At 51.9% G+C, this 230,686-nt stretch carries 223 protein-coding genes, 3 riboswitches and 1 other annotated feature (2 of these 227 cut by a window edge); of the genes, 33 read left to right on the plus strand and 190 right to left on the minus strand.

Annotation, left to right across the window (positions count from 1 at the left end):
* The 5 genes from R50912_RS20735 to R50912_RS20755 all read right to left on the minus strand — a co-directional run.
* Nucleotides 1–725 carry the start of a sensor histidine kinase gene (locus R50912_RS20735; RefSeq protein WP_081956590.1) on the minus strand. Its footprint begins 1,102 nt before the window's first position, so 725 of the gene's 1,827 nt are visible here — the first part of the coding sequence; its start codon is at nt 723–725; the stop codon falls past the left edge of the window.
* A gap of 3 nt (nt 726–728) precedes the next feature.
* On the minus strand, nt 729–2,378 hold the full coding sequence (locus R50912_RS20740) for a response regulator transcription factor (protein ID WP_042237546.1): 1,650 nt from the start codon (nt 2,376–2,378) through the stop codon (nt 729–731).
* A gap of 632 nt (nt 2,379–3,010) precedes the next feature.
* Complete coding sequence (locus tag R50912_RS20745; protein ID WP_039307750.1) at nt 3,011–3,475, minus strand: GNAT family N-acetyltransferase; 465 nt, start codon at nt 3,473–3,475, stop codon at nt 3,011–3,013.
* Nucleotides 3,465–4,655 carry a formate-dependent phosphoribosylglycinamide formyltransferase gene (gene purT / locus R50912_RS20750; protein WP_042237549.1) on the minus strand — a complete coding sequence of 397 codons (1,191 nt, stop codon included), beginning with the start codon at nt 4,653–4,655 and terminating at the stop codon, nt 3,465–3,467. The genes R50912_RS20745 and purT overlap by 11 nt, the downstream gene beginning before the upstream one ends.
* Before the next feature lie 148 nt (nt 4,656–4,803).
* The gene (locus R50912_RS20755; protein WP_042242887.1) at nt 4,804–8,457 is read right to left on the minus strand and encodes a dynamin family protein; all 3,654 of its coding nucleotides are present in this window, start codon (nt 8,455–8,457) and stop codon (nt 4,804–4,806) included.
* Between the two features lie 367 nt (nt 8,458–8,824).
* Between R50912_RS20755 and R50912_RS20760 the strand changes: the two genes are divergently transcribed.
* Together R50912_RS20760 and R50912_RS33445 are read left to right on the plus strand one after the other, a co-directional pair.
* Nucleotides 8,825–9,175, plus strand: a complete 351-nt coding sequence (locus tag R50912_RS20760; protein ID WP_042237550.1) for a PadR family transcriptional regulator — start codon at nt 8,825–8,827, stop codon at nt 9,173–9,175.
* Nucleotides 9,165–9,722: a DUF2812 domain-containing protein gene (locus R50912_RS33445; RefSeq protein ID WP_052416580.1), complete on the plus strand. Its 558-nt coding sequence runs from the start codon at nt 9,165–9,167 to the stop codon at nt 9,720–9,722. The genes R50912_RS20760 and R50912_RS33445 overlap by 11 nt, the downstream gene beginning before the upstream one ends.
* A gap of 145 nt (nt 9,723–9,867) precedes the next feature.
* Here R50912_RS33445 and R50912_RS20770 read toward each other — a convergent pair whose 3' ends face one another.
* From R50912_RS20770 to R50912_RS20810, 9 genes are all read right to left on the minus strand, one after another.
* Entirely contained in the window at nt 9,868–10,134 is a 267-nt protein-coding gene (locus R50912_RS20770) for a hypothetical protein (RefSeq protein WP_039308864.1), read from the minus strand.
* Between the two features lie 2 nt (nt 10,135–10,136).
* Nucleotides 10,137–10,847: an endonuclease III gene (gene nth / locus R50912_RS20775; RefSeq protein ID WP_042138565.1), complete on the minus strand. Its 711-nt coding sequence runs from the start codon at nt 10,845–10,847 to the stop codon at nt 10,137–10,139.
* Between the two features lie 212 nt (nt 10,848–11,059).
* Nucleotides 11,060–13,810, minus strand: coding sequence for an S-layer homology domain-containing protein (locus tag R50912_RS20780; RefSeq protein WP_042242892.1), 2,751 nt, complete (start codon nt 13,808–13,810; stop codon nt 11,060–11,062).
* An 82-nt stretch (nt 13,811–13,892) separates the two neighbouring features.
* Entirely contained in the window at nt 13,893–14,549 is a 657-nt protein-coding gene (locus tag R50912_RS20785; RefSeq protein WP_042237552.1) for a GerMN domain-containing protein, read from the minus strand.
* A 109-nt stretch (nt 14,550–14,658) separates the two neighbouring features.
* Nucleotides 14,659–16,101, minus strand: coding sequence for an N-acetylmuramoyl-L-alanine amidase family protein (locus R50912_RS20790; protein ID WP_042237553.1), 1,443 nt, complete (start codon nt 16,099–16,101; stop codon nt 14,659–14,661).
* Between the two features lie 163 nt (nt 16,102–16,264).
* Nucleotides 16,265–17,839 carry an N-acetylmuramoyl-L-alanine amidase family protein gene (locus R50912_RS20795; protein ID WP_042237555.1) on the minus strand — a complete coding sequence of 525 codons (1,575 nt, stop codon included), beginning with the start codon at nt 17,837–17,839 and terminating at the stop codon, nt 16,265–16,267.
* Between the two features lie 214 nt (nt 17,840–18,053).
* Nucleotides 18,054–18,656: a 3-isopropylmalate dehydratase small subunit gene (leuD, locus tag R50912_RS20800; RefSeq protein WP_042237556.1), complete on the minus strand. Its 603-nt coding sequence runs from the start codon at nt 18,654–18,656 to the stop codon at nt 18,054–18,056.
* 30 nt (nt 18,657–18,686) lie between these two features.
* Nucleotides 18,687–20,111: a 3-isopropylmalate dehydratase large subunit gene (gene leuC, locus R50912_RS20805; RefSeq protein ID WP_042237558.1), complete on the minus strand. Its 1,425-nt coding sequence runs from the start codon at nt 20,109–20,111 to the stop codon at nt 18,687–18,689.
* 197 nt (nt 20,112–20,308) lie between these two features.
* Entirely contained in the window at nt 20,309–20,701 is a 393-nt protein-coding gene (locus R50912_RS20810; protein ID WP_042237560.1) for a hypothetical protein, read from the minus strand.
* 245 nt (nt 20,702–20,946) lie between these two features.
* Here R50912_RS20810 and R50912_RS20815 point away from each other — a divergent pair, with 245 nt between their 5' ends.
* Nucleotides 20,947–21,858, plus strand: coding sequence for a LysR family transcriptional regulator (locus R50912_RS20815; protein ID WP_042237562.1), 912 nt, complete (start codon nt 20,947–20,949; stop codon nt 21,856–21,858).
* Nucleotides 21,859–21,942: 84 nt separating this feature from the next.
* Here R50912_RS20815 and R50912_RS20820 read toward each other — a convergent pair whose 3' ends face one another.
* Nucleotides 21,943–22,140, minus strand: coding sequence for a hypothetical protein (locus R50912_RS20820; protein WP_042237564.1), 198 nt, complete (start codon nt 22,138–22,140; stop codon nt 21,943–21,945).
* 441 nt (nt 22,141–22,581) lie between these two features.
* Here R50912_RS20820 and proB point away from each other — a divergent pair, with 441 nt between their 5' ends.
* From proB to proC, 3 genes are all read left to right on the plus strand, one after another.
* A complete protein-coding gene (gene proB, locus R50912_RS20825) occupies nt 22,582–23,685 on the plus strand; it encodes a glutamate 5-kinase (RefSeq protein WP_042237565.1) in 1,104 nt (367 codons plus the stop codon).
* Between the two features lie 94 nt (nt 23,686–23,779).
* Complete coding sequence (locus R50912_RS20830; protein WP_042237566.1) at nt 23,780–25,027, plus strand: glutamate-5-semialdehyde dehydrogenase; 1,248 nt, start codon at nt 23,780–23,782, stop codon at nt 25,025–25,027.
* 92 nt (nt 25,028–25,119) lie between these two features.
* Nucleotides 25,120–25,986 (plus strand): pyrroline-5-carboxylate reductase, encoded by an 867-nt coding sequence (gene proC, locus R50912_RS20835; RefSeq protein ID WP_042237567.1) that lies wholly within the window; start codon nt 25,120–25,122, stop codon nt 25,984–25,986.
* Between the two features lie 102 nt (nt 25,987–26,088).
* On the opposite strand, the gene R50912_RS20840 is transcribed toward proC, so the two are convergent.
* From R50912_RS20840 to R50912_RS20955, 24 genes are all read right to left on the minus strand, one after another.
* Nucleotides 26,089–26,889, minus strand: coding sequence for an AAC(3) family N-acetyltransferase (locus tag R50912_RS20840; RefSeq protein WP_042237568.1), 801 nt, complete (start codon nt 26,887–26,889; stop codon nt 26,089–26,091).
* Nucleotides 26,890–27,032: 143 nt separating this feature from the next.
* Nucleotides 27,033–27,800 (minus strand): DnaD domain-containing protein, encoded by a 768-nt coding sequence (locus tag R50912_RS20845; protein ID WP_042237569.1) that lies wholly within the window; start codon nt 27,798–27,800, stop codon nt 27,033–27,035.
* Between the two features lie 23 nt (nt 27,801–27,823).
* On the minus strand, nt 27,824–29,119 hold the full coding sequence (asnS, locus tag R50912_RS20850; RefSeq protein ID WP_042237570.1) for an asparagine--tRNA ligase: 1,296 nt from the start codon (nt 29,117–29,119) through the stop codon (nt 27,824–27,826).
* Nucleotides 29,120–29,140: 21 nt separating this feature from the next.
* Nucleotides 29,141–30,349, minus strand: a complete 1,209-nt coding sequence (locus R50912_RS20855) for an acetate/propionate family kinase (protein WP_042237571.1) — start codon at nt 30,347–30,349, stop codon at nt 29,141–29,143.
* On the minus strand, nt 30,346–31,218 hold the full coding sequence (locus R50912_RS20860; protein WP_042237572.1) for a 3-hydroxyacyl-CoA dehydrogenase family protein: 873 nt from the start codon (nt 31,216–31,218) through the stop codon (nt 30,346–30,348). The genes R50912_RS20855 and R50912_RS20860 overlap by 4 nt, the downstream gene beginning before the upstream one ends.
* A 132-nt stretch (nt 31,219–31,350) precedes the next feature.
* Complete coding sequence (locus R50912_RS20865; RefSeq protein WP_042237574.1) at nt 31,351–32,853, minus strand: AAA family ATPase; 1,503 nt, start codon at nt 32,851–32,853, stop codon at nt 31,351–31,353.
* Nucleotides 32,846–33,388, minus strand: a complete 543-nt coding sequence (locus R50912_RS20870) for a hypothetical protein (RefSeq protein WP_042237575.1) — start codon at nt 33,386–33,388, stop codon at nt 32,846–32,848. The genes R50912_RS20865 and R50912_RS20870 overlap by 8 nt, the downstream gene beginning before the upstream one ends.
* Nucleotides 33,389–34,005: 617 nt before the next feature.
* Entirely contained in the window at nt 34,006–34,773 is a 768-nt protein-coding gene (locus R50912_RS20875; protein ID WP_042237578.1) for an aminoglycoside adenylyltransferase domain-containing protein, read from the minus strand.
* A gap of 288 nt (nt 34,774–35,061) precedes the next feature.
* On the minus strand, nt 35,062–35,580 hold the full coding sequence (locus tag R50912_RS20880; protein WP_042237580.1) for a cell wall elongation regulator TseB-like domain-containing protein: 519 nt from the start codon (nt 35,578–35,580) through the stop codon (nt 35,062–35,064).
* Between the two features lie 29 nt (nt 35,581–35,609).
* A complete protein-coding gene (locus tag R50912_RS20885) occupies nt 35,610–36,911 on the minus strand; it encodes an amidohydrolase (protein WP_042237582.1) in 1,302 nt (433 codons plus the stop codon).
* Entirely contained in the window at nt 36,898–37,551 is a 654-nt protein-coding gene (locus tag R50912_RS20890; RefSeq protein WP_042237585.1) for a redox-sensing transcriptional repressor Rex, read from the minus strand. The genes R50912_RS20885 and R50912_RS20890 overlap by 14 nt, the downstream gene beginning before the upstream one ends.
* Before the next feature lie 230 nt (nt 37,552–37,781).
* A complete protein-coding gene (gene dinG, locus R50912_RS20895) occupies nt 37,782–40,640 on the minus strand; it encodes an ATP-dependent DNA helicase DinG (RefSeq protein WP_042237586.1) in 2,859 nt (952 codons plus the stop codon).
* A 116-nt stretch (nt 40,641–40,756) separates the two neighbouring features.
* Nucleotides 40,757–41,398 carry a tetratricopeptide repeat protein gene (locus R50912_RS20900; protein ID WP_042237587.1) on the minus strand — a complete coding sequence of 214 codons (642 nt, stop codon included), beginning with the start codon at nt 41,396–41,398 and terminating at the stop codon, nt 40,757–40,759.
* A 114-nt stretch (nt 41,399–41,512) separates the two neighbouring features.
* Nucleotides 41,513–41,896, minus strand: coding sequence for an aspartate 1-decarboxylase (panD, locus tag R50912_RS20905; protein WP_039308797.1), 384 nt, complete (start codon nt 41,894–41,896; stop codon nt 41,513–41,515).
* On the minus strand, nt 41,889–42,779 hold the full coding sequence (gene panC / locus R50912_RS20910; RefSeq protein ID WP_042237589.1) for a pantoate--beta-alanine ligase: 891 nt from the start codon (nt 42,777–42,779) through the stop codon (nt 41,889–41,891). The genes panD and panC overlap by 8 nt, the downstream gene beginning before the upstream one ends.
* Before the next feature lies 1 nt (nt 42,780).
* Nucleotides 42,781–43,647, minus strand: a complete 867-nt coding sequence (gene panB / locus R50912_RS20915) for a 3-methyl-2-oxobutanoate hydroxymethyltransferase (RefSeq protein ID WP_042237591.1) — start codon at nt 43,645–43,647, stop codon at nt 42,781–42,783.
* Nucleotides 43,648–43,966: 319 nt separating this feature from the next.
* A complete protein-coding gene (locus tag R50912_RS20920; RefSeq protein WP_052416582.1) occupies nt 43,967–44,767 on the minus strand; it encodes a biotin--[acetyl-CoA-carboxylase] ligase in 801 nt (266 codons plus the stop codon).
* Entirely contained in the window at nt 44,757–46,205 is a 1,449-nt protein-coding gene (locus R50912_RS36240) for a CCA tRNA nucleotidyltransferase (RefSeq protein WP_052416583.1), read from the minus strand. Before R50912_RS36240 ends, R50912_RS20920 begins: the two co-directional genes overlap by 11 nt.
* A 10-nt stretch (nt 46,206–46,215) precedes the next feature.
* Nucleotides 46,216–47,373 carry an N-acetyl-alpha-D-glucosaminyl L-malate synthase BshA gene (gene bshA, locus R50912_RS20930; RefSeq protein WP_042237593.1) on the minus strand — a complete coding sequence of 386 codons (1,158 nt, stop codon included), beginning with the start codon at nt 47,371–47,373 and terminating at the stop codon, nt 46,216–46,218.
* A gap of 92 nt (nt 47,374–47,465) precedes the next feature.
* On the minus strand, nt 47,466–48,170 hold the full coding sequence (gene bshB1, locus R50912_RS20935) for a bacillithiol biosynthesis deacetylase BshB1 (RefSeq protein WP_042237595.1): 705 nt from the start codon (nt 48,168–48,170) through the stop codon (nt 47,466–47,468).
* The gene (gene mgsA, locus R50912_RS20940) at nt 48,170–48,592 is read right to left on the minus strand and encodes a methylglyoxal synthase (protein WP_039309895.1); all 423 of its coding nucleotides are present in this window, start codon (nt 48,590–48,592) and stop codon (nt 48,170–48,172) included. Before mgsA ends, bshB1 begins: the two co-directional genes overlap by 1 nt.
* Nucleotides 48,593–48,607: 15 nt before the next feature.
* Nucleotides 48,608–49,411: a 4-hydroxy-tetrahydrodipicolinate reductase gene (gene dapB, locus R50912_RS20945; protein ID WP_042237598.1), complete on the minus strand. Its 804-nt coding sequence runs from the start codon at nt 49,409–49,411 to the stop codon at nt 48,608–48,610.
* A gap of 33 nt (nt 49,412–49,444) precedes the next feature.
* Nucleotides 49,445–49,966 (minus strand): tetratricopeptide repeat protein, encoded by a 522-nt coding sequence (locus R50912_RS20950; RefSeq protein ID WP_042237599.1) that lies wholly within the window; start codon nt 49,964–49,966, stop codon nt 49,445–49,447.
* 59 nt (nt 49,967–50,025) lie between these two features.
* Entirely contained in the window at nt 50,026–50,355 is a 330-nt protein-coding gene (locus R50912_RS20955) for a nucleotide pyrophosphohydrolase (protein ID WP_042237600.1), read from the minus strand.
* A 167-nt stretch (nt 50,356–50,522) separates the two neighbouring features.
* On the opposite strand from R50912_RS20955, the gene R50912_RS20960 reads away from it, so the two are divergent.
* Complete coding sequence (locus R50912_RS20960; protein WP_042138607.1) at nt 50,523–51,395, plus strand: YitT family protein; 873 nt, start codon at nt 50,523–50,525, stop codon at nt 51,393–51,395.
* A 367-nt stretch (nt 51,396–51,762) separates the two neighbouring features.
* Here R50912_RS20960 and R50912_RS20965 read toward each other — a convergent pair whose 3' ends face one another.
* The 52 genes from R50912_RS20965 to R50912_RS21215 form a co-directional block, all read right to left on the minus strand.
* Nucleotides 51,763–52,668, minus strand: a complete 906-nt coding sequence (locus R50912_RS20965) for a sporulation protein YpjB (RefSeq protein WP_052416584.1) — start codon at nt 52,666–52,668, stop codon at nt 51,763–51,765.
* A 55-nt stretch (nt 52,669–52,723) separates the two neighbouring features.
* Nucleotides 52,724–53,371: a DUF1405 domain-containing protein gene (locus R50912_RS20970; protein ID WP_042237602.1), complete on the minus strand. Its 648-nt coding sequence runs from the start codon at nt 53,369–53,371 to the stop codon at nt 52,724–52,726.
* A 91-nt stretch (nt 53,372–53,462) separates the two neighbouring features.
* Nucleotides 53,463–54,338, minus strand: a complete 876-nt coding sequence (locus R50912_RS20975) for a menaquinol-cytochrome c reductase cytochrome b/c subunit (protein WP_042138609.1) — start codon at nt 54,336–54,338, stop codon at nt 53,463–53,465.
* Nucleotides 54,339–54,436: 98 nt separating this feature from the next.
* Nucleotides 54,437–55,108 carry a menaquinol-cytochrome c reductase cytochrome b subunit gene (gene qcrB, locus R50912_RS20980; protein ID WP_020427667.1) on the minus strand — a complete coding sequence of 224 codons (672 nt, stop codon included), beginning with the start codon at nt 55,106–55,108 and terminating at the stop codon, nt 54,437–54,439.
* A 5-nt stretch (nt 55,109–55,113) separates the two neighbouring features.
* Nucleotides 55,114–55,668: a Rieske (2Fe-2S) protein gene (locus tag R50912_RS20985; RefSeq protein WP_039309880.1), complete on the minus strand. Its 555-nt coding sequence runs from the start codon at nt 55,666–55,668 to the stop codon at nt 55,114–55,116.
* A 224-nt stretch (nt 55,669–55,892) separates the two neighbouring features.
* A complete protein-coding gene (locus R50912_RS20990; protein ID WP_042237604.1) occupies nt 55,893–56,315 on the minus strand; it encodes a DUF2487 family protein in 423 nt (140 codons plus the stop codon).
* Between the two features lie 80 nt (nt 56,316–56,395).
* Nucleotides 56,396–56,575 carry an IDEAL domain-containing protein gene (locus R50912_RS20995; protein ID WP_039309877.1) on the minus strand — a complete coding sequence of 60 codons (180 nt, stop codon included), beginning with the start codon at nt 56,573–56,575 and terminating at the stop codon, nt 56,396–56,398.
* A gap of 18 nt (nt 56,576–56,593) precedes the next feature.
* Nucleotides 56,594–57,100 carry a gamma carbonic anhydrase family protein gene (locus R50912_RS21000; RefSeq protein WP_042237606.1) on the minus strand — a complete coding sequence of 169 codons (507 nt, stop codon included), beginning with the start codon at nt 57,098–57,100 and terminating at the stop codon, nt 56,594–56,596.
* Nucleotides 57,101–57,111: 11 nt separating this feature from the next.
* The gene (locus tag R50912_RS21005; RefSeq protein WP_042237608.1) at nt 57,112–58,200 is read right to left on the minus strand and encodes a hypothetical protein; all 1,089 of its coding nucleotides are present in this window, start codon (nt 58,198–58,200) and stop codon (nt 57,112–57,114) included.
* Between the two features lie 89 nt (nt 58,201–58,289).
* Nucleotides 58,290–58,877 (minus strand): histidine phosphatase family protein, encoded by a 588-nt coding sequence (locus R50912_RS21010; protein ID WP_042237611.1) that lies wholly within the window; start codon nt 58,875–58,877, stop codon nt 58,290–58,292.
* A gap of 157 nt (nt 58,878–59,034) precedes the next feature.
* Complete coding sequence (locus R50912_RS21015; protein ID WP_042237613.1) at nt 59,035–59,625, minus strand: anti-sigma factor family protein; 591 nt, start codon at nt 59,623–59,625, stop codon at nt 59,035–59,037.
* A gap of 5 nt (nt 59,626–59,630) precedes the next feature.
* Nucleotides 59,631–60,218 (minus strand): RNA polymerase sigma factor, encoded by a 588-nt coding sequence (locus tag R50912_RS21020; RefSeq protein ID WP_042237617.1) that lies wholly within the window; start codon nt 60,216–60,218, stop codon nt 59,631–59,633.
* Between the two features lie 963 nt (nt 60,219–61,181).
* A complete protein-coding gene (locus tag R50912_RS21025; RefSeq protein WP_042237619.1) occupies nt 61,182–62,276 on the minus strand; it encodes a prephenate dehydrogenase in 1,095 nt (364 codons plus the stop codon).
* A 54-nt stretch (nt 62,277–62,330) separates the two neighbouring features.
* The gene (hisC, locus tag R50912_RS21030; protein ID WP_042237620.1) at nt 62,331–63,428 is read right to left on the minus strand and encodes a histidinol-phosphate transaminase; all 1,098 of its coding nucleotides are present in this window, start codon (nt 63,426–63,428) and stop codon (nt 62,331–62,333) included.
* A gap of 56 nt (nt 63,429–63,484) precedes the next feature.
* The gene (trpA, locus tag R50912_RS21035; protein ID WP_042237622.1) at nt 63,485–64,306 is read right to left on the minus strand and encodes a tryptophan synthase subunit alpha; all 822 of its coding nucleotides are present in this window, start codon (nt 64,304–64,306) and stop codon (nt 63,485–63,487) included.
* Nucleotides 64,306–65,502 carry a tryptophan synthase subunit beta gene (gene trpB, locus R50912_RS21040; RefSeq protein WP_042237623.1) on the minus strand — a complete coding sequence of 399 codons (1,197 nt, stop codon included), beginning with the start codon at nt 65,500–65,502 and terminating at the stop codon, nt 64,306–64,308. The genes trpA and trpB overlap by 1 nt, the downstream gene beginning before the upstream one ends.
* Nucleotides 65,499–66,179: a phosphoribosylanthranilate isomerase gene (locus tag R50912_RS21045; RefSeq protein WP_042237625.1), complete on the minus strand. Its 681-nt coding sequence runs from the start codon at nt 66,177–66,179 to the stop codon at nt 65,499–65,501. Before R50912_RS21045 ends, trpB begins: the two co-directional genes overlap by 4 nt.
* Nucleotides 66,172–67,002: an indole-3-glycerol phosphate synthase TrpC gene (gene trpC / locus R50912_RS21050; protein ID WP_042237627.1), complete on the minus strand. Its 831-nt coding sequence runs from the start codon at nt 67,000–67,002 to the stop codon at nt 66,172–66,174. Before trpC ends, R50912_RS21045 begins: the two co-directional genes overlap by 8 nt.
* Nucleotides 66,992–68,032 (minus strand): anthranilate phosphoribosyltransferase, encoded by a 1,041-nt coding sequence (gene trpD / locus R50912_RS21055; protein WP_039301835.1) that lies wholly within the window; start codon nt 68,030–68,032, stop codon nt 66,992–66,994. Before trpD ends, trpC begins: the two co-directional genes overlap by 11 nt.
* A gap of 133 nt (nt 68,033–68,165) precedes the next feature.
* Complete coding sequence (trpE, locus tag R50912_RS21060; RefSeq protein WP_042237630.1) at nt 68,166–69,722, minus strand: anthranilate synthase component I; 1,557 nt, start codon at nt 69,720–69,722, stop codon at nt 68,166–68,168.
* Nucleotides 69,723–70,074: 352 nt separating this feature from the next.
* Entirely contained in the window at nt 70,075–70,446 is a 372-nt protein-coding gene (aroH, locus tag R50912_RS21065; RefSeq protein WP_042138621.1) for a chorismate mutase, read from the minus strand.
* Nucleotides 70,440–71,543, minus strand: coding sequence for a 3-dehydroquinate synthase (gene aroB / locus R50912_RS21070; RefSeq protein WP_042237632.1), 1,104 nt, complete (start codon nt 71,541–71,543; stop codon nt 70,440–70,442). Before aroB ends, aroH begins: the two co-directional genes overlap by 7 nt.
* Before the next feature lies 1 nt (nt 71,544).
* Complete coding sequence (gene aroC, locus R50912_RS21075; protein ID WP_042237634.1) at nt 71,545–72,714, minus strand: chorismate synthase; 1,170 nt, start codon at nt 72,712–72,714, stop codon at nt 71,545–71,547.
* A gap of 186 nt (nt 72,715–72,900) precedes the next feature.
* Nucleotides 72,901–73,077 carry a hypothetical protein gene (locus R50912_RS35715; RefSeq protein WP_167549564.1) on the minus strand — a complete coding sequence of 59 codons (177 nt, stop codon included), beginning with the start codon at nt 73,075–73,077 and terminating at the stop codon, nt 72,901–72,903.
* 108 nt (nt 73,078–73,185) lie between these two features.
* Nucleotides 73,186–73,989 (minus strand): CheR family methyltransferase, encoded by an 804-nt coding sequence (locus R50912_RS21080; RefSeq protein WP_042237635.1) that lies wholly within the window; start codon nt 73,987–73,989, stop codon nt 73,186–73,188.
* 27 nt (nt 73,990–74,016) lie between these two features.
* A complete protein-coding gene (gene ndk, locus R50912_RS21085) occupies nt 74,017–74,460 on the minus strand; it encodes a nucleoside-diphosphate kinase (protein ID WP_042237637.1) in 444 nt (147 codons plus the stop codon).
* Between the two features lie 137 nt (nt 74,461–74,597).
* Nucleotides 74,598–75,566 (minus strand): polyprenyl synthetase family protein, encoded by a 969-nt coding sequence (locus R50912_RS21090; protein ID WP_042237639.1) that lies wholly within the window; start codon nt 75,564–75,566, stop codon nt 74,598–74,600.
* Entirely contained in the window at nt 75,563–76,423 is an 861-nt protein-coding gene (locus R50912_RS21095; protein WP_042237640.1) for a menaquinone biosynthetic enzyme MqnA/MqnD family protein, read from the minus strand. The genes R50912_RS21090 and R50912_RS21095 overlap by 4 nt, the downstream gene beginning before the upstream one ends.
* A gap of 3 nt (nt 76,424–76,426) precedes the next feature.
* Nucleotides 76,427–77,029: a UbiX family flavin prenyltransferase gene (locus tag R50912_RS21100; protein WP_042237641.1), complete on the minus strand. Its 603-nt coding sequence runs from the start codon at nt 77,027–77,029 to the stop codon at nt 76,427–76,429.
* Entirely contained in the window at nt 77,026–77,901 is an 876-nt protein-coding gene (locus R50912_RS21105; protein ID WP_039301813.1) for a UbiA-like polyprenyltransferase, read from the minus strand. Before R50912_RS21105 ends, R50912_RS21100 begins: the two co-directional genes overlap by 4 nt.
* On the minus strand, nt 77,894–78,622 hold the full coding sequence (locus R50912_RS21110) for a demethylmenaquinone methyltransferase (RefSeq protein ID WP_042242904.1): 729 nt from the start codon (nt 78,620–78,622) through the stop codon (nt 77,894–77,896). The genes R50912_RS21105 and R50912_RS21110 overlap by 8 nt, the downstream gene beginning before the upstream one ends.
* Nucleotides 78,623–78,649: 27 nt before the next feature.
* Complete coding sequence (locus R50912_RS21115) at nt 78,650–79,519, minus strand: heptaprenyl diphosphate synthase component 1 (RefSeq protein ID WP_042237643.1); 870 nt, start codon at nt 79,517–79,519, stop codon at nt 78,650–78,652.
* Between the two features lie 113 nt (nt 79,520–79,632).
* The gene (locus R50912_RS21120) at nt 79,633–80,172 is read right to left on the minus strand and encodes a hypothetical protein (protein WP_042237645.1); all 540 of its coding nucleotides are present in this window, start codon (nt 80,170–80,172) and stop codon (nt 79,633–79,635) included.
* A gap of 107 nt (nt 80,173–80,279) precedes the next feature.
* The gene (mtrB, locus tag R50912_RS21125) at nt 80,280–80,528 is read right to left on the minus strand and encodes a trp RNA-binding attenuation protein MtrB (protein ID WP_042138627.1); all 249 of its coding nucleotides are present in this window, start codon (nt 80,526–80,528) and stop codon (nt 80,280–80,282) included.
* A 110-nt stretch (nt 80,529–80,638) separates the two neighbouring features.
* Complete coding sequence (locus R50912_RS21130; protein ID WP_019909963.1) at nt 80,639–80,911, minus strand: HU family DNA-binding protein; 273 nt, start codon at nt 80,909–80,911, stop codon at nt 80,639–80,641.
* Between the two features lie 364 nt (nt 80,912–81,275).
* On the minus strand, nt 81,276–82,754 hold the full coding sequence (gene spoIVA, locus R50912_RS21135) for a stage IV sporulation protein A (protein WP_039301803.1): 1,479 nt from the start codon (nt 82,752–82,754) through the stop codon (nt 81,276–81,278).
* Nucleotides 82,755–83,315: 561 nt separating this feature from the next.
* Entirely contained in the window at nt 83,316–84,068 is a 753-nt protein-coding gene (locus R50912_RS21140) for a YphF family lipoprotein (protein ID WP_042237646.1), read from the minus strand.
* A gap of 50 nt (nt 84,069–84,118) precedes the next feature.
* Nucleotides 84,119–84,487, minus strand: coding sequence for a 2Fe-2S iron-sulfur cluster-binding protein (locus R50912_RS21145; RefSeq protein ID WP_042237647.1), 369 nt, complete (start codon nt 84,485–84,487; stop codon nt 84,119–84,121).
* Between the two features lie 26 nt (nt 84,488–84,513).
* The gene (locus R50912_RS21150; RefSeq protein ID WP_042237649.1) at nt 84,514–85,131 is read right to left on the minus strand and encodes a hypothetical protein; all 618 of its coding nucleotides are present in this window, start codon (nt 85,129–85,131) and stop codon (nt 84,514–84,516) included.
* Nucleotides 85,132–85,211: 80 nt separating this feature from the next.
* Complete coding sequence (locus tag R50912_RS21155) at nt 85,212–85,391, minus strand: DUF2768 family protein (RefSeq protein WP_042237651.1); 180 nt, start codon at nt 85,389–85,391, stop codon at nt 85,212–85,214.
* 190 nt (nt 85,392–85,581) lie between these two features.
* The gene (locus R50912_RS21160) at nt 85,582–85,857 is read right to left on the minus strand and encodes a stage VI sporulation protein F (RefSeq protein WP_039301788.1); all 276 of its coding nucleotides are present in this window, start codon (nt 85,855–85,857) and stop codon (nt 85,582–85,584) included.
* Between the two features lie 66 nt (nt 85,858–85,923).
* Nucleotides 85,924–86,964: an NAD(P)H-dependent glycerol-3-phosphate dehydrogenase gene (locus tag R50912_RS21165; RefSeq protein WP_042237652.1), complete on the minus strand. Its 1,041-nt coding sequence runs from the start codon at nt 86,962–86,964 to the stop codon at nt 85,924–85,926.
* The gene (gene plsY / locus R50912_RS21170; RefSeq protein WP_039301782.1) at nt 86,957–87,574 is read right to left on the minus strand and encodes a glycerol-3-phosphate 1-O-acyltransferase PlsY; all 618 of its coding nucleotides are present in this window, start codon (nt 87,572–87,574) and stop codon (nt 86,957–86,959) included. Before plsY ends, R50912_RS21165 begins: the two co-directional genes overlap by 8 nt.
* Nucleotides 87,575–87,586: 12 nt before the next feature.
* Nucleotides 87,587–88,912, minus strand: coding sequence for a ribosome biogenesis GTPase Der (der, locus tag R50912_RS21175; protein WP_042237654.1), 1,326 nt, complete (start codon nt 88,910–88,912; stop codon nt 87,587–87,589).
* A 173-nt stretch (nt 88,913–89,085) separates the two neighbouring features.
* Nucleotides 89,086–90,399, minus strand: coding sequence for a 30S ribosomal protein S1 (gene rpsA, locus R50912_RS21180; protein WP_081956592.1), 1,314 nt, complete (start codon nt 90,397–90,399; stop codon nt 89,086–89,088).
* A gap of 156 nt (nt 90,400–90,555) precedes the next feature.
* Nucleotides 90,556–91,143: a lysophospholipid acyltransferase family protein gene (locus tag R50912_RS21185; RefSeq protein WP_042237655.1), complete on the minus strand. Its 588-nt coding sequence runs from the start codon at nt 91,141–91,143 to the stop codon at nt 90,556–90,558.
* On the minus strand, nt 91,140–91,850 hold the full coding sequence (cmk, locus tag R50912_RS21190; RefSeq protein ID WP_039301774.1) for a (d)CMP kinase: 711 nt from the start codon (nt 91,848–91,850) through the stop codon (nt 91,140–91,142). The genes R50912_RS21185 and cmk overlap by 4 nt, the downstream gene beginning before the upstream one ends.
* Nucleotides 91,851–92,064: 214 nt before the next feature.
* On the minus strand, nt 92,065–92,718 hold the full coding sequence (locus R50912_RS21195; protein ID WP_197072949.1) for a flagellar brake protein: 654 nt from the start codon (nt 92,716–92,718) through the stop codon (nt 92,065–92,067).
* 184 nt (nt 92,719–92,902) lie between these two features.
* Nucleotides 92,903–94,261, minus strand: a complete 1,359-nt coding sequence (ypeB, locus tag R50912_RS21200; protein WP_042237658.1) for a germination protein YpeB — start codon at nt 94,259–94,261, stop codon at nt 92,903–92,905.
* Between the two features lie 399 nt (nt 94,262–94,660).
* Entirely contained in the window at nt 94,661–95,356 is a 696-nt protein-coding gene (prsW, locus tag R50912_RS21205; RefSeq protein WP_042237660.1) for a glutamic-type intramembrane protease PrsW, read from the minus strand.
* A gap of 150 nt (nt 95,357–95,506) precedes the next feature.
* On the minus strand, nt 95,507–96,121 hold the full coding sequence (locus R50912_RS21210) for a genetic competence negative regulator (protein ID WP_039301763.1): 615 nt from the start codon (nt 96,119–96,121) through the stop codon (nt 95,507–95,509).
* 285 nt (nt 96,122–96,406) lie between these two features.
* Entirely contained in the window at nt 96,407–96,778 is a 372-nt protein-coding gene (locus R50912_RS21215; protein ID WP_039301760.1) for a hypothetical protein, read from the minus strand.
* An 85-nt stretch (nt 96,779–96,863) separates the two neighbouring features.
* On the opposite strand from R50912_RS21215, the gene R50912_RS21220 reads away from it, so the two are divergent.
* Nucleotides 96,864–97,775, plus strand: coding sequence for a polysaccharide deacetylase family protein (locus R50912_RS21220; protein ID WP_231637686.1), 912 nt, complete (start codon nt 96,864–96,866; stop codon nt 97,773–97,775).
* A gap of 147 nt (nt 97,776–97,922) precedes the next feature.
* Here R50912_RS21220 and R50912_RS21225 read toward each other — a convergent pair whose 3' ends face one another.
* From R50912_RS21225 to R50912_RS21235, 3 genes are read right to left on the minus strand one after another with little or no spacing between them, the layout of a single operon-like run.
* Complete coding sequence (locus R50912_RS21225; RefSeq protein ID WP_197072950.1) at nt 97,923–98,753, minus strand: metallophosphoesterase; 831 nt, start codon at nt 98,751–98,753, stop codon at nt 97,923–97,925.
* On the minus strand, nt 98,750–99,127 hold the full coding sequence (locus R50912_RS21230) for a hypothetical protein (RefSeq protein WP_042237664.1): 378 nt from the start codon (nt 99,125–99,127) through the stop codon (nt 98,750–98,752). Before R50912_RS21230 ends, R50912_RS21225 begins: the two co-directional genes overlap by 4 nt.
* The gene (locus R50912_RS21235) at nt 99,124–99,717 is read right to left on the minus strand and encodes a CPBP family intramembrane glutamic endopeptidase (protein ID WP_042237666.1); all 594 of its coding nucleotides are present in this window, start codon (nt 99,715–99,717) and stop codon (nt 99,124–99,126) included. Before R50912_RS21235 ends, R50912_RS21230 begins: the two co-directional genes overlap by 4 nt.
* Nucleotides 99,718–99,782: 65 nt before the next feature.
* Between R50912_RS21235 and R50912_RS21240 the strand changes: the two genes are divergently transcribed.
* The gene (locus R50912_RS21240; RefSeq protein ID WP_042237668.1) at nt 99,783–100,688 is read left to right on the plus strand and encodes a hypothetical protein; all 906 of its coding nucleotides are present in this window, start codon (nt 99,783–99,785) and stop codon (nt 100,686–100,688) included.
* Between the two features lie 113 nt (nt 100,689–100,801).
* Nucleotides 100,802–101,028: a binding site (T-box leader), on the plus strand.
* A 241-nt stretch (nt 101,029–101,269) separates the two neighbouring features.
* Complete coding sequence (serA, locus tag R50912_RS21245; protein WP_039301745.1) at nt 101,270–102,862, plus strand: phosphoglycerate dehydrogenase; 1,593 nt, start codon at nt 101,270–101,272, stop codon at nt 102,860–102,862.
* A 38-nt stretch (nt 102,863–102,900) separates the two neighbouring features.
* Here the strand turns inward: serA and R50912_RS21250 are convergent, their stop codons facing one another.
* Nucleotides 102,901–103,257, minus strand: coding sequence for a Rossmann-fold NAD(P)-binding domain-containing protein (locus R50912_RS21250; RefSeq protein ID WP_197072951.1), 357 nt, complete (start codon nt 103,255–103,257; stop codon nt 102,901–102,903).
* Between the two features lie 181 nt (nt 103,258–103,438).
* Between R50912_RS21250 and R50912_RS21255 the strand changes: the two genes are divergently transcribed.
* The 6 genes from R50912_RS21255 (at nt 103,439) to R50912_RS21280 (ending at nt 110,189) form a co-directional block, all read left to right on the plus strand.
* Nucleotides 103,439–104,398, plus strand: coding sequence for a helix-turn-helix transcriptional regulator (locus R50912_RS21255; protein WP_042237671.1), 960 nt, complete (start codon nt 103,439–103,441; stop codon nt 104,396–104,398).
* Between the two features lie 119 nt (nt 104,399–104,517).
* Nucleotides 104,518–105,768, plus strand: a complete 1,251-nt coding sequence (locus R50912_RS21260) for a methyl-accepting chemotaxis protein (RefSeq protein ID WP_042237673.1) — start codon at nt 104,518–104,520, stop codon at nt 105,766–105,768.
* 503 nt (nt 105,769–106,271) lie between these two features.
* Nucleotides 106,272–106,368, plus strand: a riboswitch (cyclic di-GMP riboswitch).
* A 118-nt stretch (nt 106,369–106,486) separates the two neighbouring features.
* Nucleotides 106,487–108,130: a thiamine pyrophosphate-binding protein gene (locus tag R50912_RS21265; protein WP_052416588.1), complete on the plus strand. Its 1,644-nt coding sequence runs from the start codon at nt 106,487–106,489 to the stop codon at nt 108,128–108,130.
* A 51-nt stretch (nt 108,131–108,181) separates the two neighbouring features.
* Complete coding sequence (locus R50912_RS21270) at nt 108,182–108,544, plus strand: carboxymuconolactone decarboxylase family protein (RefSeq protein WP_042242919.1); 363 nt, start codon at nt 108,182–108,184, stop codon at nt 108,542–108,544.
* A gap of 200 nt (nt 108,545–108,744) precedes the next feature.
* Entirely contained in the window at nt 108,745–109,095 is a 351-nt protein-coding gene (locus tag R50912_RS21275; protein WP_042215586.1) for a hypothetical protein, read from the plus strand.
* 101 nt (nt 109,096–109,196) lie between these two features.
* Nucleotides 109,197–110,189: a 3-oxoacyl-[acyl-carrier-protein] synthase III C-terminal domain-containing protein gene (locus R50912_RS21280; protein ID WP_042237675.1), complete on the plus strand. Its 993-nt coding sequence runs from the start codon at nt 109,197–109,199 to the stop codon at nt 110,187–110,189.
* A gap of 196 nt (nt 110,190–110,385) precedes the next feature.
* Here the strand turns inward: R50912_RS21280 and glpK are convergent, their stop codons facing one another.
* The 23 genes from glpK to R50912_RS21395 all read right to left on the minus strand — a co-directional run bounded on the left by glpK (nt 110,386) and on the right by R50912_RS21395 (nt 135,235).
* Entirely contained in the window at nt 110,386–111,879 is a 1,494-nt protein-coding gene (gene glpK / locus R50912_RS21285; protein WP_042237677.1) for a glycerol kinase GlpK, read from the minus strand.
* 121 nt (nt 111,880–112,000) lie between these two features.
* Nucleotides 112,001–113,440, minus strand: coding sequence for a HAMP domain-containing sensor histidine kinase (locus R50912_RS21290; protein WP_042237678.1), 1,440 nt, complete (start codon nt 113,438–113,440; stop codon nt 112,001–112,003).
* Nucleotides 113,441–114,157, minus strand: coding sequence for a response regulator transcription factor (locus tag R50912_RS21295; protein ID WP_039301726.1), 717 nt, complete (start codon nt 114,155–114,157; stop codon nt 113,441–113,443). It abuts the gene before it with no gap.
* 75 nt (nt 114,158–114,232) lie between these two features.
* Nucleotides 114,233–115,495, minus strand: coding sequence for a cytochrome c biogenesis protein CcsA (gene ccsA, locus R50912_RS21300; protein WP_042237681.1), 1,263 nt, complete (start codon nt 115,493–115,495; stop codon nt 114,233–114,235).
* Nucleotides 115,492–117,180 (minus strand): cytochrome c biogenesis protein ResB, encoded by a 1,689-nt coding sequence (gene resB, locus R50912_RS21305; RefSeq protein ID WP_042237683.1) that lies wholly within the window; start codon nt 117,178–117,180, stop codon nt 115,492–115,494. The genes ccsA and resB overlap by 4 nt, the downstream gene beginning before the upstream one ends.
* Nucleotides 117,177–117,701 carry a thiol-disulfide oxidoreductase ResA gene (gene resA, locus R50912_RS21310; RefSeq protein WP_042138648.1) on the minus strand — a complete coding sequence of 175 codons (525 nt, stop codon included), beginning with the start codon at nt 117,699–117,701 and terminating at the stop codon, nt 117,177–117,179. Before resA ends, resB begins: the two co-directional genes overlap by 4 nt.
* A gap of 112 nt (nt 117,702–117,813) precedes the next feature.
* The gene (locus R50912_RS21315; protein WP_039301714.1) at nt 117,814–118,572 is read right to left on the minus strand and encodes a pseudouridine synthase; all 759 of its coding nucleotides are present in this window, start codon (nt 118,570–118,572) and stop codon (nt 117,814–117,816) included.
* A 20-nt stretch (nt 118,573–118,592) separates the two neighbouring features.
* Nucleotides 118,593–118,937, minus strand: a complete 345-nt coding sequence (locus R50912_RS21320) for a peptidoglycan recognition protein family protein (RefSeq protein WP_042237685.1) — start codon at nt 118,935–118,937, stop codon at nt 118,593–118,595.
* An 812-nt stretch (nt 118,938–119,749) separates the two neighbouring features.
* Entirely contained in the window at nt 119,750–120,238 is a 489-nt protein-coding gene (locus tag R50912_RS35720) for a hypothetical protein (RefSeq protein WP_042237687.1), read from the minus strand.
* A gap of 49 nt (nt 120,239–120,287) precedes the next feature.
* Nucleotides 120,288–120,923, minus strand: a complete 636-nt coding sequence (locus R50912_RS21330) for a hypothetical protein (protein WP_156123241.1) — start codon at nt 120,921–120,923, stop codon at nt 120,288–120,290.
* Nucleotides 120,902–121,435: a spore maturation protein gene (locus R50912_RS21335; protein ID WP_156123243.1), complete on the minus strand. Its 534-nt coding sequence runs from the start codon at nt 121,433–121,435 to the stop codon at nt 120,902–120,904. Before R50912_RS21335 ends, R50912_RS21330 begins: the two co-directional genes overlap by 22 nt.
* A gap of 7 nt (nt 121,436–121,442) precedes the next feature.
* Nucleotides 121,443–122,114, minus strand: a complete 672-nt coding sequence (locus tag R50912_RS21340) for a nucleoside recognition domain-containing protein (protein WP_042237690.1) — start codon at nt 122,112–122,114, stop codon at nt 121,443–121,445.
* A 294-nt stretch (nt 122,115–122,408) separates the two neighbouring features.
* Complete coding sequence (locus R50912_RS21345; protein WP_042237692.1) at nt 122,409–123,647, minus strand: D-alanyl-D-alanine carboxypeptidase family protein; 1,239 nt, start codon at nt 123,645–123,647, stop codon at nt 122,409–122,411.
* A 173-nt stretch (nt 123,648–123,820) separates the two neighbouring features.
* Nucleotides 123,821–124,309: a GerW family sporulation protein gene (gene ytfJ / locus R50912_RS21350; RefSeq protein WP_042237694.1), complete on the minus strand. Its 489-nt coding sequence runs from the start codon at nt 124,307–124,309 to the stop codon at nt 123,821–123,823.
* 82 nt (nt 124,310–124,391) lie between these two features.
* Nucleotides 124,392–125,087, minus strand: coding sequence for a DUF2953 domain-containing protein (locus R50912_RS21355; protein WP_042237695.1), 696 nt, complete (start codon nt 125,085–125,087; stop codon nt 124,392–124,394).
* 183 nt (nt 125,088–125,270) lie between these two features.
* Entirely contained in the window at nt 125,271–125,873 is a 603-nt protein-coding gene (gene scpB / locus R50912_RS21360; protein ID WP_039301691.1) for an SMC-Scp complex subunit ScpB, read from the minus strand.
* Nucleotides 125,842–126,633: a segregation and condensation protein A gene (locus tag R50912_RS21365; RefSeq protein WP_042138653.1), complete on the minus strand. Its 792-nt coding sequence runs from the start codon at nt 126,631–126,633 to the stop codon at nt 125,842–125,844. The genes scpB and R50912_RS21365 overlap by 32 nt, the downstream gene beginning before the upstream one ends.
* Before the next feature lie 236 nt (nt 126,634–126,869).
* Entirely contained in the window at nt 126,870–127,337 is a 468-nt protein-coding gene (gene ribH, locus R50912_RS21370) for a 6,7-dimethyl-8-ribityllumazine synthase (protein ID WP_042237697.1), read from the minus strand.
* 42 nt (nt 127,338–127,379) lie between these two features.
* The gene (locus R50912_RS21375) at nt 127,380–128,633 is read right to left on the minus strand and encodes a bifunctional 3,4-dihydroxy-2-butanone-4-phosphate synthase/GTP cyclohydrolase II (RefSeq protein ID WP_042237698.1); all 1,254 of its coding nucleotides are present in this window, start codon (nt 128,631–128,633) and stop codon (nt 127,380–127,382) included.
* A gap of 60 nt (nt 128,634–128,693) precedes the next feature.
* On the minus strand, nt 128,694–129,362 hold the full coding sequence (gene ribE, locus R50912_RS21380; protein ID WP_042237700.1) for a riboflavin synthase: 669 nt from the start codon (nt 129,360–129,362) through the stop codon (nt 128,694–128,696).
* A gap of 189 nt (nt 129,363–129,551) precedes the next feature.
* Nucleotides 129,552–130,652, minus strand: a complete 1,101-nt coding sequence (ribD, locus tag R50912_RS21385) for a bifunctional diaminohydroxyphosphoribosylaminopyrimidine deaminase/5-amino-6-(5-phosphoribosylamino)uracil reductase RibD (RefSeq protein WP_042237702.1) — start codon at nt 130,650–130,652, stop codon at nt 129,552–129,554.
* A gap of 223 nt (nt 130,653–130,875) precedes the next feature.
* Nucleotides 130,876–131,048, minus strand: a riboswitch (FMN riboswitch).
* A gap of 106 nt (nt 131,049–131,154) precedes the next feature.
* Nucleotides 131,155–131,556, minus strand: coding sequence for a large-conductance mechanosensitive channel protein MscL (gene mscL, locus R50912_RS21390; protein ID WP_197073126.1), 402 nt, complete (start codon nt 131,554–131,556; stop codon nt 131,155–131,157).
* A gap of 178 nt (nt 131,557–131,734) precedes the next feature.
* Complete coding sequence (locus R50912_RS21395) at nt 131,735–135,235, minus strand: LPXTG cell wall anchor domain-containing protein (protein ID WP_042242922.1); 3,501 nt, start codon at nt 135,233–135,235, stop codon at nt 131,735–131,737.
* 275 nt (nt 135,236–135,510) lie between these two features.
* Here R50912_RS21395 and R50912_RS21400 point away from each other — a divergent pair, with 275 nt between their 5' ends.
* Nucleotides 135,511–136,272, plus strand: a complete 762-nt coding sequence (locus tag R50912_RS21400; protein WP_156123245.1) for a YwaF family protein — start codon at nt 135,511–135,513, stop codon at nt 136,270–136,272.
* Between the two features lie 68 nt (nt 136,273–136,340).
* Here R50912_RS21400 and R50912_RS21405 read toward each other — a convergent pair whose 3' ends face one another.
* The 6 genes from R50912_RS21405 to R50912_RS21430 form a co-directional block, all read right to left on the minus strand.
* Nucleotides 136,341–136,772 carry a peptidylprolyl isomerase gene (locus tag R50912_RS21405; protein ID WP_039301672.1) on the minus strand — a complete coding sequence of 144 codons (432 nt, stop codon included), beginning with the start codon at nt 136,770–136,772 and terminating at the stop codon, nt 136,341–136,343.
* 140 nt (nt 136,773–136,912) lie between these two features.
* Nucleotides 136,913–138,247 carry a diaminopimelate decarboxylase gene (lysA, locus tag R50912_RS21410; RefSeq protein WP_042237706.1) on the minus strand — a complete coding sequence of 445 codons (1,335 nt, stop codon included), beginning with the start codon at nt 138,245–138,247 and terminating at the stop codon, nt 136,913–136,915.
* Between the two features lie 193 nt (nt 138,248–138,440).
* The gene (locus R50912_RS35975; RefSeq protein ID WP_442950526.1) at nt 138,441–140,207 is read right to left on the minus strand and encodes a spore germination protein; all 1,767 of its coding nucleotides are present in this window, start codon (nt 140,205–140,207) and stop codon (nt 138,441–138,443) included.
* A 1,151-nt stretch (nt 140,208–141,358) separates the two neighbouring features.
* Nucleotides 141,359–141,784, minus strand: a complete 426-nt coding sequence (locus R50912_RS21420) for a stage V sporulation protein AB (protein ID WP_042237707.1) — start codon at nt 141,782–141,784, stop codon at nt 141,359–141,361.
* A gap of 2 nt (nt 141,785–141,786) precedes the next feature.
* On the minus strand, nt 141,787–142,446 hold the full coding sequence (locus tag R50912_RS21425) for a stage V sporulation protein AA (protein WP_042237709.1): 660 nt from the start codon (nt 142,444–142,446) through the stop codon (nt 141,787–141,789).
* Nucleotides 142,447–142,976: 530 nt separating this feature from the next.
* A complete protein-coding gene (locus R50912_RS21430; protein ID WP_042237712.1) occupies nt 142,977–143,948 on the minus strand; it encodes a DMT family transporter in 972 nt (323 codons plus the stop codon).
* 129 nt (nt 143,949–144,077) lie between these two features.
* A riboswitch (FMN riboswitch) is annotated at nt 144,078–144,226 on the minus strand.
* A gap of 227 nt (nt 144,227–144,453) precedes the next feature.
* Between R50912_RS21430 and R50912_RS21435 the strand changes: the two genes are divergently transcribed.
* Nucleotides 144,454–145,632, plus strand: coding sequence for a PstS family phosphate ABC transporter substrate-binding protein (locus tag R50912_RS21435; RefSeq protein WP_042237714.1), 1,179 nt, complete (start codon nt 144,454–144,456; stop codon nt 145,630–145,632).
* A gap of 139 nt (nt 145,633–145,771) precedes the next feature.
* On the opposite strand, the gene R50912_RS21440 is transcribed toward R50912_RS21435, so the two are convergent.
* The 4 genes from R50912_RS21440 to R50912_RS21455 all read right to left on the minus strand — a co-directional run bounded on the left by R50912_RS21440 (nt 145,772) and on the right by R50912_RS21455 (nt 149,403).
* On the minus strand, nt 145,772–147,250 hold the full coding sequence (locus tag R50912_RS21440) for a carboxylesterase/lipase family protein (protein ID WP_042237716.1): 1,479 nt from the start codon (nt 147,248–147,250) through the stop codon (nt 145,772–145,774).
* A 19-nt stretch (nt 147,251–147,269) separates the two neighbouring features.
* Nucleotides 147,270–148,427: an AI-2E family transporter gene (locus R50912_RS21445; RefSeq protein ID WP_042237718.1), complete on the minus strand. Its 1,158-nt coding sequence runs from the start codon at nt 148,425–148,427 to the stop codon at nt 147,270–147,272.
* A 278-nt stretch (nt 148,428–148,705) separates the two neighbouring features.
* Complete coding sequence (locus R50912_RS21450) at nt 148,706–148,930, minus strand: hypothetical protein (RefSeq protein ID WP_052416591.1); 225 nt, start codon at nt 148,928–148,930, stop codon at nt 148,706–148,708.
* A gap of 113 nt (nt 148,931–149,043) precedes the next feature.
* Complete coding sequence (locus R50912_RS21455; protein ID WP_039301636.1) at nt 149,044–149,403, minus strand: (2Fe-2S) ferredoxin domain-containing protein; 360 nt, start codon at nt 149,401–149,403, stop codon at nt 149,044–149,046.
* 250 nt (nt 149,404–149,653) lie between these two features.
* Here R50912_RS21455 and R50912_RS21460 point away from each other — a divergent pair, with 250 nt between their 5' ends.
* Entirely contained in the window at nt 149,654–149,875 is a 222-nt protein-coding gene (locus R50912_RS21460; RefSeq protein ID WP_042237720.1) for a YczF family membrane protein, read from the plus strand.
* 11 nt (nt 149,876–149,886) lie between these two features.
* Here the strand turns inward: R50912_RS21460 and R50912_RS21465 are convergent, their stop codons facing one another.
* The 10 genes from R50912_RS21465 to R50912_RS21510 all read right to left on the minus strand — a co-directional run bounded on the left by R50912_RS21465 (nt 149,887) and on the right by R50912_RS21510 (nt 160,640).
* Nucleotides 149,887–150,984 (minus strand): GerAB/ArcD/ProY family transporter, encoded by a 1,098-nt coding sequence (locus tag R50912_RS21465; RefSeq protein ID WP_042237722.1) that lies wholly within the window; start codon nt 150,982–150,984, stop codon nt 149,887–149,889.
* Nucleotides 150,985–151,019: 35 nt separating this feature from the next.
* Nucleotides 151,020–152,225, minus strand: a complete 1,206-nt coding sequence (locus R50912_RS21470) for a Ger(x)C family spore germination protein (protein WP_042237724.1) — start codon at nt 152,223–152,225, stop codon at nt 151,020–151,022.
* Nucleotides 152,215–153,798: a spore germination protein gene (locus R50912_RS21475; RefSeq protein WP_081956593.1), complete on the minus strand. Its 1,584-nt coding sequence runs from the start codon at nt 153,796–153,798 to the stop codon at nt 152,215–152,217. The genes R50912_RS21470 and R50912_RS21475 overlap by 11 nt, the downstream gene beginning before the upstream one ends.
* A 157-nt stretch (nt 153,799–153,955) precedes the next feature.
* Nucleotides 153,956–154,996: an NAD(P)/FAD-dependent oxidoreductase gene (locus tag R50912_RS21480; RefSeq protein ID WP_042237725.1), complete on the minus strand. Its 1,041-nt coding sequence runs from the start codon at nt 154,994–154,996 to the stop codon at nt 153,956–153,958.
* Between the two features lie 27 nt (nt 154,997–155,023).
* Nucleotides 155,024–156,058, minus strand: a complete 1,035-nt coding sequence (locus tag R50912_RS21485; RefSeq protein WP_042237727.1) for a FecCD family ABC transporter permease — start codon at nt 156,056–156,058, stop codon at nt 155,024–155,026.
* A gap of 2 nt (nt 156,059–156,060) precedes the next feature.
* On the minus strand, nt 156,061–157,119 hold the full coding sequence (locus R50912_RS21490) for a FecCD family ABC transporter permease (protein WP_042237729.1): 1,059 nt from the start codon (nt 157,117–157,119) through the stop codon (nt 156,061–156,063).
* A 250-nt stretch (nt 157,120–157,369) separates the two neighbouring features.
* Nucleotides 157,370–157,681, minus strand: coding sequence for a hypothetical protein (locus tag R50912_RS21495; RefSeq protein WP_042237731.1), 312 nt, complete (start codon nt 157,679–157,681; stop codon nt 157,370–157,372).
* 140 nt (nt 157,682–157,821) lie between these two features.
* Nucleotides 157,822–158,043, minus strand: coding sequence for a hypothetical protein (locus R50912_RS21500; RefSeq protein ID WP_042237732.1), 222 nt, complete (start codon nt 158,041–158,043; stop codon nt 157,822–157,824).
* A gap of 152 nt (nt 158,044–158,195) precedes the next feature.
* Nucleotides 158,196–159,890, minus strand: coding sequence for an oleate hydratase (locus R50912_RS21505; protein ID WP_042237735.1), 1,695 nt, complete (start codon nt 159,888–159,890; stop codon nt 158,196–158,198).
* A gap of 135 nt (nt 159,891–160,025) precedes the next feature.
* Nucleotides 160,026–160,640: a TetR/AcrR family transcriptional regulator gene (locus tag R50912_RS21510; RefSeq protein WP_042237736.1), complete on the minus strand. Its 615-nt coding sequence runs from the start codon at nt 160,638–160,640 to the stop codon at nt 160,026–160,028.
* 151 nt (nt 160,641–160,791) lie between these two features.
* Here R50912_RS21510 and R50912_RS21515 point away from each other — a divergent pair, with 151 nt between their 5' ends.
* Nucleotides 160,792–161,727 (plus strand): aldo/keto reductase, encoded by a 936-nt coding sequence (locus tag R50912_RS21515; protein ID WP_042237738.1) that lies wholly within the window; start codon nt 160,792–160,794, stop codon nt 161,725–161,727.
* Nucleotides 161,728–161,739: 12 nt separating this feature from the next.
* On the opposite strand, the gene R50912_RS21520 is transcribed toward R50912_RS21515, so the two are convergent.
* The 3 genes from R50912_RS21520 to R50912_RS21530 form a co-directional block, all read right to left on the minus strand.
* Nucleotides 161,740–162,468 (minus strand): metallophosphoesterase family protein, encoded by a 729-nt coding sequence (locus tag R50912_RS21520; protein ID WP_231637688.1) that lies wholly within the window; start codon nt 162,466–162,468, stop codon nt 161,740–161,742.
* A gap of 226 nt (nt 162,469–162,694) precedes the next feature.
* A complete protein-coding gene (gene tnpB / locus R50912_RS21525; RefSeq protein WP_042237740.1) occupies nt 162,695–163,816 on the minus strand; it encodes an IS200/IS605 family element RNA-guided endonuclease TnpB in 1,122 nt (373 codons plus the stop codon).
* Between the two features lie 254 nt (nt 163,817–164,070).
* A complete protein-coding gene (locus tag R50912_RS21530) occupies nt 164,071–165,651 on the minus strand; it encodes a sigma-70 family RNA polymerase sigma factor (RefSeq protein ID WP_042237742.1) in 1,581 nt (526 codons plus the stop codon).
* Nucleotides 165,652–165,963: 312 nt separating this feature from the next.
* Here R50912_RS21530 and R50912_RS36245 point away from each other — a divergent pair, with 312 nt between their 5' ends.
* Complete coding sequence (locus tag R50912_RS36245; RefSeq protein WP_052416592.1) at nt 165,964–168,135, plus strand: YDG domain-containing protein; 2,172 nt, start codon at nt 165,964–165,966, stop codon at nt 168,133–168,135.
* A 153-nt stretch (nt 168,136–168,288) separates the two neighbouring features.
* A protein-coding gene (locus R50912_RS34410) for an IS3 family transposase (protein ID WP_156123488.1) occupies nt 168,289–169,622 on the plus strand; the annotation gives its coding sequence in 2 pieces (ribosomal slippage) (nt 168,289–168,670 and nt 168,670–169,622; 1,335 coding nt in all).
* Between the two features lie 87 nt (nt 169,623–169,709).
* Here R50912_RS34410 and R50912_RS21550 read toward each other — a convergent pair.
* The 28 genes from R50912_RS21550 to R50912_RS21685 all read right to left on the minus strand — a co-directional run bounded on the left by R50912_RS21550 (nt 169,710) and on the right by R50912_RS21685 (nt 201,397).
* Nucleotides 169,710–170,246, minus strand: a complete 537-nt coding sequence (locus R50912_RS21550; RefSeq protein WP_042237745.1) for an RNA 2'-phosphotransferase — start codon at nt 170,244–170,246, stop codon at nt 169,710–169,712.
* A 603-nt stretch (nt 170,247–170,849) separates the two neighbouring features.
* Complete coding sequence (gene sigF, locus R50912_RS21555; protein WP_036727459.1) at nt 170,850–171,605, minus strand: RNA polymerase sporulation sigma factor SigF; 756 nt, start codon at nt 171,603–171,605, stop codon at nt 170,850–170,852.
* 11 nt (nt 171,606–171,616) lie between these two features.
* The gene (spoIIAB, locus tag R50912_RS21560; RefSeq protein WP_042237747.1) at nt 171,617–172,072 is read right to left on the minus strand and encodes an anti-sigma F factor; all 456 of its coding nucleotides are present in this window, start codon (nt 172,070–172,072) and stop codon (nt 171,617–171,619) included.
* Nucleotides 172,069–172,422 carry an anti-sigma F factor antagonist gene (spoIIAA, locus tag R50912_RS21565; protein WP_036727462.1) on the minus strand — a complete coding sequence of 118 codons (354 nt, stop codon included), beginning with the start codon at nt 172,420–172,422 and terminating at the stop codon, nt 172,069–172,071. Before spoIIAA ends, spoIIAB begins: the two co-directional genes overlap by 4 nt.
* A gap of 186 nt (nt 172,423–172,608) precedes the next feature.
* Nucleotides 172,609–173,820, minus strand: coding sequence for a D-alanyl-D-alanine carboxypeptidase family protein (locus R50912_RS21570; protein ID WP_442950527.1), 1,212 nt, complete (start codon nt 173,818–173,820; stop codon nt 172,609–172,611).
* Nucleotides 173,821–174,074: 254 nt separating this feature from the next.
* A complete protein-coding gene (locus R50912_RS21575) occupies nt 174,075–176,540 on the minus strand; it encodes a S9 family peptidase (RefSeq protein ID WP_063840077.1) in 2,466 nt (821 codons plus the stop codon).
* A 30-nt stretch (nt 176,541–176,570) separates the two neighbouring features.
* A complete protein-coding gene (locus R50912_RS21580) occupies nt 176,571–177,797 on the minus strand; it encodes a trans-sulfuration enzyme family protein (protein ID WP_042237748.1) in 1,227 nt (408 codons plus the stop codon).
* Between the two features lie 15 nt (nt 177,798–177,812).
* Nucleotides 177,813–178,595 carry a creatininase family protein gene (locus tag R50912_RS21585; RefSeq protein WP_052416593.1) on the minus strand — a complete coding sequence of 261 codons (783 nt, stop codon included), beginning with the start codon at nt 178,593–178,595 and terminating at the stop codon, nt 177,813–177,815.
* Nucleotides 178,576–179,595, minus strand: a complete 1,020-nt coding sequence (locus tag R50912_RS21590; RefSeq protein WP_042237750.1) for an ABC transporter ATP-binding protein — start codon at nt 179,593–179,595, stop codon at nt 178,576–178,578. Before R50912_RS21590 ends, R50912_RS21585 begins: the two co-directional genes overlap by 20 nt.
* On the minus strand, nt 179,595–180,566 hold the full coding sequence (locus R50912_RS21595; protein ID WP_042237752.1) for an ABC transporter ATP-binding protein: 972 nt from the start codon (nt 180,564–180,566) through the stop codon (nt 179,595–179,597). The genes R50912_RS21590 and R50912_RS21595 overlap by 1 nt, the downstream gene beginning before the upstream one ends.
* A gap of 13 nt (nt 180,567–180,579) precedes the next feature.
* A complete protein-coding gene (locus R50912_RS21600) occupies nt 180,580–181,509 on the minus strand; it encodes an ABC transporter permease (RefSeq protein WP_081956595.1) in 930 nt (309 codons plus the stop codon).
* A 16-nt stretch (nt 181,510–181,525) separates the two neighbouring features.
* The gene (locus R50912_RS21605) at nt 181,526–182,443 is read right to left on the minus strand and encodes an ABC transporter permease (RefSeq protein ID WP_042237754.1); all 918 of its coding nucleotides are present in this window, start codon (nt 182,441–182,443) and stop codon (nt 181,526–181,528) included.
* Between the two features lie 91 nt (nt 182,444–182,534).
* Entirely contained in the window at nt 182,535–184,115 is a 1,581-nt protein-coding gene (locus R50912_RS21610; RefSeq protein WP_042237755.1) for an ABC transporter substrate-binding protein, read from the minus strand.
* Nucleotides 184,116–184,138: 23 nt separating this feature from the next.
* The gene (locus R50912_RS21615) at nt 184,139–185,323 is read right to left on the minus strand and encodes a M20 metallopeptidase family protein (protein WP_042237757.1); all 1,185 of its coding nucleotides are present in this window, start codon (nt 185,321–185,323) and stop codon (nt 184,139–184,141) included.
* 8 nt (nt 185,324–185,331) lie between these two features.
* Entirely contained in the window at nt 185,332–186,066 is a 735-nt protein-coding gene (locus R50912_RS21620) for a FadR/GntR family transcriptional regulator (RefSeq protein WP_042237759.1), read from the minus strand.
* A gap of 298 nt (nt 186,067–186,364) precedes the next feature.
* Entirely contained in the window at nt 186,365–186,790 is a 426-nt protein-coding gene (locus R50912_RS21625; protein ID WP_052416594.1) for a hypothetical protein, read from the minus strand.
* 99 nt (nt 186,791–186,889) lie between these two features.
* Nucleotides 186,890–187,918, minus strand: coding sequence for an acyltransferase family protein (locus R50912_RS21630; RefSeq protein ID WP_042237761.1), 1,029 nt, complete (start codon nt 187,916–187,918; stop codon nt 186,890–186,892).
* A 273-nt stretch (nt 187,919–188,191) separates the two neighbouring features.
* On the minus strand, nt 188,192–189,154 hold the full coding sequence (locus R50912_RS21635) for an ABC transporter ATP-binding protein (RefSeq protein ID WP_042237763.1): 963 nt from the start codon (nt 189,152–189,154) through the stop codon (nt 188,192–188,194).
* Nucleotides 189,151–190,128 carry an ABC transporter ATP-binding protein gene (locus R50912_RS21640; RefSeq protein WP_042237765.1) on the minus strand — a complete coding sequence of 326 codons (978 nt, stop codon included), beginning with the start codon at nt 190,126–190,128 and terminating at the stop codon, nt 189,151–189,153. The genes R50912_RS21635 and R50912_RS21640 overlap by 4 nt, the downstream gene beginning before the upstream one ends.
* A 26-nt stretch (nt 190,129–190,154) precedes the next feature.
* A complete protein-coding gene (locus tag R50912_RS21645) occupies nt 190,155–191,438 on the minus strand; it encodes a M20 family metallopeptidase (protein WP_042237766.1) in 1,284 nt (427 codons plus the stop codon).
* A gap of 221 nt (nt 191,439–191,659) precedes the next feature.
* Nucleotides 191,660–193,264 carry an ABC transporter substrate-binding protein gene (locus R50912_RS21650; RefSeq protein WP_197072952.1) on the minus strand — a complete coding sequence of 535 codons (1,605 nt, stop codon included), beginning with the start codon at nt 193,262–193,264 and terminating at the stop codon, nt 191,660–191,662.
* A gap of 146 nt (nt 193,265–193,410) precedes the next feature.
* On the minus strand, nt 193,411–194,310 hold the full coding sequence (locus R50912_RS21655) for an ABC transporter permease (RefSeq protein WP_042237769.1): 900 nt from the start codon (nt 194,308–194,310) through the stop codon (nt 193,411–193,413).
* Nucleotides 194,311–194,340: 30 nt separating this feature from the next.
* On the minus strand, nt 194,341–195,351 hold the full coding sequence (locus R50912_RS21660; RefSeq protein WP_197072953.1) for an ABC transporter permease: 1,011 nt from the start codon (nt 195,349–195,351) through the stop codon (nt 194,341–194,343).
* A 254-nt stretch (nt 195,352–195,605) separates the two neighbouring features.
* The gene (locus tag R50912_RS21665; RefSeq protein WP_042237770.1) at nt 195,606–197,132 is read right to left on the minus strand and encodes a PucR family transcriptional regulator; all 1,527 of its coding nucleotides are present in this window, start codon (nt 197,130–197,132) and stop codon (nt 195,606–195,608) included.
* Nucleotides 197,133–197,936: 804 nt separating this feature from the next.
* Nucleotides 197,937–198,590, minus strand: coding sequence for an aspartate/glutamate racemase family protein (locus R50912_RS21670; RefSeq protein WP_042237771.1), 654 nt, complete (start codon nt 198,588–198,590; stop codon nt 197,937–197,939).
* 111 nt (nt 198,591–198,701) lie between these two features.
* Entirely contained in the window at nt 198,702–199,646 is a 945-nt protein-coding gene (locus R50912_RS21675; RefSeq protein ID WP_042237772.1) for an aminopeptidase, read from the minus strand.
* Between the two features lie 16 nt (nt 199,647–199,662).
* Nucleotides 199,663–200,334, minus strand: a complete 672-nt coding sequence (locus R50912_RS21680) for an AroM family protein (RefSeq protein WP_042237773.1) — start codon at nt 200,332–200,334, stop codon at nt 199,663–199,665.
* A 112-nt stretch (nt 200,335–200,446) separates the two neighbouring features.
* On the minus strand, nt 200,447–201,397 hold the full coding sequence (locus R50912_RS21685) for a DUF1177 domain-containing protein (RefSeq protein ID WP_042237774.1): 951 nt from the start codon (nt 201,395–201,397) through the stop codon (nt 200,447–200,449).
* Nucleotides 201,398–201,691: 294 nt separating this feature from the next.
* On the opposite strand from R50912_RS21685, the gene R50912_RS21690 reads away from it, so the two are divergent.
* Nucleotides 201,692–202,735 carry a serine hydrolase domain-containing protein gene (locus R50912_RS21690; protein WP_042237776.1) on the plus strand — a complete coding sequence of 348 codons (1,044 nt, stop codon included), beginning with the start codon at nt 201,692–201,694 and terminating at the stop codon, nt 202,733–202,735.
* A 140-nt stretch (nt 202,736–202,875) separates the two neighbouring features.
* Here R50912_RS21690 and R50912_RS21695 read toward each other — a convergent pair whose 3' ends face one another.
* From R50912_RS21695 to fur, 7 genes are all read right to left on the minus strand, one after another.
* The gene (locus R50912_RS21695; RefSeq protein ID WP_042237777.1) at nt 202,876–204,207 is read right to left on the minus strand and encodes a pyrimidine-nucleoside phosphorylase; all 1,332 of its coding nucleotides are present in this window, start codon (nt 204,205–204,207) and stop codon (nt 202,876–202,878) included.
* Nucleotides 204,207–205,070: a purine-nucleoside phosphorylase gene (locus tag R50912_RS21700; protein ID WP_042237778.1), complete on the minus strand. Its 864-nt coding sequence runs from the start codon at nt 205,068–205,070 to the stop codon at nt 204,207–204,209. The genes R50912_RS21695 and R50912_RS21700 overlap by 1 nt, the downstream gene beginning before the upstream one ends.
* A 51-nt stretch (nt 205,071–205,121) precedes the next feature.
* Nucleotides 205,122–205,946 carry a purine-nucleoside phosphorylase gene (locus tag R50912_RS21705; RefSeq protein WP_042237780.1) on the minus strand — a complete coding sequence of 275 codons (825 nt, stop codon included), beginning with the start codon at nt 205,944–205,946 and terminating at the stop codon, nt 205,122–205,124.
* Nucleotides 205,947–206,189: 243 nt separating this feature from the next.
* On the minus strand, nt 206,190–207,368 hold the full coding sequence (deoB, locus tag R50912_RS21710) for a phosphopentomutase (protein ID WP_042237783.1): 1,179 nt from the start codon (nt 207,366–207,368) through the stop codon (nt 206,190–206,192).
* Nucleotides 207,369–207,567: 199 nt separating this feature from the next.
* Nucleotides 207,568–208,461: a site-specific tyrosine recombinase XerD gene (gene xerD, locus R50912_RS21715; RefSeq protein ID WP_042237785.1), complete on the minus strand. Its 894-nt coding sequence runs from the start codon at nt 208,459–208,461 to the stop codon at nt 207,568–207,570.
* 145 nt (nt 208,462–208,606) lie between these two features.
* Nucleotides 208,607–208,840, minus strand: coding sequence for a DUF4227 family protein (locus tag R50912_RS21720; protein WP_042237787.1), 234 nt, complete (start codon nt 208,838–208,840; stop codon nt 208,607–208,609).
* 201 nt (nt 208,841–209,041) lie between these two features.
* Nucleotides 209,042–209,509 carry a ferric iron uptake transcriptional regulator gene (fur, locus tag R50912_RS21725; RefSeq protein WP_042237788.1) on the minus strand — a complete coding sequence of 156 codons (468 nt, stop codon included), beginning with the start codon at nt 209,507–209,509 and terminating at the stop codon, nt 209,042–209,044.
* 612 nt (nt 209,510–210,121) lie between these two features.
* Here fur and R50912_RS35205 point away from each other — a divergent pair.
* Nucleotides 210,122–210,358 (plus strand): hypothetical protein, encoded by a 237-nt coding sequence (locus R50912_RS35205; protein ID WP_156123251.1) that lies wholly within the window; start codon nt 210,122–210,124, stop codon nt 210,356–210,358.
* A gap of 138 nt (nt 210,359–210,496) precedes the next feature.
* Here the strand turns inward: R50912_RS35205 and spoIIM are convergent, their stop codons facing one another.
* The 3 genes from spoIIM to R50912_RS21745 all read right to left on the minus strand — a co-directional run bounded on the left by spoIIM (nt 210,497) and on the right by R50912_RS21745 (nt 212,963).
* Complete coding sequence (gene spoIIM / locus R50912_RS21735; protein WP_042237792.1) at nt 210,497–211,132, minus strand: stage II sporulation protein M; 636 nt, start codon at nt 211,130–211,132, stop codon at nt 210,497–210,499.
* A 71-nt stretch (nt 211,133–211,203) separates the two neighbouring features.
* A complete protein-coding gene (locus R50912_RS21740; RefSeq protein WP_042237794.1) occupies nt 211,204–212,400 on the minus strand; it encodes an endonuclease Q family protein in 1,197 nt (398 codons plus the stop codon).
* Nucleotides 212,391–212,963: an NUDIX hydrolase gene (locus R50912_RS21745; protein WP_042138703.1), complete on the minus strand. Its 573-nt coding sequence runs from the start codon at nt 212,961–212,963 to the stop codon at nt 212,391–212,393. The genes R50912_RS21740 and R50912_RS21745 overlap by 10 nt, the downstream gene beginning before the upstream one ends.
* Nucleotides 212,964–213,040: 77 nt before the next feature.
* Between R50912_RS21745 and R50912_RS35725 the strand changes: the two genes are divergently transcribed.
* On the plus strand, nt 213,041–213,214 hold the full coding sequence (locus R50912_RS35725; RefSeq protein WP_160311813.1) for a hypothetical protein: 174 nt from the start codon (nt 213,041–213,043) through the stop codon (nt 213,212–213,214).
* 154 nt (nt 213,215–213,368) lie between these two features.
* Here R50912_RS35725 and R50912_RS21750 read toward each other — a convergent pair whose 3' ends face one another.
* Nucleotides 213,369–214,496 (minus strand): M20/M25/M40 family metallo-hydrolase, encoded by a 1,128-nt coding sequence (locus R50912_RS21750; RefSeq protein ID WP_042237795.1) that lies wholly within the window; start codon nt 214,494–214,496, stop codon nt 213,369–213,371.
* Nucleotides 214,497–214,593: 97 nt separating this feature from the next.
* Here R50912_RS21750 and prli42 point away from each other — a divergent pair, with 97 nt between their 5' ends.
* Nucleotides 214,594–214,695 carry a stressosome-associated protein Prli42 gene (gene prli42, locus R50912_RS35210; RefSeq protein WP_099052488.1) on the plus strand — a complete coding sequence of 34 codons (102 nt, stop codon included), beginning with the start codon at nt 214,594–214,596 and terminating at the stop codon, nt 214,693–214,695.
* Nucleotides 214,696–214,768: 73 nt separating this feature from the next.
* On the opposite strand, the gene lipB is transcribed toward prli42, so the two are convergent.
* From lipB to lpdA, 5 genes are all read right to left on the minus strand, one after another.
* Complete coding sequence (gene lipB, locus R50912_RS21755) at nt 214,769–215,470, minus strand: lipoyl(octanoyl) transferase LipB (protein ID WP_197073128.1); 702 nt, start codon at nt 215,468–215,470, stop codon at nt 214,769–214,771.
* A gap of 73 nt (nt 215,471–215,543) precedes the next feature.
* Nucleotides 215,544–216,974, minus strand: coding sequence for a dihydrolipoamide acetyltransferase family protein (locus R50912_RS21760; protein WP_042237801.1), 1,431 nt, complete (start codon nt 216,972–216,974; stop codon nt 215,544–215,546).
* 270 nt (nt 216,975–217,244) lie between these two features.
* Entirely contained in the window at nt 217,245–218,231 is a 987-nt protein-coding gene (locus tag R50912_RS21765; protein WP_042237803.1) for an alpha-ketoacid dehydrogenase subunit beta, read from the minus strand.
* A 3-nt stretch (nt 218,232–218,234) separates the two neighbouring features.
* Complete coding sequence (locus R50912_RS21770; RefSeq protein ID WP_042237805.1) at nt 218,235–219,266, minus strand: thiamine pyrophosphate-dependent dehydrogenase E1 component subunit alpha; 1,032 nt, start codon at nt 219,264–219,266, stop codon at nt 218,235–218,237.
* Nucleotides 219,267–219,535: 269 nt separating this feature from the next.
* Complete coding sequence (gene lpdA, locus R50912_RS21775; RefSeq protein ID WP_042237806.1) at nt 219,536–220,957, minus strand: dihydrolipoyl dehydrogenase; 1,422 nt, start codon at nt 220,955–220,957, stop codon at nt 219,536–219,538.
* A gap of 167 nt (nt 220,958–221,124) precedes the next feature.
* Here lpdA and R50912_RS21780 point away from each other — a divergent pair, with 167 nt between their 5' ends.
* Nucleotides 221,125–221,430 carry a DUF2627 domain-containing protein gene (locus tag R50912_RS21780; protein ID WP_042237807.1) on the plus strand — a complete coding sequence of 102 codons (306 nt, stop codon included), beginning with the start codon at nt 221,125–221,127 and terminating at the stop codon, nt 221,428–221,430.
* 466 nt (nt 221,431–221,896) lie between these two features.
* On the opposite strand, the gene R50912_RS21785 is transcribed toward R50912_RS21780, so the two are convergent.
* From R50912_RS21785 to R50912_RS21795, 3 genes are read right to left on the minus strand one after another with little or no spacing between them, the layout of a single operon-like run.
* Nucleotides 221,897–223,744 carry an ABC transporter ATP-binding protein gene (locus R50912_RS21785; RefSeq protein ID WP_042237810.1) on the minus strand — a complete coding sequence of 616 codons (1,848 nt, stop codon included), beginning with the start codon at nt 223,742–223,744 and terminating at the stop codon, nt 221,897–221,899.
* Nucleotides 223,725–225,503 (minus strand): ABC transporter ATP-binding protein, encoded by a 1,779-nt coding sequence (locus tag R50912_RS21790; protein ID WP_042237812.1) that lies wholly within the window; start codon nt 225,501–225,503, stop codon nt 223,725–223,727. Before R50912_RS21790 ends, R50912_RS21785 begins: the two co-directional genes overlap by 20 nt.
* An 18-nt stretch (nt 225,504–225,521) precedes the next feature.
* On the minus strand, nt 225,522–225,755 hold the full coding sequence (locus R50912_RS21795) for a hypothetical protein (RefSeq protein WP_156123253.1): 234 nt from the start codon (nt 225,753–225,755) through the stop codon (nt 225,522–225,524).
* 156 nt (nt 225,756–225,911) lie between these two features.
* Here R50912_RS21795 and R50912_RS21800 point away from each other — a divergent pair, with 156 nt between their 5' ends.
* Complete coding sequence (locus R50912_RS21800) at nt 225,912–226,481, plus strand: thymidine kinase (RefSeq protein ID WP_039300387.1); 570 nt, start codon at nt 225,912–225,914, stop codon at nt 226,479–226,481.
* A gap of 119 nt (nt 226,482–226,600) precedes the next feature.
* Here the strand turns inward: R50912_RS21800 and R50912_RS21805 are convergent, their stop codons facing one another.
* Together R50912_RS21805 and R50912_RS21810 are read right to left on the minus strand one after the other, a co-directional pair.
* Nucleotides 226,601–226,855, minus strand: coding sequence for a hypothetical protein (locus R50912_RS21805; RefSeq protein ID WP_042237815.1), 255 nt, complete (start codon nt 226,853–226,855; stop codon nt 226,601–226,603).
* 15 nt (nt 226,856–226,870) lie between these two features.
* Nucleotides 226,871–227,389 carry a DinB family protein gene (locus R50912_RS21810; RefSeq protein ID WP_042237817.1) on the minus strand — a complete coding sequence of 173 codons (519 nt, stop codon included), beginning with the start codon at nt 227,387–227,389 and terminating at the stop codon, nt 226,871–226,873.
* Between the two features lie 130 nt (nt 227,390–227,519).
* Here R50912_RS21810 and R50912_RS35730 point away from each other — a divergent pair, with 130 nt between their 5' ends.
* The 5 genes from R50912_RS35730 to R50912_RS21830 all read left to right on the plus strand — a co-directional run.
* Complete coding sequence (locus R50912_RS35730; protein WP_042237819.1) at nt 227,520–228,191, plus strand: hypothetical protein; 672 nt, start codon at nt 227,520–227,522, stop codon at nt 228,189–228,191.
* Nucleotides 228,172–228,690 carry an accessory gene regulator ArgB-like protein gene (locus R50912_RS34415; protein ID WP_197072954.1) on the plus strand — a complete coding sequence of 173 codons (519 nt, stop codon included), beginning with the start codon at nt 228,172–228,174 and terminating at the stop codon, nt 228,688–228,690. The genes R50912_RS35730 and R50912_RS34415 overlap by 20 nt, the downstream gene beginning before the upstream one ends.
* A gap of 143 nt (nt 228,691–228,833) precedes the next feature.
* A complete protein-coding gene (locus tag R50912_RS21820; RefSeq protein ID WP_042237821.1) occupies nt 228,834–229,172 on the plus strand; it encodes a LytTR family DNA-binding domain-containing protein in 339 nt (112 codons plus the stop codon).
* A gap of 265 nt (nt 229,173–229,437) precedes the next feature.
* Nucleotides 229,438–229,617, plus strand: a complete 180-nt coding sequence (gene sda / locus R50912_RS21825; RefSeq protein WP_042237823.1) for a sporulation histidine kinase inhibitor Sda — start codon at nt 229,438–229,440, stop codon at nt 229,615–229,617.
* A gap of 191 nt (nt 229,618–229,808) precedes the next feature.
* Nucleotides 229,809–230,686: the beginning of a bifunctional 2',3'-cyclic-nucleotide 2'-phosphodiesterase/3'-nucleotidase gene (locus R50912_RS21830; protein ID WP_042237826.1), read on the plus strand. The gene runs 1,750 nt beyond the window's last position; 878 of the gene's 2,628 nt are visible here — the first part of the coding sequence; it begins with the start codon at nt 229,809–229,811; its stop codon lies off the right edge, out of view.

Raw genomic sequence — 230,686 nt, forward strand, 5'->3', positions numbered from 1 at the left:
TGCTGCGGATGGTAGACGATATTCCCGAGCGGATCGAGAATGTAAGCGTATCCTCTTTTACCGAGCTTCACTTGCCGGCTTAGCTCATCAATCGTCCTGAAATTGAAATCCAGCAGCAGGACACCGGTTTTCAGCTCACCCTTCTCCCTGTACTGAATCATTTTGCTGATCGATACGACCCAGGTATACCGTCCCTTGAACAAATTCTGAATATGCGGGGCTGAGTAGGATATCTCCGAGGTCCGCTTGGCCGTAGTGAACCAGCTCTGGCTCTCCAGCTGAGTGTTCAGGCGCATGCTTTGACCAGGCGTACCTACTACATATTTGCCCTGTGGTGTAAAAACAGCCATGGATACCAGGTCCTCGCGGCTGCTCATTAGTGTGTACATCCGTTCATAGAGCAACGGAGAGTCAATGGATTGACTCGTGGTGATCTGCTTCTCCGCCGTCTCAAAAATACTGCCCATCCCTTTAACATACAGCTCCAGATTATAATTCACCTGCTCGATAATCTGCTGCATATTGAGATTGGCATTCTCCTCCGCCGTGTTGGCAAACTTCCCGTACAGCATAATGCTGACGATCACCGCTACTGCCACAGTGACCGCCGTAAAAGTCAGGGTAATAATTAGCTGAATGCTGCGCAGCTTGGACGACAGGCGGATTTTGCCTCTCTTGCGGGGCTGCGGGCGAAGCGGAAAGAAAGTACCCTTCGGCTTATTCATGGGTTATCCTCCCCGCGAGCTGTTCTTATACTCTTTGGGTGACTGTCCGTATTTCTTGCGGAAGCAGAAGCTGAAATAGTTCGGATCGGCAAAACCGATCCGCTCGGCGATTTCAAAGGCCTTCAGCTCGGTCGAGCGCAGCATTTCCTTCGCCGCCTCCAGCCGGATCTGCAGCAGATAGCTGACAAAGGTCATCTTCATTTCTTTCTTGAAAATACTGCTGAAATAACCTGTGCTGATATGCAGATGCTGGCATACCTTGCCGATGGAAATGTCGGACTCCTCATAATGGGCACGGATATAATCCTTGGCCTGGTCAATCAGCTGCTTATAGCTCGACTGCCGCTCGGATGCAATGGTATCCATCAGCCGGCTGCACACCGTGATAATCCACTGCTTGGCTTCCCCCATATTGTTGAACTTATTAAGCTCGGTCAGCGATGAAATGCCTGAGCCGATAAAGTCATTCGTTTCACTTCCGGATTCCTTGGCCACCCGCAGAATCGATGTAATGATCTCCAGCAGGAAAATCTGATAATCCTGTGTCGAGACCTGCGCCGTATCCAGTCCCCCGAACAGCTCGTCCACTACTTCCCGCAGCTCCTGGACTGTACCCAGCTTGATCGTGCGGATCAGCGACTGCTGGGTCAGCTCATCATAGGCCAGCATCTGGCTGGATCTCGACTCCACATCCTCAATCCAGATCACACGGTTGTTGCCGAGAATCAGCCGGTAATCCAGTGCCTGCAGTGCATCCCCGAAGGAATTGAACAGCATGGACGGCATCCGGCATACCGTTCCTGCACCTGCAGTCACTGTGAGTTTCAGGAAACGTTGTACATTCTGGCGGATTTCTTCAAGAATGGTGAAGGTTCTGGCTGTCATTTCGCTCTCATCGGTTCCCTGGCTCACGGAGAGCAGCACCACATCATCGCGGTGGATGAACACCTTGCCGAAGCTGTGCTTCTGGCAGATTTCCTCGGCAATATTCAGGACGGCAAAGAGCTGCAGATTACGGTCCCCGGTGTCACGCAGGGATACCGGCCTGGCCTCAGGAACGCCGGAGCTTCTGTCCGGACGGATATAATCAATGCTGATAACAGAGGATTGAAATAGCTCCCCGCTCAGATTGATGCCATATTCTGCGCTTTTCTCGGTAATTTCTACGGAGCGCAGACGGCGTGACACAAGAGAGGACAGGAACTGCTCACGCAGCACCGGCAGGCTCTTGCGGTAATGCTCGCTGAGCACGAATACATTCTCCTTCTCGGCAATCTCGGTCTCAATAGCAGCTCTAACCTTCAGCAGGACATCAATCAGCTCCTGAGAAGAGAAGGGCTTAAGAATATATTCATCAATCTGCAGCTTAATCGCCTTCTGGGCATATTCGAATTCATCATAGCCGGTCAGAATGATTATCTTCGTGTTAGGGTGACGGCTACGGATCCATTCCGCCAGCTGCAGTCCATTCATGAACGGCATTTGGATATCGGTAACCACCACATCCGGCAGCAACCGGTCTATCGCATCTGCGGCTTCACGGCCATTCTCCGCCTGTTCCACCACTTCAAATCCGTATTTCTCCCAGTCGATCTGGGCGATAATGCCTTCTCTTACATCTTCCTCGTCTTCGGCGAGAATTAATTTATACATGCTTCATCCCTCTTCGGATATCGTTTGGAGTTTTACAGCATTATAATAGCTGATTCAGTAAGCTCAATCTATGTTTAAATAATGAAAGCTGCAGTAGCGGATCAAGTCAAATATGGGGAGCAATTCACTATATAGGCTGAGTGCATTTATTGCAAGTAAATATTATGTACATACATAGTGCGAATCCATTACAGAATGAAATTCCCCGGACCGCCTGACGCCGCTACATTCCTGAATCACACTCCTATAGGTGAGGTGCGGTCCATCCCGCTTCATGAACAATAAGTGGAATTTGGACACTTAATTTCATCATATAATTGGGCACCACCATTGTAAGTGGAATAACAACACTTACTCCCTTGATTCGAGCGCCAGGTGACGAATGGTGGATAAATAAATGTATTTTTTCCAACTACTGTTCAAGAAACGTCTGTTCCGGCAAAATTAGATGCTCTTTTTCCACTAATTACTTGAGGAAACGTCTTCGTCGCTGTCAATCATGAATAAGGACTACCGTTTCAGAAGAAAATAGATGGGTATGTTATCGTGTGAGACTTATAAATTCTGTGAATCGGCATAAAAAAAACCATCCCGCTTATGCCGGGATGGGGATGTTCGGTCACGTATAGGAATTATAGCAATGCTTTGTTGAAGCGGTAGCCTGTTGTCTTTTCGAACCCGATATGGCGGTAAAAGGCATGTGCCGGTGCACGCTCCACGCGGTTGCCGCTTCGCAGGAACAGCTGGCAGCAGCCTTGATGGCGTGCCCATTCTTCCGCTGCGGATACGAGTCTTTTGCCAAGGCCTTGTCCTCTAAGTTCCTCTGATACGATCAGCGCGGTAATTTCCGTAATACAATCTGCATGTTTGTAATAGGACTTCACCTGCCGGAGTCCGATCATTCCCACAACTTCGTTATTGAGTTCTGCGACCATTGTGCAGTGGAGCGGATCATGCTCCATGCCTTCCATTCTCTCTTTCATCACGCTAAGCGTCGTCGGATAGCCGAATTCCCGCAGAAGGGCTGTAACTCTCTCCAGATCATTCATGCCACATTTGCGAATTTGCAGTACCTGCTCCTGAGTACTACTGTTCATCCTCGTATACCTCCACTTTTAGCATAGACGCCGCCTGCTTGGCCGTCGTCCGCGCGATTTCCACATCTTCCGCTGAACTGAGTGTTACTGCCATCCGCCGTCCAGGGCGGATCTCCGGTTTGCCGAATACACGGACTTGCGTTCGGGGAAAGGTTAGCGCCTTATCTATCCCGGTTACTGCAAAAGCTTGTCCAGTTCCTTCGGCCTTCAGGGTAGCTGAAGCACCCGGTGTTAACAAACGTACCGATTCCAGCGGAAATCCAAGAATGGCTCTGACATGCAGAGCAAATTCCGACAAATCCTGCGTAATCATTGTAACCATACCTGTGTCATGCGGTCTGGGTGATACTTCGCTGAACAGTACCCCGTCCGGGGTCAGAAACAGCTCCACTCCAAAAATCCCATATCCGCCAAGCTCATCCGTAACGGCCCGGGCCATCGACTGTGCTTCGGCAAGCAGCGCTTCACTCATCTGATGTGGCTGCCAGGACTCCACATAATCGCCATCCTTCTGGATGTGGCCGATCGGCGGACAAAATACGGTTCCGCTAACCGAGCGGACGGTAAGTAGTGTAATTTCACTCTCAAAAGTGACAAAAGCTTCTACAATGACGCGTGTACCTTTGGCACGTGCTCCTTCCAGAGCCGTATTCCAGCATTCTGCGGCATCCTCAGGTGTCCTGCAAATACTCTGTCCCTTGCCGGAAGAGCTCATGATCGGCTTGATCACACACGGTGTTCCAAGCTCACTTACGGCCTGGTGAAGTTCGTCCAGACTGTCAGCGAACCGGTATCCGGCGGTCGGCAGACCCAACTCTTCAGCCGCAAGGCGGCGGATGCCTTCCCGGTCCATCGTCAGTCTAGCGCTACGTGCGGTCGGTACCACGAGGAAACCTTCTTCCTCCAGTTCCACCAGCGCTCCGGTAGCAATGGCTTCGATCTCGGGGACAATCAAATCCGGTTTCTCTGAACGGATTAATTGCTTCAGTGCCTCTGCATCCAGCATATCCAGTACATAAGAGCGGTGGGCTACACCCATCGCCGGTGCAGCTTCATAACGATCCACAGCTACGGTCTCTACGCCAAGGCGCTGAGCTTCGATAATGACTTCCTTACCCAGTTCACCGCTGCCGAGCAGCAGCAGCTTCTTACTCCGGGCTGAAAAAGGAGCTCCCCACATTGTCGACTCCAACCTCTTTTCGCAAATTTGACTGCCGACTTCTCTATTTCTGTAAATTGTCGCAGTTTCATTGTAAATTTTCAGGCTTCTTTATTTTCATCCATCAACCAGCAGATTGCAAGCATTCTTCGACATTTTCCTACAAACTTCACAGATGACTGTCCACCATATTGACGAAAGATTGCTCCATGAGCGATAATTCGCGGGCAATTTGGCCCCAGTGCTGCGCTGAATCACCCCCTTTCAGGAGTTCCGACATGGCCGCTTCCTGCTCGGCCAGACCTTCACGCAGCTGCTCTGCGGCAAGGGAAAGTGCCGCCGCTGCCGCACCGGTATAGAAAGACAGCAGCCGTTCTTCCTGGCTTACAGCCGCAGCAGCAATAGCCTCCTTGAACCAGTGCTCGGCAGCTGTGCGGATGTCTGCCCGTCCAGGGCCTTCAAAGAAATAACGCGGTGATCTGAAGCGGCTCCACAGTGCTGCCCAATCCAGAGGGGCTAGGGAGCAATCGAGCTTTGCCGGGACGGGCCAGCGCTCGTCTGAATTCTCCAGAAGCTGAAGCTCCTGACCCGGGATGGAAAGTTCTGCGGCTGCGGCTGCAGCCGCCTGAGTTACCAGCCTGCGCCCTGCCGCCTCCAGCCGCAGGGTGGTCGCCCACAGCTCCTGCTCCAGTTCACGCAGGATACTGCGCTCCAGCTCCCGGCCGCAGGCAATGAAGATGTCTTTCAGATGACCGCCCTCTTCCCGGAGGATAGAGGGATGGAACGATTCCTGAAAGGAACGGCCGAAGGAGAAGGACAGGCGCTGCCGGACATGATAGAGAAGCTCCTCACCCTCCCGGCGCAGATCCCGGATGGGCCGCTCTTCCCGCTCAAGCTGTGCCAGCCGGAGGCCTGCGTCATCCCGGCGCTGCCGGAACCGCCGCAGCCCTTCTTCCCGCTGGTCCGCTGCCATAAGCGCCATATGCTGCCATTCCTCCGCGCGGAGCCGGACCGAGCTTAGGCTATCCCTCGCCGCCGCCAGTGACAGGCGTGGCAGCTCCTCACCCGCAAATTCAGACAGCGCTTCTTCGAAGCTGCTGAATCCGGAAGCCTCGTAGGACTCCCGTACCCCGCGCGACTTGCCCTCCAGGGCAAGCAGACTAGACAAGGCATAGATCCGCGGGGAGGTCAGGCCGCCGGCACGCAGATTCTGCGTCACATGCTGCTTCACTTCTTCCAGCTCTGCCTCGTCTGAAGCGAGGTCGGACGCATTGATGATGAAGAACATTTTATCTAGGGCAAAGCTGTCCTTGATTCTTCCCAGCTGGGCCAGGAGACTGCGGTCGGCTTTGGAGAAGGCATGATTATAGTAGGTCACGAAGCAGATCGCATCCGCATTCTTCATGTAGCCAAAGGTTACACCGGTATGCCGGGCATGTAAGGAATCCGCTCCGGGGGTGTCAACCAATACGATGCCGCTCCGTGTCAGAGGGCTGTCATAATATAGGTCAGTACTCTGCACGAAGCAGGCCCGTTTCTCATCGGCTACCAGGCTGCGGTATTCCTGAAGGCTGACTGTACGCTCTGTTCCGAGCAGCGGGCCGGATTCCTCCCAGCCCGCTGCCGCTGCGCGCAAGAATCCGGCATGCGGCAGCGAGGACGGATGAAGCCCGCTGGTCTGCAGGCGGGCCACCGCTGCAGTCCAGGTGGTGTGCTGCGGCGGTGCCAGCTGCAGCACACTGAAGGAATGGAGGATATCGTCCCAGAAATCCTCCGCTGACTTCATGGTCACGGCCGCAGTCGCGTGGGCGAATCCGCCCTCGGGGGCCAGTATGCGGCCGACGGCAGCCGTGGCGGGATGCGGAGACACAGGCAGCACCTCTTCGCCCAGCAGGGCGTTGGCGAAGGAGGACTTGCCGGCGCTGAACGCTCCGAACAGCGCCATCGTAAAGCGGCCGCCGGCGAGGTCCTCCGCCCGCGCCGCCAGGCTGCGCGCAGCCGAGGCCATGGCCGGCTCCTCGCGCAGCAGCCCGGCCGCAGCGTGCAGCGCCGCTGCGGCCTGCGTCAGCCGGCGGCGCCCGCCCGCCGGCGAAGCCGTACCCGCCGCCCACGGTGCGGCGGCGGGGTGAGCAGCCGCTGCGCTGCGCGGCGGCTGCTCAGGGCTGGCGGCGCAAGGCGCGCCAGCCGTAAGGGCCCTCACCTCCGGCAGGACGCCGGGGGTGAGGGTACGGCGCGGCGGCAGCAGCGCCGCGAGTTCGCCCGCGCGCGCGGCAGCCGCGCGGTCCAGAGCGGCCAGCGCGGCGTGCGCGTGCGCCTGCCGCTGCAGGGCCGCTTCGCGGCGCGAGAGCTCCGCGCGCCGCTCGTCCAGCAGCGGCGGCAGCTGGGCCAGCAGCTGCTCGCCGAAGGCCAGAGCCGCGCGGCGGAACTGTGCCTTAATTTCTGCCGCAAGCGTGCGGCAGAAATTAAGCAGCGCCTCGCCCGACGACCCGGTCCCCGGCTTCACCTGATCCGCCAGCCACTGCTGGCTCACCGCCGGGAACGCCTGCTTCAGCAGCGGCTCTGCCCCTTCCTGCCACAGCCCTGCGCCTTCAGCCCAGTCACGCACGAGCTGGAGTATATGCCACTCCAGCTGGGCAGTGATCTCTCTCTGCTGAAGCCCGTGCCAGTGGAGAAGCCGCGTTGCCTGCTCCTTCTCCCGCTTCGCCGCGGTGAACAATAGCCCGCGCCGGAAACCCGGGCTGCTGCTCTCGATATAAGCTCCAGCAGCATCCCTTACATCGGCTGGCATCAGATTGCTGTTGCCAAGCAGGGCATCCAGCTTACTGCGCAGCTCCAGCCGCATCCGCTCCGGCAGCTGCACGAGCAGCTCCTCAGCCTGCGAAATTTCCCGGATTTCTGCCTCCACCGCTTCCTTACCGGCATCCCCGGCCGCTTCCAGTAACTGAGAGCGCTCCTCCTGCTGCTCCTCGCGGTAAGCTGCAAGCACCGCAGCCGCCGTATGGTGGATGGAACGGGACAGACTGTAGCCGAGCAGTTCTTTTCGCTGCTCCAGCAGAGCTGCAATTACCGCGAGCAGATCATCCCATTGGTTCAGAGGGTGATCCTTCACTTTGAGTGAAGTGAACAACAGACCAGCGGAATGAATCCCCCATTCCCGGAAAGCGCTTTCCACTTGCTGCCGGTATTCCACTATGGAGATTTCCAGTTCTCTGTGCTTGTCGATCTGATTGATGATAAGGTACAGCGGCTTGCCCCAGTCGCTGAGACTTTTGGCAAACGCCAGATTATTCTCCGATTGCACATGGTTGTAATCCATAACGTAGAACACGGCATCAGCCAAATGCAGCGCCGAGTGAGTCGCCGCCTGATGCCCCTCATCGGTGGAATCCACCCCCGGAGTATCCATTAGAACGCCGTGCTTCCCCAGCAGCGGGACTTCCTCCCAGACCTCAATCGCTAAATATTCAGCACCCTGGCGGCAGTACTCCTGCAGCCGGTCTGGTGTAGTTTCTATTGCCGGTGCATGACTCCCAGGTGCCTCCGGATCTGCATGAAGCACTACCCGCGGAGCCCCGCTGCGGATCGATACAATATTGGCGCTGGTTGGAACCGGACCTGATGGCAGCACAGCTTTTCCGCATAGGCCATTAATCATACTGGATTTACCCGCAGAGAAATGTCCGCAGAAGGCAAGGGTCAATTCTCCCGCTTGCTCTTTAAGTATCAAATCTGCTGCTATCTGCGCACTATTCTGTTCGCCCCAGCTCTCCAGCTTCTGCTTCAGCAGCATAAGCGTTGACGTACTGGATATTACTTCCCTCATCCTGCTCCGTTCTGCTCCCACACCAACCCCACCTTCTGCAATCTACAACATGTGCATCCATTTATTTATAGATAAGAATAGATAAGCTTCGGGCTTCCACTTATGTGAAGCTATAACATTAGTATGTTTATCTGATCAGCAAGAATAGAATAATTACATTTTATCATCAGATTGTCACAAATCAACTAGCCACTTTTACAAAATCAGCTATAATCCTTCACGAAAAACAAGACTTCGCTGGACTAATCGACCCCTTGACAGATGATTCCAGATTTATTACTATATCCATAATGGATATATCATAGTTGGATATAACCAATTACGATATATATCTTAGGTTCTTCTATTATCGGACAGGAGGTGTGTAATGACCAAGAATAACCCATTGCAAACGGAGCAATTATCCGACTCAGCTTATTATATTCTGCTCGCGTTGCTCACTCCGAAGCACGGCTATGCAATCATGAAGTACATCGAAGAGCTAACCGAAGGCGAAGTCAGGATGGGACCCGCTACACTCTATACACTAATCAAGAAACTGCAGAAATCCGGCTACATTCTATTGAACGAGGATGAGGATGAACGGCGCAAGACCTATCAGATTACTTCAAGCGGAACGGGTCTGGTGGAGGCTGAGATTGAACGGAGACTGCGCATGTCGAGGCACGGGAATATAGCACAGCTAAATGCTAAGGAGGCGTTGACTCATGAAAACTAATAAGCAGACACGGTACATTCCGTCTAAAGGACTGGCTTTTGCCGAGCAGAATGAAATGACTAAACTAAGCAGGTTGTCGGAGAAAGGCTGGCTGCTGGAGCGGTTCTCCCTGTTTGGTTCTGGCTTCATTGTCCGCAGAGGTCCAGCGCATAAGCAAATTTATTGTCTGGACATCCAGCATGTGCCGCAGAAGGACCAGAATGAGTACCGTGAAATGTTCGCTGACAGCGGCTGGGGTTATGTGTGTTCCGCCGGGGATATGCATATCTTCGTTGCTGAACCGGGAACCGTTCCCATTCATACAGACCGCTCAACACTCTATGAGAAATACCGCAAAATCACCCGTGCCAGCAAAGTTTTCGCTATTGTAGTCATGCTGCTGACGCTCATCACTTGTGTGCTGCTATATCTTTCCCGGCAGGTGTGGGACCATCAGCTGCTTCAAAACATCTCGCATGTTTCCCTGCTGCTGTGTGCCGTGTTCTTCCTGCCTTCTCTTATGGTTTACATTGCCTATTCTCTAAGGCTTAGAGCGTTCTCAGATTAGCCAACCACGCATATAACACCACACTCACTAAGGCCTTATCTTCGATGATTACTCAGGAATTTGCCGGGTCCCAGACATATATATTCTTATCGTTTGACGCAAAAAGCCGGCCCTCGGGCCGGCTCTTTGTACATATGAATTGCTATTAAGCTGTTTCCAGGACTGGAAGCAGGATTTCGAACACTTTACCGTGCTGCAGAATGGTAAGGCCGCGGGCTTTGTCCTTCATAACAACCACTTCAGGCTTCACGGACATACGTTCCAGGTAGAACTCAGGCACATCGCCGGAATGGCTGATTGTGATGCCCTCTACTTCCTGCTCTTCATTTTCTTCCATAGGGCTGTCCACCACACGGTCAAAAATATCGGAGAACGCTTCAAAATTATCGGTGTATACAGAAATGCACTTCATCTCTATCCCATCCTCTTCTTCATCTCTAAATCTTTGTTTGATTTCGTATGAACCTTATCTTTCCTGATTACAGCGGTTTTCATACGTTTTTTGCCTTCCCGGCATACATCCAGCAGCGGGCAGACCTGACATTGCGGATTCTGCGACTTACAGTGATAACGCCCGAAAAAGATCAGCCGGTGGTGCGTTAACGTCCATTCGTCACGCGGCACCGCCTTCATCAGCTTCTTCTCCACTTCCAGCACCGAATCTTTCCAGCCCGCAAGCGCGAGCCGTTTGGCTACCCGTTCCACATGAGTATCCACGGCAATGGCCGGTACGCCGAAAGCGTTGGATATGACCACATTCGCAGTCTTGCGGCCGACACCCGGTAAGGTTACCAGCAAATCATGGGCCTGAGGCACTTCTCCGCCATACTGCTCAATCAGAATGGAGCAGAGGTTCTGAATATGCTTGGCCTTGTTGCGAAATAAGCCAATCCGCCGGATATCCCGCTCGAGCTCTTCAAGCGGCACTGAAATGTAGTCGATTGGAGCCTTATACTTCTGAAACAGGTCCTCGGTCACCTTGTTCACTGTTGCGTCCGTACATTGGGCCGAGAGCAGCACCGCTATAGTTAGCTCAAAAGCGTTACTATGGTTCAGCTCGCAATGCGCATCAGGGAACATGCCTCCGATGGTATCCAGGATGTGGCGGACTTCTGCAACTTTCATAGCGTCCCCTCCACGGAGTACTTACACCCGCAGTTTCATACGGGCATAACTTCTCTAAATAAAAGAAATATAAGCAAAGAATACATTATATCGTATACTTCCATAGCGTTCAAGTGAACACAGCGCTGTCCTTATATTTCAAAAAAAACGTCTTGATTCAGGACAAAATCCTGAATCAAGACGGTGTTTCACACGGAAAATCACCAAAACGATTATTGTTTCACTATTTCCACGATCTTGTCGTTGTTGAAATACATTATAATATTATCATTTTCTTTGAGAGATTGCACGGGTAAAGTCGTGTCACCTTGATGAATATATGCATTTGCCGCAAGTACAAACTTATAATTTTCATTCAGAGTGGCGCGTTTGGTCATGACTTCACTCGTTGCACTCTCATAGCGTGCGAAGGTGCGGCTAAGCTGACTGAATACTGAAATAATAATTACTCCACTGGCATCCTTACGCGCTATCACACGGTCCGCTGTAGTAAGGCCACTCAGATCAGTAGTGGTTACACCGTCACGGGTAATTCTCACCCCAGCACTGGCGGCGAAATTCTGGGACACACCGGAATAATCCTTTACAGTGAAAGTTCTGGCTGCAGCGTCAACCGCAGAGACTTGACCGGAATACTGCTTAACCGATTGCATCGACAATGCTGTGGCTCCGTCAAAGTTAATATTCACATAATCGCCTGTCTTTATTTCACTAAGTGTGATTGTCTGGCCCGCCTCATTACTAAGAGGAACGGCCGCTACATAAATATCGCTGGTTCCGCTGCCTGACTTGACAGTGACTTTGTTAGTATTGGCATTCACTCCTGCAACCTCAAGCTGTACCGATGAGGCTACCCGCAGGACCGAAATTATCTCTTGATTGCCGGTGAGCACTGCAGTTACTGGTACATTCACCGAAACATCTGCCATAGTCGCACTGGTTTTGCCAAATATATCTACGTTAAGCGGATATCCCATGGTCATCAGCTGGCCATTGCTCATTTTGAAAACAATGGTCCTAGTCGAGGCATTAATGGCAGTCAGTATACCGGAATATTTGGTAGATAGCTCAACTGACAATGCCCGCTCATTAATCGAAGTCACATCTACTTTCCGGTTTTCGGCAAGCCTTGCACCCATACTGGTAATTGATGTTGTCGGGGTACCATCATAAGACATCTTAGTATTTGTATCGAGCTTGATTACATGTGCTTTGCCAAGATTATCAGTGAAGGTAAGGAATTGGGTCTTCGCGTTAAAATCAACCACTGTTGCTCCGGTAAACTGATTGATTTGCCGGCTGACCACCTCAATATGGGTCACCTGATCACTGCTGTTCAGCGTAAGCTGAACATTGTCTCCGCCTGTTTTATCAGAGATTAGATCACCTATCACAGGATTAGCCACATTTGGAATTACAATTACCGGTTTACTGGCCAGAAGTTTAACTTCACGGCTGCCATCTGTCTTTTGATAGACAATGGTAGAATCCGTCAACTCATATATAAAGCCCTTAACAGTACGCTCTATACCAGAAGTAACCTCTACAGAACGGATCAGGTTATCCTTGATCGTGTAGGAGACGGCAGCACCTGCCTTCAAATCAGCCGGCAGAAGAATGGAATTCTGGGAACTGAATAATGAAATCCCATCCTCCCACTTAAAGCTTTCCGTTGTTCCGTCTGTATTCTTGAACGTTATGCTCTTGGAAGCCGCATCTACATTCTGAATCGTGCCGGTTGCAGTCTTATTAACTACGCCAGAGGTCACTTGGACCTTCACCACTTTATGAGAACCGCTGAACGTTTCACGGGTCAATCTTATCTTGCTGCCTGCAGTAATCGATGACGGCTGGATCACTGTACCATTCACATCGGTGAATACAGTACCGGCATCATAGTCATACTGATCATAACCCAATGCTGAATCCACCCAGACAATACCTGAAGAGACCTTGGTAAAAGTACCCTCAGCCTGATCGAGTTGTTGTGTCGGATCAGTCAGCTCTACATAAGCTGCGCTATACGTTGCACCGATAACGGTCACTTTGGTGTAGGGCTGTATCTCGTTCAGAGAGATGCGGGTCTCTGAAGTACTTGTGAAATAAGCAGTGTTCGCATTCAAAGTGAAGTCCGTAGTGCTGCCGTTACTAAATAGTGTCAGCTTGCCGTCTTTCAGTGAACTTACCGTTCCTTTGAATGTATTATCGTAGTCAAGCGTGTTGTGCGCCTCAGCACGGCTGAAGAAGGTGGCAAGCTGGGCACGGGTTACTGCGCCCTGCGGGTCGAAGCGGTTGCCGTCCAGTCCGTTGGCCAGGCCTAGATCAACTGCGGTGTTAATATAGCCGCGCTTATTCGCAGATACCTTGGAATCATCGGCAAAACCGGTCGGTTCACCCGCTGCCGCTGCTGCAGATGCACTCTTACCCAGTGCCCGGACCAGTAATTCTGCAACCCACTCTCGGCTGGCCTTGCGTTCTCCCCAAGAGATCTTCAGGTTATCTACAGCCATTTCTACCGTCTTATCCAGCAGTCCCTGCTGAAATGCTAGCACAACATAAGGCTTGTAATAGTTAGTTACCATGAAATCAGCAGGAAGAACCACATCTGTGCTTGTGTTTACGTTGCCCTGCAGTTTCATAAAGCGCAGCGCCATCAGAACAGCCTCTTGCTGGGTAACGGAGTCACCCGGACGGAATAAGCCGTTATTACCGACAACAATACCTTGGGAAGCCAGCTTGTAAATATGCTTTTCGGCCCAGAAGCCCGTTTTAACATCACTAAATATCCCTGCAGCTGTTGCTGCACTCTGGGTAGTTACCGCTGCAATTGGTGTTCCGGTTGAGGTACTGTCGGCAAACACCGCTCCTGTACCGCCAAGCACCATAGTGCCGGCCAGAACAGCGGACACCGCTTTAGCAGAATAAGACTGAACCTTACGCTTTAATTTTTTGTGACCGGACAATTCGATATTCCCCTCTCCATGGCTTATCTGAATTTCTATGTTGGCTATTTCGTCAGCCATTAGCCTAATTCCTGCGTAATGCTTACAATCCGTTATTCTCTCGGGTCATTGGATGCACGAGGTCCACATGTCCCATCAGGCTCTCGACTTGTTCTCCGTCTACCAGAACATCGATATTCTTCACTTCTTCAAACTGGAAGAAGGTCTTGGATAACGCGCTGATTGCCAGGGCTTCACCGCCTGCACCAAGCTGTGCTTCATCCGGCTTATGAATATCCAGAACAATCTGTCCATTCGTGAATTCCAGAGATTTCAGCTCAATTTTGCTCCAAAGCGGAATCTGGTCGGCATTCTTGCTGCTCTGGAGAGACTTAAAGGCCTCTGAGTATTTTTCTTTGGCATCTGTGAAGCTGACAGAGACTTCGGCCGCCACCAGATCAGTCTGCTGAGGATCTGTATAATAGACCTGGATATTCTGGCTTTGCTTCTCTGGCGCTGCCGGCTGCTCAGTAGCTACAGGAGCTTCCGTAGCTGCAGGCTCCGGCGTACTTGTAGCCTGAGGTGCATTAGTGCTATTAGCACTGCTGGCGTTCCCTGCGTCCCCTTCCGCTCCGCTCGATACGGCGGATGAATCCTGTCCGGCTGCATCGGCCGGTGAGGCGGTTGGTTTGTCACCGCATCCCGAAATTACTGCGAGCAGTAATACTGCTATACCTGCATATGTCAATTTCTTGTTCATCACTAAATAACCCCCTCCATATGAATACGGGCGGGACAGGGCCGCAAAGTCTCTTTGACCCCAATCCATGGCCGAAATCCGACTTTGCGGCCCTGGCTACCGCCCGTTGTTATTGAACCCCGAGATATTCCTTAATCCCGCTTACCATTGATGCAGCAACTTTGTTCTGAAGTGATTCCGTGAACAGAAGTGCCTCATCATTCTTGTTGCTGAGGTAGCCAACTTCAAGCAGTACCGCAGGCATCGTTGTCTCGCGTATAACGTGGAAGTTGCCGTAACGTACGCCCCGGTTACTAAGTCCGGTAGCCTGTACAAGATACTTGTGCATCACATTCGCCAGAGCCTTGCTGGCTTCGCGCTGATAGTAGGTCTCCGTTCCGCTTGCTGCGGAAGAGCCGCTGCTGTTGGCATGGACAGAGATGAATAAATCAGCCTTGAGGTTGTTAGCAATTGCCGCCCTGTCCTTCAGTTCAAGGAAGGTGTCATCACTGCGGGTCAGAACCACGTCAATTTTGTTCTCCTGCTTCAGCAGCTCCGCCGCCTTCAGAATAACAGCCAGATTGAAATTCTTCTCGTATTTACCGGTAACACCAACGGCCCCGGAATCCTTGGCGCCATGCCCGGCATCGAGCACCACCAGTTTACGCCCGCTGTTGCCGGGCTGTGTAGAAGTATCTCCAGTGCTCTGCGCATTCAAATCAATGACAATCAGCTTGGAGACATCGCCCGAAACTTCAACGCTATAATTTCTCGAAGTAGTAAGGTCAATTACAAAACGTACAGTGTACGGGGCGGTACTATAGAGCGAGTAACGCACACCGGATACATCCGGATAATCAGTAACCGTAAGCATACCGTTCAGGTTGGGATCCAGCTGTTGTCCTGTACCGAATACATCCGAGAAAGTGGCATTCGGCAAGTCAATTACAATCCGGTCCGGTCCGCTCACTTTGGAAACCATCGGCTGGGTGTTGCCCTCAAGTGCAATGGTTAGCCTGTTCTCATTGAAGCTGATTCCGTTAATCATGCTCAGGCCGCTTGCCGCATCATCCGGCGGGACTACAACAGTTCCCCCGTCTCCGTTACTTCCACCTGTTTCTGTGTTAGTATCCGGGATTTCCGGGGTAATAAGATCTACAATCTTATTCGTATTGTCCCATTTGACTGTAAGGCCAAACTGCTCTCCGATGAATCTGATCGGCACGAGAGTTGTACCGTTCCGCAGAAGCGGTGACGTCGTCAAGATCACGGTCTTACCGTCTACGGAGGCTGCAGTCTGATTAACGATCAGCTGCATAGTCTTACCTTGCTGTTCAATCGTAACGGTCTTGCTTGTCTGATTCCAGTTCACCTTGTATCCAAGGTTCTCAGCGATCATTCTTAGCGGTACCATAATGGAGTTGTTTACATTTTCCACCGGAACATCCTGCCCTGCGGTCAGTTCCTGTCCATCCAGGAAAATCTTGTTGGTAGCCGCAGCAGCTTGTCCTTGCCCCGGCAGAATCACAACAAAGAACAACAGCAGCAACAGCATACAAGCAAATTTCTTCATTCTTCACCTCTAAGACTCTAGTATTCCGCCCCCAAACGAGCGTTCTTGGTGCAATCCTACTGACAATCTTCGACATAGTTTAGACGCCCGATGAACCTAAAAGTTGCGAATAAATACCATTAAAAATCAGGACTCTTCACACGCAGCTCCCTTGCCACGTTATTTAAAGCCCAAGATATTCTTTAATTCCCGCCACAATTTCCCGTGCCAGATTATTTTGCATCTGCTCGCTGTACATAGCCGCTTCATTTCCCGGATTCGTCAGATAACCTGCCTCCAGCAGTACGGCTGGCATGCTTGTCTCTCTGGTGACATGCAGACTCTTCGATCTGACGCCGTTATCTTTGAATCCTGTACCGGCAACCAGATGCTTTTGCATGATTTGGGCAAGCGGAAGACTTTCGCTGCGGCTGTAATAGGTTTCACTGCCATTGACTTTGTCACGGTTCGGATACCCTACATCCAACGAATTCCCATGCAGCGAAACAAACAGCGTAGCCTTTGCGGCTTCAGCAGTTTTCACTCGGTCCTGCAGACCGAGAGTAACATCAGATGTTCGTGTGTATACAACATTCGCCCAACCCTCTTGTGTCAGAATCGCTCCAACTTTAAGGATAACCGCAAGATTGAAGTCTTTTTCCGCTTTGCCTGTGAGACTGATTGCTCCCGGCTGTGTGCCTCCATGACCTGCATCAAGCGCTACAATTGGCTTGCCGGTAAGTCCTGTATTCACCGGTGTACCAGCTCCGCTATTCTCCGTATTGAGATCTACTGTCACCAGCCCTGTACTGTCATCCGTACTCAGCTGGTAATTCTGGCTGCCTGCGGTTTGGATTACGAACCGGACCGTAGAAGGACTGGTGCTAAATAGCGCATAGCGTATTTCAGATACCAGCGGGTAACCGCTTACGTCCAGCCTTCCCTGCGGACTGCCGCTGGCAGATACCCCCGGAAAGCTACCGCTGAAATCAGAGGCAAACGCAGCTCCCTGAAAATCAACTACAATCCGGTCAGGTCCGGTAATCTTGGTTACCGTAGGCTTGGCACCTCCGGCAACCGCAACAATAAGACGGTTCTCACTGAATACAGCCCCCTTAACAGTCGGGGACGTAACTGCTGGAGTCGGAGAGGCCGTAATGCTGCCCTCGACCTCTTCAGGAATCTCTGTATTGGTCTGAGGCTGCGGTGTCGGAGCAGGGGATTGCACTGCCACCACAGGGCCTGGAGAGGTTGCAGGCGCCACGGTAGCTGAAGGCAGAGGATCTGCAGATACAGGTGTATCCAGAGTTATTCCGCCGCTTAAGTAAACTGTTTTGTCGGAATTATCCCAGCCGACACTGAGTCCGAACTGTTCACTCACGAAACGGATAGGAACCAGTACCGTACCGCCATTCTGCTTGGGAGCGGCATTCAGCAGCAGACTTACGCCATCGGCTTCAGCCGTCTTGCTACCTACTGCAAGCTGTACCGTCTTGCCGTCCTGCTGGACGGTTACTTTGCGGGTGGTCTGCTCCCAGAGCACTTCAAAACCAAGATTCTCCACCACCACCCGGATTGGAATCATAACGCTTCCATTCACGTTTTCAAGGATGACCCCTTTGGGCAGCGCAAGCTCCTTACTGTCCATTACAATCCTTCCCTGGCTGCTTGCGGCAGCGGCAGTATCATGAACGGGGAATGACAGTAACAAGAGCGGCAGCAGCAGTAGGAATAACATCCGTTGTCCGGCTTTCTTCATCCTTTCCTCTCCTTTTGTCAATTGATAGAACCATAGATAAGATTAAGACGACAGAAATCTCCAAAAGTTGCCTTCACAGGCAATGAATATATCGATTATAGCAAAAAAACTTCTATTTCCGACACCGGAAATAGAAGTTTTGTGTAAAAATTGTAAAGTTTACGAATTCTTCGCCAGATGTTCACTCTCTTCCCTGCAAGCATCCCGACATTGCTTAGCCGAAAAGCTTGGCAGCATGACGTTCTTCGTACGCTGCAATCTCATCTGCATGCTGAAGCGTCAGACCGATATCATCCAATCCCTGCAGGAGAAACTGGCGGCGGTGCTCATCCAGTTCAAACGTAATGGCAAGGCCGTATTCATCGCTCAATCTGTTGTTCTCCAAATCTACGGTCAGTGTATAGCCTTCATGCTCTGCGGTACGGCTGAACAGGTCATCCACCTGTGTTTCCGACAGCTTAATCGGCAGAATGCCGTTCTTGAAGCAGTTGTTATAGAAGATGTCGGCATAGGACGGGGCGATTACCACTCTGAACCCGTAATCCAGGATAGCCCAAGGCGCATGCTCCCGGGAGGAGCCGCAGCCGAAGTTCGCACGCGAGATCAGCACGGATGCTCCCTGATAGCGCGGCTTGTTCATCTCAAACGCTGCATTATCATTTCCTGCTTCATCAAAACGCCATTCGTAAAAAAGAAATTGTCCAAACCCGGTACGCTCGATCCGTTTCAGGAATTGCTTCGGAATGATTGCATCCGTATCTACATTAACCCGGTCTACCGGGGCTACGACACCTGTTAATTTTTTAAATTCTTCCATTTTCTGTGTCCTCCTGCTCTCTCAATTATTCTATGAGTTGACGGCTTCCGTCTTGTAATTCCAGTCGCGGACATCGGTGAACCGTCCTTTAATTGCAGCCGCAGCCGCCATGGCAGGAGAGACCAGATGCGTGCGTCCGCCGCGTCCCTGGCGTCCTTCAAAGTTACGGTTGGAGGTCGATGCGCAGCGTTGTCCAGGCTGCAGAACATCCGGATTCATGGCCAGGCACATACTGCAGCCTGCTTCACGCCATTCAAAACCGGCTTCTGTGAAGACCTTGTCCAGACCTTCCTTCTCAGCCTGCAGCTTAACGCGTCCGGAGCCCGGTACAACAATTGCCGTCACCTTATCGGATACCTTATGGCCTTTGGCTACTTGAGCCGCAGCCCGCAAATCCTCAATCCGGCCATTGGTGCAGGAGCCAATGAAGACATAGTCAATACCGATTTCAGAGATAGGCGTACCTGGAGCCAAATCCATATATTCAAGCGCTTTTTCAGCGGCTTTACGTTCGTTCTCAGTGGTGAAGTCTGCAGGATTCGGCACACTGGAGTTAATGTCCGTACCCATTCCCGGGCTGGTGCCCCAGGTAACCTGCGGAATCAGCGTTTCTACATCGAATTCCACTATGGTGTCATATTGTGCGCCTTCATCGCTTACGAGACCTTTCCAGATCTCCACAGCAGCATCATACGCTTCGCCTTGCGGCACATATTGACGTCCGCGCAGATAGTCGAATGTAGTCTCGTCAGGTGCGATCAGGCCGGCTCTCGCTCCGCCTTCGATCGACATATTACAGACTGTCATGCGTTCTTCCATCGACAGTTCACGGATTGCTTCGCCTGTATATTCGATAACATAACCAGTGGCAAAATCCGTACCGTATTTGGCGATGACGCCGAGAATCATATCCTTGGCGGTCACTCCCGGATTACGGTTACCCGTAAAGCGTACTTCCATTGTCTTCGCCTTGGACTGCTGCAGACACTGGGTCGCAAGCACATGTTCAACTTCGCTGGTGCCGATCCCGAAGGCTAGCGCACCAAACGCTCCGTGTGTGGAGGTGTGACTGTCCCCGCAGACAATGGTCTTGCCGGGATGTGTCAGGCCAATTTCCGGCCCCATAACGTGTACAACACCCTGATCAATATCATTCAGATCGAACAGTCTGACACCGAAATCACGGCAGTTCTGTGAAAGGGTATCTATCTGCTGCTTGGAGATCGGATCTGTAATATTGTAGCGGTCCTTGGTAGGCACGTTATGATCCATAGTCGCGAAAGTAAGCCCCGGACGGCGGACCGGACGGCCGCTCAAGCGCAATCCTTCAAAGGCCTGTGGAGAAGTAACCTCATGAACCAGATGCAGATCGATATAGATGATACTTGGCTTGCCTTCCTCTTGATGAATAACGTGATTTTCCCAAATCTTTTCAAACATTGTCTTGTTGCCCATGAATTTCACCTCATATAGTAGAATCGTTCCATTTGGATGAGAGCGTGGAGTCTCTCTTGAATGTTCTAAATATAACATCAGTACGTTTATAATTCCAAGATATGATTTCTATAGCACTTATAGGTTCATCCTATAGCGCGCGCCTGCAGTACAACCGCCGAAAGTAGTTCCTTACTCTTTTAGCTTCTGCTGTTTCCTTATTGATACGTACCCGCAATGATTCCACGCTGAATGTCCATTTCCAGCTTAATCTCATTAAAAACATCTTCCAGTGTCCTGCTCGGAAGCAGTGTGTTCTGCCTGATATGACTGAGTACGACAGCCGTGCTCCGCTCGAATTTGTGATAATGTTCGCTTTTGACATTGACGAGAACTTGGCTGCAGAGAGCGGTTAATTGCAGGTAATCCGCCAGCACATGCTTCTGCATATAGGCCTGATGAGGCTGTGGCTTAGACCAGAAGCCGGTCTCCCCGTATAGATAGTTATGATTCTCATCCAATGGCTCGATGGCCGAATTATTATGAATAAAATACCCCAGCTGTTCTTCGAGCTCGTCAAATGATTGTATTAATCTTGCCAGAACGCCCATAATACCCCCCCCCGTTTATTTCGAAGAACGTATGCCTAGAGCATGCATAAGGGCTCCTGAAGAATAATTTAAGTATATCCTTATGTTCAAAATAAAGATATTTAATATGCAGATTATGTAAGATTATCAACCTGCTGAAGCACACCACTCTCTTCGCTGCCAAACATCCACCTATACTAAATCGGATATCTATAGGTTATACTTATAGACAGATTATCCATTCTTTTTAATAAAGGAGCCTATCCGTGGAACTCAGACAATTGCAGTACACACTTCAGATCGCTGCAGAAAGAAACTTCTCACGAGCAGCAGACAAGCTGCATATTGCCCAGCCCTCCTTAAGCCAGCAGCTCTCCAAACTGGAAAAAGAGCTGGGTGTTCTTCTCTTCCAGCGTAATACCAGCTCCGTTGAGCTGACCTATGCCGGGGAGAAATTCGTTGAGCAGGCCCAGGCGATCATTGATGCCGTGGAGCTGCTGCGCCAGGAAATGTCCGATATCTCCCAGCTGCGGACCGGACGGGTCGTGGTAGGCAGCATGCCGATCACTGGTGCGCACCTGCTCCCGCATGTACTGCCGGTATTCAAAAGTACATATGCCGAGGTTGAAATCACCCTGCTGGAGGACTCCTCTATGAATCTGGAGAAGCTGACCGCCAGCGGCCAGACGGATCTAAGCCTGCTCTCCCTGCCGCTGGAGATTCCGACTCTGGCTTATGAGGTCCTTGGCGAGGAACGGATCGATCTGGCGGTCCCGCCTGAGCATCCGTTGGCAGCGCGGAGTGCTCTGGGTATCCGCACCTCACTGCATGAGCTTAAGAATGAACCGTTCATCGTGCTCAAAGAAGGTCAGGGCTTCCGTAAAATGACCGTTGAACTCTGCCGTGAAGCCGGTTTTGAGCCGCAGATTGTATTTGAAAGCAATAATATGGAGACCGTTCAGTCGCTTGTAGCCACCGGGATGGGTGTAACGCTGGTGCCCCATTTCATCGCACGTGCTCCGAGGAGTGAATTTGTACCTGTCTACCTGCCTTTGGCCGATCCGGTACCCAGCCGTACCCTGGTGGTCGCTTACCGGCGCGGACGCTACTTATCCCGGGCCGCTGAAGCTTTCATTGAAACCTTCAAAGCAACGGTTGCCGGACTGGCGGACGAATAAACAGCAGAACAATGCAAATACCCATCCGGCACCTGTCTGGAAGCCGGATGGGCATTTGCTGTATTTTTCGCGGGAAGTAATTATTTATTTGCGCAAATTATGCTGCGTGATCAGGCGGTTCTGATCATCCGGCAGACGGCCTGTACTCTCATCAACCGGTCCCCTAGTGCGGGTATCCCCGGCCTTATCCTCGACAAACTCTCTGATCGCCTTATTTTGAACTTCAGCGGCTTCTTTGGCATTTTGCTTCTGTTCCTGCTGGATATTAGTGCTCTTACTCAATTCAATCCACCTCCTGGTAACAGATTATAAATACTTTACCCGCCCCCCTGAAGATCAAACATTAATTTTGCTCCCCTCCATCCCAAAAAAATTCGCAGGACGGCTCTTTGCAAACCCTGCTTGGCCATGGTATCCTAAATGACAAATAGTGAAACGTGCAGACGGGACCAGTAAGAATTGACAATGATTCGCGCGCAGAGAGTAAATTCCGGAAGGCTGGGAGAATTTACCGCGGATGTCCATTCCGAATCCTACCCCCGAGCGGCCTGCCCAGCAGGACGGATACTCCCGTTACGAGAATGAAGTCGGATGAACCCTCATCAATGAAGGTGGTACCGCGGAAGTTAACCAAGCTTTCGTCCTTTGCTAAGTCTAAGGATGGGGGCTTTTTGTCATTTTCGGGCTTACAGCGATTGAAATTTGAGAGGAAAGTGAAAGACAATGACGACAAGAATCGTGGTCAAAATCGGCAGCAGCTCACTGAGCGGCCCTGAGGGCGGATTGAACCGGTCTGCGGTCGCCTTCTTCGCCGCCGAGATTGCCGCACTCCGTAAGCAAGGCTGTGAAGTTCTTCTGGTTACCTCAGGAGCGGTGGCGGCCGGATTCCGTGCTATCGGCTATCCGTCCCGCCCCAAGCTGCTGCACGAGAAGCAGGCCGCAGCAGCGGTAGGACAGGTTATGCTCATGCAGGCTTATCAAGAAGCCTTTGCCGGGCACAGTATTCCTACAGCACAGATTCTTCTGACACGCACGGACTTCTGCAGCCGCCGCGCCATGAACAACGCCATGATGACTGTGGAGGAACTGCTTCGGCAGGGCGCAGTACCCGTGTTCAACGAGAATGACACTGTATCGGTAGACGAATTGAAATTCGGTGATAATGATACCCTGTCGGCGCTCGTCGCCAATCTCCTGAAGGCCTCACGGCTGTTGGTCCTGACGGATATGGACGGCGTATACAGCGGGGACCCTCGCAAGCATCCGGATGCAGTCCGGTATCAGCATATAGAAGAGATTACACCGGAGATCTATGCTATTGCAGGCGGCGCTGGCTCAAGCGTAGGCACTGGCGGCATGCGTTCGAAGATCGATGCTGCCAAGATTGCCACTCGGGGAGGCGTTCCTGTCTTTGTAGGCAGAGTTACGGAGCCTGGTGATCTTTCACTGGCAGCTGAAGGCACAGGCAAAGGCACATATTTTGCCACAACCCTCTCCTCCCTGCCTGTCAAGAAACAATGGCTTGGATTCATGTCCACCCCGCTGGGCTCCCTGTATGTTGACGACGGCGCGGTAGAAGCTCTGCTCCATGGAGGCCATAGCCTGCTGCCGGTCGGGGTCAGACGAATCGAGGGCAGCTTCCATTCCGGAGATGTTGTAGAAGTACTCGGCCCGGATGCCAAACTGCTAGGACGGGGCATCGTCAATTATGATGATACCCAGCTCCGCAGCATCCAGGGGCTTCCCAGCCGCGAGGTTGTCCCAAGACTCGGCGAAGTGCACCGGCTCGAGGTTATCCACCGCGACGAATGGATCACACTTCGGTAAGCTCACCATACTTAGCGTATGCTTTCAAAATGAGTTTTGTACGAATCAGTTTCATAGATGCATAATGCCAACATAACTTTTAGGGGGAATCGTCATGAGTGAAGTGGTAAACAAAACGACGCTGGCCAAAGCGACCACAGGGGTACTCGCAAGCTTGACTACCGGTCAGAAGAATGAAGCGCTGCTTGTCATGGCCGCAGCCCTGCGCGCTGAAGCGGATTATCTTATTGCCGCCAACGCCGAGGACTTGAATCGCGGGCGGCTAAACGGCACACCGGAGTCGATGCTCGACCGGCTGGCACTGGATGCAGGCCGGATTGATAGCATAGCCGAAGGCTTGCGGCAGATCGCCGTACTGCCGGATCCGATTGGTGACAATCTGGAAACCATCGAACGCCCGAACGGCCTTTTCATCGAGAAGGTCCGCGTTCCGCTTGGCGTTATCGGCATCATCTATGAGGCCCGTCCGAACGTAACCGTTGACGCTGCGGGCCTGTGCCTCAAAACTGGCAATGCCGTGGTCCTGCGCGGCGGCTCGTCCGCTCTTTCCTCTAACCGTGCGATCGCAGAGGTACTGCACCGAGCTTTGGCGGGAACTGCAGTGCCGCCTGATGCCCTTCAGCTGATCGAAGATCCGGACCGTTCCTCTGTGGATGAAATGCTGAAGCTGAATGGTCTGCTGGATGTCATCATTCCGCGCGGCGGAAGTTCACTCATTCAGAATGTCGTGCTTAACGCCACGGTACCGGTAATTGAAACAGGTGCAGGCATATGCCATACTTATCTGGATGCCACTGCCGAACCCGGGATGGCGCAGCGGATCAGCCTGAATGCGAAGGCGCAGCGTCCTTCTGTCTGCAACTCTATGGAGACCTTGCTCGTTCACCGTGATTTTGCCGCCAATCACCTGCCGGCTTTGGCGGAGGCCTTCCGCGGTGTCCATGTGGAGTTACGCGGCTGTCCGGCTACAATCGCTCTTGTCCCTTGGGCTCTGCCGGTTACACCGCAGGATTTCGCCACGGAATACAATGACTATATTCTCAATGTCAAAATCGTGGACACTCTTGAAACGGCTCTCGGGCATATCGCTGAGTACAGTACCAAACATTCCGAGTGCATTGTGACCGAGGATGCCGCGAATGCCGCCCATTTCCTGCAGGAAGTGGATGCTGCCGCTGTATATCATAACGCGTCCACCCGATTCACTGACGGCTTTGAATTCGGCTTTGGTGCCGAAATCGGGATCAGCACCCAGAAGCTGCACGCCCGCGGCCCGATGGGGCTGCCTGCGCTGACTTCATGCAAGTACATTATCCATGGCTCCGGCCAAATAAGGGGATAAGCAAGTGGCTTCGGATACAAGTTTTAGGGGAAGCAGAAGCGGGAAACTGCAGAGATCCTAAGCTAACATAACTTTTAGGGGGACTACCAGCCATGTGTCAGCAACCATCCATTCCACTTCTCAATATTAATATCGTTTTTTATGGCGCAGGCTCGATGGCTGAGGCAATTGTGCGCGGAATGATCACCCGGAACGTAGTGGAATCCGGCAAAATCATCATGCTAAACCGCAGCAGCAGCGAACGTCTGGCTGAACTACGCAGCCGTTATGGTGTTCTGGGTTACAATGCTCCTGAGCAAAAAACAGAAGCTCTGCGTACAGCTCCTGTAATTGTGCTTGCGATGAAACCTAAGGATGCTGCAGAAGCCTTGCGTAATCTGGGCCCGCTGCTGTCACCGGATCAGCTCGTGATCTCCGTGATTGCCGGACTTACGATCCGCACCATACAGGGTCTGCTGGGTACACAGCAGCCTGTAGTCCGCTCGATGCCCAACACCTCCAGCTCCATCGGACTGGGTGCAACCGGCATAGCCTTCTCCAGGGAGGTTGACGAGCAGAGCCGCCGCACAGCCCTTAATATCTTCGAAGCTGTCGGGTTAACAGCCGTAATTGATGAGGAGCGGATGGAAACCTTAACAGGAATTTCCGGCAGCGGACCGGCCTATATCTACTACATGATGGAGGCCATGATTGCCGCCGGCATCCGCGGCGGACTGCCGGTTGAGCAGAGCCGCGAGCTTACGGTTCAGACCGTGCTGGGAGCTGCCCGGATGGTGCAGCAGACGGGTGAAGAACCTGCCGCGCTCCGCAAGAAGGTCACCTCGCCGAACGGCTCTACCCAAGCCGCGATTGAAGTGCTGGAACGCGGAGATTTTTTCGAAACGGTCATCGCTGCAGTTAACCGCTGTGCCGAGCGTTCCCGTGAAATGGGATCGGCTTTGGAGAAAGAGCTGCAATAATTCTTTAGCATTTGTTCATGTTACATTAACCCTATCTCCACAAAACAGCCCGCAGACCGCTTCCCTGAAGCATCTGCGGGCTATTTGTTGTCTGCCTTCCCCCTACCTGTGCTGCTCCATCCAAACCGTTGCCCAATCTACCAATGACCTGAGTTCCATTAATCTTACCTCTGCATTCCCGGCCCGGTGAATCTGCAGATTCACCGCCTGCTCATACTCCTGCCCCAATGGGACAAAATCACTGTCATCCACTGCCTGTGTCGGGTAAGTTAACCACTCGCGGACACCATTCACCAAAACAGCACTGCTCTCATTAACCATCTGCTTCCCCGGATAGTCAGCTCGGGTCTCGGCCAGATGCAGCGATGTATTCTTGTCATAGCCTACGCCCATCAGAAGAATATGCCCGTTCAGCTGATACAATTTGTCCAGGGGTGAACCGGCGCCAAAGATATTGCTCAGATCATGGTCTTTTACCAGATACTCCGCATGTTTGCCGAGCGCGGCAAAAGAACGGGCCGGATGATCCGATCTGGTGGCTCCCGGCCATTTCCGGAACATTTCTGCCACTACTCCCATCCCGATCGCCGGAGTAACTTCCTTGTCGTACGCAGGCCAGTGCTTACGAATGAGCGGCCACCACTCCGCAGGCTCTTCCCAGTGCACCCCGGTCTCAGGATCGAGATTCTTCCAGGTCTGCGAAGGCATCATCAGGGTGCCGTTCACACCGACAAGCTCCAGCAGCGCACGAATTAACGTCTCCGCCCCGCCAATCACGAAACCCAGTCGGCTGAGGGATACATGTACTATCAAGCTCTGTCCTTCCTTGATCCCGCAAGCCCTTAATTGTTCCACCAGCTCTTCCTTTGTAAGAATCTGCCTGGGTTCTTTACGTTCGGTCATACGCTCCACTCCCTTTTCTGAACTCAATATATATACCAAAAAGACAACCCCGCAGTAAGCTGCGGGGTTGTCTCCGGTGTACCCTGGAAAGCAGTGCCCTTGAATTCACTTCATTCTATGACAGGCATGGTAACGTTATAATTTCATCTTCCGCCGCTGCGGAATTTCTGGGAATAGGCTTTGACATCCTGGGCATTCTTCACCCGGTTGCGGGCCCATTCCAGCAGAATGCGGTCAATATAGCGGAAATGGACTTTCCCGGCGAAGACAGATTCCTTCAGTGCAAGCAGAATCAGCTCTTCTGGATACCTGTCCTCATCGACCCAGCCGGAAATCGACTCACATTCCATCGGAGACAGCGGACGGCCGAATTCCTTCTCGAAAATACTGAACAGACTGCGGCTCTCCTCGGTTTCCGTGCCCCCCGGCGCGGCCGGCCGGCCATAACCGCCCTCCGGAGCAGGTGACCCGGAATAATGGGCAGCAGCTCTGGAACCAGGCTCACTCTCAGCTCGGCTTCGCTTCTCCTCCGAATACTCTTGCGAGACTTCGGCCAGATAAGCACCGAGCTTACCATACAGTCCGGAGAAGTTGTAGCGTTCATAATGGATATCGCGAAGCTCGTCGTTATCTCCGTCGATGCTGATGAATCCTTCCTTCATGAGCTTCTGCAGCTCACCGGCAATCACTGAGATACTGCGTCCAGTTACGGCCTGCAGCTCCTCGAGCGATGGGAAATCAATTCCCTCCACTTGCCGGAACGAGAGCAGATGAATCAGCAGCATTGCTTCACTGCCGGTCAGATTCAACTTCCGGTAATATTTCAAGAGTGCATAAGGAATGACGGCCATTCCGTTCTCCAGGCCGAAGGCTACGCCTTCGCCCCAGGTATTCCATCCTTTTCCGTCCATACTTAAGCCCCCTTTGCCCATCCTTACGGGTAAAGACGGTACAGTGTACGAGGGAAGGCAATCGTTTCACGCACATGGTCCAGACCGCAAATCCAGGCCACGGTACGCTCCAGCCCCAGACCGAAGCCGGAGTGAGGAACGGAACCGTAAGTGCGGAGATCCATGTACCATTTGTAGGTATCCATCGAAAGATTATGTTCCTTGAAACGGGCTTCCAGGAGCGCTGGATCGTCGATACGCTGTGATCCGCCGATAATCTCACCGTAGCCTTCAGGAGCGATCATATCCGCGCACAGCACCACTTCTGGACGCTCAGGATGCGGCTTCATGTAGAAGGCTTTGAACGAAGCCGGATAGTGGGTAATGAAGACCGGCTTGTCGCTCATTTCGGCAATAGCCGTTTCATGAGGTGCACCGAAATCATCGCCCCAGGCGATTTCATAGCCTTTTTCATTCAGGAACTTGATCGCATCATCGTAAGAAATACGCGGGAACGGCGCTTTGATGTTCTCAAGCTTCGAGACATCGCGGCCAACCGCTTCCAGCTCAGCACGACAGTTCGTAAGTACAGACTGTACCACAAAGCTGATGAAATCTTCCTGCACGCGCAGGCTTTCTTCATGATCCGTGAACGCCATCTCCGGTTCAATCATCCAGAACTCGATTAAGTGGCGGCGGGTTTTGGATTTCTCCGCACGGAAGGTAGGTCCGAAGGAATATACGCGTCCAAGTGCCATAGCTGCGGCTTCCATGTACAGCTGTCCGCTTTGGGTCAGGTACGCATCCTCTTCGAAGTACTTCGTATGGAACAGGTTGGTCGTCCCTTCAGCTGACGTTGGTGTCAGAATCGGCGGGTCAACCTTCGTGAATCCACTCTCATTGAAGAACTGCTGAACCGCACGGATAATCTCTGCACGAATCACCATTACTGCCCGCTGCTTGGAAGAACGCAGCCAGAGATGACGATGATCCATTAGGAAGTCGACACCATGCTCCTTGGGCGTAATCGGATAATTCTCAGTAAGATGCAATACCTCTATGCCTGTAACCGTCATTTCATAACCTGACTGGCTGCGGGGCTCTTCACGGATAATTCCGGTAACATACAGCGAGCTTTCCTGAGTTAGGCTCTTGGCATCATCCCAGACCTGCTCAGGTACTTCCGATTTGACCACAACGCCCTGGATATAGCCTGTACCATCCCGAAGCTGCAGGAACTGAATTTTACCGCTGGAGCGCTTGTTGTTAACCCAACAGCCGATAACAACGCTCTCTCCGACATGCTCATTCACGCTCTTGATTACACTCTTGTTAGCCATGCCTAAGATCTCTCCTCTAATTTAGCCGTTAATTCCTTGCACAATACTGTAAGTATCGCGTGCAATGACAAGCTCTTCGTTTGTCGGAACCACAAGCACCTGAACCTTGGAACCAGCCGTAGAAATGCGGCGCGGATCGCCGGAGCGAACCTTGTTCGCTTCTGCATCCAGTTCGATTCCGAGGAACGTAAGATTGTTCAGTACTTTTTCACGCAGCAGGGAAGCATTCTCGCCCACACCGGCAGTAAACACGATCACATCTACGCCGTTCATAGCAGCTGCATAAGAGCCGATGTATTTACGCAAACGGTACTCATACATTTCAAAAGCAAGCGTAGAATTAGGCTCGCCTTTCTCCGCACCGTCAATAATATCACGCATGTCACTGCTAACGCCAGAAATAGCCAGCAGTCCGCTGTGCTTATTCAGCATGGAATTCACTTCACCGACAGACAGCTCTTCCTTGTTCATCACATAAGGAACGATTGCCGGGTCAAGGTCACCGCTGCGTGTACCCATCATCAGGCCTTCAAGCGGAGTCATACCCATGGAAGTATCTACCGACACTCCGCCAGCAACTGCAGTTACGCTGGCACCGTTACCGATGTGGCAAGTGATAATCTTAAGTTCGCCCAGAGGACGGTCCAGATAATCTGCAGCAGCTTTGCTGACGAAATCGTGGGAAGTTCCGTGTGCGCCGTAGCGGCGGACTTTGTATTTGTTGTACAGCACTCTTGGAATAGCATACATATAAGCCTTCTCTGGCATCGTCTGGTGGAAGGCAGTGTCAAATACAACAACCTGCGGTACTCCAGGCATATTCACTTCAGTTGCCGTAATCCCCATCATCGCAGCCGGGTTATGCAGCGGCGCAAGGTCAAACAGCTGGCGGATCTTTGTCTTCGCATCTGCATCCACAAGTGCGGAAGCTTTGAAGAATTCCCCCCCGTGTACTACACGGTGGCCGACAGCATTGATTTCGTTAATGGAAGCAATCACGCCATGCTCTTTGTCAGTCAGACAAGCAAGCACTTTGCGGATTGCCGTGTTGTGTTCAAGAATTTCACTTACTTCTGTTACTTCCTGTTTGCCGGTTGGCTTATGGTTCAGAATGGAGGAATCCATTCCGATCCGTTCTACCAGACCTTTGGCAAGTACAGATTCATCAGTCATATTGTACAGCTGGTATTTCAATGAAGAGCTGCCGGAGTTAATTACTAAAATATTCATATACGGTCACCATCCTTGTCATACTTGAAGAAGCCTTCGCCCGATTTCGCACCCAGTTGTCCTGCACGTACCATCTTCTTAAGAATCGTTGAAGGACGATACTTCAGCTCGCCGTATTCGCGGAACATGTTCTCAAGTGCGGCAAGGACGGAGTCCAGACCAAAGCGGTCTGCCATTTCAAGCGGCCCGTTCTGGAACTGATAACCGATACGCATAGCATCGTCAATATCTTCAGGGGAAGCAACACCTTCCTGCAGAACGTGCATAGCCTCGTTGATGAACAGGCAAATGAGGCGTGAGCTTACAAATCCGGGGGATTCATAAATCATAACGCCTTTTTTCTCAACGATCTCATCAACAAAAGTTTTGGTATCTTCAAAAGTGCTGTCGGAAGTTTTCAGTCCGCGCACAATTTCAACCAGATCAACCTTCGCTACAGGATGTATGAAGTGCATGCCGATTACGCGTTCCGGATACATTGTCGAGCTTGCAAGCTCAGTCAAACTTAAAGTTGACGTGTTGCTGGCAAGGATAATGTGGCTCGGACACACCTGATCGAGCTGATTGAATACCTTTTGCTTCGCTTCCAGATCTTCAACGATGGTCTCAATGACCATATCGCACGAGCTCAGTTCAGCGAAATGTGTTACTTTCTGGATACGGCTAAGAATAAGCTTCTTCTCCGCTTGGGTAATAGCCCATTTCTCCAGCTGCTTGTCGAGACTGGTCTCGATCATTTCGTAGGAGTAGTTCAGTCTGTCTGCAGTTTTCTCCACCAGCATTACATCCAGGCCCTTGGCTGCCAGCATTTCAGCAATCCCTTGACCCATTGTGCCACCGCCGATGACACCAATTTTTTTAAAGTTCATTTAAAAGTCTCCATCCTTTCAGGTATCTATACTTTTGTATTGTACCTTGTCTGTCGTAAAAAATATGTAGCCCGACATATAATGATATCTTAGCATGTCTGAAAAGTAAAAAAAAATAACCGGCATAAAGAATTATGCCGGTAAAAGGACACTGTCACGAAATTGACAACGAAATTGCTCTCCGGAGAGAACTTCTTCCTTCATTAAAATGTCAAGAGAGTAATCAAATACATTTCTTTGCTTATTGAGCAGGTCATTCGTGCGGACCATCAGTTCATCCAGAATTTTACTATTCTCTTTCATCAGCTCTTCAGTGGTTACCATTTGCAGATTCGCTATTCCGAGAGAGGTGAGTCCTGACTTCATCATCGTCTCTACAATATTCAGCGCCTGGTCAAAGTCTCCGCGTGAACCGGTACTGCGTCCGCCGTAATACATCTCTTCGGCAGCTGCTCCGCCCAGGGCAATCATGATCTGATTCTCCAGATAATCCTTCGTGTACAAATACTGCTCGGTCTGCGGATTATGTCTTACATATCCGAGAGCCTGTCCACGCGGAGTCAGAGTAACCTGGCTAACGCTTCCCGGACGCAGCAGTTCAGCCATAATAGCATGTCCCAGCTCATGAATCGCTACCCGCTGTTTCTCTTCATGATTCGTTTCCCGGTCGGTCTTCTCACCCATCATCACTTTGTCAATGGCCATCGAGAGATGACGCTGCTCTACCTGGGTCAGATTCTCACGCATCATGTAAATCGCCGCTTCGTTCATCACGCTTTCCAGCTGCGCACCTGAGAAGCCATAAGCTTCCTCGGCGATTTTATCCAGACTTACCGTTTCATGCAGCGGTTTGTTCTTGGCATGCAGATCGAGAATCGACTTGCGGCCTTTCTTGTCCGGCATGTCCACATGGATGTGACGGTCGAACCGGCCCGGACGAAGCAGTGCGGAGTCCAGCATTTCCTTGCGGTTCGTTGCTGCTACCAGCAGAATGCGCGGGGTTTCATTGTTATAGATCCCGTCCATCTCGGTCAACAGCTGATTAAGCGTCTGATCGTATTCACGCTGCTGTCCGCCTTCACGCTTGCCGCCGATGACATCAATCTCATCGATAAAAATAATGGCACTTTGCTTATTTTCCTTAAGCGCACGGGTACGGGCATCCTTGAACAAATCACGGACACGTCCGGCGCCGACACCGACATACATTTCCACGAACTCACTGCCTGATGCAGCCACAAAAACTGAGTTGGTATAATGTGCCGCAGCCTTGGCCATCAGCGTCTTGCCGGTTCCCGGAGGGCCGGTCAGCAGAATCCCCTTCAGCGGGCGAATCCCGAATTTGCTGATTTCTTCATGCCGGATCAGAAAGTCCAGTGCTTCCCGCAATTCCTGCTTAGCGTTGTCCTGGCCGCCGATTTCTTCAAAAGTCAGCTTGGAGGGCCCATTCTTCTTACGTTTCTTATCTGCGCCTGCATTTACCGTCAGACCGCCGCGAGCGTGGGCAATAAACAGGAGGGCAGCGACCATGCCGAATGCAATAATCACAGGGAAAATGTTAATCCCGACAAAAACCATAAAAATCAGCATGACCGGAACAAATCCGGCCAGCACCTCTTTCCAATACTTAGGCATTGTTCCACACTCCCATCGTAGCCGCCGCACGCGGCAGAATGATGAACTTACTCTCTGTACCGTTGCTTAGACTCACATACACGTTGTTGTCATCAATTTCCGTTGTTGCTGTAACCCCGCTGTACTTGCTGTCTTGCGTCTTCAGACCATCCAGCTTAGCAGGTATTAATGTATACTTCCGGCTCTCCATCGCCTCTGCAACAGAGAACATGGCTTTATCCCAATACTCATCCAGCAAAGCGCTGGAGTTCTGCTGCACATCCAATTTGAGCGTCCGGCCGTTGATAGCTGAGCTGCCCTCTTTGGATACATACTGCACGAGCTCACGTAATTTCGTGCCTGGCTGCAAATCAAGTTTCAAAGTAACCTCATTGCGTTTAATACTAATATGGGAATCCTTCACTCCCTCATAGGATGACACAAGCTTTTGCAGCGGCTCCTGCACAGCGAACTGGCGGTACGAATACCAGCCACCGAATAACAATGCAGCGGACAGCAGAGACGTTAGCAGTACAGGCATAAGACGCAGTTTCAAGAAACGTCCTCCTCTCAAAAATGACCGAGCATAAATCTATAATAATGACCAAACTAGCGTGTCTAGCGCCCTTCCGAGACTGACATGCTCTTAAGCATGTCTTGATACAAGTAGTAGTATATCATAAGTGTATATACCATTTTACATAAAAGTGTGAATATATTTAAAATTTTTGATTCTAATTTCTGGATGATCCAGTAGATTATCTTTCTTATCGGCAATACATGTGGACAGATTTAGCTTTGCTGGTAAGGGTAACAGAAAAAGAGCGCCCTCTAGGCAATATATATGCCTGTGGCGCTCTCTTTTTGTATGACATGGACTTAGGAGTCGCATTAATTCCTCCAGGACCAAAGCTGAAGCGGCTTTACCCTCTTTGTGAGGGTCGTCGCTTCCATTATCCGTCTGCCGCTGGTGCGGACTCAGGTTCCGTTAATTGTGCAGATTAGGCGGATTTGCGGGCCCAGCGGACTCAGGTTCCGTTAATTGACCGATTACAACCCATTTCAGGCTCAAATGAACAAGATAACAGAATCTCAGTCCGCTTTGATGCCAAAATAAGCTTTTTAGAAGAAATAGGGGCTTCTCAGTCCGCTTCACTCAGCGATAGTTTGAATTTACACTTTAGCTTGATGCTGTCTGATTTCGCCGGCCATGTATTCTGCATAATCAATTAATAACGCATGATCATATCCGCCGCCGCTTATCCCTCCGCTATATTCATCCAGGCATTGCTTAAGCAATCCGTGATATTTAGCCGGCAAATGCTGCAGGCCCCACTCCCCGCCTTCCTTTTTGGAAGACACAGCTTCTTCCCGCACAAAATACAGCACCCGGCACAAATTCAGTGTGTAGTACACTGGAGAATCTATGATTTGCTGAGCTGCATCCCCAATATCACCAAGGATAGAATCCAGGTAATATTGCCGGTCCACCGGCAGAAACGCATCGCGGATAGGTTCGCCGTACAAAATAAATCCCCGCTGATAGACTACGGCAAATTGAGCCGCAAGATCTCTATCCTCATAACCGCCGCACAGATAATGCTCATCCTTTCTGTACCGGTCCAGATGAAAGTCCGAGAAATGAAACTCAAAAGGAGTAGGATGTACAAAGTTCTTCAGGTATTGCTTCAGTACAACAGTTAGCTCAATCCCGCGCTGGTTAGGCAGACTGTCGTGATAAGCTATCACTTTCTTGGCCAGTTTCCGGCTGACCTCTACAGGCAGCTTGTCGTGTATGACAATCAGCAGATCAATATCACTTTTATCCGGATGAAAGCAGCCCATCGCCAGCGAACCGTGCAGATAAATCCCGGACAAATTTGTCCCCAGCTCCTCTTTGAACAACGTTACCGCCTGATCTAAATAGGCTAGAATTTCCAACTTCGTGATCCTCCTGAATGTCAGTTATGGTTGAAGCAGATGCCGGGAATGAATACTTCCGATATGACAATCCGGTATGTATCATCGCATATACTGAGATGCTATCCAGCTGTCAAGCCATCGAAATGGATTCATCTATTCCTCCCCTATTATTAAGCCATAGCTCCAAGTAGGCTACAAGTCCAAGAATGGTTATAGATTGTTCTCTCCCTTGAAGAACCATTTAAAAAAGCGGGAGAACAGTTCAACTGTCCCCCCGCTCCTGCTGTAGTCCATTCTTGCTGCCGCTTACCGGTTGGGCAGGCTATACCCTTCACCGATGGCACTGCCGTCTGTGAAGCGATAGAAGCTGTAATAGAACCTGCCGTCCTTTTTGTAGAACAGCTGCCAGGCATATTCTCCGTTATACACTCCCGGCAGCAGCCGTTTAATCGTAATACCCGGAAGCTGGGCAGCTATACTATCACGGATCTGCGCCTCCGAAGTCCCTTTGCTGAGCTCCTCCGCATATAAATCATTTTCGCCTCCGGCTGGCTGGCCTTCCTTGGTAAAGCGGACCCAAACCATCAGCTCGGTTCCAGCATCATTTTTTCCGGTAAGCACCCAGTAAATCGCATTTTCATCCCAGACGGATTTCTGTGCTTTGGATACCTCAGTTAAGCCAGCCCGTGCTCTGGCAATCTCTTTGGCTTCACTCCGCTCGTTCCACTGATCCTTCATAATGTAGGCATAAAACTGGCTTAGTCCGAACAGAAGGAGCAGAACCAGGGAAATCCCCAGCGGAAGCCATTTTCTCCTCTTCTTCAACATGCAGCTTCCTTTCCAAATAACCTAAATTACCGTTTCAGCAGTCCTTCGAACGTTTCCTGCGCTTTGCGGCGGATAGCCTCTTCATCTAGTGTCAGACATTGTCCGTGCTTCACAATCTGTTTACCGTTGACCCAGACATGTTCCACATCCTTGGCACTAGCCGAATACACGGCATGGGACAAGAGGTCGGTATGCGGCAGCAAATGCGGCTGATCAATATCAATCGCAATGAAGTCAGCCTTCATCCCTGCTGCAAGCCGGCCTACCTGGTTCAGGAAAATCGAATGTGCACCATATTCTGTCGCCATGAGCAGCGCCTCAGGAGCAGGTACTGCCGTTGGATCACCGCTTACGCCTTTATGAATCAGCGCGGCCAGCCGCATTTCCTCAAACATATCCAGATTGTTGTTGCTTGCCGCGCCGTCCGTACCCAGGGAGACCTTAACTCCTGCTCTAAGCAGCTCAGGAACACGGGCTACTCCGCTGGCCAGCTTAAGGTTGCTGCCGGGATTATGAGATACGCCAACATTATGGCGGGCCAGAATCTCAATCTCTTCATCGTTCAGATGAACACCGTGGGCGATCAGGGACGGCCGGGTGAACATTCCCAGCTTCTCCAGATGCGCGACCGGTCGCAGGCCGTAATCGGCCACATTCTGCTCCACTTCATGGCGCGTTTCGGACATATGCGTGTGCATCGGCAGATCAAGATCATGTGCCGCCTGAACAAACTTCATGAAAAACTGCGGAGGACAGGTGTAAGGCGCATGGGGCGAGAGCATTGCAGTAATTCTGCCGTCAGCCTTGCCATGCCAGTTCCGGGCAAAAGCAATCGCCTCCGCCAGCTTGTGGTTCTGCACCTCTTCCGGACACAGGCCAATAACACCGCGCATAAGTACTGCACGGATGCCTGACTGCTCCGTAACCTCAGCAACCCGGTCCATATGATCATACATATCGAGGAAGGTCGTAGTGCCGCCCTTCAGCATCTCAAGAACGGATAGTGAGGTGCCCCAGTATACATCTTCACCGGTGAATTTCTCTTCCATCGGCCACATTTTTTCCTGCAGCCAAGCCTGCAGCACCATATCATCGCCGTAGCCGCGCAGCAGCGACATCGCCGCATGGCCGTGGGTGTTGACGAGACCCGGCATGAACAGCAGCCGGCTACCGTCAATAACCTCGGCATCCTCTTCAATTACAGGCTTCGCTTCACCTATGTAAGTAATCAGATCATTTTCGATGGTCATATAACCGCTCAGCACCGGCTTATCGCTGCCAGGAACCAGAAAACGGCCGTCTTTAATAATGGTTTTATTGCTGCTCATCTTCAGCTTCGTCCTTTCCGTCATGCAAATAATAAGCCAGACTCTGCAAATCCGTAGTGAAATCGGCGGCATGAATCCGGATATTGGATGGAGTCTTAAGAATTACAGGAGCAAAATTCAGGATCGCCTCAATACCCGAATCCACCAGAATGTCAGCAACGTTCTGTGCTTCACTGTCCGGAACGGTAATAATCCCAATGCGGATGCCCTGTGCACGGATGGTATCCCCCAGCTCACTCATCGGCTGGACAGTCAACGAGTTGATCTGCTGGCCTACCTTAGGCTCATAAGCATCAAATACAGCTGTAATCTTCATCGTATCCTTCAAGTAGGCATTGTAATTCGACAAGGCGTGGCCGAGATTACCTGCACCTACAAGAGCTACATTAATCTGCTGGTCCAGCTTCAGAATATGCCGGATCTTCTCAATCAGATAAGAGACATCATAACCAATGCCCTTTCTGCCAAAATCACCAAAATAAGCCAGGTCCTTGCGGATCTGGGCGGGGTTGAGATCAAGCTTCTGTCCCAGCTCCTGAGAAGAAACTGTTGAGATTTCACGTTTTTGGAGATCGTTCAGGAAACGCAGGTACACTGGGAGTCTGCGAACGACGGCCTCCGATATTTTATCCGATTTCATGTTTTCTCCTCCTAAAAGTTTTGATAGCATATACTTCTTGAATGACTTCGCAAAACTTGCTTCGTAAGCATACGCTTGTTTTGAAAGCATATGCTGCTTGATCAAGCTTCACTGCTGTTAAGCCGATTATAGGAACCGTGCTCCAGGCCTGCCCGTTTAGGCAGGAGCCGTGGAGCGCGGGACTTCAGAACAATAATTACTTATACATAATATCAGCCGCCGACGGATTATTAAACCCCGCCATCTTCAAGCCATTCTGCAATCCGCGGAACGATCTGATCCGTCAGCATATGCTCCATCTTGGGTCCGGGCAGCGAATACAGGAAATACTTCCCATAATAAGATTCGATTACCCTGGTATCATATACAATAACGATTCCGCGGTCCTGCGCGGTGCGTACCAACCGCCCGAAGCCTTGCTTGAAGCGGATTACGGCCTGCGGGACGGACAGCTTCATGAACGGATTCTTCTTCTGTGCCTGAAGCAGCTCAGACTTCGCTTCAGCCAGCGGATGATTGGGCGGCTGGAACGGCAGTCTGACAATAGCCAGACAGGTCAAAGCATCCCCGGGAATGTCTACACCTTCCCAGAAGCTGCTCGTCCCCAGTAAGACTGACGCCGAGCTGTCCTGGAACCGACGGATCAGCTTGCTCCGGCTACCGCCTTCTACGCCTTGTCCAAGCACAGCGATATCCTGCGAAGTCAGGGCTTCTTTGAGCGGATCATAGACCTGGCGCAGCATCTTGTAGGAGGTGAACAGCACCAGCATCCGCCCGCGGGTAGCCACAGCAGTTTCTGCCAGAGAATGAACCAGTGTGTCCACAAAGCGGGCATCCCCAATGCTTCCCTTGACACTAGGGAAGTCACGTGGAATGACAAGCAGTGCCTGCTCACGGTATTTGAACGGTGACGGAAGCAGAGCTGTCTGTAGACGTCCCTGCTCTGCAGCCTCACCAAGACCGAGATTATCGATCATGAACTGGAATGACTTATCCACAGACAAGGTAGCCGATGTCAGGATGATACTCTTCTTCTTATCGAAGAACAGTTCCCTGAGCTGAGTGCTCACATCCACCGGAACGGCATACATCTGCAGCGACTTGCCGCGGTAATTGCCGCTCCCCTCCAGCCAGTACACGATATTCTCGTCATTCAGTCCCATAAAGAAACGGATCTGCTCCCGGATGGAGGCCAGGTCCTTGAACAACCCGCCGATATCCGTCACAAGACTGTCCGAAGAGGACTGACTGTCCGTATCACGCATCTCACTGAGCATTTTATCACCCTTGCGGATGATATCGCTCAAGCTGAGATGGAGTGTATTCTCCAGAGCGGCCAGCTCCTCCCACTCTTTGGGCTTCTTGCCCGGCTGCAGGCGTACGACCAGTTGGCCGGCTTCACCGGCTCCGGCATCGCTGCGTTCAGGCAGCAAGCCGAAGAGCTTGTCGCTGAGCGTATCCCAGGACTCCTTGACAGTAAGCAGATCCGGATAGATCCGGTCGATAACGCCGCTCCATTCCGAAGCCTGCTCACTGCCGGACGATTGCAGGGTCTGGCGCAAGGCCGGCAGCTGTCCGCTCCGGCTGTCCTTGTACAGACGGGTGAGCGTATGCGCCACGGTAAAATATTTCATCTGCATTCCGAGATGTTTGCCGGCAATGTCCTCCAGATGATGAGCCTCATCAATTACGAGATGCTCGTAAGCCGGAAGCAGCTGATGCCCGGCCTTAACATCTGCGAATAACTTGGAGTGGTTGGTCACCACCACATCGGAAATACCGGCTTCATGCTTGGCCCGGTGATAATAACATTTCCGGAACCATGGGCATGAGCGTCCCAGACAAGAGTCGGTATCACTGGCTACGGTCTCCCAGAAATCACCGCCGCGTCCGCTTAAGTTCAGCTCTTCATCATCGCCAGTCTCCGTCTGGGTCAGCCAGACCATCATCTGGGCGGCCGTAAGCGCTTCTTCCCTGGGACTTGTGAAGTCCCTTTTATTCATTCTATGTTCAAACTTGCGGAGACACAGATAGTGACCTCTCCCCTTAAAGATCGCTGCCTTGAACGGGAAGGGCACAACACTCGTCAAAAGAGGGATGTCGCGCTCACGCAGCTGATCCTGAAGATTGATCGTATGCGTGCTGACCATGACCTTCTGATTACTGCGCACACTGTGATATATGGCTGGAAGGAGATAGCCCAGCGATTTGCCGGTGCCGGTTCCTGCTTCAATCAGCAGATGCTTATCCTGATCAAGCGCCGTCATGACCTCCTGGATCATCAGTTCCTGGGCTTCACGGCTCTCATACTGCGGCAAGGTATCCTTCAGGCGCTTGGTTACCTCTTCCATATACTCCCTGAAGGTAATATTCTGCAGAGGGTTGTCAGATCCTTCCTCCCGGGGAGGAGCCAGCTCTGCCCAGTCGCCTACAGCAAGGGCCAGCTGGCGGTAGAAGGTCAGCTCCCCTTCCGGCTGGAAGGTCTCCATTTCGCGCTCACGCAGCAGACCGTCGAAATACCAGGCCAGGTCACTATCTTCATCGGCGAATAGCTCATTAAGCCGCTGGATGGTCAGGAGAGGCAGGCTGTCCAGCTCCTCCAGACATTTCAGCAGCACAAGCGCAGTCGCGAGGGCATCACTGTCCGCCTGATGGGGACGCTCATGCGTAAGGCCGAAATGGCTGCTCACGGACCCAAGCTGATAGGTAGTCAGCGAGGGAAAGCATATTTTGAGAAAATCGATCGTATCCAGAATCCGGCCCTGAAACGGCAAATAACCACAGCGGTCCAGCGCATTCTGCAAGAAATGAAAATCAAACGCCACATTATGTCCAACCAGCACAACATCATCGAGCAGCGGCACCAGTTCCATCATCATCTCATCAAGTTCCGGCGCATCCTGCACATCACTGTCTGTAATTCCGGTCAAGCCCGTAATAAAAGGAGGAATGGGTGCTCCGGGCTTGACATAGGAACCATACACCCGGGAGATGGACCTGTCTTCCTCTATAATGGCAAGGCCAACCTGGATGATCTCTCCCACAGATTGGGTTCCCGTAGTTTCAAAATCAAGCACGGCAAATTTCATTATAAGTTCTATTCCCTTTCACTTGAGACTCTTTATCAGCATAACAGAAGTTACGAAAAAAGGCGATGCACACCCTGGTGAAGCAGGGCCACATCGCTTGAATGGATGAATATTAATTATAAAAGCGAGACCAGCTGTTGTCCGAACTGAAGCTTCCCGCCCCGCTTGCGGCAAACCTCCAGGTTAACGTTCGGCTCAGGAAGAGCGGGATCATGCAGCAGAGAAAGACTGAACAGCTCACTAGCTTCATTAAAACGTTCCTGAGAAGCTCTGATGCAGCCAAGCGCATTATAAATCATCGCCTTCAGCTTCGCTTCACGGATGAGGCCGAGCATATGATTCAGATGCCCCCATGCCGTCTCCCCTTCACCCTCCTGCAGATTAGCCATGGCCAGATACAGCCGGGCAGCCAGACTGTCCGGATGCCGTGCAGTGACTTCCTTGAACTGCTCAATACATTTGCGGTACATAAGCAGCTTATAATACCCCTGACCCCTGACAAAAGCATCCATAGCAAGCTCTGGCGCTTCCTCCTCAGGGATTTCCTGCTCCGGCTGTGGCTGAAAATCTGCCTGATCGCGGAACTGGCTAAGCTTCTCAGCAAAGGCCAGCCATTCATCCATTACATCATCGCTGATCCTGTGGAGCATATTATATTTGGATAAAAGGTCGTTGCGGCGGGCACCCTCCGCAGTAGGATAGTCAGCACTGATCTCCTGCAGCATCTTGTTCATCTCAGCAAATAAATGTTGAAACACCGGACATCCCACCCTTACTGATAATGAAGTCAGCTTAAGCTTGCCTGACTTCATTTTTCACAAGTCGGGGTGTCTTCATCCCTGCCATTGATTACATGGCTCAAACAGCGGGATTTAGGCAATCGTCGCGTGAATCTCATGATCCGCCAGCTTCACCGGCTGATTGTCGGCATCTACAAATACAACAGTCGGCTTATGGTCCGCCAATTCTTCGGATGACAGCATCGCGTAGGAAATGATGATAACGGTATCCCCCGGCTGCACGAGGCGAGCGGCTGCACCGTTCAGACAAATAACGCCGCTGCCGCGCGGGCCCGGGATTACATAGGTTTCCAGCCGGGAACCATTGTTGTTATCCACGATTTGCACTTTCTCGTTCTCCAGCAAATCCGCGGCTTCCATCAGATTCTCATCTATGGTAATGCTGCCGACATAATTCAAATTGGCTTCGGTGACGGTAGCACGGTGAATTTTGGATTTCATCATATGTCTAAACAAGAGCGTGAGCCTCCTTGGGAATAAATACATTATTGTCGATCAGGCGGGTTCTGCCAAATTTCACAGCAAGTGCCATAATCACCTCTCCGCCGGCAGCACTCAGCTTACTGCCGCCTTCCAGGCTCTCCAGATCCGGGAAAGTCAGGATTTCCGCGTAATCGATGACCGCAAGCGGGGATTCAGCAATAACCGAAACCAGCATCTCCCGCGCCTCATTCACTGTTCTCACCTTGCCGTCTTCCAATGCCTGGCGGACTTCGCGCAGGGAACGGGACAACACCAGTGCCTGTCTGCGTTCTTCAGCGCTCAGATATACATTGCGTGAACTGAGAGCCAGTCCGTCTTCTTCCCGCACGATCGGGCAGGCGATAATTTCAACATTCATATTCAGGTCCGCTACCATCCGGCGGAGAACAGCTACCTGCTGGGCATCCTTCAACCCGAAGAAGGCATAATCCGGCTGTACAATATTGAACAGCTTGCTGACCACCGTAGTCACTCCGTCAAAATGTCCCGGACGCGAAGCTCCGCAGAGCTGTGTAGTAAGTGAAGATACCGATACTCCCGTGCGGATCGGCTGGGGATACATTTCCTCGACACTAGGTATAAATACAATATCCGCACCCTCGCGTTCAGCAAGCGCCAGATCACGCTGCTCATCGCGGGGATAGGAAGCGAAATCCTCATTAGGGCCAAACTGCAGCGGATTGACAAATATACTCATCACCACTGTGCCGCTCTTCTCACCTGCTGCGCGCAGCAGGCTGGCATGGCCTTCATGCAGATAACCCATGGTAGGTACAAAACCGACCGGCCCATGGCCGCCTTGACGCATATATTCCAGCGCTTCACGCATCTGTGCAATCGTTCTGACTACTCTCATCTTATTTCGCTCCTTTGCCGGTACCGCCGTATAGGGATTCCAGTACCGTTTCATCCGCATTAAACACATGTTCCTCTGCCGGGAAGGAGCGGTCTTTCACTTCCCGTACATAGCTGCTGATGCCTTCACGGATCAGACTGCCGACATCGGCATAGGTTTTGACAAACCGTTTCTCCCGGTAAGGGGAGGCATAGCGCAGCACATCATGGAAGACCAGGACCTGACCGTCACAATAGCGGCCAGCGCCAATACCGATGGTCGGAATACTGATTGCTTTGGAGATGGCTGCGGCCACTTCTTCCGTCACCAGTTCAAGCACGATACCGAAGGCTCCGGCAGCTTCAAGCGCCTTCGCTTCATCGATCAGCCGCTGTGCATCCTTGGCATCCTTGCCCTGGATCCGGTAGCCGCCGATCATATTCACCGATTGCGGAGTCAAGCCGATATGTCCGAGAACAGGCACGCCGGCGGCAACTACAGCGGAGACCGCATTGCAGATTTCAAGGCCGCCTTCCATTTTGACGGCATGGGCCTGGCCTTCCTGCATCAGCCTGCGCACCCCGCGCAAGGTCTCATCCACACTTCCGTGATAGGTCATAAAAGGCATATCCGCGATGATAAATGTGTTCTGCGCCCCGCGCTTCACCGAACGGGTATGGTAGACCATATCGTCTATGGTAACCGGCAGGGTGGTATCGTAACCAAGCACGACATTCCCGAGCGAGTCGCCTACCAGAATCAGGTCGACACCTGCCTCCTCGGCGAGCAGGGCTGATGGATAGTCATAAGCGGTCAGCATGCTCAGCGGCACACCTTCCGTTTTCATTTTTTTCATTTTGATAATATTCAGCGGATGTTTCTCAGCCATTAGCTCTCATTCCCCTTTTCCATAAAATACGCGTTACCGCGCAAACAAAAAAACCTTTTAGCATGGTCCGCTAAAAAGGTCCGAAGGGCAAAAAAGAGTCACTCGCGATCGTCCCTTCTGTCTCGGTCCTTACGGCTCAGAGCAGAATCCAACGTAACCGTTACATACAGTTATGAAGGTAAATCCGGTAAAACAATTCTATAAAAATTCAGTTGCTTAAGTACAGCTCGCCATAGCGATGCCGCCTCTGAGGCTATTATAACAAAATCTGCAGACAATTACACCTAAAAATATGACATAAGGCGGCATGTCTTGACGCTCAGATCATTTCGATTTCCCCTGACAGCACGCTGGTAATCTCACCTGCGCTATTGCGCAGCCGCAGTCCTCCGTTGTCATCCAGACCAACGGCCGTGGCTTCGGTGCGGCCTTGCGGCGTATTCACACACACCTTGCGGCCCAGCGTAACCGACATCGACTCCCAGAGCTCCCGAATAGGCCGGAAGCCCTGCTCTATGTATTGAATGTACAGAAATTCGAGCTCAGCCAGCACCGCTTCCGCAAGCCTAGTACGGTCAACGGGAATGCCGCCCCCTTCAATCAGCAGGGAGGTTCCCACCTCCTGCAGTTCAGAAGGGTAATCTTCACGGGTCAAATTAACGGCAATGCCGATTCCGGCGATACAGTAATGAAGGCCGCCTTCCCTAAGTGAGGATTCAAGCAGAATGCCGCAAATTTTGCGTCCGCCGGCCAGCAGATCATTAGGCCACTTGATGCCGGCAGGAACCCCGGTAACCTCACGGATCGCCGTGCAGACAGCTACACCTGCCAGCAGAGTCAGCTGCGGGGTCAGGGACAGCGGGAGATTCGGACGCAGCACCAGGCTCATCCAGATTCCCTTGCCGCGCGGGGAATGCCACTTGCGGCCCATTCTGCCCCGGCCGCCGGTCTGCTCCTCGGCCATAATCGCGGTGCCCTCAGGGGCACCGTTCTCGGCCAGCTTCTTGGCCTCCTCTTGTGTAGACGCCACCGAATCCATCCGTACGATTTCGCCAGGCCAGCTTGAAACAAAGGTCTCCCGCTTCATATGGCCGGACGGCAGCGTATCATCACTCTTCATCTCTATCCATCCTTTGTGCTTCCTGCAGCAATAATTGTTTGTCATTCGCAGTGTCGCCGGCAGCTGCTGCCAGCAGCAGCTTGTTCAGCAGCACGCCAAGCCATGGCCCGGGCTGCTTCTGCAGCAATTCTGCCAGCTCGTGGCCCGTCACCGCCAGCTCCGCAAGACTGCGGAGCGGCATAGCTGCGGTCCAGGAGCGCAGAAGCCGGGCTTGTGTGCTGGCTGTGCCGGGGGCTGGCCGGGCAGGCGCATCGGCGGAGGGGCTGGCTTCGCCGGGGGCTGGCCGGGCAGGCGCATCGGCGGAGGGGCTGGCTTGGCCGGGGGCACGACTGGCTAGCGCCGCGCCCGCTAAGCCCTGCGCCAGATCCGGCGCAGGGACAGGCCCCGCGGCGGCATCCTCAGCCGCCGCAAGCAGTGTCAGCCACCCTTCGGCGGCTGACTGGCCATGGGCCAGCACGGCGGCGATCCACCGCCGCCGCAGGCCTTCGGTGGCACCCGGAGCCTCCGGTGCCACCGAAGACAGCGCCGCGTCCCAGGCTTCGCGGACGCGCAGCACGGCGACGACGCTTACCCGCGTCGTCCCCGGGAACGTCCATGCCCGCAGGAGCTCATCCGCCGCAGCGGCGGACGAGCCCAGGGCATGCAGCAGGAGCGCCCACCGCAGGCGGGCGTCCTGCAGGTTCTCCAGACCGGCTGTACGGGCGGCGGCTGCCGCCAGGTCATTGCCGGTCCACGGGAACGGCGCTTTGCCGCGCGGCAGCAGACCGCTGCGCAGCAGGAGGGCCAGCCCGCGCTGCGGATGCGGGCCCTCTACGATGCGCTCGACCTCCGCGCGCACCCGCTCCACAGCAATATGCGCCAGCTTATCCCGCTGGCGCATCAGGCCGCGCCACGTATTCTTGGCGATAGCGAAATCAAGAACGGAGGCGAAGCGCACACAGCGCAGCATCCGCAGCGCATCCTCGCCGAAGCGTTCCTCCGCCTGGCCCACACAGCGGATACGGCGGAGCTGCAGATCCCGCTCCCCGCCAAAGGGATCAATCAGCACACCATTAAGCCCGGTGCACATGGCGTTGATCGTGAAATCGCGGCGGCGGAGGTCCTCCTTCACATCACTCACAAAAAAGACGTGCTCCGGACGGCGGTGATCGGCATAGCCGCTCTCCGTCCGGTACGTCGTAACTTCAAAGCTATAACCATTCTGCAGCACAGTTACCGTGCCATGAGCCAGCCCGGTAGGAACACAGCGCGGAAACAGGGCCATAACCGCCTCCGGCAGAGCAGAGGTGGTCAGATCCATGTCATGCACCGGTCTGCCCAGCAGTTCATCGCGCAGGCAGCCGCCCACGAAATAAGCTTCATGCCCGCCCGCCAGCAGACCGGTGATGACGGTGCCGGCGGCTTCCGCCATGCCGGATGATGCCATTGTCCATTCCATGCCCTGCTCCTTACCCCCGGATATGATCCAATCCGAGTACCTTGCGTCCAAGCACGCGGTAATATATATCTTCATATTGATTCGTAATCATATCTCTGCTGAAATCATGACAGGCCCGTTGCAGACAGGCGCATCTGAAGCTTTCTGCCATCGCATCGTCCGAGAGCAGTTGAACCGCATAGTCAGCCATCGCCTGAGTATCTCCGACCGGCGCGAGGAATCCGGTTTTGCCATGCTGAATCAGCTCTGGAATCCCGCCGGTCTGGGACCCGATGGTCGGAACGCCGCAAGCCATCGCCTCCAGGGCAACGAGCCCGAAGCTCTCCTTCTCTGAAGGGAGCAGCAGCAGATCAGCCAGTGAAATCACCTGGGCAATTTCATCCTGCTTACCCAGAAACCGCACTTTGTCATCCAGGCCCATCTCGCTGATTTTGGCCTGGATCTTCGGCAGATCAGGCCCTTCCCCCACCAGAAGAAGACGTGAAGGCAGATGTTTATTCACCTTCGCGAATACATCCACCACATCACTTACCCTTTTAACCGGACGGAAGTTGCTGATATGCATCAGGATTTTTTCATCCGGAGCAGCGAAGTCGCCGCGCAGGTCCGTTACATCACGGGGATAATACACCCGTTTGTCCACGAAATTATAGGTCAGATCAATCTCCCGTGTAATATCAAGCGCCTTACGAGTCTCCTTGATGAGATCCTGGGAGACGGCAGTCACCGCGTCACTCTCGTTAATGCCCAGGCGGATCAGATCCTTCAGGGATTCATCCTGGCCCAGTACCGTAATATCCGTGCCGTGCAGGGTCGTAACCACTTTTATGTCGTTGCCCAGGATCTGCTTGGCCAGAAAAGCACAGACGGCATGCGGCACCGCATAATGCACATGGAACAGATCCAGCTTCTGCATCTTGGCTACCTGAGCCATCTTGGTCGCCAGCGCCAGATCATAAGGCGGGTAACGGAACACATAATAATCGTTAACCTCTACCTCATGATAAAATATATTTTTTTGAAACGTTCCCAGCCGGAACGGGATGCTGTGTGTAATAAAGTGGACCTCGTGGCCCTTCTCGGCCAAAAGCTTGCCCAGTTCAGTTGCCACTACGCCCGAGCCGCCAAGAGACGGATAACAAGTGATGCCTATTTTAAGCCGGTCCATAGCTCCGCCCCTTCATTTTACATCAATCTATTACTTCAAGTAATGACATGGATTTATTATAGTTGTTTTTCGGTCTTTTTCAAATCTGCGCCTTATTTACCGGCAACACGGAAGTAATCCACCGTATGCGGCACCTTGCTGGCGAACCCTTCTGCATAAGGAATGAGCCTCCGCTGTCCGAGCAGCATATCTCTCGAACGGACGCGCTCGATATACCCTTCTGTCAAAGGGGTCTTCACAGCATCCTCACCAGGGAGTATGCCAAATTGCGACCGGTAGCAGGACAACGCCTGCTCTTTGAGCGGATATTGTTCCGATACATCGATAATCAGATCGGTACGGCCCAGATCGTTAATGAAGTAGAAATATAATTGCGGTTCAGGGATAGAAGGCATGTCCGGCATATACTTACGCAGCTTGGCGTTAAATACGGCTTCTTCCACCAGCTTGCTGCAGGCGATATGATCCGGGTGCCTGTCCTCCCAGTAAGGGGCGAACACTATGGAAGGGGCATAGCGGCGGATTTCCGCAGTCACTGCCGCCAGATAGTGCTCTGTCATATAGAGCCCCCTGTCAGGAAGTCCCAGGTTCGTACGCACCGCAGCCCCCAACACGTCTGCAGCCTGCTGAGCCTCAAGTTTACGGAGCTCCACCGTACCGTTCGAAGACATTTCCGCCTGTGTCAGATCACACATCCCCACTTTGAAGCCGGCAGCCGTATGTTTGGCGATGGTTCCCGCCATGCCGATCTCCGCATCATCGGCATGAGCACCGAATACCAGAATGTCGAGTTTCATTATTCATCCACACCCGGTTTGTATTTATGTACCAGCTCGCGCCAGCCGAAATCTCCGCGGTCGATTGCCTTTACCAGAATTTCCGCTGTGGCAATATTGGTAGCCACCGGGATTCCATATACATCACACAGGCGGAGCAGCGCCGTGATATCCGGTTCATGCGGCTGTGCCATCAGCGGATCACGCAGGAAAATAATTAAATCAAGCTCATCCGTCGCCACCATGGAGCCAATCTGCTGATCTCCGCCCAGCGGGCCGGACATATAGCGGTGAATGACAAGTTTGGTTGCTTCCATAATCCGTTGTCCGGTCGTTCCGGTGGAATATAACTGATGCCCTTCAAATACATGCTCATAGGCGGTTACGAAATTCACCATCTCATCTTTTTTGCGGTCATGTGCGATAAATGCGATTTTTAACATGTTGCTCTCCCCCGTCTATTCTATAAAATGCTCAAATCCGTAAATCAAACCGGTATATCCCATCACCTTCTGGATTCCCATCTTGACTCCAGGCATATACCCGGCACGCTCGTATGAATCATGGCGGATCTTAAGCGACTGTCCAAACCCGCCGAACACCACTTCCTCCTGGGCAAAAACACCGGGAAGACGTACGCTATGAATCCGGAACCCGTTATAGTAACCGCCGCGCGCCCCCTCAATAATCTCTTCTTCCCCAGGGTGCCCCTGGCGAAGCTCCTGCCGTGCCTCAGAGATCATCTCAGCCGTCTTAATGGCTGTTCCTGACGGCGCATCCAGCTTCTGGTCTCCATGATACTCGATTATTTCCAGGTGCGGGAAATATTTGGCAGCCTGAGCCGCAAATTTCATTAGAAGAATGGCTCCGATGGAGAAGTTCGGTGCAATGAGTCCACCGATTTCCTGATCCTGGCATTGCTTGTCCAGCTCGGCGATCTGTTCAGGCGTAAATCCTGTAGTCCCGATCACCGGACGAACGCCATATTTAATAGCCAGGGCAGTATTGCTGTAGGCAGATTGCGGAATGGTAAAGTCCACCAGCACATCTGCAGCAGCTCCTGCAAGAGCTGCCTCCAGGTCCGAAGTAACCCGAACACCACTATCCTCAAGGCCAACCATCCGGCCGGCATCGCTGTCGCCCGCAGAGCGGTCGACAGCTGCAGCCAGCTCCAGTTCATCATCCTGCAGCACCAGCTTCACAACTTCTTTGCCCATTCTCCCTCCGGCTCCGGAGACAATAACCCTGATCTTGTCGCTCAAATGAATTCCTCCTCGCTTTCCCTGGCTCTGATATTATTGTATATATTTTTGCAGTGATTTCTGCAGATCCTTCATCAGTTGACGCAGACCGGTATCATCCGGATGCAGCGACATCACTTCTTTCAGTACAGCTATGGCCTGCAGATGCTCGTTCATCCGGCTGTGTGCAATAGCCAGCCATACATAAGCATCCCCATATAAGGGGTCAAGCGATACCGCTTCTTTGAGCAAGGTAACCGGACGGTATGGATTCACCGGTACCGCCGCCTCATCCTCCAGCAGCCGTTTCGCTTCCTGCACCAGCTGCAGCGCCTGCAAATGCTGGAGGTGCAGCTCATACTCCGGTTTGGAATCATCCAGTTTGCGCGCTGCTATAGCGTGTTCAAGAGCCTTCTCCAGCATTCCGCTGCGGGCATAGGTGATAGAGCAGCGGTACCTTACCTCAGCATCATCCGGACTGGCCGCAATGGCCGCTTCGAACAAAGTGATGGCCTCAGCGAAGTCACTGCGCAGAATAGAGCGGTATGCCGCTTTTACATAGTCGTTATGATTCATATCCTCACCATCCTCACGGCTAATTCCCGTTCGTTTGGTACAGCATATGTAGTGAAGGCCTAATCGGTGTTTTTGAGCGTCCAGCGCCCGGCATCGCGTGTATTGAACTTATGCATAACCTTGTTATGGGCTTCAGTGAGGTCTATGCCCAGTGAATTGGCGAAACAAACGGTAATGAAGAGAATGTCGCCCAGCTCCAGCTCGATCGAATTATCGGCTTCATTCGCTTTTTTCGGTTTCTCGCCAAACTGATGGTTTACCTCCCGGGCCAGCTCTCCAACTTCCTCGGACATCCGGGCCAGCATGGACAGCGGGCTGAAATAGCCTTCTTTAAATTGTGAGATATACTGATCAACCTCACGCTGTATATCACTAAGACTTTTTTCCATAAATTGTTGTTTCACCCCCCGTATGTTCTTGCCATCTGTTTGCCCCTATGTTATCGTAAAGACGTTTTGAAGACAAATCTTTTTTGAAAGTCTTCGTGAATTTGCAGCTGTATCCGTGAGAGTAAATACCTATAAACTGCCCATTAGAGGCATAGGCGAGGGATTATATGAAATCATCAATTAAATTCAGCACCATCAGCAAAACCATTGCCCCAATCATGCTGGGAGCTGCAATCTACGCCTTTGGACTTCTGTACTTCATTGTACCCAATCAGCTGATGGAAGGCGGCGTTACAGGGATTACCATCCTGCTCAACTATGCTTTTAGCATACCGATCTTTTTGACCACACTGCTGCTGAATCTCCCGCTCTTCCTGCTTGGCTGGAAGGTGCTGGGGGCGAATCAGATCGTCTACACAGGCGTGGGTATCGGCGCCCTGTCCTTTTTCCTCTGGCTGTTCGAACGAATGATTAATGCAGGCTGGATTGTAACGTTCAGTACGGAGCATGATTTTATTCTTGCTTCATTATATGCCGGGGTAACACTGGGGTTGGGACTGGGGATTGTCTTCCGTTTCGGCGGCACCACCGGCGGGGTAGATATTGTAGCGCGGATCCTCGGACGCAAGTTCGGCTGGAGTATGGGACAGATTATCCTGGCAGTCGATGTGATCATTATTGGCGCATCCCTGCTCTATATCCCCCGCGAAAAAATATTGTACACCCTAGTCGCCGTCTTTATTGCTTCACGTGTCATTGATTTCATTCAAGAGGGCGCTTATGCCGCCAAAGCGTTCACCATCATCAGTGATGATGCTCCGCAGATAGCCGAGCTGATTACCGCAGAGATGGAACGCGGCGTCACATTAATCCCGGCGATTGGAGCCTATTCCAAACAGGCCAAACACATGGTGTACTGCGTTGTTTCCAGACAGGAAATCCGCCGGCTCAGCCTGCTGGTTAAGTCTGTTGACCCTAAGGCCTTCGTCATTATCAGCGATGTCCATGATGTACATGGCGAGGGCTTCCGGGAGACCTGACAGGCTGAGGGGAAGCTTATAACATGAAATACTGCCCACAGTACCACATTTGCCTCATGATCTTGGTTAATACCCAGAATTGTTGAATAAAAGATAGCAATCCGCTTCCTTCAAGCAGCTTAGCAGTGGAATTGTTGTATTCCATACAATAATCCTCCTGAATACTCCTGTATTTACATATCCAAGTTGTAATACTTACAACAATTGGTTTGTACCGTGCAAACTTAAGATACTTAGGTTCAGTCAGCAGCATTGTACTCAAAAAGCTCCCTTCATCCGCCTAAGCGGGAAGGGAGCTTTTGTGAGTATTGAGGATTCATATGCCTGAGGGGAAGTACTCCAGCTTCAGCGGATAGTTCCCTCCCAGCTACACAGCCTTCCAATCCCCGTTCTGGCCCCGGTACTTGCGGTAAGCGGCATAGGCCAGCACGGTAAGGATGAACGCACCTGCCAGCAGTCCCCAAGCCCCGTACGGCTGCGGGGCGAGCGGTAGCGACAAGGCCGGCTCATCGCGCTCTTTGCCAAACATGACCCGGGCTGCATCCTGCCCGTAAGACACAATCTCCAGCAGCCGGGCCCGTTCCACCGGCTGCGCGGAGGTGGCGATTCCCTGGGCATACGAGATCCAGGAATCAAACGCATTGACGGCCTCCGGCGGCCGGGAGATGATCACCGCAGGCCGGATATTATCGTACCGGCTCTGCAGTCTGGCCAGAGCGTCCTTCCAGCTCTTCAGATCGTTAGCGGCAGCGCCTTGCTCCATATTATTCAGATCCTCGCGGACCAGCTTGTAATACTGCAGCCACATGGGCTGCCGGGGGTGATTCAGACTGTTCGCGGCGAGCCGGAGCCTAGCTGCGGCAGCTTCCCACCGCTGGGGAGAAGTCTCTACAGCAGCCACTGCAGACTTCATGTCCATAATTACTGTAGAGAGCGCATGGATTCCCTCTACCGATGTCAACCCTTCGAAGGAAGAAGAGATAAAAATCTGCGAGATCTCCTCACTCTCCTGCCTTGCCTTGACCACATCGCCTTCAAGCACATAAGCATATAAGGCATCCGCTGCCTGCTCCAGCCGCTGTGCCCCGCTTCTGCCGGTGAGGGCAGCGGGATCACTGACGGTGACTCCTGTTGCCTCTATGTATGCTTCAGTTCCTGAATTCGCACCGGCAGCCGCTGCTTCTGCTTCGGCCAGAACTCTTCCTCCATTCACTCCGGCCAGCAGCCAGCACAGCACAATCCCTGACAGTATGAACCTTCTCCTGCGCGGCATGTGACATCCCTCCCACCTTAATGTATGGCGGAGGGACAAGAGTTAGAACAGCCTGTCAATGCCTGTCAGCAGATTTGGCGGGAAGAGCCGGACGCCTTGTTCTGCCGCCGGATAACCACGCCGCAGCTGTGCTGAACAAGGTAAGACCCATAGTGAAATACTGAACGGCGCTGATATCATCATCAAGCACTGAAGGCAGCCACGGAAATACGCCCTCTGAATAATCGATCATATCATTCGCGAAAGTCCATAACAGCGCAATGGGCAGCATTCTGCGGAACGAGAAGAAACGGGCATAGATTAACGCTTCAACTGCCATCCCGGTATGGGATATCATCAGCATCCAGTCTTTCCAGGTGACCGTATCCCCTTGATAACCGCCGGCAACAATCATACTGACCGCCCAGATGCCATATTTCACCGATGTGACTACAGCCAGCGCCTCGATCAGCTGGCGTACCAAAGTTCCGGTAAGCCCCTTAGGCGGATACAGCAGCAGCAGTAATGCAGCGGTAAAGAACAGGCTGGCTGTAGGACTGTCCGGAACAAAAGGAAGCAGCCAGTGCGGATAATTATCAGCGGTAAACGCCAGCTGATTGCCATACCACATGTATCCGTAAACCGTACCCAGAAGATTCACGATGAACAGTAGCCAAATGATCCTTCTGTCCCTGAATAATCTGTCAAACCAATGAACCGGCATATAGACAACTTCCTCCCGACTGTAAGCAGCCTCAATCTAAAAAAAGCAAAAACCTGACCGCATGCACGATCAGGTTTGCGTTAATTTTATTTTACTGTTCGCTTTTTTGTTTGGCAAGCCAGCCGGCCAGATCATCAATATCCTGCTCGGACAGCCCCGCTCCCATCGCGGTCTCGTACATCGGAGGCATTTGTCCTTTGCCTTCTTTAATAATAGTAAGAATCGCTGCCTTATCATGCTTATCCCCGACCCCGCGCAGTGAAGGCGGCCCTCCGGTACCCTTCATATCTACCGCGTGGCAGGATACACAGCTGGCTTGCTTATAGAGTGCCATCGCCGGATCATCCTTGTCCACAATGGCAATGTCCTTTGTCTGGACGACAGTTGTGGTAGGCAAGCCAGCCGCCCTGTTTTCGGCCGCTTTCTCCTCACGCTGCACATCCTCCGGAATCTGTCCTGTCTCCGCCATTTCGTGCTTGTATTCCGTCCAGGCGGTATTGGTGAGGTACACAATGGCCGCCAGGGACAGGAACATAAGGGAGGAAGCAATCGGTCTGCGGTAGAACCGGCGCTCACGGCCCGTATCCAGAAAAGGGGCCAGGAGCAGTGATCCAAACGCCACACCGGTCACGCCAAGCGTTCCCAGCACGATATAATCTCCCGATGCATAGGGCAGCTTGAGATACTGATAGAGAAACAGAAAGTACCAGTCCGGGATAGGAATTACTGTTGCTGTGGCATTTGCGGGAAATCCAAGCGGAGCCGGCTCCGATATCGTCAGAACCAGAATACCCACCAGCACTACTACGCCAACCATCCATTCCTTAAGCAGAAAGTTAGGTATAAAAGCCTCAGACTTGCCCGGATAGGCCGAATAGTCAGGCGGAGTAATGAACCCGTTGCCCCTGCGGACCCGGGAATCCCCTACGAATACCACCTTCTCTTTGGAGTCGTCTTTATGCGCCATGACCGTTCCTCCTAAAAGTTTTGTGAGCCTCTGCTTCTCGAACCGCTTCGTACAAAACCCGCTTCGGAAGCATACTCTTAAGTTTTGGTGAGCCTAAGTTACAATGGGCCGGAAATTCCTTGTCTGCGGATCATAATGAAGTGTCCCACAAGCAGTATAAGCAGGACCGCCGGGAGGAAGAATACATGGAGGGCGAAGAAGCGGGTCAGCGTCTCGGCGCCTACAATCGTCCCCCCTTGCATCAGTTCCTTCAGCACCGGCCCCATAACCGGAACAGAGTTCGCGATCTCCAGGGTAACCTTGGTTGCAAAGTACGCCTTGTTATCCCAAGGCAGCAGGTAGCCGGTTAATCCCAGCCCAAGCATAACGAAGAAGATCAGCATCCCGACCACCCAGTTCATCTCGCGCGGAGCCTTATAGGAGCCGGTGAAGAACACACGCATCGTATGAAGAAACATCATGACAATGACCAGACTCGCTCCCCAGTGATGCATCCCCCGGACAATCTGGCCGAAGGCGACTTTGGTCTGAAGATACTCCACACTAGCATAGGCATTTATGATATCGGGTACATAATACATTGTCAGAAACATGCCTGACAGAATCTGAATGACGGTTATGAAAAAAGTAAGTCCACCGAAGCAATAGACAAAGGCTGAGAAGTGATGGGCAGGATTGACATGCTCGGGAACCTCGTGGTCGGCAACATCTCTCCAGATCGGCGTAATATCCAGACGTTCGTCAATCCAGTTATAGACATTTTTAAACATTGGATTCACGCCTCCTTCTTAGCTTCAGTATTTGGAACGATGTCGCCCAGATACACCCAGCCGCCGTCAATCTTGGTGGTGTACTGGTCAAGCGGCTTCGGGGCTACTGCCAGATTCTTGCCCAGTTTCGTATAACGCGCTCCGTGGCAAGGACAGTGATATTCATCCGGAAAAGCCTTATCATTGTTCCAGCCTACCGTACAGCCAAGGTGCTTGCATACCGGTGAAAGCGCATAAATTTGTCCGCTCTCATCTTTACGGATCCACGCCGTCAGCATTGCTGTACTGGCATACCATCCGTCCTGCTGCGGCAGTTCAAAGGTGAACTCCTGTGGCACATCGGTAATCTTGGACGTTTCCGCTACCTTGATAAAGTCTCCTTCGCCTTTTTTATGTAATATCGGGTCTACAGCAAAACGAATCATCGGCAGAATGGCCCCGGCTCCCATAAAAGCGGTGGCACCGCCTAGGGTATAGGCCAAAAACTGTCTACGCGATATATCCTTCCGTTGGGGCTGTTCTTGCGGAAGCGGTTCCTGTTCTTCATTAAGGCTGCTCATACTGTGTGTAACCCCCTTTTCAAAATTTGAGAAGGCACCTGCAGAGTCCGTTGAAAGACAATTATGGTAATTAATTCGTTTTCAATGAAAAAAATCACATGACATATAAGTTCAACCTAATCATAGCTTAGGCTCCAAAACCCGTCAAGAATATTGTCTAAATTGTGACAGGCATTTGTGGCTGATTTCATAATAATTGTTGATTTTTCGTCACATTTAACTCATTATCTATTTAACCATAATCTCTGGATTTCATCCCGTATACGGGAGCTCACAGGAGTATCCGAATTCCTCTTCAATTCAGGCAGGCAAAGGAGTAAATCGCTTTCATAAACCTCTTGTGTTAAAAGCACTTCATTCGCAGAAGACACAATAACATATTGGAAACCAATGGATTTGACTTTTTGGCAAAGATCGTTAAGTAAAGCTATACTTTCTGCTCCTGCATACTGTACCGCCGGATACGTTACCACACGCCCTTGAAAAGGCTTCTCGACTAAATCGAGGAAATCACGCTGACGCTCCAGCGCTGCAACGGTCTCGGGAGGTGTCTCTGTCCCTTGAAGTCCTGTATACGGGATTACACAGGTATCGTAGAAATGTCCACCCGCTTCCCAAGTCTCACGGTCAAAATCACTGAATTTCATCGGCTCGCCCCCTTCTTGCCGCTTATGCAGCATTTAGAACATCATAAATGTAAAAAAAGAAATGCGCCAGGCGCATTTCCTTATGCCAAACTTTTCAGTTCTTCAGTCAGATTCCGGAAAGCTGCCTCATCTCCGGCAGCCAGCGCCGTGTCAATCTTCCGGTACAAGATGTCGGTACGACGCTTTCTTAACGCTTCATCCCAAACCATTTCTGCAGCAAGCCCCAGCATCACTTCATAAGTAGCCTTCATTTTGTCCATTCGATACACCTCCGCTGTTTAAGAGTTTCCGTATTCCAATGCCTTCTTCACATAGCTTTCACTAGTAAGTGCCATCCTCAGCAGATCCTGCTGCGTCAACTCACGGATCACTTTGGCTGGGGTGCCTAAGGAGAGCGTGTACGGCGGAATGATTTTGTTTTCGGTTACAATGGAGCCGGCTCCTATTAAAGCATATTCACCAATCTCTGCTCCGTTCAATACAATTGCTCCCATTCCGATTAATGTGCCTTTGCCTATCCGGCAGCCGTGGATAATCGCGGAATGGCCGACCGATATATCATCACCCAGAATCAGCGGTAAACCCTCAGCCACATGACCCACCGTACCATCTTGAATATTGCAGCGCTCTCCGATTAGTACCGGAGCCAAATCTCCTCTAAGCACAGCATTGAACCAGATACTGGATTGTTTCCCCATTCTTACATCGCCAACGAGCTTAGCGCCTTCCGCCACATAGACTGATTCATCAAGCTGCGGTATGTAATTCCCATAAGCTATCCGCATCTCTCTCCCCCTTACTTAAGCAGCAGCTTCGGTACGGCCGCTTCACTTCCCCAGGGCGTCATCATAACCACCGGCCCTTCGGCACCTTCACCGAGTCTGATCATACCCAGATGCAGCATCATCCGCAGAATACGTTGTTCGAGTATGGCGCCGGCATCATCATAATAGAACGGCTTAATCAGCCAGCCCAACCCTTCGGATAGCGAAGCCACGGTAACCCATCTGCTTGCACTAAGACTGATCCAATAGACTAGCGATGGCAGGTTAGGAATTGCGCCTTTATACAGTCTTAACCAAAAGGAGAATAACTGCATCAGCTTTTCCGATTTCCCTTCCTCCAGGAATTGCTCCCCTGACGTTGTGAGCTTCAGACGGTAGCCCTCTTCCGAGATCCAGCGGCGGTGGCGGGCATAATCATACAGCAGGGCAAATCTCGGCGGATAGTGCTCACAGGCCCTTCCGTAGCCGAATCTCCACCCGCCTTTGCCCAGCAGGGGCTCAGCAATTTGTAAGGCATTCATCACTCCCTGCTGATTGCGTTTATACAGCGCCCCCTCCTGCCCAAGTTCAGGCTCGTTATCCTTAACATAGCGCAGGAAGAGCAGCAGATCGCCCGCCAGCAGATCGCCCTCGCCCCGGTACATTGCCGGTTCAGGACTTGGAGTAATCCCTTCCTTCAGGTGCTCCCCCATCCTGTCGCGGAAGCGGATCTTCAGATCCAGCGGGACCTGAAACAGATACCTGCTCTGCTGCGATGCACCGGTAAAGAGCCAGCCGCCATTTTTGAACCTGCTGACCATATCGCGATAGCTGCCGCCTTTACCGGAGGGTGTGTCAAAACATGCCTGCCTTGCGGCGGCAAGAAGATCTTCCAGACTGAAGTGGCTGCGCTCATCAAATAGCAAAGTGTTCAGGAACCGCAGTTCCTCCGGAGTACAGCCCCGGATATGAGACTCCATAAACTCACGGCTGCCCAAGGTAATGAGAATACTCTGAATCAAATCATGTTTGGAATTCCGTTTGCACTCACATTCATAGCGTCCCGCAATGGCGGTAAGCTGACCAATGTCTGCGTAAGTGAGCATATCCGCCAGATTCATCTTTTATCGCCTCACCGTTTTACTACCATTATGGGAAATATAGCCCTTTTTATTCCTTATTACTCAAAAAAAATAACCCGAGGGCCGGGTTAACGCTGATTCTGCAAGATATGACGGGTACAGTTGTACAATACCGGATTCCATTCCTGCTCGATTTTCTCCAAAATCGTCAGGGAGAGGTTACCGAGACGTTCAGAATACTTGTCTTTATATAATGCGGTGTACAGTTGTGCAAGAAACCCTCCATGAGAGATGACCAGTACATTCTGATCCGGATAACGGGCCGAGAGATCCTCAAGAAAAGCAAGCCCGCGTACCTGAAGCGCCGCATCGCTCTCCTGCCCCAATGTTAACTGATTCCAATCCTTACCCCATTTAGCTTCACGGGCTGCAGCCGTCATTCCTTCTACCTGGCCATAAGCGCGCTCGCGGATCCGATGATCAGGTTCCAGCAAAGGAATTCCCAGCTTAGCGGCAACGATCTTTCCTGTCTCAGCTGCGCGGGAAAGACTGCTCGTAATGCAATAGTCCCAGTGGTAGGGCTCCTGCAGAAGCCGGTCACCCAGCATCTCAGCCTGCCTGCGGCCTTCGTCGTTAAGCGGAATGTCACTTTGTCCCTGAATCTTACCTTCCGCGTTCCAATCCGTCAGCCCGTGGCGTATTAAGCCGATCAGCATTGCCTATCACCTTTCCCTTCCATTTATGTTTGCTTAATAATGTAACACGAATGAAAACAAATGTCTTCTTTTTTAACAAAATTACAGGTCTATTCCTCACTTGAAGCTCATATCCGGATACGAAAAAGCCCTCTTCACTATTTAAGTAAAGGGGCTTTCATTGTCTGCGGTAACGGTTCAGGCGCACCAGCAGGAATATAGACAACCCGACACCCAGCGTCGATAACACCATCCAGTATTGCGGGTGGGAGGGGCCCATATTGGCAACAAGCGGTTCAATAATACCGCCTTCTGACTCGACCGGATAAGAAGATGACCAATCCAATGTCAGTCCTGCCACACCTGTTTCTACAATTCCGCTCTGGGCTGCAGTAGTATTCGAGGGTGTTTTGAACATGGTGAAATATAAAAAGCTGGAGATAAACACTGCCAGAAAACAGGCAATCCACAGGCTCAGCCTACGGCGGAAAACAGCGGAGCTGCCCGCAGACTTACCGTCCCCAGGCATAAGCCAGGGACTTTCCAGATAGATCCGCTCCATAACCTTAAGGTTAATCGCTTCTGCACGTTCATCACTGACTTCAAACCTTGAGTCCTGCATAAGCTCACTTGTCTCCTGCCACAACGCCCATTCGGCACTGCAATAGGAACAAGCCGCGATATGTTTCTCAAGTCTAATCCGTCTGGGATCTGTGGGGGGAGCGTCCCACAAGAGCGGAATGGAATCCTGCGCTTCCCTGCAATTCATTGGCCTTACACCCTCTCAGCCTGCTCTTCAAATTCAGGCTCATAGAAATAGGATTCGAGCTGGAGCTTCACACTGCTCCTGGCGCGGAACAATAGTGATTTCACGGAGCTGACACTCTGATCCAGAATCACTGCAATTTCCTGATAATCCATCTGATCATATTCACGCAGAATGAGCGCAGAACGCTGCTTCTCCGGGAGATTGTTAATGGCTTCACGGACCAGATTCATCCGTTCTTTACGTAATGCCGCCTGTTCCGGGGCAACGTCAAGCGGTGCCACAGGAGTATAACCGCTCTCTTCAAGCGATACATTTCCGGCACGGTTCTTGCGCAGCTCACTCAGCACCGTATTACGGGCAATAGTGTACAGCCAAGTAGAGAAAGAAGCATCCACTTCACGGAACGAATGAAGACTCCGGAAAGCCTTGTAGAAGGTCTCAGAACAAAGGTCTTCGGCAATCAGCTCCATATGGGAGTTCTTAAGCATATGATACACAAACGCCAATATTTTGCGTTGATAACGTCGCATCAATTCCGAGTATAATTCTGTATCTCCTTGCTTGATAAGCTGGATCAACTGGGAATCCGTCATGGTGAGTTCGGCCCTCCTCGCCCTTGCACGATTAATCCCGTCCGGTCCGTACCTACTTATACCGGTCAGGTAAGAAAAAGTTGCGGCATTGCTACAAATTCGTACAAATAAATGAAATACTTCCTATGTATATTCAACCAGCCGTTAATTAAGGCATACTGTATGTAAATACAGAAAGAAATTCGCATCTTTACAAATTTCTAATACTGTTCAGATAGGCATATGGCTCCCTATACTTGGAAGAAATCTATAAACATACTTAACCCAGTATAGCATACATTCTAACAGGATGACATTAATAGACTTTTAGATTCAGCGGGAAGTCGAATATTGAAAGCGGTATTATTAATGTTTGAGAAAGGGGTTGACAGAATGTAACCGTATACATATAATAAAAGTACAGTATGGTTTCTCTCCACTCCTATCCAAACACTGCACGGTTCCAATACATTGTGAACTGTAACCGCTTATTATGTAAGCGGTCTTTTTTTGTCCATTTTTACGAACAATTGGATAATTTATAGGCGCATTATACTCCCCTAACCTAATCATCCGAAACGCAGTCCGTAACGACACAGATACGCTCCGCGAAATCTTCCGCTCTGCGTCATTGACCGTTGAGAGTGACCGCAACCTTTCATAACCTGCCCGTCAGTGAGGCGACTGAGAATCCGTTATTTGAGTAAAATCAGCGAATTTGCCGGTTAATCGGACTCAGAATCGCTTAATTGACCTGAAAAGTGTATTACAGTATATTTTAGGAATATAGGAATCTCAGTCCGTTTCAGGATATATGGATCTGGGGAGGGGTGGCTGGCCTGACAGTTTGCTATCAAGTGGAAACGGCTATGCCGTCCTTTAAAGGACGGTGCTTTTCAGCGAGAAATAGAAGGACAAGTAATCATGCGCAGCAAATAAATTCTTACATTAAAAAAAGCCGGGGAACCACTCCCCGGCTCTTCGCTACACATATACCGTATAATCATTCTGCTGCAATACAACCTTGGCCCGCTCCATATCATGCTCCTGGCGGAACGACAGGCGCATGATCCCGGGAACATCCTCCCGGCTCTCAATAATCTGCACGTTGCTAAGGTTGATGCCCTGGTCGCCAAGCTCTGTGGTGATGCGTCCGATAATCCCGGGATGATCGGGGACATCAATATGAAGGTCGAACAACGGGACAATCATTCCTTTGCGGCGCTCAGGCAACTGGCTGCGGAACTCATTCGCCTCATGGAAGGCCGACTCGATTCCCGCACCATCCCCCTGCTCCAGCAGATGAATGAATGAAGAAACCTCGTCATTCCAGTCCTTGAGCAGACGCAGCATAACCGAGCGGTTATTGAGCAGGATATCACGCCAGATAATCGGATCGCTCGAGGCAATCCGCGTAATATCCCGGAAGCCGCCGGCCGCAAGTGTGCTGTATAAAGAATCTGAATCATGGTAGGCATGAATCTGATTAACCAGGGCTACCGCGATAATATGCGGCAGGTGGCTGATCGCTCCGACAATCTCATCATGGCGCTCCGGGTCAAGCCGGACAATATGCGCTCTGGTATGTAGAAGCAAGGATTCCAGTGCATAATAAGCTTCCTCCGGAACACCGGGCGGAGGCGTCAGTACGTAATAGGCATTCTCGAACAGCAATGAGGAGGCTGCCTCTACACCCGAGCGTTCCGAGCCAGCCATGGGATGGCCGCCGATGAAATGCACACCGGGAAGGTCAAGGGAGACTGCGCAGGCTGCAATGCTGGCCTTGGTGCTGCCGACGTCGGTGATAATACAGCCCGGCTTCAGCGGCAGGCGGCTCAGCTGCTGAAGATAATCCTCTATCATGCCAACAGGCACACACAGAAAAATATAATCGGCGCCCAGCGCCGCTTCCTCAAGCGATAGGGTAGCCTCATCGACCACACCTCTGCTGACATATTTGATTGCTGATTCAGGACGGTGGGCATGCCCTACTACGGTCAGGCCCTCCTTGCCTTTGAAGCAAAGGGCCAGTGAGCCGCCGATCAGACCGACACCGAAAATTGCTATTTTTGTCGTCATGTTCTTAGAACTACCTGCCTTCTGTGATATCGTCAATCCTGCTTCTGATACAGGTTATGCGCGTACTCCCTGTTCTTCAAGCGCCTTCTCTAAGGCAGCGATGAAGGCTGTATTCTGCTCGGCAGAGCCGACAGTAACCCGGATGTAAGTCGGGTAGCGGTGGTGGCCTGCTCTCACGATAATACCTTGCCGCAGCAGGGCATCGAAGACCTCAAAGGCCGGCTTGCGTACATCCACCATGATGAAATTGCCGTGAGCCGGGAAGGACTCAAGGCCTAGACGCTGGAATTCAGCCTGCAGCTGCACAATTCCGGTACTGTTAAGCGTACGGCACTGCTGGACATATTCCTGATCAGCCAGTGCAGCCAGAGCCCCTACCTGGGCTAAGCGTGTGGTATTGAAAGGTTCCCGCACTTTATTGATTAAGGAGATAATCTGCGGGCTGGCCACGCCGTAACCGATGCGGAGTGCAGCAAGACCGTAGATCTTGGAGAACGTACGGAGTACAACGAGATTCGGATAGGTGTCCAGCAGCTTAATGCCGTTAGAGTAACTCAGATCGGTCACGTATTCGTAATATGCCTCATCCAGTATTACCATAACTCCGGCCGGTACTGCATCCAGGAAAGTAATCAGGGCATCCTCCGGCACAATGGTACCGGTCGGATTGTTGGGGTTGCAGATCCAGATTGCCTTGGTCCGGTCCGTAATCTTCGCCAGCATTGCATCCAGATCATGGGTCCCATTCTTCAAAGGTACTTCAATGGATACAGCACCCTCTATATCAGCGTTGCTCTTATAGACGGAGAAGGTCTGATCCGCCATAATGGTCTCGTCACCGGGCAGGAAAAATGCACGTGCGATCAGAGCAATAATCTCGTCAGAACCGCATCCGAAAATAATGTTATCACTTGCTACTCCCAGATGCTCGGCCAATGCTGCAGTCAGCTCGGCAGCGGAACCGTCCGGGTATAAATACAGATTATCCAGTTCCGCTACAATAGCGGCTTTTGCGCTTGGTGCTGCCCCGTAAGGGTTCTCGTTGGATGCCAGTTTAATAACATCGCTTAAGCCCAGCTCCTTCTTGACTTCTTCGATCGGTTTCCCCGGCTTGTAGACAGGGAGGTCGACGATATTAGGTTTCGGGTTCATGGCCCATCCTCGCTCTCTAGAAGTAATAGACTAGTATCAGGTCAGTATGCAGACCGTTATGGTCTTAATTGTGCCACAAATTCACGAATTTGCAACAGCCCTGCACTTCTTGTCTCCGGCTGGGCCAGCAGAGGAATAACATCCTCCACCTTGCGGACAATCGCACTGCCGACTACTACACCATCGCAAATTTTGGCAAACCTGGACACTTGTTCTCCAGTCGATATCCCGAATCCTACAGCGATCGGGAGGTCTGTAGAGCGGCGGACGGATTGAATGAAGTCATCCACCCCGGTATGAAAAGTAGACCGTTCGCCGGTTACACCAAGCGAAGATACGCAGTAGACGAACCCGCTGGCGCCGGAAACAATCCGCGCGATCCGTTCACTGGAAGTCGGGGCTACCAGCGGAATCAGATTCACTCCGGCTGCATGGCTGCGCTCACGCATGTCCTCCGACTCTTCAACAGGCAGATCGGGAATGATCAGTCCACTGATCTCATGGGCGTCCAGCTCTGCGAAGAAAGTATCCAGCCCCATCTGCATCACCGGATTATAGTAGGTGAACAGGATGAACGGCAGCTGGCTGCCGGCCTGACGTGCCTTAAGGGCTGTCTCCATGCAGGTGCGGAGATGAATATTGCTGCGCAGGGCTCTGGAGGAAGCCCGCTGAATGACCGGACCGTCGGCAAGCGGGTCAGAGTAGGGAACGCCAAGCTCCAGAATATCTGCACCGGCCGCCTCCAGCTCAGCGATAATATCCAGCGTAGTCTCAAGATCGGGATCGCCTACGGTAAGAAAAGGAATCAGGGCTGCCCGGCCCTCTGCCCGCAGCTTTTTGAAGGTCAGATCCATCCGGTTTGTAGTTTCGGTAGTCATTATTTCCCCGCCCCTTCCGTATAGGCCATGATCGATTCCACGTCTTTGTCGCCGCGTCCGGACAGGCAGATGACTACAATATCATCCTTGGTCAGTGTCTTGCCGAGCTTCACCACGTGGGCAATCGCATGGGCAGATTCGAGGGCAGGAATGATGCCTTCCGTCTGACAGAGCAGCTTCAGTGCATCCAGCGCCTCGTCATCCGTAACCGGCACATACTGTGCGCGGTGAATATCCTTCAGATAGGAGTGTTCGGGTCCGACACCGGGATAATCCAGTCCGGCCGAAATGGAATGGGCTTCGGTCACCTGTCCGTGCTCATCCTGCAGCAGGTAGCTGAGCGAGCCCTGGAAGACGCCGTGGCTTCCCTTACTCATAGTTGCTGCATGGAACGGAGTATCAATTCCCTTGCCGGCAGCTTCAACACCAATCATACCAACCTGCTCATCCTCCATAAAAGGATAGAACATGCCGATGGCATTACTGCCTCCGCCTACCGCGGCAACCAGCAGATCCGGCAAGCGTCCTTCTGCCTCCAGAATCTGGCGGCGGGTCTCATCCCCGATAATCCGCTGGAAATTACGGACCATCATCGGATAGGGATGCGGGCCTACGGCAGAGCCAAGGATATAGAAGGTATCCTCAACGTTGCTCACCCAGTAGCGCAGTGCCTCATTACCGGCGTCCTTCAGGGTTCTTGACCCGGAGGTTACAGGAATTACCTCTGCACCAAGCAGCTTCATACGGAAGACGTTCAGTGCCTGGCGGCGGGTATCCTCTTCGCCCATGAATACCTTACATTCCATACCAAGCAAGGCTGCAACTGTAGCGGTAGCCACGCCGTGCTGGCCGGCTCCTGTTTCGGCAATCACCTTGGTTTTACCCATCATTTTGGCCAGAATGCCTTGTCCGATAGCGTTGTTGATCTTGTGCGCACCTGTATGATTCAGGTCCTCACGCTTCAGATAGATCTTCGCCTCACCCAGATGTCTGCTAAGCCGCTCTGCATAATACAGCGGGGTCTCACGTCCGGAATACTGCTTAAGCAGGTAATCTATTTCCTCCTGAAATGCCGGGTCTGCCGAGAATTTACGGTAGGCCTCCTCCAGCTCAATCAGTGCATTCATCAAGGTTTCAGGAACGAAGCGGCCTCCAAAAGAACCAAAACGTCCGTTCTTGTCCGGTACTTGTATCATGATTGCTTCACCCTTTCCACGAAAGCTGTCATTTTTGCGATATCCTTAAGGCCGTTACTCTCCACTCCGCTGGATACATCCACGCCATATGGCGCGTAGCCGTCCAGCAGCTCGTTCACATTGTCCGGGTGCAGTCCTCCGGCTATAAATAAAGGCAGTGCGACCTCCTCCGCCGCCTGTTGATATAGCGGAATCTGTTTCCAGTCAAACGTACGTCCGGAGCCTCCGCTGCCCTGCGGGTCATAGGTATCCAGGAGCAGCGCATCGATTGTGCCGCTGTAGCTCTCCAGGAGAGCATGAATGCCGGTTCCGGCATCAGGGGCATGGCCCGCCACAGAAAGTGCTTTCCATACTTGAATCTGCGGAAAAGCCTGCTTGACCTCACTGCAGAACAGCGGACTCTCTTGCCCATGCAGCTGCACGACATCCAGCGGTACTGTTCTGAGCAGCTCAGTCAGCTCAGTAAGCTGCGGATTGACGAAGACTCCCGCAGCGCGGGGTGCTGTCCCAGTATTCCACTCCTTCAGCTCTGCAACAAGCTCGGCAGCAGCTCCAGCAGTCACTCTGCGGCGGCTCGGGGCAAATACCAATCCGATATAATCCAGAGGCAAACTCTTCATAGATTTTAGCACTTCAACGTCCTGAAGTCCACAGATTTTTACGATTGTGTCAGCCATGCAGCGCACGGTCCTTCCCTGCAGGAAGCGGTCCGAGCAGCTGATTTACTGCCTGCTCTACATCCGGCTGGCGCATCAGATATTCTCCTACCAGCACGCCGGTAGCCCGGGTCTTGCTTAAGAATGCGATGTCCTCCGGACCGGTAATCCCGCTCTCACTGATGACCGGCAGTCCCTCCGGAAGCAGTGCCGCAAGCTCGGCTGTGGCAGAAAGCGCGGTCTCAAAGGTCTTCAGATTCCGGTTGTTGATGCCAAGCAACACGCCGGGATGAACAGCCTTGCCGGTGGCCAGCACCATTTCCAGTTCGGTGCGGTCATGTACTTCAATCAGAATATCGAGGCCAAGCGCTGCAGCGGTATCGGTGAATGCGCTCAGCTGTTCAGATGTCAGAATAGCGGCAATGAGCAGAATAGCATCTGCTCCCAGCAGGCGCGCTTCGTAGATCTGCTTCTCATCAATGATGAAATCTTTGCGCAGCAGAGGAAGCTCCACCGCTGCCCTTACCTGCTGCAGATACGATCCGCTGCCCTGAAAATATTCCCGGTCCGTAAGCACCGACAGGCAGTCCGCGCCTCCTGCCGCATAGCCTTTAGCAATCTCAACCGGATCAAAATCGGCACGGATCAGGCCTTTGGAAGGCGAAGCCTTCTTCACCTCGGCGATCAGCCCCATGTCCCGGTTCCGCCGCCCGGTCAGCGCAGCGCGGAAGCCTCTCGTTGCAGGCAGAGCAGCGATAGCCCGTTCAGCCTCTTCCAATGAAAATGTCTTATTTAACGCCTCCACCTCTTTCACTTTGGTGGCAACAATCCGGTCAAGATACATAATCAAGCTCCTTCGTCATGGCTTTTAACTGTTCCAGCTTGCGCAGTGCTGCTCCTGAATCCACTACCTCTCTTGCCCGGTCTACGCCTTCCCGCAGTGTATCTGCAAGACCGGCAACATAGATGCATGCCCCGGCATTCGCTAATACGATATCACGGTATGGATTGATTTGACCTTCCAGTACTGTAGTGATAATTGCCGCGTTCTCGGCCGCATCACCTCCGAGCACATCCTCCAGCGGATGCTGGCTCAGCCCGAGCTCCTGTGGTGTAACCTCGTAGGTTGTGACCACACCATTTCTCAGCTCGGAGACCTGGGTCGGCGCCGAGATGCTGATTTCATCCAGACCGTCCAGACTGCTGACAATCATTGCCCGCTTGGAGCCCAGCTCGCCCAGCACTTTGGCCACAGTCTCCGTTTTGTTGCGGTCATAGATGCCCATGAGCTGCCGGTCAGCTCCTGCCGGATTCGTCAGCGGGCCAAGCATATTGAATACAGTACGCACACCCAGCTCACGGCGGGGAGCAGCAGCATGCTTCATTGACGGATGGTAGATTTGTGCGAACAGGAAGCAGATTCCGATGCTGTCCAGACATTGCCGGGCCTGCTCCGCATTCAGATGAATATTGACGCCGAGAGCCTCGAGTACGTCGGCGCTGCCTGCTCTGCCGGAAGCCGAACGGTTGCCGTGCTTCGCAACTCTTACAGAAGCGGCAGACGAGATGATTGCCGAGGCGGTGGAGATATTAAACTTATGAATACCGGAGCCTCCGGTGCCGCAGGTATCGAGCAGCTGGCTACGTTCCGTAAGTACCGGTGTCCCGAAACCGCGCATCGCTTCCGCGAACCCGGTGATTTCCTCTACCGTTTCACCCTTAATACGCAGCGCTGTGAGCAGTGCACCGATCTGCGCGTGTGTTGCCGCCCCCTCCATAATGGTCCCCATTACCTCCCGTGCCTGCGTGCGGGTAAGATCCTTTCCTTCAATTAATCCGGCAATTCCTGATTGTATTAACTGGCTTGCTTCCATATTGATTCCCTCCTAAGAGTTTTGTAGGCGGACTTCCTGAATCAGCTTCTTACAAAACCGGATCCGGAGCATACGCCAAAAATAGTATGGAGCATTCTCTGCTCGTCTTAGCTCATCTCTGCTTATCCCCGGCTCACGGGGTATACTCGTACATATAGTCCTGGTTGATAACCTGTTTCTCCTTCACCTCAGCGGGGAACATGGCTTCGGCCATCCGGATCGCCTTCAGCATGCCCTTGGCCTTATTCAGGGTCTCTTCATATTCCTTCTCCGGAACCGAGTCCCAGACAATTCCGGCTCCAGCCTGTACATAAGCCCGGCCTTTGCGGAAAATAATTGTGCGAATGGTTATGCAGGAATCCATATTCCCGGAGAAGCCGAGATAACCGATGGCGCCGGCATAAGCGCCGCGTGCTTCCTTTTCCAGTTCGGCAATGATCTCCATCGCCCGCAGCTTCGGTGCCCCCGATACAGTCCCTGCCGGGAGGCAGGAGAGGAAGGCATCGAAGAAATCTTTATCGTCTGCCAGCGTCCCGGACACGTTCGAGACGATATGCATCACATGCGAGTATTTCTCGATCTCCATGAACGAGTCGCATTTCACCGTGCCGAACTTCGACACACGGCCCAGGTCATTACGGCCCAGATCAACGAGCATCAGATGCTCCGCGCGTTCCTTCTCATCCTCCAGCAGTTCAGCGGCGAGCTGGCGGTCCTGCGCCTCTGTCTCTCCGCGCGGCCGGGTTCCGGCAATCGGGCGGGTCTCGACCCGTCCGCTACTATCCACCTTAACCAGCGCTTCCGGTGAAGTGCCTACGATGATCTCTTCGTCCATTTTCAGATAATACATATAAGGTGAAGGATTCAGCGTCCGCAGCATGCGGTACACATGCAGCGGAGATACTTCGGTTTCTATATGCAGCCGCTGGGACAGCACCACTTGGAAGATATCACCGGCGCGAATGTACTCTTTGGCCTGCTCCACATTGCTGATGTATTGTTCCTTGGTCAGATTGGAGTGAATCTCACCCAGCTCAATGTCCTGCGGGATGCTGCGGCGGTTGACGTTCTCCTTCGGTCCTTCCTTTTGCAGCTCTTCAGCCATGTTCTCCAGGCGGCGGCTTAGTTCCTCGTAACCTGCGCGAATCTCGGAATCGGTATCGCCATCCTTGATATGCAGATTGCCTACCAGCAGAATCTGCTGCTTCACATGATCGAAGACGATGATGCGGTCACAGAACATGAAGCGGATATCGTCCATATTCAGGTCATCTACGGCATGCGCTGACAGCTTCTCGTAATACTGCAACAGATCGTAGCCGAAGAATCCGATAGCACCGCCCGTAAACGGCGGCATCCCATCCAGCTTGGGACTGCGGTAAGAGCGGAGCAGCGCCTTAAGCTCCTCGACAGGTTTGCCAAACAGCTGTTTTTTTTCACCGCCGACTTCAACGTGGATTAGGCCTTTTTTGCCTGAAATCATCAGGAACGGATCACTGCCGATAAAGGAATAACGCGCCCATTGGCTGCCGCCTTCTACACTCTCCAGCAGGAATGCACGATCCTGCTCCGCAAAACGCTGGAACAAGCGGATGGGTGTTTCCATATCTGCCAGCAGCCTCTTCACTACCGGGATCAGATTATACTTCCGCGACAGCGACACTACTTCTTCAATGCTCGGATTCGTCACTTGGCTAACCTCCTGGGATTCTATAGGTAATGTCCGAAATACAGAAAAACCTCTACCGGAGTAGAGGTTTGTGTTAGCAAGTATGTGAATAAGCGCCTAGGACCGGCAAAAACCAAATCGAGTACAGATCATCCCCTCAAAGGATACACTTATAGCGTATGGGCAGCTGCTGCACAAACTCTATACGGGTATGCCAAAAAAAGAACGCTGATAATCAATGGTCTGCTCTTCAAAAAAAGTCCTGCACTCTGCTCAACTATACTCATCTTAACTAAACTATACTCTGCTTCACTCGGCTAACTACACTATACATGATGACGGCGGTTAATGACAACCCCGCATATGTAATTTATTACTTGCCCTGTGAGAGATCCGGACGAAGCCGCTGGGCTTCATTCAGATACACATGGCGGATGTCCCGCTGTGATTTATCCGTATTAACCTGAACCATCAGGCGGATGCATTGTGGCAGGCTGCCTTTGACCGGAATCTCCACCGAACACATCAGCGGTACCATTTCCCAGCCTTCAATCTCACGGATGGCACGCGCCGGAAAGGTGGCGTCCAGATCTGCGGTCATCGTGATCCACACACTGCAGATATCCTCGGCGATAACATCGTTGCGCTCAACAATTTCCCTCAGCAGCACAACAGTCTCGCGCAAAATTTCGGTTTCCTCATTCTTCGTTACGGTTGTTGCACCGCGTATCCCCCGGTTCACCATGGGCTTTCCTCCTTCTTGAGCTGGGCGATAACCCGGCGTACATCACTTGCCTGCACATCGCCCACAATACTGACAGCGCCGATGTCGTCCGGTACGATAAAGGTCATTCTGCCTTCCTTGAACTTCTTGTCATGCATCATGGCTTCCATCAGCTCATCCTCGCCGTATTCCGCCGGCAGTCTGACCGGCAGAGACAATGCGGTGAGCATAGATACCGTATCTTCATAGATCGCTCTGTCCCGGCCCAGCTTCGCGGCCAGCAGGGCTGATCCGGCCATTCCAATGGCAATAGCCTCACCATGAAGAAATACGCCGTAGCCGCCTACTGCTTCAATAGCATGTCCAATGGTATGCCCCAGGTTCAGAATCGCACGCTGCCCCTGCTCCGTCTCATCATTGCAAACAACGTCAGCCTTGATCGCACAGCCGCGTTCCAGTGCGTACCCCAGAGCCTCCGGTTCCAGGGCAAGCAGCTCTCCGGCATGTTCACGGCACCAGTACGCGAACTCTTTGTCAAAGATCAGACCATGTTTCACAACCTCAGCCAGTCCCGAAGCAACTTGGCGTGGAGGAAGTGTAGCAAGGGTGTCCAGATCGTACAGCACCATGGACGGCTGGTAGAAGGCGCCAAGCATATTCTTGGCCAGCGGATGGTTGACTCCAACCTTGCCGCCTACACTGCTGTCGTGGGCGAGGATCGTGGTAGGAATCTGCATGAATCCGATTCCCCGCATATAAGAGGCGGCGACGAATCCGGCCAGATCCCCTACAACCCCCCCGCCAAGCGCCAGCACTGCAGAGCTGCGGTCCAGCCCGCCCTGAATGGCTGTCGTAATGACCTCTTCATAGACGGCCAGAGATTTGGAAGCTTCACCTGCCTGAATTACATGGCTGACTACCGTATATCCGCTGCCGCGCAGGGATGCCTCCACCTGATCCAGATACCGCGGAGCCACTTCACTGTCCGTGACAACCAGCAGCGGACTGCGCTGCGGGAAACCGGCTTCTATGCAGCGTTCACCAATATTCTGCAGCAGTCCGCTGCCGATATAAATAGGATAAGACCGTTCACCCAGAGCTACCGTAATACTGCGCATCTTAATAGCTCTCCAGCTGCGCCAGGTAATTATTATAGTTGGCTTTGATCTCTTCCATGGAGTCGCCGCCGAATTTATCCAGGAAAGCCTTGGCAATCTCCCAGGCCACCACATTCTCCAGTACAACACAGGCTGCCGGAACTGCGCAGGCATCCGAACGTTCAACCTGGGCAGTGAACGGTTCCTTCGTATCAATATCTACGCTTTGCAGAGGCTTATACAACGTCGGAATCGGCTTCATTACTCCGCGGACCACCACCGGCATCCCATTGGTCATTCCGCCTTCGAAACCGCCCAGCCGGTTGCTTGCCCGGTAGTATCCTTGTGAGGCTTCATACATTATCTCGTCATGAACCTGTGAGCCGCGCAGCTTACCGGCCTCGAAGCCGATGCCGATCTCCACACCTTTGAAGGCATTAATCGACATAACGGCTCCGGCGATGGCTCCATCGAGCTTGCGGTCAGACTGCACATGACTGCCAAGGCCGACCGGCAGACCCTCGACAATACATTCCACAATCCCGCCGATAGAGTCGCCTTCCTCCTTGATCTTGTCTATGTAAGCCTCCATCTTCTGTTCCGTCTCTTTGTCCACGACTCTCACAGAGGACTCTTCTGTCTGCGCAATCAGTTCATCTACCGTAAGCTGATTGGCTGGTGCTTCGATTTCACCGATGCGGATCACTTGTCCGGCAATCTTCACCCCGAATGCTGCCAGCAATTGGCGGGCTACTGCGCCTACCGCGACCCGGGCAGCCGTCTCACGGGCGCTGGAGCGCTCCAGTACATTGCGCAGATCCGTAAGGTTATACTTCAAGCCGCCGTTCAGGTCGGCATGTCCGGGACGCGGACGGTTGACCCGGCGCTTCTCCTCATCACTGCCTGGAATCGGCTCGATATTCATAATGTTCTTCCAGTGCGTCCAGTCCTTGTTCTCCACCACCAGGGCAACAGGAGCACCCGTTGTGGAACCGTGGCGTACGCCGCCTACAATCTCGGCGGTATCCTTCTCAATCTGCATCCGGCGTCCGCGGCCGTAGCCCTTCTGTCTCCGGTGCAGCTGGAAATTAAGCTCTTCGAAATCAAGTGTCAAATTGCTGGGCAATCCCTCAATAATGGCTGTAAGCTGGGGGCCGTGCGTTTCCCCCGCTGTTAAATAGCGTAAATTCATGCTGCGTTCCCCCTTCACACTTTTAGACTGTAAACCACTAAATTGTTAAATGTCTTTGCTTATTATAGTATAGGCCATCGGCTTTGACAAGAAAGCGGTCACCTTCAAGTGCCACTCTATTCCTCAACAAGAACAGCGCCGCTCCTGCTCTTTCGAGCAGAAACGGCGCTGCTGTGCATCCCCGCCCTAAGAACCTGTCTCCAGCTGCCGGTTACCCGGTGCGGGAGGCAGGCTGCCGGTTCTGCCCTCCTCCGCTGCAAGCAGGCTCTGCAGCTGCAGCTCCTCAATCCCGAGAACCTGTCCGCATTCGCGGACTGTGAGGAAGCCGCGTCGATACGCGGCTATAACCTTGCTTTTGTCCATCTACTATAACGACCTTTCACTTGGCATACGGTTTCTACTCTTCAGTATCACTGAAAAGAAGTTAAAGTATACCTGTGGCGACAGGCCCTGCGGATAAGCAACCGTTCCCTATTTCTTGCGGTAGAAGAAGGTTTCTGTAGATTCGAATCCATACTGCGCGGGCGTGAAAATCTGTTCCGTGCTGCCCACGAACAGATAGCCGCCGGGACGCAGGCTGGCCGAGAATTTGTGATACAGCTTATTCTTGGCTTCTTCAGTGAAATAGATCATTACATTCCGGCAGATGATCAGGTCGAAGCCTTCATCAAACTTATCGAGCAGCAGATTCTGCTTACGGAAATCGATACTCTTCTTCAGCCCATCACTGACCTTGAACACGGGTCCCTCCGGAGTGAAATACCGGTCAGCCACATCTTTAGGGACATCTTTTAAGGAACGCTCCAGATATAACCCCTGCTTCGCTTTGGCCAATGCCCCGTCATCAATATCTGTTGCCAGAATACCGGTCTGGGCCAGAATATTCTTGTCTGACAGGATCATCGCCAGTGTATAAGGTTCTTCTCCGGTAGAACAGGCGGCACTCCACAGCTTCAGTCTGCGGCCGGAACGCTGAAGATCAGGCAGAATAACATCCCTTAATACTTCCCAGCGGTTCGGATTACGCCAGAATTCGGAGACATTAATGGTCATCCGGTCGAGAAATTCATAGAATAAAGCCTTGTCCTTCATCATTGCGGCATAAAAATCACTAAAAGAATTGTAACCGTTCTTCATGCGGAGCGTCGTAAGACGCCGCTTCATCTGCGCTTCCTTATACTGGGCGAGATCAATTCCGGTGCTCTGTTTGACATTATGAATAAATCCGGTGTAATCCGGGTCTGGGGTTAATGCGGGTTCTTCACGTTCTGCCATAAATATTCTCCTGTCTCCCGCCGGACCTTACATCCAGACTGAGATGTCTTTGTTATACTGGGCCAGTTCAGACGGAGCAAAGAAATTGGCAATTTCACGTGCTGCGCTTTCCGGCGAGTCTGATCCGTGGATCAAATTAAGCGGGGTGTGGCTGGCATAGTCACCGCGGATCGTTCCCGGCAATGCCTCGCCCACTTTGGTTTTGCCGATCAGCAGACGCGACAGTGCTACAACATCATCGCCTTCCCATACCATGGCAAACACAGGACCGGAGGTGATAAAGCCTACCAGTTCCGGGAAGAAATCTTTACCTTCATGCTCTGCGTAGTGCTTCTTGGCTTGTGCTTCCGTAATGGTAATCAGCTTCGCAGCAACCAGCTTGAATCCCTTATCCTCCAGGCGGGCGACAATACGCCCGATCAATCCGCGTTGTACACCGTCTGGTTTGATCATCAGATACGTTTGTTCCATAGAGTCACTCTCCATTTCCCCAATTCTTAATGAATGCTAGGTTTGTCTATACGGGATTGCATAATCAGGTTGTTCATTGTCTGATATTATCAGAAACCTCGGCATCTGTGAACGCTTAATCTACGGAAGCTGCCAGATTAATAAGCGCGTCCTGTGACAAAAAAGGCGATGTCGCGCAGATTACGTTTGGTCCTGTTGCCCGGGAGCTGCTCCAGCGCCTCCAGCGCCTTAGAGATGTAACGGGAAGCCAGCTCCTCCGCACGGGCAATTCCGTCCCCGGAAAGGATCAGGTCGATTGCACGGCCAACCCCGCCATTCCCCGCGCGGATCCGTTCCAGCTCTTCCATCAGTCCTTCGCGCAGCCTTGAGTCCTGCAGGCTGTAAATCACCGGCAATGTAATGTTGCCCTGGCGCATATCACTGCCAGGCGGTTTGCCGATTTGCTTCTCCGTTCCGGAAAGATCGAGCAGATCATCACGGATCTGAAACGCCATCCCCACGTTATATCCGTAATTATAGAGCAGCCTTGCTGTCTCCGGCTCTGCTTCTGCAGCCAGGGCGCCGAGCTGACAGCTGACGGCTATTAGCAGTGCTGTCTTGCGGCGGATTCTCCGCAGGTAATGACGTACGCTCTGCCCGCTGTTGAAGAAATCACGAATCTGCTCCATCTCTCCGATTGACATCTCCACCATAGCTTTGGAGAGGAGCTGATGAATCCGGGGATTCTTCAGCTCCGAAGTCATGACCAGTGCCTTGGCATAGATATAGTCGCCGGTATACATGGCGATCTTGTCGCCCCATTTCGCCTTGACGGTGGGCTCCCCCCGCCGCAGTTCAGCATTATCGATGACATCATCGTGGACAAGCGAGGCGCTATGTATCAGCTCCAGCGGAATTGCAACACGCTTCAGCTTGTCGAGGTCATATTGTCCGAATTTGCCGCCCATGAGGACAAATACCGGACGAAGGCGCTTGCCTCCCGCCTTGAGCAGGTGCAGCGAGGTTTCTGTCAGCAGGTCATCATCACCCTGGACACTGCGGTACAGTTCCTTTTCAATCTGATCCATATCTTTGTTCAGCAAGCCGAATATTTGCATTCGCTTCATTCTTTCACCCGTGTCAGCAGATTGTGGCTCCAAAGCTCCATCTTCACTTCCTGCGGCAGCAGGCCCATTTCATAGGCATAGCGGAAATAGAGGTTGAGACCTTCCTGCTGCCTTTCCCCAAAGTCGTAACATAAATTACGGAAATAATCGTTCCAATAGGATGCCGTACCTCCGATAGTGCAGCAAGCTTCATGTGTAATTGGCCCCAGATCGCGCAGGCCCCGTCTTTTACTGACGGCAAAGGCTTCCGCAATCTCGGCAATCGCTTCCGGATTACGCAAAGCAGCCCCGCGGTTAACGGCCCAGACGGCAAAAGTCATGCTGAGTCCGGTCCATTCCTTCCATAGCTCGCCCAGATCCGTTACGTAATATCCCTGATCCTGCCAGGATGCACGGATGGCATGATCCCCGATCAGCAGGCAGGCATCTGCCTGCTCCATCATTTCGTTCAGATCAGGAGGGACACTGATGTACTCAGGGGTGGCAACTATAGCTTTGTCCATCAGAATTTTCAGCAGATTGACAGAAGTGGCCGATGTATTCGTTACGGCGATCCTGCCGCTGCCGATAGACTGCACCGGCATTCTTGAGAAGAGCAGGATCGATTTGACCGGCCCGTCAGCACTGACAGACAGATCCGGAAGCAGCAGAAGCCGGTCGCTGGCCGCTGCGTACGCGAAGGAGGATAATGCGCCTACATGAATGCTCCCGGCAGCCATGCCTTGATTGAGAATGGCGGGTACTTCACTCACCATCTCTGCCGGGAAGCTTAGAGAAGAAGGATGGAAATTATGAAATACCGGCCATGAGTTGGTGTAACTGATTTTACCGATAACGGTGTGCTCTGGATGTGTCATCCTTCATTCCCCCCATCTGCGAAATAAAGTATGTTCAATATTAAAGCTGTCCAGCACTTTGCCTACCATGAAATTAATCAGATCATCGATTGTTACAGGTCCAAAATAAAACGCTGGCATCGCCGGGATAAGCTTGACTCCCATCCGGGACAGCTTCAGCATATTCTCCAGGTGAATCGCGTGCAGCGGTGTCTCCCGGGGAACAAGCACCAAAGGGCGCCCTTCCTTCAGCATGACATCCGCAGCCCGCGTCATCAGATTGTCGGAACTGCCCTGCGCTACAGCAGACAGTGTTCCCATCGAGCAAGGCATAATGATCATCCCTTCCGTCCGGAAGGAACCGCTGGCAATTGAAGCACCAATATCTGCGATAGGGTGATACAGAAGAGAACCGGGATAGCTGCTGAACCGCCCGTCCAGAAACCCTTCCCGGTCTGAGGCCGTGAAGCCTAATTCTTCTTTGAAGACGCGCCAGCCTGCATTGCTAACCACCAGATGCACCGTGTAACCGAGCGAGAGCAGGGTTTCTGTCAGCCGGATGCCGTAGATCCCGCCGCTCGCGCCGGTAATGCCAACCACGAAATTTTTAGGCTTACGCTCGTTCATTTGTAGAACTGCACCACCAGGTCAATCAGAGTAAAGGAAAAGACTACAATACTAAGCACCCCGTTCATTGTGAAAAACGCCGTCTGCAGTTTACTGAGGTCGCTTGGGGATACGATATAATGCTCATAGAATAAAATAATGTAGGCAATCAGCATACCTGCCACATACCACCAGCTCAATTCAGTAATAAAGAGCAGCGATACAAATCCGATTCCCGTAAGCAGATGAAACACCTTGGCAATAAGGAGCGCACGGGCAACTCCGAAGCGGACAGGAATAGAGTACAGCCCTTCCTTAAGATCAAATTCCACATCCTGGCAGGAATAAATAATATCAAAACCCGCTGTCCAAAAAACGATAGTGAAATAGAATACCATGGAGGTCCAATCTACAGTGCCCGTAACCGCAACCCAGCCCCCCAGCGGCGCAAGTGCGATGGTAAGACCGAGAATCAGGTGGCAAGCCCAGGTAAAGCGTTTCGTGAACGAATAGAACACCAGCAGGAAAACAGCAATCGGCAGCAGCTTCGCTGACAGCGGATTCAGCTTAAACGCAGCCCAGAACAGCAAAAAGAACGAGAAGGCGATAAATAGCGATACTTCTCCAACCTTCAGCAGTCCTGCAGGAATCGCTCTCCCGGCTGTCCGGGGATTCTTCGCATCACTGATCCGGTCGATCAGCCGGTTAAGTCCCATAGCCGCGCTGCGTGCACCGAACATGGCAATCACAACCCAGCCGATCTGGCTCCAGGAAGGCAGTTCACCAAACATTACAACCGATCCGAGCAAAGCGCCCATAAAAGCAAAGGGTAGTGCAAAAACCGTATGTTCAAATTTAATCATTTGTAGAAAAATGCCGATTTTCTTAAACATTGCTGTTCTCCTTGACCCCAATATGTAATGCCGCGATGCCGCCGGTCAAGGGGAAGGATTCCACTTTTTGCAAGCCGGTTTCACGGAAGATCACTGCCAGCTGTTCTCTGTCCGGGAACAGGGCGAGTGACTCGGGAAGCCACTTATATTGCTCATACCGCTTGGCAAAAAGCTTGCCGAGCAACGGAAGCACACGCTGGAAATAGAAATAATAAATCCCTTTGAACGGCTGCTTCATCGGCTTCGAAAGCTCCAGGCATACCACCATACCGCCCGGCTTCACCACACGCTTCATTTCGTTCAGCACTTGAACGGGATCAGGCACATTGCGGAGTCCAAAGCCAATCGTCGCATAATCGAACGAATTATCGCCGAAGGGCAGATCCATTGCATTGCCCTGAATCAGGGATATCCGGTCCTGGAGTCCGCGCCCCTCTACCTTACGCTTGCCGACCTCCAGCATGCCTGCACTGAAATCCAGTCCCATGACACAGCCGGTCTCGCTGGCCTCAGCCAGGGCGATGCTCCAGTCGCAGGTCCCGCAGCACAGATCCACTGCCGAATCCCCGCGCTTCATGTTCATCTTACGCATTGTAAACTTGCGCCACGCTTTATGGCGGCGGAAGCTAAGGATATCGTTCATTAGGTCGTATTTGCCGGCAATGCTCTCAAATACAGAATGTACGAATTGTTCTTTCGGCTTGATGCCTTGGTCACCCATAACGGAAGTTTTATCTACGGTCATTCTCTAACCCTCCACGGCAGCTTGTCCGGAAATTTTCATTTGCAGAAGAAGGCGGTTCAGCGCAGCACTAAGCTCACTGATCAGTTCCTCGTCCTTGATACCCTGCAGCAATCCCTGAATGGACTCAAGTGATGCATGCAGCTTGTCTGTCAGCAGGGCATCACATTTGCTTCTTAGCTTAAGCTTCTTCCAATCCCTGATGTCCAGTTCCTGCTCACCCAGCAGCTGGCGCTCCTCTTCCGTCGCTGACTCCAGCACCTTCCAGTAGCAGTAGCCTTCCAGAGCACTTACTGGGTCTGTGCCGCGGCGCAGCTCCTGCGTTACGGTTTCACACTGGCTGAACTCCACCAGCAGCTTCTCCCAGCTATCCCGGAGCGGCTCCTCAATCATCGGTGTAAAAGAAAGAAACAGCCTCATATTGAGCTGTACCGTGTGCTTTAAATATTGTTCGGCTGTGAAAAGCATTCCTTTCATCTTGCCGTAAAGATTAGCTTTCATCACATTAAAATCAGCGATAGCCGTGCTTAGAATGCCCACCATCTCAATTTGTTCATGTTTGGCGAGCAGATGGTAGAACCAGCTGCTGAAGTAATCGCCGGCCAGCACCTTAAGCTGGCGGGAACGCATCATATCACCGCCGGGCTCATCCTGATAACGGTCGATGCTCTCATGTGTATCCAGCCCGAGCTGCACAAGCCCGGTCACCAGAGTGAACAGCTCTTCACTCTGGAATCCGGCACTCCTGCCGTGACCCAGAAAAATATATAACAAATGACCCCGCCCGTCTGAGAACGGCGGCAATTCCGTATGCCGCTGAATCATGTCGTAGTCGGTGTAGGGTTTAGCCAGTTGCGGTATGCGGTACGGTTTCATTTCAGCCTCCGAAGCCATTGACGTTTGACTATATCTTTGTTCACAATCTTGTCTATTATATCACATGTTTTTTGGTCACGCACGGTCGTGCATTCTAGTTTCTTTTACCCACTTCAGGGATAAATGAACTGTTTTTTCCACAGCTCGCTTTCACTAATGCGGAAGCCGTTCTTCAGAGAACCGGGCAGCGGGGAATTGCCGGCATTCTGCAGCTCATCCTGCAGCCGGGGAGACCATTCCTTCCGGCGGATGTCACCAGCCAGCAGCAGGCGGCGGGTATCCAGCCATTTATCCTCAGCCACCACACGGAGCAGCAGCTGATCAACATTGCCGGTCTCCTGAAAGGCAAAAGCAATCGCCAGCGCCATGTTCTGATACAGCTCCTGCGGTTCATGGTCATTGCCGGTCACCTTAAGATCCAGAGTTAACACCTGGTCCTTCCAGCCCGCCTTGTCTATAACCAGGCTAAAGGGAATCTCCCCGAGCATATCTACCAGATTGTCATCGCCCAGAACGGTGCTGTCCCGGCTTATAGTCTCCACTGTACCATAGGCGCCCTGGGGGACTGTCCCGAGACTGGCCAGCTGAGGCAGCAGCATGGTAGACGCCGCGGTCAGCAGCAAAACAGTTCCAATCAGCCAGCTCCGGTTCATGACAAGCCCCCTTACTCAGAATTTCCGCTGCGCAGCAGGATTATACCGTACCGCTGACAGCCCTATATCTAGTTATATTTTTAAAAAAAGCAGGCTATGCCTGCTTCTCAGCTTTCACTCTCTAATTGTCCGTGTTTGCTCCAGATTTCAGCTTTGCCGCGGATTTTCATTGCTGAGGTATGATCTGTGAATTGGGCAATGAGGACTTCGCCTTTATCGAGCTTCTCCGTATGGTGAAAGCGGGTATCCAAGCCCCTTGTCAGTCCGATGACCTGAACTCCGTTCTCTTTGGCTTTGATTACGATATAATCGCTGCCTGATGGTGCAGGATTCACTTCATTGTGCTTCTCAGTCATTTATGATCCTCCTTAAAGTTTGGTTAGCCTATGCTTCTAAAAAACAAATGCCGCCTTGGAGGGCGGCATAGTTGTTATTCAAGGACTATGGGATAGATATGTAGAAATCTCTATTTGATTCCGTCTTTCAGCGCTTTACCGGGTTTGAATGCCGGTACCTTGCTCGAAGGAATTTCGATTTCTTCACCAGTCTGCGGGTTGCGGCCTTTGCGTGCGGAACGTTCGCGCACTTCAAAGTTTCCGAATCCAACCAGCTGTACTTTATCTCCGCTTTGCAGCGCACCTGTGATAGCTTCGAAAACGGCATCTACCGCTTTAGTAGCATCTTTCTTGGGAAGTTCAGTTGCTTCTGTAACTACGTTGATCAAATCTGATTTGTTCATGTTTTCTCACCTCCCTGGGCAAATTTCCGGTATCATACACTGTTTCCGTTTCAACGCAAAATATACGTGATAATCCCGTTTATTACTGGATACTGGCGCCTCTCTTCTAGAAGCGCAACAAACTTATAGTAATACAGCCCACCCATAATTTCAAGGCGTTACTCAAAAAAGGAGCAGAAAGTAGCATGTTTCCACCTGTTTTCGGGGTATCGTGCAGTCTATTACTACCAATTATACCGTAAAAACGGAGTCTTCCCTGGGAGAATCCCCCTTTTCTCCGCTGGTAAGCTATCCTCGAAATCTTAAAAATCAGCAGCAAAAAAGAGCGGAAATTCTTCCGCTCTTCTCGCAAGCCTGCTTACATTTAGAGAATGATGGCAATCAGTCCGCCTGAACCTTCGTTAATAATTCGGCCCAGCGTTTCCTGCAGCTTATAGCGGGCATTATCCGGCATCATGGCAATCTTGCCCTGGATGCCCTCACGGACGATGGAATGCAGGGAACGGCCAAAGATATCCGACTCCCAGATCTTGATCGGGTCATTCTCAAAGTCCTGCATCAGGTAACGCACCAGCTCTTCACTCTGCTTCTCTGTGCCGATAATCGGCGAGAATTCAGATTCGACATCGACCCGGATCATATGGATCGAAGGTGCTGTAGCCTTCAGCCGGACTCCGAAGCGGGAGCCCTGACGGATCAACTCAGGCTCATCCAGAGCCATCTCGGCCAAGGATGGGGCTGCGATACCATAACCTGTAGTTTTGACCATCTCCAGTGCTTCCGAGAAGCGGTCATACTCACGTTTGGCATGGGAGAAGTCCTGCATCAGCTGGAGCAGATGGTCTTTGCCGCGGATCTCCACGCCGACCACCTCCATGAGAACCTGATCATACAGCTCTTCAGGAGCGTATAGATCGATCTCCGCTACCCCCTGGCCCATGTTCATGCCGCTGAGGCCAGCCCTGTCGATGAAATCATATTCTGTAAACTGGGAGACGAGCCGGTCCACATCCCGCAGGCGGCGGATATCCTTCACCGTATCGCGGACAGAATTCTCGTAGCTGCTGCGCAGCCAGTGATTCTCGCCCAGCACCATAACCCAGCTTGGCAGATTGACATTAACTTCATGTACTGGGAATTCATACAGCACTTCACGGAGTACCCCGGTCACATCATCTTCCGTCATATTGGCGGCACTGAGTGTCATTACCGGAATATCATATTTGAGCGCGAGCTCGTTGCGCAGCTGCTGTGCTTCCTCACTGCGCGGCCGGGTGGAGTTGATTACAAGCACAAACGGCTTGCCAACCTCCTTCAGCTCAGCGATGACGCGCTCTTCGGAATCCACATACGAGTTCCGGGGAATTTCAGCAATCGTACCGTCGGTTGTCACTACCACACCGAGTGTGGAATGCTCCTGAATCACTTTGCGTGTGCCGATCTCAGCCGCTTCCTGGAACGGAATCGGTTCCTCAAACCACGGTGTTGAGATCATACGCGGACCATTCTCATCCTCGTAACCTTTGGCACCTTCTACTGCATAACCCACACAATCGACCAGCCGGACATTGACTTCCAGACCCTCCGCCACCTTGATCTGCACCGCGTTATTCGGTACAAATTTGGGCTCAGTGGTCATAATTGTTTTGCCCGCCGCACTTTGCGGCAGTTCATCCACCGCTCTTACCCGGTCCGCTTCACTTGTGATGTTCGGAAGAACAATCGTTTCCATGAACCGTTTGATGAATGTCGATTTCCCCGTGCGAACCGCGCCGACGACGCCGAGATAAATGTCTCCGCCGGTACGCTCGGCAATGTCCTTGAAAATATCCACTTTTTCCAAAAGAGATCCCCTCCTCATATTACTCCGAAGAAAAAATGCCTGAAGAGCATCGACTTCGCGTTCCGCCGGCAAACTGACCCTTGCAGGACAACCACCGGACTAAGCTTTGTCCGCCCGAAGCCTAGCTACTGCCTGAGGCGGAACATGTTGCCCCGCGCTAAACTCCGAATGCTCGGACATGCATTTGGACTAGTATCATCATATGTATCCAGAACGGATTTATGACCCTCGTCCGTGCATTTTGCAGCTGAAATTTTGTATGCCCGCTCTAGAACGCCAATGCGTCACGACGCCCGGAAGTCTTCTCATCAATCCTATGAAGCCGGGTTTTCGCCTAGAACCACTATATGGATTGAACTCAGGAATTTCAGTCCACTTCAGCAAAAAAAGCCCGTTTGAGCATCCAGCATTCTCCTCCAGATTGCCGGCAGACAGCCAAAATAACCCGGAAACCCCGGGCAGCTGCCAGTGGAGCAATCGAACTGCGGATTATACCGGATGAACAAGAGAAGGCTGTCCCAGGCAGCCAATTCGCTGCTTTGGGACAGCCTTCTCAAGCTTCTATTCCAGCGGAGCCTGCGGAACCGGCCGGCCGTCAACCCACAAATAAGGCAATGACTTAACGGGTACGTAATACGACGCCTGCTCCAGCTCCAGACGCAAGTCTCTGTCCGCCTCAGGCGCCCCGCCATTCTTATCTATAGCTGAGCTGATATCCGCACCGTAATCAGCGTATACCGTTCCGTCCTTGTCCATAAGGAGCTGCAGGGGCAGGCCGGAATATACACTGATCAGCTTAATAGACGCTGTTCCTGCCTTCTTGGCATCAATCGCAGTGAGGTCCGGATACACTTCTTCTTCCGCCGGTAGTTCTCCACCATGTGCGGACTTATAGAGGTTAACCTTGCGCTGGACATCATTAACCTTCTGCACGGTCACCAGGTCCATCAGCTTCACCTGAGGATCACTTTCTTCGTCCAGAATCAGAAAATACGCGCTGCCGCCCTTCTCAAAAGCCGCTGCCGGTATTTCATCCAGGTACCCAGCTTGCTGCAGCTTATTAAGATCGACCACGAATTTCTCATATCTTGGCGTTGCTTCATCGCTGGTCTTAATCGGAAGCAGGCCCTCCTGCTCCTGATAGTCATCTACCGCTGCCTGCACCCGCTTCACACTCTCGCGGTACACGCTGCCTGGCTGCCGCTGCTCAGAATCACCGGGATACATGCAGCCCCCAAGTGACCATAGCAGTAGGCCAACCCAAGGCAGCAGGGCTGCTCTTCTCAGCGATTGCCGGCGTTTCACCTGATACATGGAGTTGATAAATACGCCCCCTTTTCTGGTTATCTGCTAAGCCTTCCCAGTCACCATAAGTCCTCTGCTTCTCCACGCCGCGCAGCTTCCAGTCTGCGGCGTACGGCCGCCTTAAGCGGGTCCTCGGGAATGTGCACGCTCACATCATCCCAGACAGCGGCCTGACAGGCCAGACGGACGCCTTGATCCAGCAGGCTGCCCAGCTTGCGGCGCTCCGCCTCTGAAGGAGGTCTCAGCGCTGCTGACTCCCCGGGATCTACTGACACTTTGCACATCAGGCATCCGGCTTTACCGCCGCAGCGGGTGGGCAGAACGATTCCGGCTCTGTGTACAGCCTCAAGCAGCGATACTCCATGTGTTACGGAGACACGCCGGGTGTCGGGCAGGAAAGTGACATTTATTTTTTTATGAGGTGCCATGTTGTTATTTCCTTCCTTGGTTCATCTTAAATCTGTATGGATGTGGATATCTCCAGCAATTCCTCCAGCTTCGTCTGCAGGTGATCTTCCAAATGGTTCTCTTGAATAAGCTGATACAGCAGCGGCAGATGGGTGGCCAAATCCTGTATGATCAGCCTTGCGATTGCCTGGCAGCGCCCGTCCCTGCCCCGCAGCAGATTAAATATCAGCTCATGAGCAACCGGCATCAGTCGCACAAGGCCAACCCCTTCGTAATTGCGTACCGGGGCATACTGCTGCATCATGCCGACATCCACTGAATATTGCCATTCGCCGCTGCCCATTCTGAACCCGCCCACCAGTTCAACCTTGGCCTCTCCCATGAAATAGAGAGCACGCAGTGAATAACAGCTTCCGCTGAAATCCTCTTCCGGCGGACTGACTGCATACCGGAGCAGTAATTGATGAAGCTGCCAGGTATCCTTCAGGTCGCAATAGATATCAATATCATGCGGCGGGGCAGCCAGTTGGGCCCCGTGCAGCAGCAGCCCGCAGCTCCCTCCCAGAAGCCATTCAGGGGGCTTGCCCAGCCCGTAGAATTCTAATTCTTCTACTATGCTGCCCAGTGCTGTCTCAAGTGCATAGGGGATTCCTGAACCGGTCATAGATCAACACACGCTCCATTCCTGTAAAATCATCAATCGATTCTGTCAGAAATACGTCTGCCTGAGTGAATTGTAAATGCTTACATAATTGAAGCGGCTCCGCCTAATATCCCAATCAGCATAATCACAAATGCAAGTACGGATAGTAAGCCTCTAAGCCAGCCTTTGGTCCTGCTGCGTGCAAATGTAATCAAAAAAACGGATAAACCCATAATCAGTACCGCAATCAGAGACAGCCACATTTTCGTCATCGGATCCATGGTCCATGCCCCTCCATTTCACTATACCCGGATTGCGACTATTATAGCGTGAAACCTTAGATTTTATAAGTCTTTATACTAAAAAAAGAGCAAAAACCTCAGAATCTGGCTAGATTCCCGGGTTTTTGCCCAACACAAGCAGACAAGCAATTTACCAGCCCTGAGGGTTGGCTCCTTTATGCATGATATGCTATTTTTTCAGCAGCATTTTCATTAAAGACTCCATCGAACCGGAACCCGCGCCGCCTTTTTTAACGGCATTGATGATTTCCTGCACGGTAGCTTCACTGACTGGCACTTTGGCCATTGCTGACACCTGCTTAATTAACTGGCGGAGCTGGGCTTCATTCTGCGTGGTGCCCGGCTTGACCGTTCCGGCCAGCTTCTTGATGGCACCTTCCGTAATGTTCTTGCCCGCCTTCTTGTTAATGGCGTTCAAAGCATCCTTGGAAAAATCTCTGCTCACTATTCATCCCTCCTCCGTCAATCCCCAATACAACATATGAGGCTCTCCGGCAAAAGGTGAACGCGATCAGGAATGCCATTGCTCCCAGGTTTCCTGTGAAATGGCTTCCATCTCTGTCTTGCGGTCACGGCCCATCAAGGCTTCCACCGCATTACGCGGTGTTCTTCCCTTAAACAGCACATGATAAATCTGGTCCGTAATCGGCATCTGCACACCTAATTTAAGCGAGATCGCATAAGCAGCTTCCGTTGTCCGGATACCTTCCACTACCATCCCCATGGAGTCCAGCACCTCTGCCAGCGGCTTGCCCTGGCCCAGCATGGAACCGGCACGCCAGTTGCGGCTGTGCTTGCTGGTCGCCGTCACGACAAGGTCCCCGAGTCCGGCAAGGCCGGAGAAGGTCAGCGGATTCGCCCCAAGCTCTACACCGACGCGGGAAATCTCGGCCAAGCCGCGGGTAAGAAGCGCTGCTTTGGCATTGTCCCCGAAGCCCAGCCCGTCGGATAGCCCTGCACCCAGCGCGATAATATTCTTAAGTGCGCCAGCCAGCTCTACGCCGACCTGATCGCGGTTGGTATATACCCGGAAGTCATTGTTAATGAACAGCCCTTGCGCTGCAGCGGCACGGCTGTCGTCAGGTGAAGCCACCACAACAGTAGTCGGACAGAGCCGTACTACTTCCTCCGCGTGACTCGGGCCGGATAGGACAACGACCTGACTTTCATTGCAGCCGAGCTCTTCTGAAATTACTGTCGACATACGCTTCATGCTCTCCGTCTCAAAGCCCTTCGTAGCATGAATACAGAGCATATCTTCCTCCCAGAAGGGCTTCAGGCTGTGCGCAACCTGACGCATTCCGGAAGAAGGCGCAACAATAACGACTGCCTTCGAACCGGAAACAGCCGTCTCCATGTCCGTAGTGGCAATAATGTTCGCAGGAAGAGTGATTCCCGGCAGAAAATGATGATTCGTATGGGCTTCATTAATCTCGGCAGCTTGTTCCGGCTTTCGCGTCCACAGATAAACCTCCGAGTGGTTAGCCGCCAGCACAGAGGCCAGCGCAGTTCCCCAACTGCCCGCGACCAGCACGGTTACTTTATCAGACAACGCGATTCGCCTCCTTAACTTTGGAGCCGATTTTGTTCTCCCGGCCCTGTGAAATCTTGAGTATATTGCTGCGGTGACGCCAGAACGCAAACAGTGCGATAATCAGGCTGCCCCACAGCTCAGGCGTTGTGAACCCGGTAAACAACAGGAATACCGGTGTCAATGCCACGAAGATTAGAGAACCCAGCGACACATACCGGGTCAGAACGATTGCCAGAATAGCAATCAAGCCCGCAATCAGTGCAGGCCAAAATACAAGCGTAGCCATTACGCCAATTGTCGTTGCAATGCCTTTCCCTCCGCGAAAGTGAAAATAGAGCGGCCAATTATGCCCGATGATAGCAGCGATCCCACAGCCCACTGCAATCCAGGTTCCCCAGCCGCCGGCCCATGTTCCAAGCCAGACTGCGGCAATTCCCTTCAGTACGTCCAGAAACAGCACCAGTATGGCCGGTCCCTTCCCCATCACACGCAGTGTATTGGTTGCTCCCGCATTGCCGCTTCCATATTGGCGGATATCAATGCCTTTAAGCAGCCGGGCGAGCAATACACTGAAGCTGATAGAGCCAAGCAAATAGCTTACAACGATAACCAGAAGTTCAAACGCCACTACTCTTCTCCCCTAACCTTCGTTTTCGGATTTGCGCCGTGTAAATAGACGGATCGGTGTGCCTTCGAAATTGAATGCCGCGCGCAGCTTGTTCTCCAGATAACGCTCATAGGAGAAGTGCATCAGCGAAGGATCATTCACGAATACCACGATTGTCGGCGGCTTCGTAGCAACCTGGGTTACATAGTTGATGCGCAGACGGCGTCCTTTGTCTGTCGGCGGAGGATTGATCGCGACTGCATCGGATACCACATCGTTCACCAGATGCGTGGTAATCCGGAGTGCATGCTGCTGTGCGACATGCTGAACGACTGGCAGCAGCTTCTGCAGGCGCTGTTTGGTAAGCGCAGACAGGAACACCACTGGCGCATAGCTCATGAACAGGAAGTGATCACGGATATTGCGTTCGAAATTCTGCATCGTCTTATCGTCTTTCTCGATGGCATCCCATTTGTTGACGACAAAAATAGAGGCTTTGCCCGCATCATGGGCGTAACCGGCAATATGCTTGTCCTGATCGATAATGCCTTCTTCACCGTTGATTACGACCAGTACAACATCAGCACGCTCAATAGCCTTCATAGCTCTCATAACGCTGTATTTTTCCGTGTTTTCATAGACCTTGCCGCGTTTACGCATACCCGCAGTATCAATGAGCACATAACGTTGGCCATCCCGTTCAAACGGTGTATCGATCGCATCGCGTGTAGTACCCGCAACATCGCTGACAATTACGCGTTCTTCGCCCAGAATAGCATTCACCAGCGAGGATTTACCTACATTCGGACGGCCGATCAGCGCTACACGAATGACATCATCCTCATATTCCTCATCGGTTTTATCTGGCAGACGTTCAACAACCGCATCCAGTAAATCTCCGATTCCGGTTCCGTGGCTTCCTGAAATTCCAATCGGGTCGCCAATTCCAAGGCTGTAAAATTCATAAATATCTTCGGTACGCTTCATGTTATCCACTTTATTAATAGCCAGAACGATCGGCTTGCCGGAACGGAAAAGAATCTGTGCAACTTCTTCATCCGAACTCGTAAGTCCGCTCTTCGCCTCGCACATAAAGACGATGACATCCGCTTCTTCAATTGCCAGCTCCGCCTGAACGCGGATCGACTTCAGAATGGCGTCTTCACCGTCAATTTCAATCCCCCCGGTATCAATCACACTGAAGGATTTGCCGTTCCAATCTGAAACTCCGTATATCCGGTCACGTGTAATCCCCGGTTTATCTTCTACAATGGCCAGTCTATCGCCAATAAGCCTGTTAAAAATCGTCGATTTACCGACGTTAGGCCTGCCAACGATGGCCACAACGGGTCTTGCCATATTCATTCCTCCTGTCTTCCTTACGTTACTCATCATAGCAAAAAACAATGCAATTGGCTAACAGTCTTACAACTGTTCTGCCGCTCCGCATTCACCTGTAAAACACAATCGGCGAACCCTCTTATCGAGGGCTCGCCGATTACTTTACCCGTTATGATGAAATAACAAAGGGATTAGTTGTTACCCTTGAATTTGTCCAGCTTGTCGCCGAAACGTTCAGCCAGTGTGAAGCTGAGGCCTTCATTGCTAAGCGATACGTTAGGATTGTTCAGCACTTCTTTAGGCGCTCTGTCTCTGCTGTTGCTGCGTTCAGGTCTAGCCGTAGGAGCCGGAGCTTCTTCGGTTTCCTTGATGCTGAGGCTTACGCGCTTCTCCGATGGATTGAAGTCAAGCACTTTCACTTGTACTTCCTGTCCTTCTTTGAGCACTTCATGCGGTGTGCCAATGTGCTTGTGGGAGATCTGGGAAATGTGCACAAGGCCTTCAACGCCTGGAAGCAGTTCAACGAATGCTCCGAAGTTCACAAGGCGTTTAACTTCGCCTGTAACTACATCGCCAATGTTGATCTGGCCGGCTGCGGAATCCCAAGGACCTGGAGCAGCGGCTTTGATGCTGAGGCTGATTTTGCCTTTTTCAGGATCAACCTTAAGTACTTTTACGCGAACCTTATCACCTTCGGATACTACATCGGACGGCTTCTCCACGTGGTTCCAGGCGATCTCGGATACGTGAACCAGGCCGTCAACGCCGCCAACATCCACAAATGCGCCGAATTGGGTCAGACGTTGTACAGTACCTTCGATGATTTGTCCTTCAGACAGCTCGGACATGATCTTCTGCTTGTTAGCTTCGAATTCTTCTTCCAGAACTTCTTTGGCGGAAAGAATAACCTTGCTGTTCTCACGGTCTAGTTCTTTCACTTTCACACGCAATGTGCGGCCTTTGTAGTCGCTGAAATCTTCAACGAAGTGACGCTCAACCATGGAAGCCGGAATGAATCCACGCGCGCCAACATCAGCCACGAGGCCGCCTTTGACAACGTCAGCCACAGTAACTTCGAACGATTCCTGGGAAGCGAAGTATTTCTCAAGATCTTCCCATGATTTTTCGCTGTCAATTGCACGTTTGGAAAGAACCAGGCTTTCCTTGTTGTCGTTGATGCTGACAACCTTGCATTCCACTTCTTGTCCTACTTCTACCGCTGCTGCGGCATTGTCCAGTTGTACGGAAGACAATTCGCGAATAGGAATGACGCCGTCGTATTTATATCCAATGCTTACATAAGCTTGGTTATCTTCGATTTTGACGATCGTTCCTTTCACGGTATCGCCTTTTTTCAAAGAAATGATTTCCAGGCCTTCTTGGCTTGTCACTTCTTCTTCAGTACCAGTAACAGCTTCTGCGGATTCCACAGCTTCTGCCCCTTCCACGGTTTCGTTGTTCTCAACGTTATCCGCAGCTTCTTGATTTTTGATTTCTTCAGACATGTGATTACCCTCCTCGATTCAAAACCCCATTTATTTAAACCCGCGTATAGCAGAGTTCAAAACAATCATCAATTGCACTTTGTACGTTAGTATGTTCCAAAAAATAGCGGTTATGCTATTAATCATCTGCGTTTCGCAGATGCAGGGAGCCCGGGCTTAATGCGTACTGGGCTTGCCTGTTTGGATCATCTCGTGGATACGCCCCATAATAACATCGGTTACCGCTTCCAGAGATTCACTTCCTGCTCCTTCAAACGAACTGAGATCTATGGGAGCCCCGTAAACAACAGTCATCCGGCGAAAGGGCTTGTAAGATCCGATAATAGCTGCAGGTACAACGGCTGCGCCGCTGCGAAGGGCAAAACTTGCCGCGCCTTTCTTAGCTACACCGGAGTCAGAGTTGCGCGTGCCTTCCGGAAAGATGCCCATAACATTTCCGCTGCGAAGCGTATTAAGGGCCGTTTTTATGGATTCTTTGCTTACGCCGCCACGTTTGACAGGAAAAGCGCCCAGTTGCTTAATGAGCCAGCCTAATACAGGAACATTAAAGAGCTCCGCCTTGGCCATGTATTTCACCTGTCGTTTCAGCTTGATCCCAATCGTCATCGGATCGAGCAGGCTGATGTGATTTGCGCAGAGCAGTACTCCGCCCTCCTTTGGCACATTTTCCCTTCCCACAATCTTAAGCGGGAACAGTATGGCATAAATAAAGCGAAGCAATCCACAGCAAATTGCATAAATCATAGATGATTTCTCTCCCCGTCAACATAAGTTCTGCAGTGGGAGACGATGGCTTCCACGGCCTGACTGATATCCATATGGGTCGTATCCAGAAGAACAGCGTCTTCGGCACGGCGCAGCGGTGAAATCTCACGACCCTCGTCAAGACGGTCCCGTGCTGCAATATCATGTTCAAGCTGTTGGAGAGTCACTGTTTCCGTATCCTTCAGTTCCTTGTAACGACGGAGAGCACGCTCCTCCACACTTGCCGTCATGAAAATCTTCACTTCGGCATCCGGCAGTACGGTTGTCCCGATATCCCTGCCATCCATTACGACTCCCTTGCGGAGTGCCATCTGGCGCTGCAGCTGGCTGAGTCTGGATCTTACACCCTCGATCTTCGAATACTGCGACACTTGGCCGCTGACCTGAAGACTCCGGATATGCGGGGTCATGTCTTCCCCATTAATCAACACTTTCTGCACGTCTTTCTCCGGAAGAAGGTCAATATTCATGTCCTGGACCCTCTGATCCACCAGTTCATGCTCCTCCGCAGATATGCCTTCACGAATCATATACCAGGTGATTGCCCGGTACATTGCACCCGTGTCTACATAAATGTAAGACAGCTCCCGTGCTACCAATCGGGCTACAGTACTCTTGCCTGCCCCGGCAGGTCCGTCGATGGCGACGTTAATTCTGTCGTAAGTATGTGTCCCCTGCCTGTCCAACGGGGCATTCCTCCTCAAACACTCTTCCGCAGGAAATATGCCTATCGACATATCTCTCTAGGGACTTGCTCATATTATCAAGAAAAAAGCAGGCATTGCCTGCGACTTATAAAATTATACCACAGTTTAACCCTCAGTGCAAAATGACTCGGAGGTTTTTGAGGAGAAAAAAGCTTATATTGATGCCTTTTGGGGAATCTCCCGCACTGCACCGTCACCGGTTACGGAAATCAAATTGGCGTTCAAAACAGTAACGGATTATTTTTTGGCGTTCCGAATCAGAAATGGACGAAAATTTCAGCATGACCAGATTGCGTCCGGTTTCGAGCTTTTTGATCCGTACAATTTCACCTTCGAAATTAACATGCTCCGTGCTGCCGTTACGGTATGCTACCAGCAGCCAGCAGGCCAGCTTATCTCCAACTTTCAAAGTAATTTTGGCATCGCTTAAGAATGAGGTCCCTCCACCGCCGATATCCTCAGTCCGCACCAGAAAGCGGCTGCCCAAAGAATCTTTAACGGCGAGCTCCAGCTCGGCATTCACGCGGAAAAAGCTGCGGCGCTGGATCTTGAAGATGGATTCCACTGCCGGCTTGCGCAGCCGCACCATCCGGATGACCTCTTCCTTGAAGCCAATTACATGGGTGTTGAAATAATTTTTAATTCCGCCTTCTGTAAGAAAATAAACAGACAGCTCATCTCCGACAAACAATTTTTTCAGCCGCCCGTTACTCTCCTGCATGGGAATTTCTATCAGAAAAGTATCTTCCTCCATGTCAGCAATTCTTGCCCGGTATTCGACCTCTGACTCCGCTGCATCGCTGGAAGCAACCTGCAGGTATAAATATTCGTTGATTTTGGGATACAAACCTGTCACCGCCGCTTGAGTTAGTAATTAATGCTAACCCGATTATAGCATGGCCTTTCATACCCGGTCAGAATTATTATTGGGCTAAGAGGTTAAATCCCGCTATACATCCAGCAAAAAAGGCGCTTTCCGGTTTTGGAAATGCGCCTTTCTTAAGATTAAGCTTACACTGCGGAATGTCCGGTTATTTGTCCTGTGCTCCGGAAGACGTACGGATCTGCTCTACCGCTTCCTCATTACCGTCAGCAGCATTGAGATAGATCCGGAACTGAGATCCGTTGATTTTGCCTCCGAATTCATAGGTCAGCAGTTCTTCAGCATCTTCATTCTCAATCCAGGCAAGCCTGTTATACAGCTCCTCGAACTCCGGGTTCAGCATCGCTCTGACTTCGGCCAGTGACAGCTTCGGCTTAGGAATTACGCGCTTCTCCTTATGCTCTTGCACATAATCGCTGGCCTGGAAACCGGTGGCTTCTCCCGTGTCCAGTCCGACCCGTACCGTCATCTTCTCTGGATAGATCAGGACACCATCCTGGCTGGTAACAAAGGTTAAATTGCCCAGATTATCATATCTGTCTGCACTGACTGCGGTCATGCCGGGATAACCCTTCTTCTCCAGAAACCTGCCTGCCTTCTCCACGGCCTGCTTCATGGACACCTTGGCCGGCCCTACCTCACGGTTGTCGTTGTAGGAGATCAACAGCCCGCCTTCTGCGGTGAAATCCATCGTGACCGGCTCTTTGTGTTCCTTAGATGTGATTGTAGCCGTATAGGATGCCCATTCGGTTCCTTTACCATTCTCCTGCATCTTCACATTGGCATTCCCGCCCAAATCGGCGAATTTCAAAGCCTTGGCTTTGATCTGCTCTGCTGTGACGGGCTTACCGCCCAGCTTCTTGACTGAACGCTTATCATAGATGCTTGCTACCGATGGCCCATAGTCCAGCTCAGGATAGGCAGCAACCCGCTTATCAACAGTTTTGAACCCGTCGATGATCGTGTTGTCTTCCGCTTTCTCCTCTGTAGCAAGTGCCGTTTCGACGTCCATCCAGCGCAGCCTGTTGCTGATGACTTTGTTCTGGACATCCTGCAGATCCTTGGAGATCTCCGCCGAGTTCGCATAAAGTGTCTTCAAGTTAGCCATTTCACCTTCGGTCAGCGGCTTCTTGGTGAAATCACGTACCGCTGCCTTGTAAGAGAAATTAGAGATTTTCGAGAGGAACTCCTCCGTCTCACTGAACGGCAGCAGCGTAAGTGGCAGCTGATTGATCTCGTTCTGCGCCTCGCTCGTAATGCGCCATACATTCACAAGGCCCTTGCGGTGCATTCCGTTGGAGGTTGTGTTGACTGCCAGCGTGTTACCCAGCTCTCCATGAAGCTGCTCCACATGATAGGACAGATCATGGAACGCACGCTGATATTGGTTCTCCGCTTTGATCAGAATCGAATTCTTTTCCTGGTTCTCCTGATACCCCCAGACCAGTGCTCCAAGCAGCAAGAGTGCGGTCAGCGGGAACATTATAGCGCTTAATCTTTTGTACATAGGTCCGCCAAACTCCTTTCAGTAGCTTATTGCCGTTAGTTTGACAATAACTGAGAAGTCTTATGCACCCATGCGGAAACAGCAGCGCCTTCCTTTAAAGGAGGGGCGTTCTGGCGAGAAATAGAAGGATAAGTATCATGCGAAGCATATAAATTCTTCTATTCTATTAACAGTTGTCAGGCGCGCTCTTCAATATCGAAACCGCTGACACTGCTGCATAAGCATTGCTTGAAGCCAGTTTGAATGACTCCTTGCTCCTTGTTACCTCTTAATATGTAGGTTTCGCCGCACTGTTTGCAGATAATCCGAACTTTTACACGCAAAAAAAGACACCCCTCTCCTCTCTGGAATTCCTAGCCTTACGGAACTGCCCTATAGGATTAAGTGTGTCCATCTCTATTATAGGTTAACCTCTTCCTCCCGCTTCAAAAAACGAAACGGGGAGCGGCTGTTGGCCCGCGCCACCTTGCCCATGCCTCCGTACCATAAAACAGCCATCAGGGGCACGATGAACCAGATCCAATAGTTAGCCGTAGTCGTCAGTATAAAATCATAAATCCCGTGCCAGAGCCATGGCAGCAGCAGGGAAATAAGCAGAATTCCTCTGGTCTTGACTCCGTTTGAAAACTTGGCCCTCCCCATATGGTATCCCATAATGACACCAAACATGGCATGGCCGGATACCGGGAGCAGCGCCCTCATGATCATTGAACCGATTGAAGCATGGCTGTACCAGGCATACATTACGTTCTCTATCGTTGCGAAGCCGAGCGAAATCGCTACGGCGTATAGTATTCCATCATAGGGCTCGTCAAATTCGGTATGATTGTAAATCATATGGTACAGCACAAACCACTTCAGACCTTCCTCCACGCCGGAGGAGATCAGAAACGAATCCACATAAGGGCCGCCGTCCAGACCGAGCACAAGACCCCTCTGGATGATCATAACCGGGAAAACAATAAGTAGGCCGAGCAGGAACACCTTCAGCACCATGTGGAGCGGCTCCTGATCATACTTATCTTTCAGATAGAAAAAAGTCAGCAGCGCAAGACCCGGTGCCACTGCTGACGAAATAACCGATAACAAAAGCACCGAATAGCCTCCCCCGCGCCTAAAAACTAGTATCCTTCTAAATTTCAATCCTGGGCTGAACTACTGCCCGTCCTTAAATACGATCGTCTTCCGTCAGCAAAACCTCAGGGAAGGGCAGTTAAGCCGATGCTTCCTTGCCCTTCTCCGTCTTTATTCCTGGCGTTTAAAATGAGTGCACAAGGTCTCGATTGCATTCTCCGCCATCACTGTCTTGCCGTATTCAGCCAGAACAGCCTGAGTAACCGGAGATGAATCTCCAAACTCCGCAAGCACGCCTACAAGACCCGATAATGCCGCTTCTTCAAATTCCTTCGGATCAAAGTAGAGATACCATTTATCATTATAAGAATACAGCTGTCCTTGAGAAGTAATATTGCCGATGAGCACATGGGCCGCTTCAACCAGAACCTCAAAATCGCGGAATGCATACACAATGGAGTCGCTTTGTTCAAGAGTAACTTCCATCTCGTAAATCTCTTCAGGCAATTCATCTTCCCCGGGACCACCGTACGAATGGTGATCATATTTCCCCCGGGTCACAATAACGACCATGCCTTGCGCGGGCAATGCGAACACTTCCACGGCAAGCGGACCGGTAGCGTCAAAACCAAGTTCACTATACGCCTGATCCATCATTTCCGTAAAGAGGTCGTGCACCTTGGGAACTTCCTGCCACATGTCTTCCTTCTGGATGCCCCGCTCGCTCAGGTCGTCAAAAGTGAGGAAAATCCGTATCTTATCTTGACTTAATCGCTCTATTCTCATGACAGGATCCTCCTTTTGCAAGCTCATTTAGTATTAATGTATGATGAGTCCCGAGTAATGAGCCAAAAATGGTTACTATGTATGTATGTTATCATTTTGACGCTACAAATGCACGTAAATAAATATAGAAAAGGCCCAATTTACTGCCCAATATCTGCAAAGACCGGCTTCACCGCCTTTTCATTGTATGCACATGCATGTATTCAAAACCTCTTCGCGGACAAAAAAAGAATCATTCTGGCGACTTTGATGTCTCCAAAATGATTCTGCAGCGGCCAAATCCGGTTACAATCCCGGTATGGCTGTATGTGTATCCTTGAGAATCTGTTCTACTTCATGCTTCACGTCGGGATTGCTGCGGATGAAGTCTTTGAGCATATTCAAGTTGGATTCTTTGGACTTCACCGGTGAATCCTCCTTCTTGTGTTCACTGCTGCCGGATGCATGAGAGCCGTTATCATGACTGCTGCCCTCAGCGGTACTTCCAAAGCCGGTCATGGCCATTCCCATAATTTTGTCCTTGGCCTTCTCACCGGCACTTTCTGAAGAACCGCCCGTGTGAAGCAGTGAAGACATCATGGCGCTGCGTTTTTTGGACATAATCATACTAGCGGCCGCACCCATCAGCACTCCGCACAGAAATGACGAAGTATTCATATCTCTAACCTCCTTGTATGGTAAAATCATGCTTAGTGTTCGCGGAAAGATTCCGGCTCATACAGCCAAACAACAAGAAAGCGAGATGAAAAAAGTGGGTAAAGCAACAACACTGCTGCTCCTGGCTGCTTTTCTGCTGTCAGCTTGCAGCAACAACGTCGGGAATTCAGGCAACACCGCTGCGGGGAATGCGTCCCAGACTCCGGCATCAGCTCAGCCTGCCTCTGCTCCGGCTCAGGCGGACCCTCCTGCCGGGGAATCCCCCGCTGCGCAGCCAACGCCTGCCACAACAGCGGAAGCGGCAGTTACGCCAACCGATCAGCCAACCGGGGCAGCAGCTTCAGAGGAAGTACCGCTGCTGTACCATATGAACAAAAACTACGACATCATCCCGAACGATGCCGCAACCAACAAAAAAATCGTCCTGCTGACCTTCGATGACGGGCCCAAGGATGCGGAATTAATCAATCCGCTGATGGATACACTGGACAAGCACAAGGCCAAAGCTATTTTCTTCGTCAACGGGTACCGGGTGAAGGAGCATCCTGAGCTGCTTGAGCTGATTCATAACCGCGGCGGCATTATCGGGAATCACAGCTGGGATCATATTGTGCTGAAGGATAAATCCGAGGCGGAAGTAAAGAAACAGATTGAAGATGTGCAGAATATTGTCAAAGAGGTCACTGGTGAGATCCCCGTGTTCTTCCGCCCGCCGCACGGTGCAGGCGGGGACGTCGGCAAAAAAATCGCCGCTGACAACGGGCTGCTCTATATGACCTGGTCTGTCGGCTCGCTGGACTGGGAGATGAAGGAAAAGGACACGGATAAAACGGAAAAGCTGATTACGAATGTTACCAGCCAGCTGCATTCCGGCAGCAATATTCTGATGCACGAGCTTCCGTGGACTGTGGAAGCGCTGGATACACTGCTGACTACGCTTGAAGGCAAAGGCTACAGCTTTGTCGATCCGCGCAGCATTGAACTGAAAATGCGTTAGAATCCATACTGCTTTACAACAAAAATAATCGCTCAAGCCGAATGAAGGTATCCGCCATCCTTCCGGCTTGAGCGATTTTTTGTTTATAACTATAGATAGAGGACCGGTTCTAAAATCACAGGAATAAGCAAAACGGCTCCAGGCAAGTTAATCCGGCCGGCAGCGGAGTGTAAGTACATGCATCTCGGCCGGGCTGCCCCAGCGCAGCGGCAAGTGCGCAGTCCCGAAACCCCGGCTGATCAGCAGCTTCAGCGGGTGATCTACATTCCCGTACCCGGGAATTTCGTACATGCCGGCATTATAGTGACGGTAGAATTCATCACCATGCCTGCTTCCGATAAAGGGAAGCACGACTTGTCCGCCATGTGTGTGTCCAGCCAATATTAGATCAGCGGGCACTTCCTGCTGCTGGGACAGCCACAGCGGATCATGCACCAGGATGATCCGCAGGAGCTCTGTATCTGCGGCAGCCACGGGCGGCAGTGCTGAATATGCCTTCTTACCGCCTTTTCTCGGGAAATCCATGCCGGTGAGTATAACTCTTGAACCGGACCGTTCTATAGTCACATTCTCATCCAGCAGCAGTCTGACTCCGCTGCCGCGGATGATATTATCGACAAGCGAGGTATTCGCCCGGTAATCATGATTGCCATGAACTGCGTAGACAGGCGCCAGAGATGCTATAAATGTCATATTATCCAGCAGGCGGTCTGCCGGACTGCCCTTCTCCGTCAGATCGCCGCCCAGGAAGACCGCATCTACCTTCCCGCGGAGCGGTGCCAGCATCACAGCTGGAAGACGCCGGCGGTGAATATCCGTAATGAACAGAATACGGAAGCCGTCAAAAGCAGCCGGCAGTCTGTCCAGCACTATTTCCTCGGCAATAATGCGTTTTTTGAAGGCTGCGGCAACCATGACTATACCCGCAGTCCCCGCCGTTCCAGCACATACGCTCAAGAGAATCAGCAGCCACATCATTGCCATAGCTCATGCAGCGGAGGTGCTCCTTTTATTCCCCAGAACAAAAGAAAGGCGAGCAGCATTAAAAATATGACGATTAGCGAGTTAATAAACATTTTGCTGAAACGGATTCGTTCTGACGGATAACTCTGCGTCCGGGAGGGGGTTGCCTCTCCTTCCTGCTGCTCCACTTCACGCTTCGGTTTCCTAGAGGTCTGCTTCTCAGCATGTCGGACCTTTCTCGATAAAGTTCCTGGAGCAAGGACTGGAGTATCCAGCTGTCTGGCAGCTGATTCGGAAGAACCATTTCCATTATTTTCTTTGACAGGAGACTGTCCTGCGCCCTTATACTGTTTCTGGCGGGACCTTACCCGGCTTAGTTCTTCGCTCATGATGCCCTCCTGTATCGAATCACCATTCCTGAGAACAAATCTATGAGGAAGTGGCACAGGATCGGTGCCCATAGACTGCCGGAATGAATATAGATGTAGCCGAGGCCGTAGCTGCTGAGAAATACCCAGCCTGTTGGAATCCAGTGGCGCAGATAACGCACATGAATAACAGCGAAGAGAATGCTCGTCCAGTACGGCCCCAGTGAATGCTGTATGGCGCCACGGAACAATAGCTCTTCGCATACTGCGACAATCGCTGCAATGACAATAATATGCCACAAAGGACGGTTACCGAACAGCAGCTCATTAATTCCCCCGTCATCCATGCTGTCCTCAGGCACAATATGGGTCAGCAGGAAATCAACAACCAGCATAACAGCAGCAAGTCCAAGGCCCCAATACACAAAATGTGCATTCTCCGGAAAATTTAATATGTGAATAGGATTTCTTTTCTGTAATAATATCCATATCAAACCGATAAATAGAGTAAGGCCCTGAGTTATATACAGATTAATTAACAGCAGCTTGTCTGTTAACTGCTGAGGATCGGCTTTCTTAATTTTGATTTCACCCAATTTGAATTTTTTCATTGTAACCTGCCTGTTCTTTAATATTTTTACATAAGATAATTTCCCTATAAGAAGGAGCACTAATTATGAACAGCCGTACCTCCCGCACTCAAATGTTGTACACACTAGGTTTTATATTGTTTCTAATATCCGCATTCGCCTCATTTTTTACGGGAGTAAAGGTTGGAGCAGACAAAACGGAGGCCAAATATGCACAGCTGGCCGGACATGAAGTTACGGAGGAATTCTCCGGTTCCTACCAGCAGCAGGATCTTGTTACGTTCTATCATAACGTATTTTTGCCCTATCGGGAATTCAAGCGCAACTGGAACGATCAGGTGGACAGCCTTGCACGGAGCACAGATGCACGGCAGAACGCGGCAACGTTGAAGAACCTTAGCATTCTGGCGGACAAGCAGTATGATAAGGTCACGCAGGATTCCATCTTCACCAATTCGCCGCTGCTGTATGAGTCACAGCTTAACGTCCTTAAGAGCCTGACTCTATTCTCACAGGCTTCAGGGAAGGTCTCTGCTGGATCTTCAGGAGCAGAAGCCGCCAAGCTGCTGAGAAGTGATAATTTTACCGCCAGCGCTGTGAAATTCGGACTGATGGCCCAGAAGAATTTCTATGATTCTATGCTGAAGTGGGGAGCCAAGGCCAACTCTGCTATACCCGATGTATCCGGGGAGCTGAAGACACTGACTTTCATTCAGTGGAAAAAGATGCCTTTGCTCCTCAAGAATGCTTCTATCGCAAACATAATGCTGAACCGCGGAATTTATGCCGGTTATGACCCGCAGGATATTACAGCCAAGATCGACGATATGATCTATTCCGGAACCGCCAATTCCCTGAAGCTTGGGGATATCCAGTCGTCAGTCACCCTGCTCATTTCTACCGGTGCTGTGCAGGAGCAGGACTTCATTAAATGGCGGGAGCAATATTACGGCAAGGAAACGATGCCGCAGCTCCCTTTCTTCTATGAGTAGAACCAGTTATTGCATCATAACGAAAAACAGGGCTCACTTCAAGGCGGCACACTGTAGAAGAAGACTATTGACACACTTGGCATCACCATGTTACATTATGAAAAATTAATCAAGCAAAAGCGATGATGGAACAAAGATTACTGATGTCTTCAGAGAGCCGGTGGGTGGTGCAAACCGGTGGCAGACGGAAATCTTTAGCGCTCCTGAGATATTGTATTGAACCTTGAGTAGATACAATCGGATCACCTCCGTTACCAGTGTGGCCTATTCAGGCCAATGAGGCTGCTTCTTGACCGTTGCAGTGAATTAGGGTGGTACCACGAGAACTCTCGTCCCTTACTACGGCAGTAGTATGGGGTAGGGAGTTTTTTTTGTACCCGGATTCTCTAAATCCGCCCACCCTGCCCATACGCTGCCTGAATCAGTACTTCTGCACGCCTTTTCTTTTATGCGACAACGCGTTGCCCCGTTGTTCCGACAAATTTCATTCCTTTTTTATGAATCTGGTACTGCGGATTACCCCACCAGGGAATCCTTGGCATATATAATAGGCTTTCCAATTTGAAGGAGGACAAGAGACCATGTTTAAAGTATTAGTATCGGATCCGATCAGTGATTTGGGCATTCAGCAATTGATGGACGCAAGCGATGTGACTGTGGACAAAAAAACAGGACTTAGTGAAGACGAGCTTATTGCAATCATCGGCGAATACGACGGCTTACTCGTTCGCAGCCAGACAACCGTGACTGAGAAAATTATCGCAGCCGGTACTAATCTTAAAGTGATTGGCCGTGCCGGGGTCGGTGTGGACAATATTAAGCTGGAGGCAGCCACACAACGCGGTGTGGTGGTCATTAATGCTCCGGACGGAAATACGATCACCACCTGTGAGCATGCCTTTGCCATGATGATGGCTCTGGCCCGTCACATTCCTCAAGCCTATGCCAAGACCATTTCCGGCGTATGGGACAAAAAGACTTTCCTCGGCGTAGAGCTGCGCGGCAAAACCCTGGGTGTGCTCGGCATGGGACGGATCGGCAGCGAAGTAGCCAAACGGGCCAAGGCTTTTGGAATGGATATTCTGGCCTACGACCCCTTCCTGACTGCAGACCGTGCAGAGAAACTGGAAGTAAAGCTTGCTTCGGTAGATGACATCGTCCGGGGAGCAGACTTCATTACTGTTCACACACCGTTGACACCGGAAACCCGCCACATGATCTCCCGTCCGCAATTTGAAGTCATGAAAAAAGGAATGCGCATCATCAACTGTGCCCGAGGCGGTGTAATTGATGAAATGGCACTGGTTGAAGCTATCGACAGCGGTATTGTTGCCGGTGCTGCGTTTGACGTCTTTGAGAAAGAGCCGCCGGAAGCGGATCACCCGTTCCTCTCGCATCCAAAGATTATCGTGACCCCGCATCTGGGCGCTTCGACCGTTGAAGCCCAGGAGAATGTTGCGATCGATGTATCGGAGCAAGTGCTGCATATTCTGCGTAACGAGCCGTTCATTAACGCCGTGAACATCCCTCCGGTTGCTCCTAGTGTAATGAACAAGCTGCAGCCTTACTTCACCCTCGGCGAGAAGCTCGGCAGTTTCGTGACTCAGATTACGGATGGAGCGATCCGTGAGATTCATGTGGAATATGCCGGTGACCTCTCCGACGTCGATACACAGCCGCTGACCCGCTATATTGTCAAAGGCGTGCTCTCCCGCCATTTTGCCGGGGATGTTAATATTGTCAACTCCATGCACCTGGCAAAGACGCGTGATGTTAACGTAGTAGTAACCAAAGCTTCCAAAACCAAAGGCTTCACTAACCTCATTACCGTTACACTCAAGGCTGAGCATGACGAAGAACGCCTGGTTGCCGGAACCCTGCTGCAAGGCTATGGCGAACGGATTGTGCAGGTTAACAAATTCCCGGTAGATATCGCTCCGGAAGGTCATCAGATCGTCATTTCCCACAACGATAAGCCGGGTATCATCGGACTCGTCGGTACACTGCTCGGTCAGAACGACGTCAACATCGCCTCCATGCAGGTTGGCCGTAAAATTGTCGGCGGAGCTGCAATTATGCTGCTGACCGCTGACAAGGCTGTTCCGCAGGATGTACTAGTCAAGCTCGCCGGATTGCCGGAGATCAATACTGCGGAAGAAATCACTCTGCTGTAGCTGAAGAACGCAGGCTTATGTTCTTGGAATACCTGAGTTCAATATAAGCGCACCAAAAAACACTCTTGAGGAATGCCGGCACGTGCCGGCATTTCAAAAGAGTGTTTTTTACATCTTGCGGCTTCGGGGTTATTCCGGAATATTAAATATGGGGCCCCCCCGCCCCTCTGTGTCTGTATACACATATTTCTCAACCCAGACATCCCCACCTGCTGAGGTCTGCCTGTCAGCTGCATCACCTCAGGATCAGCAGCGAGCGCTGCGGCAGCCCGGCCGGTGTACGCCGTAGTCTCACTGGCCTGCAGCTCCTCTACCTCCTGCCAGTGCTCTTCATGCGTCTTCATGCTCTCCAGCACCAGTTCTGTACGCATCCAGCCAGGCGATAAGGGAATCACAGCGATCCCAGCCGCAGCTCCCCTTGCACCAACGGCTCACTTTATTAATATCAACTCTTATATATGACATCAACTGACATATATATATGATAAACTTAAAATATGTTCTGCTTAAGTGGAAACGGCTTTGCCGTTCCTGAATAATCAGAAAAATCTCTTTATAACCAGGAGGTCTTCATCCATGAGAGCAGACCGTTTATTATCCATTCTGCTGCTGCTGCAAAGCCGCGGTAAAATAAGCTCCCGCGAGCTGGCACAAACGCTGGAGGTTTCCGAACGTACCATCTTCCGGGATATGGAGTCACTGAGCATCTCCGGCATTCCCGTGCTGGCAGAACGCGGCCGGGAGGGAGGCTGGAGGCTGGCTGAGGGCTACCGGACCTCCCTGACAGGTATGAACCCTAAAGAGATTGGTGCGCTGCTGCTGCCGGCAGACCCGGCCATTCTGCAGGCGCTGGGAATTCAGGCGGAGTTCTCTTCCGCTGTCCGTAAGCTGCAGGCCGCTGGTGCAAGACAACCCGCTGCAGCTTTCAGCCTTCTTAATGAGCGTATTCATATTGATGGTGCGGGCTGGCATCCGTCGGGCGAAACCTATCCCAGTCTCACTGCATTGCAGGAGGCTATATGGGAGGACCGAAAAGTGATAATCAGTTACATGCGCGGGGAGGAGAGATCAGAGCGGCTGATTTCACCCTTTGGACTCGTAGCCAAACGTGGTGTCTGGTATACCGTGGCCGAAACAGGCGGTGAAATGCGGACCTACCGGGTATCCAGAATAAGTAGTGCTGAAGTCACGGATGAATATTTTAGCAGACCCCATGATTTCAATCTGGCTCATTTCTGGGAAGCTTCTACTATGGCATTCAAATCTGCATTGCCCCGCTATCCTGCCAAGCTGCTCGTGAAGGACAATATAATGAAGGATCTCAAACAAGAACGTTATGTTTCCGTACTACTCAAGGAGCATTCACCCTTACCCGGCTGGTACACAGTCGAAGCCGAATTCAATACGCTGGAGTCTGCCTGCAGGATCATCTTATCCCTAAGCCCGGGCATTAGAGTTACCGCTCCGGCAGAGCTTGCTGACAATGTTGCGACCACTCTGCGCGAAGCGGCTGCATTATATGCAGACAATGTGTAAACATACTCTTTTTGAACAGCCGGAAAGAATTATGTCAGTTCTTACAATAGACCGATTACGCTTTAATCCCCTATAATATTACAATACACAATATTTATTTCTAGGGGGAACTATAGTCTATGGACTGGATGAACAAGCTGCCGTTAAAACAAAGAATCGTTGCCGGATGTTACCTGGTCGCCGCTTTATTCGCTGTCCCTGTATTAATTACGCTCATCGCAATGGGCAAGGTAATTATCGGTATTATTCTGATTGCGGTATTGGCTGCACTGACCTACCCGCTTGCGCGCTTCATTGAGAGAACGCTTACATCTTCATTTGAGGATATCTCCAATGTGACGCATACGATCGCCAAAGGCGACTTCACCAGCCGTGCAGACGAGAACGGATCAATGGGCGACATCAGCCGCTCCTTCAACACTATGATCGATAAATTGAAGAAGATCCTAACCGATGTTTCACAGCTTACCCGCCAGGTTATGGATGCCAGCCGGGGTATTGAGGACAAGAACCAGAACCTTAAGATCGTAATGACACAGGTAGCCTCCTCCTCCAACGAACTTGCCCTGGGTGCGAATGAAATCTCGGTAGATATTGCCGACATGACGGAATCGATCAAAGATATCGAAACTAAAGTCTCCAATTATACGAACTCCACCAAAGAAATGAATAAACGCTCCACCCATACGCTGGAGCTGGTTGAAAAGGGACGCCAGTCCGTGGACACTCAAGCCGAAGGCATGCGGAAGAATATCCAGGCTACGCAAAAAGTAGCAGATACGATCGAAGCACTCTCACAGAATGCCCGCGGGATTACCATGATCACCAAGACCATCACGGAAATTGCCGAACAAACCAATCTTTTGTCACTTAACGCCTCTATTGAGGCTGCACGCGCAGGTGAACACGGACGTGGTTTCGCAGTAGTAGCCCAGGAGGTCCGCAAGCTTGCCGAAGAATCAACCGCCTCCACCAAGGAAGTATTCGGGCTGGTCCGTAGCATCGAGGCCGATATCAAGCAGGCTATCGATAATATCGCTATTAATGAAGAGGTTGTTCAGGTGCAGAACGAGATGATTACGGAGACCGCACATATTTTCGCGCAAATCGTACATAGTGTGCAATACATAACCGAGCAGATCTCCTCCTTCTCCGCAGAGAGTGATCTGATGCTGGAGAGCGCGCTCAAGATCTCTGGAGCGATAGAGAATATCTCAGCCATTACCCAGGAGACAGCAGCAGGTACCCAGGAGGTATCCGCAGCGATGAACGAACAAATTCATGCCCTGCAGTCCGTAGCGGAAGAGACCGATAAAATGACACAATCTGTCTTCCAGCTGCAAAAAACAATCCATATTTTCAAATTCTAGCAGCAGCCCAAAGAGACCTTTTCCACAGAGCAGTCTGAGGGAAAGGTCTCTTTTTGGCATGAAAAAAAAGATTGTGATGTAATATTCACAAAGTGTTAAAATAGTGCATAACGCAAAAAAACCGCCTTTGCACTTCTTTACTGCTAATTCTTTATTACTAATAAACTAACATAATTTCAAATTTTAATTACCCATTTCTTAAGACCTATTCCGGGGTTCTACCAGCCTATAATTTTAATACATCCGCATGGTTTCATGAGGTTCCTATAATGTTATGAGGCTTATGGCTTATGCAGATTAACCCCTGCTCTTTTTCTGCATTTGCATTATAAGACTTTGGCCTTCCAGACGCATCCATTTTCAAAAGTTTGAATATCTATTATTTCATCTCCTATTACTTCTGAATATTCGCCAAATTTCGCGTTTTGTTGCACAAGGCTTATTGACAAAAGGCGAGCGAGGAATATATTGTAAAGGAAAATTATCCTTCGCTGTATTGATAACAACATAAGAGGCAAAATTCACCGAAAGGGAATGACGCAAAGCCATGGATCTACAGTCTCACTTTTCCGGTGAGATCATGACAGCCAGGTTGCTGAAAAACTATGAACCCCCCGGGAATCCGGTTCAGTAATGGTGATTCGTGCAACAGGCCTGTGCTCCTATTTCGAGTACAGGTTTTCTATTGCTAGCATACAATCAAAAAACAACTTGTGGGGTGGATGTTCTGAAGACAGTTGCAGATTATATGGCGGAAGCATTACGCGATCTTGGGGTAACACATTCTTTTGGTATTATTGGCAAGTCCATTTGTCCTATAGCCCTCAAGCTTGTTGACTATGGCATTGAGTTTATTCCCGGCCGACATGAGTCCAGCTCCGGCTTTGCAGCAGGCGGCTATGCACTGAAAACAGGCAGTCTCGGGGTAGCCTTCGGCACCTCCGGTCCAGGCGGAACGAACCTGCTAACCGCAGCAGCACACGCCAAAGCCAACAATCTCCCGGTACTATTCATTACAGGCCATCAGTCCATTAAAGAGCTGGGTATTCCCCAGTGTCAGGATTCTACATCCTATCTCGCTGATTTGGCGGACATGTTCAGACCAGCCACTCTTTTCAGCAAGCTGGTTGAACGCGGCGACCATTTCAGTACAATTTTCAATCATGCCCTGTCTATCGCCCTTGGTGACAAGAAAGGACCTGTTCATTTATGTATTCCGTTTGATGTTCAGACCGAGCGCCTTGAAGAATGCCGGATTGTCCTGCCGCAGCGGGAAAAGCTCGTCAGCTACGCCAACTACGAACGGTTCATTTCAGCGATCAATGCTTCCAGCAGACCTCTGATCATTGCGGGTAAAGGGGTTAACCGCTCCGGTGCGCACAAGGAACTGGTTCAATTGGCCGAGACGTTCAACATACCTGTAGTAACCTCTCCCGGCGGTAAAGGAGCCATTGCTGCGGATCATCCGCTCTATCACGGTCCTGTGGGCGTTGGGGGATGTACGCACGGGGATGAGATGTTGAACAACAGTGATCTGTTTATCGTGCTTGGTTCGCGTCTGAGTGATATGACCATATGCAATCTGAAGAGGGAGAATCATCCGGATCAGCTGATCCAGTTCGATGTTGATCCTACTTTTGTTGGTAAAATACTGACTTCCCGCACTCTTTCCGTCGGCGGCGATTTGCGTGACAACCTGGAGCTGTATCTCAGCAAGGTTGATCCGTCCACCATAACCAGACGTGAAACAGAGATCTCCAATCATTATACTGAAGAGCTGCCAGTGCTGCCCAAGCTCTCGCTGGCTTCGGTAATGAGCACGATGAGCGATTTGATTCCATACAACAGCAGTGTGTTTGTTGATGACGGCAGCCACGGCTTCAATGCGGTCAAATGGTTCAACGTGAAGAAACCGGGGAGCTTTGTATTTGATGCCTACTTTGCCTGCATGGGGAATTCAATCGGCATGGCCATCGGTGCCAAAACTGCTTCGCCGGAAGAGACGGTCTTCTGCATTACCGGTGACGGCTGTTTCATGATGCTCGGAACTGAAATTAACACAGCGGTTTGCAAGAATATCCCGGTTATTTTCATCGTTGTGAACAATATGCAGCTGGATATGGCACTTAAGGGTATGGAAAAAACAACAGGACGTATCGATGGAACCATTTTCGAAGTCCCTATGGATGCAGTGAAATTTGCTGAGTCCCTGGGAGCCGCCGGCTTCCGCGCAGAGACGCAAGAGGAGTTTGCCTCTGCAATCAGCCAAGCAGTTGAACTTAACCGCGTAGCCGTTATTGAGCTGTTGACCGACCGTGACGAAATGCCTCCTACGGCCCACCGTACACTGGATCTCAACTAGGCTGTAATTTACTGATTCTCTAACTTACTATCAGGAGGCAAACAAGTGAATATGAACGTAGACAGTGGACTGGATCATTTCACCAATCTTTCCGGGGACTATGGGGCCAAAGCCCTAGCTCCTATTAAAGAGCATTTTCCCGAATTAGCCGAGTATATCATGGGCAATGCATACGGTGATATTTTTCAGCGGACCACCATCGGCTCTGACTGGAAAGAAATTGCTGTCATCTCTTCTTTGATCACCATGGGACAATTTGAGCAGTTGGGTGTTCACTATGTAATGGCGCTTCGCGTGGGGATGACCGTAGATCAAATCAAAGGTATCCTGCTTCATCTGACACCTTGTATCGGCGCACCCAGAGTGATCTCGGCGTTCAATGTTCTGCTGCAGACGCTGGAAGATATTCGTTAATTAATAGCATAATATTACATCATTCGACTTATGTATTGCGTAATCAAGAAAGTTCTGGTTATAATGAAGGCAAAATATCCCAAAACCAAGTTCACTTTGTCGAATATCGTCGCAGGAACGTAGTTTTTCGGGATATCAACATGATGAATCATCAGGTCACTCTGAATAGTCATGCAATTTAAATTACGGGAGAGATGAACATGGGACAATTTATTTTGAAAACGGACACTGCGAAGAAAGTAATTAACATCGAGCTGGAAGGAACCTTCTCGAACGAGGACGGTCTTAAATCGATACAAGCCTATCAGCAGACCATCAATCCGATCAACCCATCCGAATATGCACTGGATATCGATTGCCGCAAGCTTAATGTAACCGCTCCAGATGTGGTGCCGTTGCTCGAAGGCTGCTTCATCATGTTCAAGGCAGACGGCTTCCAAAAAGTGAGCCTTACCCTTGAGAATAACCCTATTCTCAAAATGCAGCTGGCGCGTCTGGGCCGCAAAGCAGGACTCGAAAACCTGGAAATTACGTCTACCGTACAAGCTTAAGTTAACTTATTGTTAAACCATTATTAGCGGTTTGAAACGCAAGATTCGCTCACGAAACGAAGTGTATGCTTACGGGCTACAAAACTTTTAGGAGGTTTACTATGGCAGGGATTCGCATTAAGGACATTGATATCTATCATCCAAGCAAAAGAATCGGCAATGACTTCTTCATTCAGCACTTCGATGAGAAGGGAATTGATATCCGTGGCCTGCTGGCTGCTCTTGGCCGTGAAAACCGCTACAGTATCGACAGCAAGGATGAGAACTCCCTGACAATGGCTTTTGAAGCCGCAAGCAATGTACTGGACAAGACCGGCCTGACCGGTGCAGACATTGACCTGATCGCTTATGCAAGCCAGACTCCTGAATATATTTTCCCAACGAACTCATTGATGATTCACCGCCTGATTAATGGTGCATCGCACACGATCTGTATCGACAGTAATGCCAACTGTGCAGGAATGACTGCCTCGGTTGAACAGGTCAGCCGTCAAATGATGGCGAACCCGAGAATCCGCCGTGCACTTGTCATCGGTTCTGACTACGTTGCCCCGCATGCGGACAAGAATGACCCGGTATATTACGCCAACTTCGGCGATGCAGCTGCTGCGCTCATTCTGGAGCGTGACGAGAATTCGGTAGGCTTCATCGATTCGATCTATCAGACCGACACCTGCGTCTACGGTAACTCGCTGTTCCCGGCGGAAGGTTTAGCTAATCTCGGACGTACAGGTGTGGCTGCAGGAGAATTCAATGTGAAGTTCATCCCGTTCGATGATTCCATCTGTGTGGATGCTGCTTCAGAATCAATCAACACTCTGCTCAGCAATAACGGAATCGCACCTGAATCCATCAAGGCCGCCTGCTTCTCCCAGTTGTCACTTCCGAACATCAAGGCCGTTTCCGGCAAAACCGGAATTGACGCTGATGCAGCCGTCTACATCGGGGATGAATTCGGCTATACCTCCACCAGCAGTCCGTTTATCGCCCTGCACAAAGCAGTGACTACCGGACAGCTTGAACGCGGAGACAAGGTCCTGTTCTGGACAGTAGGCGCCGGATGGCAGAACGTCGCTCTTGTAATGGAGTATTAATCTTAGCTGTTGAACTTATAGTTTCTCGTTGATATCCAAACAGCCCGCAGCAGAACTTCTGCCAGCGGGCTGTTTCTTTATGTATACTTCAGGTTTCGACTCACCTCAGACAGAACCTGCAGCGTTCATCCTGCCTAAGGTGAATCTATCCGGTTCATTCGGTAAGCGCAGGCTGCCATATCAGCAGCTGTTCTCGTTACCTCTGTCCTTCATGCTTCTCCCAGCCCATTGTCCGGGACACCGCGTCCTGCCAGGCGTTGTAACGGCGCTCACGCTCTTCCGTCCCCATCTGCGGCGAGAATACCTTCTCGGCCTTATTGAAGCTCTCCAGCTGCTCCCGGGTCCATATGCCGGAGGTAAGGCCTGCCAGCAGCGCAGCACCGAGCGCTGTGGTCTCCGCATACGTTGTACGGGTTACGTCGCTCCCAAGAATGTCCGCCTGGAACTGCATCAGCAGATTATTACGCACGGCGCCTCCATCCACTCTCAAGCCGCTGAGCGGCATGCCAGCGTCTTTTTCCATCGCCCCGATGACATCGCGGGACTGAAAGGCCAGCGACTCCAGTGTTGCGCGGACCAGATGTCCGGCAGTCGTTCCCCGGGTCAGTCCGAACACGGCACCCCTGGCATACATATCCCAGTAGGGTGCACCAAGGCCGGTAAAGGCCGGTACGACCACAACCCCCTCACTGTCCTCCACCTCACTCGCCTTCTCTTCCGAGTCGGCTGGGGCTACGATCAGCCCCAGGCCCTCCTGCAACCATTGTACCGCTGCTCCAGCCACGAACACACTACCCTCAAGGGCATAATAGAGTTCGTCTCCCATGCCCCAGGCTACCGTGGTCAACAGGCCATGACTCGAAGTCACTGCCTCAGTCCCTGTGTTCATCAGAATGAAACAGCCTGTGCCGTAGGTGTTCTTGGCGCTGCCTGCCTCCAAGCAGGTATGACCGAACAATGCCGCCTGCTGGTCCCCAAGCACAGAACGGATGGGGATGTCTACACCGAACCACTGCTTGTCTGCAGCCCCGAAGTCCCCGCCGGACATCCTCACTTCAGGCAGAATCGAAGACGGAATACGCAGCGCTTCGATCAGGCCGTCATCCCATTTGCGCTCATGCAGGTTGTAGAGCATGGTACGTGAAGCATTGGTAACATCCGTAGCGTGCACAGCGCCTCCTGTAAGCTTCCAGATCAGCCAGGTGTCTACGGTTCCGGCCAGCAGTTCCCCCCGGTCCGCCCGCTCTCTCGCCCCCGGCACATGGTCCAGAATCCAGGCCAACTTCGTTGCCGAGAAATAAGCATCGATGACAAGACCCGTCTTCTCAGCGATCTCTCCGGCCATTCCCTGCGCCTTAAGCGCCTCACACTGCTCCGCAGTCCGGCGGTCCTGCCAGACGATCGCCGGATAGACCGGCGTTCCGGTAGTCTTGTCCCAGATCAGTGCAGTCTCGCGCTGGTTGGTAATGCCGATGGCCGTAATACTATCAGCAGGGGCGGAGCTTGCCGCAATAGCGTCTCTGGCCGCAGCAAGCTGACTCTCCCAGATTTGCTCCGGATCATGCTCTACCCAACCCGGCCGGGGAAAGGATTGTCTAATCTCATATTGCCCTTGCGCGATCATTCCCGCCTCCTCATCAAAGAGAATCGCGCGTGAACTGGTGGTACCTTGGTCCAAGGATAAGATCATTATGCACAGCCTCCTGCAAGCCTCAGCTTCTATGATATGTTCCACGTTGAACAAGATTAATGTGGTGGTTTCAACAAAAAGCACCTCTGCTGTCAGAGGCGCTGTCATGCATTGTCCGGATTTACTGTTTTTCGACAGGAAGCCGCAGGGTAAAAGCGGTGCCTTCTCCAAGCTTGCTCGAGGCATGGATACTCCCATGATGCGACTCGACGATGTTCTTCACAATCGCTAGTCCCAGACCGGTCCCTCCCGATTCTCCCCTTACACGTGCTTTGTCGGCTTTGTAAAAGCGCTCAAAGATATACGGCAGATCCTCAGGCGTTATGCCCACCCCTTGGTCCCGTATCTCAATCTCCAGAACCCTCCGGCCTTCCAGCACGGTGGAATCCGCCCGAATGCATATCCGTTTATCGGCCGGCGTGTGGCGGAACGCATTATCAAGCAGATTGGTGAGCACCTGCTCCAGCTTGTCTTCATCGGCAGCCTTAAGGAGCAATTCGGTATCCGGTCTCTTCAGCTCAAGAATAATATCCCGCTCCTTGGCTCTAACCGAAAACTTGCGGTACACCCGTTCCAGCAGTTCCCCTGCATCCACTTGCACTTTCAGCATATCTGTATGCCCCGCTTCCATGCGGGCCAGATCGAGCAGATCCTTCACCAGCCGGCCCATACGGAGCGACTCATCGTGGATCACCTGGACCAGCTCACTGCTCTCCTCCGGGGAGGAGGCCATTCCATCCAGCAGCGCCTCGCTGTAGCCTTGCATCATCGAGAGTGGTGTGCGGATCTCATGCGAGACATTGGCGACGAAATCGCGGCGCATCTTCTCCAGCCGCACTTCCTCCGTCACATCGCGCAGCACCGCCACCGCCCCGCGGAGATTATCCTCGGAATATAAGGGTGCCATATGCACAGACCATACACCCTGCCGGACATGGATATTGGAGCGTTTATCGCCTCCTACGCTGAGGGTACTGAAGAACAACGGCCGCAGCGGCGGAGGCACATCACGGGCAGGTCCAGCCTGTGGATACAGCCCGCTATCCTCTTCCTGCTCCCAGGTAAGATCACTCCAGGTTTCCAGCAGCGCCTGGCCATGCGGATTGGTGAGGATAATCTGCCCCTCAATATCGAAGGTGATCACCGCATCACTCATACTGCGCAGGACGCTGGACAAATGCCCTTTTTCATTATTCAGACTGCGTATATTCTCTTCCAGCTCTTCTGCCATGTGATTGAAGGATGTCGCCAATTGGCCGATCTCATCGCTGGTGACCAGCGTCAGTCTCGTCCCGTATTCGCCGCGGCGGATATCATTGGCCGCCTCAATCACCTGCTGCATCGGCTGGGTAATCTTCGTAAACAGGAATAAGGCAAAGAATGTCGTTAAGGAAAACCCGATCATACAGGTATACATAAATAAACGCTTGATCGCCCCGGAATTGGCGAAATTACTGTCGATGTAGGGTAACAGAAACAGCCCTAGCGTAATGAGCACGACAGCAACCAGACAGATGATCGTGATCCACAGCTTACCGACAAGACTTCTCCAGAAATTCACTTATTTAGGCACCTCAAGCTTATAGCCGACTCCCCATACGGTAGTGATCATAGCCGCCGATTCCGGGGACACCTTATTCAATTTCTCGCGAAGACGCTTGACATGGGTATCCACGGTACGCAGATCTCCAAAGAACTCGTAATTCCACACATCCTTGAGCAGTTCCTCACGCGAGAACACCTTATCCGGGGAGATCGCCAAATAATGCAGCAGCTCATATTCCTTAGGGGTCAGACTTACCTCCTGGCCGCCGGCGGTTACGCGGTGTGCATCATGCTCAATAATAAGAAAAGGAAACACGATATTGTTGCTTGAATTGCTCTCTTTGGACAAAAAAGCAGTTGCGGAAGAACGGCGCATTATCGCCTTCACCCGGTAAATCACTTCACGCGGGCTAAACGGCTTAACGACATAGTCATCTGCGCCCATTTCAAACCCTTGAACCCGGTTAATCTCTTCACCCTTGGCAGTAAGCATCAGGACCGGCGTAGACTTGACTCCTCTGAGTCTGGTCAGCACTTCAATCCCGTCGATGCCCGGCAGCATGACATCCAGCAATATCAGACCGTAGTCATTGGCTGTTGCTTTGCGCAGAGCAATTTCTCCATCTTCTGCCTCGTCAATTTCATAACCTTCTTTTTCAAGATACATTTTGAGCAGGCGGCGGATGCGTTCTTCGTCATCCACCACCAGAATTCTATTCAAGTGCTCTGCCATTTACACAACAACCCCTTCATCAAATACAGTAGAACGTTACCCTAAATCTTGTGCGTGCCAGAGAATATAGTCTACTCAGTCTGTCCCCGCATAAGAGTGAAGTCCGGCGATCACAAGATTAACGCCAACCAGGGTAAACATTACGATCAGAAAGCCGAGTACAGCGAGCCAAGCGGACTTGCGTCCCTGCCATCCGCGGGCCAGCCGCAAATGGAGATAAGCACTGTAGAACAACCAGGTGACGAGTGCCCACACTTCCTTAGGGTCCCATCCCCAGAACCTGCCCCAGGCCACTTGAGCCCATATCATCGCAAAAATCAAAGCCCCCAGTGTAAAGATCGGGAAACCGATGGCGATTGCCCTGTACGTTATTTCATCAAGATCATTCTCATCAATTCCGTCGAGAACCGGATGTATCGCCTTACCCAGCGGTTTGCGGACAGCCAGGCGGAGAATTCCATATAGAATCAGCCCGGACAGCAGTGACCAGATAACGGTATTGAACTTGCGCCCGGCATTGACACCATTCATCCAGGATGGAGCTTCGAAGAGCGGTTCTTTTATGCCAAGAAACGACTGGAAGCTCTCAATTTCGCTATGGTAAGGTGCCACAATCGGCGGCATTTTATAACTCACTTTCTCTATTGTACTATCTCCCTGCCCCGGGCTGTCAATCGTAACGTTCGAACGGACAAAAACAGATTCATAGCCGGCACCGCGGAATGCAAATACAGATCCAAGAAAACCAATTATAACAATGATTGAGAAGAGAGTAAATTCGACAAGTCTCTGCTGCTTGCGGTCACCGCGTTCCCTGCTGTTAAAATTCACCGTACGCAGGAGATACATCAGTCCGGCCGCGAAGCCTACGGCAAAAAATGATTCCCCGAGTGCCGCCAGTGTGACATGAATATTCAGGTAGATGGATTTCAGCGAGGGGATCAGCGGCTGTACTTCCTGCGGAAATACCGCTGCATACGCCATCACAATAATCGAGATCGGAACTGCGAAGACACCGAGAATAATTTTGCGGTAAATCGCGAAGATCACAGTAAACGCAACCATTACCATCATCGATAAAAAAGTCATGAACTCGTACATATTACTTACCGGAATATGACCCGATCCCATCCAGCGTGTAATGAAGTATGCCAGATGGCACAGCAGCCCGAGCGAGGAGGCGATAAAAGCGATTCTCCCCCAGCGTGCGGTATGCTCCTCCGGCTTCCTGCCGGACCATCTGCGCCCCATAATGGCGATGGTGAACAACATGAATGCTCCGCTGTATAAAAAGAATGCGGCAATAAAGACGTCACTGCTGAAATCGAGCAAGCTCATGCCAGGCCTCCTCCGTTGTCCAATGATTTTTCATCGACTGTCATGTCTATCTTCTGGAGAATAGAAACGATCTCACGGCGGAAGCCGAACCAGTTCTTGTTCGTATGGCCTCCTAGCACCAGTTCCCCGCCGTCGACAGTCAACCAGATGCGTCTATGCTGCCAGTAGAAGCCGAGTATCAGCCCCAGCATGATAATGCCCGCACCAACCCAGACAAATGGCATTGCCCGGTCGACCCGTACATTGAGATAGGTGGTGGATTCCGAGAAGTCAACATCACTCATACTGCCGACCTCAAGCTCCAAGAACCGCCCGCTGCCGCCAAGCTTGTCGTTGATGGCTGACTGCTGGAATTGCTCCTTGTCAATCTGTTTCGGAAAATAGAAATACTGCTGCCCCCCGGCCGGAAGCTCCGGCCCTTTAATAAGGAAGAGGAATGCAGGGGCATTCGGATACGGCGACTTGGACACTGGCTGGCCTTGATCGCTCAGTCCGAAATCCATATATTTCTCTTTGAGCTCCAGCGTATATGGACCTGCCTGGAAGCTGCGCTGCGGATTCTTCATATCCAGTTCAAGCTTGCCGTAAATCTCGCCAGTGGAGGAATTCGTCAGACCGGGCTGCACAGAACGCAGCACAGGAGTCAGGTCATAATCAAACTGATACGCTTTCAATCCTTGGTAGCTGAGCGGTGAATTCACCTGAATGTCATGCCGGGCCACTTCCGTAAGCTCCGGCTCCTTAGACGGGTCCGTGCAACCGGCAGTACATTCATAGAGAACCGCCCGGGTCTCGTAGAGCTTGGGAAGCACCTTGATTCCGCGGAACTCCTCAGGCATCTCTTCTTCCGTGTAGAATTCTACGGTGAACTTCTCATTCTTAAGATAGAGGCTGGTGTCCGGTATTTTGACGGTCTCCCCTTGCGGAAAAGCAAGATGCTGGTCCATATTCAGCCCCGGAAGTCCTCTCGCCAGCACGGCGAGCAAAAAAATAATCAGGCCGATATGTATTACATAAGGTCCCCAGCGGCTGAAACGGTGTTTCTCGGCCAATAAAGCGCCGCCCTCCGTCCGGACGCGGTAACCTTTCTTCCTGAGCGGCTGGACGATGCGCGCCACCCACACCTCCGGTTCCTCTTCCACTTGCGTTACGAGCGTCAGCTTCTGACGGGTCAGAAACTGGCGATGCTTGCGGATCTTTTGCCGGGTTAATGCCTTGTACAGCGGAAGCACACGGTCCAGGCTGCAAATGACCAGAGAAGCTCCGATCATTACGAGCAGCGTCACAAACCACCAGGATTCATAGGTATGCGAAAGGCCGAGTCTATAATATATATTCCCGGCTGTTCCGTACGTTTCTTGATAATATGTTGAAGCGTCAATATTCAGAAAAGTGCTCTCTTGCGGAAAAATGGTACCCAGCATAGCGCCTAGCAGTGTCAGCACAATCAGATAGATGGCGATTTTGACTGAGGAAAAAAAGTTCCAGACCCTGTCGATCACTCCGGGACCTACACGCTGTGAACGGCGGGCTACCCCATCGTAACGCATCTCCAGATTCTCGGAAGAGTTCCATTCCTTCTCATCCAGCGGCTTGCCGCAGGCTTCGCAGAGAACAGTGCCCACAGGATTCTGGTGACCGCATTCACATTTGGTATTGCTGATTAGCGGCATGTGCTCCTTCATTCTCCCACCAGCTTCCCGATTTGCTCGTCAAGCGAGCTCAAATCCAGCTGGCCGATATGAATGCTGTCTACCTTGCCCTTCGTATTAATGAAGAAGGTGGTAGGCAGCGGGGAAACCCCGTAACTGCGGACGGCATCACGCCCCGTATCCATCACAACCGGGAAATCGATATCCACGAGCTTCACGAAATTGTCCACTGTCATCTGATCCTCGCCTACATTAACGCCTACGACCACAACGCCCTGGTCTTTCCACTTCTCCCACTGTGCCTGCAGGGCAGGCATCTCCTTGACACAAGGGGCGCACCAGGAGCCCCAGAAGTTAAGCACAACCGACTTTCCTTTGTACTCCTCCAGCGTATGGGTCACGCCGTCCAGCCCAAGCAGTTCAAAGTCCGGCGCTCTCCCGCCTTCCGTGGGTTTGCCGTCCCCTCCGAACACGGAGGAACCGATTGCATAACCCCCGAGCAGAAGGATTAGAAATAGTATCACGATTTGTATTGGCTTTCTGGCCTTGCCCATACGAGGGTGCCCCCTTCTGTGACGCAACTCATTACTTTAGTTGTTAGGTGTGAACATCCTATGAACATTATAACGAATATTGTCACAGTTTTAGGAGGGGGAATTGTGAACTTTATGTGTCTTTGCGTGTCGTATTCTCTCTTAGCGCACCGGCCTTGGCTATTTGCTGCAGATGATTGATTTCATCCTTGGTCAAATGACGGTAAGAACCGCGTTTGAGATTCTGGAGCAGGATATCTCCGAACGAAATCCGTTTCAGTCGGATCACCGGGTGGGCAATTGCCTCAAACATCCGCCGTACCTGACGGTTGCGGCCTTCATGGATGGTAATGCTGATGACCGTTTCTTTATTGGCTTCATCGACGTCTTTGTATTCAACTTCTGCCGGAGCCGTCATGCCGTCTTCCAGCTTAATTCCGGCCTTCAGCTTGTCCAGCGCCGTGCCGTGCGGCACACCCTTGACCGTCGCCAGATACGTCTTCGGCACGTGATGCTTCGGATGCGTGAGCAGGTTCGCAAACTCACCATCATTCGTCAGCAGCAGCAGCCCCTCCGTATCATAATCCAGACGGCCTACAGGGTATACGCGCTCTGTAATGCCTTTCAGGTAATCGGTTACCACCTTGCGGCCCTTGTCATCGGATGCGCTTGTAATTACACCCTTGGGCTTATTGAACATGATGTAGATTTTGTTCTCGCCCCGGATCAGTCTACCGGAGACCTTAATAATATCTGTTGCGGGGTCCACCTTCGTGCCAAGCGTAGTTACGAGTTCCCCGTTGACTTCCACTTTACCGGCCAAAATCATTTCTTCACATTTGCGTCTGGACGCAACACCTGCTTGCGCCAAAATTTTCTGTAATCTTTCCATTTTCGACTACTCACCTCAGGTTAATGATAACCATCGGAGGGATAAATCACAAGATCATTCCATGGAAAAAATGCTCCCGGACAAGTTTGGCTATGCGGTTCAACGAGTAATGGCGCAATTTGATAGCGCCCTGCCAGCTCCAAAATGAGTTTGCCTGCCGCAAATAGCTGCTGCTGGCGTTCCGGTAAGCCGGGAAGCTCATCCTCTTCACCGTAGTTCCCTTCCAGGCAGATATGAATATGTTCGGGATCTGTCAGCAGCGGCGCAGCGTAGATCCCCCCTTCCAGCCCGACCCAGAAGTCAAAGCCCTTGCCGTTAATGGACGGACAGCGGGAATGATGAAGAATAAAGCCTTTGTATTCCATCCCTTGCCCTCCTTCCTCCGTATTGCTGAAATAGCATATGAAGTGAAAAGGTGCGAGGTGATGGCCGATTGTTAAAATCTTTGGGGTTAGGCGTGGCCTGAGGTTGCGGGGAACGTGAGGGCAAAAGCGGGCGGGAGCGCGGGGGCAAAAGCGGGGCGCGGGGGCAAAGCCGGCGCGGACTACTCGTAACTCCGGGGAATGTTTGGACTTCCGGCCGCTGTTAAAGTAGGATTCCCTTGATCCAACTGCCATGCGGCAGTTGAAATCCAATTTTAAAGGTGGCCGCTAACGCTCCTCCAGTTCCAAACTCCCTCTCCGTTACACCGCCAGCCCAGTACGCCAACTATTTCAAAGAATGAAACAAACAGTCCTCACCCTGGGGTAGTGGGTGAAGACTGCAGGGGCAAGCTGCTGCTGCGCATTGCTTGGAACATGCGCTAAGAAAGCAGAGAAGCAGAGAAGCAGAGATAAGCTGAACTTAAAGTATCAGCTTAGAGCCAGCCTTCGATGATTATTTGAGCTTCCGGGTGGCCGCGGTGCCCGTACCATTATCTCGCAGTCTAAATCCTGCACGAAATACAACATTTCCTTCGAGATATAGGCCTTAATCGAAGATTGTTGTATAAAAGGCATCATTTCCCCTCCTTTTTGGAGAAAAAACGGAAAAATTCTTCTACTACATACAACAATCCTCCCGCAAACCGGTTTATCGCTGTATGTGAGTTGTATTCCTTACAACATTCTGCATGTACCCGGTTGCTCAGCGGTGTACAACCCCATATAAACATACAGCTTCAAATCCTTATGTAACCTTAAGCCTTGGTTCTCCGCTGGACTAGCTGGACTATATGATCTATAAAAACAGCTGCGGCAAAACCAGCCAGATTTATGAACAAAGTAAAGAGATATCCGTAACCGATACCGCTGTCCTTTGAAGAGTCTCCGGTAACGGCGGCAAGGAATTGATGAAACTGAACGAGATCAAACACATACAAAATAGATATAATTCCTGCGAAAACATACCGGCCGGCAAAGATGCCCAGCAGGATGGCAAGTACAATAGCTCCGCAAAAAATATTCAAAAATAAAATCGAGTCCCCTCCCGCAAGCTTCCGGTTCACATTCAAAACGAGAAAGCCAATAACGAGAAGCAGGCAAAACACTCCAAAGAACAGCAGTAAATTGCGGATCAGAACGCGGTGGTTCAAATTCCACGCTGTCTCAAAAACATCTGTCCCGAAATGGAGCAGATACAGTAAAACGGGTATGTAACAGGCCAACAAAAAAACAATAGGTTCCACTTTGCTCCATGCTCCCTTTAACTTATCGATGTGCAGCAGTGCCCATTCACTATACTATCGTATCGTCCGGCTCTTCCAGCGGAACAGCTCGGTCTAATAAAAGTGCCGCTACAGCAACAATCAGATTCATGAATGAACTGAACATGCTGTTTAAGCCAAGTCCGAAATCATCCAGACCATTACCTGTAATGTTGGCTCCGTAATAATGGAACATAATCAGATCATATATGTACAAGCATCCCATGAAGGCAGCTAGAATCTTCCTTCGGGCAAAAAGCGCTAAGAGTCCTGAGAACACGATGACCCCAAGCACTGCGTTGTATTGCAGGACGCCACTTCCTGCGTGTTCCCGGCCTACATTCAGGACCAAAAAATCAATCAGGAGAAGCAGGATAAACCCTCCACATAAAATCAGCAGTTTGCGGGCCAGATCTTTCCGGTCCTGCTCCTGCTTCCACTCTTCCCGTAAAACATCAGCCGCATGCCGGATCAAATGAATGAAAACAAATGCATAAAGAAACAGTAAAATAACAATCATTTCTCCCACTGGCGTTACTCCTTCTGGAAGTTCAATGCTACGGCAGAAACTATCCATTGAAATCCTTGCCAGTGAACAATTCTTTCCAGAGCTGCAATACTCCTTCTTGCTCCAAAAAAATTCTCTTACCCGAATACCAGCAGACAAACTGCAATAGCTGCGATAAAGCCGACGACATCCGAGAACAGACCCACCTTAAGGGCATAACGGCCGTTGCGGATCCCCACAGCGCCGAAATAAACAGTCAACACATATAAGGTTGTATCCGTGCTGCCCTGTATAGTAGAAGCAATCATGCCTATCAATGAGTCCGGGCCGTGGACCCGGATCAGATCTGTCGTATAGGCAAGCGATCCAGTGCCCGTCAGAGGGCGCAGGAGACCGAGCGGGAGGACTTCAGCAGGAATCCCAAGACTTTGTACAAGAGGGCTTACAAAGCCCATCAGGAAGTCCAGCGCACCCGAAGCGCGGAAGACACTGATCGCCACCAGCATGCCGACAAGATGGGGGATGATCGCAATGGCTGTGCCGAAGCCGTCTTTCGCACCTTCCACAAAAGATTCGTAGACCGGAACCTTGCGGGAGAACGCATATAGCGGAATAAAGGTGACCATTACCGGAATCGCCCAGGCGGATATTAGACTGATGAACTGGAACAAGACAGGCTCACCCTTTCACTGAAGAATGTGGGAGCGCCGCGCTCCCTTTCGCTGCAGCGGTGCCGGATCTTATCGCAGGCGGCGGTCCGGGCGGCCTGCGCAGCAGTGTTAGGCGCCGGCACAGCCTGTCCGCAGCAATGGCGGCAAGAGTAGCCACGGCCGTTGCCGCCAGCGTGGTACCGACGATTGCCGCCGGGTCAGCCGATCCGTAATTCAGCCGGATCGCAATTAGAGTTGCCGGAATCAGCGTGATACTGGCAGTGTTCAGTGCTAGCAGGGTACACATGGCAGGCGTTGCGGTTTCCTTATCCGGGTTGAGTGTCTGCAGCTCCTGCATTGCCTTAATGCCCATGGGTGTAGCGGCATTTCCGAGTCCCAGCAGGTTGGCGCTCATATTGGAGAGAATATAACCAATCGCAGGATGGCCTTTGGGCACATCCGGAAACAGAAAAGATACTACCGGTCCCAATACTCTGGAGATCTTCTTCAGCAGGTCTGCATCCTCCGCAATCCGCATAATCCCCAGCCAGAACACCAGCACACTGATCAGCCCGAAGCTTACGGTGACCCCGCTTTTGGCTCCGTCAAACACGGCAGCTGTGAATTCGTTCATCCGTCCGGTTACCGCCGCAAATACAAACCCGATCAGGATCATCCCCAGCCAGATACCATTTAACATGCTTATCCCCTCCTCCAGCGCTATTCTTCTTATCTGCTGCCCTAGCCCTCTGCATAACTACACTTTGAAAAGCTGCTTTGCAATGACAATATTACGGTATATGCTTTTGGCTTAATTGCACTTTGTACAACTAAAACGTCTGATTCTCAACCTATTATCCGTTTAGTTGTATTTCGTACAATTAAACTGCCAGGTGTAGATGATTTCCAGCGATTCGGGCAGATTTAGTTGTACAGACTACACTTATAAGTTGCAAGCAACCCTTTTCGCTGTTTTTAATTGCACATTATGCAACTATCTCTGATCTTCGCCGCTCTGGAACATGGCACGCAGCGCGCTGCCGAATGCCTGCAGCCAGTTGTCCGCCGGATAAGCAGTACCTCCCGCAGGACTGTATTTTTTCTCATAGGGTGATGTTTCCGGCGGCAGCTGGCTTGGCGTATACACCGGAACCCGGCCGATTTCCTTGCCGCCCAGCTGCATTATAATCACACCCTTCAGCCCGAAGCTGCTGGTGTTTTTGCTTGTCTTAGTGCCGTCACTGGCACGCGCCTCTGTCCCTGCGGTACTCTTCTCTTCGCTTAATACCAGCTTGCTAATAAGCCTTGCCTCTTCCCCTTGTCCGAGCGGATAGGCGAAATCCTTGCCGGTAACCAGCGTGTAGCCGCTGACGGTTTCTCCGCGTTCCACTAATGTCTTGAGCGGATAGTGGTTGAAGCCGAAATCCAGCAGCGCCGAATGGTCATTCCAGTCATTGCCGTCATTCAGCGTAACAGCGACAAGCTGCTGGCCGTTTCGGGTAGCGGAGCTGACCAGGCAGCGGAGTGCTTTTTTGGTATAACCCGTCTTCACACCGTCCGCCCCTTCGTAGAGGCGCAGCATTTTATTTTTATTGCTCCACTTGTAATCCCATTTCTCATACGGATTGTCCGCCGTCTTCTCTTTGGTAGCCACAATCTCCTTGAACACAGGATTATGCATCGCGTAAGCAGTCAATACAGCCAGATCATTTGCGCTGGAGTAGTGCCCTTCGGCATCGAGCCCGTGCGGATTGGCAAAATGCGTATGGGTTAAGTTAAGCGCCTCCGCCTTGGCATTCATCAGGTAGACGAAGCCCTGCTCGGAGCCTCCGACATGCTCGGCAATTGCGGTTGCCGCATCATTTCCTGAACGCAGCATTAATCCGTACAGCATATCCTCCAGCGTCATTTCTTCGCCCTGCTTCAGATACAGCGAAGAACCTTCCTTGGCAAAAGCATTTTTGCCGACCTTGACCTTTGAGGTCAAATCACCGTGCTCTATCGCTACAAGTGCTGTCATTATTTTGGTCAAACTGGCAATCAGCATCGGCTCATCCCCGCGGCTGCTGTATAGAAGTCTTCCCGACTCCACATCGATCAGCGCCGCCGCTCTGGCATGAGTAGATATAGAACTATTCTCAGCCCGGATAGAAGACAACGGAACCAGTGCAAGCAGCAGTAAACACAATATTAAGGAAATCAACGATTTTCGGGTTAATGTCTTCATGTTCATCCTCCGGCTTCTCAGGTCTAGGGCAGCGGTTCTTCCGTCTTGCCTGGTTGTACAAGTGTATGCGGTTCGGGGGACTGGTATGTCCCATCCGCTGCTGTCCGTCAAAAAAGGGATATCACCATTGAAAGGTGATACCCCCGATTATTCTTATCCCGCCGCGTTCAACAGATGTGTTAGTGTGCTGCTGAATGCGTATCCGGCTCAGTCTTCACTACGGTTTTGGTCACCGTGGTACCTGGTGCGTCTGCCCCCAACGGCATGCCGTTCGGCTGGAACATATTCTGGATTTTATCAATCAGGTTAGGTGTGGCATCAATAATTTTCTCGAACAGATGGGTTTGATTGTCAAGCGGCACAATATGTACCCCATCCCTGCCCACTACCAGAAAAGCGATTGGCCGTATAGATACACCGCCCCCGCTACCGCCCCCGAAGGGAAGCATTTTGACTCCGGTTCCGCTGCCGTTCACGCCCGGAGCATCGTCTTCTACCCGGAAGTCACTGCCGCCTGCGGCAAAACCGAACGCGACCTTACTGATCGGCAGAATGATACTGCCATCTGGTGTTTCTACTGGATCTCCGACAATGGTATTTACATCCACCATGCCTTTGATATTTTCCATAGCCGTCTGCATGAGACCTTGAATAGGATGATCTGACATTGTTTTTCTCCTCCTCGTGTGTATATAAGTGTACCTGCAGTCTTATCTTGCCCACTATGGAAGGGAGTATGTAGTCTTTTTATCACTGGCCCCGGCTAAGCAGTTTCTTCCATCTCCCGAGGCCGCCTTCCACCTTCGATACACGCCGCAATAATAACAGTGCCGCATAAAAAGCATAGCCCACAGAAAGCTTGCCAGTGCAGACCGCTTCCGTTGAGAAACAAGGCTCGTCCCGGAACACCGGGGCTACGAACATCCGCGGATTCCGCTGCAATCTGACGAAACGCGATACCCAGCCGACCATGGTCCACTTCATGCCCCATAAAGCGCCAGCCGCGGTTGCCGTATCTGCCGCATCGCCCAGCGAGAAATCCGTGGACCAGTCCAGCTTGGTAATCCGGACATGCGATAACGTGCCAACCAGCCATTTTTTGAGACCGCGGGTTGACTTGATCGCTGTACGGATGTTCTTTAACCATTCCGCCACGGACTCCCGGTCGATTTTTTCTTCTTTGTCGCTGTCCATTTTCACAGGGGCGATTCCGCTTTTTTCGAGCTTAACCTTAATGCCTTGTTCTAGGCTGTCAAAGACCAGCGCAGGGAGCTCATAATGGAATTTGACCAGCCCGTATACAGCTTTAATATCAAATTCAATACGGTCATCCGTTCCCAGCCTGCATAGACGGAAATGAAAATGAATCGATGAAGCCAGAACCAGCAGGCACAGCAGAATAACCAGCAGCAGCAGGGATAAGGGTATCACAAGCCATAACGTCACAATCGTAACCTCCAAGCAGCCTCAGGTAATGTGAATAGTGGAGCCTCTGGTTTAGTATGGCAAATCCTGCTGGATAAAATTCGGCATTTCAGCAAACATCTCCAAAAGATTCTGCCGCCAAAAAAAATGCCGCTGTCCCGGCGGGGACAACGGCATTGCTGGAACAGCGTATATCCGCTGCGTTTATTCTGTCTCTACCTCTTCAAAGGTCATCTGGCTGTCCAGCTTGCTGAACAGCAGCTGCGTCTCTTCTTCCAGGCCCTCTGAAGTATCGAAGCTCGACGGCTCCGGAAGCTCCTTCAGGCTGGCCAGGCCAAAGCTGTCCAGGAAGGACTTGGTCGTTCCGTACAGGATCGGACGGCCGACAGCCTCTGCCCGGCCTACCTCATGAATCAGATCCTTATTTCCCAGCGTATGAATAGCCCGTTCTGACTTCACCCCGCGGATTTCTTCGATCTCCACTCTGGTAATAGGCTGGCGGTACGCCACAATCGCAAGTGTCTCCAGCGCTGCCTGGGACAGGGATGATCTGGAAGGGGAATACGCCAGACGCTCGAAATATTGCGCATGCTCCGGCAGTGTCGCCAGACGGTAATTCCCGGCGATCTGCACTACCTGCAGGCCCCGGCCCTGCGAGCTGTAATCGTCTTTCAAATCCTCCAGCGCCCGTGTAGCCAGATCGGGCCGCTGCTCGGTAATCTCGGCAATCTGGCGCACGGATAAACCTTCATCCCCTGAGAGAAACAGCAGGCCTTCAATAATTGATTTCAGCGTGTTGTAGTCCACTGACTTCCTCTCCTCCTCTCCACTCCATCACAATATCGTCAAATAATTTCTCCTGGTAGCAGAAAATCGCCTTCATCTTCATCAGCTCCAGAATGGCCAGGAAGGTCACTACAATCTCATGCCGGGCCATCTCATCATGCAAAAGCGACGAAAAGCGCAGTCTGCCGCCCATTCCCTTACGCTGGAGTGCTTCCGACACATCTCGAATCCGGTCCTTCACCGAAATCTCATCACGGGTAATCCGTTGATAAGAGGATCTCCGGGCCGCCTTGCTCAGCGCCTTACGGAACGCCGCAATCAAATCAGCGGTGTGCAGTCCCTTCAGCGTATTATCGGTCTGCGTAGGAACAAAGGGGCCCAGATCCTCAGGTTCCTTCGTGAAAATCAGGCTGCGCTCGCTCTCCATATCCAGCAGTTGCACAGCAATGCTCTTGAATTTGCGGTATTCAATCAGCCGCTGAACCAGCTCTGCCCGCGGATCATATCCGTCGTCCTCGTAATAATCGAAATCCTCAATTTCGATCACCGGCGGCTTCGGCAGCAGCAGCTTGCTCTTGATCGACAAGAGGGTAGCAGCCATAACCAGAAATTCGCTGGTGATATCCAGCTCAAGCTCCTGCATCCCCTGCAGGTATTCCATGTACTGCTCGGTGATCTCGCTGACCGGAATGTCCTGGATGTCGATTTCCGCTTTGTCAATCAAATGCAAGAGCAGATCGAGCGGACCTTCGAACGTCTCCAGCTTGTACAATACAGTCACGCGGTTTCCTCCAGCCCAAAAAAAGTAAAGTGCAGCGCCGCACGGACGCTACACAAGTAGAAAGATCCTTGAGACTGCGACGAAATAAAGTACCGCTAATTTGTTGACATAACTCCCAAACCCATGGAGATTTGTCAACAAAAGCGGATACTAATTTCCTCGCAGCTCCTTATGTTCATGCTTTCTTCTCATACATATAAATAAGCACGACTTACGCTGATTCGTCAAGAGGGGCGTTATTTAAACAGCTTGTTCAGGTTCGCCATTTCGATGGCAGCAGTCGCCGCATCCCAGCCTTTATTGCCCGCTTTGGTTCCGGAACGCTCAATGGCCTGTTCGATATTCTCAGTCGTTACCACGCCGAAAATCGTCGGAATGCCTGTCTTGAGATTAATGGCCGCTACGCCCTTGGCTACTTCATTGCACACATAATCATAGTGTGTTGTAGATCCGCGAATAACTGTACCCAGTGTGATTACTGCATCGTACTTGCCGCTTTCGGCCATTTTTTGCGCGATCAGAGGAATTTCGAATACTCCCGGTACCCAGGCAACATCCACTTCATCGTCAGCTACGCCATGGCGTTTGAAGGCATCGAGCGCTCCGGAGAGCAGCTTGCTTGTAATAAATTCGTTGAAACGTCCTACGACAACCCCGTATTTCAATCCTTCAGATACTAAATGTCCTTCAAAATAATTTGGCATTATACTCATCAACCCTTCATGTATAAGTTAGTGATTCTATAATTAAATTTTGGAATCCTCGTTTTGTTCTATCTTGTCAAAAGTCAGCAGATGGCCAAGCTTGGCCTGCTTTGTATGAAGATATTTAGTGTTGTCCTTGTTCTCCGGCATCTGGATGGCTACACGCTCCACAACTTCAAGGCCGTAGCCTTCCAGCCCTTTGATCTTGCGCGGATTGTTGGTCAGCAGTCTGATCTGGCGGACGCCCAGGTCCTTGAGAATCTGTGCACCGATGCCGTAATCACGCAGATCTGCGGCGAAGCCCAGCTTCAGGTTGGCATCTACCGTATCCAGTCCTTCCTCCTGCAGCTTGTAGGCACGCAGCTTGTTGATCAGGCCAATCCCCCGGCCTTCCTGGCGCATATAGAGCAGCACCCCTCGGCCTGCTTCTTCAATCTGGCGCAGCGCCGCTTCAAATTGCGGGCCGCAGTCGCAGCGGTGGGAATGGAATACATCGCCGGTCAGGCACTCGGAATGCACACGCACCAGCACAGGCTCGTCACCGGAGATATCACCTTTTACCAGGGCCACATGCTCTTTGTCATCCACTTCATTCGTGTAGGCAATCGTCTGGAAATCACCGAAGTCGGTCGGCAGATTCACGGCTACCTCGCGGGTAACCAGATGTTCTTTCTCATTACGGTAGTGAATGAGGTCCTTGATGCTGATCAGCTTGAGATCATGTTTCTTGGCAATCTCAATCAGGTCAGGCAGGCGGGCCATGGTACCGTCCACCTTCACCACTTCACAAATGACGCTAGCCGGATAAGCGCCGCACATGCGGGCCAGATCAACAGCGGCTTCCGTGTGCCCTGAACGCCGTAATACCCCGCCCTTCTTCGCGATCAGCGGGAACATGTGGCCCGGTCTGCGGAAGTCGGAAGGCTTCGCATTCGGGTCCAGCATTGCCTTGATAGTCATGGATCTTTCCCCGGCGGAAATACCGGTGGTCGTATCCTTGTGGTCAATCGATACGGTAAAAGCGGTACCGTGATTGTCGGTATTCTGGGCCACCATTGGCTGCAGATCCAGTTCCTCTGCGCGTTCCGCGGTAATCGGCACGCAGACCAGGCCGCGTCCCTCGGTAATCATGAAGTTGATAACTTCAGGGGTTGCCCGTTCGGCAAGGGCGATGAAGTCTCCTTCATTCTCGCGGTCCTCATCATCAACAACGATGATCACCTTCCCGCGCATCAAATCATATATGGCATCCTCAATCGGGTCCAGGACGCTGTCCTTCTTGTCTTGCTCGCTCATGTTACTGTCCTCCTGATGGCTGTACGCTGCCTTACCGGCCGCCGTATGCCTAATCTTTAATTATACAAACCCGTTGGCCGCCAGAAAATCGTGGCTGATCTTCGAGCTCTTCTCATCTTCTTCATTGCCGGAACGCGAACCATAATGCAGCAGATGATCCACATACTTGCCCAGCACATCACATTCGATATTGATACTGTCACCCGGCCGTTTATGGGCCAGCACCGTTTCTCCAAGGGTGTGGGGAATGATAGAGACAGTAAACGTGGACGACTCTGTATCCACTACGGTGAGGCTGATGCCGTCAATCGTAATGGAGCCTTTGGGAATGATGTACTTAAACAGCGATTTGCGGTCCGGTGCAATTTCGAATACCACCGCATTCTGATCGCGCTTCACGCTGCGGATCTCACCGGTTCCATCCACATGCCCCTGGACAATATGCCCGCCGAAACGTCCGCCTGCTGCCATCGCGCGCTCCAGGTTCATTTTGCCCCCGGTCCGTAAGTTTTTGAGATTGCTGTTGCGGTAGGTCTGAGGCATCACATCAACCGTGAAATAATGGTCACCTATGGATGTGGCTGTAAGACAGACCCCATTGACGGAGACGCTGTCGCCAATCTTCAGATCTCCCATAATGAGGGAGGCGCCGATATTCAGCACCATCATCTCCCCTCCGCTGGTGACGCTGCGGAGGATACCCACCTCTTCAATCAGGCCGGTGAACATACTATCCCTCCTTCAAAATTACAACTTAAAGCTCATGTGTTACTACAGTGGATATTTGGACTTCCGGCCGCTGTTGTCCCCAGAGTTCTTGATTCAAACCGCTCTTAGCGGTAGAAATCCGGTGACAAGGCGGTCGCTACCGCTCCTACAGTTCCAAAATCCCTTTGTCCAAAACTCACTACGCTTCTATTAGCGTGCCGGGGTGCCGCTGATACAGACATTATCCCCGAGCACTTCCACTTCCAATCCTTCGAGTGTAATGGCATCCCGCATCAGTTCCACACCCGGGAAGTCAAAGGCACCTGCCGCAGCAGCCCCGCCTCCGACAATCTTAGGAGCGAAGAAGAGAACTACGCGGTCAACCAGTCCCTGCTCCAGCATCGCTCCGTTCAGCGTGCCGCCGCCTTCGAGCAGGATGGAGCCGATCTCCATTCCGCCCAATGCTATCATTGCGGCCTGCAGATCGACACGCGGTCCGCTGCCAGCGGCAACAACCTGAACACCCGCAGCGAGCAGTGCTGCCTTCCGGGCCGGATCACCCGCTTCAGTGGTAACGACCACCGTAGGTGCCAGTCCGTCAGTGACAACGGCGCTCTCCAGAGGCAGCCTCAGTGTAGAGTCGATGATAATCCTGATTGGATTGAGCCCGGGCACATTCAGCCTGGTCGTCAGCGAAGGATTATCGGCAATCACCGTATTCACCCCGACCATGATTCCCTGATGGCGATGGCGCAGCGTATGTACTAGCTCCCGGGATTCAGCATTGGATATCCATTTGCTGTCCCCTGTACGGGTGGCAATTTTGCCGTCCAAGGTGCTGGCGCTCTTCAGTGTAATGAAAGGCTGCTTTGTCAGAATGTATTTGATAAACTTCTCATTCAGCCGGATAGCGCGGCTCCGGAGCAGACCTACCTCAACCTCTATGCCCTGCTCACGCAGCATTTCAATTCCGCGGCCTGCAACCTGCGGATTAGGATCTTCACAGGCAACGACAACCCTTGCGACCCCTTCATCGATTAGGCGCTGGCTGCAGGGAGGCGTGATGCCATAATGGCTGCAGGGCTCGAGCGTAACATACGCTGTGCTTCCCTGAGCCTTACCAGCAGCCATGTTGAGCGCATGGACCTCGGCATGCCCGGTACCGCGCTGCAGATGCGTGCCGATCCCGATCATGGCACCATCCTTCACAACTACACATCCGACCACGGGATTGATTCCGGTCTGTCCTTGAGCCCTTTCCGCCATATCCAGCGCAAGAGACATATAAAACTCATCATTCATCTTATCCATGTGACTTCCCTCCAATCAGCCGGCTATATTCATAATGTGCACAGTTTAAACAGAAAAACCCGTCTCAATCTCCAGGAGGAGTTCAAGACGGGATATACGAGAGGTATCAGCAGCTCAAAAAATAGGTGCGTAAATAAACGCCGGACTTATGGCATTGTGAAAATTCGCACGTAATGTTCGAAAATACTGCAGCACGGCCGCCTATATAAGCACAGCACGTCAATCTCTCCTTCTTCCATCCAGACTATACTGTCGGTCCCGGAATTGCACCAGGTCCACCGTCCGTACCACCAGCATACGGATCGGGTAGCGGACTGAGCAGCAGAACTGGCCAGAAACAGCCAATCTAACAGCATCACCGCCGGTAGGGAATTACACCCTGCCCTGAAGGATTGATATATTCAGTTGAATAATAAGTTTTGCCTACAACAAAATTATCACTTACGTGCGGGAAATGCAAGTGTGTTTCGGAAATTTACTTTATTTATGTAACTTAGTTCCCTTAATTCCCTGACTCCCGCTGCTTGTCCGCTCTCAGCAAATCACGAATTTCGATCAGCAGCGCAACCTCCGGTGCCGGAGCAGGGGGCTCGACAACTTCGACTTTAACAGTTTCCTTGCGTCTGAATCTGCTTGTCAGCTTAACCACCATAAAGATCGAGAAGGAAATAATGAAGAAGTCCAGTACGGACTGTAAGAATAGGCCGTAATTCACGGCGGCTTCTCCGCTGCCCAGATGAAGCTCCTTCAGATTGGTATCTCCACTTATTAAGCCGATAAGCGGCATTATGATGTCACTAACCAAAGAAGTAACAATTTTGCCGAAAGCCGCCCCGATTACAACTGCCACTGCCAGATCAAGCACATTTCCCTTCATGGCGAAGCTTTTGAATTCCTTCCACATGGACATTGCTGCATCCCTCCGAAACTTTGAATTTTAGTAATTATAGCATTTCCGCCGCGGATGACCAATCAATTCTTAGCCTTTCTTAAGTCACGGCAAAAAGAGCAGGCAGCTATAATCTGCCGCCTGCTCTTGGTGAAGGCTGATCATATAATCAGCTGTCCTGATCCACTACCGTTTATTCCTGATTCCGGTTCCGTCTGAACACCCGGTGTAATACGAACCCGATCAGGATCAAACCGAGTCCTGCCATATAGATCGGCAGCGGGCTGTTCTCTCCAGTCTGCGGCAGTGTTCCGCCGGAGTCTGTTGCCGTGACCGTCCCTTGCGGGATGTCTTCATCTTCAATATCAACACCGCCGAGCGGAATGTCCTCATCAACCGGCACTTCCGGTGCCGGCGTGGCTGGTGCCGGTGTAACCACCGCTACCGGCGCAGAAGGCTGCGCTGTTGCGGGTAAGCCTGGACCTGCCGGAATTTCCAGATCATCAATAATGATCCCCGGAACCACCGTGCCCGCCGGTGTTGGTACCGGCGAAATATCTGGTGTGACAGGCGGTGCTGTAGGATTCGGCGTTACCTCCGGTCCATTCGTTGCCGTTGGAGCAGCCGTTGGCCCAGCTGTCTCTACAGGCGGTACCGTTGGAAGCGGCGTGGCTGTCGGTGCTTCTGTCGGCGCAATGGTGGCTGTCGGTATAGGCGTTGGTGTGGCTGTCGGCTGCTCCGCAGGGGTATTCGCTAAGGTCAGATTCACTGCTGCGGATGAACCGATAGTCACCGCATGCTCACTTGTATCGAGCACATAACCTGCCGGTGCTGCAGTTTCAATCAGTACATAGCTGCCCAGCCAGATATTGTTGAATACTGCATTGCCCGCTGCATCCGTAGTCCGGGTATTCACAAGCACACGATCGCTGCCGTTCAGGCGGTACAATTCAAAGGTGGCACCGGCAAGTGCTTTGGTGCTGTCACCTGCATCAATTTTGTGGACATTCAGCGTTCCTCTGACCCCGCTGCCCGTTCCCGAGCCGCTGGATACGCCGACTATAATTTCTTTGCTGGTCTCCTTGGTGACCTGTACGACATTATTCCCGCTGAAGTTAACGGTATTGACCAGCTTATCCCCCGTATTCGCTACGATCAGGGATTGATATTCAAGCACATATGCGGAATGGATATCCTGGAGGAAGCTAAGCACAAATGTCTGCTTACCCTCTGCATCAGCACTGATATTCAAGGTGTAGTCCGTATCCTTTACAAGCTCAGGTCCGCTCTTCGTTACATCACCATTCACGGCTGTAACTGTCCGGTACAGATGGAACGTGTCCGGCAGCAGAATCTGATTGGTACTTGGCACATCTGTAATTAAGGCATCCTTCACATGGGACTGCGTCCGGTTAATAGCGATCGTCCACTGCAGCTTATCACCGATCTGAACGCCGTCTTTGAACACATATTCATCGCCATGCGGAATATTCACCGAGGCCTTCAGATCTTTGGAGACCTTCTTGGTACCATCCAGCAGATTGGCTGTGTTAGCAACGTTAGTACCAATCAACTGCCCTGCAAGGCTTGTTTTGAATACAACATAATAAGGTGAATTGATCGCATTGTCAAAATCCACCAGAAGCTCATTCCCGCTTCCGACAGTGTAGCTATAGGAGCTGGCGGCAAGTTCGGTGCCGAAGCTGTGAGCCCCTCCGGGAGCAATATTCATCCGGTACACTTTTAGTGAACCCGGCACCAGTGACTGTCCCGCGTTCAGTATGTCCGTTACCCGGGGATCAGCAATAGCCTTACTGTTGTAATTGACGCCCACTGTCCAGGTGATCTCTTTGGCAGACGCATCATATACCCCGGATTTGAAGCCGTTGTTCTTCACCTCAGGACCCGGAATGAACTGCCCTCTGGCTTCTGTCCATTGAGCGTTATTCGCGCTGTCCTTCCAGTCAATCCGCGCTACGTTAATGAAATTATCTGTAGTACCTGTAAGCCAGTCATTACTGAATTCAGTCCGATAACTAATTGTGTATGTGCCACTGATCGGCGAATTGAATTTCACCTTGAAGCCTTCGTTAGGCTGTGCCGGTGAACCGGCAATCAGTGAATACGCTGAAGCATTAAGCACGGTGCCGGCTTCATTGCGAACGACCAGTGAACCCGCGATAAACTTCTGGCCGCCGTAAGGGAAACTATCCGTAACCACTACCTGGCTCATCGGATAATTATCGCCGTTCAGCGTAATCTTCCAATCCGTTACATGGGTGGCGTAGTTGACTCCTGACAAATTCTTATAAATGATGGCCGGCCGGATAAGCTGTGTAGCCTTATCGCTATAAGTACTGTCTGAGACAGTGTTGGTAATAGTGGTGTCGCTGAATACGCGGTCTACTGCTTTGGTCTTATATTCGATCAGATATGCAGAGGTCACAGCATCTGCAAACTCCAGTTTGAATCCGTCGTTTGTGCCTTCAACAACCGGCGTTACTGTATAGTCTGCACCTGCGGTTAGAGCCGTCCCTTTCGTAGCTCCTCCTGCAGAATCCAGCGTCACCGGATAAATCCGCAGCGAGTCTGCAACCAGCTGCTGGGAATGATTGAATACATCTGTCAACACCGCATTCTCTGCAGAGATCGTGCGTTTATTGTAGTTGTATTCAATAGCCCAGGTGATGGTCTGCTTCCCCCACTCATAGCTGGCTGCCTTCTTCTTGATGCTTCCTCCGCGTTCAATAACGACTGTAGCCGAGCTGCTTACCGGATCACGTCCATCACCGGTGAAGGTAGCGGTATTCGTGAAGCTGGTCAGACTGTCGCTGACTACCTGGGTTGTATAGGCAATGCGGTACGCACCTGTGATTACAGGGTCCGCGAAGCGGAGAACAAGTGCACCGCCGGAAACGTCAGCGGTATAATTGCTGCTGTCTACAAGCTGGCCTTGAGTCACTGTACCGTCAAGCAGAACATTCAGCTGGTACACCGCAAGGGTTACCGTGCTGTCCAGCGACAACCCGGCAGGAACAGGGTCTGTCACCACCGCATTGCTGACCGGTTCCAGCTTCTTATTGACATCCACCGTCCAGAAGATATGATCAGCATTGAAGCCGCTGGACACACCTTTTTTCTCAATCGTCGAACCTACGGATGGCTTAAATGCCACACTAATGGTCTGTACCCCGCCGTTTACGGGGAATAGAATCTGCTGAACCGTACTGCCGCTTATCACCTGTTTATCGAATTTGGTATTAATCCGCAGGGTACCCTGTACGTTGTCATGACTCTCGATGTAGTCGTTGAAAGTCATGACTATCTGATGTGTCGACTGGCTCACTGTGAACGTCCCGACATCTCCATCGTCGGACACGAGTCCGCCCTGGATATCATTGAACAGCTCAAACTGCTCAGGAAGCTGGAAGGTGAAGCTATCTCCCTGGATATACCCGTGCCCGTTTGGAAGCGACCAGGTATAATCCAGCGTAACAGTAGAGTCCACATCATATACACTTCCGGTTACGGTCTGTCCGTCCGGCCCATACACGGCCATCGATACACTGGTAATAATATCTCTGTCCTGCTCGATTCCCTCCGCTTTAACCTGCTGGGTGAATCCCAGTCCGTAGGCATACTGCACAAACAGCATGATTATTACAATTGCCAGACTTGTTCTTTTTTTCACCATTTCCCAGAAGCCCCCGTTCTTAAGTTTGATATGAAACGAGCATACAGAAAAGATGGCTGCCGAACGCACCGGTAAAAACACTCCGCCTTATGGGTCGTTATGTATACGGGCATATGCGTCCATCTTATGTAAATAAACCGATACTCCTGTCTTTTCTGTCTAGCCCGAACGATATATACTTATATCACCTAAGAGTAGATCTTTAGAATCAGTTATATTCAAATTCTGAACTTTTATTTTCTTTTATTTATTTCTGGATTCAAGGAGAGAGCACAGTGAACCTTAATCTTTTTTGGGACCGCCATCGTAATCACGATTTCTTAATGTTCTCAACCCCGCATCTCATGGCACTGTCCATCGTCGCCCTATGCTGTCTGCTGCTCTACGGATCGCGTTTCGTCCTGCGTACACACTCCGGTCTGAGGCGCAGTGTCCGCCTGCTGCTGGTACTGCTGCTGATCGCCTGCGAGGGCGGGCTCCATGTCTGGTATGTCTCCCAGGATATCTGGAGCCGCAGTTCCTCCCTGCCGCTTGAACTATGCGGTATTACCCTGCTCTTGTCGGTGATCATGCTACTTACACGCAGCAGGCTGCTGTATTCTTTTCTCTACTTTGCCGGGATCGGCGGTGCATTCATCGCCCTGCTTACGCCTAATCTGGTCTACCCGTTTCCGCATTTCCGCTTCCTGCTGTTCTTCATCGCCCACGGGTCGATTATTCTGGCATCCCTGTACATGACCTGGATTGAAGGCTATAAGCCTACCTGGCGCTCGCTCTTCTTCACCATGCTCTGCCTGAATGTTATCGCCGTATGTGTCTATGCCGCCGATATGCTGCTGGATTCCAACTATATGTTTCTGGCTCACAAGCCCGGCACGTTCTCCGTACTTGATTATTTCGGCCCCTATCCGTATTATCTGCTCGTCGAAGAGGCCTTTGCCTTTGTCATCTTCCTGCTGATGTTCCTGATCTTCTTCAAGCTACCCGAGCTGTATGCCTCCCGGCGCAGCCGCAGAGGCTGGACCGGAACGAGGTAAAGGCTAATATGGGCAAAAAAAAGCACCCGGCTGGATAATCCAGCCGGGTGCTTTTGACGATGCTTGTATTATACTTCTACTACTTCAACGGTAGCCATTTTGTCGCGGCCTTTGAAAGCATCGACTTGGTCCATACCTTCAACCACTTTACCGAATACAGTGTGTACCCCGTCAAGGTGAGGCTGTGGAGCATAAGCGATGTAGAACTGGCTTCCGCCTGTGTTCTTACCCGCATGGGCCATAGCCAGGGAGCCGCGCTCATGCTTGTTCGGGTTAATCTCGCAGTTGATGGTGTAACCTGGGCCGCCGGAGCCTGTACCATTAGGACAGCCGCCTTGAGCTACGAAACCTGGAATTACACGGTGGAACAACAGTCCGTTGTAGAATCCGTCTTTAGCCAGTTTCTCAAAATTCGCTACAGTATTAGGCGCATCCTGTTCGAACAAGTCAATCAGCACGACACCGCCGTTTTCGAGTGTAATTTTCGCTTGCTTAGCCATATGTAAATGACCCCTTTCGAAATGACAAATATTGAACACTTTTATTAGTTTACTATGAAACGGGGTACAAAGCAAAGCAAGCGGGAACGATTCCCGCCTGCCCTCATGGAGTGCCCTGCAGCTTATGCAGCAGGTATGGTTTAATTCGTAACGGTCTGTTTGGCAATACGTGCCGGCACAATATCATTGGCCACGATATCCTGATGCGATTCACGGCGAACCACCAGATCGCTCTGGCCGTTCTGCACGAAGACAACCGCCGGACGGCGGATACGGTTATAGTTGCTGGCCATGGAGTAATTGTAGGCTCCTGTGCAGGCAACAGCGAGCAGATCTCCGCTCTCCACCTTCGGAAGCTCTACATCCCAGATCAGCATATCCCCGCTCTCGCAGCATTTGCCGGCGATGGATACGGTCTCCTCGTTAGGCTCAGTCGCGCGGCTTGCGAGCACGGCTTCGTACTTGGATTCATACAGCGCCGGACGCGGATTGTCCGTCATACCGCCGTCAACGGCAACATATTTGCGCACACCCGGAATTTCTTTGCTTGTTCCTACGGTGTACAAGGTCGTACCGGCATCGCCTACGATACTGCGGCCCGGCTCAACCCAGATCTGCGGCAGCCCCTCGCCGATACCGGCAAAATGCGTCTTCACCGCATCCGTAATGGCCGCAACATATTCCGAAACCTGCAGCGGAGTATCACCATCCACATAACGGATGCCGAAGCCGCCGCCAAGATTGACGACCGGGAAGCCGATGGCAAGCTCTTCTTTCACTTTGCGGGTGAATTCGGCAATCCGTTCAACCGCCAGCTGGAAGCCTTCTGTCTCAAAAATCTGCGAACCGATATGGGAGTGAACCCCAAGCAGCTTCAGATTAGCTTTGCTGTCTGCCTGCTTAACCGCTTCCTGCGCCGAACCGTTGCCGATATCGAAACCGAATTTGGAGTCCGTCTGTCCGGTGGATGCGTAAGCATGGTGGGCATGCGCCTCAACGCCCGGTGTGACACGCAGCAGAATGTTAACCGTTACTTCCTTACGGCCAGCAATCGCCTGCAGCAGGCTGAGTTCAACCAGGTTATCGACTACAAAGCAGCCGATGCCTGCATCAATCGCCATTTCAATCTCATCCGGAGTCTTGTTATTGCCGTGGAAATGAATTCGTTCAGCCGGAAAACCCGCTTGCAGCGCGGTATACAGCTCTCCGTCGGAAACGACGTCCAGCGACAGTCCTTCCTCATCCGCCAATCGGCACATGGCCATCGTTGAGAAAGCCTTACTGGCGTAGGCAACCTGGAAACCGAGTCCTGAAGCTGTAAAAGCGTCCATGTACTCGCGGCAGCGGCGCCGGACCAATTGCTCGTCCACTATATATAGCGGGGTACCATACTCCGCTTTCAATTCTGTCACATCACATCCGCCGATTTCCAAATGCCCTGCATCGTTAATTCGGCTCGTCCCGTGTAAAAACATTGCGCAGTCCTCCAATTTCTGTGGAATATCTGTTCCACCCTGTCTAGTATATGTTACAGAACCCCGCAGCGTTCCTTAAAGTGTGGCCTCAGGAGAGGAATTCCACTTTATTGCGTGGCTGTTTAGTGTATTCAGTATAGCAGACAGAGGGAACTCCATAGAATGGACTAATTTGCAGTTGATTTGTATTTTCCTACGACTTGTGTTCCTTCTCCTGCTTAGGCGGCATCCGGGTATTATCCCGTGTTTTGTTGAAGGAAGGCCTTGTTTTGGAGCTGAGCACCGGCTGGCGCAGGAGGATTTCACCCATCGCTTTTGCATTAAACGGTATAAACGGCCACAAATACGAAGAATTGTAGGACCGGTGTGTAGTCAAGAGCACCACCAGCAGCGTTGTCCCGATCATGAAGCCTGGAATCTGGAACGCGGCCACCGCCAGCAGAAGTGCAAGCCTGACAATCCGGTTGGCCAGCCCCAGCTCATAGCTTGGCGTTGCAAACATTCCGATGGAGGCCACTGCCATGTAGAGCACCACCTCGTTGACAAAAAGACCGGTCTGCACGGCGATGTCACCTACCAGTATCGCAGCAATCAGCCCCATCGCCGAGCCGAGCGGTGTAGGTGTATGGACAGCGGCCATCCGCAGAAGATCCACCCCTAATTCAACGATTAAGAATTGGGCGATAAGCGGGATTTTCGCCGTCTTTTGCGGACCGATAAATTCCAGCATGGCCGGCTTCAGCTCCGGATGAATAACCAGCAGCATCCACAGCGGCAGCAGGAACATCGAGGCAAAGATACCGATGAAGCGGACCCATCGCAGATAGCTTCCCATAAAAGGCGTCTGGCGGTTCTCTTCCGCATGCTGGCAGAGATCAAAGAACGTCGTCGGCAGAACCATGACACTCGGCGAGGTATCCACGAAGACTACCACTCTGCCCTCCAGCAGATGGGAAGCCACAATATCCGGCCGCTCCGAGTACCGCACCAGCGGATACGGATTCCATCCGCCGCCGACAATCGCCTCCTCGAGCTGTTTGTCAGCAAGGGGAATTCCGTCGATATCGACGCTTTTCAGCTTATCGGTAACGGCCTGCACCTGAGTCTTGTCGACGATATCGTCAATATAGGCTACGCAGACATCGGTCCGGGTCCGGCGTCCGATCTGATGCATCTCGTATTTCAGCCCCGGGTCGCGTATCCGTCTTCTGACCAGAGCCACGTTGCTCAGGAGCGTCTCTGTGAAGCCGTCGCGCGCTCCGCGGACCACCCGTTCAATTGAAGGCTCGTCCGGACTGCGCGAAGGATACGAACGGGTATCCATGATAATAACCTGGCTTTCGCCCTCGATGAAGAACACGCTCATGCCTGATAAGACTTTATTGATGCTCTCGCTGAGCAGCTCACCCTTCTCTACCTGGACATGGGGAATATACTCGCTCATGAAGCTGGCGAACACATCGGTAGATATATTATCCGGGGTCAGATAGGTCAGACGCTTCAGAATCTCGTCAATAATGGTATCCTTGGCGAACCCGCTGATGCAGAGCAACGCAACGCGCCGCCCCCCAAAGGACATTTCCCTGAAGACGATATCAAAAGATGAACCCAAACCCATGACTTCAGTCAGGGTTTTTTTGGTATCCTCCAGGTTACTCGATACCTTATCATTGCCCTGCCAGTACTTAATAGACTCCTCCAGAGAGTCGGAACGTTCATTGTCGCGTTTCTGCTGCCGCAGATCTTTGGGCTTACCGGCGGAGTCTACCTCTTGACTGACCTTGGCTTTCTTAGTCTTGGTGCCGGACTGATCCCCGGCCTTCTGCGGAGCTCCAGATTTATCTGGATCATTACTTGCGGAACCCCCTCTCTGTGCCTGCCTGGACGATCCCTCTTCACCTTCATCTTCACCAGAAGCGTCCCGATCTTCTTCCTCAGGCTCTTCATCATCTCCGAACAATCTGGCAAAAAATCCTTTATGGCTCTTCTCCGTTGTCTCGGAACCCAGTTCGTCTGATGTCTCCGTATCCTGTGATTGGATGCCGGAGGCTGGAGCTGGCGGGTTGTCTTCGCCGGATGCTGAAGCTGTGCCAGCATCATCGTCAGCAGCGGATACCTCGGCTTCCTGCTTGTCCTCATCTTCCCCACTTGTACCCTGGGCGGTAGTCTTCTCTGTAGCCGGACGGCCTTGATCAGGTTTGTCCGGGCCCTCCTGATCCGGTGTACCCGCCCCATCGGAAACCTGCAAGTCGTGGTCCCCGTAACCGGTTGCTCCGGAATCCACTCCGATATCCGCACCGGACTCCGCTCCGCGATCTCCACCAGATTCCTCTTCACTTGCAGCTTTATCTACTTGTTCAACTGAGGCGGAACCTCCCTGCGGCCGGCCGGGCTGGCCAAGCTCGTCCGCAGCCTCAGTATCCTGATTCTGTGCGTCACCGGAGTTCGCCCCGTCTCCCTGTCCCGGTCCGGCATCATCTCCAAACAAGCTGCTCAAAAATCCTTTGACGCCACCACCGGACTCCTGGCTATCCGAATCGTCTCCGGCTGCGTTGCCGTCCTTCGGTGTGCTGCCGGAAGCCCCGTTATCCGCTGCGTCTCCTGTTTCATGGCTGTCCTCCGCTGTGCTGCCTGCAGCCGCGTTATCTGCTGCGTCTCCAGCTTCACGGCCTTCCGCTGCATTACTATCAGCAGGCTCTGCCTCAGAGGACCTGCCTTCTGCACGCGAACCGGCATCCATGCCAGAGCGGATTTCCGCACCGCCCTCTATCGGCCGGGTAACAGCTCCCAGCTCACCTGAAACCTCCGTCTCCTGCGGTTGTCGTCCGCCTACACCATCCTGATCTATAACTTGTCCTTCTTGCCGCGTCTGAACTCTATCAGCACCATCCCGCTGTGCAGCCTTCGCTTCACCCTGCGGTTGGACTCCGTCTACCCCCTCCTGCTGCGCAGCTAAGCGTTCATCTTGCCTTTGACCCCCGTCTGCAACACTTTGCTGTGCAGCCTGCGCTTCATGCTGCGGCGGCTTTTGCTGTTCCGGCTTGCCATGCTTTTTATCCGCTTCCACCTGATCACCGCTGTGAATATACCTAACCACCCCGTAGCCTCCTTTTACTGTCGGTATACAAACCAGTCGAACAATGAACCTGCCACTTTGCCGCATACCATAGCCATCAGTAGTCCAAACAACATATGTGTCATATGCAGTCTTTTGGCCAGAATCGGCAGTACATTCAGTACCTCCGTCAATGCAGCGGCCAGCATACCGATGAATACTCCGTCAAACAGTCCAACCCCCAGCTCTATCAGCGGGCCTGCATTTATTTTCCAGTTCCAGAAATCACTCATCGTTCCCAGCAGTGAGCCCCCGACCATGGCCCCTTCATACCAGTGCACTTTATCGTAGGAGGAGGTCAGCTGCGCCAGCCGGGGCACCATATCAAGCACTATAAAAAGAGCGATTACCCCGCCGCCGACAGCGATTCCTCCGGCAATGCCGAGCAGCAGGTTAAGCCCGAGTGATACTTGTGCAGTCATGCTCACTCCCCCCTGCGCACCGATGCATCATCTCCGCGGCGTTTCATTTTGCTATATTCCTCGTTGACGACATAGTGGTCGATATTTTTCTGATACAGGAACATCTCCACTTCGAGCGGTGTCGGCTCCTCGTTCCATTTCTTTTTGAACAAATGGTTGAAAAAAATAACCATCCCCAATCCAATGCCCAGCGAATAGGCGATCTGAAATACGTACGGATGCTCATCCCTGCGGCCGGTCAGCATCTCCACAATCCGGATCTGCACCTCCTGCATGCTGACATCAGCATGGAAATTCATGATCGTCAGCGCCGAGCCGAAGAACAGCAGCAGCCATACCAGTACAAACAAAGCTATGGAAGGTTTGTTTGCCGTTGCCGGACCTTCAATCTGCACAATCGTCCGCCCTTCGCCAATCGGCTGGATTTCCGCATGCGGAAGCAGCTCATGAATCCGGGGAATCACCGTCAGCAGATCAATCAGAATCAGATTGCCGTCACTTTGCTCCGGCTGCAGCAGCAGCAGTGAATACAGCGGCTCCCGCCACTCCGGCTCGGTAATCAGAAAGGCTACATCGCGCAGCATCACATCCTTGCCTTTGGGCACGGTTACCCGGTTTTTGAGCTGTATATAAATGGCGGGAGCCGGGTGAGGATTGTCCATTGGCGGTGCCTCCTAAGGTTTGTAGTGTGAAGCAGCTGAAGATGCAAGAATAACGGTAGTATGGGAGAAAAGGTTTATTTTTACTCTTTAACCCTGTAATTCATATTTATTGTTATTTACATAGAGGGATGGAAGGTTATGAAAAGAGGAAACAGGCTGTACATCTCGCAGACACAGCTGAAGCAGTTGGGATATAACAAACTCCATACCTGCAGCTGTAATAACAGCAGCAGGACGAGAACACAAACCGGATGTCTGGCAGAGTGAGCCGGCCGGTTATTCATTCTCATAACTGGAGCTTGGCCTGCTCTTCATGACCCCACCGCTAGCCAGGGAGGACTGAAAATCCTCTATTCGGGCAGATCCGTCGGATTCGCCGGCCAAACGGACTCAGAATCACTAGCAGATTCGGGTCATCAGACCTATAAAAAAACAAGAGGATGTCCCGGGCCATTGCGGCTCGCGGGAACATCCTCTTTTGGTGATACCGTAACCCTGGGGTCGTCCCCTCAGGCTGCGGCTATCCGTTGTTAATTCTGTTTGATAAGCTCAGCCTGATGTCCCTGACGGCTCTGCTGGCTCGAAATAAAGAACAGCGCCGTCCAGATCAGCGCAAAGCCGATAATTTGCGGCAGAGTCACAAGCTGGTGATATACAATCCAGTTAATCAGAATCCCCGTCATCGGGAAGCTGAGTTCAGCCAGAGTGGCTACAGAAGCCTTGGTTGTGTTCAGGCCTTTGTAATAAAGCAGCATGCTGAGCAATCCGGGCAGCAGAGCCTGCAGCAGGAGATTAATGGCAACAGCGGCCGAACCGCTGATTCCGCCGGTAATCTGCCACGGAGCTCCCTCCATGCTGGTAATCACGAATAAAAGCGGCAACGCCAGAATAAAGCGAAGGGAAGTTACAGTTTCATATTTCATGGAACCCAGCAGATAGCGGCCCATGACAGTCGACCCGCCCCATAATGCGGCGGCGCCCAGCGCCATAAGACTGCCTACACCCATGAAGCTGTTCACATGGCCGAACGGAATCGTCCAGCCAAAGGTAAGCAGGTAAGTGCCTAATAGTGCAACAATGATAAGCGGTGCGAAATTCTTAGGTAAGCGTTCTTTAAGGATAACAGCGGCCAGACCAATGGCGAAGAGCGGCTGCAGCTTTTGCAGCAGCAGTACAGCATTGAAATCTCCGCTGGATAATGCTTTGGTGAACAGAATCGTTGCTACAGCTGAACCGCCCCACGATACAACCAGCAATGCACCGGCCTGGCGAAGGCGAATCCCCTTCAGTTCGGCGCGCTGGCGCCACATTACAGGTGCAGCAACCAGGAAGAGCACTACATGCTCCAGCAGGACGATCTGTGAAGAGGTCAGGGATTTCAGCAGGATAATACGGAACAGCGGGTCAACACCCCATAGGGCTGCCCCCAGAACTACCAGCCAGAATCCGCTGCGCAGCGGTGCGGTACGGACGCCTTGAGATGAAGCAGATACATTACTCATCATTCATTCTCCTTGTCGATACAAACCCTCGATAAGAGACCAAAAGCCCCCGAGTCACCTGTAAACAGGGCAAACAACGGGGGCCATTATCAATAAAGACATCAGGGAATACACCCGCTGCCTTTACCTTATGATCCTCTCCCATCCGGACTTTACCGTCGGCTCTGGATTGTCACCAGATCAGTCGCTTTCTCTTGTAAAAGAGTAACGAGTCGCGGGCTTAGTTCACTTGGAACATCACCGCCGGTCAGGAATTTCACCTTACCCCGAGAATCTTGTATTCTGTTATTTTTTTCACAATCTCAGGATAACTCCGTTTCATGAATTCGTCTAGCCTTTTTATGAAAATATCCGCATTTTTTTCATCGTACAATCATTTTTCTGAGAAAATGCTTCATTTCGCAATTACACGAACTGCATAGTTTGGCAGAAACGGAGCCTTGTTATAGAATAAGATACGAATAAACTATTTATCCATATTATAGTAACTATAACGGAGGGCGCTGTGAAAAGATCATTTGAAACCAAGCTGTTATTCTCCATCATTGCCTTGGCCGTCATCACAATCATAGGCTTCATTGCTTATATCATGGCTACATTTACCGGAGGTATGCTGTTCTATGCACCGCTCGTCCTCGCCGCTTCGGGTGGGCTTGCAGTATTCGCTGTAATCTCTATCTTTGAACTCTTCAGCAAACGCTTCCGCCTGACCGCGCTCGCGGCTTTTGCCGGAATCTGCCTGCTGAGCGCAGCTGGTCATGAGATAAGGCAGGCTTATGTGAACAGTCTTGCCGAAGTAAGGGAACAGGAGGTCAATCTGCTCCAGTACGCACCTTTTGAAGTAAATACCAAAGCCGCCAGCCTGGATCATAAGGCTGCCTATCATATTCAGGAACAAATGCCACGGTTGGACGGTGCAACTGCACTCTATCCGCTATATTCAGCTTTTGTTCAAGCGGTGTATCCGCCCGATACTTATAACCATAGTATTTATGAGACCGGGAATGATCTTGCCGTATGCACCACCACTTCCGAAGCCTATAAGCGGCTGATCAAAGGGGATGCCGATATTATATTTGCCGCAGCGCCCTCACTCGCCCAGACCAAACAGGCGAAGCTGGCAGGCACTGAACTGAAGCTCACTCCGATCGGGCGCGAAGCTTTTGTCTTCTTTGTTAATAAGCGCAATCCGATCAGTAGCTTAACCACTGAACAAGTGAAGGATATCTACTCCGGCACAGTAACAAACTGGAAAGAGGTCGGTGGCAAGAAGGCGTCCATCCGGGCTTTTCAGCGGGACGAGAACAGCGGCAGCCAGACCATGCTTGAGAAAATCATGGAGGACCGGACGCTGATGAGCCCACCGAAGGAGAATGTTGCAGACGTCATGAGCGGGATTATTAGCCTGACCGCCAGCTACCGCAATTATAATAATGCGCTCGGCTTCAGCTTCCTGTTCTACGCCTCGGAGATGAACGTCAGCGATGAGATTAAGCTGCTGGAGATCGAGGGTGTGCCTCCCACCAAGGAGAGCATCCGCAGCGGGGCGTACCCCTTCGCAGCAGAATTCTACGCGGTAACTGCGGGAAGCACCAATCCCAATATTGAGCCATTTCTAGACTGGATTCTGTCCCCGGAAGGACAGGAGCTGGTCGGGAAGACGGGGTATACACCGGTGAAATAATGATTTCGGACCGCATGTTCCTGATTCGTGGCGTGCGCTGAGACTAACCTTAAAAAGCAGCAGCCCTCTGGCCGGGAAATTAGTCTCTCCGGTAAGGACTGCTGCTTTTTTCAGCGCTTCTTGAAATCAAGAGCCGCTTTCACCCTACGTAATGCTCAAAAATCCGTCTGCGCTTCTCTCCGTCCGGATCGTTCACTACTCTGGAGATTTGATCGAACAGCAGCGTAGCACGCTGCTCCGCAGTGTACTGCGGCCATGCAAGTTCCGGTGCAGACGGATCACCGTAGCGGGCAAAGGCGGTCCAGGCTCTCTGCATCGCTTCGGCCACCGCTGCCATCTCAGGGGTTACCTTCAGGCCGTACTCCTTCAGCAGCGGCAGGTTGTTGAATACGTAAAGAATCTCCGCTCCGTGTATAGCCTTCTCCAGCAGCGGATGGCCGGTGACGGTCCAGTCGAACCGGTACATCCAGACCGGAGCGTGATCCAGCTGCTTCTCCGCGAACGAAATGGAGCTGGCCCAGAAGAAAAGGTCGGTCAGCACCTCGGCTTGCCCTTCCCAGGTTTTGCTGTAATCGGAGGTCAGCTCTGAGAGGTCTTCGATGCCCATCAGCAGCTCCAGCGACTTGAGTGAACGGTCGAAGCTTTCGCTTGCCTGCCCTTCACGGAAGAACAGATTGCCTTCGTGGAGATTCGTCCCGATCAGCAGCGGGATGCCGCTTGCCGCTCCTTCGCGTACCGCCTGCGCTGGTTCCACCGGCAAGGTCAACGGCTCAATAACCGGCTGGAAATACATACTCAGCGAATTCCCGGACAGCTTGTACGCCATCCTTCCGGCCGCTTCCATGATCTGCTGCGCAGGCAGTGTATGCAGCAGCTGCGTGTCACCGCCGGGCTGAAGACCGAGCTCTGCCAGGAAGGCTGCCGCAATCTGTTCCCCCTGCTGACCGCTCAGGCTCTGCCCTGCACCACTCTCCATAATCGCACGCGAGAACAGCCCCTTGGCCGCCGGCATCGCCAGCAGCGCAGCAATACTCATGCTGCCTGCTGATTCCCCAAACACTGTAACATTCCCGGGATCACCGCCAAATACGGCGATATTCTCCCGCACCCATTCCAGAGCGGCAATCTGGTCCAGCAGTCCAAGATTGGAGCCAAGTCCCGTACCCATCGGGGACAGATGCATGAATCCGAGCGGACCGAGCCGGTAATTCACCGTAACAAGTACAACCCGGCCGCTTGCCGCCATATGGGCACCGTCAAACATCGGTTGGCTGCCCGCACCGGTTACAAAGGTGCCCCCATGAATCCAGACCATGACCGGCAGGGCATCCTCCTGCGCTGCTGCCGGTGACCAGACATTCAGGTACAGGCAATCTTCAGAGTACACCGGATTGCTGCCGCCGAAGCGCGTACCGCTGGTACTTACCGGCTGAAGGCTGACCGGGCCGAATTCCTTCGCCTCCCTTACAGCATTCCAGGGCTCCGGCGGCTGCGGTGCACGAAAGCGCAGCTCTCCGACAGGAGGAGCAGCAAACGGGATTCCGCGCCAGACATTCACTCCGCCGCTCTGTTCTCCCTGCAGCTGCCCATAGGCTGTTGTCACTAGTTGTCCTGTCATTACACTCATCCTTTTCGCTTTATTCCTCAGCTTTTTCTTCAATTACTTTATAGAGTCCGGAGCGGAAACGGAACCACTGAAAGATATGGGTAACCACTACTTTGAGTACGGCATAACCCGGTACCGCGAGAATGATGCCGAGTACCCCGAACATTTTGCCGGCAAAAATAATTACAAAAATAATCGTGATCGGATGAATCTTCAGCGATTTACCCATGATCTGCGGAGAGATAAACTTCCCTTCGATCAGCTGAACGGCAGTCCAGACAATCACCATCTTAAGCAGCATAAAAGGCGAGGTTACCATGGCTACCACCAGTGCTGGCGTAATCGCGATCGCCGGTCCCAGATAAGGGACTACCGCAGTACAAGCGGCAACGATAGCAAGTACCAGGGAATACTCCAGCCCGATGATCAGATAACCAATATAGAGCAATGCGCCGATACAGCAGCTGACAATAATCTGCCCGCGGATGTAGGATGCCACCTGGCTGTTCATTTCCTGCATGACCATCCGGGACTGCGGCTGCAGTGCAGTAGGAATGAACCGCATCAGGTAGTCGGGCAGTCTTTTGCCATCGCGCAGCAGATAGAACAGAATGAACGGCGTAGTCACCACTGCCAGGACAATCTCTGTCAAAGTGCCTACAAAGCTGCCTACGCCACTGGCGGCATTATTGATGAACGAGGTGCCCCAGGTAGTCACCTTGCCGGTGATATCACTGAGATCCGTACCCACACTTTCCTGAAGCTTTCCGAAAAACTCACTGCCTGTCAGATGTAGGAATTCCTCCTGAATCTGCGCGCTGTATATCGGGAAGTTGTCGATCAGCCCCATCAGCTGGGTACGGATAATCGGAATAACCATCAGCAGGATCAGTGTAATAATTCCGGCTATTACGAGGTACATCGTAACAATTCCGTAAGCGCGCTTCACCTTGCTTCTCCGCTCCAGGCGGTCAACCAGCGGATTCAGCAGGTAATAAGCAACTCCCGAGAGAAGCAGCGGCGCTGCCACTGTATGCAGAAGCACTGACAACGGTTTGAATATAAACGGAATCTTTGAGAATACGAGCACGGTAACACCAATCAGCAACGCAATTAATAGCCCCACCACAAACTTGTTATTCAGAAAAAACTTTTTGAATTTATCCGGCCAGACCTGACGTCTATCCATATACTGCCGCCCCTTTGCTACAACACTTACAATATAAGTGTGATTAATTGCACTTTGTATTAGCATAGTCAACACGGAGGCTGCAAGTCAAATTTCTGCCCCGCCAAAAAAGCTCTAATGAAGTGAAGACTGCAGGCCCACCAGCAGACCTTCCACCAAAGCCAGGGAGTTCAGCCAAACCGCCTACTGAAACCGCAAATCCACAACACTGCCGGTCCGTTCAAAACCGATCGACTGATAGACCTTGTTGGAACGCGGCCCTTCAGCCGCTCCACAAGCTAGCGAACCATGGCTCTGCACTGATCAGCGCCTACCTCTGGTGCAATCCATAACCAGGGGTTATGACCCTCCGTCTGCGCAAAGATCAGATGATCCTCGGCTGTCTTGATCCGGAGCGATTCCGGGTTTCCGGCGATAAGGTGAAGGAGATTATATTCCACCTCTTCCTGCAAGAACGCCTTACTGTGCAGCACACGGTCATCCGGCCCGAAATCCACAAACATCCCGCTTCCCCCTTACACTATCTTTTCTATCCATCATAATCCTCCATCTTACAAAAATAAACAATCCTCCACCGAATACTTTCCAGTGGAGGACTGCATTGTTCTTTGATGTTTTATTTCTTCTTTTTACCCTTTGCCCCTTTTTCAATTGCGGCTTTCAGGCCTTCATCATAAGTGTAGAGTACATTCTCTTCCAGCCGTTCACCCTTCAGTACCTTGCGTACCAGGCTTTTGGCTGATTTGGGGGTGATATCCCTGTACCATACGCCTTCCGGATAGGAGATGACTACACACGCATCCGAACATCTTCCGTTGCAGCGGGTTACGGTAGTATGAATCAGGCTGTCTGCCCCCTGCTTCCCGATTTCATCCTCTATCGCGTCAGCGACCTCTTCACCCTTATGCTTCTTGCAGTCGCTTCCGTTACAGATCAGCAGATGGCTGACCGTCCCTTGCAGATTCCAGGTCGTCATGGAATTCCCGCCCCCTCTAGTACAACAGTACCCTGTTTGTCTGTCTCCCTAAACTCTACTTACCATTCAGAGGATCGTCAATAGCTGACTTCGGGGCAGTCACAGAATGTTCATGAAGCTGTCTGGGCAACCTTAACCGGCTCCCGGCAGCTTTTTTTGCTGATTACTCCGTCCATAAATGGAGATAATATCTGTAGCCCGCCTGCCTGGAATAGGCAAATTACTTGCGGTGCATTAAGGAGCAATCCCCATGAAGATTCTCAGCATCTATTTCCTGTTTGCCGCCCTTACCCTGATTTTGATCACATTGGTTGATGTATTATCCGGAACCAGCGTGGCTGAGTCCGTTCATTCTCTTTCCGTAGTCTTTGCCACAACGACATTGTATGAAATGATATGCATACTGATCTTCCTGACACTCCCTTTGATTCAGGTTATCGCAAGCGCTGTTAAACGCAGCCGCACCCGCTGAAGACAGCCTCCTTAACGGTACAGGCCGAACCTGCGCCGGATCCGGTGAATGACAAGCAGCAGAATAGGTATAACCGCACAGAAAATTGGCAGAATATTCTCCAGAAAAGCCTTCCCGTCATTCATATGCACCGGATAATTCTCCGCACTGACGAAAGAGCTGAACAGCATTACCACTCCTGCCGGGATCACCAGCTTGTGTGAATTACGGACCTTGAAAAGATCCGCAGCAATGGCCACAGCGGCATAGCAATAGACAGTCATCTTGAAGAACACCCCAATGATCAATGTAAGCATGACAAACGCATCCAGACGCTGGATGAAATTAGCCACATTTACAAGTGTAATGGTTGTAAACATCGGAAAGGTTATCCTGCTGTAGAGGTTCTCTCCAAGTACTGCCATCTCAACAGCATGCGTGAAGCTGAGCAGACAGGCGCTTACAGTGATGGCTATCATTCCGGTTTTTTTTATTTTCCATGATTTGTTAAAGTGCGGCAGAATGGTCGTGAAACAAACCAGTTCTCCAAAGGGGAAAATCCAAATATTCGGATAGGCTGAACCCAGAGCTTCCCAGAGGTCTTTGGCATGAAGCGGAAACAGATTCTTAAGCTCCACCAGTCCGGAAACGATCACAATAAAATTACAGATTAACCCCATAATGACAATGATCCAGAAGAAAATCTCCGCTGTTCTGGAGAATACCTCAATCCCCTTAATCAGGATGTACATCACCGCAATAATCATTATGGAATTAATAATTAGTATCGGAGTTTTGTCGTAGGAGGCTGAAATTAGCAAATCACCTGCTTCACGCAGATTTCTGGAGCCGTTATACAGCATTACCGGGATAAACAGCAGACTCACCGGCCAGCCTATCCAAGGTCCAAGGATTATACGTGCATAACCGCTGATGATCTGGTCCGGGAACTGCAGGTACAGATGTGCAAACACCCAATAGAGCAGAATACCTCCGGGAAGTGCCATCAGGATAGAGAGCCAGACAGCATGTCCGCTCTCAAGCCCCACGGGTACAACCAGCGCCGTTCCAAGCTCAAACAAAACTATCATCGCAAAAAGCTGACTCGGACCAATAACTTCTTTTCTCATATACCATTCACCTTATTTCTGCATTAAAAGCCGGATTATTCAGGTGCGGGGTGATAGGGCTTCAGGCTCATTCCTGTACTGCGGATGTATGCTTCCACATGCAGATCCAGCTTCCCTTGGGCGAACAAACGGCCCCAATGCTTATCCAGTGCAGCCCATCCCTGCGGATCACTGCGCTTCAGTTCATTACCAAAATTAAAAATATCACTTTCCGTTTGCTGTGCTATCTGCAAAGCCTGCCTCACTTCATTTCCGGTCTGCTCCTGCAGCTGCTTTTCAAGCTTCATAATGTCTTCCCGCTTGCTCAGATCGACGAAACCGTCCGCTTCATTCACAATCCCTTCTTCATGGATATTGACATGAAACACCGGCAGTCCGTCCTGGATATCGACCTTCACCTTCGTTCTTGAATAATTGATATTGACTGCAACAGATTCTTTCTTATATACAGAATCGATATTGAGAATGGTTTCTTCTATCCGGTTAAGCAGCCACTGTGTACCTCTTGCTTCAGGCCCCTTCATCCAGCTGACCAGCTTGCCCTCCCTGAATACACCAAGTCCGTTCATTACGGTCCCCGCCTGTGTGACGGTTTGCTCCAGACTGGATTTCTTCATGCCTTCAGAAGTGTCTCCTTGGACGGATATTCCATTTATTGTCAAATCCCCTTCGCCCGTAATACCGTTAATGATATCAAACACCCTGATCACCCGGTTTTCTCCCCACACGCTGGAGGTATTCTGAGTCTTCTTGACCATTCCCATGGAGGGCAGGCTTTCTATAGGTGTCAGTATCTTCAAGACTGATGCAGCATCACTGTTATATGCGACAAGCACTGCTGAATTCAGCCTCAACTCATGCGATCGTTCAAAGATGTCAAACACATCGTTAATTCCGCTGCGCGCCAAGGACTCTCCCAGAACAACGAGCTGAGTATGGGCAAAAAAGAGCTGCCGCGTTACCCGCTTGGACGCCCGGCGCAAAGCCGCGAACAAGGTCTTATCCGTGGTGGAAACCACCATAACTGAGGGCTGTCCGGTGCTGGCGCTAAAGCTCGAAGCCGTTGAGGATGGATTGACCAGCTGAAACGTAACGCGAAAATCACCGGTTTCCGGAACCAGATCAACCCCGATACCACTCACAATAGCAAGTTCATTCAATTCCCTGCTATTCCAGCAGCCGCTAAGCATCAGTGTAATTAATGCAATAGCCGTAAAGCGGAAAATGCCCTTAATGTTCATAGGATTTCCTCTTTGATGCCTGCTTTCCGGAGCCCCTGGGATCTTCAGCGTTATTCAACAGACGTTTCCGTATCTTCATGAAGGTTCCGGGAGAACGGATGATAGTGTCCTTCTGGTTCTCCGGCACAAACGGCCCCATAGGTGACATATACGGCACTCCGAGTGAACGCAGGCTGCACATATGGGCAATAAGCATAATTGTAAAAATCGCGATGCCATACAGCCCAATAAACGCAGCAACGACCATAATTATAAACCGCAGCATCCGGATCGAGAGTGCCATATTAAATGCCGGAGTAGCGAAGCTGGAAATCCCTGTAAGAGATACGACAATAACCATGGCCGGAGAGACAATTCCCGCCTGAACCGCCGCTGTTCCGAGCACCAGACCGCCGATAATCGAGACTGTCTGGCCGATAGGCGAAGGCATGCGGACTCCTGCTTCACGGATAATCTCGAATGTGATCTCCATCATCATCGCTTCGACAAAGGCGGGAAATGGCACACCTTCCCGCTGTGACGCCAAATTGATCAGTAGCGGTGTCGGGATCATCTCCTGATGGAAGTTGAGCGCCGCCACGAACAATGCAGGTCCATACAATGAGATAAGCAGGCACAGGAACCTCAGCAGTCTAATCAGTGTTGAGATATCATAACGCTGATAGTAATCCTCTACCGTATGGAAGAACATAAAGAAGGTTGTCGGGGCAATCAGCACAAACGGAGTGCCGTCCACAAAGATGGCAATACGCCCGTCGAGCAGATTTCCCGCCACATTGTCCGGCCGTTCCGTGTTGTAGAGTGTCGGAAATGGAGAATACTTGTTATCTTCAATAATCTGCTCAATATATCCCGATTCCAGAATGGAATCTACCCTTATCTCCTTAAGTTTTTTTTTGAACACTTGAATCGTTTCCGGGTCGGCAATACCATTGATATACATAATCGTGATATCCGTATGAGTGACATCCCCAAGCTTCATCGTTTCGGTCCAGAGATCGGGATTCTTGATGATTTTGCGGACCAGGGCGATATTGGTGCTGATGGTCTCCGTAAAGCTTTCCTTCGAGCCACGGATCGCCACCTGGGTCGAAGCTTCACTTACCGCTCTAACCTCGCCGCCGCAGGTACTTCCGCTGACCGCTTCAGTGAGTCCGTTGACCAGAATAACCGTATCCCCGGACAGAAGTGCTTCAAGAAGTCCATTGATATCTTTAACGAGCTTCTCCTTCCCGATACTAAGAGCATTGTCTTTGATATAGGAATATACCTCGTCTGCGGTCGCTGCAAGCTGCATATCATCGTTCAGAGATTCGAACGACATCACATGTGAAATGAAATGGTCAACCATCACTCTGTCCGTAATGCCAATCATGTATACCGCAGCTACCTGAGCCGTTCTATTGATCAAGTCATAGGTCCGTATAATAAGATCCGGGCTGTTCCCCAGCCTGGCCTTGATTTGAGTAATATTCTCATCCAGATTAGTGGAGATAGGCGGATTGTGGGGCTGTCCGCCGGCGCTGTTCACCGCCTGTACGGCTCTGCCGGGTTCTTTGGTTGTCTTATCCATGATCAGCACCTCCTTACCGTTACTATTCGCCCGCTATCCTCTTTTTATGCAGCTTATGGAATGTTTGAGGAACGCGGGACTGAGCAAAGCTTACGCCAAAAAAGGCCGCTCCCCGCACGGAATCTCCCGTGTAAGGAACAGCCTTTATGTGTTAAAACTAGTGATCATCAACTACGCCAAGCGCCTTGTTCTTCTCCTTAAACCGGTCGTTATGCGATGAGACATAGGCCACCTTATCCGCTTCAGGGTCCATGTACAGCTTCGCGCTGTTGAGGGCAAGCACCGCATCCGTGAATGTTCCGGCGATCAGTCTTACCTTGCTGTCATAATCCACAAAATCTCCTGCAGCAAAGATACCGGGCAGATTCGTTTCGAGCTTGCCGCTGACCTTGGCCCACCATTCCCCCATGTCCAGCCCCCAGTCCTTCAACGGACCGTAATCGCTCTTGAGCCCGTGGTTGACAATAACGGCATCCACCTCAAGCTGCTCACTCTCGCCGGATTCGATATGGCTGATCGTAACCTGGTCAATCTGCTCGCCATTGCTGCTGTGCAGCTGGTTTACTGCATAGGGTACACGTACATTCACAGAGGATTCCTTCATGCGGACAATATTCTTCTCATGGCCGCCGAACTGTTCCCGGCGGTGCACAATTGTCACGCTGGAGGCAATTCCATCCAGTTCATTCGCCCAGTCCACCGCTGAATTGCCGCCGCCCGAGATCAATACCCGTTTGCCGCGGAACGGTTCGAGCTCCTGCACCGTATAATGCAGGTTCGTCACTTCATAGCGGTCAGCACCTTCAATCTCCAGCTTCGCCATCTGCAGAATGCCGTACCCGATGGTGAGGATAACGGTCCGGGTCCAATGCTGCTCACCGGTCGCCGAGGTCAGAATATAAGTCCCGTCCTCCTGGCGCGCCTGATGCACAATCTGCTGCCCGAACACAATGGTCGGATCGAAGGTCCGCGCCTGCTCTGCCAGCTGGTCAATCAGCTTACGGCAGAGCGTCGGTGTAACACCTCCGACATCCCAGATCATTTTCTCGGGATAGATCAGCATCCGTCCGCCCAGCTCTTCCTTCGCTTCAATCAGCTTCGTCTTCAAATCTCTCATTCCGCTGTAAAAAGCCGTATACATCCCTGCGGGGCCGCCGCCAATAATCGTTACATCATATAATTCCATGGATTCGTTCATCTGTTTCCCTCCAGCTTCTAGGTGTATTTAAGATTTGGTCCGGGCCAGCAAATAAAGAAAGTAAGGAGCGCCTATAACGGCAACAACAATGCCGGTGGGGATCTCTGACGGCTGCAGAATCCGGCGGCCGATCGTATCTGCAGTGATGACGAGCAGTGCGCCTAGCAGTGCGGAGGCTGGAAGCATCAGCTGATGCTTCGGTCCCACCAACCGTCTGGCCAAATGCGGGCCGACCAGTCCGACGAAGCCAATCCCGCCGCTTACGGCTACACTTGAAGCCGCAAGTCCGACTGCCGCTGCTAGGAGCCGGAACTGCTCTCTGGTGACATGAGCACCAAGACCGGTAGCCGTCTGCTCGCCCAGATTCAGCACATTCATAACCCTTGCCTTATAGATGACGTAGGGCAGGAGAATCACAATCCAGGGAAGCAGGGACAATACAAATTTCCAGCTGGTGCCCCAGATGCTGCCCGCAAGCCACGTGGCGACGAATTGATATTTGTCCGGATCGAGGCGAAGCGTCAGCACAATCATCGCTGCACTCATCCCTGCCGCAACTGCGACACCGGTGAGCAGCAGACGGATCGGCGCAATTCCCTGATGCCGCTTATAGGCCAGGCTGTAGATCAATGCGGCAGTAAATGCCGCCCCGACAAATGCAACTACCGGCAGCAGATAGACAGGTGCCGCAGAGGTCGTTGGATAGAAGGATACCATCAGCATAACCATCAATCCGGCTCCGGCATTAATGCCCAGGATCCCCGGATCGGCCAGATCATTGCGGAAAACCCCCTGCATCACCGCTCCGGAAACTGCCAATGCAGCTCCAATCAGGATGGAAATTACAATACGCGGCAAGCGGAATTGAAACAGAATTAATTCCTGCTTATCCGTCCCCTTGCCGAACAGCGTATTCAACAGCTCAAGCGGAGTTAAACGTATGTATCCTGTATTCATACTTATAATGAACATGATAATAATCAGTACGGCCAGCACACTAAGTACAGTCAGACCATGCTTAAGCCTTGCTTCTTCGAAGGAAACTACCCTGGTTCTCTGCATCTTTACAGCTCCCTTCTTTCTTTGCGGGCCAGATACAGGAAGAATGGCACCCCGATCAGCGCTATAATTGCTCCTACTGGCGTTTCATGCGGCGGGTTGATCATCCGCGCGGTCAGATCCGCCCCTACCACAAGCAATGCACCCAGCACGGCGGAGCAGGGAATAATCCATCTGTAATCCACACCTACAAGATAACGTGTCAGATGTGGAATAATCAGCCCGACAAACCCTACCGCTCCTACTATAGCTACGGAAGCGCCAGCCAGAATCAGGACGACTAAGGCCCCGGCCAATTTGACCAGACCGGTACGCTGTCCCAGTCCTCTGGCGATATCTTCCCCCAGACTGAGCATCGTAATGGAACGGGACAGAATAATCGCCCCGATGATTGCCGCAATCACCCAGGGAGACATGACCTGAAGCTGGAACCATTTCGTTCCGGCCAAGCCGCCTGCATACCAGAAGGCGAGGTCCTGTCCGATTTTGAAGTACAGCGCCACGCCCTCACTGAGCGCCGAGAGCAGCGCACTGAAGGCGGCTCCGGCCAGTACCAGCCGGGCCGGGGTAAGTCCTCCTTTGGCCAGTGAACCTATGCCATAGACGATACCGGCTCCGGCACCGGCCCCGATGAAGGAATATAGAATAAGATACATAAACGACAAATTCGGAAAAAAAGCAAAGCAGACGGCCAGCGCAAAACCCGCCCCCGAGTTAATGCCCATCAGTCCCGAATCCGCTAGCGGATTGCGGGTCATCCCCTGCATGATGGCTCCCGCCACTGCGAAGCTGGCTCCGACCATCACTCCGCCGAGAACCCGCGGCAGCCTCAGCTCCCGGATAATCTGATGCTCTGTAAGTTCCGGATTGAAGTGGAACACTGCTGTCCAAACGACAGAAAGCTTAATATCTGCTGCCCCAAACGATACTGAAACAGCGATGCCCAGCGCCAGCGCAATCAAACCGCCAATTAGGATCAGCGTTGCCGCCCAAGGGCGCGAACGTAGTTTGAGCGGTTCTGCTCTCTGATCAAGCCCATTCCTGGACACTGCCTGTTGATTCATGAATGTCACCCGTTTTCTGTGAAATTGATTCTCATTATCATTGTAATATTGTAATTGAATTTGTCACTGTTTGGCAATGGACAAATCTAACCCTTGTACATAGAAAGTCTCTAATCATCCATTTCGCGCAGGATATCCGCATGAAAAAAGACAACCTGTATCCCGATTACATCCTCAGGGGATGTATCTGGGAGTCAGGTTGCCTTGTTCAATAGCTGCTGAATAGACAGGAATGTCCGGGGGTTTCGTACTATACATTCTGAAGCGTACCGCCGAATAGTCTGCGGATATATCCCTCCAGCTTGCCGATATGCGGAACGAAGGTGCTTTTGTCATACACATAATTAGACTGGCTGACCAGCTGTGAATAGATCAGAAACAGAATAGCTGCGAGCTCCCGGTCAATCTGCTTCTCATGCTCGATCAGCAGATACGTTTCATCCAGCGCCTCATATAACTGAAGCAGGGCGGCTTCATTAATGATTTTGCGGCGCAGCGGTACAATGATATCCGTGGCAATAACGTCAATCCGCAGAATTAAAGCTGCCAGTCTCTCGTTCACGCGGTCTCCCTCCTGCTGTGACTGAATGGTTAAAGCGCTTGCTTAATACCATCCTATGTTAGCCGGACCTTGAGCATGCCTTGAGCGGCCGGAACACATTCTGCTTATCTATGTAATTCTGCTTATCTATGTAATTCTTCTTACCTTGTGTATTCCTCATACTCATCTTTCTGGTTATGCCTCGAATACATGTACTCATCATTCTTCAGCTTATACATCTGCCCCATCCCGCCAAATATGAACAGCAGCACTACAAGCAGTGTGTAGGCATAAGTAAATTGATTGAAATAGAAGCACAGCACAACTGCCACTATAATCAGCAGCAGCAGTCCAAGACCTATACGGCTTAAGATTTTTCTCATCAGGGGTTCCTCCGCAGAAATTTTAGTCTTACTGTACCATATTCTGCGGGAGGAATATGTCGAAAGCTGGCGCTATACAAACAGGGAATGTCCCGGGCAGCCGCTTCCCGGCTCCGGGACATCCCCTGATATATGTTATACTTCTTAACCTTTTATAGTAATTTGGAAATCACTGTTCCGGCCAGCAGCTGGCCGAGCGTCTTATCCAGCGGCAGCGGCTTGTTGCCAAGGCAGGTTCTGAGCGCTGTCAGCAGCACCCGAACATCATATTTACTCGGATGGACAGGAATCACTTCTTTTTCGAGCGCCAAAAGATTGTACACTGCCATCATCGCGGAGCGGACCGAATATTCTACGGTAAAGACGCAGTCGTCCGGAACTTCGGCAAACTGGCCGAGGAAGGCCAGATTGGTGCTGCCCTGCGGAATCACCTGCGGGCGGTCTCCTGCGACACGCGGCATGAACTGTGAAGTGATATAAGGCATCATACAAGGAATAACATTGGTCGTATGCTCCAGAATCTCCGGAATGCGGTTCTTCAGACCGATATGGTACATCAGCTCCTCCAGAAGCTCGCGTCCACTGCAGTCACTCATTTTCTTCTTGATATAATCGCCTTCGGCATCCGGGAATAATCCATAGGCCCAGAGCACCTTCACATTCTCCGGCTGGTTAATGAAATGCGGCTGCTTCGGTGCGGTCCAGGACATCATCCAGCTGGAGTCTTTGATGGTCACAACGCCGCCCATACCGGGAGCATCCCCGGTCAGCTCAAGCAGGTACGGGAATACAATATCATCATCGGTAAAGGTCATTGTAAACGACAGCCACTTGGACTTGTCGATGTCCCCGCAGAACACTTCCGGGTGGCCGAAATCCGGAGATTTCGCGGCAAGCTTCTCCCATAGGCTCCAGCAGCCGCGTTCCGTAACAGAGCGGTTCAGAACCGCCGGATGGTCCAAATCGCCCAGGGTGGAGTTCTCTGTCATCGAGCCATTGGTGACCATAACCAGATCTCCGCGTGCTGTTGAGAGGGTCTTCGGTGTTCCGTTTACGAGCAGCTGAATAGCGGTTACGGTCTTCTCCCCGCCGGTGAAATCAAGCTCCAGATCTGTTACCTGATGTCCTTTGTCAAAATGGACCCCCTGGCTTTCCAGCCATTTCATCAAGGGAAGAATCAGTGAATCGAACTGGTTGTATTCGGTATGCAGGATTCCCTTCAGCTGGTTCATCCCGGAGATCAGGTGCATGAAACGTTCCATGTAACGCTTCACCTCAACTACGCTATGCCAATTCTCGAAGGCGAACATTGAGCGCCAGAAATACCAGAAATTCGTCTCCAGGAAGGTCGGGTCAAAAAACTGCTCGATCGTCACCGCTCCGAGTCTTTCTTCCGTCGCCAGAGTGAGCTTGCCCAATTGCAGCGCATGTGCAGTGGAGAGCCCCAGCGTTGAGAAATCGGCGGGCTGCCCTTCCTTTTCTACCAGACGGCAGTGGGATTCGATCGGTTCTGCCAGATTCAGCTCACGGAATTCATCCAGCACCGTCCGGTCCGGATTCGTTAATGAGGGAATGAAGCCGAACAGCTCCATGAAGCATTCAAAATGCTCTTCGATCTCGCGTCCGCCGCGGGCGCTGTAGCCGTCCTTCGCATTCCCTGCCCCGTCCATCGAGCCGCCATAGACCGCTGATTGCTCAAGGATATGAATATTGCGCCCCGGCATATGGCCGTCACGGATCAGGAAAGCGGCTGCCGACAACGAGCCGATCCCCCCTCCTACGAGATATGCCTTACGTGAAGCGATGCCTTCCTGTACCAGCGGATGAATTCTTTGATAGGTACCCATATGTCCTCTTCCTTCCATGATCTGGGGATAAGTGCCTGCTAACTGCCTTCACTATACCCACCGTGAACAATGAATTCTATGGACAGCTTGGCGTGACTGTACAGGGATTACACATCTGCCGTAGATTGTGTCATTTCACTGGGCCGGGTGGGCGGCGGCAGCCTGGTAGTGTTCCAGGCCCCGGGCGATGCTTCCTTCCATAATCCGCGCTACCTTCTCCACCATTTCGGCCGGGTCGGTATTTGCCCCTGCTTTGAGCCAGTGGATCACCTGTTCAAGGATAGCCAGTGTGTAGAAATCGGCAATGTCCTGTCTGGCCTGGCTTCTCCCCTGTTCCGGTATCTGTTTTTGTCCTTCACGATCCTGCTCCTGCCCGTCCAGTTCTTCCACTACCCTGATCATGACACCATAAATAACTCCGTACAGAAACTGTTCCAAATGCTCGCGTCCAAGCGAATGAAAGGTGTTCAGACAGATGGTTTTGTTACTCACGATGTACCGCAGGACGCTTAAAAATCCCTGCTTCCAGCCGGCGCAGCAGCGGTAGGGTTCCAGCCCTTCAATTACCTCTGACCTGTAGACCCAGCCGAGCAGCTCGTAGATATCCTGAAAATGATTATAAAACGTATGCCGGGTCACGCCGCAATCCGCTGTAAGCTGCTGGATCGTAATTTTGTTCAGGGGCTTTGCGAGCATGAGTTTTTTGAGTGACCGGGCTAAAGCGTTCTTGGTTAACAGTGAATTGGACATTTCTTCCCCCTTACTGCAGTAGAACTTAACCAGACTTCTGCATTTACTGCATTGCTTATTAGGCTTCAAGGTTCTACAATACGGTATAGATGTTCCAATTATAACCAATTAAGAGCAGGTTTTCATAATAACCTTACGGGAGTGGATACGCTTGAATAGAAGAAGGTACGGCAATACGGGAAAGACTGTATCGGAGATTGGCTTCGGTGCCTGGCAGCTTGGGAACAAGCAGGATTGGGAGGCTATGGAGGATCGTGCAGCGGTCTCTCTGGTGCATGAAGCGCTGGAGCTCGGCATGAATTTCTTCGATACCGCCCCGGGTTACGGGCACGGTGCCAGTGAAACCCTGCTCGGAGCAGCCCTATCCGGCAGACGCACAGGTGCTGTGATCAACACCAAATTCGGTCACAGGGCAGATGGCAGCACCAGCTTTGATGCGGACCACATTCGGGCCTCCGTCGAAGGCAGCTTACAGCGTCTGCAGACGGATTATGTGGATTCCGTGCTGATTCATAATCCGCCTTTTGAGCTGCTGGACGGCAAATACGGTCACTACGACGAGCTGGACAAGCTAAAAGCTGAAGGAAAAATTCTCGCTTACGGAGTTTCGGTCGATTCCGTGCCGGAAATGCTGGAGGTCATCCGCCATACGGATATCGGCGTTATGGAGGTGATGTTCAATATCTTTTACCAGGAAACGGCGGAAGCTTTCGAGCTGGCCCATGAGAGAAACATAGCGATTATCGTCAAGGTCCCTCTGGACTCCGGCTGGCTCTCCGGCAAATATGACAGCAGCAGCACCTTCGAAGGGGTAAGAAGCCGCTGGTCTCCGGAGGTGATCGCGAAACGCGCGGCCCTGGTGGATCGCATCCGGTTCATAACGGACGAAGAGACGACCATGACTATGGCTGCGCTGCGCTTCATCCTTGCTCACCCTCAGGTCACCACCGTTATTCCCGGAGTACGCAGCAGCACACAGCTGGCCGAGAATATATCCGCAAGCCATGAGGTGATGCCGGCGGAGCATGTGGTGAGGCTCAAGGAGCTGTGGGACAAGGAGATCCGGAATCAGCAGCTGGGCTGGTAATCGCGGCTGCAGTTATTCCTTTTCGCCAAACCGGATTGAATAGGTCTTATACCCGTCTTCATTAATCTCCAGACAGTTCAGCTGCTCTCCATATACACAGCCGCCGTCAATGCCAATCTTGTCTCCATGCGGGCTGAACCAGATTCCTGCCCCGTCCTGCAAATCTACCGTGGAGGTATGGCCGAATACGACCGTCTTTGCGGTAGAGGTTACCGGATGATTGTAGAACGGCTCGCGAATCCAGATGAAATCATACTCCCGCTGGCTTGTCCAGTCGGCAAGAGAAGGATCAATTCCTGCGTGGACGAATACATGGGTGTCCGTTTCATAATAGAAAGGCAGCGTACCCAGAAAATCCAGATGCTCCTGATACTCGCGGCGCATATATTCCTTCATCTCCGCATACTCCTTCCAGCCTGAATCCGGGCGCAGCAGGACCGAATCGCGGCCTCCGCAATAACTCAGCAAGGTATGAAATCCTCCACCTGTAATCCAGTGTGTATCGCGCTTGTCATCTTCACCGGCCAGCGCATCACACGCCATCTGGTCATGATTGCCCCGCAGCACGATAACACCGTGCTCTTCCGCAAGACGTTTCACCTGCTCAACCACCGCCCTGCTGTCCGGCCCCCGGTCCACATAATCACCAAGCAGAATTAACTGGTCTTCGGAGGGGATATAGTTGGCTCTGCGGAGCAGCAGGTTGAATTCCTCCACGCATCCATGAATGTCACTAATCACTAAAGTTCTGATACTCGTTCCTCCTCTTCTTTTCATAAGAAGCCTTACACTCAGAATATTAATTATACTGTTGAATTCTCCCCCACTTAGCTAACGCTTGAAGTGGCGGATTCTTGCGAACAGAAGAGTACCCTCTTCTTATGGAGCAAGCGATCCCTGCGTTCCCGCAGTTTTACATTTTTGACGCTAGTGAAATGTTGAATTCTATCGTTTGGTTAGGTGGGGGTTAAACCGCTACTTGTTCAATATTGTGAGCGGCGTTTTCGTCACGGTCATGGATCGTCCCGCAGGCCGTACACGTCCATTCCCGAATGGACAGGTTCTTCACCTCGGGGTGGATTGTGCCACACACATGGCAACGCTGACTGGTCGGCTCAAACGTTTCGGCGATCCGAAGATTTCGTCCATACCATTTCGCTTTATACGTCAGCTGTCGCACCCACTCGCCCCAAGACGCATCAGCAATGGATTTTGAAAGCTTGGGGTTCTGAATCATATTCGCCACACGCAGATGTTCGATACTAATCGTTTGGTTTTCACGAATCAGTCTCGTGGTCAGCTTGTGGAGGAAGTCATTTCGTTTATTGGCAATGCGTTCGTGAATACGAGCGATATGCTGCCTTGCTTTCTTCCAGTTGGAGCCGCCCGGAGTACGCCGAGCCATCCGCCGCTGCCAAAGCGCCAGCTTGTTCTCGTATTGACGGTAAAAGCGAGGATTGGCGATATGTTCGCCGTTTGAGCATACTGCATATTCTTTCAAGCCTAAGTCGATGCCAATAGGTGTATCCACCTGAGGCAGAGGGTTCTTTTGAACTTCGCAAACGAGCGAGACGAAAAATTTCCCGCTGGCGTTTTTACGAACGGTAGCGGACAATATCCGGCCTTCCAGCTTCCGGGAGTTTGCAAAACGTATCCAGCCGAGTTTGGGGAGCTTCAAGCGACTGCCCTCCATGGCGATATTCCCGTTGGTGAATTTGGTCGTGTAACTTTGAATCGGATGCTTTCGGCTCTTGAAGCGTGGCGCTTGATTTTGCTTCTTGAAAAAACGATCAAAGCTATCCGCCACATGACGGGCAGCCGACTGCAAAGCGATGCTATCGACTTCTTTCAGCCAGTCGTATTGTGCTTTTAAACCGGGGAGTTGTGTCGCACAAGCGTGATAAGACAAGCCTTTTCCCGTTTCCGCATACCTTTGATTCCAAGCTCCCAAGAAGTAATTGAACACAAAACGGCAGCAGCCAAACATTCGACGAATGAGTTGCTGTTGCTCTGTATTGGGGTAGATCCGATATTTATAGGCTTGATGAACCAGGGGTTTCGGAGAAACCTCCTGCGCAGACACGAGCATGTGCAACACCTCCTTTTAGTGATCTCATCCATATTATAGCACATATGTTCGTCTTGAAATCGAAAACTACTGATTCATCCCCACCCTATCGAGGGTGGAGTATTCTCAGCTTTTTTAGATAAACCCGGATTTCCGCACGGCCCTGCTGCTGAAAACCGGTTGTAAGCGGTTATGCGGACAGCAGCCTGCAGAAAAAAGAGGTTAGCCCGTTGTTCAGCCGGGAACCCTCTTCATCCAATACTATTCGCTCTGTGTTACGTTTCGACCTGCACTGGTAATTCAGCAGCGCTGTCCCAGCGCCAAGGCACCTCATGCCCCTGCAGATGCAGCCCGCCGTACCATTCATCTATACCTTGTATCCTCACTCTATCCGCTGTTCCGGCCAATACCCTCTCCCCCAGCTCTGACATAATAACTGTGCGGTTCAGGAATTCCGGTACTTCTCTGTAGTCTGTAATTTCTGCCGTACCCTCAATAATAAGCAGAGGATGCTCTCCAGCCGTCAGCGTGCGAAGAACCTTCCAGTATTCCACGTCTCCCATTCCCAGTCGGTGCAGTGCATCTGTAACTTGACGGAACAGCTTCAGGGGCGTATCCGCTCCGCCAGCCACAGCCTCAAGCGTCGTCTGTTCGGCAATACCAAGACCGTTATCAATTGAAGGCAGACGTGAGAGATGAAGCTTAAAGGCATCATAGGCAAAAGAAAACGCGGATTTGGCCAGCTCGGGCTTGCTCTCTTCCAGGAGCTGTGCCAGCTGCCGGGGGTCTGGAGATGCATATGCCTGCCATAGCCTGCTCCCAAGCTGCAGCTCCTCCGTGCCGATATTCTGCCAGGTTCCGGACAAGGTCTGAAGCTGTTCTGCCGTAAGCTGGCCCAGACCATGGAACAGCTCAATTCCGGGAAATTCCCCGATGCAGAGCAGACTCAGCTTCGTGCTGCCCAGCTTCCGGTTGCTGAACCAGTGCAGCAGGTAGGCCAGCATACTCTGGTCGAACAGATCATGCTCAAACCACAGGACCACTTCATCATAACGCTGAAATCCGCTGAGCATGCGCTCCTGCTCCTCACAGCCCTTCATATATTCTTCTGCCGGAATTCCCAGTGTGGCCTGCAGAACCTCCGCCCGCAGCCGCCGCTCCTGCGCTGACGACGGATTCATGAATATCGGCCCCGCCGTGTAGATTTCTCTCCATACGAGCACATCTCCTTGGACAATCCCCTGCTTCAGCTTATCTCCAACGAAATCACCGTTCACAATATGCAGCATACGCTGTCCTCCCTCTTGTAACAGATTCAATGCGGCCGCAAGATCGGCTACGGGAAAAGCCCCCTTCAGCTTGCGTCTGCCGTCATACAGCCTTTTCTTCAGCGTTCCGGCCGGAATTCCCAAATAAACGGAAATCTCCTGTAGCGAATAGCCATAGAAGTAGAACAGCTGCAGCGGTACCCGCAGCCTGGCGGACAATTCTGCCACCGAGCTATGCAGCACCTGTGCCCATTCTCTGCGTTCGGCAATTTCCTCAACGCCTGGAGAAGACCCGGCGACATGTACTGCTGCCTCTAGCGGCAGCAGTGTTTGGTGTCTGCGCCGCAGCAACCGGTGGCACTGCCTAACCACAATGGTTCTGAACCAGCCCGGAAACGCCGCCGGCTCCTGCAGACTCCCAAGGTTCATATACGCCTCAATAAATGCCTCCTGCACCGCGTCTTCCGCCAGCTGAACATCTCCCAGCATATGGTAAGACACTACGTAAGCCATACCCCGGACATGCTCTGTCAGCTGCCTGAATGCTCCGGCGTCCCCTTTCTGTGCTTCTTCAATCCACTGCAGCATAAGCCTGCGAACCTCATTTCTGTATTTTCATCTGTTCTAAGGATAAGTGCCATTCCAAGAGGAAAAGGTTACAAATCATTGTTCAAGATCCGGGTTAGCCTATCTATGCTACATGCCCTTAGTTTATTGACCAGTGTCAGGTTTATATTTTGATAAATTAAATTTACACAAACTAATTTTATTCTAATTAATTTTTAATAATGTGTGTTACTATTATTTCATTTAGCAAATCTTGGAGCCTGGGAGGATATTTAACGCGAATAACAACAGCTTATTTCATCGGAGACATTACAAATTTCAGGAGGCATAACATTGAACCCTAAACCCGGCAGACTTTTTCTCTCCACACTAATGATTGTTACCGCACTTTATTCTTCTTCGGTTGGAACAGCTTTTGGCGCGGCAGCACCTTCATTAACAGGCATCACAGGCCACTGGGCTCAGAACGAAGTGACGGAATGGGTTGAAAACGGGTTCATTCAGGGATACGCCGACGGCAGCTTCAAGCCGGATAACAGTCTGAAAAGAACCGAATTCATGGCGCTGATTAATCGTGCGTTTGGGTTCACTGAAACTGCGGCTGTCTCCTATACGGACCTCTCTTCAAGCAACTGGGCCTACGCCGAGGTTGCCAAAGCAGTCAAAGCCGGATATGTCAACGGATATTCAGATGGGACCATCGGTACAGGCAAGACCATCAGCAGACAGGAAGCCGCAGTAATCATCAACCGGTTATTGAAGCTGGATGCAGCGCAGACCAGCGCTATTTTCAGCGATTCCAAGGATATTGCCGCCTGGGCACTGGGTTCTGTAAATGCAGTAGCCTCCGCAGGGATCATGAAAGGGTATTCCGAAGATAACAGCTTCAAGCCCGGCAGGGATATTACACGCGCGGAAGCAGTAGTATCATTAACTAGGACTAAGGCCATTGAGGCTGCACCGGCCAGTACACCGGATAATACAGGCACGGTCACCCCTTCGGCAACTGCCTCTCCGGCAGCCAGTCCAACAGCTTCACCGACGGCTACACCTTCACCTCCCCGGAACCCCGATATTCCTTCAGTTCCAACGTCCACACCTGTCTCCACACCTACAGCAGCACCAGAACCGGAAGCTACAGCAACATCAGAACCTACAGCGGCTCCGACTGTGACTCCTGATCCGGCAGATACGACAGCCCCGATCCTTACAAGTGTAACTCTTGGAGCCGTTACTGTAGGAGACAATGTATACGGGACAAGTAACGAAGCGGGTTATTTGTATCTGGTCCCTTCTACAGTAATTGTCACCCCAACCGGTCTGGAGAATTCTGTCCAAGCTGACCACGGGATAAAGCTGGCGGTAACTGCCTCCGTCTATTCCCAGCTGAACACGCAGGGCCTGCCTGCAGATCATTATGTTGTATATGCTGTAGATAGCTCCGGCAATATTTCAATCCCTTCAAGCACGATTGAGGTTATAGCCATTGAGCTGTCCCTAGATGCTCCGGCCTCACTGACGGAGTCCAGAACCTATGATGGCACTGCCACCGCAGCGGTAACCGCAAGTCCTCTGCAAGGCGTGCTGAGCGGTGACGTAGTAGAAGTGCATGCATCCGCTTCTTACAGCAGCGCGGTGCCCGGGATCAGCAAGACTATAACAGTTATCTACACCTTAAGCGGAGCCCAGGCAGCCAGTTATATTGCTCCAGCCCCATACACCGTACATACGGGGATCATCTCGCTGAATCCATTGACCGTCGGGGCTCCGGATCTGACCTTGGCGAAGTTCAAGGACGGAACAACCACGGCAGCTGTTATCCCTGGTCAGCTCGTTGGAGTAATCCCCGGCGAAGATGTCAGTGTGAGCGCCGTTGCCAACTATGATACCTCTGCAGTGGGTACGGGCAAGACCATAACTGTAGTCTATACACTTAGCGGTGCTGATGCCGGAAATTATATTGCACCTGTGAACTACATCGCTACGAATGGAGAAGTTGATAAGGACCAGATTACACGGTCCAGAGTCTATGATGGAACTACTGCGGCGGCAGTGGTTGCCGGGGCCGTGACCGGAATCGAACCTGGTGATATCGTCACAGTAGAAGGTATTGGTGAATACAGCGATGTCAATGTAGGAATGAATAAAATCATAACTATTTCGTACATTTTGACAGGTCCAGACGCTGGCAATTATCTCCCGCCTGTTAGCTACACCATAAGCACGGGGATTATCACTGCCTTGCAGTTAGACATTACCCCACCAGCCATCACGGAGTCCAAGCTCTTTGACGGAACGCTATCAGCGCAAGTTACTCCAGGCACTCTGATTGGAGTCCTTCCGGGAGATGATGTAACGGTCAGCGCAACGGCGGCTTACAGCGACGCTGCTGTGGGCAGCGGCAAAATCATCACCGTAGTCTACACCTTATCCGGGGACGATGCCGCGAACTATTTGGCACCAGGGAATTATATGATTTCCATAGGTGTAATTGTAGCGCCTTAGGCAGAGATATGTGAACACATGGTAAAAGATAAAAGCGTCCCTCTAGCCGTAAACTGAACTGTGACCCACAAGAAAGACACTTTGAAAAAAGTGACCTTCTTGTGGGTCTTTTGTGTTTTAATCAGAATATTGGAAAAGGAGCGGGATAAGACTGTGGGAAATTTAAATCGAACCCTATTTACGGAAGATATCATTAGAAGATTAGAGAAGAATCCAAATGTTCAGCGAGTATCCGAGACGAATATTTCGTATACTGCTGAGTTTAAGTTGGCGGCAGTGAAGGCCTACAACGAGGGGACACCCCCGTCAGAAATATTTCTTAAGGCGGGCTTTGACCTAAATCTCATCGGTTCTAAAAAACCAAAGCATAGTTTGAAACGCTGGAGAGATAGCTTTGCTAAATATGGTGAACTAGGACTACTGGAAGAACGGCGTGGCAAAGGCAGCGCTGGACGAAAGCCTGCATGTGCCTTGTCTGCTGACGAAGAACTGAAGCGCGCAAAGGCGAAGATTAAATTACTAGAAGCTGAGGTCGACTTTCTAAAAAAGCTCGAAGCGCTCGAACGGAACCAAGGAAAACCTTAACACCTTCGGAGCGCTACGAAATCATTTATCACACCCTGAGAGCCCATGGATTAAGCCGTATGACTCGTTATCTATGTGGAGTCGCCGCTGTGAGCACCAGTGGCTATTACAGATGGCTGGGCGCCGAGCAAAGGCGTCAACTCCGTGCAGCCGACGACGAGCGCGACCTTGTTCTTATTAAGCAACACTTCAACGCATTACAAGGAAGAGCTGGCGCTTTGGTGATTAAGATGCGTTTGGAGCATCTCAGCGGTGTCACCATGAATCACAAGAAGATTCGCCGATTAATGCGTAAATTTAACCTTGTCGCAGCCTTACGGCAAGCTAATCCGTACCGTAAGATGGCAAAGGCAACGCAGGAGCATCAGACCTGCGCAAACTTACTGAAACGCCAATTTGACCAGAAAGAGCCGGAGAAAGTCTTTCTAACCGATATCACCTATCTGCGGTACGGAAACGGACAGTGGGCTTATCTTTCGTGCATAAAAGATGGAGCAACCCGGCAAATTCTTGCTGACTGTGTAGCAGGGACACTAGAGTTACCACTCGTTGAAAAAACCATTCGGCGTCTGCTGGAACGGCTTGATGGAAATCTTCATCCAGAAGCCATTTTCCACTCCGATCAGGGCATGCACTACACACATCCTAAAACTCGTCTCCAAATTGAGCAGGCAGGTTTTCAACAGTCTATGTCCCGTAAAGGGAACTGTTGGGACAATGCATCGATGGAGTCGTTCTTTGGGCATATGAAAGATGAAATGAGCGTTCGAGATTGTCAGAATCTCACAGAAGTCAGGGCTCGTGTTTCGGAATATATTGCCTACTATAACTCCGAGCGATACCAATGGACATTAAAGAAGATGACTCCTGACGAATTCAGAAGTCATCTCCTTGCGAGCTAGCTCTAGGGTATTTCTTTTAAACCGTCCTCAAATCGGGTCACAGTTCAAACTGGCTGGTTGGGGCGCTTTTTGATGTTGGTTGCGGTACTAGTCAGAAATGAATTCAGGCGGGATGTAGTCCGCTAACCAGATATTATGATTGCCTTGGTAAAACTTGATTCCTTCGTTCGCTGCCCGCCCGGCGTCAATTATTAAGATCACAGGATTAGAATCTTTACGGCCTCCAACCAGCTTTGCTGTTTCGGTATCAACCGAGAAATGCACATACTGTCTCTTCATTGGTTTAAGGCCCTCGTGCAGAATCGTCTCCACCCATTGCCTGGCTGTCCCATGGTACAGAACGGGGGGTGGGGTTTCATTCTGCTTAATTATCTTTTGAAGCACAGAGTGACCATATAGCGCCCTTATCCTGCCCTCCACAATCTCATGCCGCTGTTTAGCCGATACCTCTATCATCTTAGCCAGATCATCTGCAGTTACTGAATTCCATTGTTGCTCAAGGCGCAGTGCGCTTAATAGCTGCTGTATCTCTACAAAGCCCTCATCATCTAATTCCAGTTCATACTCCCAAGGCGCGTGACGCAGTGCATATGAAACCTCTTTACTGACCTTCGAATAATCCATATCAGACCTCCTCACTAAAATGCCGCATTGGCGTCAAAAATAACATATATGATTACGAGTTTATCATAGGTAACGCTGCCCAACATAATACGGCATAGGCTATATATAATCCTTCGGCTGGGGAGAGGAGGACTGAAATTCCGCTATTTCAGCTAATCAGACGGATTTGCGGAGCACGCGGACTCAGAATCCGATATGTGTTAGCTCTAAACAACATTTTGGGCGGTGGAGGCGGAAGTTGGCTGATATTGATGACGGGGGCAGCGTCTTAATAGAGAGATGGCTGTGACATCAGCGGCGAGAATGACTGGCGGTGGGCAAAGGCGAACGTATCGGCGGCGGTAACTAACGCGGTGGCGGTGCGGCAATGGTCACATTAGCGGCGGCGGTTCCATTGTCTTGGGCGTCCTGTCCACAGCAAAAAGCCGCCCCTCCCGAGGCAGCCTCTTGCATCCTGCACACATTGCCGTTCCTTGCACCCGTCACTGTACATCCTCATACCCTATTCATGCTCAACTGTACTTCCAGTCCGCCACCCTGGCGGTTAACGCCAACGACGGGGCTGTTTGACTGCTGCATCGCTGCTGAACCCTTGATTCCGGCCTACTGCGCGATCTGCTCACGGATGTTCGCGAGAATCTTCTTCTCCAGCCTCGACACCTGAACCTGCGAAATGCCGAGGCGGCTGGCGACTTCGGACTGGGTCTGGTCGCGGTAGTAGCGCAGGTAGACGATCAGGCGCTCGCGCTCGGTTAAGGCTCCGATGGCCTCATTCAAGGCAAGCTTGTCGAACCAGCGCTCTTGCGACTCGTCGGCGATCTGGTCGATCAGTGTGATCGGATCGCCGTCATTCTCGAAGACCGTCTCATGAATCGAAGTCGGCGGCTTGTTGGCTTCCTGGGCGAAGACGATTTCTTCGGGTGTCACGCCCAGCGCCTCCGCCACTTCGCCGATGGTCGGCAGGCGGTCGAGCGTTTTGGACATTTCATCCTTCATCTTACGCACCTTATTGGCCATTTCCTTGAGTGAGCGGCTGACCTTGAGTGTGCCGTCATCGCGGAGGAACCGCTGGATCTCGCCGATAATCATCGGCACCGCATAGGTGGAGAACTTGACCTCATAGCTGAGGTCGAATTTATCAACGGACTTCAGAAGTCCGATACAGCCGATCTGGAACAAATCATCCGGTTCATATCCACGGTTCATAAACCGCTGCACCACCGACCAGACGAGGCGGATATTGCAATTGACCAGCGTGTCGCGGGCCGTATGATCCCCGGCTTGACTGAGTGCGATTAGACGTTTGACCTCCGCATCGTCCAAATAGGTCGGCGGAGCTTTTTTTGACTCTGCATCCATGGCTCCAACCCCTAATTGTATAAAGCTTTTTTCGAGACGATGGTTTTCTTCATTGAAATGGAGGTGCCGCGTCCCGGTTCACTGGTAACTTCGAATTCATCCATGAAATTCTCCATAATGGTAAAACCCATGCCCGACCGCTCCAGCTCCGGCTTGGAGGTATACAGCGGCTGCTGGGCCAGCTCCAAATCCTCAATGCCCTTGCCCTGATCTTCAATCGTCAAATGCACCGTCTCAACATCAATGGAAGCGGAGATGCTGACCACTCCTGCAGGATCACTGTCGTATCCGTGGATAATGCAGTTGGTGACCGCCTCCGACACAACCGTCTTCAGGTCATTCAGCTCCTCCATGGTCGGATCGAGCCTGGAGACAAAAGATGCCACTACCACACGTGCGAATGATTCATTCTCCGACAGTGCGGCAAACTGGACGCTCATGAAGTTACGAGCTTCACTATTTGTCATAACGCAACCTCCAAATCCGAGAGTGCAGCGCTCTCGTCGTCATATAGGGGCATGATCTTGAACAGGCCCGACATTTCCAGCAGGCGCTTCACGGGTGCTGTGGCATCGCAGACTGCCATTTTGCCGCCCTTGCTGCGGATCAGCTTGTACCTTCCCAGAATGACTCCGAGGCCTGAGCTATCCATGAACTGCAGCTCCTTGAGGCTGAGAATCAGATGCTCCACCTGGCCCCGCATAATCGCTTCATCCATATCCATACGTACATAATCGGCTGCGTGATGATCCAGTTCACCAGACAAACGGACAATCAGCACACCCCGGTGATGCTCCATCTCCACATGAGAATTCATCCTTGCCACTCTCCTCTTCGTTGCTTGGACAACCGCCCTGTAACACCATTCTTTCCCCTACAAGGACAAGGTTTTCTACACCGCAATTGAGGATTCCTGCCTCACGACAAAACTAGAAGAAAACCCCTAAGAACTTACATAAAGCATGGGACGAATCTACAAAATGCAAGAAATTAATCACTAGCTCTAATCAATGGTAAAAAGCGACCCCGTTGTACGCTTGAACAGCTTCCACCAGCCTGCCTTAGCCACATCTTCGCCTGCCTTCAGTTCGTATTCTTTCAGCACGTCAGTCCCTTGATATACGACCAGCTTGCCGACAGTCTGATCTGCGGCCACAGGAGCCTTCAAGTTTTCTTCCAGCACCAGCTCATGCCGGATACCCTCCTGGGTAATTCCTTTTTTGAGTAATACACTGTAAGTTTCCTTCGCCGTCAGCGGCAGCTCCGTCTTCACGCCCTTCTCAATCTTCACTGTGCCGATGGGGTCCCCCGCCTTGTGAATCGTATGCAGCTTATATTGGGAAAAGAGGTAATCGAACATCGACGACACTTCACTGTTGCGTGTTTTGGTATTCGGCTCACCCAGTACAACCGCAACGGCACGCAGTCCGTCTCTGGCCGCAGTTGCGGACAGGCAGAACTTCGCTTCAGCCGTATACCCCGTCTTCAGGCCGTCAGCGCCTGTATAGAAACGCACCAGCTTGTTCGTATTGACCAGCCAGAACGGCTTGGCCGAATCCTTGCGCAGGTAATCCTGATAGGAGCCGGTGTACTTGATAATCCGCTCATGCTTCAGCAGTTCCTGGCTGATTACGGCGATGTCATGCGCAGATGAATAATGATTCGCTGCCGGCAGTCCATTGCAGTTGGCAAAGTGGGTATCTTTCAGACCCAAGGCTTCAGCTTTCTGGTTCATCAGATCCACAAAAGCGCTCTCCGAGCCGGCGATTTTCTCCGCCATCGCTACAGAAGCGTCATTGCCGGAAGCCATGGCGATGCCCTTCAGCATTTCATCCACCGTCATTTCCTCACCCGGCTCCAGAAAAATCTGAGAACCGCCCATCGATGCAGCATACTCACTGGTGCGCACTTTGTCGGTCAGCTGCAGCCTGCCTTCATCCAGCGCCTCCACGGTCAGCAGCATAGTCATAATTTTGGTAATACTGGCCGGCGGCAGCTTGTCATGGCTGTTTTTCTCGTAGATGATCGTGCCCGTGCTGGCATCCATTAGAATGGCAGAACGTGCCCCGGGTGCGAGGTCAACTGCAGTGCTTCCGGTATTGCCAGCATTGGCAGTGCCTTTGGATTTTTCCTCAGCAAAAGCGCCGGATGCCCCTCCCAGAACCGAAACAGCGATGCACAGCGCAAGCGTTACATAACGAATTTTTCTCACAATGGTTGCCCTCCTGAACGTTAACCTTCATTTCACAGGTACTGTGTTCCAGTTTCGTCAAAAGTGCAGGAAATTATTCCATTTTTGCGCAGAAAAAAGGAGCTTAGCAAATAACACTAGAATCAGCTCCATATAATTCACGCTGCATGAAGCGTTAAAAAGCCCGCACCTTGTCAGCAAGATGTGGGCTGTAGTTATAGAATAACTTTTTTAGTTCATGTTTATTCCGAGTAAAGGCATTTGCCTGGACTGCTTCACTATACAAGTTCGCTTTTACTCTGCAGCGTATAATTCCTTGAATCTTCTCCCGCAGCCGGTCCTTCTTCTACCACATTCCACTGCCGGTAAATTAGGGTATGAAGCATCTCCGCCTGTTCCCTGGTCAGCTCAAGCCCTTTCAGACTTGCTCCCATCTGTACATAATCCTCATTCTCGATCAGCCGGAACCGGAACCTCAGCAGCTTCTTCAGTCCATTGGTATGCAGGAATCCGAATTCATATCCTTCCCGGACCGCCTGCTCCCAATCCACATGCATGTCTTCAGCAAGCTGTGCGCGTTCCCGGGTGTCCATTCCGGGTTCAGCCAGTAAGCTCTGCACAGCTGAAAAATCCTTTGTCCTCAAACTGTCAATCACAGTCTGCTCCGGCATTCCGCTGCTCCGGACGTTCTCAAGCAGCAGAGCAAGGGGCAGCGGAAGCTGCATTCTCTGCTTCATCTCATCACCTCCGGTCAAATATTGCTTGAACCAGGAATTAACCTCTTGCAGGGCCTGTACACGGTAAGAAGGCTTGCCCAGCTTAAGGAACATGTGGCCTGAGCCGGGATAACGGAGCAGACGGGCCGGGTTCCCGAGACGCTTCAGTGCGGTATACCATTCGTCCGACTGTCCGACAGGACAGCGGAGATCCTGCTCCCCATGCATGATCAGCATTGGAATTCTCACCTGATTCACATAGGCCAGAGGAGATCTGGACCACAGCTGCTCCGCATGGTCCCATGGATTGCCGCCGGCAATTCCTTCTGTGTAGGTGATCCCAATGTCGCTGAGCCCATAGAAGGATAACCAGTTGGAGATGCCCCGCTGCGAGACGGCAGCGCGGAAACGGGTGGTATGTCCAGCTATCCAATTGGTCATCAGGCCCCCGTAGCTCCCGCCCATTACGCCCAGCCGATTCTCGTCAATGAAGCTATAATTCGCAACAGCCGCATCCACGATATCCATCAGGTCCTGATAGTCGCCATTTCCGAAATCCCCGCGGCAGGCCTTGGCGAAATCCTGACCGTAACCGAAGCTGCCCCGGGGATTGGCGAACAATACCGCATAGCCTTCTGCAGCCAGCACCTGAAGCTCATGGCTGTAGGCTGGTGCATACATGGCATGCGGGCCGCCGTGAATGACCAGAATCAGCGGCACCTTCTGCCCTTCTGCCAGCTTCTGCGGCTTCATGATCCATCCATGGATCTTATAGCCATCAGCTGTATCTGCAGCAACCGGCTCCGGAAGAATCACGTGTAACTTGCCCATCAGCGTCTTATTCATGTTCGTTAATCCAAACACTTCGCCCGTCCGGGTATCAACACGGATCAGCTCTGCAGGTCCGCTCTTATCCATGGCGGCAGCCACCACATAGGGGCCATCTGCAGCAGCGGAGATCTGATGAATATCCAGCTCACCAGCTGTAAGAGCCACCGGAGCCTCATTCCGGACGAACCGGTATAGATGAACCCCGCCCTGTGAAGTTCCCAGTGCATACAGATCAGTCCCGCCATTCAAATACAGAGGGCCCGGAGCCGCCATGCCTGACTTCACATCATTCAACACAAAATTACCGAGCTGCATTTCCGTCTCGGCATGGAAGACCTCCGGCGTGCCTCCTTCAGCGGGCAAAGCATACAGACGGTTATGGGTTCCGCTCCCATAGGTGCGGTCATCTCCGATAAGTGCAAACGCGCTGCCGTCAGGAGAATAAGTGAATTGGCTGATATTCAGAGTCGAAGATGATCTCTTTCTAACCCTCATGTCGGTCAGATCCATCGTATACAGATCATTGAAGGGCAGCAGATCAGGGTCCTGCACCTCCTCGTCCACAATCTTCGTCAGAAAAGCAAGCTCCCGGCCATTCGGCGACCATGCCGGCTGCGCGGCATTATACTTCCCAGAGGTCAGTTGGACAACCTTGCCGCTGCCGGTGTAGAGCAGGAATAGATGGGAATACAAGCCGTCCCACCAGCCCGCGCCTTCAGCCTTCGGAATCGTCCGCTCATAAGCTCGGCCAAGGCTGTTCTCCAGCGACTTGGCTTGCTCGGGGGGAAGTGATTCTATATGGTTGTCATTGCTGACCTTAGCCGTAAATGCAATCATCCGGCTGTCCGGTGACCAGGAGAAGCTGAGGACCCCGCGCTTGGCATTTGTCAGTTGTACTGGCTCTTTGCCCGAGGGAGATACCGCCCATACCTGCCGTCCAACCCCGGCATCACGCATAAAGCCCAGGCGGCTTCCATCCGGAGACCACTGCGGAGCGCTGTCCTTGTCGCCCTCCGTTAGGAGCGTATCTGAATCTCCATCCAGGGACACCCCCCGAATATAGGTCCGGTACTCATTGTTTACCGGGTGAATCTCCTTTACCAGGTAGGCTGCCATGTGACCGGCTGGATGTACCGCCGGGTCACTGACCAGTCGGTATTGCCTCAAAGTCTCGGGTTCAACCCGTTTTGCTCCCATAAGCAGATCCTCCTTAGATTGAACGCGAACTCAGGAACCAGTTCCTACAACATTGCTGCACTTATAATCCGGCTGCAATGCAGCAAGCGCCTGCGTCAGATCGGCAATGATATCCTCCGCATCCTCCAGCCCGACAGACATGCGGATCAAACCGTCGGTAATGCCGAATTTCAGCCGCTCTGCAGCAGGGATGGAACAGTGGGTCATACTGGCCGGATGCTGAACCAGCGTCTCCGGATCACCAAGGCTGAAGGATATCATCGCCAGCTTCAGGCTGTCCATGAACCTCTTGCCTGCAGCCATTCCCCCTTCCACCTCAAAGGAGACAATGCCGCCCATGCCCCTCATCTGCACTTGTGCCAATTGATGCTGCGGATGCCCGGCCAGACCCGGATAATGGACCTTGCTGATTAAGGGATGCCCCTGCAAGTATTCAGCGACCCTCTGCGCATTCTCACAATGAGTGCGGACCCGCAGGCCCATAGTTTTCAATCCTCTCAGGATCAGGAAGGACTCCCATGCGTTAAGGTTCTGTCCCAGATCCCCCGTAATGCGCTTGCGGATGAATTCAATAACCGGCTTGCGGCCAATCACCAGCCCGGCCACGACATCGCCATGTCCGTTGATATATTTGGTTGCGCTGTGTACGACAATATCTGCCCCAAGCTCCAGCGGCTTCTGCAGATATGGCGTCATAAACGTGCTGTCCACAATCAGCGGAAGCTCGCGGGAATGAGCCAGATCAGCCAAAGCACTTAAATCCAGCACAGTCAGCAGTGGATTGGACGGTGTCTCAACAAATATTGCCTTCGTATTCTGCTGAACAGCCGCAGACACTGCCTCTAGATCAGTACAGTCTACAAATGAATGAGTGATTCCAAAACGCGGGGCCATCAACGTAACAAAATTATAAGTGCCGCCATATACATCCTTAGTGACCAGAACATGATCTCCTGCCTGTAGATACGCCAGCAGTGCGGCAGAGATTGCCGCCATGCCGCTGCTAAGCCCAATGCATTCCTCTCCGCCCTCCAGCTCGGCCATCTTCCGCTCCAGCGTCTGCGTTGTCGGATTGCCGTATCTTCCGTAATACGTGCCTTCCCGCTGGCCCGCAACTACTTCAGCGGCAGTATCCGTATCCGGGAACGCATACGCCACAGCTGGAATAATGGGCTGTGAGACAGCTCTGGTAAGGTCATCCGGCTGGTGCCCGCCATGGACAGCCAAGGTGTCAAAACGCCAGTCTGGGTGTGCCATCGTGCAGTCCCTCCTTCATGATTCTTCTGATAGTGCTGCCAGCTGTGCGTTATCCCTGATTCCCCACTCCTCATGCAGAAACCGTACCATCCGGTCTACCGCATGATCTACGAGATGATGGCCCTTCTCTGCTGTTGCGAGCGTAGAATTGCCCATCGTCCCCCATTCACTGTTGTCTGAGAGCTTGCCATACTTCATAATCTCCGGAAAAGCATCCGGCGACTTGCGCTGTACGCTGCGTGCCAGCTCCATGTGAACCAATTCCGGGTACAGCGCCAGCATTACTGAGGTGCCCGCCTCTCCGGCATGAGAATGGGCCAGTGCCCCTGACTGCAGCACGTCCTGGTCCACGGTTTGCATGAAGCGCCAAATATCGATCTGTGCTTTGCGGATACCGGTGCGTTCCCTGAGCGAATAAGCAATCTGGCTGATAATGCCAACATTTCCCGCATGGCCGTTCAAGAACAGGAAATCCTTGAATCCCCATTTCAGCAGACTGTTCATGACATCGTTCAGATAGCCCTTGAAGCTCTCGGGAGAAATTGTAATCGTGCCCGGAAATTCATCCAGCATTGCCGAATCCCCGGCCTCCAGCACCGGACCAATGACAGCGCCGGTACGGGCAGCAACCCGCTCCGCCAGCCTGCTTGCAACCAGAGTGTCAGAGCCCATCGGCAGATGATGGCCGTAAGGCTCGATGGCCCCCACTGGAATGATGGCCAGATCCGTTTCATTTTTACGTTCCGTGAAGGCGGCCCAGCTCATCTCTTTCAAATAATTACTTGGTGTTTGCGGCATCTTCATGCTCCTTTCGATGCAGGGGGTAATGGCAAGCCGAATAATGGCCCTCCTGATGCTCCACCAGCTCCGGTGCCTGCTCCCGGCACAGCCCGGTCGCATACGGGCAGCGCGGATGAAAGGCACAGCCTCGCGGCGGATTCGCCGGATTCGGCAGCTCGCCGCTCAGCAGTGTCCGCTTCTTGCGCAGCTTCGGATCGGAGACCGGAACCGAAGCCATCAGCGCTTCGGTATACGGGTGGTCCGGCCGCTCAAACAGCGCGTCACGCTCGGCAATCTCCACAATCCGTCCCAGATACATGACTGCAATCCGGTCACTGATATGCTTGACGGATGGCAAGCCGTGAGCAATAAAGATATAGGTTAGCTGGAATTCCTCCTGCAGATCCTTCAGTAAATTGAGAATTTGCGCCTGAATGGATACATCCAGCGCGGATACCGGCTCGTCGCAGACAATCAGCTTCGGATTCAGCGCAAGCGCACGGGCTATCCCGATTCTCTGCCGTTGTCCTCCGCTGAATTCATGCGGGTAACGGGCGGCATGATTCTCGTCAAGCCCCACCGCCCGAAGCAGCCGGTAGACTTCCCTTTTTAATTCTGCTCCCTTCGCCAGACCGTGGACGATCAGCGGTTCTGCAACTACGTCAAACACCTTCATTCGCGGATTGAGTGAAGAGTAAGGATCCTGGAACACAAATTGCAGGTCCCGGCGAACCCGCCTCATCTCACCTTCGCTCAGTGCTGCAAGGTCTCTGCCTTCAAAAATAATCTCGCCTTCGGTAGGCTCCTGCAGCCTGGTAACGAGCTGGCCCATCGTAGATTTACCGCAGCCCGACTCTCCAACTACTCCCAGTGTTTCACCCGGAAATACATGGAAATCCAGCCCGTCTACAGCACGAACCGCGCCTGACTCTCTTCCCAGCCAGCCCTTCTTGACTGGATAATACTTCTTCAGCCCCCTTACTTCCAGCAAGGGTACCTCTTTCCGGTGACTTCTCATCAGTGCACCTCCTCTGCTTTCAGACAGCTGACCCGGTGTCCCGCCGCTTTCTCCTCAAGCCGGGGTTTGATCTGTCTGCAGCGCTCATCCGCATAAGTACATCTCGGGTGGAAGGGGCAGCCTGAGGGCATGGAAAGCATATTCGGCACAGAGCCGGGAATGGAATCCAGACGCTCACGCTGCTCGTTTATCTTGGGCAGTGAGCCCAAAAGGCCTATTGTATAGGGGTGCTTCGGATGCTCAAACAATTCGAAGACCGAGGCCTCCTCCACAATTTCACCGGCATACATCACAGCCACCTTGTCCGCCATTTCAGCCACAACACCAAGATCATGTGTAATAAGAATAACTCCGGTGTTCTCCTCTATACTAAGGGTTTCAATCAAATCAAGAATTTGCGCCTGAATAGTCACATCAAGGGCGGTGGTCGGCTCATCCGCAATCAGCAGCTTGGGACGGCAGGCCAGCGCAATGGCAATCATAACCCGCTGTCGCATGCCTCCGGAGAGCTGATGGGGGAAGCTTCGTGCAATCTTCCTGCCGTTCGAAATGCCGACCTTTTCCAGCATTTCAATGCTTTTCTGTGCTGCTGCCTGTTTGCCAAGTCCCTGATGCTTGCGCAGTACTTCGCTGATCTGATTGCCAATCGTGAATACAGGGTTCAGAGAGGTCATGGGCTCTTGAAAAATAATAGAGATGTCGTTGCCCCGCAGCCTCCGCATCTCACTCCGGGACAGCTTCAGCAGATCCCTGCCTTCAAAAGAAATCTCTCCACCCACTATTCGTCCCGGTGAAGCCACCAGCCCCATAATGGACATGGAGGTCACACTCTTACCGCTGCCCGATTCCCCGACAATCGCCAGGGTTTCCCCGCGGTCCACCGAGAAGCTGACGCCGTCCACCGAAGGGAGCAGCCCTCCTTCAGTTTGAAAATAAGTTTGTAAGCCGCGAACCTCCAGCAAATGGGTCATGTCCGATTCCCCCTTATCCTTTCGCCTTCATATGCGGGTCCAGCACATCACGAAGCCAGTCGCCCAGAAAAATAACACCGAGCACGGTTATGGTAATCGCTATCCCCGGAAATGTTGCAACCCACCAGCTTGTTGCTATATATTGTCTGCCGTCACTCAGCATGCCGCCCCAGGAGACAGCCGGAGGCTTGATGCCGAGCCCCAGAAAGCTTAGAGAGGCTTCCATAATAATGGTCGTCGCCACATTCATCCCGGAGAGGACAATGAACGAAGAGAGAATATTGGGCAAAATATGCTTAAGCACGATCCGCCCGTTCTTCGCCCCTACCGATCTCGCCGCTTTGACGAAGTCCCGTTCTTTGATGCTAAGCACCTCTCCGCGCACGACACGGGTGTAGGACACCCAATTTGTCACCCCGATGACGAAGATCAGCGTAGTCAGTCCGGGACCGACTACAGCCAGCACAACGAGCATGAACAGAATTGTCGGAATAGCCATAAAAGAGTCAGCTACCCGCATAATCACCGCATCCACCCATTTACCGTAGAAGCCTGACAGCAAGCCGAGTGCCGCGCCGATCAGCCCTGAGACGAGTACAGCCCCGATGCCTACGATCAGCGAGACGCGCGAACCATAGACGATCCGGCTCCACATATCCCGGCCGAGATTATCTGTGCCCAGCCAGTGGGCTGCAGAGCCGCCATCCATCCACATCGGCGGCTTCAGCCGGTTAAGCGGGTCAATCGCAGCCGGGTCCTGCCCGGCGAGCAGCGGTGCAAGCAGCGCTGTCAGTGTAACGAGCAGCACCAGAACAGCGCCGAAGGTTCCGGTCTTGCTGCGCAGCAGCCTTTTCCAGCCCAGTCCGAACCCGGACGGCTTACCTTCTGCAACGAGCCCGTCGATGGCTCCATCCAGTGATCCACTCAGAGTAGACCCTGTCATAGCACATTCCTCCCTTCTAGTTGTATTTAATCCGCGGATCGAGCAGACGGTAGGCTACATCGGTCAGAATATTCGTAACTACCACAATAAAAGCAATCACAAAAACAGCTGCCTGTACTATCGCCATATCATGCGTATTCACTGCAACGACCAGCAGCTGTCCAAGGCCCGGCCAGGCGAATACCGTCTCTGTAATCAAGGTTCCGCCGATCAGGCTGGTGAACTGCAGGCTCATAATCGTCACCACAGGAATCATTCCATTGCGAAAAGCATGCTTGCCTACAACCAGCAGCTCCTGTATACCCTTGCTGCGCGCGGTGCGGATGTAGTCCTGGTTCAGAATGTCCAGCATGCTCGAACGGATCAGCCGGGTCATCTGTGCCGCGAGCCCCACGCCCAGTGTGAACGCAGGCAGCACCAGATGGGTAAATCCTCCCCGCCCGGATACCGGCAGTACCCCGAGAATAACCGAGAACAGCAGAATCAGCATGATGCCCATCCAGAAGTTCGGCATCGCCTTGCCAATAACCGAGACCCCGGAAATCATCAGATCGGTGAACGTATTGCGCTTCACCGCAGAAGCTATACCGAGCGGGATCGCCATCAGAACAGCGAACAGCATCGCAGCGGCAGCCAGCTCGAAGCTGGCCGGCAGCCGCTCAAGGACAAGCGGCAGCGCGGATTCCCCATAGCGGAACGAATTGCCGAAATCCCCTTGCAGTGCACTGCCCAGGAATTTGATGTATTGGGCCGCGAGCGGCTGATCCAGCCCGAGCGCCTGGGTCAATGCCGCCCGGTCCGCGGCAGTTGCCGTCTCCGGCAGCATCAGCGCTACGGGATCACCTGTAACCCGGACCAGCACGAACACGATCAGAGAGACTATCAGTAAGGTCGGGATGACCTGCAGCAGAGATTTGACGATATATTTTAGCAAGTTGATTCACCTCCAGCCTCAGCCAAGCTTGACTTCTTCATGAAAGAACTGCAGGAACCTGAAGTCCAGGTTCCCGCCGCTCTTATCGCATCTATTCATTAGCAGGCGTGATTTCCTCTGCGAAGAACATTTCGTCGCTTCTCGGTGTGAAGGTCACACGGTCATTAGTCCCGTAGATTCCTTCCATCTGGAACAAATATACAGCTGGGCGGTCATCCGCCAGAATCTGCTGCACCTGCTTGTATTCTTCTTCACGCGAGGCGGGGTCCATGTTCACCAGTGCTTGCTGCAGGAGCTTCTCGACTTCCGGATTATTGTAATCCGTCTCACCCTTCGCCTCTTCCGCCAGGAAACGGTTGTAGTTGTTGGAGGCATCGAACAGGGAGTTGCCGATCCCGATCATGAAGATTTCTTTAAAGGACTTCGAGCTGTAACGCTCGCTGAATGCACTCGGCTCCAGCACATCCAGATTGACCTTGAATCCTGTCTGCTCCAGCATGGCGGCCACGACTTCGGAGTACTCTTTGTACTGCGAGGATACGGAGATCGTCAGCTCCGGACTGCCCTCAGCATAACCGGCTTCCTTCAACAATTCCTTGGCTTTGGCCTGATCATACAAACTTTGCTTGTAGAGAGAGGCATCCGCTCCGAAGTTACCTGGAGTTACAGAGGTACGGGTGACAATACCGGCTCCGCCGGCAATACTGTCTACAATCCCTTGCTTGTCAATCGACAGATCAATTGCTTCTCTAACTTTCGGATCGGCGGTTGGGCTGCCTTCAGTCTGACGAAGGATCAACTGCAGTACCCGCTGGATAGGCGCTTTAACAATTTGTTTACGATCAGCATCTTCCACACGGGCTACATCGGTAGATGGAATTCCGGCAGCAATGTCGATTCCTCCGGCGAGCAGTTCAGAGACACGGGTAGAAGCTTCCGGAATGGAACGGAACACAACTTCATCCCATTTTGGCGCCCCATCGAAATAATTATCGTTCTTCACCAGCTCTACACGATCATCCTTTGTCCATTTGCTGAACTTGTAAGGACCTGTACCTACCGGCTGTTTCAGAAAGGCATCAATGCCGTTCTCTTCAATATACTTGGAAGGCAGAATGCCTGCGCCCATCTTCGAGAGACGGTTCAGGAGCAGCGGGTCCGGCCCGGTAGTAATAATGTCGACGGTCAGATCATCAACTGCCTTTACTTCAACAATGTTTTTAAAATATGAGTTCTGCTTGAGCGCACTGTCCTTGGCTACACGTTCAATCGTATATTTCACGTCTGCGGCCGTAAACGGATCTCCGTTATGAAAGGTCACGCCTTCACGCAAGTGGAAACGCCAGGTGGTATCATCCACCTGCTCCCAGGAGGTGGCCAGTCCAGGCACCTTCTTCTGTTCGCTGTCATTCTTGAGCAGGTAGTCGAACACATTGACCAGCACCGATTCACTGACCGTATTGTTGTTGTTGTGCGGATCAAAGCTCTCAATATCGGTGATATTAGCAATCGTCAGCACTTTACTGCCCTGTTCTGCAGTATTGCTGCCTGCTGCAGGTGCCGCGCTCTGTGCCGTATTCCCGCCAGTCGCATTGTTACCTCCGCAGCCGGATAACACCACTGCCGCTACCAGAAACGTTAACAAGCCTGAAGTCCATTTACGCTTTGTCATCTCTTCCACTCCTCGTATCTGTTCTAGGTTCGGTTCACAAAATTCAAGGCGATCGCCGACAACATCGCAACCCCGTCCGGAAGGGCCGTTTCATCAAGGTCAAACTTCGGATGGTGCAGCGGGTAACGTGTGCTCTCGTCAGCATTCCCGGACCCCAGTCGGAAGAATACTCCAGGAACCTGTTCGCAATAAAAGGCAAAATCTTCGCCGCCTGTGGATGGCTTAATGTAATTCCATACCTTTCTGCCCAGCAGCTGCTCACTGGTCTCTGTCATCAGATCTACCATATCCTCATCGTTCAGCACGATCGGATAGCCTTCGCCATAGCTCAGCTCGTAGCCCGCTCCAAAGGAGCTGCACACTCCGGAAACCACTTGCTCAATAAGGCTCGGCAATTGCGAACGAACGCCTGCGGACAACGTACGCACCGTCCCTACCATCTCGACTTCCGGGGCCAGAGCTGCCCCCATGTAGCCGCCGCTGATTGTGCCGATGGTAATTACGACCGGTTCCAGCGGATCCACCATCCGGCTCGGAATGTTTTGGAGCGCCGAGATTACTTGGGCGGATACAGCTATTGCATCTATCCCTTCTTGCGGACGGGCGGCATGTCCTCCCTTGCCGATGATCTTGAGCTTAAGACTGTCCGTCGAAGCAAAGGCTACCCCCTTGGAAACGCCTAAGGTGCCTGTGTCCAGACCCGGGAACATGTGAATGCCGGCAATGGCATCGACCTTGGGGTTCTCAAGCACCCCGTCGTCAATCATCGCTTTGGCACCCGCCAGTCCTTCTTCCGCCGGCTGAAAGATAAATTTAATATTCCCATGCTGCGGCTTCCCCAGACCGGTAAGCAGCTCTGCAGCGCCCATCAGCATGCTGGTATGCGCATCGTGTCCGCATAAGTGGGCCACACCCGCATTTTGTGAGCGGTATTCGGTTTCCTTGAGGTCTTGAATCGGCAGAGCATCCATATCTGCCCGAAGGGCAATGGTCGGCCCATCCTGTTCTCCCCGCAGCAGTCCGACAACACCTGTACCGCCAACCTGTGTGGTGATTTCAAGCCCAAGATTCCTCAAATGCTCTGTTACTATTGCTGCTGTCCGCGTTTCCTGGTACCCCAGTTCGGGATGCCGGTGTAAATCGCGCCGCCAGCCGGTAAGCCGGCTGCCCAGCTCTTGTGCCAGGCTCAGAATATGATCCATGGACATTGCTCGCGCTACCCCCTCTCTCCTCCGTCAAAAACCCTTGTATAAATAGCTTCCGCCGATTTGGCAATGTGCTGACGCATAATTTCTTTGGACAGCCCGGCATCCCTGGCCTGAATAGCTTCAAGCAGAAGGCTATGATTCTCACAGTTTACTGAGCGGATTTCATGGTTATACGGCATCAGATCGAGTGCAGGATTAATCTGCGTCCGGATCTGGCGAACCGCTTTTTCAAAATACAGATTATTGGAAGACTTCGCGATATTCAGATGGAACTTCACATCCAGCGCCCGGAACAATTCCCGTGGACAATCCTCAGCTCTGCTCATATCCAAAAGCTCCTGAAGCTGTTCCAATTCCTCCGGTGTAATCCGTCCGGCTGCAAGAAAGGCTGCCTCCGGTTCAATCAGCATTCGGAACTCGAATACCTTGAGCATCTTGTCCCATTCCCGCTCAATTTCTTTTTTCGTGCGGCGGTGGGAGTTCATCGTAACCGGGAGGACAAAGGTTCCGCCTTTGGCACCCACACGCTTCTCAATCAGCCCATTGGCTTCAAGCTGCCCGAGCGCTTCACGTACTGCCAGCCGGCTGGCATTAAAGATTGTCGCAAGCTCCCTCTCCGTTGGCAGCTGCTCCTCAGAGAGCAGCTCCTTCAGAATAATAGCCTCCTCTAATTGTTCGAGGATAAAATCACTTACCTTTTTGGAGTTCACTTTCTCGAATTGCAATGGAAATTGAAGCTGCATTCATTCACACTCCATTTCATCAGCACTAATGTTATATGGTTCAAACCTTAGACCTTTAAAAAGATCAAAAAAAAGATATTTATTAGGGTAATAATACGATCCGCCCAGCCCCGTGTCAATATATATAACGCAAATTTAAATAAAAATATAAGTTTTAACCGGAATGTGATAAAAGATAACATTGAAGAGTAAAGCAAATGAGCGAAATAAAAAGGTGTCTCAGCAGCCTACATCGGCTCTGGACACCTTGTTTGTTCGTAGGTTTCATTCGGCATCAGCATCTATAATGGCTGCCGGCTTAGCCTCCAATGGCCATTGCGCTGAAAATAACAGGTCCAACCACAACAGCCGTAGAATTGGCATCCTGATTCTCAACAATCAGCTGATAGTTCTGGACACCAGCCGGAACGTTGATATCTACCATATGCAACGAGATAATGCCGTCGTCATTGAAGAAATCCTCGTACTCTGCCCGTGCATAAAAGATTTCGAAGCCTGCACGCCAGATGCGCACCAGGATATTCGGGGTATCCAGCGTAACGTTTACGCCGATTGTTGCTTTGAGCTCTACCTTATTCGGGAAATGGGCAGGAACCGCCGGATCGATATAAACCGACGTTCCTGCAATCTGCACGCCAGCCGGAGAAATCGGAACCGGAATGGAAACCCCGTTAGTAATCGGTGTAACTACCGATGCATTATAATCCAAAAGCGTTTTAACCATGCTGTATCACTCCTTCTCATGTTCTACTAAAGTATATGAACATTATGAAAAAGAGCTTGTGCACTTCTATCAATAGCTTTGCCTATTTATGCAGCAGATTCATCCATTACTAGAGACAGATGCAGCCTTGCCGTGCCGGTTTGCCGGATGATTGCCTGTACCTTTTCCAAGATAGAGCTTCGACAATACCGGGTAGCGCTCAGTCCACTTGGCGATAAGCAGCGGCAGAACCACTCCAATCAGTGTGAAGGGTACCAGCCCGTAATCCGCACCAAGCAGATATTTAAGGCTGTAATTCAAAGGCAGATGCAGATACATAATGGTGATGGTATTCCTTCCAAGGCTGCCCATCCAGCCCAGCGGAATCAGCCTTGCAAGCTGGTACACCGCCGCACAGATCGACAAGGAAATCAGCAGCGGAACAGCCAGATCCAGCACCAGCGACTCATATTCTTTGTATTTCATATTCAGACTGTAATGAATGACACCTGTCCGTTCCAGCAGCAGCACAAGTGTAGACAAAGGAAGCAGTACCAGCAAGGCCGAATAGCGGCTGATTAGCGTAGGAATGGCTTGTTTGCCATAGAACCCGAGTGCATAATAAGTAACCGCAAGCAGTGCAACATCGATGTTCCAGGGAAGATTGAAGTTCTTAAGCGCGGTCAGGGAGATCAAATGGGAGACAAGGTAGGCGGAGGTGATCAGGAGAAGTTGTGTTCTGCGGGAATATCTGACGATGTATCCAAAGAGCAATTGCGTAAACAGCAGGCAGGTGATGAACCAGAACACCCCGTAAGGACCGGTCAGCGACAGCCCCCCGTAGAACAGCCTCGCTATATTTTCCGCGAATCCCCGTATATTGAAGCTGAACAGCAGCAGTACCACCGCAATCAGGAGACCGTAGGCAAAATAGGGAGTCATCAGTCCCTTGGTCCGTTTCGCCGCCCAACCCAGATAACGTCCGGGATCGACCGGTTTGAACACCAGCCCGCTTAGCAGAAAGAACAACGGCATCCGGAACCAGGACAAATAATGATTCGCTGCCGCATCGCCGGAATGGCCCATCACTACAAAAATAATACTGAAGCCCTTGGCCGCATCAATCCATAATTCACGTCTTTTTTTCACTTTCCCCTTCCATCTCCTCCCATTTCAGATGTTATTTAATTATAATTATAGGTTGGTTAATTATTTATTTCAATTTTAAATGAAATATTTCAGTGTTGTTTCTGAAAAGAATGGCACTTAACAACGGACGAACAACGTAGAAAATAAGGCGCTGCTCCTAGATGACACTCGTATCTGTTTCGGCTTGCCATACTAGGGCTAAAGTCTGACTCTCACCCGCGCACAGCAAGGGCCACCCGCTGCCGGATGGCCCTTAACTCTACATTATATGCATTAATACAAATGGCAGGAGACCTGATGGCCCGAGTCCAGCTCGCGCAGCACCGGAGCCTCTTTCTTGCAGCGGTCCATGGCATAGGGGCAACGCGGATGGAAGGCGCAGCCGCTCGGCGGCGTCTCCGGATTCGGAACGTCACCGGTCAGGACAATCCGCTGCTTCTTCACTCCCGGACTCGGCACTGGGACTGCCGACATCAGCGCCTGCGTATAGGGATGCAGCGGCTTCGCGAACAGTGACCCCGTCGGTGCCAGCTCGACGATCCGTCCGAGGTACATCACTGCCACGCGGTCACTGATAAATTTCACAACGGACAGGTCATGGGAAATGAACATATAGGTAAGGCCATATTGCTCCTGCAGATCCTGCATCAGATTCAGCACCTGGGCCTGGATAGAGACATCCAGTGCAGATACCGGCTCGTCACAGACAATGAACTTCGGATTCAGTGCAAGCGCCCGGGCAATCCCGATCCGCTGCCGCTGGCCGCCGGAGAATTCATGGGGAAAGCGGTGGGCTTGATAGGGGGACAAGCCCACCACCTCCATCAGCTGCTCTACCCGGCTTTTGAGCTCGCTGGCCGGAGCGGACTCGTGTGTACGAAGCGGCTCCTCCAGTATACGCTGGACGGTCCAGCGCGGGTCGAGTGAAGCATAAGGGTCCTGGAACACCATTTGCATATCGGTACGGAACCTGCGCAGCTGTTCAGTACTCAGAGCGCGCACATCGGTGCCGTTAAACATAATCTCGCCTTCCGTCGGCTCAATCAGCCGCAGGATGGCCCGGCCGGTGGTGGATTTGCCGCAGCCGGATTCACCGACCACCGCAAGCGTCTCCCCCTGCTGTACGGATAACGTAATGCCGTCTACTGCTTTTACAGCACCGACCTGCTTGGAGAAGAAGCCTTTGCGGATCGGATAATGCTTCTTCAGGTTGCGGACTTCAAGGATTGTGCTCATATGACTCCCTCCTGCTGCAGAATACAGCGGCATGTGTGGCCCGGCTGCACCTCAAGCAGCTCCGGAAGCTTCTCACTGCAGCGCTCTACAGCCACCGGACAGCGCGGCGCGAACCGGCACCCGGACGGCAGGTTAGCCGGATTCGGCACCTGGCCCGGGATGGAGCTGAGCCGGTCCTCATCACCCGCAAGCTGAGGCAGGGAAGCCAGCAGCCCCCGGGTATACGGATGCAGCGGATTGCTGTACAAGGCAGCTACATCCGTCTCTTCCACGATCTGACCGGCATACATAATGACGACCCGGTCACACATCTCGGCGACTACGCCAAGATCATGCGTAATCATCAGAATGGACATGCCCTCCTTCACCTGCAGCTCGCGCATCAGATCAAGGATCTGTGCCTGAATGGTTACGTCCAGTGCCGTTGTAGGCTCATCCGCGATCAGCAGCTGGGGATTGCAGACCATCGCCATCGCGATCATTACCCGCTGGCGCATGCCTCCGGAGAGCTGATGGGCATACTGCTGCGCGATCTTTTCCGGCCGGGGAATCCCAACCTTGCGCAGCATCTCCACCGCCCGCTCCGCCGCTTCCTTCTTGCTCAGCTTCAAATGGTAGCGCGCAGATTCAGAAATCTGGCGGCCGATCTTAAATACCGGATTCAGCGAGGTCATCGGCTCCTGAAAAATCATCGCAATCCGGTTGCCCCGGATACCCCGCACCTCCTTCATCGACATCTCCAGCATATCCTTGCCCTCAAACCTGATGTGGCCGGAGGCAATCCGGCTAATCCGTTTGGGCAGAAGCTGCATGATCGACAGGGAGGTGATACTTTTGCCGCAGCCGGATTCGCCGACAATCCCCAGCGTCTCCCCTTTGCGCACTGACAGACTGATGCCGTCCACCGCGCGGATCGTGCCTGCCGCTGTCTGAAATTCGGTGCATAGCCCTGATACTTCCAGCAGTTCTGTCATAATTGCCCCTCCCACAAATTAATCATTCAGTTCTCTGTATCTTCCACGCCCAGATATTTAAGTGCCGTCAGGGCATATACTTTCGCACATTGGATGATCTGCCAGACCGGTGCCTTCTCGTTAAAGTTATGAATCGTTGACAGCTCAGCCGGGCCGTATTGCAGTACAGGTATGTTATGCGTCCGGAAATGGCGGGCATCACTGGACGCCCATTGTAGCACCCCGTAAGCTTCTTCCCCGCTGACTTCACAGATGCTCTCCACCAGGTCACTGACGACCGGCTCCTCATTCGAGGTCCAGTTGGCATTGCCCTGGAAGCCGAAGCCCTTCACTTCGGACTCAATGCCTGCCTCCAGCAGCAGGGAACGGGCACGGTCAAGCACATCACGGTAGTCTACGCCGAACGGTACACGGGAATCGACCTGGATCGTGCAGCGGTCCGCCACCACATTTACTTTGGTTCCGCCCTGGATCGTTCCGATATTCACCGTCACATGATCGAATACCTGATAGGCGATCGAGCCGTCCTGTTCGCGCTCCTTCACATAATCCTGCGAGATGCGGATGATCTCCTTCACTTCATCTGGAATATCGACTTTGATATCCCAGAGACGCTGCAAGGCCTCGATGCCCTTGGCTGCTTTGACAATCGCGCTGTCGCCGACAACCGGCGACAGGCTGCCGTGGCCCGGCGTGCCTTCGACGGTGAATTCGAACCAGCAGCTGCCCTTTTGCCCGATCGTCGGGTTCAGCGGACCGGAAGGCTCGGCGATAACTGCTGCCGTTCCGCTGATCAAGCCGCGTTCCAGCACCCAAGGCACACCCAGGTGGCCGCCGGTTTCTTCATCCGGCACGATCAGGAGGGACAAGTCGCCTCCCAGCGGAACGCCCAGCTTCGACAGCAGCGCTGTCACATAGATCAGCCCGGCCAGGCCGGCTTTCATATCGGAGGCCCCTCTGCCCAGCAGATAGCCGTCAACGATATCTCCGCAGAACGGATCGAAATCCCAGCGCGATCGGTCTCCGGCAGGCACGACATCCGTATGTCCGCAGAAGATCAGGTTTTTGCCGGACGGCTGTTCAGCCCCTGTACCCAGTGTAGACACCAGATTCAGCATCGTATCGGTTGCCGGATGGATACTTGTATCTATGCCAGCCTGCTTCAAATAATCAATGATAAAAGCGCTGATCTCGCGCGAATCGCCCGGGGGATTCTCCGAGGGAAAACGGATGAGCTGTGAGCACAGCTCCAGCAGCTGATCCTGCTCTGCATCAATCGCCGCCAGCACTTTGCTTTTCCAGTCAGTCATGGTTGTGATTCTCCTTTACGTTCCCTGGTACCTGCCCTGCGGCTGGCGTGGGGTTGTATGAATTTGTGAAAAAGAAGAGCAAGTAGAAACGGCTGTACCGTCCTTGTTAAGGACGGTACCGTTTCAGCGAGAAATATAAGGATAAGTTATCATGTGAAACCAATAAGTTCTTATATTTGGACAAAGCCAATGGCCCGTCCGCTCTCTTTTGCCAAACCTGCTTATTCTGTAATCGAAAGCGGATAGAAACGGATGACTTCATCCGGATAGAAGGCGTAACCGCTGATCTTGTTGCTCATGCCGACAATGCGGTTGTACTCGTACAGATAAGCCCAAGGCGCTTCGGTTGTAATGATTTCCTGTGCCTGCTCATAGAGTGCCGTCCGTTTCGCTGCGTCTGTCTCCAGGTTCGCCTCATCCCACAGCTTGTCTACTTCAGTATTTGAATAGTTGATGTAGTTGGAAGAGCCTTTGCCGTACAGGAGAAAGCCGAGGTGGTAGCCTGGATCATTGACAAATGATGTCCATTTGGAAATATAGGAGGTAAGGTTGTTCGTCTTCTGCTGCTCCAGGAACTGGGCACGGGCCAACTTGTTGATGTTCATGGTCACACCGATTTTGGCCAGTTCTGCCTGAATCAGGACCGCATCATCCTCCCAGTCATCGAACCCTGAACCGAGTGTGAAGTCAAAGGTAAATCCGTCCGGATAGCCGGCTTCTGTCAGCAGCTCTTTAGCTTTATCCAGGTTGTGCTCGTAAACGTAGCCTGCATCGGTGAAGCCCGGCGTGTTGCTCGCCACAGAGCTCTTCATCTGCTTGGCCTGGCCGTACATTACCCCGCTCAGCAGCTCCTCATAAGGAATCGCATAGTTGATCGCCTGACGGACTTTTACATTGTCAAACGGTTTAACCTTGTTGTTCATTGCGAAGAACAGAATCCGGTTGCTCGCATTGGAGGCGACGGTCAGATCCGTGTTGCTCTTCAGGGAGGCAACATCCTTCGGAGGAATCTCGATCGCCATATCTACATCGCCCTTATCCAGCAGTAGTACGCGGTTAGAGGCTTCTTTGGTGAATTTCAGGGTTACTTTGCTGAGGTTAGGCGCACCCTGCCAGTAGCTCTCATTAGCGGTGAAGACCGCTTCGGTCGCCGGGTCCCACTTCTCAAGCGTGAACGGGCCGGAACCGGCAGCATTCGTTTTGAGGTAGTCAGCACCCTGCGCTTCTACAGTCTTTTGATCCACGATAGAGAAGGTGTACATCGCGAGAATCTGCAGGAAATTATGATTGGCATTAGTCAGTGTGATTTCAACTGTGGAAGCGTCTTTGACTGTAACTGTCTTGATCGCCGCCATTCCGTAGAGGAAGCTGCCGGAGCTTGATTTAGCCACGCGGTCAAAAGAATACGCAACCGCCTCGGCATCCACCGGATTGCCGCTCTGGAAGCTCACGCCGGATTTCAGCTTGAAGGTGTACACCGTGTTATCGGCGTTCACTTCCCAGCTCTCTGCCAGCATGGGCTGAATGTCTTCAGTGTTGGCGATGCTTGCGCCATTTTCGGTTTTGATGCCGTAGGTGACCAGCTGATCATAAGCGGCAAGCACGAGTGTATCGGAGGTCAAATCGTTAGCTTCTGCGGGGTCGAGCGTAGTGCCGCCCTCGGAATAAGCAACCGTGAGATTTGACTTGGCAGCAGGAGCAGCCGTCCCTGTAGTTCCTGAAGCTGCTGTAGTGGCAGCAGGTGTCTGCGGATTGGCGCTGCTGGCGCATCCGGCAAGCATGACTGAAAAAGCGACGAGTGTGGACAATAATTTAACTCTTTTCATCAGTAGTTCCTCCCTTTTCTATATCCTGCCTGCACTGGTAATACTGGTGCTGCTTGTGATCACCCTGCCGCAACAGCTCCGGCAAGCTGTGATCTATATTTACCGGGATACTGCGGAGCTTCGGAGGAGTGATCCCCTGCTCCGCCTTATTTACCCGAACGCAACCGCGGATCAAGAACGTCCCGGAAACCGTCTCCGAGCAGGTTAAAGCCTAAGATGGAAGTGGCAATGGACAACCCTGGAAAAGTAACCAGCCACCATTGCCCGGAAATAATGTATTCCCGGCCTTCAGAAATCATCGCTCCCCATTCGGCAATCGGGGGTCTGACGCCAAGCCCGAGGAAGCTGAGACTGGAAGCGGTCAAGATGGCGAAGCCCATCCCGAGCGTAGCCTGAACCATCAGTGGAGCCAGGGCGTTCGGCAGGATGTGGCGGTACAGGATGACTGTATTCTTCACGCCGATCGCCCGGCTGGCTTCTATATACTCCTTCTCACGGAGCGAGACAGTCTGCCCGAACATCAGCCGGGCAAATTCCGGGATGCCGACAATCCCCACGGCGATCATCGCACTGCTGAGACCTGCACCAATCGAAGCGGCAATCGCCATGGACAAGACCAGTGACGGGAAGGACAATAGTACATCCATCAGCCGCATGATGATGGTGCCGGTACGGCCGCCATAGTAAGCGGCAATTCCGCCGAGCGGCACACCGATGACAAAGGAAATTGAGACGGCGATCAGGCCGGTCCAGATACTGATCCGTGCACCGTACAGTACCCGGCTGAGAATATCACGCCCGAAGTTATCGGTTCCGAACCAGTGGCTGCCTGAAGGCGCCTGGAGTTTGTTCGCCATATCCGTTACATAAGGATCATGCGGTGCAAGCCAGGGTGCGATAATGGCTACCACGGTCCAGATCAGAATAAAGGTTAGCCCCAGGGCAGCCAGACGGTTATGCAGCAGCAGGGACAACAACGTTTTGGGTTTTACCGCCGCAGCAGGTTTGGCCGGACTGCCCTGTGCTGAATGTGCTGCAGTGCTCACAAGCAATCTCCTCCTCTCACACATGCTGTTCTATTCATAGCGGATTCTCGGGTCAATGAAGCCATAGATCAGGTCTACCGCCAGGTTAATTCCGCAGTAGAGCACTGCGCTGACCAGAGTAAAGGCTTGAATCGGCGCATAATCCGCAGCCAGAATGGAGTCAGTGACATAGCCGCCGATTCCCGGCCAGGAGAAGATCGTTTCCGTAATGACCGCGCCGCCCATCAAAAAGCCGAATTGCAGACCGAGAACGGTCAAGGTTGGTATTAGTGCATTGACGAGCGCATGCTTGTAGATGACGGCTGATTCCCGCAGCCCTTTGGCCCGGGCGGTGCGGACAAAGTCCTGATCCACGACCTCCAGCATGCTGGAACGGGTCATCCGGGCGATGATCGCCATGGTGCCGGTACTGAGGCAGATAGCCGGAAGCAGCAGATGCGAGAGGCTGCTTTTGAGTGCAGCGGTATCACCTGAGAGAATGCTGTCCAGAATATACAGCCCGGTGATATGCACCGGCGGATTCAAGTCTCCGCTGATCCGTCCCATCGGTGCCGGTGCCCAGCCGAGGATGGAATAAAAGACGTAAATGAACATCAGGCCCAGCCAGAAAATCGGCACGCATGCACCTATCAGCGAGAACACCCGTGAAATGTGATCCAGAAACGATTCTTTGCGGGTAGCTGCGACAATCCCGACGGGAATCGCCACCAGAACCGCGATCAGAATGCTGGCCAGGGTCAGCTCAATGGTGGCCGGGAACCGCGAAGCCAAATCGCTGGCTACCGTATGTCCGGTGTGATACGCATAGCCGATATTGCCTTGCAGCAATTGGCCGATGTAAGTGAAGAACTGGATATACAGCGGCTTGTCGAGCCCCATATCCTGACGGATCTTGTCCACAATCTCCTCCGGAGCCTGCTCTCCGGCCAGCATGATCGCCGGGTCACCCGGCAGCACTCTTGAGAGAATGAAGGTGATGACGATAATACCTAGCAAGGCTGGAATCATCTGCACAAGTCTTTTTAATGTGTAAGCAAACAATGAATCAACCCCCTTACGGCTTCTATGCCATCCATGCTGTGACATTCTTGTTGACGGAAACGCGCTTCCCATGTCAGGTACTGTGCGGTTTCCTTGTCCTCTTTAGTAGTTGTGCTAATTCTACATAGAATTTGACCACCACTCTACGTCCCGTTCAGCTAAAAAAAAGCACAACCGTTTGTCGATTGTGCACTATCAACACCTCTATATGTAATCTTTCCTAACATACAATTCCATAAAAGTTCCAGTCCCGCCTATTTTTCCTGCAGGTAGTAGTAAATCAGGCACAAATGGCAGACAAACTGCTCGCGCGGATCATTCAGATCGAAGCCGGTAATATCGCGGATCCGCTCCAGCCGGTATTTGACCGAGTTGCGGTGGATGTATAGACTGTTCGCCGTCTCAATCAGGCTGCCCCGGCACTCCAGGTAATGATAGAACGTCAGCATCATATTACTGTCATGCTCCTGGTCGTATTGCAGCAGCTTACCCAGCTTACGCTCGAACAGCCGCTCGAAGCCCGGACCGCCAAGGCCCTCCAGCAAGTGGTATACCTCCATCTCTTCATAGCGGGTGACACCGCCTGTCCCTTGTCCGAGCCTTCTGGAGATAGACAAGGCTTTGCGCGCTTCGTTGTAGCTGGTGTGGATGTCCCACAGGTATTCCGAGGTGCCAATTCCGCTTCTGTAGCTGCTGAGACCTTCGCTTTTGTCCTTCATCCAGCCCTCCAGCGTCTTCTCCCAGGGCTCCTGTGCATCTCCGCCCGGCGTGAATTTACGGCCCTCCTGCGTGGGCAGGAACAGCACGGCCCGGCTGGAGCGGTATTCTACGTGGGGTGTAACTCCGCGTTTCTTCGCTTCCCGCTCCAGCAGCCGGTTCACCGTTTCCTCACTCGGTGCTGTCTCCCCTTCGATTACAGCAACCTCCCACTTATGCTCGGGATTCATCCCGAGCTGGCGTGCCCGCCGCTCCACCTCATGCCGCGAAGGCAGCGGCGGAGTCAGCAGCTCATCGATGAAGTTGCCGCGCAGCCGGAATTCGGTATCCTCAGCGACCTTGCGCCGCATCAGCTCCAGAGCGAAGACAAGCCTGGCCTGCTCTATGCCCACTTCCTCCATATCATCCAGCTGCTCTTTATCCACCAACAGTCTGGCTACCGTCCGCCGGTCCACATGGATATTCCAGTTCAGCGGAGCATGGCTCTGTGACCAGTCGAAATCAGCCGGCGAGGATACGATGATCTTCCGATCCGTATCCACAAGCGTAACCGGTGCTTTCAGGAAATCCGCCACATTATCGCTGACCGCCTGAATGCCGCTGTTCTCCAGCACCATTGTTGTCAGCGTGCGGTAGACCTCCTCCGCACGGCGCAGCAGCATTGCCTGCCGTCCGAGCAGCAGCTCCATCACCGGCTGGGTAATATCCGTATACGGAATCTCCGGCGGGATCTCCACAATAGGCAGACCGCAGGCATTGCTGGCCTCGATCGCTCCTTGGGGAATTTCCTTCAGGAAGCGGGCCGGCTTAATCGCCAGCGCCGCTGCACCCAGATTGTCGAGTGTATAGATCAGCTCAGTCAGCAGCGAAGGATCATGGCGGATGGAATACGCCGTAGTCAGCAGCATGACGCCTTCACTGATCCAGCCCTTCAGATCCGGAACCTCCATAATATCTACGAACCGGACTACCCGGTCCAGCCCCTGCTGGCCGCTAATAACCTTCGCTTTCCCAAGAACAGAGAGCTCCATCAGCTCCCGTAGCGTAATTCCTCGTGTATTCAACATTCTGCCTCCCTCTGCTGTCTTCAGTATTTCATGATTTTTCCTGAAATATGCCAATTGTACGTACCCGTATCACCCGTAAGCCCCCGTAGCCACTCGAAGGCCACCAGCTTACATTCGCATTCCCGCTAGTTTATCAGACATTCCCGCCCAGCCACAGGAAAAATATATAAAATTGCAGATAAATATTAATTTGGCAGGGGAGAAGAGAGCAAGTGGGCTTGCAGAGGGGGGGCTTGCGGCAAGATTAGTGGAGGTTGTGGCCTGATTTCAGGCGGCGGGCTACTTCTGGCGGTTTCAGGGGCATTAGTGCCCCTCATTTCAGGCGGCGGGCTACTTTCGGCGGTTTCAGGGGCATTAGTGCCCCTCATTTCAGGCAGCGGGCGACTTTCGGCGGTTTCAGGGGCATTAGTGCCCCTCACTTCCTCACTTCCTCTCCCTCCCCACTTATCTCAATTTACACTCTCCTTCATTCAGGAACAGCTCGCTGACGTGACAAAAAATCTTGATTTAGTTACTCAATTTGTTCAACAGCTTGTTAAACAACTAGTTCAACAACCAAAAACGTTCCCCGGACCCGAAGTCTGGAGGAACGCTTAACTTTATCTGTACTTTGAACTAATAACTCTACTTTGCACTAGTAACTCTACTTTGCACTAGTAACTCTACTTTGCACTAGTAACTCTACTTTGCACTAGTAACTCTACTTTGCACTAGTAACTCTACTTTGCACTAGTAACTCTACTTTGCACTAGTAACTCTACTTTGCACTAGTATCCCTGCTTAGCATCTTGCACAGCGCAATCAGCGCCGCACTCCCCCAGGCAAGGAAGCAGCCGCAGCGGCCGCAGCGCCAAGCGCAAGGATCGGATCAAACGCGCGGATGCCGAGCTGTTCTTCCAGCTCCGCCGCCAGGCCGATGGTGGCAAACCCGGTGCAGGCGAGGACTATGGCCTGCGCACCGCGTTCCACCAGCCGGGCTGCTCCGGCAAGTGCGCCTGCCCGTCCGGCAGGCGTACCCAAATCAAGAGTGGTCGTTACCCCATCAGGCCGGTCCATGCCGAGGTAAGCATCGCCGAGAATGCTGCGGATCAGCGGCGGCACTTCGGTCAGGATCGTCAGCACGCCAATCTTATCGCTGTATGCCAGCGACATATGGGCTGCACAAGAGCCTGCGCCCAGAACCGGTACATTTACTGCCATCCTAGCTTCCAGCAGCGCGGGATCCGCGGCACAGCTGATGCCGATGACCGTACAGCCCTGCTGCTCCAGATCCCGGGCCAGGCTGATAATCTTCGGCACTGACTCTGCTTCGGTCTCGTCATTGTATACGCCCTGAGGCTGATCAGGAATACAGCGGCTGATTACCGGCAGGCCATACCGGTGTTCAATCAATTCTCCGTGCAAATGAATTGCAGACTCCTCTTGCAGTGTGATTACACGTATAATTCCAAGCATCCTTATCTCCCCCTGGTCAGCCATTGTTCTGCGTTCTGAATATCCTCACCATATACTTTTGCTTCATTCCGTACCGCCATAACCCTGACAACAACACAGCAGCCGCGCAGCCTAGAGCAGTTCTCCTGCACGCATAATCAGCTTATCATCAATATATACATCCGGCTTCATCACAACGGCATCAATATGCACACCAGCCGCTACAACCCCGCCGAACGTATTATTGCTGCCAAAAGCGACATGGATGGTCCCGTAGACCTTCTCATCCTCCAGCACCACACCTGTAATTCTGGCCTTGCTGTTTGTACCAATGCCGAACTCGCCCAGGAGCCTGCCGTCACCGGGACCAAGCATATCCAGCAGCCTGTCACCGCTCTCGCCTTCTGCACTAACCAAACGGCCCCGCTCTACCGCCAGCACCATCGGGCAGTTCAGCGCGCCAATACCTGCAATCGAACCGTCCACCTTAATCTGGCCGGTGGCTGTACCCTCCATTGGCGCAATATAAGCCTCGCCCGAAGGCAGGTTGCCCGATTCGCCCGGATTCAGATACAATCCGGTGCTGAGCACGCCATCCCGGCCCTCAATCGAAAAGCTCAGACTCAGTCCGTCTTTAACTACACGCACCTGGCTTCCCTCAGACAGCAGCGCAGCAACCTGCTCTGTTAATGTCTTCACCTGCGCATAGTCCGCAGTGATCGCGCCATGGCTGAACATGTCATCTGTCATGCCCGGCATGGTCGCCACCCGCGTTCCCGCTGCGGCTGCCTGCTTGCGCGCCGCCGTATGTGTCATCGAATGTGTCGTAATGCATATCGCCACATCCGCTTTGGCCATAGCTTCAGCAATCGGAGCCGGCGGCTCCTCGCCGGATTTGCTCCGTGCCTGCATAATCAATAGCATCGATTCCGCCCCGAGCCGCTTCCCTGCTTCATAGACGGATTCGGCAAGCTCCCGCTTGTCGTCATCGGCCACTACAGCCAGCAATTCACCGCTGCCAAGCCCCAGACAGTCCTTAAGGACATTCATGCTAATCAGTATTCGTTGCTCACTCATTCTCGTTTCCTCCCGGTTACACCATTTCTGCTACCAGCTTGCCCATCAGGGCATTGGACAGCACGGCAGGCACTCCTGCGGAGGCCGCCCACTGTCTATGCTGCTCCACATATCCCATACAGTCAAGCACAATCACATCCGCCAAGTCCCGCAGGCGCTCAGCAGCCGCTCGGAAATCCGCTTCCGTACCGGTATACGGAGAAGCAGCTGCAAACGGCAGCCGCGCTCCGGCTCCCGCGAATTTCTCATTCATGCTCTCTTCCTGCTCGGGCAGAGGACCAATCAGCCCCAGCCGGCGTCCGTCAAGCATCGCCATAACAACCGGAGGGATAATCCGGTCCGGTTCAATCAGATGGGCCTTGGCCGTATGAAGTCCCGGAAAAACACCGGTACAGGCCAGCAGAATCGTCTGAATTCCAGCAGCTTCCATAGCATCAACCTTCCCCTGCAAAACGGACTTTATCCGCTCGCGGGAGATTACCGCAGCTGATCCGTCCGTCATGCGGGTAGTCAGCACATACTCCCCCGGTCCAGGACTATAGAATTCGCGTACCTGGTCAGCAGTGAATCCGTCAAGTACCCCGGACTGAACCAGTCCGGCCTTACCTTCCAGATACTTCTCAATAATCGGCGCAACATCGTTCCTGGGAGCTTGTCCGATCGTGATTAACCCTATATTATTACTCATCTTGCTCCCTCCCGCTTCTCTATACGGATTGAAATCGTGGCAAACCCATGCCTGTATACATTTAGCAGGCGCTGAACCTTGCTCAGCGCCTGCTAATTATTCCGTTCTATTCCTAGTGAGAGGTTACAGCCGGTTTACCCAGCGTCTGCAGCACTTTCATCGAACCGTACAGCTCGGTAATCTGTGCGAATTCAGCTTCGTTGTAGAAAGAGCATATGCCTTGAGTGTACTCTTTGGCTGTCTCAATGGCAAAACGCACCGCCTGGGCAATATCAATCTCATGGCTAGCCCCTGTACCGCAGCCGGGCACCATGGACTGGGCAGTAATCGCCAACCCTACAACAGGAGCCGAAGTCGCTACTGCCGGCTGCAGGATGGAATTGATATGATATAGTCCGTTACCGTAAGGAGTAATATCCTGCGTAGTTACCGGAAAAGTAACCGGATACTGTCCTGTCGTCATTTCCATGATGCGCAGCAGATCCTCACTGACCCGCAGAATGTACCCTTCTTTGACCGTAGGTGAGATTGCAATGCCTTTATGATTCACCACACGGTTGCCCTTGGTCGTATCAATAGAAATAATCGCTTCCATCTCCGGCAATACCTCGTGCTCATTCATCTGCAGGATATCCACCGGGGAATCCATGAAATCAACGGGCTCATGCGGCAGTGTCGGAGCATCCGGGCAAATATGCGTCGTAACCAGGACGTCACCCTGCAGTACGTCTCCTTTGGTCTGCATGTTTGCCAGCTTCAGTGCCGCAGCGATTGCCGCCACTGCGCCGTCTGCATCAGAGACAATGCCGATCCGGCTGGGGCGCGCTCCTATTCCGCCAAGTCTGCCGACAATTCCGAAGGTTGGCGCGCTGCCGCCTCCAAGCTTGCCTTGACTGCCCGGAATGGTGATTTTGACGAATTCCGTACTGCCTTTTTCACCTTCCACTTTCTGAACCTCAACCTTAACCGCAGGATATGCTGCGAATAACTGCCTGACCTGCTCACCATTAACATAAGCGCTGTCCAGTGCGTTCAAAACTGTAATTGTCTGATGAAGTGCCATTATAATTCCTCCCCGGATGCATGCTCATGATTGTGATGTTTGAATTCATACTATCTTAAAATTCGAAACGTCCACAATGTACCGCCCTGCCAAAACTAAGTTGTTTTTCTTGTCCTTTGCACATAAACCTTACGCGCAAGGTACACTCTTCGGCCTTTAAGCAGCATCCGGCATCCATTAAACCCCTAAATACCCCGTTTCATCACATAAAGAAATATAAATAAAGGTTAATTATTCCATATGGCGAATTAAAAGAAGGTTACACATCATCAAATTATGGAAGAGGGTTACTACATGAAGCTGGAACAGACTGAGCCTCAAAAAGAGCTCCAACAAACCATCGATCAGGAAGTTCTGCTCTCCGGATTTTCGGGTACGGTACTGGTTACGCAACACGATCAGACCCTCGCAGCGGCTGCTTGCGGACACTCCAATGTAGCGGAGGAACGGATTAATCAGCTTAACACCTGCTTCGGGATTGCTTCCGGCAGCAAACTGTTCACAGCAGTAGCCATCTGCCAGCTGGTGGAGCAGGGCAAGCTTTCTTTTGACGGCAAGGTACTGGAAGTTTTACATGAGCAGAAGTTCCCCTTGTTCAGCCCGGAGATCACGGTTCATCAGCTGCTGACGCATAGCTCGGGCATTCCGGATTATTTCGATGAGGAGGTTATGGACGACTTCGCAGCACTTTGGGAGGAGATACCGATGTATACGCTCAGGCGACCCGGTGATTTCCTGGCACTATTTGCAGCCCTGCCGATGAAATTCACTCCCGGCGATCGTTTCCACTATAACAATGCGGGTTATATCTTGCTTAGTCTGGTAGTCGAAGCGGTCAGCGGAATGAATTTCACGGATTATGTGGAGCAGCATATTTTCCAGCCTTGCGGGATGAAGGATTCCGGTTATTTCGCCCTGGATGCCCTCCCGGCCAATACAGCTCTCGGTTATATCGACAATGAGACCGGAGAGAATATCAGCAACATCTATTCCATTCCGGTGGTGGGCGGCGGCGATGGCGGTGCTTTTGTCACGGCAGCGGATATGCAGAAGCTGTGGACATGCCTGCTAGGGCACAAGCTGCTGCAGCCAGAGACGACTGCCCTGCTGCTCACACCGCATATTCTTGAGGATGAGGATACTTACTACGGCTATGGAGTGTGGATTACGATCCGAAACGGCGGGGTGTTAAAATACCATCTCATGGGCTCCGATCCCGGGGTCTCCTTTCGCTCAGCAGTCTATCCGGCAAGCGGCGTAACCTTCACCGCTCTCTGCAACCGGAGTAGAGGGACTTACCGGATGATGCTGGCCGTGGAGGAGAATCTGCAGCTGTAACAGCAGGCCTTCCGCGCACTATAGGCTTTCACGCTTAAATTCTATATTACAAAAAGCCCTACGCCAGCAATTCACTGGTCGTAGGGCTTCTTTGGCTATTCATTATTCATTGCTAAGCAATCAGGAATCGGTAACCCGGTTTAGTAGCGCGTTACGCCATCCTTAGTCACCAGCGCGAATACCAGTGGCTGCGGCGGAACCGGCTGAGCGGAGATGCGGTAAGCTTCCAGCACCTTGGCTTCGGCTTCCTGCACTTTGCTCTCACTGGCATCATTCACATGCAGCACGGCAAGCGTATCGCCTGCGGCTACGGCATCGCCGACCTTAATCGCCAGCTGAATGCCAACGGCCAGGTCGATGACGGATTCCTTCGTTTCGCGTCCGGCGCCGAGCAGCATTGCCGCTACGCCGATCTCTTCGGCCTGAATGCTCTCCACATACCCTGCGGCTTCCGCCTTCACTTCGATGAACTTGCGCGCTGCCGGCAAAGTATCCGGCGACTCAATCTGCGTGGCATCGCCGCCTTGGGCAGACACCATCTGCTTGAACTTGTCCAGCGCACTGCCGTCTTTGATATGGGACAGCAGAATGGAGCGCGCTTCTTCTTCGTCCTTCGCCTTGCCGCCGAGCACCAGCATCTGGCTGCCCAGAATGAGGCAGACCTCCTGCAGATCCTTCGGCCCGTGACCGTTCAAGGTCTCAATGCCTTCTTTGATCTCCAGCGCATTACCGATGCCGAAGCCCAGCGGCTGGTCCATGTCGCTGATCACTGCGACCGTGTTGCGGCCGAGATGCGTGCCGATATCCACCATTGCCTGTGCGAGTGCGATGGAATCCTCCAGCGTCTTCATGAACGCGCCGCTGCCGGTCTTCACATCAAGTACGATGGCATCCGCACCTGCGGCGATCTTCTTGCTCATTACGGAGCTGGCAATCAGCGGAATGGATTCCACGGTTGCAGTCACGTCACGCAGCGCGTACAACTTCTTGTCCGCAGGCGTAATGTTACCGGACTGGCCGATGACAGCTGCGCCGATCTCCCCTACCTGGGTGAAGAATCGCTCCCGGTCCATCTCCACGGAGAATCCGGTGATTGACTCCAGCTTGTCGAGTGTGCCGCCAGTGTGGCCGAGGCCGCGTCCGGACATTTTGGCCACCGGAACTCCGGCTGCGGCTACAAGCGGGGCCAAAACAACCGTCGTTTTGTCGCCAACACCACCGGTAGAATGCTTGTCTACCTTGATGCCGGCTATCGGACTGAGATCCACCTGGTCACCGGACATCGCCATTTCCAGGGTCAGATCACCGGTCTCCCGTGCGTTCATTCCGCGGAAATAGACAGCCATCGCCAAGGCAGAAATCTGGTAATCAGGAATTTCACCTTTGCTGTAGCCTTGAATCAGAAAAGCTATTTCTTCACGGCTGAGCTCTCCGCCGTCTCTTTTTTTCTGAATAAGATCAACTGCACGCATTATACCTGTACCTCACGGACAAAGGCGCGCACAAGGCCGATGAATTTCGGTTTGGTCAGGTTAGCTACTTTTACCACCTGCTCATGAGTAAGCGGCTCCAGCTCGTCCCCGATCGCCATATCCGTGATACAGGTAATGCCGAGCACGCGAAGCTTGCTGTGGCTGGCTACGATCACTTCGGGCACGGTGGACATCCCAACGGCATCGCCGCCGAGGTAGGCCAGCATTTTGAGTTCAGCCGGAGTTTCATAGGTAGGGCCGCTGATGCCGGCATATACGCCTTCCTGCAGCACTAGCGCTTCGCCGTCCACACCTTTAACTTCACCCGCAAGCTTCTTGGCCAGCGCAATATATTCAGGGTCATAGGCACGGGACATATCAGGGAAACGCACACCCAGCTCCGGATCATTCGGTCCGATCAGCGGATTGTCGCCAGTCATATTCAGATGGTCGGTAATCAGCATAAGGTCGCCGGCTTTGAACGCTCTGTTCATTCCGCCGCCTGCATTGGTAATTACGAGTGTGCCTACGCCAAGCTTAGCCATTACGTATACCGGCAGCACCACTTTGCGCATTTCATAACCTTCATAGTAGTGGAAACGGCCCTGCATGATCATAACATCCTTGCCTTCCAGCTTACCGATCACGAACCGTCCGGCATGACCTTCTACCGTGGAACGCGGGAAATGCGGAATTTCTTCATAAGGCAGATATACCGCATCTTCGATCTGATCGCCCAGATCCCCAAGGCCGGAGCCTAGAATAAGTCCGATGCCCGGTGTGTAAGAACCGAATTTGGATTGAATATATTCAGCAGCTTCTTGAACCTGAGTGCCGTATGGGACTGTTGATGGTGTTGTCATAGGTTGATCCTCCCGGATATGAATTGTCTTGTAAATAGCTTGAAGCAGGAACTACATCTTCGGAATAAAAGCCAGCACCAGCTTCAGGAATTGCTCGCGCACACGTTCCGCTGTCTCCATCACTTCTGCATGGTTCAGCGGCTGTTCCAGAATTCCGGCAGCCATGTTGGTGATGCAGGAAATACCAAGCACTTCAATACCGGCATGACGGGCCACAATCGTCTCAGATACCGTGGACATCCCTACTGCATCTGCCCCTTGGCGGCGCAGCATAACGATTTCAGCAGGAGTCTCATAGTTGGGTCCGAGCAGACCGGCGTATACGCCTTCCTTGAACTCGAAGTTCAGCGCTGCAGCAGCTTCTTTGGCGGCTGCGATCAGGCGCGGGCTGTAAGCCGAAGACATATCCGGGAAACGTACGCCCAGCGCATTATCATTCGGTCCGGTCAGCGGATTGCGGCCTGTCAGGTTCAGATGGTCAGTAATCAGCATCAGATCACCCGGTGTGAAATCGGTGTTGACCCCCCCGGCAGCGTTAGTAACCAGCAGGCTGGTTACGCCCAGCTCTTTCATTACGCGCACCGGGAATGCCGTAGTTTCTGGTCCGTACCCTTCGTACATGTGGAAGCGGCCTTTCATCATGACCACGCGGCGGCCTTCGATCATACCGATCAGCAGTTCACCTTCATGTCCTTCAACAGTGGATACGGGGAAATGGGGAATTTCATGATAAGGAATGACTACCTCGTCTGTGATCAGATCGGCCAGAACACCGAGACCGGAGCCGAGAATCAGCCCGATCTCGGGGGCGACGGTACATTTGTCTTTGATATATATTGCTGCTTCTTGAATATTGCTTTGGGTAACTGCGGTCATGGTTGGTTCCTCCTTGAGGTGGGTGGGATGAACTTTAGTCATCAACGTAAAGCTGAGCCGTCACTACGGTGATATTTGGACTTCCGGCCGCTGTTGTCTACAGATTTCTTCAATATTGACCCGCTTAGCGGTTGAAATCCGTAGACAAAGGCGGTCGCTATCGCTCCTACAGTTCCAAATTTCCCCTTCGATTCTTCTCGCTTTTAGATATATCCTTCAGTTCATCTTGATTTATTATTTATATTAAATTAATTCAGACAAAAAGCTCGTCCCGTACTGCGGTGCCTTCGCTCCAAAGTTATCGGCGATGGTAGCGGCAACGTCAGAGAAAGTCTGGCGGATACCCAGGCTACCCGGAGTCTTGAATCGCGGGCTGTAGATCAGGAGCGGCACATATTCACGGGTATGATCCGTTCCGGCATGGATCGGGTCATTGCCGTGGTCAGCCGAGATGATCAGCAGATCATCTTCTCCAAGGGTGGACAGCAGCTCAGGCAGCGCCTGATCGAACACTTCCAGCGCCCGGCCGTAGCCTTCCGGATCACGGCGGTGGCCATACAGGGAATCGAAATCAACGAGATTGGTGAACAGGAATCCGTTGAACGGCTTGCGCAGCTCATCAATCGTAATCTGGATGCCGTGCTCATTGCTCTTCGTCGGGTAGGAAGCTGTTACACCTTCGCCAGTGAAGATATCATTGATTTTACCCACGGCGATTACATCCTTGCCGATGTCCTCCAGAGCGTTCATAACGGTCGGCTCCGGCGGCTTCACCGCGTAGTCATGACGGTTCGGGGTACGCACGAAATTCCCCGGTTCGCCGATATAAGGACGGGCGATGACACGGCCTACGGAGAATTCGGGAGCCATCGTCAGCTCGCGGGCGATCCGGCAGGCGCTGTACAGCTCTTCCAGAGGAATGATATCTTCATGCGCGGCAAGCTGGAAAACGCTGTCTGCCGAAGTATACACAATCCATGCGCCGGTCTTCATCTGCTCTTCGCCGTATTCTACGAGAATCTCCGTGCCGGAAGCCGGTTTGTTGCCAATCACCTTACGTCCGGTTGCCGCTTCGAACTTCGCAATCAGCTCTGCGGGGAATCCGTCAAAATAAGTATTAAAAGGAACCTCAATCTTGAGGCCCATCAGCTCCCAGTGGCCGGTCATCGTATCCTTGCCTACGGAAACCTCCTGCATTTTGCCGTAATAGCCTGTTGGGGCAGCTACCGGTCCAAGCGGCGGCAGCGGAGCAATATTCGCCAGTCCCAGCTGCTGCAGGTTCGGAAGCTTTAGACCCGGAACCCGCTCCAGAATATGGCCCAGTGTATGGGAGCCTGTATCTCCAAAATTAGCGGCATCCGGCGCTTCACCGATACCTACACTATCCAGAACAATAAATCCGATGCGTTTAAATGAGGACATTGCCGTCTTCACTCCTTCGTAGTTTGCATAATCGTAAGGTCTGCTCAAAACAGGAAGAAACTCCGGGAGAACCTCTCCCGGGAGCTATCCTTTCAGTATGATTCCATCATAACTTTCTTACTCACAAAAAGCATCTTTTCGGGCTAATCCAACCCATTACCCGTTCTATCTCTGGTTACACCAGCGTAATACAGTGTGGCTACCTCGCCCGGGGATGGTGATTCTCATAGACTTCCTTCATATTCTTGCGGGCGATTCCGCTATAAATCTGAGTGGTCGAAATATCGGAATGGCCCAGCATCTGCTGCACAGAGCGCAGGTCTGCCCCGCCTTCCAGCAGATGAGCGGCGAAGGAATGCCGCAGGGTATGCGGTGTGATGTCCTGCTGGATGTCGGCTTCACGCGCATATTTCTTGATTATTTTCCAAAATCCCTGACGGGTCAGCCGCCCGCCCAGACTGTTAAGGAACAGTGCCGGCTCCTCCTGGTTCACCCGGAGCAGCTTGTCCCGCATTCCGGCGGTATAACGGGCCACGCAATCCGCAGCAAGCGTACCCAGCGGCACCACTCTTTCCTTGCCGGAAGCGCCGCTGCAGCGGACGAACTTCAGCCCGGTGTTCACGTCCTCCACATTCAGCGAGATTAGCTCCGTAACACGGATACCCGTTGCATAGAGCAGCTCAAGCATCGCCTTATCGCGCATCCCCTGTGGAGCAGATTCATCAGGGACGGCCAGCAGGCGTTCAATATCTTCAATACTAAGAATCATCGGCGGTTTCTTACTCGGTTTAATCGTTTCCATATCCACTGTCGGGTCTTGCCCGATCAGCCGTTCTTTCAGTAAAAAATGAAAATAGGCGCGCAGCGATACCGTATTCCGGTTGACTGTTGCCGTTGCCTTGCCCGCTCCGCGCAGAGCGCCGAGGTAAAGCATAATATGTGATCTTTTGATTTCTTCCATCGCAGCCGTGCCACGTTCTTCGGTAAACTCCAGAAACTGTGAAATATCCCGTCCATAGGATTCCAGCGTACTAGGAGACAATCCCTTGTCCCCGGACAAATACTGCATAAACGGCTGCAAGTGTGACTTCATCTATTCACGCTCCTGTCATACTCAGGCTGCTTCATGCCACTCTGCAGCGGTTGGGGTCCGGCAGCAGTCAGAACGCGGGGCGTCCCTTACATGCTCTAGATTCATTCGACAGGCTTCTAGCTTTTTCCTGCAACCGGCGGAGCACTCACTCCCCGTACCAATAGTAGAACCGCAGGCGCTGACCTGCGCTCAGCCCATCATCGCTTTGCTTCACATCATGAAATGCCCGGATGGCTGTGCCCTCCGGAATATCATAATTCTGAGCGGGGCTGATCCAGGCACTAATCCAGCTTAGGACATAATACAGCACACAGCTGATCGCAACGAGTAAGGTCATGAAATACAGCCGGCGTACGGTTTTGGGAATGGAGACAATCATCCGGATAACCTCCTAAAAGTTATGGCAGCATCTGCTTCACTATTCTACTTTGCAGAACTCGTCCTTCACTTTATGCGCCGGAGGGCGGTGTTATGTATTGCTCTTTGAATAATCAGTTAAAAAGCCCCCTCCGGCCATTCAGCCGGGGAGAGCTTGTGCGGTAATTCCTCATTTGTATAAGAGTTCATGCTCTATATAAGCTTATTCGGGAGTATTGCCGTCTGCATTATTCTTATCCTTGCAGCGGTGGCAAATTCCGTGAAAATCAAGTCTATGATCAAGCACCGTAAAATTATAATCCTTCTCAAGACGCTCTTCCAGCGGGCCCAGCCAATCCTCACGAATCTCATCCATGGTTCCGCATTGTACACAAATCAGATGATGATGATGATGTTTCGCTGTATCCGTCCGCAGATCATAACGGGCAACACCGTCTCCGAAATTAATCTTCTCCACGACATGAAGCTCGCTGAGCAGTTCCAGGGTACGATATACGGTGGCGAGACCGATCTCCGGAGCCTTTTCTTTCACCAGCATGAATACATCTTCAGCGCTTAAATGATCATCCTCGTTCTCCAGGAGAACTCTTAAGGTCGCTTCCCGTTGAGGTGTAAGCTTGTATCCTTGGGATTGTAGTTGTTGCTTAATCTTGTCTATCCGGGCTTCCATTGTCTGCCTCCCCCTTGGAAAATTACCGCACCGGGCTTCAAGCCACTTCTTCCATTATAGGGGGAGTTAGTTTGAGAAGTCAAACGGTTTTAGGATGTATGCAGACTTAAATAGGCTTAATTGGTATGACATTAATACCTATGTGAATCCCCTCTTTAAAAAGTAGCCCCTTAAGGCGGATTCGTAATATATCCAAAAATTATTGGGATCAAATCCGAAAAACAATAACAATCACCTATAAACAGTGTCTGCCTTTCAAGAGCTCTATTTGAACTTAAACTTAGGATCACATAAATCAACGTAAACATGCCTTTCCATCAAAACGCCTTTTTTATAGAAAGGACGATCTATGAGAAATTCGTGTGAGGATCTGCATATGCTATTGAATAAACAGAAAGGAGGTGCTTTATGACTCTTTTACTAGATTCTCGCACATCACAAAATGCAAGCTTTGCCTCTTCTCTTGGCGTTCCTTTCCCAGCTATACTATCCCCCCAATTATACGGACAAGTCGGATTGAACATTGTGATACCCACAGGGAATATCAGGGTAGAGTTTTTCACTACCGTATCTATCTTACTACCTGCCGGTACTCCTCCAACTGGAATCTTCGTGATCATCGTTAGAGGAACCACTACGAACGATTCTATCATCTATTCCGCACTCGAAGTGTCTCTGCCATCCAATACGAATGAACAGGTGCTGCCCATCACGGTCATAGGTTCTGATTTCAATGTCCCTGCTCCTGAGAATAATCAATTGATCTATTCAGCATTTGTTAGCACAACGACCCTCGGACCGGTCCGGATCGGACCCGAAAGCTTTACCGTTACAGCTTACTCTGATTAATAAGAGTATACGAATTAAACCAGCAGTATGGGATATCCTGTACTGCTGGTTTTCTTGTTTCTTTTATTGCAGTGGGAGACCTTGTTTTGAAGGTTTTTTGTTGCATCCATTTGATCATTTTGAAAAACACTACTATATTCAATCAATACTTACCAGCATCGGCGTCACCCATCTCATCATCACCGGGGTCACCCAAGCCTCAAATCCGGAGATTCCCATAACCAGCAGGGCCATGCCGAGTGACAGCAGGGTGTACATTACAAAAGGCCGGGTCACCTTGGTACGCCGCTGTTGTCCCAGCACCCGGCTGCGGATCATCAGCAGGGAGAAGGCGATCGCTGCCGCGCTGCATACAAGCAGTACCGGAATCAGCACCAGATTATGCGGGGCTACAGAAACCAGGGCAAACAGCATGCCATGCCAGGAATACTGGCTGACCAGACAGCCGACGGTGAAGCCGATCAGCACGCCTTTGAGGAAATCCAGAATTAGAATCCCCGGAAGTCCGATAACCGACAAGCCGAGGATCCAGATCAGTCCGACCCACTTCAGATTGAATGCGGCAATCCCCCAATACGAATCCTGCGCGGCAGGCAGTCCCTGTTGATCCACGGTCATGAAGAAATTGCCCAAATAATCCCCCAGCTCCTGCTGCTGATCCAGCGTTAACGCACTGACAATGAGCGCTCCAAATACGACCCCGACCAGGAATAATACCGCGACAAAAATATAAAGAGGCGTCTGTTCCTTCATCATCAGCCTTAAACTGCGCATCAGGACATTCTCCTTTCCGGTCACATGTTACACCATATGAAGGAATGTCCCGCTCTATGACTTGTCCTTGGTTACTTCCCCTTAATGACCTTGCCGTACGTCCCTCCGCCTCCTGAAGAGAGCGCAAGCCTGCCGGTACGGGCCAGTACGATTAGCTCTGCAAGCTCTTGTCCGGCGACAGCCGCAAGCTCGGCTTCACCCGCCTTGTGCAGTATATTCATCTCTGTGCCAAACGCCTGCAGCAGATCATTCAGCTTGCGCTTGCCAAGTCCCGGAATAAACTCCAGAGGCACCTGGTAATGGTACGGCGGACGGTACTCCGGAACCAGCGGCTGCTCACGGTCGGCAATATCGAGAATACGGTCCAGCACACCCTGTACGAGCTTCGGGCTGCCGCAATACGGACAGTGCTCTGAAGTCGCGTACGCCTCATCGATAATGCTGCCGCAGCCGCCGCAATATGTGCGGTGGTATTTCCCCAGCTTGGGGTTCAGCCCGAAGTTGGCACTGATCCGGCGTCCCTCCGAGCGCTCCAGCGCCAGCTTCAGCTCATGGAAGGAAGGCCGCTGCAGCTCGATCACATTATACTCGCGGCCGATTTTACCCAGGGAATGGGCGTCGGAATTAGTCAGGAAGGTATAGGGGTCAAGCTCTGAAATATATCCGGCCATTTCCGAATCCGCACTGAGTCCTAGCTCCACTGCCGCAATGCGTTCCAGGTCAAATAATTCAACCATCCGCTCCGCTGCACAGCCGTATAGCCCTTTGTGCGGAGTGAAAATATGTGCCGGAATCAGCAATCCTCCCCGTCCGGTAATCTCGTCCTGCAGCACCCGGGAGGGTGCATACAGGCGCTGGGAGCTTAGATTCACGTTCCGCATATGGGCGCTCATCCAGCTGCTGAACTCTTCCATGGTCCCAAGGTCCGGCATGAAGGCCAGGACATGGCACTCTTTTCGCCCGGGCTCACGGATCTCAATCTCGGTTCCCAGGATGATCGTAGTCCCCCTGTAGGCAATTCCGCCGCCTTCTGCTATCGTCATCTCGCCGGAATCCAGCGCCGCATGAATATCCCGCAGCACCCCCGGGGAGTGGCTGTCGATGATGCCGATCAGACCGATCCCCTTGCGCTCCGCCGCCTCTTTGGCAATCCCGGCGAAGGTGAGCTCGCGGCTGCCGCTGATTTTGACCGCCTGTCCCTCTGAAGTCCGCCCGATATGCACATGCAGGTCGCAGTAAACGCTCTGCAGCGTGGACTCTAGTGCCATTGTCCCGTCAGCGTATACAGATGCCAGGCGTAGACAGCCATCATGGTTTTGGCATCCGCAATACGTCCATCCGCGATATACTGGTACGCTTCCTCCAGCGTCAGCTCGGAAACCTCCAGGAATTCATCCTCATCCAGCGCCATCTCACCCGGCTGGGCATCTTCTGTCACATAGAGGTGAATGATCTCATCGGCGAAGCCGGGAGAGGTGTAGAACGACTTCAACAGCTTCAGCCCGCCGCTGTGGAATCCGGTCTCCTCCTGAAGCTCACGGCCCGCAGCCGCCAGCGGATCCTCGCCTTTGTCCAGCTTGCCTGCAGGTATCTCCACTTCAGTACGGTGCATCGGCTGGCGGTACTGTTCCACTACAAGCATTTTACCGTTATTCAGTGCCAGTACAGCTACGGCCCCCGGATGCTTCACCACCTCACGGGTTGCTGTATTGCCGTCAGGCAGCTTCACCGTGTCCACCTGCAGCGAAATAATGTTGCCAGTAAAGATCGGCTTCGTCGACAATGTTTCTTCATCCAATGCGGGGTTGCGGTTGATTTCATCGTTTTTCATAGATTTGTGGTCTCCTTTGGCATGGTTATGCATAGGGTGTATTATAGCAAACTTAAAAGGAAAGAAGGAATGCAGGCATGAATGATTGTCTTGTCCGAGCAAGCTCATCCGCAGTTACAATGGTAGGTAAACCGGAGCAGATCAAGGCTGTAATGGCCGGATGGATGAAGCAGTACGGGCGTGATATGCCCCTATCCTACATCCTGCTGCTCCAGGCGGAAACGCGGATCACAGCTTCCAAGGCAGGATAATGCCGCTTCGTTCTTCCGGATATCCGTGAGGAAGATTAGCTTCACCTAGTAACAAGAAGGAGCTGTCTCCCGGTGAATTCCGGAACAGCTCCTTCTTGTTACATTTAAGCGCAGCCGGCCTCAATACCGGCAGGCATCTGCGCAGTTTTTGATATCAGCCCTTTTGGCTCTCAGCCACAATGGCAACAACCAGGCTGGCTACTTTGACAATATCTTCGGCTTTGATCCTTTCCTTCGTTGTGTGGATATCCTCATAGCCGACAGCCAGATTCACAGTAGGAACCTTCAGGCCATTGAACACATTGGCATCACTGCCGCCTCCGGAAGCGAACAGCCGGGTAGTCAGTCCCAGTGAAGTAATCGCGCGGTCTGCCAGCTGTACCACCGGATCATGTTCATTAAAGCTGAACGCCGGATAAATGATTTCGCTGCGGAATTCACTCTGTGCGCCGTTGTCACGTGCGGTTGTCTCCAAGGCTTCACGCATAGAGGCAATCTGCAGTTCTACCTTCTCCTGCACAATACTGCGGGCTTCCGCATCCAGCTGCACATGGTCGCAGACCACATTGGTCGGGCCGCCGCCGGCAAATTTGCCGATATTCGCTGTCGTTTCATTATCGATCCGTCCAAGCTTCATCGCCGAAATCGCTTTGCTCGCCACTTGAATCGCACTGATTCCATCCTCCGGATTAACTCCGGCATGAGCGGATTTGCCGAAGATCTGCATCGTTACGCGCGCCTGTGTCGGCGCAGCAATGGCGATCGCTCCTACTTCACCATTGGAATCAAGCGCGAAGCCAAGATCGGCATCCAGATGCGCCGGGTCCATTGCGCGTGCGCCCATCAGCCCGGACTCTTCGCCTGCCGTAATGACAAACTGAATCTGCCCGTGCGGAAGCTTCTGCTCCTGAATCACCCGGATCGCTTCGAACAATGCGGCAAGTCCCGCTTTGTCATCCGCTCCGAGAATTGTACTGCCATCGCTGGTAATCCAGCCGTCTTCCCCAAGGGAAGGCTTAATATTCTGCCCGGGAACCACTGTATCCATGTGGCAGGTGAAGAGCAGCTTAGGCGCGCTCACGCCACTGTCCCCAGGCCAGGTTACGAACAGATTGCCCGCCCCGTGTCCCGTTCTCTCCTGGGAATCATCTTCAACAGCTGTCAGTCCCAGATTGCTGAATTTTTCCTTAAGTACATCGGCAATCGGCCGTTCATTTCTGGTCTCACTATCAATACGGACAAGCTCCATGAATTCATTAATCAACCGGTCTTGTGATATCACTTGGACTTCCCTCTCTTTCGCGGATACGTTACAATGGTTGTACTGCGTTGTCTAACGCCTACGTTCTTAACTTAAACTAATCTCAAAGGAGTCACTCATGCAACAGAAAAAATGGTTCCGCATCATTATCTACATTATGCTAATCGCTATGATCGCCTCTACGGTGCTCTTTGTCATCGAGCCGTTTATGGCCGGTTAGTCACGTTTAGTACTTGAATAACAGCGTCCGGATTCTCCGGGCGCTGTTTGACGTTGCCTGGATTCAGCATTCCTTATTCTGCAGCACTTGCAGCCCCGGCAACCGCTTCATACGGAAACTGCTGCAAGAAATAAGGCACCAGCTCGGAAGCAACGCTCTCCAGGCCAAAGGAGCGCCCGGTGCATTCCTCAAGTGAAGTGACCCCATATTCAGCGATGCCGCAGGGGATGATTCCCGAGAAGCCGCTTTGGCTGATTCCGGCTGAGATGTTGAAGGCGAAGCCGTGGCTGGTAATAAAACCTCTGCGGAATTTACTCTTGTTGAATTTGACGCCGATCGCACAAATTTTCTCATCGCCGACCCACACGCCCGTATATCCCTGCTTGCGGGTTCCTGATATCCCGTGTGAAGCCAGAAAGGCAATAATAACGGCCTCCAGCCTGCGCAGATATCCGTGCAGATCGACCTTGCCGTCTTCGCCAAGCTTCAGGAGAGGATAACCTACAAGCTGGCCCGGCCCGTGATATGTAATATCTCCTCCGCGGTCGATTTCAAACAGCGCAATCCCTTGTTTCCTAAGCTGTTCCACGCTAAGGAGCAGATGCTCCGGATGATTCTGTGAACCGATGGTATAGGTTGGCGGATGCTGCAGAAGGATCAGCCGCTCGGAAGCTATGCCTGCGTCAATCCCCTGCACCGCTTCCTTTTGCAGCTCCCAGGCCGCGCCGTATTCCATCAGCGGGAGATAGGAAACTTCCAGTTTGCTTAAGTTCAGGTTGTCCATGGTCATAAGGTCCCCTTTGCTTCATATTCTCCCTGTCACAGGGTTCCGCAGCTGCCTTAAAGCATTAGTACAGCTTGGTGTCCGGCGTATAACCTTCCACATTATCCTTCACACGCTGCAGGAAACGCCCGCTGATGACTCCATCCAGAATCCGGTGATCCAGAGACAGGCAGATATTGGCCATCGAGCGGACGGCGATCATATCATTGATGACCACTGGTTTTTTCACGATAGATTCAAAGGTTAGAATCGCCGCCTGCGGATAGTTAATGATCGGATACGACAGAATCGAGCCGAACGAGCCGGTGTTGTTAACCGTGAACGTGCCGCCCTGCATATCTTCCAGCCGCAGCTTGCCTTCACGGGTCTTCAGCGCCAGTTCGTCGATCTCGCGGGCCAAGCCGGCAACGTTCTTCTGGTCGGCCTTTTTGATGACCGGTGTCATTACGGAATCCTCCGTGCCTACGGCAAGCGAGATATTGATATCGCGTTTAACGATGATTTTGTCAACGGCCCAGACCGAGTTCATGATCGGGTAATCCTTGATTGCACTGACAACTGCCTTCATCAGAAAAGCCAGATAGGTCAGGTTAATGCCCTCTTTGCGCTTGAATTCATCCTTAAGCTTGTTGCGCAGCACGACAAGATTGGTCACATCCACCTCAATCATCGTCCAGGCATGCGGAATCTCCGAGACGCTCTGCCGCATACGGGTAGCGATCGTATTACGGATCGGCGTAACGTCGATCAGGTATTCCGAGCTGCTGCCCCGCCCGCCTTCCACTTCGATCGTCGGAATCTTCGGCGACTCGCTTAAGTGCAGGCCGGAGTGACGCAAATGCTGAAGCTCTTCGCGCACTTCTTCCTGAATAGGCTGGAATACAGGCTGCTGCGGCGCAGGAGCAGCAGCAGTTGGGGCTGTAGTTGCTGGCTGAGCCGCAGCTGCACCGCTCTCCAGGAACGCGAGCACATCCTTGCGTGTGATGCGTCCGCCCAGGCCGGTGCCCGGCACGGCCGCAAGGTTGATGCCGTGCTCGGCGGCCAGCGTCTGCACAGCCGGAGAGTAACGGGAACGCATCGGAGCATCCGCGTCAAAAGCCGCAGCCGGCACAGACTGCCGGAAGGAGGCGTGGGCAGGCTGCGGCGCTGCGCCGGGTGCCGCCGGGGTTGCGGCATTGGCAGTTCCCGCAGCGGCAGCTGCCTGTGACGGGGCCGCAGCGGATGCCGCAGGGGCTGCTGCACCGGCTACTGCGATGCGCGCGATGATCTCGCCGACGCTGACCGTCTGGCCTTCTTCGGCGAGCAGCTCCACCAGCGTACCGTCTACGGTAGCCGGCAGCTCAGCATTTACCTTATCCGTAATCAGCTCACAGATTGGCTCATATTGCTCGATCGTATCGCCCGGCTGCTTCAGCCATTTCCCGATCGTTGCCGATACCAGCGATTCTGCCAGCTGCGGCATGATTACATCCGTCAGCTTTGTATTGTCAGACATAATGTCACTCCTTAAAATTTTGTAAGCATTTACTTCCTGAGTTAGCTTCGACAAAACTGGCTTCGGAAGCATATCGGTCAAAAATCAAAAAAGTTGTACAAAAGGCAGCATTTCTCTTTATCCAAGCCGAGAAGCGTGCAAATTGTTGTATTTCATACAGCAATCTGCCCAACCCACCGCTAATTTCGAATCTAAACTGCAATAATTGCAACATTCATACCCAATGTACATACTGGGTGAGCTTAAATATCCATCTGTTGTTCCGATATGTTAGTACTGCGCCAAACGCAGCATCTCCACCTTTAATTTGTCCTTGCTCAGCATAAAGAACTTCTCCATCGGCGGAGAGATGGGCATCGCCGGCACATCAGGTCCGCACAGGCGGAAGATTGGCGCATCCAGATCAAACAGGCAGTGCTCAGCGATAATCGCTGCCACTTCCCCGCCAATGCCTCCGGTCTTGTTGTCCTCGTGGACAATCAGCACCTTGCCGGTCTGGCGGACAGCGGCAATAATCGCCTCGCGGTCCAGCGGCTGCAGGGTGCGCAGATCCAGAATATGCGCGGTGATGCCCTGCTCGCGTTCCAGCTCTTCCGCTGCCTGCATCGCAAAATGCAGCGGCAGGCTATACCCGATCACCGTAATATCGCTGCCTTCACGCAGCAGATTCGCTTCACCGATCGGCACAATATAGTCGCCCTCCGGCACATCTTCCTTGATCAGCTTGTAGCATTTCTTGTTCTCGAAGAACAGCACCGGATCAGGGTCACGGACAGCAGCCTTCAGCAGTCCCTTGGCATCTGCGGCTGAATACGGGGCTACAATCTTCAGTCCCGGAGTCCCGAAGAAGATCGATTCCGGACACTGGGAGTGGTATAATCCGCCGAAGATCCCGCCGCCGATAGGCGCGCGGATCACTACCGGACAATTCCAGTCGTTATTGGAGCGGTAGCGGATTTTGGCCGCCTCGCTGATAATCTGGTTCGTAGCCGGCAGCATGAAATCCGAGTACTGCATTTCGGCAATCGGCTTCATGCCGTACATTGCTGCGCCGATCGCAACACCGGCAATGGCTGACTCTGCAAGCGGAGTGTCAAGCACACGCTCTGCACCGAACTGCTCCTGCAGTCCTTTGGTGGTCGTGAACACGCCGCCCTTCACGCCGACGTCCTCACCCAGCACGAACACCGAATCATCGCGCTCCATCTCTTCCTTCATTGCCAGCCGGATTGCATCGATATATTCCATCATCGCCATTGTTTATGCTCCTCCCTTGAGGCCGGATTCATCGTACACATGCAGCAGCGTATCTTCCGGTTTCGGGAACGGTGCATTTTCGGCGTAGGTTATGGCCTCTTTCAATTCAAGATTATATTCGGCAACCAGATCACGCTCCTGCTCGTCACTCCACAGACCCAGTCCGGTCAGGTATGTGCGGAACGCGGCGATACCGTCCTTTTTCCAGTTCTCGTCAACCTCTTCCTTGGTCCGGTAAGCCAGATCATTGTCCGAGGTGGAATGCGGGGACAGGCGGTACATCATCGCTTCAATCAGGGTGGGTCCTTCTCCGGCGAGCGCACGCTCCCTCGCCTCTTTGACCACACGGTAGACCTCAAGCGGATCATTGCCATCCACCCGGACACCCGGGAATCCATAGCCGAGGGCGCGGTCACTTACCTTGCCTCCAAGCTGCTTGTGGGCCGGAATGGAGATCGCATACTGGTTGTTCTGGCAGAAAATGATGACCGGCAGCTTATTCACACCGGCGAAGTTACACGCTTCATGAAAATCACCCTGGTTACTGGAGCCTTCACCGAACGTAACAAAGGAAACGAACTTTTTCTTCTGCATCTTGGCCGCCAGCGCGAAGCCTACAGCATGCGGAACCTGGGTCGTAACCGGACTTGATCCCGTTACGATGCGCAGGCGTTTGCTTCCGAAGTGGCCCGGCATTTGCCGGCCGCCGCTATTGGGATCTTCCGCCTTGGCGAATACGGACAGCATCAGCTCACGCGTGGTCATTCCTACCGACAGCACGAACGCATAATCACGGTAATACGGAAGGAAATAATCATTCTCCCGGTCCAGCGCAAAAGCCGCCGCGACCTGTGCCGATTCCTGTCCGATGCCGGACACATGGAAGTTGATCTTGCCTGCGCGCTGAAGCAGCAGACTGCGCTCATCGTATTTGCGCCCGAGCTGCATGAATCTGTACATATCGATAACCTGGCCGTCGCTGAGTCCAAGCTGTTTATGTCGGTTAACGGTTTCTACAGTACCTTGGGATTCCATATAAGAGGTACCTCCTAAAAGTTTTGTAAGCATAACTTCCTGAATTCAGGTCGTACAACCCGGCTCCGGAAGCGTTCGCTAGCTTTGCTAAGTATGACTCAACAAAGTATATGCCCTGATCTTAAAACCAGGTACTAAATTCAATCTATGTTCATTATAATCCCTTTCCATACAAAAAGAAAAGCCAAGAAATACCGCTATGGAGCTGTTTAGGCGCATCAAGCGCCCTCAGCTCCGTCCGGCATTCACTTTAGCCCCTTCAACGTATCTTAGAATCCAATTGCTCTTCCATCCACCGCCAGCATCGCTTCCCCGATGATCTCCGAGAGTGTCGGATGGGCATGGACCGCCTCTCCAACCTCCCAGGGTGTTGCATCCAGAATCTGTGCCAATGCCGCTTCACCGATCAGGTCCGTCACATGCGGGCCAATCATCTGCACGCCGAGGATATCCCCGCTCTTCGAGTCGGCGACCACTTTTACGAAGCCGTCCTTCATGCCGTAGACAATCGCTTTGCCGATAGCCGAGAACGGGAATTTGCCGGTTACAGTCTCATGTCCCAGCGCCTTCGCTTCCTTCTCGGTATAACCGACACTTGCCACCTCCGGCCGCGTATAGACACAGCGGGGAACAAGATGTGCTTCATACGGATGGAGCGTTTCGCCCGCCAGGTGATTCACAGCACGGATGCCTTCATGGCTGGCCGCATGTGCCAGCTGCAGTCCGCCGATGCAGTCGCCAATAGCGTAGATATGAGGCTCCCCCGTCTGCATGCTGGCATTCACTCCGATGACACCTTTGTCGAAGCGGATATCTGTATTTTCCAGGCCGATATTCTCGATATTCGCTACTCGCCCTACGGATACCAGCAGCTTCTCCGCCGACAGGCTCTGACTCTGCTCACCCTTGCGGGCTTCTATCGTAATTCCGGACTCCGATAGCGTACATGTCTCCGCATCCACGGTAGTCCCCGTCAACACTTTGACTCCGCGTTTCTTGAGCAGACGCAGCAGTTCTCGGGCAACCTCTTCGTCTTCCTGCGGCAACAACTGGCCTGCAGCCTCAACTACAGTTACGTGCACACCGAAATCGGCCAGCATCGAGGCCCATTCCACGCCGATAACCCCGCCGCCCACAATAATAATCGAAGCCGGAAGCTCTTCGAGCGTCAGCGCTTCTTCACTGCTCAGAATCACCTTGCCGTCAGGCGCAAGGCCCGGCAGTACACGCGGACGTGATCCGGTAGCAATGATGAGATTGGTGGAGACCACAGTCTCCATCTCGCCATCCTCCATCTCCACGGCAACTGCACCGCTGCGCGGAGAGAAGATAGACGGACCGATGATCCGGCCTTTGCCTTTGAGAATCTGAATTTTATTCTTACGCATCAGATACTGCACTCCCTGATGGAGCTGCTCCACTACCGCTTCCTTGCGCAGCTGCACTTTGGGAAACACCAGCTCTACGCCAGTTGTCTCTATACCGTAGCTTTCGCTCTCCTTGATTTCAGCAAATACCTCGGCACTGCGCAGCAGTGATTTGCTGGGAATACAGCCGCGGTGCAGGCAGGTTCCGCCCAGCTTGTCCATTTCGATGACGACGACGGATTTGCCGAGCTGCGCGGCGCGGATCGCCGCCACATAACCGCCGGTACCTCCACCAAGTATTGCCACATCGCAGGTAATTGTCATGATATGTATCCTCCAGTCATTCCTCTAAAGTTCAGTTTAACCTATTATATTGTACTCTCTTTTAATTCTATTACAAAACTTATAAACGTCATGTATCCATGGACTTTTACTAATTGAAGCGTTATCATAGGGGTGAATTCAAACGGCTGCGAAGAGGAGGGACGATTATGAAACTGCTCATTTCACGCTTCATTGCCATCCTTATCCTGGTGATCCCCGGCCTTCTGGCCATGAAGGGCTTCCTGATGATGAAAGATGATATTTTCAACTTTATCTCCATGCATGGCGACGACTCCGTCACTCCGGATTTCGCCTGGTCGCATTTTGGCGGCGGATTGCTCTTATTTCTGGCCGGAATGAGCTTTCTGGGCGGCTGGATTCTGACCCGGGACCGCAAGAAGAACTACGTAGGACCTCGGTTCAGAGAGAAACAGAAAGCGCAGCAGCCCCCACCCACCAATGCCACACCCTAACAATAATCAATAACACTAATAAGCAGGGGATGTCCCAAGCCAGGATTGAAATGGCTGCTGAGGCATCCCCTTTTGCAGTTCGAATGTTCTGAAATCAAATGCAATGTAGCTTGAGCTGGAGAAAATTCTGATCCGCACCCGGAATACGACAACCTCTTATACTTGATTCATTGCCGGCTTAGGAAGCATTTTCTATTCGGCCGCTGTAGACAACAATGTTGTACGTCTTGCAACTTTGATACCCAGATATCCAGGTGTTCAGATAGATTGTTGTATGAAATACAACAATAATCCGGCTAAGCCGCTTAAATATGGTGAACTCCTGCATTTTCTACAACAATTTTGGTTTTAGGCCGGTAGGAAGAGGGGAATGTTGTATTTTGCAGGATTTCATTAAATTCGCCCGATCTCTGCACCGCCTATTTCAGCAATGGATCTTCCCAATCCCATCCTTGCCTGCAGCAACTTACTGCGCTGCAGCCCCCTTGCTCCCCTGTACCAGTTCGCTATAGAGACCGCCCTGCCGCAATAGCTCCTCATGAGAACCCTGCTGAATCAGGCGCCCGCCCTGGAGCACCAGTATGCGGTCAGCAGCCCGGATCGTGCCCAGCCTGTGGGCGATCACGAAGCTTGTCCGCCCTTTCATCAGCGCCTGAAGGCCTTCCTGAATCTTGATCTCGGTCACCGTATCAATACTGCTCGTAGCTTCATCCAGCACCAGCATAGAGGGATTCGCGAGAATTGCCCGGGCAATAGCAAGCAGCTGCTTCTGCCCCTGGCTGATGCCGCTGCCGTCTACGGACAACATCCGGTCATAACCGCCCTGCAGCCTCATAATGAAGGCGTGGGCGTTGGCAAGCTTAGCAGCCTCCTCAACCTCTTCGTCGGATGCGTCCAGTCTTCCGTAACGGATATTATCGCGGATCGTACCTTTGAACAGAAAGGAATCCTGCAATACGAAGGCCATATGGCTGCGCAGACTTTCCCGGGTAATCGTGGAGAGCTCTCTTCCGTCCAGCGTAATACTTCCTTTACTCGGATCGTAGAAGCGGGACAGCAGGCCGATTAGGGTGGTTTTGCCGGCTCCAGTAGGTCCAACCAGCGCAATCATCTCTCCGGGCTTAGCTTCAAAAGAAATATCCTGCAGCGTAGCTGCACCTCCATCATAGGAGAATGACACGCCTGAGAACTTCACCGCGCCCTCCACATGCTGCAGCTTTACCGCTGCCCCCTCATCCTTGGCTTCGGTTTCTTCATCGAGTACTTCGAATACCCGCTCTGCTCCGGCAATTGCCGATAGAAGCGTGTTCCACTGGTTCGCCAGATCATTCAGCGGGCGTGTGAATTGACGTGCATATTCGGCAAAAGCAATAATTATCCCTACTGTTACGAGTCCGCGGATGGCGAGCAGCCCCCCGACTCCGGCAACGATTGCAAAGCTTAGGTTGTTCAGACCATTCATCAGCTTGGGGATGAAGCCTGAGATGGACTGGGCCCAATACCCCGACAGCATGATCCGCATATTGCGCTCTCTGAAGCCGGTAATGACCCGCTCCTCCTGCGAGAAGGCTTTGATAATCCGCTGCCCCGACAAGGTTTCTTCTATATAGCCGTTCAGCTCGCCCATATTGCGCTGCCGCTCCTTGAACAGCGGGCCTGTCCGCCGGGTAATCCAGCGCATACCCAGCATCATCAACGGCACAACAATGAAGGTCAGCAGCGTCAGCAAGGGACTGAGCCACAGCATCACGCCCACTGTGCCCACCAGTGTCAGGATACTGGAGAAAATCTGAATCGCCGAGCTGTTCAGCGTCGAGCTGATATTCTCAATATCATTGGTTAGCCGGCTCATAATCTCCCCCTGCTGCCTGCGGTTGAAGAAGGAGATCGGCAGACGGTGCAGATGAGAGAACAGCTCCGTACGCATCCGGTATACGGTCTCCTGGGCAATCTCGATCATCCAGATATTCTGCAGCCAGGAGATCAGAGAATTAAGCAGATAGACAAGCGCCAGTATGATTAGAAAAATTACCCAGGTCCTGCCCCCGTCCCCTTCAAGATAGCGGTCCACCGCCCGGCTGATCAGGTATGGTCCAAGCAGGGACAGCCCTGAGCTGAGCAGAACCATAAACAGTACCAATACCAGCTTAGCCCTGCGCTCCGCAAGATAACTCCATATCCGTCCAAGCGTACCGGACCAGTTCTTAGCTTTGGCCTTCGGTTTCCGGGCGCCCATCGCCCCGAAGATCTTCCCTTCTCCCAGTCCGACCTCCAGCTTCGGATGGCGGAACGGCTCAATGAGTGCTTTGAACATGCTGCGCCTCCCCTGTCTGTGACTGATAGATTTTGCGGTACAACGGGGACTCATCCATCAGTTCTGTATGCGTCCCCTGGGCAATCAATCGTCCTTCATCCAGCAGCAGAATCAGATCGGCCGACACAGTGGAACTGATCTTCTGGGTGATGAGGAACGTTGTGCAGGACATCTTCTTCAGTTCCGCCAGTAAAAGCCCCTCCGTCACCGCATCAAGCGCACTGGTGCTGTCATCCAGAATCAGAATCGCCGGTTTGCGTACCAGCGCCCGCGCGATGGTCAGACGCTGCTTCTGTCCGCCGGACAGATTAACTCCGCGTTGTCCGAGCTTAGTGTCGTAGCCCTGGGGCAGTTCAGCAACAGTCTCATGAATCTGTGCGGCTGCTGCCGCCTGTTCAATGTCCGCCTGACTCGCCTGCGCGTTCCCCCAGGCAATATTCTCACGGATCGAGCCGGTGAACAGCAGCACTTCCTGCGGTACATAACCAATCGCCCCCCGCAATGCCTGTATGTCCATCTCCATAGTCTTCATCCCGTCAATCCTGATGACACCGCTGCCACATTCATACAGACGGGGGATCAGCGTAACCAGAGAGGATTTACCGGAGCCGGTCGCGCCCATAATTGCCACGCGCTCCCCCGGCAGCACGGTGAAGGAAATGTCCTCCAGCACCTTAATTTCACTTCCGGGATAACTGAACCCGACCTTCCGGAACTCGACCTTCCCCTTAATGGCTCGCACCTGATTCTGATGCAGAGAGCCCGTTTGGGCTGGCCCCATCCCCTTCAAAGGCGCCATCCCCAATTCTCCCGGACCTTCACTGGCCGACATTACTTCATCGATGCGCACGGAAGAAGCTCTGGCACGCGAGAAGCTTACCATGATCCAAGACAGCGCAGACAGTGCACCCATGGTGCGCAGGGAGTAGTTAATGACTGCAACGGTCTGCCCGAGCGTTGCATCTCCCGAAGAAATCTCAATCCGGCCAAACCATAATACAGCTAGAATCCCAGCATTCACGATGATCATAATGAACGGTGTCGAGGTCTCTGTCAGCCGCAGTGCGGCAACGGTCGATTGCATCAGCTTCCCGCTGAACGAGGCAAACCGGCCAATCTCATGACCCATGCGCACAAATACACGAATCAGACGGATACCGGTAAGGTTCTCCTGAATAACACCATTGACATCATCCAGCCGGTTCTGCACATTGCGGAACAGAACAGAGGCTCTGCGCATCAGCCATAGGAGGAATATCACCAAAAACGGCAGCGTCACCGTAAGCAGCAGCCCCAGCCTGACATGCACCACGAGCGCCATAATTACACTGCCCACCACTACCAGCGGGATACGGGTCATGAACCGCAGACCCATGAATATCGTATCCTGCAGCTGAGACACATCACCGGTAAGCCGTGTAATCAGCGACGAAGTAGGGAAGCGGCTGAAGATCTCATAAGAGAAGGATTGCACCTTCTCATACAGCTTGTCCCGCAGGTCGAACGCGAACCCCTGGCTGGCATGCGAGGCAAAAAAGGAGCTGAGCACTCCGGCAAGAAACGCCACTGCTGCGCTTCCCACAAGCACACCGCCCCACAGCCAGACTACTGCTGTATCTTTTTCCCGGATGCCTTCATCAATGATTTTGGAGATCAGCAATGGCTGCGACAGCTCTACTGCCAGCTCGATCAGCATCATTACCAGCGCGGCAATGGCTGCGACACGGTATTTTTTAAGATAAGAGAAGGTTAGCTTCATCGGTTATACCCCATTTATTTATTCGTAGAGCGCATCCCGAAGACGGGTAGACATCGCTGTGCCTTGTCCCGATTTCAGGATCACCCGGCGCAGTGCCTTATTACTGCGGTTAAGCTCCGTCAATTCTGCCAGCATTTCGACCAGTAAAGCCTCCGACTCAGGGCTTAGTTCCCCCTTCTCCTGAAGTAGGTTCAGCCGTTCCTTGTATTGCTCCAATTTCTCTGTCACTAGGGCAACTTCCTTTCTGTTCACAGGATTCTCCTGCTGAAGACATAATTGCGTTCATTATATCACATCCCCGCTGGAGCAATCTTTCACTGGCTACCCCGGCCCCGAATATGATACTCTAATAAGGTCGCATTTTTCGGATAATATTAACCAAGCTGAACAGCGAAAGGATAGATGGACGTGGCACAGTTGTTTTTCAAGTATGGGGCAATGAATAGCGGCAAATCCATTGAGATTCTCAAGGTTGCACATAATTACGAGGAGCAGGGCAAGTCGGTACTGATCTTCACTCCATCCCTTGACGACCGGGACGAAGTCGGTTACATTTCTTCCCGGATCGGACTGCGCAAGCAGGCCATCCCTATCGACGAGAATACGGATATCTACAGCATTGTCAGCAGTAATCTGCCGAAACCCCACTGTGTGTTGATAGATGAGTGCCAGTTCCTGACTAAGGACTGCATTCTCCAGCTCGTGCGCATTGTCGATGAGCTCGGCATTCCGGTCATGGCCTTCGGCCTCAAAAATGATTTCCAGAACAATCTGTTCGAAGGCAGCAAGTACATGCTGATCTACGCCGACAAGATTGAGGAAATGAAGACCATCTGCTGGTTCTGCGCCCGGAAAGCCACCATGGCACTGCGGGTCGAAGACGGCAAGCCTGTATATAGCGGCAAACAGATTCAGATCGGCGGCAATGAAGCCTATTACCCGGTCTGCCGCAAATGCCACAAGAATCCTCCATTGTAAAAAAGAATATATTTCTATTATTTAGCCTTTTGTTATTTCCTTTACTCATTTTATAGATAGAAAACACCAAAACGCATTCCAGCCCTTGTTAGGCTGAAATGCGTTTTTAGTGTTTTATTCTAATGAATGGCCGTCAGCGCCCTGTGCTCATCTTCCTTACGGACATACAGGTCATGCTGAACCGTAGCCTTTCCTCCATAATTAGCACGCTGGGTGGTTGCTTTCATTCCGCCGTTAATCCTGGAGCGGTGCCGTACTCCTGCCGCCGTCAGAAGACCTTTAACCTTAAAATATTGTCCCTGGTCAAAAGTGGTATATACTAATGTGCGTTCTCTCGGAATGAAGAAATGCCAGATGCTTCTGAGCAAGCTCACAGGCATTCCCCTCCTTTAGTTCAAGTAACGTTCATGAAGGACCCGCAGATGATGCAGCTCATGTCCGATAATCAGACAGGCCTGCGCCTGAACCGACATGGCTATACCACCGAAGCTTCCCTTACGTGTATAGGAATCCTCCGGCAGACTATCCAGCAGCGCCAGGGTGGACTCCCGGACGATCCGGTAATGCGTGATCATCTCCTGCAGGGTGAAGCGGTCGAATTCGCCAGCAGCAGCGTAATCATTCTCCTCATACCCAGGCAGCATTGCCTGCTCTCCTCTGGCAAAACAAAGCAGACGGTAGGACATAATGCGGTCATTATCCGTCAGATGCCCGATGACTTCTTTGATGCTCCACTTCCCTGGGGCGTAGCGGTATTCACCCTGCTGCTCCGTCAGCCCGCCAAGCAAAGCCAATACATGCTGAGTCTGCTCTTTTAGAATGACCTTCAAATCTCCCTCTGGCGGCACCAGTGTAATATACCTAGACTGGAATTCGGTGTATTCTCCCTGCTCTGGACGCTCAATCATGGTAAAACTCCTCTCAAAATACATTTTTTAAGAAATATTTGCCGGAAAGTGTCAAAACCTGTTGTTGCATTTTATCCTATTATGTATAATATCACCAAGAATAGCTACTTTGGTGTTTGGGAGTGTAGGCATGCTGGATTTTGTGCTCTTTATAATTCTATCCGTATTAGAAAGCTCTGCATTGTTCTATCTTGGATTCAAATTATTCAAGATTGATCTTTATTCTAAAGAGATTATCTTTGCGGGTATTATTATGGCGTTTTTTTCTTATGTCCTCCGCTACGATTACCAACTCGCAGAACTAGATGTTCTAGTACAATACACTCTTATTATTTGCTTTTTATGGTTACTTTTTCGCATTCATATATTTTATGCATTTATAATGACAGCGATTGCTTACCAATCCTATTTGTTAATACAGTCCCTTCTATATTTAATCATTGATTATACAGGGTTGTACGGGCTTAAATATCCAACGATTTCTACAGGAATCTATTTATTGCAAATCCTCACCGCAACAATTACCTTTATTATTGCTAATTACGTGGGTAAAAAAAGAAAAGGATTTGACTTTATACCGGATAAACCTGATGAAAAAATCACTATCGGAAAACGCGAGAAAATGATGTTTATTCTAACAATTCCTTCGATCATATTTGCTATGCTAATGCTATTTTTCGCAGAACATCTATTCAGATTTTTCTTTATTATACCTTTAATTTATGCTCTACTTTTATTTGGATACCTGTACCAATCGGACAAAAAAAATCGGGGTGATGATTTTGAACAGTTTGGCTCTTAAAATTTCACTTGCTATAAAGAAAACTAACCCTGAAGAAACAGTATCTGTTGAAGTTATGCAGTATTCATTAAGTATTATTTTGAATACCCTCTTAACTTTTATTGTTACCATGTCTATTGGCTTAGTATTAAACAATTTCATAGAGACCCTAATATTCTATTTAAGTCTTTCATCACTTCGTATTTTTTCAGGAGGTGTTCATCTCAAATCAGCAACAGCATGCAATATTGTGACGATCTTAATTTGCTCTATGACCCCCTATTTATTTCAGCTTACAGGTACCACTCTTTGGTACGTAACAGGTCTTTCCTTAATTCTAATGCTTCTATTTGCACCAAATCCAGATAAAAACACCCACATCCCAGTAAAATGGTTCCCTTCACTAAAATTAATTTCAGTTATTATGGTTTGTTCAAATTTTTTTATGGCTTCCTCCGTCATCGGACTGGCATTTTTAGTCCAGTCAGTTACAATAATTCCTTGGAAAAGGAGGTGCTAATCATGAAAAGACAGGTCGCAAAACATGCTTCTTCTGCCCTTAACGTATCTGCCCGCTTTTTTGCAGCTGTTATGAAGCTAGGATTCCACAGTCCAGAAGCTCCACAAGAATTACGTAAGTAACCGAACAAGGATGGGGACAACATGCGTGTTCTACTAAACGACGGCTCTTCCCGGGATATTCAGGAAGAAGAAATATTGTATTTCTCTAACTATAAGAATACAATATTCGTCCATACGAAAGAAGGCGAATTCGTTCTCCCCACCACCCTTTCCGATCTGTTGTCTGCTTACAAGGATAATGGATTTGAACGTCTGGACCGCAGCAATGTTGTTTGTCTTAGCAATATTGAAAACTATGACATTGAACGCAAAGTCGTTTTATTTAATCAAGGAGAACAATTCGCTCATGTTTCGGAGTCCAACGAGTCCCGGATCAAGAAATATTTGAATGCTCGCCAATCTAATATGTCTGAGTCCTAGTCTCCGCCTGTGATTCAGTATATAAATAATCCCGGAACTTTACAGGTTCCGGGATTATTTATATTCCAACTACAAATGTAGATACAAAGTGTTCGAACCAAAGCCAATTATTATCCCATATTACCCATCTTTTGTAAAGATGAATTCAGAGGGCGAATGACAGCAGACGGATCAGCTTCCAAATGGTACCATTTTGATAGATTCGTAATGACTTAAAACAATTCACTTATTTGCTGGCACTCTCAACTACAGATGGAGGAATGTAATGGAATATTATTTTCATCCTTCTCCGCGCCCCTCATCACTTGAGCTATTGTCTGACGAACAATTAATTAACATCTATGAATTGGCGCTTGAAGCCAAAGCTTCAGTCGATTTTATCGAAATCATCAGGAATGTCCTTTCTGGCCGAAATCTGTTAGGCTCAGATCATTATGATGCCTGATCCATATTTTCAAGCCCTCCTATACAGCCATCCTACTTATTGGTATATTGACCCGGCCTGCCGGGCAATATACTTTTTTGTCATTTTGAGATAAATTTTTTTGAATTTTTAATTTTAATTTTAATATCTTTCCTATATACTATTCTTTGTGTTTGTTATCTAACTTGACAATAGAAGGGATGAAAGATTGCATGAGGTACAATTTCCAGCACTTATTGCACAAAACTGTTCTATCTTCACTCGTAATTACTTTGTCTGTATTGCCATTCAGTGGAATGTTCGCGGCAGCTACGCCGGCTGACTCTACCATGGAGCTGCGCATTATGGAGACTACAGATATCCACACCAACCTGCTCCCGTATGACTATTATAAGAGCGCTGCGTCTCTGACCGTCGGACTGGCCCGCACAGCTAATCTAGTGAAAGCAGCCCGCCAAGAGGTTGGCAATACGTTGCTGGTAGACAACGGCGACCTGATCCAGGGTACACCTCTGGGCACATACAAAGCGCTTGTGAACCCGATTAAAGGCACCGAGATTCACCCTGTGTACAAAGCAATGAACCTGATGGGGTACGATGTGGCCACCTTCGGCAATCATGAATTCAACTATGGTCTGGAATACCTGGATCTGGCGATCAAAGGCGCCAATTTCCCTTATATTAACGCCAATGTATATGTAGCTGACAAAGACAGCAATCCGGACAACGATGTTAACAAATACAGCCCTTATCAGATCATTACCAAATCCTATAAGGATGAAGCCGGCAATATGCAGACGCTGAAGATTGGGGTGCTCGGCCTTGTCACTCCGCAGATTACCGAATGGGACAAGAGCAATCTGGAAGGCAAAATCATTACCAAGGATATCGTAGCTACAGCTGAGAAATTCATTCCACAGATGCGCGCAGCCGGTGCAGATCTGATTATGGCCATGACCCATTCCGGGTTTAACGGCAGTGCCGAAGCTTATGTGAAGGCAGAGGATGCTATTTTCCCGCTGAGTAAGGTTGCCGGTATTGATGCGATCACCTTCTCTCATACGCATAAAGTATTCCCCGCAGCAGATGA

The organism is Paenibacillus sp. FSL R5-0912 (assembly GCF_000758605.1).
Classification (GTDB): domain Bacteria; phylum Bacillota; class Bacilli; order Paenibacillales; family Paenibacillaceae; genus Paenibacillus_AQ.

What these genes read in the sequence shown, in the direction of transcription:
- R50912_RS20740 (WP_042237546.1), bottom strand. Translation starts at nt 2,378, where the DNA reads ATGTATAAATTAATTCTCGCCGAAGACGAGGAAGATGTAAGAGAAGGC.
- R50912_RS20745 (WP_039307750.1), bottom strand. Translation starts at nt 3,475, where the DNA reads ATGAACAGTAGTACTCAGGAGCAGGTACTGCAAATTCGCAAATGTGGC.
- purT (WP_042237549.1), bottom strand. Translation starts at nt 4,655, where the DNA reads ATGTGGGGAGCTCCTTTTTCAGCCCGGAGTAAGAAGCTGCTGCTGCTC.
- R50912_RS20755 (WP_042242887.1), bottom strand. Translation starts at nt 8,457, where the DNA reads ATGAGGGAAGTAATATCCAGTACGTCAACGCTTATGCTGCTGAAGCAG.
- R50912_RS20760 (WP_042237550.1), top strand. Translation starts at nt 8,825, where the DNA reads ATGACCAAGAATAACCCATTGCAAACGGAGCAATTATCCGACTCAGCT.
- R50912_RS33445 (WP_052416580.1), top strand. Translation starts at nt 9,165, where the DNA reads ATGAAAACTAATAAGCAGACACGGTACATTCCGTCTAAAGGACTGGCT.
- R50912_RS20770 (WP_039308864.1), bottom strand. Translation starts at nt 10,134, where the DNA reads ATGAAGTGCATTTCTGTATACACCGATAATTTTGAAGCGTTCTCCGAT.
- nth (WP_042138565.1), bottom strand. Translation starts at nt 10,847, where the DNA reads ATGAAAGTTGCAGAAGTCCGCCACATCCTGGATACCATCGGAGGCATG.
- R50912_RS20785 (WP_042237552.1), bottom strand. Translation starts at nt 14,549, where the DNA reads ATGAACAAGAAATTGACATATGCAGGTATAGCAGTATTACTGCTCGCA.
- R50912_RS20790 (WP_042237553.1), bottom strand. Translation starts at nt 16,101, where the DNA reads ATGAAGAAATTTGCTTGTATGCTGTTGCTGCTGTTGTTCTTTGTTGTG.
- R50912_RS20795 (WP_042237555.1), bottom strand. Translation starts at nt 17,839, where the DNA reads ATGAAGAAAGCCGGACAACGGATGTTATTCCTACTGCTGCTGCCGCTC.
- leuD (WP_042237556.1), bottom strand. Translation starts at nt 18,656, where the DNA reads ATGGAAGAATTTAAAAAATTAACAGGTGTCGTAGCCCCGGTAGACCGG.
- leuC (WP_042237558.1), bottom strand. Translation starts at nt 20,111, where the DNA reads ATGGGCAACAAGACAATGTTTGAAAAGATTTGGGAAAATCACGTTATT.
- R50912_RS20810 (WP_042237560.1), bottom strand. Translation starts at nt 20,701, where the DNA reads ATGGGCGTTCTGGCAAGATTAATACAATCATTTGACGAGCTCGAAGAA.
- proB (WP_042237565.1), top strand. Translation starts at nt 22,582, where the DNA reads ATGACGACAAGAATCGTGGTCAAAATCGGCAGCAGCTCACTGAGCGGC.
- R50912_RS20830 (WP_042237566.1), top strand. Translation starts at nt 23,780, where the DNA reads ATGAGTGAAGTGGTAAACAAAACGACGCTGGCCAAAGCGACCACAGGG.
- proC (WP_042237567.1), top strand. Translation starts at nt 25,120, where the DNA reads ATGTGTCAGCAACCATCCATTCCACTTCTCAATATTAATATCGTTTTT.
- R50912_RS20840 (WP_042237568.1), bottom strand. Translation starts at nt 26,889, where the DNA reads ATGACCGAACGTAAAGAACCCAGGCAGATTCTTACAAAGGAAGAGCTG.
- R50912_RS20845 (WP_042237569.1), bottom strand. Translation starts at nt 27,800, where the DNA reads ATGGACGGAAAAGGATGGAATACCTGGGGCGAAGGCGTAGCCTTCGGC.
- asnS (WP_042237570.1), bottom strand. Translation starts at nt 29,119, where the DNA reads ATGGCTAACAAGAGTGTAATCAAGAGCGTGAATGAGCATGTCGGAGAG.
- R50912_RS20855 (WP_042237571.1), bottom strand. Translation starts at nt 30,349, where the DNA reads ATGAATATTTTAGTAATTAACTCCGGCAGCTCTTCATTGAAATACCAG.
- R50912_RS20860 (WP_042237572.1), bottom strand. Translation starts at nt 31,218, where the DNA reads ATGAACTTTAAAAAAATTGGTGTCATCGGCGGTGGCACAATGGGTCAA.
- R50912_RS20865 (WP_042237574.1), bottom strand. Translation starts at nt 32,853, where the DNA reads ATGCCTAAGTATTGGAAAGAGGTGCTGGCCGGATTTGTTCCGGTCATG.
- R50912_RS20885 (WP_042237582.1), bottom strand. Translation starts at nt 36,911, where the DNA reads ATGAGCAGCAATAAAACCATTATTAAAGACGGCCGTTTTCTGGTTCCT.
- R50912_RS20890 (WP_042237585.1), bottom strand. Translation starts at nt 37,551, where the DNA reads ATGAAATCGGATAAAATATCGGAGGCCGTCGTTCGCAGACTCCCAGTG.
- dinG (WP_042237586.1), bottom strand. Translation starts at nt 40,640, where the DNA reads ATGAAATTTGCCGTGCTTGATTTTGAAACTACGGGAACCCAATCTGTG.
- panC (WP_042237589.1), bottom strand. Translation starts at nt 42,779, where the DNA reads ATGAGAGTAGTCAGAACGATTGCACAGATGCGTGAAGCGCTGGAATAT.
- panB (WP_042237591.1), bottom strand. Translation starts at nt 43,647, where the DNA reads ATGGCTGAGAAACATCCGCTGAATATTATCAAAATGAAAAAAATGAAA.
- R50912_RS20920 (WP_052416582.1), bottom strand. Translation starts at nt 44,767, where the DNA reads ATGAAGAGTGATGATACGCTGCCGTCCGGCCATATGAAGCGGGAGACC.
- R50912_RS36240 (WP_052416583.1), bottom strand. Translation starts at nt 46,205, where the DNA reads ATGGAATGGACAATGGCATCATCCGGCATGGCGGAAGCCGCCGGCACC.
- bshA (WP_042237593.1), bottom strand. Translation starts at nt 47,373, where the DNA reads ATGGACCGGCTTAAAATAGGCATCACTTGTTATCCGTCTCTTGGCGGC.
- bshB1 (WP_042237595.1), bottom strand. Translation starts at nt 48,170, where the DNA reads ATGAAACTCGACATTCTGGTATTCGGTGCTCATGCCGATGATGCGGAG.
- mgsA (WP_039309895.1), bottom strand. Translation starts at nt 48,592, where the DNA reads ATGTTAAAAATCGCATTTATCGCACATGACCGCAAAAAAGATGAGATG.
- R50912_RS20950 (WP_042237599.1), bottom strand. Translation starts at nt 49,966, where the DNA reads ATGAATCATAACGACTATGTAAAAGCGGCATACCGCTCTATTCTGCGC.
- R50912_RS20955 (WP_042237600.1), bottom strand. Translation starts at nt 50,355, where the DNA reads ATGGAAAAAAGTCTTAGTGATATACAGCGTGAGGTTGATCAGTATATC.
- R50912_RS20960 (WP_042138607.1), top strand. Translation starts at nt 50,523, where the DNA reads ATGAAATCATCAATTAAATTCAGCACCATCAGCAAAACCATTGCCCCA.
- R50912_RS20965 (WP_052416584.1), bottom strand. Translation starts at nt 52,668, where the DNA reads ATGCCGCGCAGGAGAAGGTTCATACTGTCAGGGATTGTGCTGTGCTGG.
- R50912_RS20970 (WP_042237602.1), bottom strand. Translation starts at nt 53,371, where the DNA reads ATGCCGGTTCATTGGTTTGACAGATTATTCAGGGACAGAAGGATCATT.
- R50912_RS20975 (WP_042138609.1), bottom strand. Translation starts at nt 54,338, where the DNA reads ATGGCGCATAAAGACGACTCCAAAGAGAAGGTGGTATTCGTAGGGGAT.
- qcrB (WP_020427667.1), bottom strand. Translation starts at nt 55,108, where the DNA reads ATGTTTAAAAATGTCTATAACTGGATTGACGAACGTCTGGATATTACG.
- R50912_RS20985 (WP_039309880.1), bottom strand. Translation starts at nt 55,668, where the DNA reads ATGAGCAGCCTTAATGAAGAACAGGAACCGCTTCCGCAAGAACAGCCC.
- R50912_RS20990 (WP_042237604.1), bottom strand. Translation starts at nt 56,315, where the DNA reads ATGAAATTCAGTGATTTTGACCGTGAGACTTGGGAAGCGGGTGGACAT.
- R50912_RS20995 (WP_039309877.1), bottom strand. Translation starts at nt 56,575, where the DNA reads ATGGACAAAATGAAGGCTACTTATGAAGTGATGCTGGGGCTTGCTGCA.
- R50912_RS21000 (WP_042237606.1), bottom strand. Translation starts at nt 57,100, where the DNA reads ATGCGGATAGCTTATGGGAATTACATACCGCAGCTTGATGAATCAGTC.
- R50912_RS21005 (WP_042237608.1), bottom strand. Translation starts at nt 58,200, where the DNA reads ATGAATCTGGCGGATATGCTCACTTACGCAGACATTGGTCAGCTTACC.
- R50912_RS21010 (WP_042237611.1), bottom strand. Translation starts at nt 58,877, where the DNA reads ATGCTGATCGGCTTAATACGCCACGGGCTGACGGATTGGAACGCGGAA.
- R50912_RS21015 (WP_042237613.1), bottom strand. Translation starts at nt 59,625, where the DNA reads ATGAATTGCAGGGAAGCGCAGGATTCCATTCCGCTCTTGTGGGACGCT.
- R50912_RS21020 (WP_042237617.1), bottom strand. Translation starts at nt 60,218, where the DNA reads ATGACGGATTCCCAGTTGATCCAGCTTATCAAGCAAGGAGATACAGAA.
- R50912_RS21025 (WP_042237619.1), bottom strand. Translation starts at nt 62,276, where the DNA reads ATGACGACAAAAATAGCAATTTTCGGTGTCGGTCTGATCGGCGGCTCA.
- hisC (WP_042237620.1), bottom strand. Translation starts at nt 63,428, where the DNA reads ATGAACCCGAAACCTAATATCGTCGACCTCCCTGTCTACAAGCCGGGG.
- trpA (WP_042237622.1), bottom strand. Translation starts at nt 64,306, where the DNA reads ATGACTACCGAAACTACAAACCGGATGGATCTGACCTTCAAAAAGCTG.
- trpB (WP_042237623.1), bottom strand. Translation starts at nt 65,502, where the DNA reads ATGATACAAGTACCGGACAAGAACGGACGTTTTGGTTCTTTTGGAGGC.
- R50912_RS21045 (WP_042237625.1), bottom strand. Translation starts at nt 66,179, where the DNA reads ATGGCTGACACAATCGTAAAAATCTGTGGACTTCAGGACGTTGAAGTG.
- trpC (WP_042237627.1), bottom strand. Translation starts at nt 67,002, where the DNA reads ATGTATCTTGACCGGATTGTTGCCACCAAAGTGAAAGAGGTGGAGGCG.
- trpD (WP_039301835.1), bottom strand. Translation starts at nt 68,032, where the DNA reads ATGGAAGCAAGCCAGTTAATACAATCAGGAATTGCCGGATTAATTGAA.
- aroH (WP_042138621.1), bottom strand. Translation starts at nt 70,446, where the DNA reads ATGGTGAACCGGGGGATACGCGGTGCAACAACCGTAACGAAGAATGAG.
- aroB (WP_042237632.1), bottom strand. Translation starts at nt 71,543, where the DNA reads ATGCGCAGTATTACGGTAGCTCTGGGTGAACGGTCTTATCCTATTTAT.
- aroC (WP_042237634.1), bottom strand. Translation starts at nt 72,714, where the DNA reads ATGAATTTACGCTATTTAACAGCGGGGGAAACGCACGGCCCCCAGCTT.
- R50912_RS35715 (WP_167549564.1), bottom strand. Translation starts at nt 73,077, where the DNA reads ATGGACAAAAGCAAGGTTATAGCCGCGTATCGACGCGGCTTCCTCACA.
- R50912_RS21080 (WP_042237635.1), bottom strand. Translation starts at nt 73,989, where the DNA reads ATGGCAGAACGTGAAGAACCCGCATTAACCCCAGACCCGGATTACACC.
- ndk (WP_042237637.1), bottom strand. Translation starts at nt 74,460, where the DNA reads ATGGAACAAACGTATCTGATGATCAAACCAGACGGTGTACAACGCGGA.
- R50912_RS21090 (WP_042237639.1), bottom strand. Translation starts at nt 75,566, where the DNA reads ATGAAGCGAATGCAAATATTCGGCTTGCTGAACAAAGATATGGATCAG.
- R50912_RS21095 (WP_042237640.1), bottom strand. Translation starts at nt 76,423, where the DNA reads ATGACACATCCAGAGCACACCGTTATCGGTAAAATCAGTTACACCAAC.
- R50912_RS21100 (WP_042237641.1), bottom strand. Translation starts at nt 77,029, where the DNA reads ATGAACGAGCGTAAGCCTAAAAATTTCGTGGTTGGCATTACCGGCGCG.
- R50912_RS21105 (WP_039301813.1), bottom strand. Translation starts at nt 77,901, where the DNA reads ATGTTTAAGAAAATCGGCATTTTTCTACAAATGATTAAATTTGAACAT.
- R50912_RS21110 (WP_042242904.1), bottom strand. Translation starts at nt 78,622, where the DNA reads ATGGGTGACCAAGGCATCAAGCCGAAAGAACAATTCGTACATTCTGTA.
- R50912_RS21115 (WP_042237643.1), bottom strand. Translation starts at nt 79,519, where the DNA reads ATGAAACCGTACCGCATACCGCAACTGGCTAAACCCTACACCGACTAC.
- R50912_RS21120 (WP_042237645.1), bottom strand. Translation starts at nt 80,172, where the DNA reads ATGAACCGGAGCTGGCTGATTGGAACTGTTTTGCTGCTGACCGCGGCG.
- mtrB (WP_042138627.1), bottom strand. Translation starts at nt 80,528, where the DNA reads ATGACTGAGAAGCACAATGAAGTGAATCCTGCACCATCAGGCAGCGAT.
- R50912_RS21130 (WP_019909963.1), bottom strand. Translation starts at nt 80,911, where the DNA reads ATGAACAAATCAGATTTGATCAACGTAGTTACAGAAGCAACTGAACTT.
- R50912_RS21140 (WP_042237646.1), bottom strand. Translation starts at nt 84,068, where the DNA reads ATGTATCAGGTGAAACGCCGGCAATCGCTGAGAAGAGCAGCCCTGCTG.
- R50912_RS21145 (WP_042237647.1), bottom strand. Translation starts at nt 84,487, where the DNA reads ATGGCACCTCATAAAAAAATAAATGTCACTTTCCTGCCCGACACCCGG.
- R50912_RS21150 (WP_042237649.1), bottom strand. Translation starts at nt 85,131, where the DNA reads ATGACCGGTTCAGGAATCCCCTATGCACTTGAGACAGCACTGGGCAGC.
- R50912_RS21155 (WP_042237651.1), bottom strand. Translation starts at nt 85,391, where the DNA reads ATGGATCCGATGACGAAAATGTGGCTGTCTCTGATTGCGGTACTGATT.
- der (WP_042237654.1), bottom strand. Translation starts at nt 88,912, where the DNA reads ATGGCAAGACCCGTTGTGGCCATCGTTGGCAGGCCTAACGTCGGTAAA.
- rpsA (WP_081956592.1), bottom strand. Translation starts at nt 90,399, where the DNA reads ATGTCTGAAGAAATCAAAAATCAAGAAGCTGCGGATAACGTTGAGAAC.
- R50912_RS21185 (WP_042237655.1), bottom strand. Translation starts at nt 91,143, where the DNA reads ATGATTTATGCAATTTGCTGTGGATTGCTTCGCTTTATTTATGCCATA.
- ypeB (WP_042237658.1), bottom strand. Translation starts at nt 94,261, where the DNA reads ATGTACAAAAGATTAAGCGCTATAATGTTCCCGCTGACCGCACTCTTG.
- R50912_RS21210 (WP_039301763.1), bottom strand. Translation starts at nt 96,121, where the DNA reads ATGAGAATAGAGCGATTAAGTCAAGATAAGATACGGATTTTCCTCACT.
- R50912_RS21215 (WP_039301760.1), bottom strand. Translation starts at nt 96,778, where the DNA reads ATGAATACTTCGTCATTTCTGTGCGGAGTGCTGATGGGTGCGGCCGCT.
- R50912_RS21220 (WP_231637686.1), top strand. Translation starts at nt 96,864, where the DNA reads ATGAAAAAAGTGGGTAAAGCAACAACACTGCTGCTCCTGGCTGCTTTT.
- R50912_RS21225 (WP_197072950.1), bottom strand. Translation starts at nt 98,753, where the DNA reads ATGATGTGGCTGCTGATTCTCTTGAGCGTATGTGCTGGAACGGCGGGG.
- R50912_RS21230 (WP_042237664.1), bottom strand. Translation starts at nt 99,127, where the DNA reads ATGAGCGAAGAACTAAGCCGGGTAAGGTCCCGCCAGAAACAGTATAAG.
- R50912_RS21235 (WP_042237666.1), bottom strand. Translation starts at nt 99,717, where the DNA reads ATGAAAAAATTCAAATTGGGTGAAATCAAAATTAAGAAAGCCGATCCT.
- R50912_RS21240 (WP_042237668.1), top strand. Translation starts at nt 99,783, where the DNA reads ATGAACAGCCGTACCTCCCGCACTCAAATGTTGTACACACTAGGTTTT.
- serA (WP_039301745.1), top strand. Translation starts at nt 101,270, where the DNA reads ATGTTTAAAGTATTAGTATCGGATCCGATCAGTGATTTGGGCATTCAG.
- R50912_RS21255 (WP_042237671.1), top strand. Translation starts at nt 103,439, where the DNA reads ATGAGAGCAGACCGTTTATTATCCATTCTGCTGCTGCTGCAAAGCCGC.
- R50912_RS21260 (WP_042237673.1), top strand. Translation starts at nt 104,518, where the DNA reads ATGGACTGGATGAACAAGCTGCCGTTAAAACAAAGAATCGTTGCCGGA.
- R50912_RS21270 (WP_042242919.1), top strand. Translation starts at nt 108,182, where the DNA reads ATGAACGTAGACAGTGGACTGGATCATTTCACCAATCTTTCCGGGGAC.
- R50912_RS21275 (WP_042215586.1), top strand. Translation starts at nt 108,745, where the DNA reads ATGGGACAATTTATTTTGAAAACGGACACTGCGAAGAAAGTAATTAAC.
- R50912_RS21280 (WP_042237675.1), top strand. Translation starts at nt 109,197, where the DNA reads ATGGCAGGGATTCGCATTAAGGACATTGATATCTATCATCCAAGCAAA.
- glpK (WP_042237677.1), bottom strand. Translation starts at nt 111,879, where the DNA reads ATGATCTTATCCTTGGACCAAGGTACCACCAGTTCACGCGCGATTCTC.
- R50912_RS21295 (WP_039301726.1), bottom strand. Translation starts at nt 114,157, where the DNA reads ATGGCAGAGCACTTGAATAGAATTCTGGTGGTGGATGACGAAGAACGC.
- ccsA (WP_042237681.1), bottom strand. Translation starts at nt 115,495, where the DNA reads ATGAGCTTGCTCGATTTCAGCAGTGACGTCTTTATTGCCGCATTCTTT.
- resB (WP_042237683.1), bottom strand. Translation starts at nt 117,180, where the DNA reads ATGAAGGAGCACATGCCGCTAATCAGCAATACCAAATGTGAATGCGGT.
- resA (WP_042138648.1), bottom strand. Translation starts at nt 117,701, where the DNA reads ATGGGCAAGGCCAGAAAGCCAATACAAATCGTGATACTATTTCTAATC.
- R50912_RS21315 (WP_039301714.1), bottom strand. Translation starts at nt 118,572, where the DNA reads ATGGAAAGATTACAGAAAATTTTGGCGCAAGCAGGTGTTGCGTCCAGA.
- R50912_RS21320 (WP_042237685.1), bottom strand. Translation starts at nt 118,937, where the DNA reads ATGGAATACAAAGGCTTTATTCTTCATCATTCCCGCTGTCCGTCCATT.
- R50912_RS21340 (WP_042237690.1), bottom strand. Translation starts at nt 122,114, where the DNA reads ATGTTAAATGGTATCTGGCTGGGGATGATCCTGATCGGGTTTGTATTT.
- R50912_RS21345 (WP_042237692.1), bottom strand. Translation starts at nt 123,647, where the DNA reads ATGAACATGAAGACATTAACCCGAAAATCGTTGATTTCCTTAATATTG.
- ytfJ (WP_042237694.1), bottom strand. Translation starts at nt 124,309, where the DNA reads ATGTCAGATCATCCTATTCAAGGTCTCATGCAGACGGCTATGGAAAAT.
- ribH (WP_042237697.1), bottom strand. Translation starts at nt 127,337, where the DNA reads ATGCCAAATTATTTTGAAGGACATTTAGTATCTGAAGGATTGAAATAC.
- R50912_RS21375 (WP_042237698.1), bottom strand. Translation starts at nt 128,633, where the DNA reads ATGAGCGAGCAAGACAAGAAGGACAGCGTCCTGGACCCGATTGAGGAT.
- ribE (WP_042237700.1), bottom strand. Translation starts at nt 129,362, where the DNA reads ATGTTCACCGGCCTGATTGAAGAGGTGGGTATCCTCCGCAGCGTCACC.
- ribD (WP_042237702.1), bottom strand. Translation starts at nt 130,652, where the DNA reads ATGGATAAGATGAATGATGAGTTTTATATGTCTCTTGCGCTGGATATG.
- mscL (WP_197073126.1), bottom strand. Translation starts at nt 131,556, where the DNA reads ATGTGGAAGGAATTCAAAAGCTTCGCCATGAAGGGAAATGTGCTTGAT.
- R50912_RS21395 (WP_042242922.1), bottom strand. Translation starts at nt 135,235, where the DNA reads ATGGTGAAAAAAAGAACAAGTCTGGCAATTGTAATAATCATGCTGTTT.
- R50912_RS21405 (WP_039301672.1), bottom strand. Translation starts at nt 136,772, where the DNA reads ATGGCTAAGCAAGCGAAAATTACACTCGAAAACGGCGGTGTCGTGCTG.
- lysA (WP_042237706.1), bottom strand. Translation starts at nt 138,247, where the DNA reads ATGTTTTTACACGGGACGAGCCGAATTAACGATGCAGGGCATTTGGAA.
- R50912_RS21420 (WP_042237707.1), bottom strand. Translation starts at nt 141,784, where the DNA reads ATGACTGCACAAGTATCACTCGGGCTTAACCTGCTGCTCGGCATTGCC.
- R50912_RS21425 (WP_042237709.1), bottom strand. Translation starts at nt 142,446, where the DNA reads ATGGACAATCCTCACCCGGCTCCCGCCATTTATATACAGCTCAAAAAC.
- R50912_RS21430 (WP_042237712.1), bottom strand. Translation starts at nt 143,948, where the DNA reads ATGAGTAATGTATCTGCTTCATCTCAAGGCGTCCGTACCGCACCGCTG.
- R50912_RS21440 (WP_042237716.1), bottom strand. Translation starts at nt 147,250, where the DNA reads ATGACAGGACAACTAGTGACAACAGCCTATGGGCAGCTGCAGGGAGAA.
- R50912_RS21445 (WP_042237718.1), bottom strand. Translation starts at nt 148,427, where the DNA reads ATGGATAGACGTCAGGTCTGGCCGGATAAATTCAAAAAGTTTTTTCTG.
- R50912_RS21450 (WP_052416591.1), bottom strand. Translation starts at nt 148,930, where the DNA reads ATGTTTGTGGATTTCGGGCCGGATGACCGTGTGCTGCACAGTAAGGCG.
- R50912_RS21455 (WP_039301636.1), bottom strand. Translation starts at nt 149,403, where the DNA reads ATGACGACCTGGAATCTGCAAGGGACGGTCAGCCATCTGCTGATCTGT.
- R50912_RS21460 (WP_042237720.1), top strand. Translation starts at nt 149,654, where the DNA reads ATGAAGATTCTCAGCATCTATTTCCTGTTTGCCGCCCTTACCCTGATT.
- R50912_RS21465 (WP_042237722.1), bottom strand. Translation starts at nt 150,984, where the DNA reads ATGAGAAAAGAAGTTATTGGTCCGAGTCAGCTTTTTGCGATGATAGTT.
- R50912_RS21470 (WP_042237724.1), bottom strand. Translation starts at nt 152,225, where the DNA reads ATGAACATTAAGGGCATTTTCCGCTTTACGGCTATTGCATTAATTACA.
- R50912_RS21475 (WP_081956593.1), bottom strand. Translation starts at nt 153,798, where the DNA reads ATGGATAAGACAACCAAAGAACCCGGCAGAGCCGTACAGGCGGTGAAC.
- R50912_RS21480 (WP_042237725.1), bottom strand. Translation starts at nt 154,996, where the DNA reads ATGAACGAATCCATGGAATTATATGATGTAACGATTATTGGCGGCGGC.
- R50912_RS21485 (WP_042237727.1), bottom strand. Translation starts at nt 156,058, where the DNA reads ATGCAGAGAACCAGGGTAGTTTCCTTCGAAGAAGCAAGGCTTAAGCAT.
- R50912_RS21490 (WP_042237729.1), bottom strand. Translation starts at nt 157,119, where the DNA reads ATGAATCAACAGGCAGTGTCCAGGAATGGGCTTGATCAGAGAGCAGAA.
- R50912_RS21500 (WP_042237732.1), bottom strand. Translation starts at nt 158,043, where the DNA reads ATGAGAAAAATCTTAAGCCGTATAGGTCTTGGACTGCTGCTGCTGATT.
- R50912_RS21505 (WP_042237735.1), bottom strand. Translation starts at nt 159,890, where the DNA reads ATGGGTACCTATCAAAGAATTCATCCGCTGGTACAGGAAGGCATCGCT.
- R50912_RS21510 (WP_042237736.1), bottom strand. Translation starts at nt 160,640, where the DNA reads ATGTCCAATTCACTGTTAACCAAGAACGCTTTAGCCCGGTCACTCAAA.
- tnpB (WP_042237740.1), bottom strand. Translation starts at nt 163,816, where the DNA reads ATGCTCGTGTCTGCGCAGGAGGTTTCTCCGAAACCCCTGGTTCATCAA.
- R50912_RS21530 (WP_042237742.1), bottom strand. Translation starts at nt 165,651, where the DNA reads ATGCTGCAGTGGATTGAAGAAGCACAGAAAGGGGACGCCGGAGCATTC.
- R50912_RS21550 (WP_042237745.1), bottom strand. Translation starts at nt 170,246, where the DNA reads ATGGATTATTCGAAGGTCAGTAAAGAGGTTTCATATGCACTGCGTCAC.
- sigF (WP_036727459.1), bottom strand. Translation starts at nt 171,605, where the DNA reads ATGGATGCAGAGTCAAAAAAAGCTCCGCCGACCTATTTGGACGATGCG.
- spoIIAB (WP_042237747.1), bottom strand. Translation starts at nt 172,072, where the DNA reads ATGACAAATAGTGAAGCTCGTAACTTCATGAGCGTCCAGTTTGCCGCA.
- spoIIAA (WP_036727462.1), bottom strand. Translation starts at nt 172,422, where the DNA reads ATGAATTCTCATGTGGAGATGGAGCATCACCGGGGTGTGCTGATTGTC.
- R50912_RS21575 (WP_063840077.1), bottom strand. Translation starts at nt 176,540, where the DNA reads ATGGGAGCAAAACGGGTTGAACCCGAGACTTTGAGGCAATACCGACTG.
- R50912_RS21580 (WP_042237748.1), bottom strand. Translation starts at nt 177,797, where the DNA reads ATGGCACACCCAGACTGGCGTTTTGACACCTTGGCTGTCCATGGCGGG.
- R50912_RS21585 (WP_052416593.1), bottom strand. Translation starts at nt 178,595, where the DNA reads ATGCCGCAAACACCAAGTAATTATTTGAAAGAGATGAGCTGGGCCGCC.
- R50912_RS21590 (WP_042237750.1), bottom strand. Translation starts at nt 179,595, where the DNA reads ATGAGAAGTCACCGGAAAGAGGTACCCTTGCTGGAAGTAAGGGGGCTG.
- R50912_RS21595 (WP_042237752.1), bottom strand. Translation starts at nt 180,566, where the DNA reads ATGACCCATTTGCTGGAGGTTCGCGGCTTACAAACTTATTTTCAAACT.
- R50912_RS21600 (WP_081956595.1), bottom strand. Translation starts at nt 181,509, where the DNA reads ATGACAGGGTCTACTCTGAGTGGATCACTGGATGGAGCCATCGACGGG.
- R50912_RS21610 (WP_042237755.1), bottom strand. Translation starts at nt 184,115, where the DNA reads ATGACAAAGCGTAAATGGACTTCAGGCTTGTTAACGTTTCTGGTAGCG.
- R50912_RS21615 (WP_042237757.1), bottom strand. Translation starts at nt 185,323, where the DNA reads ATGTCCATGGATCATATTCTGAGCCTGGCACAAGAGCTGGGCAGCCGG.
- R50912_RS21620 (WP_042237759.1), bottom strand. Translation starts at nt 186,066, where the DNA reads ATGCAGCTTCAATTTCCATTGCAATTCGAGAAAGTGAACTCCAAAAAG.
- R50912_RS21625 (WP_052416594.1), bottom strand. Translation starts at nt 186,790, where the DNA reads ATGGTTAAAACGCTTTTGGATTATAATGCATCGGTAGTTACACCGATT.
- R50912_RS21635 (WP_042237763.1), bottom strand. Translation starts at nt 189,154, where the DNA reads ATGAGCACAATCCTTGAAGTCCGCAACCTGAAGAAGCATTATCCGATC.
- R50912_RS21640 (WP_042237765.1), bottom strand. Translation starts at nt 190,128, where the DNA reads ATGACAGAACTGCTGGAAGTATCAGGGCTATGCACCGAATTTCAGACA.
- R50912_RS21645 (WP_042237766.1), bottom strand. Translation starts at nt 191,438, where the DNA reads ATGACTGACTGGAAAAGCAAAGTGCTGGCGGCGATTGATGCAGAGCAG.
- R50912_RS21650 (WP_197072952.1), bottom strand. Translation starts at nt 193,264, where the DNA reads ATGAAAAGAGTTAAATTATTGTCCACACTCGTCGCTTTTTCAGTCATG.
- R50912_RS21670 (WP_042237771.1), bottom strand. Translation starts at nt 198,590, where the DNA reads ATGCTTGGAATTATACGTGTAATCACACTGCAAGAGGAGTCTGCAATT.
- R50912_RS21675 (WP_042237772.1), bottom strand. Translation starts at nt 199,646, where the DNA reads ATGAGTGAGCAACGAATACTGATTAGCATGAATGTCCTTAAGGACTGT.
- R50912_RS21680 (WP_042237773.1), bottom strand. Translation starts at nt 200,334, where the DNA reads ATGAGTAATAATATAGGGTTAATCACGATCGGACAAGCTCCCAGGAAC.
- R50912_RS21685 (WP_042237774.1), bottom strand. Translation starts at nt 201,397, where the DNA reads ATGGCACTTCATCAGACAATTACAGTTTTGAACGCACTGGACAGCGCT.
- R50912_RS21690 (WP_042237776.1), top strand. Translation starts at nt 201,692, where the DNA reads ATGAAGCTGGAACAGACTGAGCCTCAAAAAGAGCTCCAACAAACCATC.
- R50912_RS21695 (WP_042237777.1), bottom strand. Translation starts at nt 204,207, where the DNA reads ATGCGTGCAGTTGATCTTATTCAGAAAAAAAGAGACGGCGGAGAGCTC.
- R50912_RS21700 (WP_042237778.1), bottom strand. Translation starts at nt 205,070, where the DNA reads ATGACAACACCATCAACAGTCCCATACGGCACTCAGGTTCAAGAAGCT.
- R50912_RS21705 (WP_042237780.1), bottom strand. Translation starts at nt 205,946, where the DNA reads ATGACCGCAGTTACCCAAAGCAATATTCAAGAAGCAGCAATATATATC.
- deoB (WP_042237783.1), bottom strand. Translation starts at nt 207,368, where the DNA reads ATGTCCTCATTTAAACGCATCGGATTTATTGTTCTGGATAGTGTAGGT.
- xerD (WP_042237785.1), bottom strand. Translation starts at nt 208,461, where the DNA reads ATGAAGTCACACTTGCAGCCGTTTATGCAGTATTTGTCCGGGGACAAG.
- R50912_RS21720 (WP_042237787.1), bottom strand. Translation starts at nt 208,840, where the DNA reads ATGATTGTCTCCATTCCCAAAACCGTACGCCGGCTGTATTTCATGACC.
- fur (WP_042237788.1), bottom strand. Translation starts at nt 209,509, where the DNA reads ATGGAAGCCCGGATAGACAAGATTAAGCAACAACTACAATCCCAAGGA.
- spoIIM (WP_042237792.1), bottom strand. Translation starts at nt 211,132, where the DNA reads ATGCGCAGTTTAAGGCTGATGATGAAGGAACAGACGCCTCTTTATATT.
- R50912_RS21740 (WP_042237794.1), bottom strand. Translation starts at nt 212,400, where the DNA reads ATGGCACTAGAGTCCACGCTGCAGAGCGTTTACTGCGACCTGCATGTG.
- R50912_RS21745 (WP_042138703.1), bottom strand. Translation starts at nt 212,963, where the DNA reads ATGAAAAACGATGAAATCAACCGCAACCCCGCATTGGATGAAGAAACA.
- R50912_RS35725 (WP_160311813.1), top strand. Translation starts at nt 213,041, where the DNA reads ATGAATGATTGTCTTGTCCGAGCAAGCTCATCCGCAGTTACAATGGTA.
- prli42 (WP_099052488.1), top strand. Translation starts at nt 214,594, where the DNA reads ATGCAACAGAAAAAATGGTTCCGCATCATTATCTACATTATGCTAATC.
- R50912_RS21760 (WP_042237801.1), bottom strand. Translation starts at nt 216,974, where the DNA reads ATGTCTGACAATACAAAGCTGACGGATGTAATCATGCCGCAGCTGGCA.
- R50912_RS21765 (WP_042237803.1), bottom strand. Translation starts at nt 218,231, where the DNA reads ATGGCGATGATGGAATATATCGATGCAATCCGGCTGGCAATGAAGGAA.
- R50912_RS21770 (WP_042237805.1), bottom strand. Translation starts at nt 219,266, where the DNA reads ATGGAATCCCAAGGTACTGTAGAAACCGTTAACCGACATAAACAGCTT.
- lpdA (WP_042237806.1), bottom strand. Translation starts at nt 220,957, where the DNA reads ATGACAATTACCTGCGATGTGGCAATACTTGGTGGAGGTACCGGCGGT.
- R50912_RS21780 (WP_042237807.1), top strand. Translation starts at nt 221,125, where the DNA reads ATGAAACTGCTCATTTCACGCTTCATTGCCATCCTTATCCTGGTGATC.
- R50912_RS21785 (WP_042237810.1), bottom strand. Translation starts at nt 223,744, where the DNA reads ATGTTCAAAGCACTCATTGAGCCGTTCCGCCATCCGAAGCTGGAGGTC.
- R50912_RS21790 (WP_042237812.1), bottom strand. Translation starts at nt 225,503, where the DNA reads ATGAAGCTAACCTTCTCTTATCTTAAAAAATACCGTGTCGCAGCCATT.
- R50912_RS21810 (WP_042237817.1), bottom strand. Translation starts at nt 227,389, where the DNA reads ATGATTGAGCGTCCAGAGCAGGGAGAATACACCGAATTCCAGTCTAGG.
- R50912_RS35730 (WP_042237819.1), top strand. Translation starts at nt 227,520, where the DNA reads ATGCTGGATTTTGTGCTCTTTATAATTCTATCCGTATTAGAAAGCTCT.
- R50912_RS21820 (WP_042237821.1), top strand. Translation starts at nt 228,834, where the DNA reads ATGCGTGTTCTACTAAACGACGGCTCTTCCCGGGATATTCAGGAAGAA.
- sda (WP_042237823.1), top strand. Translation starts at nt 229,438, where the DNA reads ATGGAATATTATTTTCATCCTTCTCCGCGCCCCTCATCACTTGAGCTA.